Source organism: Streptomyces sp. NBC_00080, from assembly GCF_045041255.1.
GTDB lineage: Bacteria > Actinomycetota > Actinomycetes > Streptomycetales > Streptomycetaceae > Streptomyces > Streptomyces coriariae.
The window spans coordinates 2001204-2231889 of sequence record NZ_CP108235.1 but is presented as its reverse complement, the minus strand read 5'-3'; the positions used below and the strand labels follow the sequence as shown (position 1 = coordinate 2231889).

The window sequence follows — 230686 nt, the reverse complement described above, 5'->3', positions numbered from 1 at the left end:
CGCAACGCGCTCGCCCCCGACGAGCTGATCCGCGCCGTCCACATCAAGAAGGCCGACGGCCCGCAGCAGTACTCCAAAGTGGGTACCCGCAACGCCATGGTCATCGCCGTCTGCGCCTTCGGTCTCGCGCTGCACCCGCAGTCCCGGACCGTCCGTACCGGCATCGGCTCGGCCGCGCCCACCCCCGTCCGGGCGAAGACCGCGGAGGACTTCCTCAACGCGGCACTCGAAGAAGGCGGTTTCTGGGACAACGGAAAGATCATCGCCCCGTCGGTCGCCAAGCAGTTCGCGGACCTGTGCGCCGCCGCCTGCAACCCCATCGACGACGTCCGGGGGACGGCGAGTTACCGACGGCACGCGGTGGGCGTCATGGCCCGCCGCACGCTGACCTGGACGTGGGAGTCGTACCGCGGCCCCCGCCGCACCGCAAAGGGAGCCGCGTGATGCGCGTCAACTTCACTGTCAACGGACGTCCGCAGGAAGCCGACGACGTGTGGGAGGGCGAGAGCCTGCTCTACGTGCTGCGTGAACGGCTCGGACTGCCGGGTTCGAAGAACGCCTGCGAACAGGGCGAGTGCGGCTCGTGCACGGTGCGCCTGGACGGCCTCCCGGTCTGTTCCTGCCTGGTCGCCGCCGGGCAGGCCGAGGGCCGCGACATCGTCACCGTCGAGGGCCTCGCGGACTACGCCAAGCAGCGCGCCGAGCACAGCGGTTGTGGAACCGGTTCCTGCGGCACGGCGAGCACCTCCTCCTCCCTCGACGGGGCCGACGGCCGGCCCACCCAGGGCGCCGACTCCCACACCGGCGAGGGAACCGAACTCGCCCCGATCCAGCAGGCGTTCATCGACGCCGGCGCCGTCCAGTGCGGTTTCTGCACTCCGGGGCTGCTGGTCGCCGCCGACGAGATGCTGGAACGCAACCCGAACCCGAGCGACGCGGACATCCGCGAGGCGCTCTCCGGCAACCTCTGCCGGTGCACCGGATACGAGAAGATCATGGACGCGGTCCGCCTGGCGGCCGCCCGTCAGGGAGAGGCGGTCTGACGATGCCCACCAACGGCGCCCCCCTCGGCACTCCCACCAAGGTCACCCAGGCCTCCCGGACCAAGGGCGGCATCGGCGAGTCCACGCTCCGCCCCGACGGCACCCTCAAGGTCACCGGCGAGTTCGCGTACTCGTCCGACATGTGGCACGAGGACATGCTCTGGGGCCAGATCCTGCGCTCCACGGTCGCCCACGCGGAGATCGTCTCCATCGACACGTCCGAGGCCCTCGCCCTGCCCGGTGTCTACGCCGTGATGACGTACGACGACCTGCCGACGGACGTGAAGAACTACGGCCTGGAGATCCAGGACACCCCGGTGCTGGCCCACGGCAAGGTCCGCCACCACGGCGAGCCGGTCGCGATCGTCGCCGCGGACCACCCCGAGACCGCCCGCCGCGCCGCCGCGAAGATCAAGGTCGAGTACCGCGAACTGCCCGTCGTCACCGACGAGGCCTCCGCGACCGCGCCGGACGCGATCCTGATCCACGAGGGCCGAGACGACCACCACATCGGCCACGTCCCGCACCCGAACATCGTCCACCGCCAGCCGATCGTCCGGGGCGACGCCGCCGCGGCCGCCGCGCGCGCCGATGTCGTCGTCAAGGGCGAGTACACCTTCGGCATGCAGGACCAGGCCTTCCTCGGCCCCGAGTCCGGCCTCGCCGTGCCCGAGGAGGACGGTGGCGTCCACCTCTACATCGCCACCCAGTGGCTGCACTCCGACCTGCGCCAGATCGCGCCCGTCCTCGGCCTGCCCGAGAGCAAGGTGCGGATGACGCTGTCCGGTGTCGGCGGCGCGTTCGGCGGCCGCGAGGACCTGTCGATGCAGATCCACGCCTGTCTGCTGGCCCTGCGCACCGGAAAACCCGTCAAAATCGTTTACAACCGTTTCGAGTCCTTCTTCGGCCACGTCCACCGCCACCCGGCGAAGCTCTTCTACGAGCACGGCGCGACCCGCGACGGCAAGCTCACCCACGTCAAGTGCCGGATCGTCCTCGACGGCGGCGCGTACGCCTCGGCCAGTCCGGCCGTCGTGGGAAACGCCTCCTCGCTCGGCATCGGTCCGTACGTCGTCGACGACGTCGACATCGAGGCCGTCGCCCTCTACACCAACAACCCGCCCTGCGGCGCGATGCGCGGCTTCGGCGCGGTTCAGGCGTGCTTCGCCTACGAGGCGCAGATGGACAAGGTCGCGGCCGAACTCGGCATGGATCCGGTGGAGTTCCGCCGGCTCAACGCGATGGAGCAGGGAACCCTCCTGCCGACCGGGCAGCCCGTCGACTCCCCGGCGCCGGTCGCCGAGATCCTGCGCCGGGTCAAGGCGATGCCGCTGCCCCCGGAGCGCCAGTGGGAGAGCAGCGAGGGCGCGGACGTACGGCAGCTGCCCGGCGGTCTGTCCAACACCACGCACGGCGAAGGTGTCGTACGCGGAATCGGTTACGCGGTCGGCATCAAGAACGTCGGCTTCTCCGAGGGGTTCGACGACTACTCGACCGCCAAGGTCCGCATGGAGGTCATCGCCGGCGAGCCCGTCGCGACCGTCCACACGGCCATGGCGGAGGTCGGCCAGGGCGGTGTCACCGTCCACGCGCAGATCGCCCGCACCGAGCTGGGTGTCTCACAGGTGACCATCCGGCCCGCGGACACCCAGGTGGGCAGCGCCGGCTCGACCTCGGCCTCCCGGCAGACGTACGTCACCGGCGGCGCCGTCAAGAACTCCTGCGAGCTCGTCCGGGAGAAGGTCCTGGAGATCGGCCGTCGCAGGTTCGGCTCCTACCACCCCGCCTGGGCCACCGCCGAGCTGCTCCTGGAGGGCGGCAAGGTCGTCACCGACGGCGGTGAGGTCCTCGCCGACCTGGTCGACGTGCTGGAGGACAGATGCGTCGAGGTCGAGGCGGAGTGGCGGCACCGGCCCACCGAGCCGTTCGACCTGCGCACCGGGCAGGGCAACGGACACGTCCAGTACTCCTTCGCCGCGCACCGCGCCGTCGTCGAGGTCGACACCGAGCTCGGTCTGGTGAAGGTCATCGAGCTGGCCTGTGTCCAGGACGTCGGCAAGGCGCTCAACCCGCTGTCCGTGATCGGCCAGATCCAGGGCGGCACGACCCAGGGACTGGGCGTGGCGGTCATGGAGGAGATCATCGTCGACCCCAGGACGGCGAAGGTCAGGAACCCGTCGTTCACGGACTATCTGATCCCCACGATTCTCGACACGCCGACCATCCCGGTCGACGTGCTCGAACTCGCCGACGACCACGCCCCCTACGGGCTCCGTGGTGTCGGCGAGGCACCCACCCTGTCGTCCACCCCGGCGGTCCTCGCGGCCATCCGGAACGCGACCGGGCTGGAGCTCAACCGCACGCCGGTACGTCCGGAGCACCTCACCGGAACATGACCCCACGGGGTCCGATCAGGTGTCGTCCGGGGGTGCCGCACCCCCGGACCACCCTCCCCTTGTTCGTCTCGGGCCGTCCCCCGGGTCGTCCATTCCCAAATCCCGCGACCAGCCGAAGGCACACGCGGGTGTCCCTTTGAACCTTGGGAGATGGCCCATGACCCAGCAGTCACTGGAGCCGAGGACCACAGCCGAAGACGCGGGCGAAGGCACCCGCGTCCCGGCCGGACGGTCCTGGCTCGACCGGTACTTCCACATATCCAAGCGGGGGTCCACCCTCGGCCGCGAAGTGCGCGGCGGCGTCACCACCTTCATGGCGATGGCGTACATCCTCCTGCTCAACCCCCTGATCCTGTCCGGCAAGGACGCGGCCGGGGACACCCTCGCCCCGCAGGCGCTGATCACCGCAACCGCTTTCGCAGCGGCTTTCAGCACGCTGCTGATGGGCTTCTTCGGCAAGGTGCCGCTCGCGCTCGCCGCCGGGCTCTCGGTCTCGGGCGTCCTGTCCTCCCAGGTCGCCCCGGAGATGACCTGGCCGCAGGCGATGGGCATGTGCGTGCTGTACGGCGTCGTCATCATGCTGCTGGTCGTCACCGGCCTGCGCGAGATGATCATGAACGCGATCCCGCTCGCGCTCAAGCACGGCATCACCATGGGCATCGGTCTGTTCATCGCGCTCATCGGTTTCTACAAGTCCGGCTTCGTGCACCAGGGCCGGGCGACCCCGGTCACCCTCGGCCCGGCGGGCGAACTGGCCGGCTGGCCCGTCCTGTTGTTCGCCGGCACGCTGCTGCTGATCTTCATGCTCCAGGCCCGGAACATCCCCGGCGCCATCCTGATCGGCATCGTCGGCGGCACGGTCGTCGCCGCGGTCCTCAACGCCACCGGCGTCGTCGACCCCAAGCAGTGGGCGGCCGGCCCTCCCGAACTGCACGGCAGCGCGGTCTCGATGCCCGACTTCTCGCTCTTCGGTGACGTGGAGTTCGGCGGCTGGGGCGAGGTCGGCGCGATGACCGTCGGCATGATCGTCTTCACGCTCGTCCTCGCCGGGTTCTTCGACGCGATGGCCACCATCATCGGCGTCGGCACCGAGGCCGGGCTCGCCGACGACAAGGGCCGGATGCCGGGCCTGTCCAAGGCGCTGTTCATCGACGGCGCTGGCGGAGCGATCGGCGGGGTGGCGGGCGGCTCCGGCCAGACCGTGTTCATCGAGTCGGCGACCGGCGTGGGCGAGGGAGCCCGTACGGGTCTCGCCTCGGTCGTCACCGGCGCCTTCTTCGCGGCCTGTCTGTTCTTCACCCCGCTCACCGCGATCGTCCCGCAGGAGGTCGCCTCCGCAGCCCTGGTCGTCATCGGCGCGATGATGCTGATGAACGCCCGCCACGTCGACTGGGCCGACCGGGCGACCGCGGTCCCGGTGTTCCTGACCGTCGTCCTGATGCCGTTCACGTACACCATCACCACCGGTGTCGCCGCGGGCGTCATCTCCTACGTCGCCATCAAGGCCGCGCAGGGCAGGGCGCGGGAGATCGGCGCCTTCATGTGGGTCCTGACGGCGATCTTCCTCGTCTACTTCGCCCTCAACCCGATCGAGAGCTGGCTGGGCGTGCACTAGCACCCCGGCCCGACGGGCACCCGCCCCCGCACCACCGCACCTCGCACCACCGCCCTCCACGCAACCGCAGTCAAGGAGACCGAGAGATGCTGGACATCGCCGAGGAGCTGAACCGGTGGGTCGAGCAGGGCCGTGACTTCGCCGTGGCCACCGTGGTGGCCGTCGGCGGCAGCGCGCCCCGCCGGCCGGGCGCCGCCCTGGCGGTGGACGCCGACGGAACGGCGATCGGCTCGGTCTCCGGTGGCTGTGTGGAGGGCGCGGTGTACGAGCTGTGCCGGCAAGCGCTGGAGGACGGGGAATCCGTCCTCGAACGCTTCGGTTACGGCGACGACGACGCCTTCGCCGTCGGCCTCACCTGCGGCGGGATCATCGACATCCTCGTCACCCCGGTGCGGGTCGGTGACCGGGTCCGGCCGGTGATCGCGGCCGGCCTGGCGGCCGCCGCCTCCGGCGGGGCCACGGCGCTGGCGCGGATCGTGACCGGCCCGGCGGACCTCGTCGGCCGCGCGCTGGTCGTCGGCCGCCGGGAGACCGACGAAAGCGGTTCCCGCATGAGCGCTTCTCACGACAGCGGTTTCGAGGGCAGCGGTTCTTACGACAGCGGTTTCGAGGGCAGCGGTTCTTACGACAGCGGTTTCCGCAACAACACCTCGTACGACAGCGGTTTCTACGAAGGCGGCTTCGGCGCCCATCCGGAGCTGGACCGTACGGTCGCGGCCGAGGCCGGCGCCTTCCTCGACGCCGGTCGCACCGGCACCCTGGAGATCGGCGAGCAGGGCTCCCGCTGCGGGGCGCCGCTCACGGTCCTGGTCGAGTCGTCCGTCCCGCCGCCCCGGATGATCGTGTTCGGCGCGATCGACTTCGCGTCGGCCCTGGTGCGGGTCGGCAAGTTCCTGAACTACCGCGTGACGGTGTGCGACGCGCGTCCCGTCTTCGCGACCGAGGCCCGTTTCCCGGAGGCCGACGAGATCGTCGTCGAGTGGCCGCACCGGTACCTGGAGCGCACGGAGGTGGACGCGCGGACCGTGCTGTGCGTCCTCACCCACGACGCCAAGTTCGACGTTCCCCTGCTCCGGCTGGCGTTGCGGCTCCCGGTCGCCTACGTCGGCGCGATGGGCTCCCGCCGCACCCACCTCGACCGCAACGCCCGGCTGCGTGAAGTGGGCGTGACCGAGCTGGAGTTGGCCCGTCTGCGCTCCCCCATCGGCCTCGACCTGGGGGCCCGTACGCCCGAGGAGACGGCGCTGTCGATCGCCGCCGAGATCGTGGCCGACCGGCGCGGCGGCAGCGGGGTCTCACTCACCGGCGCGCACACGCCCATCCATCACGACGCGAGTTCGGTGCCGACGGGCCGGATCGGCTCGGTGGCCTGAGCCGCCGCACCGCGCACGGCCGGCTGGTCCGGCCAGGTGAACGCGTAGCGCGGGTCGCCGCCCCGGCTCAGCCGGACGTGGCGCAGCAGTTCGCGCGCGATGCCCGCGTTGCCCATCGCCCAGCCGGTCTGCGGTTCGAGGCGGTCCGGGGTGGGCCGGTGCGCGAGGTTGGACCAGCGCGCGCCGTCCGCGTCCCGGGTCGCGCGGGAGACGAGGTCCGCCACGAGCGTCCGGGCGAAGCCGGGGGAGTCGCCCTGCTCGGCGATCCGGTCCGAGGCCAGCGCCAGCACCCCGGCCGTCCCGCAGCAGCGGCCGTTGTTGTCCCAGAACCCGGGCCGCAGCCGGCGCGGCAGCCCGGACCGGGTCACGGTGTGCCAGCAGCGGTCGGCGAGCTCTGTCCACGCGGGCTCGGCGAGCACGTCCCGCAGCAGCCGGAAGACCTGGGCGTCGCCGGCCGGTCCGTGACACCAGCCGTAGCTGTACCGCTCGACCACGTCGGGCCGGTGGTGCGGGTCGGAGTGCGGCACGAGGAAGCCGTCCGGACCGTCCTCGTCCCGGGCGACGACGTCCGCGACGCCGGCCCGCCCGAGCTCCACCAGGTCCGTACGGCCGGCGGCGGTTCCGACGGCGGCCAGGGCGTACGCGATCCCGAGCGTGCCGTGCGAGACATGGTGCAGCCGGGCCGGTGCGCCGAGCTTGAACTCCCAGGTGACCCCGCCTGCTTGGGTGGGCTCGGCGGTTTCCAGGTACGGCTCCAGCGCTCGCACGGCGAGGTCGGCGTCGCCGGCCGCCAGTGCGCCGAGGCCGATGCCCGCGTTGCCGCCCATCAGCTCGAACAGCACGCCCCAGCGCACTCCGTCGAAGTGCGACCGCACCCGCTCCAGGGCCCGGTCGGCGGCGGCGCCTGCGGTGTCGTCGGCGAGTTCGCGGTGGACGGTCCGCAGCGCGAGGGCGATACCGGTCAGCCCGAAGTACAGGGAGTGGTCCGGGTGTTCGTCGACGGCGTCGGCGAGGCTGCGGGCGGCGCGCAGGGCGGTGTCGGCCCAGGAGTCGTCGCCGAAGTGCCGCCAGGCTTCCAGGAGTACGGGTACGACTCCGGCGGTGCCGTTGTAGAGCTGCGGATCGATCGTGTCGTCCGAGGGCCTGACGGGCCAGCCGAGCCCGCCGCTCCCGGTGTCACGGGCGGTGCCCCGCAGCCAGCGCAGGGCGTCCACCGCGAGTTCCTCGACGTCGTCGGTCGCCGTCACGCCCCCAGCCTGGCACGGAGCTCGCGACTCTCGCACCGTCACCGGCCGCGGAGCAGCCGGTTGACCGCGCGCCCGAACACCGAGCGGGCGGTGCTCCGCACGAGGGGGTCGAAGAGGGACGGGAGAAAGCGCACGCGCAACTCCTCCCGCCAGAGCACCCGGGCCCGCCCGCCGGGGCCCGGCCGTACCTCGATCTCGGCCCAGCCCAGGACGACCCGGCCGCGCTTCTCCAGCCGGCACCGGCCCGGCTCGTCCTCGGACGGCGGCTGCCACACGGTCACCTCCATCCGGTCGGCGAAGGCGAACGGGCCGAGACCCGAACGCGCCACGAAGACCGTGCCCTCATGGGTCGGCGCGGGGGTGAGCACGGCGACGTGGGTCAGCGGTACCACGTCGCCGTGCCGGGACCACTGCGTCAGGCGACGCCAGGCGTCGTCCGGGGAAAGCGGTACCGTGCGTTCGAGCTGGAAGAAGACCACGCGTTGATCGTAGGGAGTCGGAGCCGTCCGACGGAGGATTACCCTCCGGCTCACAGGTTCGGACTCACCTTCGCCTGTGCCGGCCGGGTCAGCGGTAGACGTGCCCGGGCACCGCCGTCCCCGGCGCCAGCAGTTGGGGAACCGTCACGAAAACGTATCCGCGCTCTTTCAGCGCGTCGATGATCCCCGGTACGGCCGGCACGGTCCCGTCGTAGATGTCGTGCAGCAGGATGATGCCGTCCCGGTCGGCCTGGGCGAGCACCCGGCGTTGGATCAGTGCGGAGTCGGTCGTCGTGTAGTCCTTGGCGGTCACCGTCCACAGCACCTCGGCGAGGCCCAGTTCGCGGCAGATCTCGTGCACGCTCTCGTCGGTGCGGCCCTGCGGCGGGCGCATGAGGGTGGGGCGCCGGCCGGTGAGGCGCTCTATCTCGTCGTTGGGGCGCTGGAGTTCCTCGCGTATCTCCTCCGGGGTGATCCTGGTGAGGATCCTGTGGTCCCAGGTGTGGCTGGCCACCTCGTGTCCCTCGGCGGCCATGCGGGTGACGAGTTCCGGGTACTTCTCGATGTGCCGCTCGCCCAGCAGGAAGAAGGTCGCCGGGACCTGTTTCTCCTTCAGGATGTCGAGCAGCCGGGCCGAGTTCTCGCTCGGGCCGGCGTCGAAGGTGAGGGCGATGCACTTCGCCTCACGGCAGTCGACGGTGCCGAAGCGGGCGGCCTGGGTGGTGGCCGCGGGGCGGCCGCGGGCGGCGCTCGGGTGTGTGATGTCGGCGCCGCCGCAGCCGGTCAGCGTGACCGCCAGGCAGCAGGCCGCCGCCGAGATGGCAACGGCCCGCAACCTGGCCCCCGTTTTCTTCATCTTCCTGGTCAGAGAAGGCATGTCGAGACTATACATAGAGCGTATACACCCTATGTATAGTCTCGGTCGTCATGCGCTCCTCAGGCCGGACAGGGCCTCACTGGGCGTAGAACGTCGCGTCTCCCTTGTCCGTGGCCGTGCTCGGCGTCTGCACGTAGAGCACGTAGTTGTAGTGACGGACGTAGCGTCCGGCGTAGTTGTACGACTCGTACGAGACCCCCGCGGAGTCGGCGAGACCGGCCCGCCGGTAGAAGCTCGCGTCGGACGCGAACGCCGACGTGCCGTCGCTCTTCTCCAGCCACACCTCGAAGTTCTTGTGCCGCAGGTAGTAGCCCGGGAAGTTGGCCGACTCCAGGGAGACCGTGCCGGTGCCCGCGAGACCGGTGACCACCCGGAACTGCGAGTCGGCGAGCGGGCTGACCCCTGCCTCGATGCGCGCGCGGTACTCCCAGTGCCGGATGAACCGGTCCGCGTAGTTGTACGAGGAGAAGCGCTGCGGGGTGACCCCGTCGGCCACCGGGATGCCGAAGTCGGGGGTACCGTCCGCCTTCCAGTACACCTTCTGCACGCGGGTACGGCGGTTGGGGTCGTTCAGCGGGTCGCCGGTGATGTCCTTGTAGCTGCGGTCGTGGTAGACGAGGATGTCGGACTTGCCGTCCTCGGAGACCGTGAACGAGTTGTGGCCCGGCCCGTACTGCGAGGTCGAGGCGTTCGAGGTGAAGACGGGCTGCGTCCCCTTGGTCCAGGACGCGGGGTCGGTCAGGTCGGCCGTCGCGGAGGCGGTCAGCATGCCCAGGCAGTAGTTGGCGTCGGTCGCGCTCGCCGAGTAGGTCATGAAGACCTTGCCGCCGTGCTGGATCAGCGCGGGCCCCTCGTTGACCTTGTAGCCGACCGTCTCCCAGGAGAGTGTCGGCTGCGAGATCTCCGCCGCGGTCCCCGAGATCGTCCAGGGGTTGGTCATTTTCGCGATGAACAGACTGGTGTTGTTGTCCTCGGACGGATTGCGCTGTGCCCAGGCGAGATAGCGGACGCCGTTCACCACGAACGTGGTGGAGTCCAGGGAGAAGCTCTCCCACGTGGTCTTGATCTGGCCCTTCTCGGCCCAGGTCGCGGTGAGCGGGTTGGCGCCGGTGCCTTCGAGAACGTACATCCGGATCGCCCAGACGTCGGTGGTGGACCCGGCCGCGAAGTACACGTACCACTTGCCGTCGATGAAGTGGATCTCCGGCGCCCAGATGTGGGCGCCCATGACCCCGCTGCTGTGCTTGGTCCAGATGGTGACCTCCTGGGCCGTCGACAGGCCCTGGATGGTCGTCGCCCGGCGCAGCACGATGCGGTCGTACGCGGGGACCGTGGCGGTGAAGTAGTAGTAGCCGTCGGTGTGCTTGAAGATGTGCGGATCGGCGCGCTGCTCCGCGATCGGGTTGGTGTACGTCACCGCGGGGGAGTCGGGCACGGCGGCCTGGGCGGGGGCGCCCACACCGGTGAGGACGGCCGCGAGGGCGACGAGGCCGGCCAGGATCAGCCGAACGGCGTTGCGTCTCAAGGGAGTTCTCCTGACGGAGGGAGTGGGGAGGGAGGGAGAGGGAGGGGATGGGGGAGGAGGTGCCGGGTTCAGGTGGTGGGCACGAGGCGCCACTGCTGGCAGGTGTTGTTCAGCCAGGTCCACTGCCGTACGTCGGCGCCGTTCGCGGTCCCGCAGTCGGCGACGTCGGCGACCTTGCCGCTGTTCTCGTTCACCAGCCGGACGTAGTCGCCGGTCGCGGTGAAGACGGGACGGAAACGCTGGCACCTGTTGTTCAGCCATGACCACTGGCGCAGGTCGGCGCCGTCGGCGGCGGAGCAGTCGGCGGTGTCCAGCACGCCCCCGGTGGCCACGTTCACCAGCCGGCTGGTGTCGTCACCCTGGTCCTCGATCCGCCACTTCTGGTTCGTGCCGCCGGTGCAGGTCCACTGGAGGACGTTCGTGCCGTTGGCCGTGGAACCGCCTTCGACATCGAGGCACTTGCCGCTGTTGCGGTTGACGAGGGTGTACGAGGTGGGGGTCGCCGCCGTCTCGCCGGACGGGCCGGGGAGCGTCGTGCCCAGGGCGACGGGGGCGCCGAAGTCCGGGGTGCCGTCGGCGTTCCAGGTGAACTTCTGGGCGCGGGTCGTCCGGCCGTTTCCGCAGCCGCCGCTCGCGGAGGAGTTGGCGTGGTAGACGATCCAGTTCTCGGTGCCGTCGGGTGAGGTGAAGAAACCGTTGTGGCCCGGGCTGTAGACGCCGGCTGTGTCGTTGCGCTGGAAGACGGGTGTCTGGTTCTTGGTCCAGGACGCCGGGTTCAGCGGGTCACTGCCCGTCAACTCCAGCCGGCCGAGCTTGTAGTCGGCGGTCTGGCAGTAGCTGGCGGAGTAACTGAGGAAGGTGCGGCCGTTGTGGTACAGCGGTTCCGGGCCCTCGTTGACGGGCGCGCCCACCCGTTCCCAGTCCAGGGTGGGGCTGGAAATCACCGTGAACGTGTTGCTGGACAGCGTGTACGGGTTGCTCATCGGCGCGATGACCAGGCTCTGTGCGCTGCCGTTCACGAAACCGCTTCCGACGAGATACAGGTTTCCGTTCGCCTGAAGCACGCTCGCGTCGATCAGCCAGCCGCCCGGCGTGAGGTTGGAGCCGGTGAGGGAGCCCTTGTAGGTGTAGGGGCCCAGCGGGTCGGTGCCGGCGCTCTCCAGGACGTGGGTGCGCTGGGAGTCGCAGCAGGCGGTGCCGCCCTGACCGGCCGAGTAGTAGAGGTACCAGTGGCCGTTGAACCGGTGGATCTCCGGTGCCCAGATGTTGGTGTTGCGGGTCGAGGTGGTGTCCGACCACACCTGCACGGTGGGCGCGTTGGCGAGGCCCGCCAGGGTCGGCGCCTTGCGCATGCCGAGGACGCCCGTGAACGTCGTGGTGATCAGGTAGTAGTTGCCGTCGTAGAACTCGAGCCAGGGGTCGGCGCCCTTGGCGGACTTCAGCGGGTTGGTGTACGGGCGGCCGTCGGCCGCGGCCACCGGCTGGGTCGCCGCCACCAGGGCGACGAGGAGGGCCAGGACGCAGACGAGCAGGGGTCTGCGGCGGTACTTCCGAGGCATACAGGACCGTCCCTTGTCCGTGAAACTGCCTGTCCGGTATTTCGAACATGGTTCGTAACTTCGGCCAGAAGATAGGGGGCCTTCATGTCCTCGTCAATGGTTTCGACAGCCTCACCGGCACCGGTGACCCGTCGCGGCAACAGCCGTCACCGCACGGCCGGTCGGCGGCGCGACGCGCCAGGGCGCCCGGCCCGGTCGCTGTGGACCGGGCCGGACGCCCTGGATGTGCCGGCCGTGTTCGGGCCGTTGTGTTGCTGTTCTGTTGTTTCCCGCTGTTCTGTTGTTTCCGGTCCTCTCCGATGCTCCGGAGAGGCCGGGATCAGATCAGGTCGAAGCGGTCGAGGTTCGAGACCTTGACCCACGCGGCGACGAAGTCGTTCACGAACTTCGCCTTCGCGTCGTCGCTCGCGTAGACCTCGGCGAGCGCGCGCAGCTCGGAGTTCGAGCCGAAGACGAGGTCGGCGCGGGTGCCGGTCCACTTGACCTCGCCCGTGGCGGCGTCGCGGCCCTCGAAGGTGGTCTGGTCCGAGGACGTCGACGACCACGTCGTACCCAGGTCGAGCAGGTTGACGAAGAAGTCGTTGGTCAGCTTGCCCGGCGTGTCGGTGAAGACGCCGTGCGAGGACTGGCCGTGGTTGGCGCCCAGCACGCGCAGGCCGCCGACCAGGACGGTCAGCTCGGGGGCGCTCAGGGTCAGCAGGTTCGCCTTGTCGAGCAGCAGGAACTCGGCAGGCAGGCGGTTGCCCTTGCCGAGGTAGTTGCGGAACCCGTCGGCGGCCGGCTCGAGCGCGGCGAACGACTCGACGTCCGTCTGCTCCTGCGAGGCGTCCACGCGGCCCGGGGTGAAGGGGACCTCCACGGCGTGACCGGCGTCCCTGGCGGCCTTCTCCACGGCGGCGGCACCACCGAGGACGATCAGGTCGGCCAGGGAGACCTTCTTCGCGCCGGAGTTGAACTCCTGCTGGACGCCCTCCAGGACGCGCAGCACCTGGGCCAGCTCGTCCGGGTTGTTGACCTCCCAGCCGCGCTGCGGCTCGAGGCGGATCCGGGCGCCGTTGGCACCGCCGCGCTTGTCGCTGCCCCGGTGGGTGGAGGCCGACGCCCACGCGGTGGACACCAGCTGCGAGACGCTCAGCCCCGAGTCGAGGACCTTGGCCTTGAGGGCCGCGATGTCCTCGGCGCCGATGACCTCGCCCTCGGCCTGCGGCAGCGGGTCCTGCCACAGCAGGGTCTCCGCCGGGACCTCCGGGCCGAGGTACAGGGACTTCGGGCCCAGGTCGCGGTGGGTCAGCTTGTACCAGGCGCGGGCGAAGGCGTCCGCGAACTCGGCCGGGTTCTCGTGGAAGCGGCGCGAGATCTCACCGTAGATCGGGTCGAAGCGCAGCGACAGGTCGGTCGTGAGCATCGTCGGGAGCTTCTTCTTCGACGGGTCGTGCGCGTCGGGGATGATCGCCTCGGCGTCCTTGGCCACCCACTGCTTGGCGCCGGCCGGGGACTCCGACAGCTCCCACTCGTAGCCGAAGAGGATGTCGAAGAAGTCGTTGCTCCACTGGGTGGGCTTGGAGGTCCAGGTGACCTCCAGACCGCTGGTGATGGCGTCGCCGCCCTTGCCGGTGCCGTAGGAGGACTTCCAGCCCAGGCCCTGCTGCGCGAGGGAGGCGGCCTCGGGGTCGTCGCCGACGCTGTCCGCCGGACCGGCGCCGTGGGTCTTGCCGAAGGTGTGACCACCGGCGATCAGGGCGACGGTCTCCTCGTCGTTCATCGCCATGCGGCGGAACGTCTCGCGGATGTCGCGGGCCGCGGCCAGCGGGTCCGGGTTGCCGTTGGGGCCCTCGGGGTTGACGTAGATGAGGCCCATCTGGACCGCGCCGAGCGGGTTCTCCAGCTCGCGGTCGCCGGTGTAGCGCTGGTCGTCGAGCCAGGTGGTCTCCGGGCCCCAGTACACGTCCTCGTCGGCCTCCCAGACGTCCGCGCGGCCGCCGGCGAAGCCGAAGGTCTCGAAGCCCATCGTCTCCAGCGCGACGTTGCCCGTGAGGATCAGGAGGTCGGCCCAGGAGATGGACTGGCCGTACTTCTTCTTTACCGGCCACAGCAGACGGCGGGCCTTGTCGAGGTTGGCGTTGTCCGGCCAGCTGTTCAGCGGCGCGAAGCGCTGCTGCCCGCGGCCACCGCCGCCGCGGCCGTCACTGATGCGGTAGGTGCCGGCGCTGTGCCAGGCCATCCGGACCATCAGCGGGCCGTAGTTGCCGAAGTCGGCGGGCCACCAGTCCTGCGAGGTGGTCAGCACCTCGGCGATGTCCTGTTTCACGGCCGCCAGGTCGAGGGCCTCGAACGCCGCGGCGTAGTCGAACTCCGCGCCGAGCGGGTTCGCCACGACCGGGTCCTTGGCGAGGATCTTCAGGTTGAGGCGCTCCGGCCACCACTGGCGATTGCCGCCGCCCTGGGTGGGGTGCGCGGCGCGACCGCCGTGCGCGACCGGGCAGCCACCTGCCTCCGCCGCCTTCGAGTCGGTCACGATCGCATCATGGTTCTCGGTCATGGGGGAATCCTTCTGGGCTGGTCGGATCACATGCTCAGGTACCGCAGGGGTCGGGTCCCGCGGGCGCTCAGGTGCTGGGGGCGGTGGAACAGTCGGGGCACAGGCCCCAGTAGATGACCTCGGCCTCGTCTATGGCGAAGCCGCGGTCGTCCGAGGCGGTCAGACAGGGGGCGTGGCCGACGGCGCAGTCGACGTCGACGACCGCGCCGCAGGACCGGCAGACGAGGTGGTGGTGGTTGTCCCCCACGCGTCCCTCGAACCGGGCGGGGCTGCCCGGGGGCTCGATGCGGCGCACGAGTCCCGCGCCGGTCAGCGCGTGCAGGGCCTCGTAGACGGCCTGGAGGGAGATGTGGCCCACGCGGCCGCGCACCCCCGTGGCGATCGCCTCGACACCCAGATGGTCGCCGTCCCGGACGGTCTCGAGCAGGGCCACACGGGCGGCCGTCACCCGCAGGCCGACACCGCGCAGCTCTTCGGCGGTGGTCGGTGTACGGGGTGCTGTCATGGCGTCGAACCTACTTCATAAACACGAACCATTCAAGAAAACGAACGGTGCAAGTCTGGGAAACGGCACACGTCAGAGGAACGAGGCGAGCCCGTCGAGGAGCCTGTCGACGTCCTCGCTGTCGTTGTAGGGCGCGAGTCCCACCCGCAGCGCGGGATCGTCGAGCTTGAGCGCGGTGAAGGCCTCGTACGCGTAGAACGACCCCGCCGGGGCCACGACACCCCGGGTGGCGAGATGCGCCTGTGCCTCGCGTGCGTCCCGGCCCTCGAAACTCATCAGAACGGTCGGGGTACGGTCCCGCGCCCTGGAGTGGACGGTGACGGCGTCGCCCAGCGCGCGCAGCCCCTCCTCCACCCGGGCGCGCACCACGTTCTCGTGGTCGTGCAGGGACCGCAGCGACCGCGCCAGCCGCTCCCTGCGCGACCCCGCCGTCCCCGGCGCGTCCCCGGCCACCCCTGGCCGCCCCGGCCCGCCCGGGTCGAGCGCGGCCAGGAAGTCCACGGCCGCGGTGGCACCCGCCAGGATCTCGTAGGGCAGCGTCCCGAACTCGAAGCGTTCCGGCACGGTGTCCGGCGACGGCAGCAGCTTGTCCGGTACGAGCGCCTCCAGGACGCCGGGCGAACCGGCGAGCACCCCGCAGTGCGGACCGAGGAACTTGTACGGCGAGCAGACGAACAGGTCGGCGCCCAGCGCGGGAACGTCCACCAGGTGATGCGCGGCGTAGTGCACCCCGTCCACGAACAGCAGGGCGCCCACCTCGTGCGCCCGGTCCGCGATCCGGCGCACCGGCGGCCTGGTGCCCAGCACGTTCGAGGCCGCCGTCACCGCGACCAGCCGGGTCCGGGGCGAAAGCGCCCGCTCGTAGGAGCCGAGGTCGAGTTCCGTGCTCGCGCCGTCGATCTCGATCCAGCGCACGGCGACCCCGGCACGCTCCGCGGCCTGGATCCAGGGGCGCACATTGGCGTCGTGGTCGAGCCGGCTGAGGACGATCTCGTCCCCGGGCCGCCACTCCTTGGCCAGCGTCCGGGAGAAGTCGTACGTGAGCTGCGTGGCGCTGCGCCCGTGGACGACGGCTGTCTCCGGCACGCCCAGCAGGTCGGCGTAGGCGGCCCGGAAGCCGGCGACGGCCTGTTCGGCGTTGCGCTCGGACGCGCTGACCAGTCCCCGGTTGGACAGCGGACCGGTCATCGTCCTGGTGACGGCCTCGGCGACGGGGGTGGGTGTCTGTGTCCCGCCCGGTCCGTCGAAGAAGGCGAGACCCTGCGTGAGGGAGGGGAAGTGCGCCCGGAGGGCGGCGACGTCGATGGCCATGGCCCCGACTCTGGCACCCGGACCCGCGGCCCACCAGGGAGCACGACCGAGGTGATCGTAGGGCCGGGCCCAACCCTGGCCGCGCACCTCGCCCACGACCTGGCGCGCTCTCCCGGAGCGCCGCGGTCAGCCGTGCTCGGCCGGAGGCGGTTTCACCAGCCCGCTGCGGTACGCGACGACGACGAGCTGGGCGCGGTCGCGGGCGTCGAGCTTGGTCATGGCGCGCTGGATGTGGCTGCGTACCGTCAGCGGGCTCAGGAAGAGCTCGGCGGCGATCTCCGCGTTGGACCTGCCGTACGCGGCCAGCGCCATCACCTCGCGCTCGCGGTCGGTCAGGGTCTTGAGGAGGTCGGGGAGCGCGGGGACGTCGTCGGTGTCCGGTCCCGCCAGGAACCGGGTGATGAGGGCCCGGGTGGCGAGCGGGGAGAGCAGGGAGTCGCCGGCCGCCACGGTGCGGATGCCCGACAGCAGGACCTCGGGGCTGACGCCCTTGCCGAGGAAGCCGCCGGCGCCGGCGCGCAGCGCCTTCGCGACGTTCCGGTCGTCCTCGAAGGTGGTGAGGACGAGGATCCGGGTCCCCGACAGCTCCGGCCGGGCGCAGATCGCGGCGGTGGCCGCCACTCCGTCGACGTTCGGCATCCGGATGTCCATGACCACCACATCGGGCCGGTGCGTCTCGGTGAGGTCGACGGCTTCCTGCCCGTCGGCGGCCTCCGCGACCACGATCATGTCCGCGACAGACTCGATGAGGATGCGGAAGGTGGCCCGCAACAGGGCCTGATCGTCGGCGAGCAGGACACGAATGGTCATGAGGCGGGACTTTCGTCGGGACGGTCGAGCGGAAGGGTGCAGACGACCTCGAAGCCGCCCCGCGGGCGGTGACCGGCGTGGAAGGTGCCGCCGGCCGCCGCGGTGCGCTCGCGCATGCCGAGCAGACCGAAGCCACGCCCCGGACCGGGCACGGGTGCGGGGCGGCCGGGGACGGTGTCGTTGGTGACGGTCAGGGTCAGGTGGTGCGGGGTGTGGGCGACCCGGACCCGCGCGGTGCGGGTCGCCGCGTGCTTGCTGACGTTGGTCAGCGCTTCCTGGACGATCCGGTACGCCGTCAGGTCCAGGACGGGGGTCAGCGGGCGCGACGGGCCCTCGACGGTGACACTCACCTCCAGGCCCGCCGCCGAGCAGGCGTCGACCAGGTCGGGCAGCTGCCCGAGTCCCGGTGCGGGCGTCAGGTCGTGTCCGGGCTCGGTGTCCTCGCGCAGGAGTCCCACGGTCGTCTTGAGCTCGCGCAGCGCCGCGGCCGTCGTCTCCGGAAGCCTGCCGATGATCTCGAGGGCCTTGCCGGGGTCGGCCCGTGCGAGGTGGGCCGCGGTGCCCGCCTGGGCGTCGGCCAGGGTCAGATGGTGGGCGACCACGTCGTGCAGCTCCCGCGCGATGCGCATCCGTTCCTGGATCACCCGGTGCCGTGCCTCCTCCTCCCGCTGACGGTCGGCGTGCTCGGCGCGGGCCGCCGCGTACTCCCGACGCACCCGGACGTAGGCGCCGAACGCCGCGGACATCAGGACCCAGGCCGCCGGGTTGACGATGGAGAGTATCGGCGAGTCGTGGAACGAGGGGACGAACAGACCGGTGACGGCGATGCCGGCGGCGGCCGTCAGCGCGCCGTTCCGGGCGGCGCGGCGAGGGGTCCGCACGCTCGCCGTGTACTGCGCCCACAGGAGCGGCCCCATCACCAGTGGTGTCAGCAGGTAGCCGAGGGCACCCTGGCCCATGGTGCACAGCAGGGTGACGGCGAGGATCGCAAGGGGGCGGTCCAGACGCCGGTACAGCGCGGCGCAGGCGACGACGGACAGGGCGACGCCGGGCCACAGGTCCGGCGCCTCGGGCAGCACCGCCCGGGTGACGGCGACACCCGAGACGGTGAAGACGGACAACACGACCAGCGTCGTCGCCTCGACGGACTTCGGGCGGGTCGCTGCCCGGCGCTGCCAACTGGTGCTCATCACGCTCCGAGACGTTCAAAGGCAGACATACTCACACACCGTCGGCCACGGCGCCGGGCTGTCCGGCGCCGTGGCCCAGGGCGGGTGGGGGAGGGGCTCACCGGGAACCGACCCGGGGCCGGACCTCAGGTGCGGGCCGGTTCCTGCCGCGTGGGCTCGCCCTCCACCCGTCCGGCGGTCGGAACCGGCGGCACGGTGAGCCCGACGCCCTCGACGTCGACCCGCGGCAGCAGCCGGTCGAGCCACCCGGGCAGCCACCACGCCCGGTCGCCGAGCAGGGACAGCACCGCGGGCACGAGCGCCATGCGGACGACGAAGGCGTCGAACAGCACGGCGACGGCCAGCCCGAAACCGATGGTCTTGATCATCGACTCGGCGGCACCGACGAAGCCGGAGAAGACCGCGATCATGATCACCGCCGCCGCGACGACCACCCGCGCACTGTGCCGGAAACCGGTGACGACCGCCTGGGGAGCCCGGTCCCCGTGGACGTACGCCTCCCGCATCCGGGCCACCAGGAAGACCTCGTAGTCCATCGCCAGGCCGAAGACGATGCCCACCAGGAAGATCGGCATCAGGCTCATGATCGGACCGGTCTGCTCCACCCCCAGCAGCTCCGCGCCCCAGCCCCACTGGAAGACCGCCACGACCGCGCCGAGGGCGGCCAGCACCGACAGCAGGAACCCGAAGGCGGCCTTGACCGGCACCAGCACGGACCGGAAGACCACCAGCAGCAGGAGCAGGGCCAGGACGACGATGACGGCCAGGTAGGGGACGAGCGCGTCCTGAAGGGCCTGCGCCACGTCGATGTTCATCGCGGTGCTGCCGGTGACCTCGAAGGTCGCCCCCGTCTCCCGCTCCAGACCGGCCCGTTCCGCGCGGATGGCCCTGACCAGCTTCTTGGTGTCCTCGGTGTTCGGGCCGGCGGTCGGGACCGCAGAGAACAGTGCGGTGTCACCGGCCTCGTTGAACCGCGGGGCGGACACGGACACGACTCCGCGGGTCGCGCCGATCTCCTGGGCGATCGACTGGGCGGCCGCCTTCGGCCCGGCCGCGCCCCTGACGTCCGCGACGATCGTCAACGGCCCGTTGAAGCCCGCGCCGAAGCCGTCCGCGAGCGCGTCGTAGGCGCGCCGTTGCGTCGACGAGACCGGCTTGGACTCGTCTCCCGGCATGCCCAGCTCCAGGTGCGCGGCGGGCAGCGCCAGCACGCCGAGGCCCGCGACACACGCCACCAGCACGGCCACCGGACGGCGCAGCACGAAGCGCGCCCACCGCGAACCGCCGTTGTCGGCAGGCCGGGCCGCGCGGCCGGCCTTGCGCGCGGCCCGGGAGAGGACGGCTTCCGGCCACATGCCGAGCAGGGCGGGGACCAGGGTGAGGGCGATCAGGACGGCGACGACCACGGCGCCCGCGGCACACAGGCCCATCTTGGTCAGCATCGGAACGCCGACCACGGACAGGCCGGCCAGCGCGATGACGACGGTGAGACCGGCGAAGACCACGGCGGACCCGGCCGTGCCGACGGCGAGTGCGGTCGCCTCGCGCGGGGCGTGGCCGCCCGCGCGTTCCTCCCGGTAGCGGGAGACCACGAAGAGGGCGTAGTCGATGCCGACCGCGAGGCCCAGCATCGTGGCGAGCGTCCCGGTGGTCAGGGACAGGCCGAAGGCGCTGCCGAGGGCCATGATGGACGCCATGCTGATCCCGACGCCGATGACGGCGGTGAGCAGCGGCAGACCGGCGGCCGCCAGGGAGCCGAAGGTGATCAGCAGCACGACGGCGGCGAGGACGATGCCGATGGCCTCCGAGGAGCCGCCCGCCGCGGGCTGGGTGGCGAGTGCGGTGCCTGCGGCCTCGACCGTGAGGCCGGAGGCGCGGGCCTTGTCGACGGCCGCTTCCAGGGCCGTCCTGTCGGCGTCGGTGAGGTCGTCGGCCTTCACCTTGTAGCTCACCGTGGCGTAGGCGGTCGAGCCGTCCTTGCTCACCGCGCCCGCCTCGAACGGGTTCACGGCACTCGCGACCTGCGGCTCTTCGGCCGCCTCGGTCACCAGTGCGTCGACGGCGGCGCGGTGGCCGGCCGCGGTCACCCGCTGACCGTCGGGCGCGACGAACACGATCCGCGCGTCGGCACCGTCGGCGTCCGAGCCCGGAAACCGCTCTCCGATCAGGTCGAACGCCTTCTGCGCCTCGATGCCGGGCATGAAGGAGGTGCCGTCGTCGGAGGCGGCGGGAGCCTTGGCGGCGCCGACTCCGACGGCACCGAGGATCACCGCCCACAGCAGCGTCACGAGCCAGCGCCGCTGGAAGGCGGTCCGGCCCATCCGGTAGAGCAAGGTAGCCACGGGAAACGGATCTCCAGGTCTGGGTTCGGGTGGACGACCAGCCTGGCTCGTGGGGGTGCTCGTGGGCATCGTGCCCGTGTGGGCACTCCCGCCTGGTGCGGGTGCAGGAGCCGGCGCACCGCCGTCCTCCTCCGGGAGGACCCCCGCGTACCGCTCGGGCAGGAGGCCGCCGCGGGCCGTTCGTGGACCGACGCGACGAATCACGCGACGAATGCCGGACAGAGGACTACGACTGACCTGACCTGACCTGACCTGACCTGACCTGACCTGACCTGACCTGACCTGACCTGACCTGTGCCGTCGAGAGGTCCTCGCATGCATTCCGTACTCGACCGCGCGCTCGACTGTGTCGTCGGCGCGCTCGGGAAGACCACCGATACGACCGGAGTCACCCTGCACCGTTCCCCGGACGCCGGGCGCGCGCGGCTGGCCGACCGGGCGTTCGACTTCAACAGCGCCGTGCCGTCCGGAGTGCGGTTGGAGATGCTCACGGACGCCACCGAGCTCGAGCTCGACGCACGGCTGACCGTGGTCCTTCCCCTCGGCATGCCGACCGGCGGCAGCGTCTTCGACCTGGTGGTCGACGGCGAACCGCGCGAGCCGGTGGTGGCGACGGAACAGAGCCCGGTCTTCTTCGATCCCGCCACCGGCTCGCTGGAGGCCGGACCGGCCGAACCCGCGACCGTGCGCTTCCGCATCGGCCCGCGGGCCGGCGAACGACGCGTGGAGATCTGGCTGCCCGTCACCCCGGCCGTCACGCTGATCGACGTCCGTGTCCCGGACGGGGCGTCGGTGCGTCCGGCTCCGGCGAGCGGCCCCCTGTGGGTGCACTACGGCAGCTCCATCAGCCAGTGCTCGGACGCGGACCGCCCGACCGCCACCTGGCCGGCCGCCGTGGCCCGCTCGGCCGGCCGGTCCCTGGTCAACCTCGGCCTCGGCGGGCAGTGCCAGCTCGACCCCTTCATGGCCCGCGCCGTCCGCGACCTGCCCGCGAGCGCGATCAGCCTCGAACTGGGCATCAACGTCCACAACGCCGACAGCATGCGGGAACGCGCCTTCGTCCCGGCCTTCCACGGCTTCCTCGACACGATCCGCGACGGGCACCCGTCCACACCGGTCCTGGTCATCAGCCCCATCGTCTGCCCGGCCGCCGAACAGCGGCCCGGCCCCACGCTGGTGGGCCCCGACGGAATGGTCCACACCGTCGACCGTCCCGAGGAACTCGCGTTCGGCGCCCTCACGCTCGCCCGCATCCGCGCGCTGCTGAGCGAGCATGTCGAGCAGCGTCGGCGGGACGGCGACGACCGGCTGCACATCGTCGACGGGACAACGCTGTTCGGCCCCGATGACGTGGCCGACCTGCCCGACGGACTGCACCCGAACGCGGCCGGCTACGCCCGGATGGCCGAGCGTTTCCTGCCCCTGTCCTTCGGCAGGGCGGGCGCGTTCGGGTGACCGGGAGGCGGCGCAGGGGTCGACTCCCGTGCGCGATGCCGACCTTCACGTGCGGGTGCGGCACCCGGGCGACCGCACGCGACAGCGGAGCACGCGACGTTCACACGGCGACGACTGTGTTGCCGCGCAAGGAGTGTGGCCGCGCCGCGCCGCGGACGACATCGAGCACGTCCCCGGCCCGTGCGCCGTCCGCGCCCCGCCACGCGATGTGCTGGTCGGGCCGGATCAGCAGCATCGGGGCGCCGTAGCGCTCGCGCGGGAGCAGACCGGTCAGGTCGACGGTGGTGAGGGGGACGCCCCTGGCCGCGGCCTCCTCGGCGAAGGCGGCGCGGTCGGGCTCCCTGTCACCGGCCAGGAGGAGCAGCGTCAGACCGTCGCCGAGCAGGTCGTACAGGGAACGGCCGTCGGGGAGCCAGCCGTGCGGCAGCCGGGCGCCCGGGAAGGACAGGCCGTGATAGCTGCGCGGCACCAGGGGCGGGATCGTGGAGCCGTCGTCGACGACGACGGGGGACGAGGCGTAGTGCAGGCCGAGGACGAGGCCCTCGCTGTGGAACTCGCCCGCCTTGGCCTGGAGGGCGGCCGCGGTCCGCGCACGGCGGCGACCGGCCTCGGGCGTGTCCCCGAGGAGTGCGGGGTCGGCGAAGGACGGGGCGAGCAGCCTGTCCTGGGCGGCACCGCCGGCGATGATCTGCTGAGCCACCGGCCGCCGTTCGCTCTGGTAGCTGTCCAGCAGCTCCGCGCCGCCCCAGCCCTGGAGGACCGCGGCGAGTTTCCAGCCGATGTCCACCGCGTCGCCGACACACGTGTTGAAGCCGTGCCCGCCCCACGGGGGGTTCAGATGGGCGGCGTCGCCCACCAGGAAGACCCGCCCGCGCCGGTAGCGGTCGACCAGGAGCATGCGGGCGGTCCAGGGGTCGGTGGCGAGCACCTCCACGGGCCCGGGGTGCCCGGCGCCGACGAGACCGCGCACCAGCGTTTCGGGTGCCACCGGGCGGTCGGGGTCGGTCCGCTGGACGATGGCCCACCACCGGTCGTCCAGGTCGAGACGGCCCATGAGACCGGAGGCCTCGGGGCTCACCACCCAGTACTGCACCGCCCGGTCCAGGCCGACCGCCTCGCCCAGGCCCGGTGCCCGGAAGACGATGCTGAGGTTGGGCCGTTCACCGGACGAGCCGGCGTAGACCGCTCCGACGGCCTGCCGGCTGACTCCGCCGCCGCCGTCACAGCCCAGCAGATAGTCGGCCGTGAGCACGCGGACGGAGCCGTCGTCGGCGGTGACCGTGGCGTGCACGGCGTGTGCGTCCTGCTCGACGCCGGTGACCCGGTGGCCGGTCAGGCAGGTGACCGAGGGCAGTGCGGCCACCGCCGTGCGCAGGAGCCGTTCGACGACCGGCTGCGGGACCTGCTGGCCCGGCTCCGCCCAGCGCTCGTCGCGTCCGGCGTACAGCCCGAACACATTGCGGAACCGGGTCAGTTCGGTGCCGAGGAGGCCGGTGCAGAAGATGACGTCCTGGGACCAGGCCACCGGCAGCGGGGCGGCCGCGCGCAAGCGGTCGGCCAGGCCCCAGCGGCGGAAGTGCTCCATGGTGCGGATGCTGGTGGTCTTGGCCCGCGGCCGGTCGTCGTCGACGGTGGTGCGCGGTTCGACGAGCACGGTCCGGATGCCGCGGCGGCCGAGTTCGACCGCCGCGGCGAGACCGGACGGGCCGCCGCCCGCGATCAGTACCCGCGCGGTCGTCCTCGTCACGCGCCGGACCTCGCGGACGCGTCGGTGACGGGCGTACGCAGCGTCCCGAGCCGGTCGACCCCCACCTCGACGACGTCACCGGAGCGCAGCAGACGGGGCGGCGTACGGACGTAGCCGACGCCCTCCGGGGTGCCGGTGGCGATCACGTCGCCGGGATGCAGGGTCAGGGTGGCGCTGATCCGCGACAGCAGCTCGGGCACCCCGAAGATCATGTCGCGGGTGTTCCCGTCCTGCATGATCTCTCCGTTGACGCGGGTGACCAGGCGCAGCCCGTCGGCCAGGCTGCCCGCCTCGTCGGCGGTGACGACCGTGCCGATCGGGCCGCTGCGATCGGCGTTCTTGCCCAGCGTCCACTGGGCGGTGAGCTTCTGCGCGGTACGGGCGGTGAGGTCGTTGAAGACGGCGTAACCGAGGACGGCGGCCTCGGCCTCTCGCTCCCCGGCGTCGCACAGCCGGGCACCGACGACCGCCGCGACCTCGCCCTCCCAGTCCAGGCCCGGTTCGTTCGCGGGCACCGGGACCGGCACGCCGTCCACCGACAGGGAGGCCGTCCAGCGGCCGAACAGGGTGGGATGCTCCGGTGCCCGGAAGCCGCCCTCGGCCGCGTGCGCACGGTAGTTGAGACCCACGCACAGCACCCGCGCCGACGCCGGTACCGGCGGGGCGAGGGTCACCTCCGCCGACGGGACCGTGCCGTGGCGGACCGCGCGGGCCCGCTCCAGCCAGTGGGAGAGGTCCGCGTAGAAGTCGTCCACGTCCGTGAGCGGGGTCACCCGATCGTCCACGACGACACCGATCACGATCCGCCTGCGGCCGGATTCCCGGCCCGGATCCACCATGCCGACGAGCTTCATGCGTGCGTGCCTCCTGTTTCCTGCGCGGTCACCGCGGCCAGACGGATGTCGAACTCGGCCGCCAGGAACGGTCCGTCCATGCCGAACCGACGCGCCGTGTCCTCGTCGCCCGGTGCGAAGGGCGCGATGAGCGCGTCCTTGACGGCGAACGCCGCGTCGGAGCCGAGGTAGGGGTCGTCGGCGGCGAACACATGGGTGGTGAGCGGCCGGTGCCCGGCGGCCTCCACCCGCAGGTGGACATGGGCGGGGCGCATCGGGTGACGGCCGAGCGCCCGCAGCAGCTCGCCCACCGGGCCGTCGGTCGGCACCGGGTAGCTGGCGGGCTTGACCGTACGGAACCAGTAGGCGCCGTCGGGACCGGTGGTGAACAGACCGCGCAGGTTGCCGTCGGGCTGCTCGGCGTCCTGGCTGTCGTACAGACCCGTGTCGTCGGCCTGCCAGACGTCCAGCACCGCCCCGGCCAGCGGCCTGCCGTCGCAGTCGGTGATCCGGCCGTGCACCACGGCCCGCTCCCCGCGCCGCAGTTCGGGGCCCTCGGCGATCCAGGCGCCCATCGGGCGGGGCGGCGCCGGCGAGTGGAAGGGCCCCTCGACCGAGCTGGGCGTCATGGTGGCCGGGCCCGTGTGGTTGACCTCGTCCACGGCCGAGGTGAGGCCCAGCATGTCGGAGAGCAGGATGAACTCGTTGCGGCGTTCGGTGCAGGCCCGGCCCGTGCGGACCAGGAAGTCCACCGCGCGCAGCCACTCGTCCTCGGCAGGCCGGGTCTCCCGCACGAAGGCGTGCAGATGGGTCACGAGGCCGCCGATCAGCTCCCGCAGCCGCTCGTCGTCGCCCCGGACGGTGGACAGGACCTGTCGCACCAGGGCGTCCTGCTCGGGGTCGTGGGCAGAACCGGGGGTCACGGCCCCTCCCGCGGGGGCGTGTCGAGCCGTTCCGGTGGTGTCGGTCATGGGGTCGCTCCCGTGGGCGTCAGGGCGGCGTCCGGTGCCGCACAGCCGTAGGTGTGGATGCCGGGCCCGGCGTGGTGCCGGGCGCCGTCGGGCAGGACGACGTGCGCGGTGGTGCCGGGCGGCACGGTGACGCAGAGCCGGAAGCGGCCGTCCCCCGTGTGCCAGGACGAGCGGATCGGCCCGTACGGCGAGTGGTGTTCGGCGCGGGCCCGGGTCAGGCCCCCGCCGGGGCGGGGTGCCACGGTGAAGCGGCGGTAGCCCGGAGCGTCCTCGTCGGGCCTGATCCCGGCCGTGCAGCGGTGCAGGAAGGAGACGACCGCGCCCTTCGAGTAGTGGTTGAGGGAGTCGTGCGCGGTGCCGTCCGGGCCGACGCCGTCCCAGTGCTCCCAGACGGTCGTCGCGCCCCGGTCGATCATGTGGAGCCAGGACGGGGCGGTGTCCTGGAGCAGCAGCTCGTAGGCGACGTCCAGGTGTCCGGTGTCGGCGAGCACGGGCAGCAGGTCCGGGGTGGCGAGGAAGCCGGTGCCGAGATGGGTGTCCGCGGCGCGGACGAGTTCCACCAGCCGTGCGGCGGTCCGGGCCCGCAGTCCGGCCGGGACCAGGTCGAAGGCGAGCGCCCGCACATGGTGGGCCTGGGTGTCCGGGCGCAGCGAGCCGTCGGCCGCGATGAACTCCGTCCGCCAGGCGGCGCGCACCCGCTCGCTCAGGTCCCGGTAGCGGTCGGCGTCCTCGTCGCGGCCCAGGACACGGGCGATGCGCGCCGCCAGCAGGGTGGAGTGGGCGTAGTAGGCGGTGGCGACGTCCGCCTTGTCCAGGGCCGCGTAGGCCGCCAGGTCACCGACCTTCTCACCGGGCACGAGCCACTCGCCCCAGTGGAACCCGGTGTCCCACAGATACCGCTCGTGCGGCGCCGGGCGGGGGGAGCGCCGGATCCGGTCCGGGTGCCGCTCCTGGCGGGCGGCCCGTTCGACCCGGCCGAGCCAGGCGGTCATGGCCGGCCACAGCTCCTCCAGGATCCCCGGGTCGCCGTAGGCCAGGTACAGCTGCCAGGGCACGATGACCACCGCGTCGCCCCAGCCGGCCGAGCCGTTGAGATGCGCCACCGGCCCCTTGGGCCCCTCGGTGCGGCAGGCCGGTGAGATGTTCGCGACGGTGCCGTCCGGCCACTGGTCGGCGGCGACGTCGCGCAGCCACTTCGCCGAGAAGCCCGACACGTCGTAGAGGAAGGCGGCGGTCGGCACGAACAGCTGCCAGTCACCCGTCCAGCCGGCGCGTTCGCGGGTGGGGCAGTCCGTGGGGATGTCGCAGACGTTGCCGCGCAGACCCCACCGGGCGGCCTCGTGCAGCCGGTCGACCCGCTCGTCGTCGCAGTCGAACCAGCCGGTCCGCCGCAGGTCGGAGTGGACGACCACACCGCGCAGGTCGTCGGCGGTCAGCTCGCCGGGATGACCCTCGACGCGGACGTAGCGGAAGCCGTGCGTGGTGTGCCGCGGTTCGAAGGCCTCGCCGGGCCGGCCGGCCGAGACGACCCGGTCGACCTGGCCGGCCGGCAGCGGCTCGGGCAGGAACGGCATGTCCACGCGGAGGTGATCCGTCGTCACGTCGCCGTCGGGCCCCAGGGACTCGCCGTGCGTGAGGGTGAGGAGGGTGCCCGCCGGACCGAGGTCGGTCAGCCGCACCCAGCCGTTGATGTTCTGGCCGAGGTCGAAGACCTGCCGGTCGGGACGCGGGCGGGTCACCGAGACCGGGGCGAGTTCCTCGACGCGCCGCACGGGCGGGGCGGGTGAGGCGACCAGTCCGGCATGTCCGTGGTCGGCGACCTCCACCGGCGTCCACGCCGAGTCGTCGTACCCCGGCAGGTCCCAGCCGACGGGGGTGCGGCGCAGGTCGGTGAACTGTCCCGCGATCAGGTCGGCGGCCACGACCGGCCCAGCAGCCCAGCGCCAGTGCCGGTCGGTGCACACGACGGACGTGGTGCCGTCGGCGTGATCGAGGTGCAACTGCGCCAGGAAGGAGACCCGCTCGCCCCACTGGTCGTGGGCCCGGGTGACTCCGACCTGGCCGCGGAACCAGCCGTCGGAGAGCACCGCCCCCAGCGCGTTCTCGCCCTCCCGCAGCAGCGCCGTCACGTCGTACGCCTGCACCTGGAGATGTACGTCGTACTGGGTGAACCCCGGTGTCAGCTCGGCGTCCCCGACCCGCTCCCCGTTGAGGAAGACCTCGTAGAGACCCTGGGCGGTGGCGTAGAGCCGGGCCCGGCGGACCGGTGAGCCCGCGGTGAACGCGGTGCGCAGCAGAGGGGCGGGCCGGTGCCCGGCGGGCGGGACGCCGGGCCCGCCGGACATGCCGGGGCTGTCGGACACGGGTTCACCGGCCCCGTCGGACACGGGTGAACCCGGCACACCGCTTTCGCCGGGTACGACGGGCTCGATCCACCGTGCCTGCCAGTCGGCGGGATCCAGCAGGCCGGTCTCGAACCAGGTCTCCCGCGACCACGCGCTCTCGCCGAGGTCGGTCCAGACCTTGACCCGCCAGGTGACCCGCTCCCCGGAGCCGGGCGGCGGCCCCCCGTACGGCACGTGCGTGCTGTCGGCGGAGTCGACACGGCCGGAGTCCCAGCCCGTGTTCGTGCCGATGCGGTACGCGAACTGCTCGCGCGAGCCGGGCGGCAGCCACCAGGACAGCCGGGGGCGGCGGTTGCCGAGGCCCAGCGGCTGTTCCAGCTCGTCGGCACGCGGGCAGGTGGGAGCGGTGTTCATACAGGTGACCAAACGTTCGAGGAGGAGTCAGGCCGGGGCGGGAAGCCCGACGGGGCCGCAGACCTGGACGGCGAACTCCAGGGCTTCGACGAAGAGGGGTTCCGGATCGGGCAGCCCGGCCCAGAGGTGGTCCGCTTCGCCGACCAGGTGCAGGCTCACCCGGCACCCGTGGGCGCGCAGGGCCGCGGCGAGCTGTTCGCTCTGCCCGCTGGGGACGAACCGGTCGGCGGTGCCGTGGGCGAGCAGGAAGGGCGGGGCGGCGGTGGACACATGGCTCACCGGGCTCGCCGCGGCGGCGCGTTCCGCTGCCTGCGGTACGGGTGCGCCGATGAGCAGCGCCTCCCGGGAGTCCACGGCGTCCGGGGCACTCACCGCGTCGGGCCGGGACTGGCGCTGCATGGTGCGCAGGTCCGCGGGCCCGTACCAGTCGACGACCCCGGCCACGGTCACGCCCGGACCGGGCTCGCCGACGTCGCCCTCCCACTCGGGCCTGCCGTCGGTCAGTGCGAGCAGGGCCGCGAGATGCCCGCCCGCGGACTCGCCCCACAGCACGACCCGTCCGGCGTCGAGCCCCAGCTCGCCCGCGTGCGCGCGCAGCCAGCGCAGCGCGGCCTTGCCGTCGTGCAGCTGGGCCGGGAACACGGCCTCGCCGCTGAGCCGGTAGTCGAGGGAGGCGACCGCGAAGCCCGCCCGGACGAGCCGGTCGAAGGGTCCGACCCGCCACCCGGCGAAGGCCGGGCCGAACTGGTCCCGGCGTCCGATCCGCCAGCCGCCGCCGTGCAGGAAGACGACCACCGGGGCCGGGTGCTCCGGGTCGCGCGCGGGGCGGTACAGGTCGAGCAGCAGCGGCCGGAATCCGGGCGGCGAGCCGTACTCGACCCCCCGGAGCACGCGGGTGCCCGCACGCGTGGTCTGCTCCGCCGGAAGGGGGGATGCGGGAAGAGGTGGTGCGGGAAAGAGGGAAGCCGGAAGGGGGGAAGCGTTCGCGGCCATGTCAGCCGTCCAGGGGACGGAGGTCGAACCGGAACTCCTGCCGGTGCTCGCGGGCGACCCGGGCCAGCTGCTCGTGGGAGGGGATGTACGGCGGGTTCGGAAGCTCCGGCGAGTCCGTGCGGGTGCCGGCCTCCCCGAAGAACCGCTCGAAGCCGCCGCTGGACGCGCCCATGATCTTCGTGTCGTCCGCCTCGACCCGGAAGGTGTGCAGACAGCCGGCGGGCACGTAGCCGAAGTCGCCGGGCTTCAGCAGCTTCTCGTGCGTCTCGCCGTCGCCGTCCTGGATCCACACCCGGGCGCGGCCGGACAGCAGATAGAAGGTCTCGTGCACGTCGGCGTGGCTGTGGGTGGGGATCGCGTCGCCCTTGGGAGCCGCATAGGTGAAGAGGCCGAACCGGCCGCCGGTCTCGTCCTTGCTGAGCAGAACGGTGATGAGGGCGTCGAACAGGTGGGATCGCTCCCCCTCTCCGGCCTCCAGGAAGAAGGGCACCGGCTTCCCCGGCAGGGCGAGGCGCTTCGCACCGCCGCTCTGGGCGAACTCCGCAGTCATGGGGTCTCCTCGGAAATCTGATCGGCTCTGGCCGAGGCGGGCAACCCGTCGACGTGGGGCCGCGAGGACCGGGCCGTGCGGACGGGTGCCGTAAGGATGGGCCCGCCGCCGACGTCCCACCAGGCGGAATTCCATTGAATGGCATGCGGTCGAAACCTGGACGCAACGCGATTCCGGTCGCCGGGTGGGTCACACTGCACGGGTGACGAACAACGCGGGCACGTCCGGTGCCGCCGCCCGGGGAAGACGGCCGCCACAGGGCGAGCCGGTGATCGACCGTGCGTTCGCGCTGCTCACGGCCTTCTCCGAGGACCGTCGCTCGCTGACCCTCGCCGAACTCAGCCGCGTCACGGACACCCCGCCCAGTACGACGCTACGCCTGGCCCGACGGCTCGTGCACTGGGGCGCTCTGGAGCGGGACGCCGAGGGCCGTTACGTCGTCGGCCTGCGGCTGTGGGAGGTCGCCTCGCTCGCGCCGCGCGCGCACGGGCTGCGCCGGGTGGCGCTGCCGTACATGGAGGACCTGTACGAGGCGACCCACCAGCACGTCCTGCTGGCCGTACGGGACGGCACGGACGCGCTGCTCGTCGAGCGGCTGTCGGCCCACACCGCCATCGACGTGCTGTACCGGGTGGGCGGCCGGCTGCCGCTGCACTCCACGGGCGTCGGTCTGGTGCTGCTGGCGCACGCCGAACCGGACTTCCAGGACGAGATCCTCGGGCAGGCCCTGACACACGAGCCCGAGGGTGTACCGCTGTCCTCCGCCGCGCTGCGGCGTTCCCTCGCCGAGATCCGCAGCACCGGGGTGGCCGTCGTGAACCGAGCGGAGCCCGTCCCGCTGCACGCCGTGGCGGCACCCGTGCGCGGCGCCGACGGCGAGGTCGTCGCGGCGCTGTCGGTCGTCGTGCCGGCCGGCCACGCGGAGCCCCGCGTGCTCGCCCCGGCCCTGCGTGCCACGGCCCGGGCCCTGTCCCGCAGCCTCGGCGCGGTCACGGCCCCGCCGGCTCCGGCGCCGGGCAGCCTCCGCCGACGGCGGTGAAGCCGTCGGCGGACCCGTGGGCGGTTCCGTGCGTGAATCCCCGCGAGGCGCCGCCGTCGCCCCCCGCCCGGGGACTCGGCGGGGGGCGACGGCGGCGGTGCGGCTCGGTCAGGCGGCGGCGGGGGCCGCGTCGCTCTCCGGATCCCGCAGCGCAGGGATGAACAGGGACACCGCCAGCGCCGCCAGCAGGATCAGCGCTCCGGTCCAGAAGACCCAGGTGTAGCCGCCGTCCAGGTAGAACGCGGTGCCCTTGAGGACCGTGCTGTGCGCGGCGAGGACGGCGAAGCACACGGCGGGGACGACCGTGCCGAAGAAGTTGAAGAGCATCTGCATCAGGCCGCTGCCCTGCCCCTGCTCCTCCACCGAGACCACGCCGAGGACCAGCACGGGAGCGATGGAGACGATGAGGCCGGTGCCGAGGTTGGCCAGACACGCCGTCAGGACGAGCTCGGTGGCATCGGCGTGGAAGAGGCCCATCAGCCCGTATCCCGCCGCGCCCAGCCCCAGCCCGATCCCCCACAGCAGGCGGGCGTCGGCCTTGCGCAGCAGGCGGCCGGCGGCGAATCCGGTGCCCAGCATGACCAGATTCCAGGTCAGGCCGATCCGCGCGTTGTGCGTGCTGGTCCAGCCGAGGCCGTCGGAGACCCCGGGGATCGCGGGGTAGAGGGCCAGCAGGATGCCCATCGAGGCCATGGCCAGCGCGGTGGCCTGGCCCACGGCCGCGGCGCTGACGGTCAGCGCGACCGGCCGCCGGCCGAGCACGCGCAGATCGAGGATCGGATGGGCGCTGCCGCGCTCGACGAGGACGAAGGCCACGAGCGCCAGCAGTCCGCCGGCCGTCCAGCCGAGGGTCGCACCGCTCGTCCAGCCCCGGCTCCCTCCCTGGCCGACCGCGTACACCACGGCCGTCAGGCCACCGCCGAGCAGCGTTCCGCCGAGCCAGTCGAAACCGTTCTGGAAGTCGTGCCGCGGGGTCTCGGGCACCAGCAGGGCCACCAGCACGAACGCCACCGCGGTCGCCCCGGCGATGAACCACAACGCCGCCCGGTAACCCCCGGCGTCGATCAGCCAACCGGCGAGCAACGGCCCCACCACGCCCACCAGACCCATGCTGCCGCCGAGGATCGCGCTGGCCTGCTTCACCATCCGGGCGGGGAAGAGATCCCGCACGGCGGGGAAGGACAGGGCGGCGAACGGGGCGTAACAAGCGGCGATGCCCCGGCCGACCAGCAGCAGCCAGAAGCTGCCCGCCATGGCCGCGATGATGTCGCCGACGACCCCGAGACCGATCATGGCGAGCATGATCCGGCGCCTTCCGTACCGGTCACCCGCCTTGATGACGAACGGGATGAGCAGGGTCGAGACCATGGTGACGATCAACGAGAACCAGGCGACCTGGGTGGTGTGGAAGCGTTGCGCGATGTCGGCCGTCGTGTTGGCCGTGACGATGCCGGCGACGGCCAGCAGCTGCGTCGGCCAGATCAGGGCCACCAGCAAGGCCACCAGGCGGCGGTTCCAGCGTTCGGAGGTCCGGGCGGACGATGCCGTGAGCGAGGGGCTTGCAGACGTCGACGTCACGCAGCCGCTCCTTTCGCGAGCCGGGCGGGAAGGTCGGAACGCTCGGGAGCGGCATGTCCGACACGGGGCGGTCGGCCCCCCACGAGGCGTGCGGCAAGAATGAGCGTCCGCCGCCATGTCCACCAGGCAGATTTCCATTGAACGGCACGCGACCGAAACGTGGCCGCAACGCGGGATCGACGACCGGGCGGGGTCCGTCCGGTCCGGCGCCGACCGCCGTCCGTCCTCCTTCCGCCCGCTTACCGTCCCCACCCGCGGCCGCGTTGCGGACGGAAGCTGTCCGCAAGTCCCGCTACGTTGCGTACATGACGAAGACGACGTACCCGGCGGGCCCCGTGCTCGGCGCTCGTGCCCTCAACCGCGCCACCCTCGAACGGCAGTTGCTGTTGCGGCCGGCGTCGATGTCCGCCGGGGCCGCGGTGGAGCATCTGCTCGGGCTCCAGGCGCAGAACGTGAAGCCGCCGTACTACGCGCTGGCCGCCCGTCTCGACGGCTTCGTCCCCGAGGAGCTGTCGACGCTGATGGCCGGCCGCGAGGCCGTCCGCATCGTCAGCATGCGTTCCACCATCCACACCCACACCGCCGACGACTGTCTGACGCTGCGGCCGTTCGTCCAGCCCGCCCGCGACCGTGAGCTGACGTACTTCCGCAAGGGCCTGACCGGAGTCGACCTCGACCGGCTCGCCGTCCTCGCCCGCGACCTCGTCGAGGCCGAGCCGCGCACCATGAAGCAGCTGCGCGAGGCGCTCTCCGGCGAGTGGCCGGACGCAGACCCCCAGTCCCTCGCCGTCGCCGCCCGCTGCCGGCTGCCCCTCGTCCAGGTCACCCCGCGGGGACTGTGGGGCAGGAGCGGGCAGGTCGCGCTCACCACCGCCGAGCACTGGCTGGGCCGGCCCGCGCAGAGCGCCCCGACGGCGGACTCCGTGGTCCTGCGCTATCTGGCCGCCTTCGGCCCGGCCTCCGTCAAGGACATGCAGACCTGGGCCGGCCTGACCCGGCTGCGCGACGCCTTCGAACGCCTGCGCCCGGACCTCCTCACCTTCCGCGACGAGCACGGCGTCGAGCTCTTCGACCTCCCCGACGCCCCCCGTCCCGACCCGCACACCCCGGCCCCGCCCCGCTTCCTCCCCGAGTTCGACAACCTCCTCCTCTCCCACGCCGACCGCACCCGGGTCGTCCCGGCCGAGTACCGGGGCCGCTCCTGGCAGGGCAACCAGGCGTACTGCACCCTCCTCGTCGACGGCTTCCTGGCGGGTGTGTGGAAGCTGGAGGAGGACGCCCTGGTCGTCGAGCCCTTCGGCACCCTCACCGAGGCCCAGCGGCAGGAGGTGGCCGCCGAGGGCGAGCGGATACTGGCCGCCGTGCACCCGGGGCAGCCCCACGACATCCGGTTCGGCACCGTCGTACGGTCGTGACCACCGTGCTCCGGCGGCGGTACAGGCCGGCAGACGAGAAGCCCCCACCGGCGACCGGTGAGGGCTTGGTTCTTGGATAGGGGGCGCTGCGGGCCGCTCGTGGAGGCTCGCAGCGCCCCCCGGTCTTTCCCTGAGGGGTACTCAGGAGAGCTCGGGGACTGCTACGCGGTCACCGGTCAGGAGCTGACCGGCTAGGAGTTGACCTGCGTCGTCACCAGGCTGGAGAAGGTGGTCAGCCGGGTGTACACACCCGGGTAGCCGGCCTCCGCGCAGCCCTCGCCCCAAGAAGTGATCCCTGCCAGGACGCCCCCGATGAGCAGGGGACCGCCGCTGTCGCCCTGGCAGGTGTCTACGCCGCCGGATGTGTATCCGGCGCAAACCATGTCGGTCGCGACGAAGTCGGAACCGTAGGAGCTCTTGCAGCTGGAGTCGGACACGATCGGGACGGTCGCGGTCCGCAGCTGGTTGGAGGAGCTGCCGTTCTCCGAGGTGGTGCCCCAGCCGATGATGCGGGCGGTGGTGCCGGCCGCGTACACGCCGGTCTGGGACGAGGAGACGTACGACGCCGTGGTGTACGGCATCGACGTCGACAGGGTCAGGACGGCCACGTCGTCACCGTTCGTGGCGTCCGTGTAGCTCGGGTTGATCCAGATCTTGCTGACCCGGCTGACCGTGCCGTTGGTGCCGTTGAGGTAGGTGCGCCCACCGACGACGCGCACACTGCTCGTGGTCTCGCCGACCATACAGTGGGCGGCCGTGACCACCTTGGTCGCCGAGACGAGGGTGCCGCCGCAGAACTGGTTCTGCGAGGCGTCCGTGATCTGCATCATGAACGGGTACGTCGTGGTCGTGGTGGTCGTGCCGCCGACGATCGGCTGCGGCGCTGCGACAGCGGTGGGGGCGCTGAGCAGTGCGGTCGTCGCCGCGGCGGCGGTCGCCGCGAGGACGGCGGCGGTCTTCTTGAACCGGTTGAGCCCGAACATGGATCTCCTCGGTGGGGGATTGCCGGTGGGGGGTCGCGCGGGTGTGGGGGGTTACACGGGGGTCGCGGGACCGACCCCCGTATGCCCGGGCGAGCGGCACGTCCCTTAAGCTAGAACCCGGCACCCGTTTCCCCCAATGAGGGAACCCCCTAAGGGAGTTGGGGCAGGGAAAACCCTCGGTCGGCTCAGGGAAGCCACAGTCGCCGCCGAGGGGGCGCTCAGAGAACCCGCGTCGCGGGGCCCGGCACCCGTCGAGGGTGGGGTGCCCCTGAGGGGCAGTTAACCCGCGGATTCCTCACTTCGCGTGACGCCCCGCCGCCAGTCGGACGATGTCCACCCGCGAACGGATCCCCAGCTTGCGGTAGACCCGGGTCAGGGTCGCCTCGACCGTCTTGACGCTGATGAACAGACGCGCGGCGATCTCCCGGTTGGTGGCGCCCTCCATGACGAGCGCGGCGACCTGACGCTCCATCGAGGCGAGCCCCTCCAGCGCGTCGGACGGGGGAGCCGTCCGCGGGGGCACGGCGACCGTCTCGGGCGCGGCCGCCGCGATCGCCGCGTCCACCTGGCGCAGCCAGGGCAGTGCCCGGCACCGCCGGAACAGCCGGGCCGCCTCGTCGTACGACGTCGGGCCCGGCCGCCCGGTGCGCAGCATGGCCAACGCGAACGCCGCCCGCGCCTCCTCCAGGCCGTACCCCAGCTTGGCCAGCCGGTCCTGAACGGACGTCAGCCGGGACAGCGCCGCCTCGTGGTCGCCGCGGGCCGCCCGCACCAGCGCCTCCGCCCGGTCCAGCACGGCCAGCACGCTCTCCCGGCCCAGCCGGAGCGCGTGCTCGCGCGTCACGTCGATGACGTCCTGTGCCTCGCCCGGCTCACCGACCCGCACCAGCGCCTCGGCGAGGTCGCCCTGCCAGCGGCCCCGGGCGGGGTCGGTGATGCCCAGTCCCTGTTCCAGCTCCCGCACCCGGCGCAGCGAGCCGACCGCGCCCGCCGCGTCCCCGGCCACCAACTGGGCGTGGCCCAGCGCGGCCAGCGCGCGCGAGACGTACATCTGGTCGCCGTCCTCCTCGGCCTTCCCCGCCGCCTCCCGGGCCAGTGCCAGCGCCCGGTCGACGTCACCGCCGGAGGCCTCGGCGAGGGAGGCCAGCATCGCGGAGGCGCCCAGGCCGATGCCGGAGTCCCGGGCCAGCCGGAGGCTCTCGCGCGCCAGGTCGAGGGCGCGCCCGCAGTGTCCGGAGCGCAGTTCGGTCTCGGCGAGGAAGCGCTGGAAGTGCACCTCGCTCTCGACCATGCCGCGCCGGCGGACCTCGCGCAGCAGCGCGGTGATGGTCGACCGGGCCTCGGGGAGCTGATCGCTCATCAGCAGCCAGCGGAACCGGGCCGCCCCGGCGCCGTTGTGATGGCACGCCACGTAGGGGTCCTGGGGTTCCCGCAGGGCCCGCTTGATGGTGGTGGGGGCGTTCGGGTGGCCCATCAGGGTCTCGGTCGAGGCCTGGAAGGAGAGCGCCATCAGTTCGGTGCGCCGGTCGTCCCCGCGGGCCGCCAGGTCGGCCGTGTGCGCGGCCTCCTCGCGGGCCTCGGCGAAGTCGCCCTCCACGATCAGCTTGCGCCAGGCCAGCCGGTAGTGGACCAGGGCGAGCAGCCGCGGGTCGTCGCCTGCGTCGGCGAGGGCCTGCGGGAAGACGGCGTCGACCTCGCCCAGGGACTGCCCGGCGGCCTCGATCACCACCTCCCAGGCCCGGATCCGCTCGGCGGGCACGGTGGCCCGGGTCAGCACCTCGCGCGCGATGTCCCGGGCGAGGTCCACCTCGCCGGCGGTGATCGCGTCCTCGGCGGCCTGGAGCCGCCGCTCGTCCGGGGCGGGGGCGCCGTCCGGCGGGGTGTGCCGGGCGGCCAGCAGCCCGAGGGAGGCGGCGACCGAGGGGGCGCCCCGGTCGCGGGCGAGCGCGGCGGCCTCGGCGAGCCGGGCGGCGACCTCCGGGTCGGTGCCGGTGGTGGCCAGGGCGAGGTTGCGGGCCCGCTCGATCGGATCGGAGGCGGCGGTGGACAGCGCGGCGTGCGCGGCCCGGCGCTCCTGGGCGGGCGCCTCCGCGTACAGCGCGGCCGAGATCAGTGGATGCGCGAAGCGTACGGCCGGCCCCTCGGGCTCCGTCGCCAGCAGCCCGAGGGCCGCCGCCTGCGCGGTCTCCGCCTCGGCGTTCTCGCGGCCGGCCGCGTGCAGCAGGGCCAGCGTGGGGCGGGCGCCGGCGCTGGCCACGAGCAGGGTGCGGCGGGCCTCGTCGGACAGCATGTCGAGGCGGCTGAGGACCAGGGCGCGCAGCGAGGTCGGCACCGGCAGGGGCTCGCCGGGCCGGGGCGGCGTCGGGCTCTCGCCGAGGGCGCGGCCCAGTTCCAGGGCGAAGAGCGGGTTGCCGCCGCTGGTGCGGTGGATCTCCCGCATCGTCGAGCGGGGCAGGTCGGTGTAGCCGCGGTGGTCGAGCAGCGCGGAGACCTGGGCGCGGGAGAGGGGGTTGAGCCGGACGGCGAGGGTGTCGGGCGGGGACGCGCGTAGATGACGGTCGTACTCCTGCTCCTCCGTCCGCACCGCGCACAGCAGCTGGACGGGGGTGTCGCCGAGGCGGCGGGCGGCGAAGCCGAGGAGTTCGGCGCTGGCCGAGTCCAGCCACTGGAGGTCGTCGGCGACGAGCAGGACGGGACCCGCGGCGGCGAGCGCGCGCAGGGCCGACAGCACGGCCAGGCGCAGGGCGAGGCCGTCGCGTTGCAGAGTCGATTCGCCTCGGCCGGTGAGCGCCGACTCCAGGGCCGTGCGCTGGGCGACGGGCAGCTTGTCCGAGATCTCGTCCAGCACGAGGCCGAAGAGGTCGGCCAGAGCCAGGAAGGGGAGATGGGATTCGGACTCGGTCGCCGAGCAGCGCAGGACGGTGCGGGCCGCCTCGCCGTAATCCGCGGCCAATGCCCGCAGCACGGTCGACTTTCCTATTCCGGCCGGGCCGTGCAGCAGCACACTGCCGCCCCGCGTCAGCTGGTCACGGGCGGCCGTGAACAGCTCGTCCCTGCCGATGACCAGGTCGGGGCGGCATCTGGCAGGCTCCTTGAAGTCCCGTCGCACGGTCACCGCTCCCCTCCGAGTGTCGTGTCCGGGCCAAATTCTAGGCAACGTCCCTTTGAAATTCGGAGACACGGCGTGGTGAGGCATATAACAACTCGACGCATAGGGAAATTCATGGAGACGGTGAATGAATGGTCTCTTGTCGTGAGGGGCCTCCCTGGCTTGATGTGATCCCTGCTCCCACGCATCTTGCACCGCCCGCGCTACGGGCATGTTGCGCGCCCCGCGATCAGGGCAGCAGGCCCGCCCTCCGGGCCGCGACCACCGCCTCTCCCCGGGTGCGCGCGCCCAGCCTGCGCATCGCCGACCTCAGATAGCCCTTGACCGTCTCCGGGCGCAGCCCCAGCCGCTCGGCCGCCGCCGCGTTCGTCGCCCCCGCAGCCACCCACGCCAGCACGTCCAGCTCGCGCGGGGCCAGGGCGACCGACTGCCCCGCACGCCGCTCCGCCGGCCTCGACGCCAGCAGCCCGCAGACCTGGAGGAGCTCGGCGCGCAGGGCCGGATCGGCGATCCGCGGCGCCAGGGCGCGCAGGGCCGTGTGCGCCTCGCGCACCTGCTCCCAGCCGGCCCCCGCCCCGGCGCCGGGACCGGTGTCCGCACCGGGCCCCGTGCCCGCGATGCCCGGCCGGGCCGCCGTCAGCAGGTCCCGCGCCTCGTCCCCGACCACCAGCGCCTGCTCCACGTCCCGCGCCGCCTGCACGGCCGCGGTCAGCGTGCGGTCGCCCAGCGGCTGGGCCGTGCGCAGGGCGCCGTACAGCACCCCGCGCACCCGGCGCCGTACGACCACCGGGATCGCCAGCACCGAGCGCAGGCCCTCCTCCGCGACGGCCGCGTCGTACTCGTGACTGATCTGCCGGGAGAGGGAGTAGTCGGTCACCGCGCACGGGCGGGCCAGCGCCACCGCCTTGCCGCCGAGACCGTTTCCGGAGGTCACCGCCAGTCCGCGCAGCGCGAGACCGGCCGCGCCGCTGAACTCGCTGATCCGCATCCGCTGCCGCCCCGGCTCCACCAGGCCGCCGAAGGCGACCGGCAGCCCCGTCGCCCGCCGCAGCCGCGCCAGCGCACCGCGGATCTCCACCGTTCCGGCCGCGTCTGCCGCCACGTTCTCGCCCTTTCCGCGCGGCGTGGTGCCGCACACCCCCGTCCGGGGGTAGTGAGACCTGCATCACGGATTACACGATGGCAGAGAGCCGCCCGGCAATGGTCCGGCACCACGGGAGTGAGCCGCAGGGGCCGAGAGCGCCCCGGAGGCGCAGGACCGAGCAAGCCAAGAAAGCACGGAGGACAGATGACGACGGCGACGGAGCGTTTCCGCAGGGCCCGCGACTTCCTGCTGGAACACCGCGAGGACTACACAACCGCTTACGAGCGTTTCGAGTGGCCCCGCCCGGAGCACTTCAACTGGGCCCTCGACTGGTTCGACGTCATCGCCGACGGCAACGGACGCACCGCCCTGCACATCGTGGAAGAAGACGGTTCCGAAACCCGTCTCAGCTTCGCCGAACTGTCGGAGCGCTCCGACCGGCTCGCGAACTGGCTGCGCGGGCGGGGCGTCGCCGCCGAGGACCGCATCCTCGTCATGCTCGGCAACCAGGCCGAACTCTGGGAGACCGCGCTGGCCGCGATGAAGCTGCGGGCCGTCGTCGTCCCGGCCACTCCGCTGCTCGGCCCCGCCGACCTCACCGACCGCGTGGAACGCGGCCGCATCCGGCACGTCCTCGTCCGCACCGAGGACACCGGCAAGTTCGACGAGGTCCCCGGCGACTACCGGCGCATCGCGGTCGGTGGCGCACCCGAGGGCTGGCAGCGGTTCGAGGACGCCTGCTCGGCCCCGGCCGGCTTCACGCCCGACGGCCCCACCCTCGCCGACGACCCGCTGATGCTCTACTTCACCTCCGGTACGACCGCCCGTCCCAAGCTGGTGGAACACACCCACACGTCGTATCCGATCGGGCATCTGTCGACGATGTACTGGATCGGGCTCCGGCCCGGCGACGTGCACCTCAACATCTCCTCGCCCGGCTGGGCCAAGCACGCCTGGTCCAACCTCTTCGCCCCCTGGAACGCCGAAGCAACCGTTTTCATCCACAACTACACCCGCTTCGACCCGGCCCGGCTGATGACCGAGATGGACCGGGCCGGGGTCACGACGTTCTGCGCCCCGCCCACCGTCTGGCGCATGCTCATCCAGGCCGACCTGACCCAGCTGGAGACCCCGCCCCGCGAGGCGGTGGCCGCGGGCGAACCGCTCAATCCCGAGGTCATCGAGCAGGTGCGGCGCACCTGGGGGGTGACCGTCCGGGACGGTTTCGGGCAGACCGAGACGGCCGTGCAGATCGCCAACAGTCCCGGACAGGACCTGAAGACCGGCTCGATGGGCCGGCCGAGCCCCGGCTACCGGGTGGACCTCCTCGACCCGGTGTCGGGCGCGCCGGGTGCGCAGGAGGGCGAGATCGCGCTGGACCTGGCGGCCCGGCCGGTCGGCCTGATGACCGGTTACCACGGCGACCCCGACCGCACGGCGGAGGTGATGGCCGGCGGTTACTACCGCACCGGCGACATCGGCAGCCGCGACGAGAACGGTTACCTCACCTACGTCGGCCGGTCCGACGACGTCTTCAAGGCCTCCGACTACAAGATCAGTCCCTTCGAGCTGGAGAGCGCGCTGCTGGAGCACGAGGCGGTCGCCGAGGCGGCCGTCGTCCCCGCCCCGGACGAGCTGCGCCTCGCCGTGCCCAAGGCCTACGTCGTGCTCGCCGAGGGCTGGGAGCCCGGCCCCGACACCGCGAAGGTGCTGTTCGAGCACTCCCGCGAGGTCCTCGCCCCGTACAAGCGCGTCCGCCGCCTGGAGTTCGCCCCGCTGCCCAAGACGGTGAGCGGCAAGATCCGCCGCATCGAACTGCGGGAGGCGACCGAGGCGGGCTCGCCGGACGAGTACCGCGAGGAGGACTTCCGGTGAGCGAGGAGTCGTACGCACGGGGCAAGGCCGTTTCGTACGCGCACGGGACGAGCGCGACCGCGCTGCTCGGGGACACCATCGGCGACAACCTGGACCGGACGGCGGAGCGCTGGCCGGACCGCGAGGCGCTGGTCGACGTGCCGTCCGGGCGACGCTGGACGTACCGTCGATTCGTCGAGGACGTCGACCGGCTGGCGTACGCGCTGCTCGCGAGCGGGGTCGCCAAGGGCGACCGGGTGGGCATCTGGGCGGTCAACTGCGCGGAGTGGGTGCTCGTCCAGTACGCCACCGCCCGGATCGGCGCGATCATGGTGAACATCAACCCGGCGTACCGCACGCACGAGGTCGAGTACGTCCTCCGCCAGGCCGGGATCTCCGTGCTGTTCGCCTCGATCGGCCACCGGACGAGCGACTACCGGGCGATGGTCGAGCAGGTACGCGGCAAATGCCCGCAACTGCGGGAGACCGTTTACATCGGGGATCCGAGTTGGGACGCCTTGCTGCGGCGCGGAACACCCGACCTCGACGGGGCCTTCCGCACCCGCGGAAACGAGTTGTCCTGCGACGACCCCGTCAACATCCAGTACACCTCGGGCACTACGGGCTTCCCCAAGGGAGCCACCCTCTCCCACCACAACATTCTCAACAACGGTCACTTCGTGGGCGAGTCGATCGCCTACAGCGAGCAGGACCGGATCTGCATCCCGGTGCCCTTCTACCACTGCTTCGGCATGGTGATGGGAAACCTGGCGGCCACCTCGCACGGCGCCTGCATCGTCGTCCCGGCCCCGTCCTTCGACCCGAAGGCCACGCTGGAGGCGGTCCAGCGGGAGCGCTGCACCTCCCTGTACGGCGTGCCGACCATGTTCATCGCGGAGTTGAACCTGCCCGACTTCGCGACCTACGACCTCTCCTCCCTGCGCACCGGCATCATGGCTGGCTCGCCCTGCCCGGTCGAGGTGATGAAACGGGTGGTCGCCGAGATGAACATGGCCCAGGTGTCGATCTGTTACGGCATGACCGAGACCTCGCCCGTCTCCACCCAGACCCGCCGGGAGGACGACTTGGAGCACCGCACCGGCACCGTGGGAAGAGTCCTGCCGCACATCGAGGTGAAGGTCGTGGACCCGGTGGACGGCGTGACCCGACCGCGCGGCGTCGCGGGCGAGCTGTGCACTCGCGGCTACAGCGTGATGCTCGGTTACTGGAACGAGCCCGAGAAGACCGCCGAGTCCATCGACGCGGGACGCTGGATGCACACCGGGGACCTGGCGGTGATGCGTGAAGACGGTTACGTCGAGATCGTCGGCCGGATCAAGGACATGATCATCCGGGGCGGGGAGAACATCTACCCGCGCGAGATCGAGGAGTTCCTCTACGGCCACCCGGGGATCCGGGACGTGCAGGTCGTCGGCGTCCCGCACGAGAAGTACGGCGAGGAGGTCCTCGCCTGTGTGATCCCGGCCGACGCGGCGGACCCGCTGTCGCTGGAGGAGTTGCGCGCCTACTGCGAGGGCCGGCTGGCGCACTACAAGATCCCGAGCAGGCTGCGGATCATGGAGGCCTTCCCGATGACCGTCTCGGGGAAGGTGCGGAAGATCGAGCTGCGCGAAGGGTACGGCCTCTAGCGCGGTTTCCGTGCTTCGGGCTGTCCGGGCTGTCCGGGCTGTCCGGGCTGCTCGGACAGCCCGGGTTCGGGTTTCTCGGGTTGTCCGGGTTCCTCACGGCGATGGCCGTCGCCTCAGGCGTTCCCGGCGTCGAGGGCGTCGGCCATCGCGTTGACCGGCTGCGGGGTGCCCGTCAGGTCCAGCACGAAGAGCGGTACGCGCAATTGGTCGGCGCGGGCGCGGGCCTCCTCGGCGTATCCGGCGAGGGAGAAGTAGACGCAGTCCGCGGATTCCGTCATGGCCGTCAGCCACAGACATTCCACGTCCCGCAGTGAGGCCGGGCGCACGCTGGGGTCCACCTGGGCCACGAGCCCGCGGGCGGCGAGGCCGATGCCGGAGGTGGGCCGCTGATCGGCCCGCCGGATGTCCCCGTGCCCGAGCCAGTTCAGATAGAGCGCGGCGGCCGTGACCGCGTCGCGGGCGGTACGGATGGCGACGGGTCGAAAGGCACGCCGTTGTGCTGCCGGTGCCGGTGCCGGTGCCGGTGCCGGTGCCGGTGCCGGTGTTGGTGCAGGTGGGGATGGCGGCGGCGGTGTCGGCGTCGACGTCGGGGCGGTTGTTCCGGTCCCTGGCCCCCGCCCGGTCCCTGGCTCGGGCCCTGGTGGCTCCGGCTCGGGGGCCAGGTCGGTCACCGGGATCCTTATCACCGCTCCGCAGGCGCAGCCCAGTTCAGGGTGCGGCCACTGGTGTCGGCGGTGACAGGCGCGGCAGCGCAGGGCGACCCACTCGTCGTCCCACGCCCGGTGCACGACGGTCGTCGGCGCCGTCCGCCGGTCGAGCACGGGCGTGACGGGAGCACCGCACGCGCACGGGTAGCAGGGCGCGGTGTAGAGGCGCTCGCGCCGACAGGCCGGGCAGCGCACCGGCACGCTCTCGGGCATGGCCCCATCGTCCTCCTCCGGCCCCCGCTTGTCCGTCTCTTGACGACCTTCGCGTGCCCACTTACATTACTTCCAGATAGTAGAAAATAGTTTCCGCATCACGGAAGTATGCGGAACGCTGTACACCGATGGAAGGGCTCACCGCGGGGCGCGACGGGAGAGCGAATCCGACAGCTAGAGCAGCTGAAGCAGTCGAAGCAGGAGTAGCCCATGGCTCGTATGACCGCTGCCCGCGCGGCAGTCGAGATCCTCAAGCGCGAGGGCGTCACCAGCGCGTTCGGTGTTCCCGGCGCGGCGATCAACCCCTTCTACGCGGCGCTCGAGGCTTCCGGCGGGATCAACCACACCCTCGCCCGCCATGTCGAGGGTGCCTCGCACATGGCCGAGGGCTACACCCGTACCCACCCGGGCAACATCGGGGTCTGTGTCGGTACCTCCGGCCCGGCCGGCACCGACATGATCACCGGGCTGTACTCCGCCATCGGCGACTCCGTCCCGATCCTGTGCATCACGGGTCAGGCCCCGACCGCCGTGATCCACAAGGAGGACTTCCAGGCGGTCGACATCGCGTCCATCGCCAAGCCGGTGACCAAGATGGCGGTCACCGTCCTGGAGGCGGCCCAGGTGCCGGGCGTCTTCCAGCAGGCCTTCCATCTCATGCGCTCCGGCAGGCCGGGCCCGGTCCTGATCGACCTGCCGGTCGACGTCCAGCAGACGGAGATCGAGTTCGACGTGGACACGTACGAGCCGCTGCCCGTCTACAAGCCGGCCGCGACCCGGGCGCAGATCGCGAAGGCGCTCTCGATGCTGAACGCCTCCGAGCGTCCGCTGATCGTCGCGGGCGGCGGTGTCATCACCGCCGACGCCGCCGAACTCCTCCTGGAATTCGCCGAGTTGACCGGCACCCCGGTCATCCCGACCCTGATGGGCTGGGGTGCGATCCCCGACGACCACGAGCTGAACGCCGGCATGGTCGGCCTCCAGACCTCGCACCGCTACGGCAACGCGACCTTCCTGGAATCCGACTTCGTCCTCGGTATCGGCAACCGCTGGGCCAACCGGCACACCGGCCGCATCGACGTCTACACGGCCGGCCGCACCTTCGTCCACGTCGACGTCGAGCCCACCCAGATCGGCAAGATCTTCGCTCCGGACTACGGGATCGCCTCGGACGCGAAGGCGGCTCTGGAGCTCTTCGTCGAGGCGGCGAGGGAGTCCAGGGCGGCGGGCACGCTTCCCGACCGTTCCGCGTGGGCGGCCGCCGCGCAGGAGAGGAAGGCGACGCTCCAGCGCCGTACGCACTTCGACGACATCCCGATCAAACCGCAGCGCGTCTACGAGGAGATGAACAAGGCCTTCGGCCCGGAGACCCGGTACGTCACCACCATCGGACTCTCACAGATCGCCGGCGCCCAGATGCTGCACGTCTACCGGCCGCGCCACTGGATCAACTGCGGCCAGGCGGGGCCCCTCGGCTGGACGATCCCGGCGGCACTGGGCGTGGCGAAGGCGGACCCGCAGGCGCAGGTCGTGGCCCTCTCCGGGGACTACGACTTCCAGTTCATGATCGAGGAGCTGGCGGTCGGCGCGCAGCACAAGATCCCTTACGTCCATGTCCTCGTCAACAACTCCTACCTGGGGCTGATCCGGCAGGCGCAGCGGGCGTTCGACATCGACTTCCAGGTCAATCTGGAGTTCGAGAACATCAACTCGCCCGAACTGGGCGTGTACGGCGTCGACCACGTCAAGGTCGCCGAGGGCCTCGGCTGCAAGGCGATCCGGGTGACGGACCCCGCCGAGTTGGGGGCCGCCTTCGAGCAGGCCAAGAAGCTGGCCGCCGAGTTCCAGGTGCCGGTCGTCGTGGAGGCGATCCTGGAACGCGTCACCAACATCTCGATGAGCGGCACCAACGACATCGGCAACGTGGTGGAGTTCGAGGAACTCGCCACCGAGCCGGGGCACGCGCCGACGTCGATCAGGACGCTGAAGGTCTGAACTGAAGGTCTGAAGCTGAAGGTCTGAGGCAGCGGCTCGACGTCGCGCAGGGGCGGTCCATCCGTGGGATGGGCCGCCCTTTCCGCGTTTTCCGTATGCGTTTTCCGAGAACCGTTGCCGTGCACAACTCCGGTAGGCGTTTCCTGAAACCCGTTTCCCGAGCCCCTTTCCCGAGCCCGTCCTCCGGGGTTCAGTCCGAGCCGCCCCCGCCGCAGCTGTACATCACCCCGCCCGTGCCACCGCCGCGCGGTGCGCGCCGGTGGAACCCTTTGTCCGCCACCTCGGCCCGGGCGATCAGACCCGCCCGCAGGGCGAAGCGCGCCGCCAGGACGCTCAGGGCGGGCTCGCCGTACAGGGCCACCGCCATCAGGACGTCGGCCTCCGACAGCCCTTTCCTGCCCGCCGGCAGAGGATGCCCTTCCCGCAGGGCGCGCAGAGCCCGTCGAGCGGCGCGGGTCCGGCGCGCCGGAAGGGACCGCAGCATCCCGGCCGCCACCAGCCCGGCCCGCAGTCCGGACAGCGCCTCCCGCACCTCGAGCCGGGCCTCCAACTCCGCGAAACTCGCGGGCCGTGGGAGCGCCGCGTAGACCGCCTCGGGCAGGGCGTCGAGAGCAGACAGGGCGTCCAGGGCGCCCTGGGCGGGCCGACCGCCTCCCGTGTCCCCGGCCGACGGGGCCCCTGTCGCCCCTGCCGCCCCTGCCGCCCCTGCCGTTCCCGGCGCCCTCGTCGCCCGGATCCTGCCCGGCCGGCCCGCGTCGACCAGTCCCCTCAGCTGAAGGGCGAGCGCGGCCAACGTCATCGCGGCCCGCGGACCGCCCCGCAACAGTGCGACCTCGTAAGGCTCCAGCCGGACCGATGTGCCACCGCTCATGTCCTCACCCCCGGAACGAGGCCCGCCGCCCCCGTGTCGGCGGGCCCCGCGTGACCACAATGTGCCCTTTCCCAGGGGTGGTTGAAGCCTCCTGAACAGACTTCAGAGGTTGATTTGAGGTTGGCCGGCGGGCCGGTCTACTCCTCGTGCTCCTCCGACAGCCCCGGCCAGTCGTCGGGGCCGCCGCCCTGCCACTCGATGAGGTCGCTCTCCTCCACCTCGATCCGGTCCAGGTCGGCCAGGCGGAGGATCTCGATCACGTCGTCGAGATGGGAGGCGACCCCGAGCACGGTGTCACCCGAGGTGACCCGCCGGGACCCGTCCAGCGCCGGAGGGTGGACCACGATGTGCGGATACGGCGTCGTATTGTCCATATTCATATACATATTCTTCACCCAGGTCGACGCCCTTCCACAGGGCAACGCGCAGAGCTCCCCCGTCGGTCCTGCTGACGGGGGAGCTCCGGTGCACGCATGGCCGTCCGACGGCGCGAGGCTGGGCGCGACAGGACGTTCGCGCCGCCGGACGGAGCTTTCGGAAGTGAGGAACGGGGAGCGAGGGGTGGGGGGTGTGGTGTGGTCGAGGTGGGGGGCAGGGACCGCGGCGGGTTGCGACGGAGCCGGGAGCTGGCTTCCCTCAGGTCGAGAAGCGGGCCCCGTTCCTTCACCACCGCACTGGCTCGCACGCCGCCGCGGTCCTCGCCCCTGCCCGCGCCCGTGTCCGGCGACCACCCCTCATCAGGGTCGCGCGGTACGGTCGCGGGTCGCGCATACAGAGTTCTGACCTAACGTCAGAATCCGTACGCGAGCTTGATGTTCGGTTGCCGTCCACCGGTGTCGAGCGAGCCGGGCGGCAACAGGTTGCTGTAAAGGTTTCCGGGCGGCGTCGCCACCTGGGCGCGACAGGACAGATGTCAGTGACGGCGCCGCCCGGAAGTCTCAGAGTCGCGCGCCCGAGAGGCGCTCGACGGCCCGCAGCAGGGCCGAGTGGTCCAGTCCGCCGTCACCCTGCGCGCGCAGGCTCGCGACCAGCTGGGCGACCACCGCGCCGACGGGCAGGGCCGCGCCGACGTTGCGTGCGGCGTCCGTGACGATGCCCATGTCCTTGTGGTGCAGGTCGATCCGGAAGCCGGGCTTGAAGTCGCGGTTGAGGAAGTTGTCCTTCTTCCGGGCCAGCACGGTCGACCCGGCGAGGCCGCCGCCCAGGACGTCCAGTGCCGCCTTCAGGTCCACGCCGGACCTCTCCAGGAAGACCACGGCCTCGGCGCACGCCTGGATGTTCACGGCGACGATCAGCTGGTTGGCGGCCTTCACGGTCTGGCCCGAGCCGTGCGGACCGCACAGCACGATGGTCCTGCCGAGCGCCTCGAAGAGGGGCTCCGCCTCGTCGAAGTCGGCCTGCTCGCCGCCGACCATGATGGACAGCACGGCCTCCACGGCACCGGCCTCGCCCCCGGACACGGGGGCGTCGAGCACCCGGATGCCCTTGTCCTTCGCCGCCCGGGCCAGGTCGATCGAGGTCTGCGGGGTGATCGAGGACATGTCGATCAGAAGCGCCCCGGACCGCGCGTTCTCCAGGATGCCGTCGGGGCCGTAGGCGATGGCCTCGACCTGCGGTGAGGCGGGCACCATGGTGATCACGACGTCGGCGTCGCGCACCGCCTCGGCGATGGATCCCGCGGCGCTGCCGCCCGCGGCGGCCAGCCGGTCCAGCTTGTCCTGCTCCAGGGTGAAGCCGGTGACGTCGTAACCCGCCTTGAGCAGGTTCTCGGACATGGGCGAGCCCATGATGCCGAGGCCGATCCAGGCGATCTTGGGAAGTGCGGGAAGTGCGTTGCTCATCGGGGGTGCCTCTCGGTACGGGGGATCAGCGGGGCAGCCAGTCGAAGGCCTCGGCGCTCGGACGGTCGCCCGGCTTGTACTCGAGGCCGACCCAGCCGTCGTATCCGGCCTTGCGCAGCCGGTCGAGGAGGTCCTCGAGGGGGAGTGCGCCGGTGCCCGGCGCACCGCGGCCCGGGTTGTCGGCGATCTGCACATGGCCGGTCCGCGACGCGTAGCGCTCGATCACCGACGGCAGGTCCTCGCCGTTCATCGACAGGTGGTACAGGTCCATCAGGAACCTGGCGTTGCCGAGCCCCGTCGCGTCGTTGACCTTGTCGACGATCCCGATCGCGGCCGGCGCGCTGACCAGCGGGTAGCGGGGCGACTCGGGCCGGTTCAGCGCCTCGACGAGCAGGATCGCGCCGATCCGGTGCGCGGCCCGGGCCGCGAGGACCAGGTTCTCCAGCGCCAGGGCGTCCTGCTCGGCCGGGTCCACGCCGTCGAGGCGGTTGCCGTACAGCGCGTTGAGCGCGCGGCAGCCCAGGGACTGCGCGAAGCCGGCGGCCACGTCGATGTTGGCGCGGAACCGCTCCGACTCCTCGCCGGGCAGCGACAGGGCGCCGCGGTCGGGACCCGGGAGCCGTCCGGCGTAGAAGTTGAGGCCCGTGAGCTGTACGCCCGCGTCCTCGATCGCCTTCTTCAGGGCGTCGAGCTCGGACCGCCCGGGGGTGGGGGAGTCGATCCAGGGCCACCACAGCTCGACCGCGGTGAAGCCGGCCGCGGCGGCGGCCGCGGGGCGCTCCAGGAGCGGGAGTTCCGTGAAGAGGATCGACAGGTTGACGTTGAAGCGCTGGTCTTCGAAGCCCATAGGGGTTCCGCGCTCCCTTCCGTGTCGAGTGTTTCCGTATTGCGGAAGTTGTTTTCTGCTTATTGGAAGATTGCCGGTCGGCTGGGCGGCTTGTCAAGGGGATGAGGGGGTGCCGGAGCCCGGCCGGTGTGGAATCCCGAGTCCGGGGTGATCGTCCGTCCGGTCCGTTAAGGTCGGGGTCCGGGCGCCGAAGTTCCGGTCCCGTTCAGAGAGGTGTGGGGCGCGATGCGACTGAAAGTGGAGTTCACCACCGAGCCCTTCGACCTCGACGAGGCGCCCGCGCACGCGCTGGTCGCCCGTGAGGTGATCGAGGCGGCCGACCTGGACACGGTGGACGTCGGGCCGTTCGGCAACACCGCGGAGGGGGCCGCCGAGGCCGTGCTCGCCGCCGTGGACGCCCTGCTGCGCAAGTCCCTCGGCGCGGGCGCCACCCGCATCTCGCTCCAGGTCAACGTCCTCGGGGACGCGGACCGGGGCACGGGCGGCGATGTCGTCGGGGAGGGCGTGTGAGCACCTCCGGAGACGAAGCCTTCATCGCGGCCGTGAAGCCGCTGATCGACGCGATGGGCGGGGAGATGATCCCGCCGGACGAGGCCGGCGCCGACGACGTCGTCCTGGCCTGGGAGGGTGCCGACGCCGTCGCCGTACGCCTGCCCCAGCTCGCCGACTCCCTCGATCACATCCTCGCCGCCATGGAGCGCAGGAAGGGCAGACCGCTCGCCGACCTGGACCGCAAGGCCAAGCAGGAGGTCGTACGGATACTCGAGGCGCGCGGCGCCTTCTCCGTACGGCACGGCGTGGAGACCGTGGCGAGCGCGCTCGGGGTGAGCCGCTTCACGGTCTACAACTATCTCAACCGGGAGAAAGAGGCCTGAGCGGCCTCCTGGGGAGAGTCTCCCGGGTCGATCGGGGGCGGATGGCGGGCCCGGTGCGGGCCGGTGGCGGGCCGGTGGGGGACGGACGGGTTTCGTTACCCGGAATTTTCAACAAAGTGTTGACGCGATGTCGCGGACAGGCGTTAGCTGGCCGCAGCCCGCTCAAGCACGAAGGCCGTCCCGCGGCCACGGAGGCTCCCGTGACTTCGACTTCCCCACCCCCGGGCCTGGCCCGGTTCAACGACCTCGAGGAGTCCGTGGCCCGCGCCGCGCTCCACGAGGCGTGCGCCTCCACGGCGTGGGCCACCCGACTGCTCGCGGCCCGCCCCTACGCCACCGTCGCCGACCTCTGCACCGCCAGCGACGCCGCCATGGCCGGCCTGACCGCCACGGACCTGGCGGAGGCGATGGCCGGGCACCCGCCGATCGGCCGTCCGAAGCCAGGCGACCCGGCCTCGGCCCGTGAACAGCGCGGCATGGCCGGCGCCTCCGAGGAGCTCAAGGCCGAGATGCTCGAACTGAACCTGGCCTACCAGGAGAGGTTCGGCCATGTCTTCCTGATCTGTGCCACCGGTCGCACCGGCGAGCAGATGCGCGACGCGGTCAAGGAGCGGATCGGCAACGCGCCGGAGCAGGAACGGGAGATCGTCCGCGTCGAACTGGGCAAGATCAACCGTATCCGCCTCGCCCGACTCGTCGAAGAGGACTGACACACCCCATGAGCACCAGCAGCACCGCATCGGTGTCCACCCACATCCTGGACACCTCCGTCGGCCGACCCGCCGCGGGAGTCGCCGTCCACCTCTCTGCCCGCTCGGGCCGGGGTGCCCGGCACGGGCAGGAGGCGGACTGGCGGGCGCTCGGCGGTTCCGCGACCGACGCGGACGGCCGCTGCAAGGACCTGCCGGCACTGCCGGAGGGGACCACCCATGTACGGCTCGACTTCGCCGTGGAGGCGTATTTCGAGCGATCCGAGAAGAAGCAAGCCGATGCGCAGCAGGACGCCCCCGCGAATCGGGACAGCGGTCCCACAGCAGTGTTCTTCCCGGAGGTGGCGATCACCTTCGCCGTCGTGCCCGGCGAGCACTACCACGTACCGCTGCTGCTCAACCCGTTCGGCTACTCCGTTTACCGAGGGAGCTAGCTAGATGCCCACCTACCTGGGACAGAACCAGTACGGCAAGGCCGAGAACCGAGTCGTCAAGATCACGCGGGACGGCACCACACACCACATCAAGGACCTCAACGTCTCCGTGTCGCTCAGCGGCGACATGGACGAGGTCCACTACTCCGGCTCGAACGCCAACGTGCTGCCGACCGACACCACCAAGAACACGGTGTACGCGTTCGCCAAGGAGCACGGCATCGAGTCCGCCGAGCAGTTCGGCATCCACCTCGCCCGCCACTTCGTGACCTCGCAGGAACCGATCAGGACCGCGCGGATCCGCATCGAGGAGTACAGCTGGGAGCGGATCGTGACGCCCGGCGAGGACGAACACTCCTTCGTCCGCCGGGGCCAGGAGACCCGCCTCGCCCAGATCACCTACGACGGCTCCGCCTGGGAGGTCGTCTCCGGGCTCAAGGACCTGACCGTCATGAACTCGACGAACTCCGAGTTCTGGGGCTACGTCAAGGACGAGTACACGACGCTGCCCGAGGCGTACGACCGCATCCTGGCGACCGAGGTGTCCAGCCGCTGGCGCTTCAACTGGTCCGACGACGCCCAGCAGGCGCCGGACTGGGAGGAGTCGTACGCCCGGGTCAAGGAGCACATGCTGCTGGCCTTCGCGCAGACGTACTCCCTCTCCCTGCAGCAGACCCTGTACGCCATGGGCGCTCGGATCATCGACCACCGCGGCGAGATCGACGAGGTCCGCTTCTCGCTCCCCAACAAGCACCACTTCCTGGTGGACCTGAAGCCGTTCGGGCTGAAGAACGACACCGCCGACGGAGCCGTCTACTACGCCGCCGACCGTCCCTACGGTCTGATCGAGGCCACCGTGCTGCGGGACGGCTGCGAGGCGAAGATCCCGGTGGACCTCACCAACCTCTGAACAACTCCTGAACCGCTCCCTTTTTCGGCACCCGTGGCCGGCGAGCCCGCGCCTCACCGGCCACGGCACTCAAACTCCCCAGGGTCCTGCCGTGCCCTCTCCACCAGAGTCCACTGAGTGAAAAGGACGACACCATGGCAGCAGACCGGCGCACCGTCATCGAGAACTGTTCGATCGCGACCGTCGACGCTCAGGACACCGAGTACGCAAACGGTTACGTCGTTCTCGTCGGCAACCGGATCGAGTCGCTCGGCGCGGGCCGGGCCCCGGACGGCCTGGAGAACGTCGAGCGCCGCATCGACGCCACCGGGCACCTGGTCACCCCGGGCCTGGTCAACACCCACCACCACTTCTACCAGTGGATCACCCGGGGCCTGGCCACCGACCACAACCTCTTCGACTGGCTCGTCGCCCTCTACCCCACCTGGGCGCGTATCGACGAGCAGATGGTCCGCGCGGCCGCCCAGGGCTCGCTGGCGATGATGGCCCGCGGCGGCGTCACCACCGCCATGGACCACCACTACGTCTTCCCGAAGGGCTCCGGCGACCTGTCCGGCGCGATCATCGGCGCCGCCCGCGACATGGGCGTCCGCTTCACCCTCGCCCGCGGTTCCATGGACCGCAGCGAGAAGGACGGCGGGCTGCCCCCGGACTTCGCCGTCGAGACCCTGGAGGGCGCCCTCGCCGCCACCGAGGAGACCGTCCGGCAGCACCACGACGCCTCCTTCGACGCGATGACCCAGGTCGCCGTCGCTCCCTGTTCGCCCTTCTCCGTGTCCACCGAACTGATGCGGCAGGGCGCCGAGTTGGCCCGCCGACTCGGTGTGCGTCTGCACACCCACGGCTCGGAGACGGTCGAGGAGGAGAAGTTCTGCCACGAGCTTTTCGGCATGGGCCCGACCGACTACTTCGAGTCCACCGGCTGGCTCGGCGAGGACGTGTGGATGGCCCACTGCGTCCACATGAACGACTCCGACATCGACGCCTTCGCCCGGACGGGGACGGGCGTCGCCCACTGCCCGTCGTCCAACGCACGGCTGGCGGCCGGCATCGCCCGGGTCCCCGACATGCTGAAGGCCGGCGTCCCGGTCGGCCTCGGCGTCGACGGCACGGCCTCCAACGAGTCCGGCGAACTCCACACCGAGCTGCGCAACGCCCTGCTCATCAATCGGCTCGGCGCTCATCGCGAGGCCGCCCTGAACGCCCGTCAGGCGCTGCGCCTCGGCACCCACGGGGGCGCCCGGGTCCTGGGCCGCGCCTCGCAGATCGGCTCGCTGGAGCCGGGCAAGCTGGCCGACCTGGTGCTGTGGAAGCTGGACACCCTCGCCCACGCCTCCATCGCCGACCCGGTGACCGCCCTGGTCTTCGGCGCGGCCGCCCCCGTCACCGCCTCCTTCGTGAACGGCCGTCAGATCGTGCAGGACGGACGCCTGTTGCACGCCGACGAGGACGCGATCGCCCGCTCGACGCGGGAAGAGGCTCAGCGGCTGGCGCGCATCGTCGCACAGGGCTGAACCCGCCTGCCCCGTAAGGGACTCGGTCCCTGCGGGCACCGAACTCCGGTCGAGGGGGACGGCCCTCGACCGGTAGCCGTGGCCGGGGCGCGCGTGGAACGCGCGTGCCCCGGAACGGTTCCCCACCGTCCCCGTTTCCGAGTACCTCCGGCTTCCAGGTACTTCCGCACCGCCGCACCACCTCCCTGACACCCGCGTCAGAGCCGACGTGTACCCGACCGGAGGAGAGCCGCCGTGTCCCCGCATGCAGTCGACCACCCCGTCGACGAGAAACTCCCCGCACTGAGAATGGCGACGAGCGGCCTTCAGCACGTGGCCGCCATGTACGCGGGAGTCGTCGCCCCGCCCCTGATAGTCGGCGCGGCCGTAGGCCTCACCGGCACCGAACTCACCTTCCTCACCGGCGCCTGCCTGTTCACGGCAGGCCTCGCCACCTTCCTCCAGACCCTCGGCGTCTGGAAGATCGGCGCCCGTCTTCCTTTCGTCAACGGCGTCACCTTCGCCGGGGTCGCGCCCATGACGGCGATCGTGGCCTCCACGGACGACAAGCGGGACGCCCTGCCCGTCATCTTCGGCGCGGTGATCGTCGCCGGTCTGCTGGGCTTTCTCGCGGCGCCCGTCTTCTGCAAGGCGGTCCGCTTCTTCCCGCCGGTCGTCACCGGGACGGTGATCACCCTGATCGGCGTCTCCCTGCTCCCCGTCGCCTTCGGCTGGGCGCAGGGTCCCGCCCCCGCGGCACCGGACTACGGTTCGACGACGAACCTGGGCCTGGCGGCGACGACCCTCCTGATCGTGCTGCTCCTGCGCCGCTTCACGCGCGGCTTCGTCAAACAGATCGCCGTACTGCTCGGGCTGCTCGCCGGCACGCTCGTCGCGATCCCCTTCGGCGTCACGGACTTCGGCCCGGTGGCCGACGCGGACGTCATCGGCTTCCCCACCCCCTTCCACTTCGGCGCCCCGCAGTTCCAGCTCGCGGCGATCCTGTCGATGTGCGTGGTGATGGTGGTCTCGATGACCGAATCCACCGCGGACATGCTGGCGTTGGGCGAGATCGTCGAACGCCCGGCGGACGAGCGGACCATCGCGGCCGGCCTGCGCGCCGACACCCTGGGCTCGGCACTCAGCCCCGTCTTCAACGGCTTCATGTGCAGCGCCTTCGCCCAGAACATCGGGCTGGTCGCGATGACGAGGATCCGCAGCCGCTATGTCGTCGCCACCGGCGGCGGCTTCCTCGTCCTGATGGGCCTGTGCCCGATGGCCGCCTCACTCATCGCCGTCGTACCCCGTCCGGTCCTCGGCGGCGCGGGCGTCGTCCTGTTCGGGTCGGTCGCCGCCAGCGGCATCCAGACCCTGGTCCGGGCCGGCCTGGAGAAGGACAACAACGTCCTGATCGTCGCCGTCTCCCTGGCCGTCGGCATCATCCCGATCACCGCGCCGGACTTCTACCACGCCTTCCCGGAGACGGCGAAGATCGTCCTGGACTCCGGCATCTCCACGGGCTGCCTGGCCGCCGTGCTGCTCAACCTGGTCTTCAACCACGTCGGCCAGGGGCGGAACGCGGCGGACGTGACCCACCCGATGGAGGCGGGGGAGGAGATCACCGGGGCGTCCCGGGCCCCGGCCACGCCATGAGGTTCGCGAGCAACTCGGCCTGTTCGACGGCGTCGTCCAGCGCGTGATGCGTGTGAGGACGCCTCGGCAGCAGATGGGCCGGCATCGTCCGCTTCGCCACCGCCCGCAACGGCAGCCCCGCCTTGGTGGCGTACAGCGTCTTCATGTCGAGGCAGCCGGAGTGCCCGAAGGGGCTCTCCCCGGCGAAGCGGATCAGGTACCAGTACAAGAACGTCCAGTCGTACGAAGCCGGGTAGCCGCACATCACCGGCTGGGCATCGCCGCTCACCTCGCGCACCCAGCGGGTGAACCGGGTCAGTGCCAGGGTGGGTTCGAGCCCTTCCCGGACCAGACGATCGCGGTCGAGCCCGCTCACGGCCAGCGCCTCGGGGACGAACTCGTCGCTGATCGGCCGTAGTTCACGGTAGAAGGTCTGCCGGGTGGGGTCGGCCGCGGTGAACCCGTCGGCATCCTGCCGCCCGGCGACCGCCGCGCCCAGGCTCAGCAACGAGTACGGTCCCGGGATCGGACCGTCCGCCTCGACGTCGACGGAGATGTAGAGGCTGGGTTTCACGCGTCGTACGGCCATGGGACCGGAGCATCGCAGGTCCGCGCGGCTCTCCGCATCCGAATTCACCGCTGCCGGAGCGTCTGGCAGGGTGTGGCCCGGGGCAGCCGCCCGGTGAAGAACGCACCCGGCGGGACACCCATCAGAGTGCGGAAGTCGGCCGTCATGTGCGACTGGTCGTAGTAGCCGGTGGCGGCGGCGAGTTCGGCCCACGGGGCGGTGGCCGCGTGGGTGAGGACGTGGCGCAGTCGGTCGATACGGGCGTAGTGCTTGGGGGAGACACCCACGCCCGCGGCGAACAGGTTGCGCAACTGGCGTTCGCTGACGGCGAGTTCGCGGGCCACTTCGCGTACGGGGGCGGGGGTGCGGTACGGGCGGGTCGACAGGGCGTCGACGGCGGCCCGCAGCAGTCGTTCGCGCGAGCCGTCCGCGGCGGGCGGGAGCAGGTCGGCCAGACGTGCCGTGATCTGGTCCCGCTCGCCCCCGGTCAGCTCGCGGGCGAGGCGTCGAGCCGTCCCGGTCGGCAGGTCGCCGAGCGGGACGACCCGGCCGACGAGGTCCACCGCCGCCACGCCGAACAGCGGGCCCACCACCCCTGGTTCCAGACGCAGTTGGACACAAGACACCGATCGCTTGTGCAGGTCCGTGTGGTACGAGGCACGGGTGCGCGGGCCCACCACCACGGTGTCGCGGCGGCCGTTGCCCTCCTCGCGGACGACCACCTTCGTGTCCGTGTCCGGCACGTGCGCGAAGGCGTCGTCGAAGGGGCCGTCGACGGTGACCGCCCCGATGCCGGTGAACCACGGGCGCAGCGCGGAGGGGACGGGCAGGGCCCGCTCGGACGGGGACGACGGATCTGCCGGAAGCGCGGGGCTGTTCGTCACGCCTCCACGGTAAGCGCGTCCCCGGTCCCCCCGGGCGGCCGAAGCGTGCCGGAATTTCCTAGAGCCGCGGCGCGGGCGGACGTCAGCGTGGTCGACATGATTCTTGTGACCGGTGCCACGGGCACCATCGGCAGCGAACTCGTACGACACCTGGTCGCGCGCGGCGAGAAGGTGCGTGCCCTGACCCGCGACCCGGCGAGGTCGCAGCTGCCTCCGGAGGTCGAGGTGGCACGTGGGGACTACCTCGACCGGTCCTCCCTGGAGGCGGCGATGTCCGCGGTGACGGCAGCCTTCCTGGTGGGCCTGCCAGGACCGTCCGTGAGCCACGACGGCGCCCTGGTGGCGGCGGCGCGGGCCGCGGGCGTGGGACGGCTGGTCAAGCTGTCCGCGATCGCCACCGGGGATCCCGAGGTGGGCCCGAGTGGGGAGTGGCATGTCGCCGGCGAGCGGGCCGTCCGGGAGAGCGGGGCCCCATGGGTGGTGCTCCGGCCCTCCTCCTTCGCCTCGAACACGCTCGGTTGGGCGCAGGCGATCGGCGCCGGTGAGCCGGTGCCCAACCTGAGCGGCGACGGGCTCCAGGGCGTCGTCGACCCGCGGGACGTGTCCGAGGCGGCGGCCGTGGCCCTCCTCGACGAGCGGTGGGCGGGGCGGACGTACACGCTGACCGGCCCGGAGACCATCAGCGTGCCCGGCCAGGCCGCCGTCCTCACGGAGGTCCTCGGCCGGCCGGTGACGACACACGACCTGGCCCCGGACGAGGTGCGCGAGCATCTCCTCGGCCGGGGGCAGGACGAGGCCGCCGCGGACGGAATCGCGCGGGGCTCCGCGTACGTCCGCCGAGGCGGGAACGCCGTCGTCACCGAGGACGTGCGGGAACTCCTGGGGCGTCCGGCCCGGACCTACCGCGAGTGGGCCCGGGACCACCGAGAGGCCTTCGGCACGGCATGACCCTCGGGGGGCGGCGGAGCGACCGGGCCCGCCGCTCACCCGCCCCCCACTGGACCCTCGCCCCGCCGGACGCTCGGGCCTTCGGCGGGGACGGTCTTCGCTCCGGTGGGTTTCCGCCCCGAGGCCTGCTCCGGCGGGCCTCGGCAGGGTCGCTCAGCTCCTGTCACCCTCCGGTCGCCTCGTCCGGAGGGTCGCTGCCGCAAGGGCCAGTGCCGTCACCGCGATCACCGCAGCGACCCGGAATGCCGGCTGGCAGCCCTCCGCCGTGGCCGGCAGGAGTGGTGCGCCCCCGTCGAGCAGGTCGTCCGTGTGGTCACCCGCACGGTGCACCCGACGGTGCCGCCCAAGGTCGAGTACGAACTGACCCAGATGGCAACGGAGTTGCACGAGACCCTGCAACGTCTGACGAACTGGGCCGAGCGCAACAGGGTCTGTATCGCCGAGGCGCGGGCGGCCTACGACACCGAGCGGGAAACGGAGCCGGTGTGAGCGGAGCCGGTGTGAGCTACAGCCCGAACAGGCCGGGATCCGCGGCCAGTTCCTTGAAGTAGGCCGTCGGGTCGGCCACCATCCGGCGCTCCTTGAGGTCCAGCAGTCCGCCGACCGAGGAGAGCTGGGCGGACACCGTGCCGTCCGCCTTGCTGATGGTCTGCCGGATCCGGAACGTCTTGCCGCCGCCCCACTCGAAGACGCAGGTCACGTCGACCTCGTCGCCCGCCAGCAGTTCGCGCTGGTAGCGGATGGTCGTCTCCAGGGCTACCGGGCCCACCCCCTTGGCGAGCAGGCCGGCCTGGGTGATGCCCGCGGCCTGGAGCAGTGACCAGCGGGCGTGCTCCGCGTAGTTGATGTACACGCTCTGGTTGAGGTGCCCCTGCACGTCGGTCTCGTATCCGCGTACGGTGATCCGGACGGAGAACGGCTCGCTCACGGTGTCCCCTTCTCGCTTTCTCGATGTCGGTGCCCTGCCCATTGATCTTGGCATGTCCCTCACACCCGGCGTGGGGAGGCCAGCAGATAGCGAGCTCGCGTGCGGGGATCGGTGTGCTCGCCGGCCTGCCAGCCCGCCTTCTCCAGGGTGGCCGCGCAGGCCCGCAGGGTCGTGTCGTCCGGTCCGTGCACGGCGACCGCCTCCGGCTGCGGGGTCGCCCGTACCCGGTAGCCGTCGGTGCCCCGTGGGTCGGCGGGACGGTGGCCGGCCGCCTCCAGGGCCAGCGCGGCGGCCCGCACGAGGTGGGTGCGCTCCCAGCCGCACGGCCGGTCCGTGCCTCCGTCCGGGTTGGTCATCCGGCGCAGTTCGAGCAGGCCCTGCCAGGCGCTGTGCACCTCGCGGGTCCGGGCGGGAGCGCCGGCCGGCCCGATGTCCTGCTCGCCGCCGACGCGCGCGGCGAAGACGCCGGTGTCCGCGGTCGGCGGCTCGGCAGCGGCCTGCGGAGAGCCTGCCGCTGTGCCTGCCGTGGCGGCTTCGGGCGGTCGGGTGCCGGGCGCCGGTACGGCCTCTCGGGTCCGGTGCCCCGCCGGTGTCAGGAAGTGGTCGTGCGGCGGGCGCGGGTGCCGGAAGGCGAGCCCGTGCCGTACCAGTGCCGCCAGCTGTGTCCGGGTGCCGCGCAGCCGCCCGGTGACCGGGTCGGCGGCGTCGATCACACGCCGCTGGGCGGCGGACGGCGGTCGTGTCACGGCGTGCTCCCTTCGCGTGCCGCCCCGGTGGGGGTTTCATCGAAGGCTACGGCCCGGGTCTGACATTCCAGGCGGTGATCACCGGCCGCCCGTGCTCCGTGCCCAGCCGGCACAGTGTCCCCGTCGCCAGCTGGAACAGCGCTCCGGCCGAAGCGGGCAGTCCGAGTCTGCGGGCGGTCAGCACCCGCAGGAAGTGTCCGTGCGCCACCAGCACGACGCCTTGCCCGGCGTCGGTGTGCGCCGCGTCGACCTGGGCCAGCACTTGGTCGGCCCGCTCGCCGACCTGCTCGGGCGTCTCCCCGGGACGGTCGGGCGGGCCGGGCGCGACCCCGTCCGTGAACAGGAACCAGTCCGGTCGGGTCCGCTGGATCTCGGCCGTCGTGATGCCCTCGTAGCCGCCGTAGTCCCACTCCCGCAGGCCGGCGTCCACCTGGAACTCGCGCAGTCCGATCAGCTCCGCCGTCTCCCGCGCGCGCTGCGCAGGGCTGACGAACGCGGCCCCGATCCGCTGCGCACGGATCAGCGGCACCAGCCGTCGTGCCTCGTCCCGGCCGCGGTCGGTGAGGGGCACGTCCGTCGTTCCGGTGTGCCGGCCCGAGCGGGACCATTCGGTCTCCCCGTGCCGCACGAGAAACAGGTCGCCCACGCGCGCGTGCCCCTTCCTGCCGTGCCTCCCAGCACCGTGACACAGGTTTTCGAGGCCCGCAGGCCGGGCTGGGCCGGCCGGCCGATTCCGCACAGGACCGCCTCCCTCGGCCGGATGCCGGGATCACTCCTCTCCGATCAGGAGCGAGGCGTTTCGCGTACGCCGACGGCCCCTGCGCCGCGAGGCGTCGATCAGGCTGTCGTCCCCCACTTCGGGAACGCTCGAACCACCGGCCCCCGACGCGGAGTCGGGCCGGGGTCTTCTCCTCGTCGAGGTCCTGCCGGCCACTGGGGAGCGACGGGGGGCGACCCTGCACCAAGACGGTGAGGTGCGAGGTCGCGCTCGACCGAGTGCCGTTGCCGTCCCCTCTCTGTCACCCTGCCGGTCATGACGAACACTCAGTTCTGGGAAGCCGTCCTCTACTGGGGTTACGGACGTCTTTCGAGGCCTTCTGGATCGCGATGCAGTGGCAGGGGCACCGTCGTGTGCCGGGCACCGGGGTGTGCCTGATTCCCGTTGTGCGCCTCGTGCGGCGGAGCGTGTGCGAAAAGCGGGTCGACGCGTTGCTCACGGCGCTGGAGAACAACGGCGTACCCGTGGACGACCGGCCGGACAAGGAGCAGCTCGTCGACCGATGGCACCGGATCGCCGCCGGCCGGTGTGTCTCCGTGCTGGTCCCGTTCGTGCCCTGGTCGATTCTGGTGGTCTCCTTCGAATCGATGGGCGCCCCCGACGCCTACCTACTGCCGGTACCCGCTCAGGAACCGCCCGATCCGGCCGATCGCCGCCTCCAGGTCGTCCGCGTGCGGCAGGGTGAGGATGCGGAAGTGGTCGGGGGTCGGCCAGTTGAAGCCGGTGCCCTGCACGACCTGGATCTTCTCCCTCAGGAGGAGGTCCAGGACGAACTTCTCGTCGTCGTGGATCGGGTGCACCTTGGGGTCGATGCGCGGGAACGCGTACAGCGCGCCCTTGGGCTTCACGCACGACACGCCCGGGATCTCGTTGAGCTTCTCCCAGGCCGTCTCGCGCTGGTCGTAGAGCCTGCCGCCCGGCACCGTCAGCTCGTGGATGGACTGGCGGCCGCCGAGCGCCGCCTGGATGGCGTACTGGGCGGGGGCGTTGGCGCACAGGCGCATGGAGGCCAGCATGGTGAGGCCCTCCAGGTAGTCCTTGGCGTGCTGCCTGGGGCCGGTCACCACGAGCCAGCCCGAGCGGAAACCCGCCACCCGGTACGTCTTGGACAGGCCGCAGAACGTCAGGACCACCAGGTCGGGCGCGAGCGCGGCGGCCGAGTGGTGGACGGCGTCGTCGTAGAGGATCTGGTCGTAGATCTCGTCGGCGAAGACCATCAGACCGTGCCGGCGGGCCAGGTCGAGGATGCCCTCGATGATCTCCTTCGGGTAGACCGCGCCGGTGGGGTTGTTGGGGTTGATGATGACGACGGCCTTGGTGCGGTCGGTGATCTTGGACGCCATGTCGTCCAGGTCCGGGTACCACTCGGCCTGCTCGTCGCAGAGGTAGTGGACCGCCTTGCCGCCCGCGAGGGTGGTGACCGCCGTCCAGAGGGGGAAGTCCGGGGCCGGGATCAGGACCTCGTCACCGTCCTCGACCAGGGCCTGTACGGCCATGGAGACCAGCTCCGAAACGCCGTTGCCGAGGAAGACGTCGTCGACGCCGACCTCCAGACCCCGCTCCTGGTAGCGCTGGGCCACGGCGCGGCGGGCGGAGAGGACGCCCCGCGAGTCCGTGTAGCCGTGCGCCCGGGGGAGCATCCGGATCATGTCCTGGAGGATCTCCTCCGGCGCCTCGAAGCCGAAGGCCGCGGGGTTGCCGGTGTTCAGGCGCAGCACGCTGTGGCCCGCCGCCTCCAGCGCGTCGGCCTGCTCGATCACCGGGCCGCGGATCTCGTAACAGACCTCGCTCAGCTTGTTCGACTGCCGGAACTCCATGCGCGCTCGCCCCTCCGGTTCGTGTGTTGCTTGGTTTTACCAAGTTCCAGCTTGGAAAGTCCAACGACATGTCTAGACTGCGTGCCATGTCACCTCGCCGAAGCTACGACCAGTACTGTTCCGCCGCCCGTGCGCTCGACACCGTCGGCGACCGCTGGACCTTGCTGATCGTCCGGGAGCTGCTCGCCGGCCCGCGCCGTTACACGGACCTGCACGCCGATCTGCCGGGGGTGAGCACGGACGTGCTCGCCTCACGGCTGAAGGACATGGAGCGGGACGGGCTGACCACCCGGCGCCGGCTGCCCCCGCCGGGCGCGGCCTATGTGTACGAACTCACCGGACGCGGCCGGGGGTTGCTGCCCGTCCTGCAGGCCCTGGGCGAGTGGGGTGAAGGCGAACTCGGTGAGCGGCGGCCCACCGACGCCCTCCGTGCGCACTGGTTCGCGCTGCCTCTGCTGCGCAGGCTCGACGGCGAGGTGTCCGGGAGCGCGGGGCTCGTCGAAGTCCGGCTCGACGAAGGGGTCTTCCACCTGGACGTCGGCGCGCAGGACGGTCCGGTGTACGGCGACGGGCCCGTGCCCGGGGAGCCCGACGCGCGACTCGTCCTCGACACGGACACCTGCACGTCCGTCGCCCAGGGCGAGTTGGGCGTGCTCGACGCCGTGCGGGCCGGACGGATCGAGGTCGGCGGCGACGGCACCCTGGCCAAAGCGCTGCGGGAGGCCTGAGGCCGGGCGCCGGGGAGGGCGTCACGGACGGCGGCGCAGCGCATGACGGAAGGCCCGCCGCTGTACCGCGGCAGGCCTTCCGATGAGGCGTCACATGAGCGTCAGGCGACCGGCGGTACGTGCCGCGGGCGTCCCGACCCCCGGGTCAGCGTGTATCCGCCGATCCCGGCGAGGGCGGCCAGCACCGCGCCGATCGCGGTCCACACCCAGCGGTCGGACCACCAGCCGGACGCCCAGCCGTCGTCCGGCTCGATGCTCGACAGCACGGCCGTGGCCGACGAGTCATCGGCATCCTCCTCCTTGGCCCGGGACGTGACGGCGATGCCCGGGACCAGCGGCTTCGCCAGCGAGCCGTCGACGGCCGCGGCGCCCCCGATGTCCTTGGAGTCCACCCGCAGTTCCGTGCCGACCGGCAGACCGAGGTCGGCCGCCTTGAGGTCGAGGGCCGTCAGCCGGACGTAGTACGTGCCCGGCAGCGGGTCGTCGGCCCACGGCTCCGACCAGGCGCGGACCGTGCGCAGCACGCAGGTCAGCTCCACCGAGGCCGTGCCCTGGCCGGCGGTGCGCGTCTGGGCGCCGTACTGGCACGCCTGACGGCGCCGCAGACCGTCGTACACGTCGACCTGCCAGGTCTGCGTGGTGTGGGCCTGAGGCAGCTTCACCGTCGCCTTGACGGTGGGGCGTTGCCCGGAGTCCGCCGGGAACGACCAGTAGAGGTAGTCGCCCGCCGACCCGCTCGCCGTCGCCGTCTGGCCCTGGTCGATCTCCGTCGCCGTACGGAACGAGGTGCCCGCCTCGGTCGGCGCGGAGCTGTCGTCGGACGGGCTCGCCGACGGGGTGGAGTCGGCCGCGGCCGGTGCGGCCGCCGGTCCGAGCGCCAGCCCGAGCACCGGTCCCAGTGCCAGCAGGGTGTTGCTCAACACACGTGTGATACGCATCAGTTGGTCCTCCAGACCGCGACCCGCCAGCGGGACACCCAGCCCCACAGCACACCCGCGAGGAAGCCGAACAGCACCAGGACACCCAGCAGCCACCAGCCGCGGCCGAGACCGAAGGAGGCCACGTCGCTCGCCTGCGAGGGGCCGTCGACCACGTCCACGGTCAGCTCCAGCGGCATGCCCGGCGTGGTCTTCACCCCCGAGGCCGCCGAGTAGGAGTTGGTGACCTGCACGCACACCGTCTCGGCGGGCGCCTCGTCCTCGTCGCTCTCCGCCTTCGGGTAGCGCAGACCGGTCGAGATGACGTCGGTACGGCCGTTGCCGGCCGCCTCGCCGCGCACGATCTCCCGGCCGTGCACCGTGACCGCCCGCAGCAGCACCCCGTAGTCGGGGTTCATGGCCCGGTCCGCCGACACGCTCACCGAGGCGCGCAGCTCCTGGCCCGGCTCGACGTCGACCTTGTACCAGCGCTCCTGGCCGAACTCCTCGCGGTCGGTGTACAGCCCGGACTTCAGGGCCGGGGCCGCGGAACAGGAGGCCGCGCCCTCGGTGGCGACCGGCGTCACCACGGGGTCGGCGGCCCGGTCGACCAACTGGTTGACCCGGTCGGTGAGTTCGTCGGTGTGCTCCACCGAGGTGTAGGTGCCGCCGGTCGCCTCGGCGATGCAGCTGAGCTGCTGACGCATCTTGACGTTGGGCACCAGGCCGAGCGTGTCGATCGTCAGGCCGATGCCCTTCGCCGCGATCTCACGGGCCACCTCGCACGGGTCGAGCGGAGCGCAGGTGTCCTCGCCGTCACTGATCAGCACGATGCGCTTGGAGCCGGTGCCGCCGTCGAGATCGTCGGCGGCCTTCAGCAGGGCCGGGCCTATCGGCGTCCAGCCGGTCGGCGACAGGGTCGCCACCGCGGTCTTGGCCTCGGTCCGGTCCAGCGGGCCGACCGGGTAGAGCTGCGCGGTGTCCTTGCAGCCCGTTTTCTGGTCGTCGCCGGGGTAGTTGGCGCCCAGGGTGCGGATGCCCAGGAGAACGTTCTCCGGGGTCGCGTCCAGCACCTCGTTGAACGCCTGCTTGGCCGCGGCCATCCGCGTCCCGCCGTCCATGTCCTTCGTCCGCATCGAACCGCTGACGTCGAGGACCAGGTCGACCTTGGGCGCGGTGGCGGTGGTCTCGTCGGCGACCGCCCCGGCCGGGAACGCGATCCCCGCCGTGAGCGCGGCGAGCAGGGCGCAGACGCCCGCCGCCAGCCGTTGTGTTCTGATCATCGGCGGATCCTATTGATCAGAGGCGTCCGGCCACAAAACGGCGGGGGAACCGGTTTCGACATCCGGGCCGAACCTCGTCCCCGGCCGGCGCTCGTCGCCGCTCAACGTGCGTCCCCGGTCAGCGGGTTGGGCAACAGCGCCCACTGGTCCCCGGGCGCCCCCGCCGACAGCCGCATCAGCGTCAGCGCCTTTGCCGGAAGCGGTTCCTCGCACAACGCCACGAGGTCCGGCGAACGCGGGAGATCCCGGACGGCCGCCTCCAGGGCCGCCCGCAGGACCGGGCGGCTGCCCGCCGTCGCGGCCAGCGCGCCCGCGACCAGGGAGCCGAACAGCTTGCGCCGCAGCGCGGTCACGTCGTCCGTGCGGATCCGCTCGGGCAGTTCGTCCGGCAGCGGGATGCCGTGCCGGGCCAGTCGGGCCGGACTGACCCGGATGTCGGCCAGATCGCGGTAGACCAGCCGCAGCGGGGCGCCCGACGCCGACAGCACGACCAGCAGGTTCTGGCCGTGTGCCTCCAACGCCACGCCCAGCTCCAGCAGCCGCAGCCCGACGGTGAGCGCGAGACGGGCGAACTCCGCCAACCAGGCCCGGGAGGCGGGAAGATCGGTACCGGTGAGGGCGGCGACCGGGACGACGTGTTCGCCGGGCGCCCCGAACACGCTCGGCGACTCCCGGAACACGGCCGCCAGATCGGGGGAGTTCGCGGTGGCCGCGCCGAGGGTGCGGGTCATGTGCAGCAAGCCGTCCGTGTGCGGAGTCAGGGTCTCCGCGAACGCCGAAAGGGCTGCGGAGGCGGCGATGGAGCCGACGGAGATGTCCCGTACGGAGGAGGTGAGGCGGGTGCTCAGCGCGGTCTTGACGTGCGGGCCGTCACAGAGGGCGAGGGTGCGCAGCGACATCAGCGGATGCGCGTCGGCCTCCTGTTCGCAGGACCGCTTGAGCACGTGCGCCGCCTGCCACGGATGCACCGGGATCACCAGCCGCGTTCCGTCGCGCAGTTCCCGTGGCCACTCGCCCGACACCAGGCACTCGTCGGCCGGCACCGGCAGCAGCCCCAGCCGCACCGAGGGCCGGTGCTCGGGTCCGTACGCCAACTGCTCGGCCACCGAGAAGCCCGGCCGCGCACGGCAGTTGGGATGGTACGGATGCCCGTCCACCACCCGCTGCTCCCACTCCCAGTCGTGCACCGGCCACTCGCCCGGGTCCGGCAGGGAGGCGAGGCCGGGTTCCTGCCCGGCCCGGGACAGCGCCAGCGACGCGACACTGTGGCCGAGTTCGGCGGCGAGGCCCGCGCCGTGCGGCACGGCCAGCTCCGTCATCAGCCGCGCGGGATCGTCGTACGCCACGCCGTCCAGCCGTACGTCCGTCACATAGGCGGTGGTCGCGTACGGATCCGCGCGCGGGCCGTGCAGACGGCGGCCGTCGCGCAGCCGCAGCAGGCTCTCCCGGCCGGATCCCCCGCGGTGCGCGATCCACGGCAGGGGTTCGTGGACGAACGCCCGCCACAGCCGGGTCAGCACGGCCGCCCGCGCGCCGGGCAGCGCGGCCGTGTACCGCGGGCCGAGAGAGGGGCGTACGGCGGCCAGTTCCGTGGCCAGCTCGGCCTCGGCGGTGGGGGGACGGTGCACGGGTGGGCTCCTGAGGGTGCGGGTACGACGTCACGGAGAGGCTGTGACGACGCGATAATGATCGTCTCCGCCCGGAAGAACCGTAGGGAACCAGGGAACCAGTGGATCGCGTGGACCTCATCCCCCCGCCCGCCGAGGCCGCGGCGTCCGCCGACGGCGTCGCCGAGCGCGCCGACGCCCACGCGGCGGCGCCGCTGCTCAACTGCCTGCTGCGGGAGGTCGCCGAACCGCTGCCCGGCCCACCGGGCGGCGACGGCCGGTCGGTGTACCGGCTGCCCGGCGACGGGTCGCCCGACGGCGCCCGGCTGCTGCGCGTGCGCGGCACCCGGCGGCCCGCCGAGCCCGAGGTGTACACGGCGGGCGCCTGGCACCGCCTCGGTCATACCGCGCTCGTCGATCTGGTCGCCGAGGTGTTGCGCGGGCACACCGGGCTGGCCAACCGGGAACTGCCCGCCGAGATGAGCGACAGCAGGGACGTGGTCGCCGCGATGCTCACCGCACGCGCGCGGGCCACCCCGCCGCCCGGCCCCTATCTGCGCTCCGAGCAGTCCCTGCTCACCGGCCATCCCCACCATCCCGCCCCCAAGGCGCGCGGTGGCGGCCCGCCGGCCGGCTGGCTGCCGTACGCCCCGGAGGCCCACGCGCGCTTTCCGCTGGTCCTGCTGGGGCTGCGCGAGGACGCGGTCGTCGAGGAGGGCGACACCCGCGCGCTGGACGCCCTCGGCACGGCCCCGCCCGGCTACCGGCTGCTGCCCGCCCACCCATGGCAGCTCGAGCTGGCCGGCCGGGAGCTCGCGCCGGCCTTCGCCGACGGCCGCCTGGTCCGGCTCGGCGCGACCGGCTTCGAGGCCTGGCCGACGGCCGCCGTGCGGACGGTCTACACACCGGAGCGGGACCTCTGTCTGAAGTTCAGCCTCGACGTCCGCATCACCAACGACATCCGCCGGCTGTGGCGGCACGACCTGCTGAAACTGCGACGGACCGACGAGGCGGTGGTCCGGGCCTTCGCGGCGGGCGGCGGGCGCGCGGCGCGCGGCCCGGCCCCGGCGGTCTGGCTGAGCGACCGCGGATACCGCACCGCCGACTTCGCCTTCGAGGCGCTCGCGGTCCTGGTCCGCGACGGGCTGGAAGACGCTCTGCCGCCCGGCACGACCCCGCTGCTCGCCGCGGGACTCGTGGAGGGCTTCGACGGCAGCCCGCCGGCCGCCGCGTCGGACCCGGCCACCTGGTGGGAGGCCTATCTCGCCGTCGTCGTCCCCCCGGCGCTGACGGCCTTCGCCGACCACGGTGTCGTCCTCGAGGCGCATCTTCAGAACACGCTCATCGCCGTGGACGCCGACGGCACCCCCGTGCAGGCCCTGTTCCGGGACGCCGAGGGCGTGAAACTGCTGCCGGAGGTGGAGCGGGCGGCCGGCTGGGAGCGCCTGGTCTACTGCCTGGTGGTGAACCATCTGTGGGAGGTCGCGGCGGCGCTCGCCGAACGTCACCCCGGCTTCGACCCCTGGCCCGCCGTACGCCGTGAACTGGGCCGCCACGACCTTCCCGAGGCCGCCGCCCTGCTGACCGCGCCCACCCTGCCCGGCAAGACGAACCTGCTGCTGCGCTGGACGGGTGCGGACGGCGCCGACGCCCGCTATCTGCCGCTGCCCAACCCGCTCCTTCGGTGACGCCGGACAGGGGACGGAAGAGCGATCATTGGATAAGGTAAGGCTCACTTTACTTGGCGGGTGGTTCCGGGGTGGCGCGAGACGCCCGTCGCAGAGGGAGGCTCCTATGGCGGACCACGCAAGCGCCGCGCTGACGCTCGACCGGGCGCGGCTCGGCGCCGGCGGTCCGCTCACCCGGCTGCGGATCGCGGACGGCCGGGTCACCCATGTCGTCGCGGAGGCCGAGACCGGGGGACGGGCGGGGGAGGCCGACGACGGGCGGGTCGTCGACCTGGACGGACGGGTGCTGCTGCCCGGTTTGTGGGACGCCCACGTCCACATGGCGGAGTGGGCGAGCGCCCGGCACCGCCTGGACCTGGCCGGGACCGCCTCCGCGCGGGCGGTGGCCGACCTGGTCCGGGAACGCGGTGGCGCGGCGCCCGACGGCACGGTGCTCTTCGGATACGGATTCCGGGACGGCCTGTGGCCCGACGCCCCGCACAAGCGGCTCCTCGACGCCGTCCTGCCCGACCGGCCGGTCGCCCTGGTCAGCGCCGATCTGCACGCCGCGTGGCTGAACTCGGCCGGTCTCGCCCTCGTCGGGCGCGGCGACCACCCCACCGGCCTGGTCAGGGAGACCGAGTGCCACGAGGTCCTCTCCGCGCTCCCCCAGGCGCCGGCCGCGGTGGTCGACGGCTGGATCGCGGAGGCCTGCGAGGCGGCCGCCGCGCGCGGGGTCACCGGTGTCATCGACTTCCAGTTCGGCGACACGGTCGCGGACTGGGAGCGGCGCTCGGCCGCGGGCCGGCCGGCCGTGCGGGTGTCGGCCGCGATCTACCCGAGCCGCCTGGACACGGCCGTCGAGCGGGGACTGCGCACGGGGGACGAGGTCGGCGCGCCCGGCGGCCCGGTACGGGTGGGCCCGCTGAAGCTCTTCACCGACGGCTCGCTCAACACCCGTACCGCGCTGTGCCGTGATCCCTATCCGGGGCTGGAGGGCACGGACGGTTCCCACGGCATCGAGGAGACGTCACCGCGCGAGCTGGTGCGGCTCATGCGGCGGGCCGCCGCGCACGGGATCGAACCCGCGGTGCACGCCATCGGCGACCACGCCAACACGCTGGCCCTGGACGCCTTCGAGGCGGTGCGCTGCCGAGGCCGGATCGAACACGCGCAGCTGCTGAGCCCCGAGGACATCCCGAGGTTCGCCCGCCTGGGCGTCACGGCGGGGGTGCAGCCCCGGCACGCGACGGACGACCGTGACGTGGCGGACCGGCACTGGGCCGGACGCACCGGACGCGCCTTCGCCTACGCCGATCTGCTCGCCGCCGGGGCCCGGCTGGAGTTCGGCTCCGACGCCCCCGTCTCGGCCCTCGACCCGTGGCTCGCCATCGCGTCGGCCGTCGGCCGGACCGACGACGAACGCCCCGCCTGGCACCCGGAGCAGCGCCTGTCCGTCCAGGACGCGCTGGTCGCGGCGGCCCGCGGACGCCGGCTCATCCGGGTCGGCGACCCGGCCGACCTGGTGGTCGTCGACGTGGACCCGTCGGTGGTCGGCCCGGACGTCCTGCGCGCGATGCCGGTGCACGCCACGATGACGGACGGCCGCTGGACCCACGGACCGTACTGAGGCGCGGAGCGGGCGGCGCGGCCCCCGCGCCGCCCGCTCCGTCCGCGGGCGAGGGCTGACGCGAACCGGTCCTCACGCGAGGGATCGCGCGATGCGGAAACCTACGTCGTCGACCTGGAAGGTCGGGTGGCTGCGGCGCCGCGCGGAGGCCCGGCAACTCCAGTGCTCGTCGAACCAGCCACCGCCGCGGAGCACCCGGTAGGTGCCGTAGACCTCGGCGTCGTAGACGTCCCAGCACCAGTCCCAGACGTTGCCGAGCATGTCGTGAAATCCCCATGGGTTGGGGTGTTTGCCGCCCACGGAGTGGATGCGCTCGTGCGAGTTGCCGCGGTACCAGGCGATCTCGTCGAGTTCCCCGTAGCGCGGTCCGGTCGTACCGGCACGGCACGCGTGCTCCCATTCGGCTTCGGTCGGCAGCCGGTACCCGTCGGCGGACGCGTCCCACTCGATCCCTTCGCCGTCGATCCCTTCGTCGTCGGCCCCTTCGTCGTCGGCGCCGAAGTGGTACGCGGGCGTGCACCCGTCGCGCCGGGACAGGGAGTTGCAGAACCTCGCCGCCTCCCACCAGGAGACGCACTCGACGGGCAGCCGGTCCCCTTGGGCGGTACTCGGCCGCCGGCCTGTGATCTGCGCGTACAACGCCTGGGTGACCGGGCCTGCCGCGAGCTCGTAGGGCGCGAGCTCGACCGACCAACTGCGCTGCGTCCGCCGGTCCGACAGCGTCACCTGTCCCGGCGGGACGGCGATCATCTCGTTCCCCGTGAGCACGTCCATGGTCAGGAGATCCTAACGAGACCGGGCAGCCCGGACGGACCCCGGGCCCGGAAGGGACCGTACCCTCCGGCCCCGGGGAGTTCGGGGGGGTCAGGCCGTCGGCCGGCCGGCCAGTACGGAGCGGTGGACCTCCTCCGCCCGGACGGCGACGGTCGACAGCAGGGTGCTGGTCAGCCCGTGGGTGTGCTCGGTTCCGCCCTGGAGATAGAGGCCGGCCGTCACCTCCGGCACGGTCTCCACCCGGTGGTCCCGGCCCACACGGACCTCGTCCCCGTCGTCCCGGAGGCAGAGCTTGGCCGCCTCGCCGAGCAGCGACGCCAGATGGCGCGGCCGGTAACCCGTGGCCAGCACCAGCACGTCGGCGGCGAGCACCTGCCGCTCACCGGTGGGCAGGAACTCCACGGCGACCTCGAGTCCGCCGTCCGTACCGGGGTCGACGGCGCGGATCCGCGAGACGTTGAGGAAGCGCAGCCGCTCCCGGCCCGCCACCTTCTCCCGGTACGAGGTGGCGTACAGGGCCTCGATCAACTCCATGTCGACAACGGAGTAGTTGGTGGAGCGGTGATAGTCGATCAGCGACTGCTTGACCTCGGAGGGCGCCGAGAAGTAGACGTCGACCGCCTCCGGGTCGAAGATGCGGTTCGCGAACGGGCTGTCGTCGGCCGGGGTGTAGCCGTACTTGGCGAAGACCGAGCACACCTCGGCCTCGGGGAAGGTGCGGTGCAGGTAGTCCACCGCCTCGGCCGCGCTCTGGCCGGCGCCGAGCACGACGGCCCGCCGCACCGGCTCACCCGCCGCACCCAGTCGCGTGGCGCGGGGGATCAACTCACTGTTGTGCCATACGCGTTCGGCGAGTTCCAGACCCGGCGGCACATGCGGCTCCAGCCCCATGGCCACGCTGACGTTGCGGGTCCTGCGGGTCACGGTCTCGCCGGAACCCGCGGTGTCGCGGCAGGTGACGTCGAAGAAGGCCACCTCGCCGTCCTCGTCGCGCACCGGGTCGACACAGACCACCTCGCTGCCGTACGAGACCAGGTGGGAGACCCGGGCGGCGGCCCACTCGAAGTACTCGTGGAACTCCATCCGCAGCGGGAAGAGGGTTTTCTGGTTCAGGAAGTCGATCAGTCTGCCCCGCTCGCGCAGGAAGCAGAGGAAGCTGTAGTCGCTGGTCGGATTGCGCAGGGTGACAAGGTCCTTGAGGAAGGACACCTGCATGGTGGCGTCGTCGATGAGCATGCCGCGGTGCCAGCCGAAGCGCGGCTGGCGCTCCAGGAACAGGGCGTTGAGGCGGCGGTCTGCCGGAAGGCCCGTGTTGTGCTCCTCGACCGCTATGGACAGAGCGAGATTTGATGGACCGAATCCGATTCCGATGACGTCGTGGATGACGTCGGTACCCATGAGCGGTGACTTCACCTTGGCATCGCCTCCTCAGGCAGGCCCATGCTAGATAAGGTAAGGCTTACCTTGCAATGAGTCGTTGAAGGGAAGGACGTCATGCGGGTCGTCATGCTCGGCTACCAGACCTGGGGTCACCGCACGCTTCAGGCGCTGCTGGACTCCGACCACGAGGTCGTCCTCGTCGTCACCCATCCGAAGAGCGAGCACGCCTACGAGAAGATATGGGACGACAACGTCGCCGAACTCGCCGAGAAGAACGACGTACCCGTCCTGCTGCGCAACCGTCCCGACGACGCCGAACTCCTGGCCGCGGTGGCGGACGCCCGGCCGGACATCATCGTCGCCAACAACTGGCGGACCTGGCTGCCCCCCGAGCTGTTCGACCTGCCGCCGCACGGCACCCTCAACATCCACGACTCGCTGCTGCCGTCGTACGCGGGCTTCTCGCCGATCATCTGGGCGCTGATCAACGGCGAGGCGCGCGTCGGCGTGACCGCGCACCGGATGAACACCGAACTCGACGCCGGGGACGTCCTGGTGCAGCGTTCGGTGCCGGTGGGGCCCACCGACACGGCGACCGACCTGTTCCACCGGACGGTCGACCTCATCGCGCCCATCGTGCGGGAATCGCTCGACCTGATCGCCTCCGGCCGGGACGCCGGCCGGTGGGTGCCGCAGGACCGTGCCCGGGCCGGCTTCTTCCACAAGCGGTCGGCGGAGGACAGCCGGATCGACTGGAGTTGGCCCGCGGAACGGCTGGAACGGCTCGTACGGGCCCAGTCGGACCCGTACCCGAACGCGTACGCCTTCCACCGGGGTCAGCGGCTGAGGATCGTCTCGGCGGCCGTGTCGCAGGGGTGCTACGGCGGCACGCCGGGCCGGATCTTCATCCGGGAGGGGGACGGCGTCGTCGTGGTGGCGGGCGCCGAGTCCTGGTCGGGCCGCTGCCGGGGTCTCCTCGTGCGGCGGGTGCGCACCGACGACGGCACCGAGTACGCGGCCACCGACTGGTTCCGCACCATGGGCGGGTATCTGACGTCCCGTCCCTGACGTCCGGCCCTGAGGACCTGGACCGGAACCCGAGCGGGGGCGGGAGGGCGAAGGGCGAACGGCTGTACCGGACGGGTCCCCGGCCATGCCGGGGCGGGGACCCGTCGCCGGGTCAGTCGACGATCGCCGCCGGCCTCGCGTCCTCGGCCGGGACCTCGCCGTCGTGGTGGTGCCGGCCCAGCGGGATGACCAGCGGAGTCCCGCTGACCGGGTCGGGGGTGATCCGGCAGCGCAGGTCGAAGACGTCCTCGACGGTGGCCTCGGTGACCACCTCGGCGGGCGGGCCCTCGGCGACGATGCGGCCCGCCTTCATCGCGATGACGTGATCGGCGTACCGGCACGCCTGGTTGAGGTCGTGCAGCACCATCACCACCGTGCGTCCCTCACGCCGGTTGAGGTCCGTGATCAGGTCCAGCACGTCGATCTGGTGGGCGAGGTCCAGATAGGTCGTCGGTTCGTCCAGGAGCAGGACGGGGGTGCCCTGGGCGACCGCCATCGCGATCCACGCGCGCTGCCGCTGACCACCGGAGAGCTCGTCGACCGGACGGTCGGCGAGGTCGGTCAGCCCGGTCGCCGCCAGCGCCCCGTGCACGGCCTCCTCGTCCGCCGCGGACCACTGCCGCCACCAGGTCTGGTGCGGTGAACGGCCCCTGCCCACCAGGTCGAAGACGGTCAGCCCCTCCGGCGCCACCGGCGTCTGCGGCAGGATGCCCAGGGTGCGCGCGAGTTCGCGGGTCGGTACGGACCGCAGGGCCACGCCGTCCAGTTCCACGACGCCCCGGCGCGGTGCCAGCAGCCGGGCCAGCGCGCGCAACAGGGTGGACTTGCCGCAGGCGTTGGCCCCGACGATGGCGGTGATCCGGCCGGTCGGCACGCTGAGATCCAGATCCTCCACCACCGACCGTCCGTCGTAGGCGAGATGCAGGCTCCTGGCCCGCAACTCCGGCCCGGCGGACGGCGGATGAGCGGCACCCGGGTCCGTGCCGTGCGCGCCGGCGCCGGACGGAAGGGGGACGCCGGCGCCGGACGGTCGAAGGACGCCGCCGGTCTTCGGCTCGGTCGGCCGCGGGGTGCGAGGGTCGGTGGTCGACATGGGATCAGCCTCCAGAGCCCGCGCGGTTGGCGCGGATGAGCAGCCACAGCAGGACCGGCGCGCCCAGGGCGCCGGTGACGATCCCGACCGGCAGTTCCGTCCCGGGGATCGCCTCGCGGGCGAGGAGATCCGAGCCGAGGACGACCAACGCGCCGGTGAGACCGGAGACGATCGGGGGCGGCGACGCGGTGCCCGCCAGCCGCTGGGCGATCTGCGGACAGGCCAGGGCCACGAAGGCCACCGGACCGGCCGCCGCCGTGCCGAAGGCGACCAGTCCCACCCCGGCCAGCAGCAGGGCCAGCCGGACCGGCTGGACCGGCGTGCCGAGCCCCGCGGCCACGTCGTCGCCGAGCTGGAGGGTACGCATCCAGCGGCCCATGGCCAGGGTGACCGGCAGCAGCACGGCCATGGCGAGGGCCAGCGAGTCCACCTGGTCCCAGGTCCGGCCGTTGAGGTTGCCGACCAGCCAGCCGATGGCCTCCTGCGCCTGGAACCGGCTGCCGCGCGCCACGAGGAAGTCGGTGGCGCTGGTGCAGATCCAGGACACGCCGATACCGACGAGGATGATGCGGTACCCGGTGGTCCCGCCCTTCCACGCCAGCGCGTAGACGACCAGCGCGGTCGCCAGGGCGCCCAGCAGCCCCAGCGTCGACAGCCCGAGGCCGCCCGTCCAGCCGAGAACGACGGCCGCCACCACGGCCGTTCCGGCGCCCTCGGTCAGCCCGATCATGTCGGGGCTGGCCAGCGGGTTGCGGGTCATCGTCTGGAACACGGCCCCCGAGACGCCGAACGCGATGCCGACCAGCAGCCCGGTCAGCGCGCGCGGCAGCCGCAGGTCCTGTACGACGACGACCGTGCCGGGGTCGCCCGCGCCGCCGAGCGCCCTGACGACGTCGGTGAAGGGCACCGGGTAGTCGCCGAGGGTGAGACCCCGGCAGAACAGCAGGAACGCGCCGGCGGCGACGAGCACTCCGGTCAGTACCAGGCGCGGGCGCAGTACGCCGGAGACCGGGGGAAAGGCCAGCCGGAACGGCCGGCCGTGCAGCGCGGGGTGCGGGGGGACGGCGGGGGAAGCGTGGACGGCCGGTGTGGCCGGGGACCGCGCTGGGGTGGGCGACTGTGCTGGTGTCGGGGACTGTGCTGTGTCCGGGGGCTGTGCGGGCACGCTCACACCTCCGCGAGCTTACGGCGGCGGACCAGGGCGATGAAGAACGGGCCGCCGAGGAAGGCGACGAGGACGCCGGCCTGGATCTCGGTGGGCCGGGCCAGCGTCCGGCCGAGGATGTCGGCGGACAGCAGCAGTACGGGTGCGAGGGCGGCGGACAGCGGCAGCAGCCAGCGGTGGTCGGGGCCGATCCCGGCGTACTGGGCGAGGACCCGCGCGATGTGCGGCACGACCAGACCGAGGAAGACCACGGGACCGATGACGGCGACCGACGCGCCGGTCAGCAGCATCACCGCGGTGACCCCCTGGAGGCGGACCGGGCCGAGCCGCCGGCCCAGCGAGGCGGCCACGTCGTCGCCGAGGGCCATGCTGTTGAGGGCGGGCGCGCAGGACAGGGCGAGGACGGCGCCGACGGCGAGGAAGGGCAGGATGCGCAGCAGTTCGCCGGAGTCCTGGTCGGCCAGTGAGCCGGCCGACCAGAAGCGGTAGCGGTCCAGGGCGTCCTGGTCGGTCAGCACCACGGCGCTGGTGAGCGACGACAGCAGTGAGGTGACGGCGACCCCGGCGAGCGCCAGTTTCACGGGCGTGGCCCCGGAACGGCCCAGCCGCCCCAGGGAGAAGACCAGGACGCTCGCGGCGAGTGCTCCGCCGAACGCGAACCACACATAGCCGTAGAGCGATCCGACCCCGAACACCGCGACCGCCAGCACGATCGCGAAGGACGCCCCGGCGCTGACGCCGAGGATGCCGGGGTCCGCGAGCGGGTTGCGGGTGAGGGCCTGCATCAGCGCGCCGGACAGGCCGAGCGCGGCGCCCGTCGTCAGGCCCAGCAAAGTGCGGGGGACCCGCACCGACCAGACGACGTTGTCGACGAGGCGGTTGGGCGGATGGCCGAGGACCGCGCGGACCACCTGGTCGAGCGGGACGTTCAGCGCGCCCAGTGCCACGGACAGCAGGGACAGGGCGATGAGGAGGGCGACGACGCATGTCACCAGCACCGTGGTGCGAAGCCTTCTGCCTGAAGCCACTTGCCGGTCTCCATGTCGCGGTCCGGGGGCCTCGCCGGGGTGCCGTCGGGTCATCTTCCCTCGCGCAGACCCCTGTTGGCGGACCACCGGACAATCCTGTCAGCAGGTTAGGTGAGCATAACCTCAGTCATTGCGACTTGGGCCCGTGGTTCCGAAAGGGGTCTATCAAGTAAGGCAATGCTTACCTTACTATTCGAGCGGTCGCGGCTCCGCTGAGCCGTTCCACACCGCACCTGGGAGGCACGGGCAGCTGTGTCGGGCAACACGCGTTCTTCTGCACAGGCGACGGCGACGGACTACTGGCGGCGGCGGTTCGCCGCACCGGTGCCGCAGCCCGCACTGCCACGGGACTTCCCGCACCCGCCCCGCCAGGAGGGGGCGGCGCCGCGCGCCCGGCGCGCCGCCCCCTCGGCGGCGACCGCCGACCGGGTGACCGGACTCGCCGCCCTCGTGGCCCTGCTGCACCGCTACGGCGGTGCCGCCGCGACCGGGACGGCGGTGGCGCACGAAGGGCTGCCGCTGCGCGTCGCGGTCGACGGCGACACCCCGTTCGCCGAACTGTGCGAACGGGTCGGGGCGGCGCGCGCCGAGGCCGCGGACCACCGCCTGCCGACCGCCGAACTGCTGGACCTCCTCGCCCCCGAACCCTTCCGCGGCGGCGGGCTGTTGTGCGCCACGGGCTACGGCGACGCGTCCTGGGACGAGGGGGGCCCGCTGGACCTGGCGCTGACCGTGGCCGACGGCGAGGTGTCGGCGGACTACCGGACCGACCTCTTCGAACCCGCCACCGTCGACCGGATCCTCGGCCACTACCGCACGCTCCTCGCCGACGCCCTCGCCCGCCCGGCCACCCCGATCGCCGACCTGGAACTCCTCGACGACGGGGAACGGCACCGGATCCTGCACGACTGGAACGACACCGCGCACGACGTGCCCGCGCTCACCTGGCCGCGGATGTTCGCCGACCAGGTCGCCGCCCGCCCCGACGAGGTGGCCCTCGTCCACGAGGACGTCCGCCTCACCTACGCCGAACTCGACGCGCGCGCGTCCCGGCTGGCGCACACCCTGGTGGCCCGGGGCGCCGGTCCCGAGACCGTGGTCGCCCTCGCCGTACCGCGCTCGGCCGACATGATCGTCGCGGAGGTCGCCGTCCTGAAGGCGGGCGCGGCCTATCTGCCCATCGACACCGACTACCCGGCCGACCGCATCGCCTACATGCTCGCCGACGCCCGGCCGGTCTGCCTCGTCACCACCGCCGAGATCGTGCCCGACCTCCCCCCGGACATCGATCCGCTGGTCCTCGACGCCCCGGACACGATCGCCGAGCTGGCCGGCCGCCCCGCACAAGGGCCGTCGGCCGCCGACGGGTCGACGGCCGCGCACGCGGCCTACGTGATCTACACCTCCGGCTCCACCGGCCGCCCCAAGGGCACGGTGCTCTCGCACGCCGGGGTGGCGGGGCTGGTCGCCACGCAGCGGGAACGCTTCGGGATCGGCCCGCACAGCCGGGTCCTCCAGTTCGCCTCACCCAGCTTCGACGTGGCGTTCTGGGACCTGTGCCTCGGACTGCTGTCCGGCGGCCGACTGGTCGTCGTGCCCGCCGACCGCCGGGTTCCCGGCGCGCCGCTCGCCGACTACGCGAACGAGCACGGCGTCACCTTCATGATCCTGCCGCCCGCCCTGCTCGCCGCGATGCCGGACGACGTGCAACTCCCGCCGCGGGCAACGCTGCTGGCCGGTACGGAGCGGGTGTCCCCCGAGCTGGTCGGCCGGTACGCGCGCGGCCGGATGATGTTCAACGCCTACGGCCCGACCGAGGCCACCACCAACTCCACGCTGGGCCTGTGCGATCCGGACACCCCGCCCGGCACCATCGTGCCGATCGGCGTGCCCGACCCCGGCACCCGCGCCTACGTCCTCGACGACCGGCTGCGGCCGGTCCCCGCCGGTGTCACGGGAGAGCTCTATCTCGGCGGCGCCGGCCTCGCCCGCGGCTACCTGGGCCGCCCCGCCCTGACCGCCGAACGCTTCGTCGCCGCCCCCGACACCCTCGCCGCCGCCCCCGGCGACCGGCTCTACCGCACCGGCGACCTGGTGCGCTGGAAGGCGGACGGACGACTGGAGTTCCACGGCCGCGTGGACAGCCAGGTCAAGATCCGCGGCTTCCGCATCGAGCCCGGCGAGATCGAGTCCGTCCTGCGCTCCCACCCGGCCGTCGACCAGGCCGCGGTCGTCGTCCGCGAGGACCGCCCCGGCGAACGGCGCCTCGCCGCCTACGTCGTGCCCTCGCTGGACGCCGGTCCGGAGGCGGACGCGCAGGCCGGAGTCGCCGACTGGAAGGACCTGCACGAACTGCTGTACTCCGCGGCGGGTTCGGAGGGCTTCGAGGAGAACTTCGCCGGCTGGAACAGCATGTACGACGGGCTGCCCATCCCCCTCGCCGACATGCGCGAGTGGCGGGAGGCGACCCTCGACCGGATCCGCGCCCTACGGCCCCGGCGCATCCTGGAGATCGGCGTCGGCTCCGGCCTGCTGCTGTCCCGGCTCGCCCCGGACTGCGAGGCGTACTGGGGCACCGACCTGTCCGAGGAAGCCGTACGGGCCCTGGACGCCCAGGTGTCCGCCGTCCCCGGCCTCGCCGACCGGGTCACCCTGCTGGCCCGGCCCGCGCACGACCTCACCGGGCTGCCCGAGGGCCACTTCGACACGATCGTCGTCAACTCCGTCGTCCAGTACTTCCCCGGCGGCGACTACCTCACCGGCGTGCTGCGCGCCGCCGCCGCGCTGCTCGCGCCCGGCGGCGCCCTCTTCGTCGGCGACGTACGCAACCTGCGGCTGCTGCGCACCCTGAGCGCGGCCGTCGAGGGCGGGCGGGTGCGCGACGAGACCGACGGCGACAAGGAGGCCCTGCGCGCCGCCGTGGACCGGGCGCTCGCCTGGGAGGGCGAACTCCTCGTCGACCCGGACTACTTCGCCACCCTGGACGGCCTCACCGCCGACATCCGGGTCAAGCGCGGCACGCACCACAACGAACTCACCCGGTACCGCTACGACGTGGTCCTGCGGCCGCGGGCCGACGGGGGCGCGGAGGTGCCCGAGTCGCCCTGGCCCGCGCTCGGTTCGGTCCACGCCCTCGACACCCTGCTCGCCGGGCGCCCGGACCGGCTGCGGGTCACCGGCATCCCCAACGCCCGGCTCGCCGACGACCTGGCCGCGCTCGACGCCCTCCGGGACAGCAGCAGGCCGGCCGGCGCGGCGCACGGAGTGGACCCCGAGTCCCTCCACGAGAGCGCCGCCCGGCACGGCTACGAGGCGACGCTCACCTGGAACGGGGACGCCGAGGACGGCAGCCTGGACGCCGTGTTCGCGCCCGCCGGGGACGACCTCGTGGCGCCGTACCGCCCCGGCGGCGGTCACCCGCTCACCAACCGTCCGGCACCCTTCCGCAACGTCACCGCGCTGATGACGGCCCTGCGCCGGCACGCCGCCGCGTATCTGCCCGACTACATGGTCCCGGCCGCCTTCGTCCCGCTGGACCGACTGCCCGTCACCCCCAGCGGCAAGCTCGACGCCGCCGCCCTGCCCGTGCCGGACCTGACCCCGACCGGCGCCGGACGGGCCCCCGGCACGGAACGCGAGCGGCTGCTGTGCGATCTGTACGCGCGGGCGCTGAGGGTGCCCTCGGTGGGCGTCGACGACGACTTCTTCGCGCTCGGCGGCGACAGCATCGTCGCCGTCCAGCTGCTCGTCCTGGCCCGCCGGGCCGGTCTGGAGCTGACCCCGCGCGACGTCTTCCGCCACCGCACGGTCGCGGAACTGGCCGGCGCCGCCCGCACCGCCGCGGCCGGCCCCGTGGACGACACCTCCTGGCAGCTGGGCGACGACGAACTCGCGGCCCTGCAGGGGGAGTCCGCCGTCACCGTCGAGGAGACCCTGCCCCTCGGCCCGCTCCAGGAGGGCTTCTTCTTCCACGCCCTGATGGACGGCGCCGGACACGACACGTACGTCGTGCAACAGGTCGTCGAACTGTCCGGACCGGTCGACGGCGCCCTGCTGCGCCGGGCGGCACAGCGACTCCTCGACCGGCACGCCCCGCTGCGCGCCTGCTTCCGGCAGAGGCCCGACGGCCGCCCCGTCCAGATCGTCGCCACCGGTCTCGAACTGCCCTGGCGCGAGGTGGACCTGGCCGCGCAGGACGATCTCGCGGTCCGGCGAGCACTCGCCGAGGCCGTCGCCGCCGACGAACGCGCCCACCGCTTCGACCTCGCCCGCCCTCCCCTGCTCCGCTGCGCCCTGATCCGCTTCGGGGACGAGCGCAGCCGACTGGTCCTGACGTTCCATCACATCGTCGCGGACGGCTGGTCCCTGCCGATCCTGCACCGCGAACTGCTCGCCCTGTACGGCGACGACCCGGCGCCGCTGCCCGCGGTCGCCCCGTACCGCGGCTACCTCCGCAGGATCGCCGGCGCCGACCGCGAGGCCGCCCGGGCCGCCTGGCGTGCCGCGCTCGCCGGCGTCGAGGAGCCCACCCGGCTGGTCGAGGTCCCGGCGCCCGCCGGACCCGTCGAGCCCGGGCAGATCCGCGTGGAGCTGTCCGAGCGGGTCACCGCCCGGCTCGCCGCCCGCGCCCGGGAGCGCGGGGTGACCCTCGGCACGCTCGTGCAGGGCGCGTGGGGACTGCTCGTCGGCCGCATGGCGGGCCGTCAGGACGTGCTGTTCGGCACCACCGTGGCCGGCCGTGACGCCGCCGTCGACGGCATCGAGTCGATGATCGGTCTGTTCATCAACACGCTGCCCACCCGGCTGCGCTGGACGCAGGGCGACACCCTCGGCGCTCTGCTGGAGCGGCTCCAGGAGGAGCAGAGCGCACTGCTCGACCACCAGCACCTCGGCCTCGCGGACATCCAGCGGGCCGCCGGGCACACCGGGGGCGGCGAACTCTTCGACACGCTCGTGGTGTTCGAGAACTACCCCGGCGGCGACGGCGCCCCGGGCATCACCGACCCCACCGGCACGATCGCCGTCGCCGGACACGCCTTCCACGACGCCGTGCACTACCCCCTGGCCCTCGTCGTCAAGCCCGGCCGCCGTCTCGACCTGCGGCTGAAGCACCACGCGCGGCGCCTGGACGCCGACGCCGCGCAGTCCCTCGCCGACCGGCTCACCCTGGTCCTCGGCGCCCTGGCCGACGACCCCGGGGCCCGGGTCGCCGACCTCGGACTGCTCACCCCGCGCGAGCTGGCCGGCGCCCACCCGGCGGGGGAGTCCCGGCCGGTCCCGGCCACCACGCTGGCCGCCGCGTTCGCCGCGCAGGCCGCGCGCACCCCGGACGCCACCGCCGTCGTCCTCGACGGCGCGACCCCCCTCACCTACGCCGAACTGAACCTGAGAGCCGAGGAGTTGGCCGTCCGCCTGCGGGCCCGGGGCGCGGGCCGCGAGCGGTTCGTCGCGGTCGCCGTACCGCGCTCGGCCGAGCTGATGGTGGCGCTGCTCGCCGTCCTGAAGTCGGGGGCCGGCTATCTGCCCCTGGACCTGGACTACCCGGCCGAGCGGCTCGCGTACATGCTGACCGACTCGGGGGCGACCACGGTCGTCACCACGGCACGGGACGCGGGACGGCTGCCGTCGGTCGAGGGCCTCGACGTGATCGACGTCGACGGCGTGACCGGAGTGACCGGAGTGACCGGAGTGACCGGAGTGACCGGCGTGACCGACCGGGCCGGGGCGGCGGACGACCTCCCGCCGGCCGCCCCCGGGGACCCGGCCCGTCCCGACGACCCCGCCTACCTCATCTACACCTCCGGTTCCACCGGCCGTCCCAAGGGCGTCGTCGTCACCCACCGCGCCATCGTCAACCGGCTGGCCTGGATGCAGGGCGAGTACGGCCTCGACCCCGGCGACCGGGTGCTCCAGAAGACGCCGTCCAGCTTCGACGTGAGCGTCTGGGAGTTCTTCTGGGCGCTGTGCGAGGGCGCCGCCGTCGTCCTCGCCGCGCCGGACGGACACCGTGACCCCGCCTGTCTGGCCCGCCTGATCCGGGCCGAGGGCGTGACGACGATGCACTTCGTGCCGTCCATGCTGGAGGCGTTCCTCGCCTCCGACGAGGTCACCGCCGACCCCGGGTGGGCGGGCGGCCTGCGCCGGGTGTTCAGCAGCGGCGAGGCCCTGTCCGGAGCCGCGGCCCGCCGCTGGCACGACCTGACCGGAGTGCCGCTGCACAACCTGTACGGCCCCACCGAGGCCGCCGTCGACGTGACGTACCACGCCTACGACGGCGCGTCCGACACCACCGTGCCCATCGGTCGGCCCGTGTGGAACACCGGCCTGCGCGTCCTCGACCCCTGCCTGCGCCCGGTCCCCGACGGGGTGCCCGGCGAGCTGTATCTGACCGGCGTCCAGCTGGCCCGCGGCTACCACCGGCGCCCCGCGCTCACCGCCGACCGGTTCGTCGCCGACCCGTACGCCGGCGAACCGGGCGCCCGCATGTACCGCACCGGTGACCTGGTGCGCCGCCGGCCCGACGGCACCCTCGACTACCTCGGCCGCACCGACCGGCAGGTCAAGCTGCGCGGCAACCGGGTCGAACTCGGCGAGATCGAGGCCGCGCTGACCCGCCACCCGGCCGTCGCCCGGGGCGCGGTCGTCGTCCGTGACCAGCGCCTCGTCGCCTACGCGGTCCCGGCGGCCGGAACCGCCGTCGACCCCGCCGAACTGCGCGCCGCCCTCGCGGACGCGCTGCCCGCGCCCCTGGTCCCGGAGGCGTACGTCGTCCTCGCCGACCTCCCGCTCACCCCCAGCGGCAAGCTCGACCAGGCCGCGCTGCCCGCCCCCGAGGCCGAGCGCGCCGCCCGCCGCGCACCCTCAGGACCGCTGGAACGGCAGCTCACCGAGATCTTCGCGGCCGTCCTCGGCATCGAGGACGCGAGCCCCGACGACGACTTCTTCCGGCTCGGCGGCGACAGCATCAGCTCCATCGGCGTCTCCGGCCGGGCCCGGGCGGCCGGCCTGGACCTGAGCCCCCGCGACGTGTTCACCCACCGCACCCCCGCCGCCCTGGCGGCGGCGGCCGGAGCGGCGACGGCGGCCCCGAGCGCCGGCCGCGCCCCCGCCGCCCCCTTCACCCTCACCGACGCCGAACACGCCCGTGTCCGCGCCCTGGCCGCCCCGGCCGCCGTCGCCGACGTCTGGCCGCTGGCCCCCCTCCAGGAGGGCCTGTTCTTCCACTCGGCGTACGACGAGGGCGCCCTCGACGTCTACACCGTGCACGAGACGTTCGACTTCGCGACCCGGCTCGACACCGGACGGCTGCGCGCCGCCGTCCGCACCCTCCTCGCCCGCAACCCGGGCCTGCGCGCCGGCTTCACCAGCGAGGGCCTCGACCGGCCGGTGCAGTTCATCGTCGAGGACCCGGAGGTCCCGCTCGACGAGGTCGACCTCTCCCACCTCTCCGCCGCCGAACAGGACGTACGGCTGCGGGAGTTGACGGACGCGGAGCGCGACCGGCGGTTCGACCTCTCGGCGCCCCCGCTGTTCCGGCTGCTCCTGCTGCGCCTGGGCGCGCAGCGCGGCGACCGGCTCGTCATCGGCCGTCACCTGATCCTCTGGGACGGCTGGTCGGCCTGGCTGTTCCTCGACGAGCTGTTCGCGCTCTACGAGACCGGCGGCGACGCGAACGCCCTTCCCGAGCCCGGCAGCTACCGCGACTACCTGAGCTGGCTGGAGCAGCAGGACGACACGGCCGCCACGGCCGCCTGGCGTGCCGCCCTGGCCGGTCTCGACGAGCCCACGCTGCTGGCCCCGGCCGCGGCCGACGGCCTCGAACCGGTCATCCCCGACCAGCTCGACACAAGCCTGTCCGCCGAGCTCGGCGACCGGCTGCGGGAGACGGGCCGCGCCCACGGTCTGACCCTGAACACGCTCCTCAACGCGGCCTGGGGGCTCACCCTCGCCTCCGCCACCGGACGCCCCGACGTGGTGTTCGGCACCACGGTGGCCGGCCGGCCCAGTGAGGTCCCGATGGTCGGCGACATCATCGGGCTCTTCCTCAACACGGTTCCCACCCGGATCGTCCTCGACCCCGCCGAGCCGGTCCTCGCACTGCTCCGCCGCATCCAGGGCGAACGCCTCGACCTCATGCCGTACGAGCACCTCAGCCTCGGCGTGCTCCAGGCCGAGACCGGACACCGCAGGCTCTTCGACACCCTGTTCGTACTGCGCAACAACGACACCGGGGAACGGCTGGCGGACCTGCGCACCCGGCACGGCGCCACGGCCGTCGCCAACGTCGACGCCACCCACTACCCGGTCAACCTCGTCATCACCCCGGGCCGCCGGATCGCCGTCACCCTCACCCACCGCCCCGACCTCGTCCCGGCCGACCGGGCGCGCACGCTCCTCGACCGGTTCGCGCTGCTCCTCGACCGCCTCGGCGCCGACCTCACGGTGCCCGTCGGGTCCCTCGACCCGCTGCTGCCCGCCGAACACGAGGCGCTGCGAAGGGAGTCGGCGGCGAGCCGGGTGCCCGACCCCGAGGACACCATCGCCGACCTGCTGGCCGCGCAGGCCGGACGCACCCCGGACGAGCGGGCCCTCGTCTTCGGTGAGCGCACCCTGACGTACGCCGAGCTCGACGCGGCCGTGAACCGCATGGCCCGGCTGCTGATCGAGCGGGGCGCCGGCCCCGAGCGGGTCGTCGCCCTCGGCCTGCCGCGCTCCCTGGACATGGTGGTCGCGCTCTTCGCGGTCCTGCGCACCGGCGCCGCCTACCTGCCGCTGGAACTGGACCATCCGGCCGACCGGCTGTCCCTGATGCTGGCCGACGCCCGCCCGCTCCTGCTGCTCACCACCCGGGCCGTCTCCGCCACGCTGGACGGCGACATGGCCCGTGTCCTGCTCGACGACCCGGACACCGGGAACGAGCTGGCCGGGCTGTCCGACACCCCGGTCCGTCTCCGCTTCAGCCTCGAACACCCCGCCTACGTCATCTACACCTCCGGCTCCACCGGCCGCCCCAAGGGCGTCGTCACCCCCTACCGGGGCCTGACGAACATGCAGCTCAACCACCAGAAGGAGATCTTCGCCCCGGCCATCGCCTCGGCCGGCGGGCGGAGGCTGCGCATCGCGCACACCGTGTCCTTCGCCTTCGACATGTCGTGGGAGGAACTGCTCTGGTTGGTCGAGGGCCACGAAGTGCACGTGTGCGACGAGGAGTTGCGCCGTGACGCCGAGGCGCTGGTCGCCTACTGCGAGCGGCACCGCGTCGACGTCGTCAACGTCACCCCGACCTACGCCCGGCTGCTGATCGAGCAGGGCCTGCTGACGGGCCATGTGCCGCCGCTGGTGCTGCTGGGCGGCGAGGCCGTCCCGGAGACGGTGTGGACGGCCCTGCGCGACACCGAGGGGACGTACGGCTACAACCTGTACGGGCCGACCGAGTACACCATCAACACCCTCGGCGGCGGCACCCTCGACAGCGCGACGCCCACCGTCGGCCGCCCCATCCGGGGCACGCGCGCCCACATCCTCGACGCCTGGCTGCGTCCGGTGCCCGACGGCGTGCCCGGTGAGCTGTACATCGCCGGCATCGGCCTGGCCCGCGGCTACCTCGGCCGGCCCGCGCTGACCGCGGAACGCTTCGTCGCCGACCCGTTCGGGGAGCCCGGCGAGCGCATGTACCGCACCGGCGACCTGGTGCGCCGGGGCCCCGACGGCAACCTCGACTTCCTCGGCCGCACCGACGACCAGGTCAAGATCCGCGGCTACCGCATCGAACCCGGCGAGATCGAGACCGTCCTCAGCCGTCACCCGCTGGTCGCCCAGGCCGCCGTGGTGGTCCGCGACGAACGCCTCGTCGGCTATGTCGTGCCCTCCGGCGCCGACTCCGAGGAGCGCTCCGCGGCCGAGGCCGCGCAGGTCGGGGAGTGGCAGGAGATCTACTCCGACGAGTACGAGGAGATCGGCACCGCCGTCTTCACCGAGCGGTACGACGGCTGGGACAGCTCCTACGACGGGCAGCCCATCCCCTTCGACGAGATGCACGAGTGGCGCGAGGCCACCCTCGCCCGCATCGGCGCGCTGCGCCCCCGCCGCGTCCTGGAGATCGGCGTGGGCTCGGGCCTGCTGCTGTCCCGGCTCGCCCCGGAAGTGGAGGCCTACTGGGCGACCGACTTCGCCGCCCCTGTCATCCGCAAGATCGGTGAGGAGGTACGGCGCGACCCGGCCCTCGCCGCCAAGGTCGAACTGCGCTGCCGGCCCGCCGAGGACCTGAGCGGTCTGCCCACCGGCTACTTCGACACGATCGTCGTCAACTCCGTCATCCAGTACTTCCCGAGCGTCGACCACCTCACCGCCGTACTGCGCGGCGCGATGGACCTGCTCGCGCCCGGCGGCGCCCTGTTCGTCGGAGACGTCCGCAACCTGCGGCTGGCCCGCACCTTCCACACCGAGGTCCAGCGCGCCCGCGGCACCGCCGAGGCCGACCTGGAGGCGGCGGTGGAGCGCGGCCTGCGACTGGAGAAGGAACTCCTCGTCGACCCCGAGTTCTTCACCACCCTCGGCTACGGGATCGACCTGCGCACCAAGCGCGGCCACCACCACAACGAGCTGAGCAGGCACCGCTACGACGTCGTCCTGTACGCCGGCGAGCCGGACGTACGGCTGGACGGCGTGCCGGTGGTCGACTGGGCCACGGCCGACACCATCGGCGAACTCGTGCGCGGGGACTGGTCCGGCGCCGAGGGCATCGGCGCACTGCTGGGCGGCAACCGGTCCGGGACCGGGGGCACCGGCCGGCACCCGCGCGGCGAACGGCCCGCGGGCCTGCGTCTGACCGGCGTGCCCGACGGCCGTACCCGTGAAGCGGGCGTCGACCCGGAGCACCTGTGCGAACTCGGCGCGGCCGCCGGATACCGGGTGCTGACCACCTGGTCGGCGCGGACCGGAACGTTCGACGCGGTGTTCCTGGCGACCGCCACCGCCGAACCGCGCCTCACCGGCGGCCTGTTCCGCGCCGGCGGCGGCACCCACCCCTACGCCAACGACCCCACCGCCGCCCGTGAGGCGAGCGCCCTGGTGCGACGGCTGCGCGAGGACCTGGGGCGCGAACTGCCCGACTACATGGTCCCGGCCGCCTTCGTCACCGTCGACGGCCTGCCCATGAACGCCAACGGCAAGCTCGACGTGCGCGCCCTGCCCGACGCCGAGCCCGCCGTCGCCCTCGGTGGCGGACGCGGCCCGCGCACCCCGCGGGAGGAGGTGCTGTGCCGGCTGTTCGCCGAGGTGCTGGGGCTGCCCGAGGTCGGCGCCGAGGACAACTTCTTCGACCTGGGCGGACACTCGCTGCTCGCCACCCGGCTGGTCAGCCGCGCCCGTACCGACCTGGGCGCCGAACTCGCCATCCGCGACCTCTTCGAGGCGCCCACCCCGGCGCTGCTGGCGGGCCGCGCCGACCAGGCGAGCCCGGCCCGGCCGGCCGTCGCCCCCGTCACCGACCGGCCCGCCCGCATTCCGCTGTCGGCCGCTCAGCGCCGGCTCCTGCTGGTCGAGCAGATCACCGGAAGCGGCGTCGCCTACAACTTCCCGCTGGTCTTCCGGCTGCGCGGCGCCCTCGACACCGAGGCCCTGGGCACCGCCCTGCGGGACGTCGCCGGGCGCCACGAGGCGCTGCGGACGGTGTTCCCCGTGCACGAGGGCGAGCCGTACCAGCGGATCGTCCCGGCCGCCGAGGCGTTCCCCGACTGCACGGTGACCGACTGCGCCGAGGACGCGCTGCCCGCGCTGATCGAGGCGGCCCAGCGTCGCCCCTTCGACCTGACCGCCGGACTCCCGCTGCGCTGCGAGGTGTTCCGGCTGGGCCCGGACGACCACGTGGTGGCCGTCGTCCTGCACCACGTCACCACCGACGAGTGGTCCGACCGCCCCTTCCTCGCCGACCTCGACGCCGCCTACGCGGCCCGCCGCGAGGGACGGCCGCCCGCCTGGGCGCCCCTGCCGGTGCAGTACGCCGACTACACCCTCTGGCAGGACGACCTGCTCGCCCGGACCGGCGAGAGCCAGCTCGCCCACTGGGCGGACGCCCTGCGCGGCCTGCCCGACGAGCTCGCCCTGCCCGCCGACCGGCCGCGTCCGGCCGAGCCGACCGGGCGCGGCGGCAAGGTCCACCTGGAGCTGCCCACCGCCACCGGCCACGCCCTGCGTGACCTCTCCGCAGCCACCGGGACGAGCATGTTCATGCTGTTCCAGGCCGCCACCGCGGCGCTGCTGCACCGGCTCGGCGCGGGGGACGACATCCCGCTCGGCGCGCCCATCGCGGGCCGCACCGACGAGGCGCTCGGCGACCTGGTCGGCTTCTTCGTGAACACCCTGGTCCTGCGCACCGACCTGTCCGGCGAGGACCTCACGTTCCGGCGGCTGCTGGACCGGGTGCGGGAGTCGTCCCTGAAGGCCTTCGAGTACCAGGACCTGCCCTTCGACCGGGTCGTGGAGACCCTCAACCCGCCCCGGGCGGCCGGCCGCAACCCCCTCTTCCAGGTCATGCTGGGCTACCACCACCGCCCCGACGGCGACCCGGACGTGCTCGGCCTGCGGACCGAATGGTTCGACATGGACACCGGCATGGCCAAGTTCGACCTCCACTTCACCTTCGTCGACGAGACCGGCCGCGACCGTGTCGTGCTGCTCCTGGAGTACGCGGCCGACCTCTTCGACCACGGGACGGCCGAGCGGCTCGCCCGCCGTACGGCGCGGCTGCTGGAACACGCCGCGGCCGAACCGGACCGCCCGGTGCGCGACCTCCCGCTCCTGGCGGAGGCCGAACGGGCGCAGGTGCTGGAGGAGTGGAACGCCACCGCGCACCCCGTCCCCTCCGCCACCCTGCCCGGCCTCTTCTCCGCCCAGGCGGCGCGCACCCCGCAGGCCACGGCGCTCGTCTTCGAGGGCGAGCGGCTGACGTACGCGGAGCTGGACGCCCGGGTGGAGCGTTCCGCACGGGTGCTGGCCGGGCTGGGCGCGGGCCCCGAGCGGACCGTGGCCGTCGCGCTGCCGCGCTCGCCCGAACTGGTCGTCGCCCTGCTCGCCGTCCACCGCGCCGGAGCCGCCTATCTCCCTCTCGATCCGGACTACCCGGAGGAACGCCTCGCGCTGATGGTCGAGGACGCCCGTCCGGTGTGCGTGATCCGCGACGGCCTGCCGACCGGCCCCGAGGAGGACCTGCCCGCGGCCCACGATCCGGCGCACCCCGCGTACGTGATCTACACCTCCGGCTCCACCGGCCGCCCCAAGGGAGTCGTCGTCCCGCACGAGGGCATCGTCAACCGACTGCTGTGGATGCAGCACACCTACGGCCTGACGTCCGCCGACCGGGTCCTGCAGAAGACGCCCTCCGGCTTCGACGTGTCGGTGTGGGAGTTCTTCTGGCCCCTGATCACCGGCGCCGCCCTGGTGCTCGCCCGGCCCGAGGGCCACCGCGACCCGGCCTACCTGGCCCGGCTGATCCGCGAACAGGACGTCACCACCGTCCACTTCGTGCCCTCCATGCTCCAGCTGTTCCTGGAGGAGCCCACCGCCGCGCAGTGCGTCGGCCTGCGCCGGGTGATGTGCAGCGGCGAGGCCCTGCCCGTCGGCCTGGCCCACCGCTTCCACGAGGTCCTGACCGCCGGGCTGCACAACCTCTACGGGCCGACCGAGGCGTCGGTCGACGTGACGGCCGTCGAGATCGGGCCGGACGCACCGAGCGTGCCGATCGGCCGCCCGGTGTGGAACACCCGGGTGTACGTCCTCGACGCGGGGCTGCGCCCGGTGCCCCCCGGCGTCCCCGGCGAGCTGTACCTCGCGGGCGTCCAGCTCGCCCGCGGCTACCTCGACCGGGCCGCGCTGACCGCCGAGCGGTTCGTCGCCGACCCGTACGGGGCGCCGGGAACCCGCATGTACCGCACGGGCGACCTGGCCCGGTGGACGGCCGACGGTACGGTCGAGTACCTGGGCCGCACCGACGACCAGGTGAAGGTGCGCGGCTTCCGCGTCGAACCCGGCGAGATCGAGGGAGCCCTGACCCGGCACCCGGCCGTCGCCCACGCCGTCGTCGTGGTCCGTGACCAGCGGCTGGTGGCCTACGTGGTGCCGGACCGGGACGCCGGACCGGTGGACGCGACGGCGTTGCGCGCCCGCACGGCCGCCGCGCTCCCCGCGCACATGGTGCCCGCGGCCTTCGTCCCGCTCGGCGCGCTGCCCCTCACCCCCAACGGCAAGCTCGACCGACGGGCCCTGCCCGCACCCGACTTCACGTCCGCGGACGCGCAGGGCGCCCCGCCGCGCGGCCCGCGCGAGGAGATCCTCGGCGGACTCTTCGCCGATGTCCTCGGCCTCGACCGGGTCGGCGCCGACGACGACTTCTTCACCCTCGGCGGACACTCCCTGCTCGCCATGCGACTGGTCAGCCGCGTCCGTACGGTCCTCGGAGCGGACCTCACCGTCCGTACCGTCTTCGAGGCACCCACCCCCGCGCTGCTCGCCGCGCGGCTCGACGACCGGGCCGGCGGCCTGCCGGCCCTGGTCCCCGCGGACCGGCCCGAGGAACTCCCGCTGTCCTTCGCCCAGCAGCGGCTGTGGCTGCTGCACCGCATCGAGGGGCCGCGCGCCACGTACCACATCCCGGCGGCCTGGCGGCTGACCGGCGCCCTCGACCCGGACGCGCTGGCCGCCGCGCTGAACGACGTCGCGGTACGCCACGAGAGCCTGCGCACGGTCTTTCCCGAGGCCGACGGCCGGGCCCGCCAGGTCGTGCTCGACCCGTCCCGGGTCACGGTCCCCGTCCAGCACAGCCGGGTCACGGAGAGCGAACTGCCCGGCCGGCTCGCCGAGGCCGCCGCGCGGGGTTTCGAGCTCGAACGCGACCTCCCGCTGCGCGCCCACGTGTTCGCCCTGAACCCGGACGAACACGTCCTGCTGCTGGTGCTGCACCACATCGCCGGCGACCAGTGGTCCGACGGCCCCCTCTGGCGCGACCTGGCCCTCGCCTACGAGGCCCGCCGTGCGGGACACCGGCCCGGGTGGGCGCCCCTGCCCGTGCAGTACGCCGACTACGCCCTCTGGCACCGCGAGGCACTCGGCGACGCCGACGCGCCGGACAGCCGCCAGTCCCGCCAGCTCACCCACTGGCAGGGCGCGCTCGCGGGCCTGCCGGAGGAACTCGCGCTGCCCACCGACCGGCCCCGGCCGCCGGAGAGCAGCCACCGCGGTGGCGCCGTCGGACTGACCGTCGACGCCGGACGGACCCGTGACCTGCGCATGCTGGCCCGCCGTCATGGCGTCAGCATGTTCATGGTCGCCCAGGCGGCCGTCGCCGCGCTGCTGCACCGGCTCGGCGCCGGAGCGGACATCCCGCTGGGCGCACCGGTCTCGGGGCGCTCCGACGAACACCTCGAAGACCTGGTCGGCTTCTTCGTGAACACCCTCGTCCTGCGCACCGACCTGTCCGGCGACCCCACCTTCGCCGAGTTGCTCGCCCGCGTCCGGGAGACCGACCTCGCCGCCTACGAGCACCAGGACCTGCCCTTCGAACGCCTGGTGGAGGCCGTCAACCCGGCCCGCTCACTGGCCCGGCACCCGCTGTTCCAGGTGATGGTCGTGCACCTGGAGAACGCCGGCGCCACCCCCGCCCTGCCCGGTCTGACCGCGCACCGCGAACCGCTCGGCCAGCAGGGCGCCAAGTTCGACCTCAGCTTCGACTTCGTCGAGCAGGGCGAGGAAGGGCTGCGGTGCTGGATCGAGTACAGCGCCGATCTCTTCGACGAGCCGACCGCCGAACTCCTCGCCGAGCGGCTGGATTCACTGCTGGAGCAGGTCGCCGCCGACCCCGGCCGCCGCGTCGGCAGCCTCGACGTGCTGCGCGACGACGAACGCGCCCTCGTCCTCACCGAGTGGAACGACACCGCGCGGCCCGTCCCCGACCTCACCCTGCCCGAGCTGTTCCGCGCGCAGGCGGCCCGCACCCCCGAGGCCACCGCGGTCGTCTTCGAGGACACCGCCCTCACCTACGCCGAACTCGACCTGCGGGTCGAGCGTCTCGCCCACACCCTCGCCGCGCACGGGGCGCGGGCCGAGGCCACCGTGGCCGTCGCGCTGCCGCGCTCCCTCGCCCTCGTGGTGGCGCTGCTCGCGGTCCACCGCGCGGGCGCCGCCTACCTGCCCCTCGACACCGGCTACCCGGCCGAGCGGCTCGGGTACATGCTCACCGACGCCCGCCCGGTCTGCCTGGTCACCGCCGACGGGGTCAGCCTCCCGGACACCGGCGTGCCCACCCTCACGGTGGACGCCGACGGCGTCCCCGGCCGCCCGGCGCACGCACCGCTGCCCACCGCCCACGACCCCCGCCACCCCGCGTACGTCATCTACACCTCCGGCTCCACCGGCCGCCCCAAGGGCGTCACCGTGCCCCACGAGGGCATCGCCAACCGGCTCCTGTGGATGCAGGACGCCTACCGTCTCGACCGCGGCGACCGGGTCCTGCAGAAGACCCCGGCCGGGTTCGACGTGTCGGTGTGGGAGTTCTTCTGGCCGCTCGTCACCGGCGCCACCCTGATCGTGGCCCGCCCGGAGGGCCACCAGGACCCGGTCTACCTCGCCGACCTGATACGGCGCCGGCACATCACCACGGCCCACTTCGTGCCGTCGATGCTGCGTGCCTTCCTCGACGAACCGACCGCGGCCGGGTGCACCGGACTGCGCCAGGTGATGTGCAGCGGCGAGGCACTGCCCGCTCCGCTGGCCGCCCGCTTCCACCGGACCCTGCCGGGCAGCCGCCTGCACAACCTGTACGGCCCCACGGAGGCGTCCGTCGACGTCACCGCCCACGAGGTGCCCGCCGGCCCGGCGGCCGTACCGATCGGCCGCCCCGTGTGGAACACCCGCACCTACGTCCTGGACGCCGCACTGCGCCCGGTCCCGCCCGGCGTGGCCGGCGAACTGTACCTGGCGGGCGTCCAGTTGGCCCGCGGCTACCTGGGCCGCCCCGGCCTGACCGCCGAGCGGTTCGTCGCCGACCCCCACGCCGACGGGCCCGGCGCCCGTATGTACCGCACCGGGGACCTGGCCCGCTGGACCCGGGACGGCACGCTGGAGTACCTCGGCCGCGCCGACGACCAGGTCAAGCTGCGCGGCTTCCGGATCGAGCTCGGCGAGATCGAGACCGTCCTCGCGGCGCACCCGTCCGTCGACCACGCCACCGTCGTCCTGCGCGACGCCCACCTGATCGCGTACGTCGTCCCGGCCGGGGACGGCGCGCCGGCGGACGCGGCGGCGCTGCGGGCCCACGCCGCCGCCGTGCTGCCCGACCACATGGTCCCGGCCGCCGTCGTCACCCTCGACGCCCTCCCGCTCACCCCCAACGGCAAGCTGGACCGCCGGGCGCTGCCCGCCCCCGACTTCGCCGCCGAGGTGAGCGACACCCGGCCGCGCACGGCGCTGGAGGAGACCCTCGGCGCGCTCGTCGCGGACGTGCTCGGCCTCGAACGGGTCGGTGTCGAGGACGACTTCTTCGCCCTCGGCGGCGACAGCATCGTCGCCATGCAGCTGGTCGCCCGGGCCCGCGCCGCCGGGCTCGCGTTCAGCCCCCGTGACGTGTTCCGGTACAAGTCCGTCGCGGGCCTGGCCACCGTGGCCGCCACCACCGGCCCCGCCCCCGCCGACGGGGACCCCGGCGACACCGCCCCCCTGCTCGACCTCACCGACGACGAGCGCGCCGAACTCGCCGCCCTGCCCGCCGGAACCGAGGTCCTGCCCGTCTCCCCGCTCCAGGCCGGCCTGCTCTTCCACGCCGCCCTCGACTCCGGCGAGGAGGGCCCCGACGTGTACACCGTCCAGGTCTCCTACGACCTGGAAGGACCACTGGACGCCGACCGGCTGCGCGCCGCCGGACAGGCGGTGCTCGACGCGCACGAGAACCTGCGCAGCGGCTTCAGGCACCTGTCCTCCGGGCGGCCCGTCGCCGTCGTACCGCGCACCGCCGTACTGCCCTGGCGGCAGCTCGACCTCACCGGCCCGGAGGCCGGCCCGGACGCCGGCCCGGACTCGTGGACCCGGTTGCTCGGCCAGGAGCGGCGCCGCTTCGACCCCGAACGCCCGCCGCTGCTGCGGCTGCTGCTGGCCCGGCTCGGCCCGGACCGATACCGGCTCGTGCTCTCGCACCAGCACCTCCTGCTGGACGGCTGGTCGCTGCCGCTGCTCACCGCCGAGCTGTGGGCGCGCTACGAGGGCCGCACCCCCGCCGCGCCGGCCCCGTACCGCGAGCATCTGCGGCTGCTGGCCGCCCAGGACCCGGCCGCCTCGGCCGCGGCATGGGCCGAGGCCCTCGGCTCTCTCGCCGAACCCACCCGGCTCGCGCCCGTCGACGCCGACCGTGCCGCCGCCGTGCCGCACACCCACACCGTCGCCCTGGACGCCGTCCGCACGGCGGAGCTGGAGGCGTTCGCCCGGCGCCGGGGTGTCACCCTCAACACCCTCGTCCAGGCCGCCTGGGGTGTCCTCCTCGGCCGGCTCACCGGGCGGGAGGACGTGGTGTTCGGCGCGACCGTCGCCGGCCGCTCGCCCGAACTGGCCGGGGCCGGGTCGATGATCGGCCTGTTCATCAACACCGTGCCCGTCCGCGTGCGGGTCCGTCCGCAGGAGAGCACGGCCGACCTGCTGGCCCGGCTCCAGGACGAGCAGTCCCGGCTCATCGCCCATCAGCACCTCGGCCTCGCCGACATCCAGCGGGCCGCCGGCCTCGGCGAACTCTTCGACACCCTGGTGGTGTTCGAGTCGTATCCGGTGACGGAGGCGGACGGGGGAGGCGCCGGACCGCGCGTCACGGTCCGCGACCACGAGGACTCCACCCACTATCCGTTCGCGTGGGCCGTCGAGCCCGCGGAACGGCTGCGGCTGACCGCCGAGTTCCGCCCCGAGCTGTTCACGCCGGCCACCGTACGGCGGATCGCCTCCGCCCTGACCGCCCTGCTCACCGGCATGGCGGCCGACCCCGACCGCCCGGTCGGACGCCTCGACCTGCTGGACCCCGACGACCGGCACACCGTCCTGCGGACCTGGAACGACACCGCGCTGCCCGTACCGGCGGACGAGCGGCCGGGCACCGTGCCCGCGCTGTTCGCCGCCCAGGCCGCCGCCGCACCGGACGAGGTCGCCGTCACCGATGGCTCGGTGACCTGGACGTTCGCCGAACTCGACGCCCGCACCGACCGGTTGGCGCGTATCCTCGCCGGGCACGGTGCCGGCCCCGAGCGGATCGTGGCCCTCGCCCTGCCCCGCACCGCCGACCACATCGCCGCGATCCTCGCCGTGATGAAGGCGGGCGCCGCCTATCTGCCGCTCGACCCCGACCTGCCCGGGTCGCGGCTCACCGGCATGCTCGACGACGCCCGCCCGGTCCTGGTCCTGGCCACCGGGGAGACCGCCCGCGCGCTGCCCGCCACCGAGATCCCGGTGCTGCTCCTCGACGCCCCGGCCGACGGCCTGCCGGAGGCGGATCCCACCCCTCCCGCCCCAGACCACCCCGCCTACGTCATCTACACCTCCGGCTCGACGGGCCGTCCCAAGGGTGTCGTCGTCACCCAGCGCGGTATCGCCAACCTCTTCCACAGCCACCGCCACGACCTGCACGAGGTGGCCCGGCGCCGCACCGGACGCCGGCACCTGCGCGTCGGACACGCCTGGTCCTTCTCCTTCGACGCCTCCTGGCAGCCGCAGCTGTGGCTGCTGGACGGACACGCCCTGCACATCGCGGACGACGAGACCCGCCGCGACCCCGAACTCCTCACCGCCTTCGTCCGGGACCGGGGCATCGACTTCGTCGAGGTCACCCCGTCGCTGCTGGCCCGGATGGCGGACAGCGGGCTGATCGGCCCCGAGGCCGACTGCCCGCTCTCCGTAATCGGCTTCGGCGGCGAGGCCGTTCCCCCGGCGCTGTGGGCACGGCTGGCCGCGCTGCCGGACACCGAGGCGGTCAACCTGTACGGCCCCACCGAGGCCACCGTCGACGCCCTCGTCGGCCGGGTCCGCGACAGCGCGAGCCCGGTCGTCGGACGCCCCGTCCACCACTCGCGCGCCTATGTGCTGGACACCGCGCTGCGCCCGGTCCCGCCCGGCGTCACCGGCGAGCTGTACCTGTCGGGACCGGGCCTGGCCCGCGGCTACCTCGGCCGGCCGGACCTGACCGCCGAGCGCTTCGTGGCCGACCCGTTCGGTCCCCCCGGGGAACGCATGTACCGCACCGGTGACCTGGCCCGCTGGACCGAGGACGGCCTGCTGGAGTTCGCCGGCCGCACCGACGACCAGGTCAAGATCCGCGGCTACCGGATCGAACTCGCCGAGATCGAGGCCGCGTTGGACACCCACCCGGCCGTGGCGCAGACGGTCGTCGTGGCCCGCGAACACCGGCCGGGCGTACGGCAGCTCATCGCGTACGCCGTCGTCCCGGACGGCAGCGAGGACCCGGCCGCCCTGCGCGCCCACGCCGCCGCCGCGCTGCCCGACTACATGGTCCCGGCCGCCGTGGTCGTTCTGGACCGGCTGCCGCTGCTCTCCAACGGCAAGCTCGACCGGGCGGCCCTGCCCGCCCCTGACTTCACCGCGACGGGCGGCGGCCGGGCCCCTGCGAGCGACGCCGAGCGCACCCTGCGCGACCTGTTCGCGGACGCGCTCGGGCTGCCCGCCGAGGCGGTCGGCACGGACGACGACTTCTTCACCTTCGGCGGCGACAGCATCGTCGCCATGCAACTCGTCGCCCGGGCCAGGGCCGGCGGCCTGCGGGTCACCCCGCGTCAGGTCTTCCAGCACCGCACCGTCGCCGCGCTCGCCGTCGTGGCCGTGCCGCTCGGCACCGACGAACGGCACGCCGCCCACGACGACGGCACCGGCACCGTCCCGCTCACCCCGATCATGCGCGCCCTGCTCGAACGCGGCGGCCCCATCGCCGCCTACCACCAGGCGGCCCTGGTCCGCACCCCGGCCGACCTGACCGGGCCCGGACTGCTGGCCGTGCTCACGGCGCTCGCCGCCCGGCACGACATGCTCCGCGCCCGGCTCGTCCGCGACCCGGAGTGGACCCTGCGGGTTCCCCCGGCGCAGGAGACCGACGTCAGCACCTGGCTCACCCGGGCCGACGTGCGCGGCGCGGACGAGACCGCACTGCGCGCCGCCATCTCCGCCCACGCCGTGACGGCACGGGCCGGACTGGACCCGGAGGGCGGGGCGATGGTGCGGGCGGTCTGGTTCGACGCCGGGCCCGGGAACCCCGGACGGCTGCTGATCCTCGTCCACCACCTGGTGATCGACGGCGTCTCCTGGCGTGTCCTGCTGCCCGACCTCGCCACCGCCTGGGCCGCCGTCCGCACCGGCCGCCCCGCCGGACTGGCGCCCGTGGAACTGTCGTTCGCCCGCTGGTCACGGCTGCTCGGGACCCGCGCGGGCGATCCGGCGGCCGAGGACGAGCTGCCCTGGTGGACCTCCGCCCTCGCCGAGGGCGCCGACCTTCCCCTGGCCCGCCCGCTGGACCCCGCCCGGGACACGGTCGCCACCACCCGCCACCTCTCGCTGACCCTGCCCGCCGACCTGACCGGCCCCCTGCTGAGCCGGGTCCCGGCCGCCTTCGGCGCCACCGTCAACGACGTCCTGCTCACCGCGTTCGCCCTCGCGGTCGCCGACTGGCGGGCCCGGACCCCGGGTGCGCGGGGACCGGGCGGACCCGTCCTGGTCGACCTGGAGGGTCACGGCCGCGAGGAGGAACTCGCGGGCGGCGCCGACCTGTCCCGTACGGTCGGCTGGTTCACCAGCGTCGTGCCCGTACGACTCGACCCGGGCGAGGCCGACCCGGCGGACGCCTTCACGGGCGGCCCCGCGCTGGACGAGGCACTGGCCCGGATCCGCGCCCACCTCGCGGCACCGCCCGCCTCCGGGATCGGACACGGCCTGCTGCGCCGGCTCAACCCCCGCACCGGCCCCGGGCTCGCCCGGCTCGGCGAGCCGCAGATCGAGTTCAACTACATGGGCCGCTTCGAGTACCCGGAGGCCGTCGACTGGTCCTACGCCCCCGAGGACGACGCCGCCGACCTCGACGCGGACCCCGGCATGCCGATGTCCCACGCCCTCACCCTCAACGCCCTCACCGAGGACCGTCCCGAGGGGCCGGAACTGAGCGCCCACTGGGCGTACGCGGCCGGACTCCTCACCGAGGAGGCGGTACGGGACCTGGCCGAGACCTGGTTCCGCGCGCTGGAGGCGGTCGTACGCCGGGCCACCGCCTTGAACCAACCCTGAACAAAACGCACTTGACCCGACAACAGACCAGATCAGAGAGACCCGGAGAGACAGGGAACCCGACATGAGCAACCCGTTCGAGAACCCCGACGGCGTGTACTGCGTCCTCGTCAACGACGAGGGCCAGTACAGCCTGTGGCCCGACTTCGTGGACGTCCCGGCCGGCTGGACCGTCGCGCACGGCCCCGCCGCCCGCCAGGAGTGCCTGGACCACATCGAGGCCAACTGGACCGACCTGCGGCCCAAGAGCCTCGTCGAGGCCGAGGGGGCCTGAGCCCGCGGGACATGACGAAGGGGGCGGGCCCGCGGGCCCGCCCCCTTCGTCATGCCGTGGGACCGGTCAGGACGCCGGCTGCTCCACCTCGGTGTCGGTCTTGCCGTCCACCGCCGCGGCGAGCTGCGGCACCAGGCGGTCGATGACGTAGGGGAGACTCAGCACGGTCGACAGCGAGACCGCGTTGCCGTAGTCGCCGGTCTCCTGGATGAAGACCTCACGGCCCTGCTTCACCACGTTCAGGTCGGAGTAGATCTTGTCGCTGTGCAGCTCGGTGACCGCCGTGGTGAGGTCCGGCACGATCCACACGGCGACGTCCTGGTCGAGCAGGTCGAAGCGCTCCTTGCTGATGTTGGCGCCGAACGTGTCCCCGATCACCTTGTCGAGGTCCTTCGGCAGCGAGAAGCCGAGGCCGGACAGGATCCGCGAGCGGGTGTCCTGGCTGCCGTAGACGAACGTGCCCTCGTACGGGGTCGCCATGACGGCCGTGGCCCCGGCGAAGGCGGGATTGGCCTTCCTGGCCGCCGCGAACTTCTCCTCGACGCCCGACACGAGCGTCTTGGCCTCGCTCTCCTTGCCGAGCGCCTTGCCGATCTCCTCGGTCTGCTGCTGCCACGGCACGCCGTAGTCGTTGTACGCCTTCGGCTGGGCGACCACCGGCGCGAACTTCGACAGGCTCTCGTACTGGGCCTTGGTCAGGCCCGAGTACACGGCGAGGACGAGATCGGGCTTCAGCGCGGCGATCTTCTCCACCTGGGGGCCGGTGCCGGTGTCGGTGAGGACGGTCGGCGCCGCCGCGCCGCCCAGCTTGTCCTCGGCCCACGGGCCGACGGCGCCCTTGTAGCCGCCGAGCCACTCGGTCGTGCCGACCGGCACCTTGCCCAGCGCGAGGACGGCGTCCTGGTCGGTGAGACCGACGGTGACGATCCGCCGCGGCTCGGTCTTGATCGTCGTACTGCCGTACTTGTGGTCGAGGGTCACGGGGAAGGCGCCGGCGGCGGACGAGGAGTCCGACCCCTTCGCGCCGGAGGACGAGGAACCGGAGTCGGAGCCGCCGCAGCCGACCGCCGCGACGGCGAGCAGAACTACGGAGGCGAGCAGGCCGGAAAGCCGTGCGGCTCTGGTGGCGCGGGGCATCGGATGATCCTTCTGTTCGTCGCGGTGCGTTCGACGGGGGGGTGGCCGGTTCCGGGGCGGAGGGATGGCGGGCAGGTTTCTCGTCAGGGGCCGTCCGGGGCGGGGGAGCGACTGCCGGACCAGGCGTGCCACAGGGTGGCGTACGCGCCGTCGGCGGTGAGCAGTTCGTCGTGCGTGCCGCTCTCCACGACCCGGCCGTCACCGAGGACGACCACCCGGTCGGCGGTGGCGGCCTGACTGAGCCGGTGCGCCACGACCAGCGCCGTACGGCCCCGCAGGGCCTGCTCGGCGGCCTCGTCGAGCTGGCGGGCGCCCGAGCTGCCCGCCTCGGCTGTCGCCTCGTCGAGGACCACGACCGGCGGATCGGCCAACAGGAGTCGGGCCAGCGCGAGTTGCTGGGCCCGGTCGGCGGTGAGCCGGTGTCCGCCGTCGCCGACGACGGTCTCCAGGCCCTCCGGCAGCGCCTCGGCCCAGCCGAGGGCGCCCACCGTGGCCAGCGCCTCCCGCAGCTCCTCGTCGTCCGCCTGGGGGCGGGCCAGCCGCAGATCGTCGGCCAGCGGTCCGGCGAAGACGTGCACCTCCTGCGTGACGAGTCCCACCAGGCGGCCGGACTCGTCCGGTTCGACACCGCCGACGTCGATCCGTCCGCTCTCCGGCCGGTGCAGCCCCGCCACCAGCTTCGCGAGCGTCGTCTTGCCCGCCCCGGTCGTACCGACCAGCGCGACCCGTTCCTTGGGCCGGATCTCCAGATCGACGCCGTGCAGCACCGGGCGGCCGGGCACATACGCGTGGGAGACCGCGGTCAGCGTCACGGACGGGGCACCTGCGGCGGTCGAACGGTCGTCCGCGCGCTCGGCGAACGTGGGCGACGGCTCGTCCACCACCCCGACCAGCCGGGCCAGTCCGGCCGTCGCCGACTGGGCGTCGTCGAGCAGCACGAGCGCGGTGTTCACCGGTCCGAAGAGGCTGTGGAAGTACAGCGCGGCGGCCGTCGCGGTGCCGACCGAGGCGGAGCCGGAGCGCACCAGCAGGAACCCGGTGACCAGGACGGCGCTGAGGCCCGCGTACTCGGCGATGTGCAGACGGCTGTAGAAGCGCAGCACCAGCTGCACCCCGCGCATCGTCAGTTCCACCGACGCCCGCGAACGGTCGGTGACCCGCCGGGTGTGGCCGGTCTGGAGCCGGTACGCCCGTACGGTCCGTGCCCCGCCGATGGTGTCCAGCAGCTGCTGCTGCTGGGCCCCGGTGGCGATGCGCTCCTTGGCGTACAGGGGCACGGCGTTGCGCACGTACCACCGCGCGGTGTGCGCCTGTACGGGCAGGGCGACGAGCGCGGCCAGCAGGAACCGCCAGTCCAGCAGGGCGAGGGCGCCCAGGGTCAGCACGATCGACAGCGCGGAGCGGGCCAGTTCCGGCAGGGCGCCGCGCACCGCGTCGGCGACCCGGGACACGTCCCGGGTGACCCGGGCGTTGAGGTCGCCGGAGCCCGCTTCCTCCAGCCGCCCCAGCGGCAGGGAGAGCGCACGCTCCACGAACAGCTCGCGCAGCCGGGCGAGCACGGTCTCGCCGAGCCGGGACACCAGCGACATGCCCAGCGCGGTCGTGATGCCCTGCACCACGGCGACCCCGGCCAGCACGAGGACGGGCAGGGTGAGCGCGTCGGGGGAGCGGCGCTCGGTGACCACGTCGACGATGTGACCGAGCAGGGGCTGGGTGAGCAGCCCGACGGAGGTGGCGAGCACCATCAGCCCGAACCCGGCCCAGGCCAGCCCCCGATGCGGCCGCAGCAACTCACGCACCGCGGCCCGGGTGCGGGCGGGACTCGCCGTCGGCAGCAGGGCCCGATCGGTTTCCGCCGCTCCGGCCTCCGCCTGCCCGGCCGCTGTCCGTTCTGCCGCCGTCCGCGCGGCTTCCGTCTGCGCGGCTCTCGACTGTTCCGTCGTCACGCCAGCACCGCCGTCCGGTAGGTCGCGTCGGCCTCTACGAGTTCGGCGTGTGTGCCTTCGGCGCCGACCCGGCCGCCGTCGAGGAGGACCACCCGGTCGGCGACGGCGAGCAGCGCCGGGCTGTTGGTCACCACGACCGTGGTGCGGCCGCGCCGGATCTCGCGCAGCCCCTCGGCGATGCGTGCCTCGGTCACCGCGTCCACGGCCGTCGTCGGATCGTGCACGACCAGGACGGGCGGCGCGGCGCGCAGGGCACGCGCCAGCAGGACGCGCTGGCGCTGACCGCCCGACAGGGACCGGCCGCCCTCGCCGACACCGGTCGCGGCGCCGTGCGGCAGGGAACGGGCCACCTCGTCGGCGTGGGCGGCGGCCATGGCGCGCTCCGTCCGGAGATCCGCCGCCCCGCCCGCCTCCCCGTCGGCCTCACCGTTCTCCGCCCCGTCCGCCTCAGCGATCTCCGCCGGGTCGCTCCGCGCCTCTGCCCCCGCTTCCGGAGTCACGTTCGCGGCCAGCGAGCCGTCGAACAGCACGGCGTCATGGGCGGCCACCAGCACCGCCGCCCGCAGCCCCGCCGGATCGAGTCGGGTCAACGGCACACCGTCCAGTTCGACCGAACCCGACTCCGGGTCGGTCTCCCGGGCCAGGCAGCGCAACAGGGCCTCGGCGGAGGCCGGATCCGTCACGGCGATCCCGGTCAGCCGCCCGGCCGTCAGGTCTAGGTCGACGCCGTCCGGCCCACCGAGCCGCACCCCGCGCAGCCGCAGTTCCCCGCGCACCGGGTCCGGCACCGGGTCCTGACCGCCCACCACGGCGGGCTGCGCGGCGAGGACCTCCGCGACCCGGGCGGCCGAGGCCCGGCCCTGCGCCAGTTCGGCGTTGACCCAGGCGAACGTCTCCAACGGTCCCAGCAGGAACAGCGCGAGACCCACCGCGGACACCAACTGCCCGAGGGTGAGCGAGCCGTCGAGTGCCAGCCGCCCGCCGACCAGCGCTATCAGCGCGATGAACCCACCGGTCAGGGCGAGGACGAGCCCGGTCTGCCAGGACTCGGCACGGGCGGCGCGCAGGGTGGCCGCGAGCGAGGCACGGCTGGTACGGCGGTACCGCTCGACGGCCGCCTGCTGGGCGCCCAGCCCCTTCAGCACCCGAAGCCCGGCCACCAGGTCGGCGGCCACTCCCGAGGCGTGGGCGGCCCGGTCCTGCTCGGCCTCGCTGCGGCGCTCCAGCGGCTTGCTCAGCAGATGCCCCAGCCACAACAGCACCGGCGTGCCCAGCAGCACGATCAGCCCGAGCGGCACGGACGTCAGCAGCAACCACACGGCGCTGGCGGTGATGCCGGCGACCGCCCATATCCCGCTCATCAGCGCCATGTTCACCGCACCGACGCGCTTGGCGTCCTCGGTGGCGACGTTGGCCAGCTCGCCGGGCAGCCGTCCCTCCTCGGCGCCGCCGCGGGCGTCGAGGACCCGGCGCACGATCGCCAGGCGAAGGGTGTGCGCGGCCTCTTCGGCACCGCGCTCACCGGCCCGCGCGCCCAGCCGGAAACTCCACGACAGCGCCACGTACATCACGGCCAGGACGACCAGCCAGAGGGCGAGCCGGCCGGCGTCCTGCCCGGCCACGGCCTGGTCGATGACGACACCGATGAGCACCGGGACCAGGGCTTCCCCCAGTTGGTGCACACACCCGAGCACCGCGCCGAGACCGACGCGCCGCGCCTGCCCCCTGACCGAGCGCGTCAGGACGTCCCGCCCCGACTGTTTCCCTGATCTCACCAGCCACCCTCCGGAAACCGGTCAACTTAGGCAAGGCTACTCTAAGTGAATGTGGCCGAGTCAATGCCCTGGTGGCCCGACGCGCCGCATGGCGCGCTCCCGGGGCACGACGCCGGCCCGGCCGGGCCGGGACCGGTGTGCTTCAGTGGGCGCCGTGACCATCGCCTGCCGCGCCGCTCGGGCCCTGCTCCTCGGAAGGGACCGGACCGCGTGCACGTACTGATCCTGGGCGGGACCACCGAGGCCCGTCGCCTCGCCGAACTCCTGGCTGCCGACGCCGTGCCGGGGATCCGCGTGACGACCTCCCTGGCCGGACGGGTGGCCGCCCCCCGGCTGCCGCCCGGCGAGGTGCGCGTGGGCGGCTTCGGCGGGGCCGAGGGGCTCGCCGCGTGGCTGGACGAGGAGGGGGTCGACGCGCTCGTCGACGCCACCCACCCCTTCGCCGGGACCATCAGCCTCAACGCTGCGAAGGCCGCGGCCGACGCCGGTGTTCCGCTGCTCGCGCTGCGCCGCCCGGGCTGGGCCCCGGTGGCGGGCGACGTCTGGCACGAGACAGGTTCCCTGGCGGAGGCCGCCGAGTCGCTGCCCTCGCTCGGCCGGCGGGTGTTCCTCACCACCGGGCGCACGGGGCTGGCCGCCTTCGCCGCCCTGGACGACCTGTGGTTCCTCGTACGGTCCGTCGACGCGCCCGAGGCGCCGGTCCCGTCCCGCATGGAGCTGCTGCTCGACCGCGGGCCCTTCACGTTCGACGGGGAACGCGAACTGCTGCGCCGTCACCGGATCGACGTCGTCGTGACCAAGGACAGCGGGGGAGCGGCCACCGCCCCGAAACTGGCCGCCGCCCGTGCGGCGGGGCTGCCCGTGGTCGTGGTGCGCCGACCGCCGCTCCCCGCGGGAGTCCGGGTCGCGGCAGGCCCGGAGCAGGCCCTGGAATGGCTCGGGAACGCCGAACGCCGCGGGCCGAACGGCGATCGGGGCAGCGGGCGCTGATGCCGCGTCAGGGAGTCGGTACGGCGCCCAGGGAGCGAATGTGCGGGCGGTCGTCGGGGCCGTCGGCGGTGACGGTGGCCCGGACTGGATGTCGAGGTGGTTGGTGGGCTCGTCCAGGGTCCTGGCGTGACCCGGACAGACCGCCGGCGTCACGACCGGCGCGAAGCCCGGTCGTACGGTGCTCCCCCGGAGGTCTCCCGGCGGCGGGGGTGGCCAGCAGGTCTTCGGACTCGGGGTCACCCGGACGAGGCGCCTTCCCGGACCGTGTACGCCGTCCAGTGGCCGTTGCCCCGCCCGTCGCCCTCACCGCTGCGCGTCAGCTCCGGATTCGCACCGGATTCCCTGACCCGTACACACTCGCGTGCGCACATGGGTTCGACTGGCCTTGGCGAGCTCCCACAGCCGCGCAGGCCGCCCGCGGGCCTTTCCGCACGGCGGCTCGGGCCCACTCGTCGGCTGTCGGGCCTGGTTACTATGCTCATTCAGGCCAGAGGGAGAGAGTCATGTTGACCGAGGTCACAGCGACCCGCTACCTCGCTCCGCTGCGGGCGGGCGGCTCCGTGCCCGCCGTCGTCGAGGCCGACGACCTGGGCACCTACGTCGTGAAGTTCACGGGCTCCGCGCAGGGCCGCAAGGCGCTCGTCGCCGAGGTGATCGTGGGCGAGCTGGCCCGCGCCCTCGGGCTGCGCTTTCCCGAACTGGTCCTGGTCCGGTTCGACCCGGCGATCGCGGAGCGGGAACCGCACCAGGAGGTACGGGAGCTGCACGCCGCGAGCGCGGGGCTCAATCTCGGGATGGACTTCCTGCCGGGTGCGGAGGACTTCACGCCGGAGGTCGCCGAGGCCTTCCCGGTGGAGCCGCTGGAGGCCGGGAGGATCGTCTGGCTGGACGCCCTGACCGTCAACGTCGACCGGACGGTCCACAGCTCCAACCTGATGGTCTGGCCGACGTTCGGCATCGCCCCGCCGCGGTTGTGGCTCATCGACCACGGCGCCGCCCTCGTCTTCCACCACCGCTGGGACGGCGCCGACCCCGAGAAGCGCTACGACTTCCGCCACCACGCCCTCGGCCGCTGCGCCCCGGACACCCGGGCGGCCGACGCCGAGCTGGCGCCCAGGGTGACCGAGGAGCTGCTGCGCCGGATCGTGGCGGAGGTACCGGACGCCTGGCTGACCGGCGAGGCGGGGTTCACGACCCCGGACGCGGTCCGGGAGGCGTATGTGCGCTACCTCCACGCGCGTGTGCGGGCTTCGGCGGCCTGGCTGCCCACCGACTTCCCCGCCCCGGAGGAGCTCGCCGCCGACGAGGCACGGCGCGCGGCGAGGACACGGCAAGGACGGCCCGACTGGCTCAAGCGGGTCCCCGACCTGCACGGCAAGCCGGCCGCGGAACAGGATTGGTCGGTGCACCTCGGATGAGCGAACTGAGCGACGCGAGCGGGCGGGTCGAGATCGAGTACTGCACCCAGTGCCGCTGGCTGCCGCGCGCGGCCTGGCTGGCGCAGGAGCTGCTCACGACCTTCGAGGCCGAGCTGACGGAGCTGGCCCTGAAGCCCGGCAGGGGCGGGGTGTTCGTGGTCCGGGTGGACGACGAGGTGATCTGGGACCGCCGCGAACAGGGCTTCCCGGAGCCGACCGCGGTGAAGAAGCTCGTACGTGACCGAGTGGCCCCGGGACGGTCCCTGGGCCACTCGGACAGGTGAGCCTCCCGGCCGGTGCCGGTGCTCAGCCCCTGAGCTGTTCGTACGCCGGCAGGGTGAGGAAGTCCGCGTAGTCGTCGTCGAGGGCGACGGTCAGCAGCAGGTCGTGCGCCTGCTGCCAGTGGCCGGCCGCGAAGGCCTCCTCGCCGATCTCCGCGCGGATCGCGGCCAGTTCCCCGGCGGCGACCTCGCGGGCCAGCTCGGGCGTGGCCTTCACCGTGGTTCCGTCGTGCTCGAACTCCACCCCCGCGTTGATCCACTGCCAGATCTGCGAGCGGGAGATCTCGGCGGTGGCCGCGTCCTCCATCAGGTTGAAGATGGCGACCGCGCCCAGGCCGCGCAGCCAGGCCTCGATGTAACGGATGCCGACCTGCACGGCGTTGACCAGGCCCGGGTAGGTCGGCCGTGCCTCCAGCGAGTCGACGGCGATCAGGTCGGCCGCCTTGACCTCGACGTCCTCGCGCAGCCGGTCCTTCTGGTTCGGCCGGTCGCCGAGCACGGCGTCGAAGGAGGCCATGGCGATCGGCACCAGGTCCGGGTGGGCCACCCACGACCCGTCGAAACCGTCGTTCGCCTCACGGTCCTTGTCCGCCTTGACCTTCTCGAAGGCGACCTTGTTGACCTCCTCGTCTCGGCGCGACGGGATGAAGGCCGCCATGCCGCCGATCGCGTGCGCGCCGCGCTTGTGGCAGGTGCGGACGAGGAGTTCGGTGTACGCCCGCATGAACGGGGCGGTCATCGTGACCGCGTTGCGGTCCGGGAGGACGAACTTGGCGCCGCCGTCACGGAAGTTCTTGACGATGGAGAACAGGTAGTCCCAGCGGCCGGCGTTCAACCCGGAGGCGTGGTCGCGGAGTTCGTACAGGATCTCGTCCATCTCGTACGCGGCCGTGATCGTCTCGATGAGCACGGTGGCGCGGACGGTGCCCTGCGGGATGCCGACGTGGTCCTGCGCGAAGACGAACACCTCGTTCCAGAGGCGGGCCTCCAGGTGCGACTCCGTCTTCGGCAGGTAGAAGTACGGGCCCTTGCCGAGGTCGAGCAGGCGCTGGGCGTTGTGGAAGAAGTAGAGGCCGAAGTCGACCAGGGCGCCGGGGACCTGACGGCCGTCGGCGTCGACGAGGTGACGCTCGTTCAGGTGCCAGCCGCGCGGACGCATCACGACCGTGGCGAGCTCGCCCGCGTCCTTCAGGGCGTACGACTTGCCCGACCTCGGGTCGGTGAAGTCGATGCTCCGGGTGTAGGCGTCGGCCAGGTTGAGCTGACCGAGGACGACGTTCTCCCAGGTCGGCGCCGAGGCGTCCTCGAAGTCCGCGAGCCAGACCCGGGCGCCCGAGTTGAGGGCGTTGATGGTCATCTTGCGGTCGGTCGGGCCGGTGATCTCGACCCGGCGGTCGTCCAGGGCCGCGGGGGAGGGGGCGACCCGCCAGGAGTCGTCCGCGCGGATCGCCGCGGTCTCCGGGAGGAAGTCCAGCGTGGAGGTGCGGGCGATCTCGGCGCGGCGCTGCGCACGCCGGGCGAGGAGCTCGTCGCGGCGCGGGGTGAACCGCCGGTGCAGCTCGGCCACGAAGGCGAGTGCCGCCTCGGTGAGGACCTCCTCCTGCCGCGGCAGGGGCTCGGCGTCGACGATGGCCAGCGGGGACGGCGCTGGTGCGGACATGAGCGGTCACTTCCTTCAGCGGTGGCACCGGGTGCCAGTCGAACCGAGTACGGCGGACGGGGCCCCGGACGGGCCGGGTCCTTCTGAACAGTGGATACTAGTTTCCTCATTGTGGAACTTCAATGATTTGTTGATGTCGAGATTCTCTGCGTCGAGGCAAGGTGGCGCTCAGTGCCAGGATCCTCACTCAAGGTGCGCGAGATCCTGCGGGGTGTCGATGTCGAACGGGCGGGCCACGTCCCCGCACTCGACGAGCGTGATCGCCTCCTCGTGCTCCTTCAGGTAGGCGCGTGCCCCCCGGTCGCCGGTGGCGGTCGCCGCGATGTCCGCCCAGTGGCCGGCTCCGAACAGGACGGGATGGCCGCGCACGCCGTCGTAGGCCGCGCAGACGAGCGAGGACTCGTCCTCGTACGCGGCCAGCACCCGGGCCACGGCCTGTGGCCCGATGCCGGGCTGATCGACGAGGGAGACCAGCGCGGCCCGCGCCCCCGTCCCGGCGAGCGAGCCGAGCCCGGCCCGCAGTGATGTGCCCATGCCCTGCTCCCACGCCGGGTTCGGCACGATCACGCACCCCGCCAGCCGTGCCCGCTCCCGTACGGTGTCGGCGGCGGCTCCGAGCACCACATGCACCCGTGCGCAGCCCGCCGCGCGCAGCACCTCCACCGCGTGTTCGACGAGTGGCCGTCCCCGGTGTTCGAGCAGGGCCTTGGGGCGTCCGCCGAGCCGGCGGCCGCCGCCCGCCGCGAGGAGCAGGCCGGTCACCTGGTCCGCGGCCCGGTCTTCGTTGTGCGTCATGCGTCCTGCATACCTGACGCGGCGTCGGCCGTGCGGTTCCGTGCGGCTGAATTTCGGTCCGCGCAGTGGCGCACGCCGCGTCGGGTGGCGTTTACTGACCCGCGCGTCCTCCGGTGCCCGGTGCCGGTACCGCGGGGCCGCGGGGCGGGTGAGCGCGCACGCGCGCTCAGCGGAGCGCGCGTGGGGGGAGAGCTGTGTTGCGGAGCTTGAGGCAGAGGGCAGTGACCGGCAGCTACGAGGATCCGAGGGTGGCGGAACTGCGGACCGCGGTGTCCCGGCTGCGCCGCGAACTCGCCACGTACCCGGTCGAGTTCCCGGACCGGGCGATCGCCGAGGACGAACTCGCCGCGCTCGCCGCGATGGTGACCCACGGCGTCCCCGAAGTCCCCCGGTTACGCCGCTCCTTGCTGCTGATCGCGGGCGCGATCGGCTCGGTGAGCGCACTGGCCCGGAGTCTGACGGAGGTGCGCCACGCCGTGGAGCTGTTCGGGGAGACACCGCGCCGCTGAACCCCGGCGGACGCGGCGGACGCGGTGCGGCTACAGCCCGCCCTGGACCGCGGGGCCGGGGCTCGTCAGCGCCTGTGACAGTTCCACCGCGACCTGGCGCAGTACCGGCACGATCTTCTCGGTGGCCGACTCCGTGACGCGCCCGGCCGGGCCGGAGATGGAGATGGCCGCGGGGGTGGGGGAGTCCGGCACCGGCACCGCCAGGCAGCGCACGCCGATCTCCTGCTCGTTGTCGTCGACCGCGTAACCGGCCTGCCGCACGTCCGCGAGGGCCGCGAGGAAACCGTCCGGGGTGATGATCGTCTTGTCCGTGGCGGCGGGCATGCCGGTGCGGGCGAGCAGGGCGCGCACCTCGTCGTCCGGGAAGCCCGCGAGCAGCGCCTTGCCCACCCCCGTGGAGTGCGGCAGGACACGGCGGCCGACCTCGGTGAACATCCGCATCGAGTGCTTGGACGGCACCTGCGCCACATACACGATCTCGTCGCCGTCGAGCAGCGCCATGTTGGCCGTCTCGCCCGTCTCCTCGACCAGGCGGGCCAGGTAGGGGCGGGCCCAGGTCCCCAGCAGCCGGGCGGCGGACTCGCCGAGCCGGATCAGCCGAGGGCCCAGCGCATAGCGGCGGTTGGGCTGCTGGCGGACGTAACCGCAGGCCACCAGGGTGCGCATCAGGCGGTGGATGGTGGGCAGGGGCAGCCCGCTGCTCGCGGACAGCTCGCTCAGGCCGACCTCGCCGCCCGCGTCCGCCATCCGCTCGAGGAGATCGAAGGCGCGCTCGAGGGACTGGACCCCGCCGCTGGCGGACCTGGCGGAGTCGGTGGTGCTGGCGCTGGACGTCGGCACGGCGCGTTCCTTTCGAAACTGGCGGAAGGGCTGAAGCCTACCCGGCGGTCGGTTGACTCCTCGCTTGCGCGTAGTTAGATTCTGCTGGTCGGAATAGTAATTCCATTATGTGGAAACGTCCAGAGTGCCGGGGGTCGGTGCACTCTGGGGGAGTGGGCCCTTGACGGCGCGAGGGCGGGAGGGGAAGACTCCTTCAACAGAACGTTGAATTCCGTTACGTGGAAGTTTCTCCGGCGTAACCGGAGGAGAACGGAAGAGAGGGGCCCGGGTGTCCGAGGCTGAACTGGTGCTGCGCTCGACGCGCGTCATCACTCCCGAGGGGTCACGGCCCGCCGCGGTCGCGGTCGCCGCCGGCCGGATCACGGCGGTACTGCCGTACGACGCCCCCGTCCCGGAGGGAGCCCGGCTGGAGGACCTCGGCGACGACGTCCTGCTGCCCGGTCTGGTCGACACTCATGTGCACGTCAACGACCCCGGTCGCACCCACTGGGAAGGCTTCTGGACCGCCACCCGAGCGGCGGCGGCCGGCGGCATCACCACCCTCGTCGACATGCCCCTCAACTCCCTCCCGCCGACCACCACGGTCGACCACCTCCGGGTCAAGCGGGAGGTCGCCGCCGACAAGGCGCACATCGACGTCGGCTTCTGGGGCGGTGCCCTGCCCGACAACGTCAAGGACCTGCGCCCGCTGCACGAGTCCGGCGTCTTCGGCTTCAAGGCGTTCCTCTCCCCGTCGGGCGTGGACGAGTTCCCGCACCTCGACCAGGACCGGCTCGCCCGCTCCCTCACCGAGATCGCCGGATTCGACGGCCTGCTGATCGTGCACGCCGAGGACCCGCACCACCTCGACGCCGCCCCGCAGCGGGGCGGGCCCCGGTACGCCGACTTCCTGGCCAGCCGTCCCCGCGACGCCGAGGACACCGCCGTCGCGAACCTCGTCGCGCAGGCCAAGCGCCTGCACGCGCGCGTGCACGTGCTGCACCTCTCCTCCAGCGACGCGCTGCCGCTGATCGCCGCCGCCAAGGCGGAGGGCGTCCGCGTCACGGCCGAGACCTGTCCGCACTACCTGACCCTGACCGCCGAGGAAGTCCCCGACGGCGCCAGCGAGTTCAAGTGCTGCCCGCCCATCCGCGAGTCCGCCAACCGGGATCTGCTCTGGCAGGCCCTGGCGGACGGCACGATCGACTGTGTGGTCACCGACCACTCCCCGTCCACGGCCGACCTCAAGACCGACGACTTCGCGACGGCCTGGGGCGGTATCTCGGGCCTCCAGCTGAGCCTGTCGGCCGTATGGACGGAGGCCCGCCGAAGGGGCCACGGCCTCGAGGACGTCGTCCGCTGGATGTCCGCACGCACGGCCGCCCTGGTGGGCCTCTCCCACAAGGGCGCGATCGAGGCGGGCCGCGACGCCGACTTCGCCGTCCTCGCCCCCGACGAGACCTTCACCGTCGACCCGGCGGCGCTCCAGCACCGCAACCGTGTCACGGCGTACGCCGGGAAGACGCTGTACGGCGTCGTGAAATCCACCTGGCTGCGCGGCGAACGCATCGTCTCGGACGGCGAGTTCACCGAGCCGAAGGGCCGGCTCCTCACCCGTACCCCCTGAGCCGAAGGAGTGCCCGACCTGCCCGTTCCCCTGTCACCCGCACCCGCACCGGCCGACTCCCGAAAGGCAGACCTGATCACCGTGACGGCGATAGAGAGCTTCACCGGCGACGCGAACCCCTACGGCGGCGGCGACCCGTACGCGGACTACCGCACCGCCGACTTCCCCTTCACCCGGTTCGTCGACCTCGCCGACCGGCAGCTCGGAGCCGCGGTCGTCGCCGCCAACGACGAGTTCTTCGCCCAGCGCGAGAACCTGCTGGTGCCCGGACCCGCCGAGTTCGACCCGGAGCACTTCGGGCACAAGGGCAAGGTCATGGACGGCTGGGAGACTCGCCGCCGCCGCGGTGCCTCCGCCGACCACCCGTGGCCGACCGCCGAGGACCACGACTGGGCGCTCGTCCGCCTCGGCGCGCCCGGGGTGATCCGGGGCATCGTCGTCGACACGGCGCACTTCCGCGGCAACTACCCGCAGGCGGTGTCGGTCGAGGGCGCCTCGGTGCCGGGCTCGCCGTCCGCCGAGGAGCTCCTCGGCGACCATGTGAAGTGGACGACGCTGGTCCCGCGCACGCCGGTCGGCGGCCACGCGGCGAACGGATTCTCCGTGTCCGTCGAGCAGCGCTTCACCCACCTGCGGGTCAACCAGCACCCCGACGGCGGCATCGCCCGCCTGCGGGTGCACGGGGAGGTCGTGCCGGATCCCGAGTGGCTGTCGGTGCTCGGCACCTTCGACGTCGTCGCGCTGGAGAACGGCGGCCGCGCCGAGGACGCCTCCAACCTCTTCTACTCGCCGGCGAGCAACACCATCCAGCCGGGCCGCTCCCGCAAGATGGACGACGGCTGGGAGACCCGCCGCCGCCGCGACCGGGGCAACGACTGGATCCGCTACCGCCTGGCGGCCCAGGCGCGGATCCGCGCGCTGGAGATCGACACGGCCTACCTGAAGGGCAACAGCGCGGGCTGGGCCTCGGTGTCGGTCAAGGACGGCGAGAGCGGGGAGTGGACGGAGATCCTCCCGCGCACCCGTCTCCAGCCCGACACCAACCACCGCTTCGTCCTGCCGTCCTCGGCGGTCGGCACGCACGCGCGCGTGGACATCTATCCCGACGGCGGCATCTCCCGCCTGCGCCTGTTCGGCTCCCTCACGGAAGCGGGCACGGCGGCGCTGACGGCCCGCCACCAGGAGCTCGGCGGCTGAACCGACAGCCACCCCCGTGGACACCCAAGGCGGGAGAAGGGTGTTCACGGAGGTGGCGGCACGATGCCGGCCCGCCCTCCCGAGAGAGCCTCGCCCGACCCCGACCCCGATGCGGATCCCGACCACGGTTCGGATCCCGACCACGGTGAGGATCCCGATGCGGATCCCGACCCGGATCCCTAGGCCGCGTGCCCGCCGTCCACGGCGAACTCGGCGCCCGTGACGTACGCGGCCCCCGCCAGGTGCGCGACCGTCGCGGCCACCTCCTGCGCCGTGCCGAAGCGGCCCAGCGCGGTCATCGTCGCCTGACCGGCCGCGTACGGGCCGTCCGCCGGATTCATGTCCGTGTCGATCGGGCCGGGGTGGACGAGGTTCGCGGTGATCCCGCGCGGGCCCAGCTCCCGGGCGAGGGCCTTGGTCAGGCCGATCAGGGCCGACTTGCTCATCGCGTAGAGGGTCCCGCCGGGGCCGGGCACCCGCTGGGTCATACAGGTGCCGATCGTGATGATCCGGCCGCCGTCCGCCATCCGCCCGGCGGCCGCCTGCGAGGCCAGGAACACCCCGCGCACGTTCACCGCGAGCACCCGGTCGACGTCGGAGAGGCCGAGCCCCTCCAGCGGTCCGAGGACGCCGACGCCCGCGTTGTTCACCAGCACGTCGAGGCCGCCCAGCGCCCGGGCCGTGCGGTCCACCGCCCCGGCCGCCTCCCCGGGGTCCGCGGAGTCCGCGCGCAGCGCCACCGCCCGCCGTCCCAGCGCCTCCACGGCCGCCACGACGTCCTCGGCCGCCTCCTTGCCGTTCACATAGGTCACCGCCACGTCCGCGCCCTCCCGGGCGAGCCGCAGTGCGGTGGCCGCTCCGATGCCGCGGCTGCCGCCGGTCACGAGGGCCACCTTGCCGTTCAGGGTCTTGTCGGTCGTTGTCATGGGTCCATCCCAGCGGCCTGCGCCCCCGCGCGCTGGCGGCGAACGGACGTCGAGATCGCCCGGGGCGACAGGACGGTGCCGGACGCGCGGGCGCGCGGATCGTGCGCTCGGCACAAGAGCGGAACTCTTTCCTCCGCCTGCCGCGTTCTCCCCGTGTGACCCTTCAGCAAGAAATCGTCGGCAACGCCATGCAGATGGCGGTCGTCAACCTGTCCCCCGGCCAGACCGTGTACTGCGAAGCCGGAAAGTTCCTGTTCAAGACGGTCGACGTGACCATGGAGACCCGCCTCGGCGGCCCCTCCGGCAGCGGTGGGCAACCCCAGGGCGGCGCGTCCGGCGGTGGCATGGGCGGCATGCTGCGCCAGGCAGTGGGCACGGCCATGCAGGTCGGCCAGCGCGCCCTCGCGGGCGAGTCGCTGGCGTTCCAGTACTTCACCGCCCAGGGCGGCGAGGGCACGGTCGGCTTCGCGGGCGTGCTCCCCGGTGAGATGCGCGCCCTGGAGCTGGACGGCACGCGCGCGTGGTTCGCCGAGAAGGACGCGTTCGTGGCCGCCGAGTCCACCGTCGGGTTCGGCATCGCCTTCCAGGGCGGCCGCACGGGGATGAAGGGCGGCGAGGGCTTCGTCCTGGAGAAGTTCACCGGACGCGGCACGGTGATCATCGCGGGGGCCGGCAACTTCATCGACCTCGACCCCGCCGACTTCGGGGGCCGTATCGAGGTCGACACCGGCTGCGTGGTCGCCTTCGAGGAGGGCATCCGGTACGGCGTCCAGCGGGTCGGCGGTCTCAACCGCCAGGGGGTCATGAACGCGGTGTTCGGCGGCGAGGGCCTGTCCCTGGCCACCCTGGAGGGCAGCGGCCGCGTCATCCTCCAGTCCCTGACCATCGAGAGTCTCGCCAACGCCCTGAGGAAGGCCCAGGGCGGCGACAAGCAGGGGCCGACCGGCGGACTGTTCTCGACCAACGCGGGCTGAGCCGACGAGTCGCGGGTGCCGGTGGGGTGGTGGCGGTGCGGTCCGAGGAACGGTTCCGGCACACCGGCCTGCTCACCGCGCCGGGCGGCTCCGTCCGGACGTGCCTCGCCCCGCGGCCTGGAGACGTGGGGGGTCCGCGGGGCGAGGGTCTGTGGATCGGGCGGACGGACGGTGTCGGTCAGCAGCCGTAGTTGATCAGGTTGAAAGTGACGTAGTGGTCCGCGGTGTAGTAGTCCTCGGCGGACTTCTTCCCGGTCACGATGCGGCGCGCGCCGCGCGTCGAGGAGCCCGGGGTCTTCACCGTGTACTCGTGGTAGTAGCCGGACGTCTGGCTGGGCAGGACGCCTTCCCGGTTCTGGAAGACCGCTCCGTCCTGCGAGTACGGGAACGGCCCGCCCGCGTCGATCAGGTCGAGCGTGTCGAACGCCTGGGAGGGCAGCTTCGTGTAGCAGACGCTGCCGACGGCGGCGTGGGCCGTGGTGGCGGAGACGGCGCCGCCGACGAGGAGGGCGGACAGGACAGCCGCCGACGTGACGGTACGAGTGATCCGTGGGGGGAATCTCATGACCTCATGATGACGCGCGTAGACAGTGTCATGTCAATGACAAGACGCGGGAATTCGCCTTCGGGTCCGAGAAGTTTTCACGGCGTTAACCGGAGTCCGGCCCCCTGCGCTCAGCCCGGTTTCCGGCTCCCCGCGGCGGCGAACAGGGCGAACGCCGGCACGATCAGCGCGACGCTCGCGTACACCTCGGAGCCGTCGAGGAAGCCGAGGCGCTGCACGAGGCCCACATGCCGGCGGGTGAACTCGTGCAGCAGGCCCAGGACGCCCTGCACCAGGGCGAGAAATCCGAGGAGTCCCAGCAGTTCCTTCATGCTCGTGACTCTCGCCCCGCGGAGCCCGCGCGGGCCATCGGCCGACGGGCGGGACCTGTGCGACGGAAGGCTGCGGACCGGCGGTCCGGCCGCGCCGAAAGTAGGCGGCACCGCGACGTGAGTCGGTCCTTCCCCGCCTTCGGTAGGGGATACCCGTCCACGGGGAGGTGTCGCGGTCCCGCGCTGCGTAGATTTGTCGACCATGAGGGCGGACGACAGCACGGCACCGGCGGCACCCGGGTTCACGGGACGCCGCTGGCTGCTGCCGTCGGCCGTGGTCGCGGAACTCGCCCCGGACGCCGGGCAACCGGGCCGGCCGCACCGGCGCACCGCGCGCGACTGGATCGTCGACTTCCTCTGCTTTCTCGTGGCCGTGGCCGTGGGACTGACGGTCGCGGACTCCTTCCCCGGCGAACGGGACCTCCCCGAGGTCGTCGCCGCGGCCGACCAGCTTCTGGGCGCCCTCGCTTGCGCGGCGGTCTGGCTGCGCCGCCGGTGGCCCCTCGGCCTGGCGGTCGTGATGGTCCCCCTCGGCTTCCTGGCGACCACCTCGGCCGGCGCCTGCACGGTCGCCCTCTTCACCCTCGCCGTGCACCGGCCGTTCCGGTACGTGGCCTGGGTGGGCGGCGCCCAGGTGGCCCTGATCCCGCTGTTGGCCTGGGCCCGCCCGGACCCCACCCTGGCGTACGGGCCCTCGGTGGCGTGGAGCGTGCTGTTCACCGTCACGGCCATCGGCTGGGGCATGTTCGTCCGGTCCCGGCGGCAGCTGATGCTGAGCCTGCGCGACCGCGCCCGGCGCGCCGAGACGGAGGCCCGGCTGCGCGCCGAGCAGGCGCAGCGGCTGGCCCGTGAGGCCATCGCCCGGGAGATGCACGACGTGCTCGCGCACCGGCTGACCCTGCTCAGCGTGCACGCGGGCGGGCTGGAGTTCCGCCCGGACGCGCCCCGCGAGGAGATCGCGCGGGCGGCCGGCGTCATCCGCGAGAGCGCCCACGAGGCCCTCCAGGACCTGCGGGAGATCATCGGCGTTCTGCGGGCCGCCGAACCGGATGACGCCGGCCGTCCCCAGCCGACGCTGGCCGCCCTGGACACCCTGGCCGCCGAGTCCCGGGAGGCCGGCATGAAGGTCACCCTCGACCAACGCGTCACCGACGCCGGAGCAGTTCCCGCCTCCGTCGGCCGCACCGCGTACCGCATCGCCCAGGAGTGTCTGACCAACGCCCGCAAGCACGCCCCGGGCGCGGAGGTCGCGGTCACCGTGACCGGGGGCCCCGGCGAGGGCCTCGACGTGAGCGTGCGCAACCCGGCCCCCGTGGGCGAGGTACCGCCCGTTCCCGGCTCCGGCCAGGGCCTGATCGGTCTGACCGAACGGGCCACCCTGGCCGGGGGGCGACTGGTGCACGGGACGTGGGGGGAGGGGGGTTTCGAGGTGCGGGCGTGGCTGCCGTGGCGGGCGACGCCCTGACGGGGGCCGGGCGTGACCGCCCCGTCCGATCCGTTCGTCGCGAACCGTGAACCCGCCCGCCCGCAACCGTGATTACGTGAGGTCCATGACTGCGATCAGACTCCTCCTCGTCGACGACGATCCCCTCGTGCGGGCCGGTCTGGCTTTCATGATGGGAGGCGCCGACGACATCGAGATCGTCGGTGAGGCCGCCGACGGGAGCGAGGTCGAGGGGCTCGTGGAGCGCACCCGCCCCGACGTGGTCCTGATGGACATCCGGATGCCGTCCGTGGACGGACTCACCGCCACGGAACGGCTGCGCGGACGCGAGGACGCCCCGCAGGTCGTGGTGCTCACCACCTTCCACGCCGACGAACAGGTGCTGCGTGCGCTGCGCGCGGGCGCCGCCGGGTTCGTCCTCAAGGACACCCCGCCCGCCGAGATCCTCGACGCCGTGCGCCGGGTGGCGGCCGGTGACCCCGTCCTGTCGCCCACGGTCACCCGGCAGTTGATGGACCACGCGGCCGGTACCACGGCCGACACCCGGCGTACGCACGCGCGCGTACGTCTCGCGGCCCTCGGCGAGCGCGAACGCGAGGTGGCCGTCGCGGTCGGCCGGGGACTGTCCAACGCGGACGTCGCCGCGGAGCTGTTCATGAGCGTCGCCACCGTCAAGGCCCACGTCTCCCGGGTCCTGGCCAAGCTCGGCCTCGACAACAGGGTGCAGATCGCCCTGCTGGCCTATGACGCGGGGCTCCTTGAAGAGGGAGCGGACGGGCCCGGGTGACGGACCGCGAGGAAGTCGGCGCGGTGGGCACCGGACGCGCGTCCCGCTCGTTGCCGTCATGACGGATCGTTGCCGTCATGACGGAGGGGGAGGGTCATGACCGAGGTGATCGACCTGGGGGAGTTCGGCGACGGCTTCCGGAGGAACCCGCATCCGGTGTACGCGCGACTGCGCGAGCGCGGCCCGGTGCACCGGGTGCGGCTGCCCGTGCCCGACGCGCACCATGTGACCTGGCTCGTCGTGGGGCACGAGGAGGCGCGCGCGGCGCTCGCCGACCCCCGGCTGGTCAAGGACTCCGAACGGATCGGCGTCACGTTCCTCGACGAGCAGCTGATCGGCAAGCACCTGCTGACCGCGGACCCGCCGCGGCACACGCGCCTGCGCGCGCTGGTCTCCCGCGCCTTCACCGTGCGCCGCGTGGAGCAACTGCGGCCGAGGATCCGGCAGATCACCGACGGCCTGCTCGACGCGATGCTGCCGCACGGCCGCGCCGACCTCGTCGAGTCGCTCGCCTACCCCCTGCCCCTGACGGTCATCTGCGAGCTCCTCGGGGTCCCCGAGGCGGACCGCGCGGCCTTCCGCGAGCTGTCGGGCGAGGCCGTCGCGCCCACCAGCGCGGAGACCGAGTACGACGCGTTCGTACGGCTGGGCACGTATCTCACCGAGCTGATCGAGGACAAGCGGTGCGCCGGGCCGAGCGGCGACCTGCTGGACGACCTGATCCGCACCACCGCGCAGGACGGCGACCGGCTCTCGCCCGGCGAACTGCGCGGCATGGCGTTCGTCCTGCTCATCGCCGGACACGAGACCACCGTCAACCTGATCACCAACGCCGTCCACGCCCTGCTCACCCACCCCGGCCAGCTGGCCGCCCTGCGCGCCGACATGACCCTCCTCGACGGCGCCGTGGAGGAGGCCCTGCGCTACGAGGGGCCGGTGGAGAACGCCACGTACCGGTTCGCCGCCGAACCGCTGGAGATCGCCGGCATCTCCGTCGCGCAGGGCGAGGCGGTGATGGTCGGCCTGACCGCGGCCGACCGCGACCCGGGGCGCTATCCGGCCCCCGACGGCTTCGACATCCGCCGGGACAGCCGGGGCCACCTGGCCTTCGGACACGGCATCCACTACTGCCTGGGCGCCCCGCTGGCCCGCCTGGAGGCCCGCACGGCGATCCGGTCCCTGCTCGACCGCACCCCCGCCCTGGCTCTCGACGGCCCGCCCGGCGACTGGCTGCCCGGCCCCCTGATGCGCGGGATGCGCAGCCTGCCGGTGCGCTGGTAGCACGGCGGCCGCGGCACCCCACCGGCCGGCCGGGCCCGGCGTCCCCGAGGCCGGCCCCGCTCAGCCCGTCCCGGAGGTCGCCGGGATCTCCGAGAGCCACACCGCGCGGCGGTCTCGCCGGGACACCTCGCAGGCCTCGGCTATCCGGAGGGCCTCCAGTGCCTCACGGCCGTCGCAGGGGTTGGCCCGCTCGCCCCGCACCACGTCCACGAAGGCGTTCAGCTCCGCCGCGTAGGCGGGCTCGAACCGCTCCAGGAACCCGGTCCACGGTTTGTCCGCGGCCGGTGGGCCGGTGGGTTCGGTGGACGCGATCGGGGTGCGGTCGTCCAGACCCACGACGATCTGGTCGAGCTCTCCGGCCAGTTCCATGCGGACGTCGTAGCCCGCCCCGTTCAACCGCGTAGCCGTCGCCGTCGCGAGGGTGCCGTCGTCGAGGGTGAGGACCGCGGCCGCCGTGTCCACGTCCCCCGCCTCGCGGAACATCGCGGGCCCGGCGTCGGAGCCGGCGGCGTACACCTCCGTCACCTCGCGGCCGGTCACCCACCGCAGGCAGTCGAAGTCGTGCAGGAGCGCGTCCCGGTAGATCCCGCCGGACACCGGCAGCCAGGCGGCCGGCGGCGCCGACTGGTCGGACGTCAGCGCCCGTACGGTGTGCAGCCGCCCGAGCCGCCCCGAGAGCACCGCCTCCCGGGCCCCGGTGTACCCCGCGTCGAAGCGGCGCTGGAAGCCCATGTGAAGGATCGTTCCGGCGCTCTCGACCTCGGCGATCGCCGCCAACGTGCCCGCCAGGTCCAGGGCGATCGGCTTCTCGCAGAAGACCGGTAGCCCGGAGCGTGCTGCCCGACCGATCAGTTCGGCGTGGGCCGATGTGGCCGTCGTGATCACCACGGCGTCCACGCCCCAGCGGAAGATCTCGTCCACCCCTGGGGCGGCCGTCTCGCCCAGCCGATGCGCGAGCTCCTGGGCCCGCGCGTGGTCCGCGTCCGTCAGGATCAGGGATCCGACCTCGCGGTGACGGCTGAGTGTGTTCGCATGAATGGTGCCTATGCGGCCCGTCCCGATGACCCCGATGCGCATGAGACAAAGGTGCGTTGCAGGCCGGGCGCTGTCAATGCGTATGTCCGGACAACCGAACTACACAACTTCCCGTCAACCGGTCGCGGAGCTACGCTCGGGCCGTGCCGAAACCAGAAGTGGACCCGACCGTGCAGCTAGAACTACGTGTGGACCGAAGTTCTCCGGTGCCTTTGTACTTCCAGCTCGCCCAGCAGCTGGAGGCCGCGATCGAGCACGGATCGCTGACCCCCGGCAGCCTGCTGGGCAACGAGATCGAGCTCGCCGCCCGGCTCGGCCTGTCCCGGCCGACCGTCCGCCAGGCGATCCAGTCGCTCGTCGACAAGGGCCTGCTGGTCCGTCGCAGAGGCGTCGGGACGCAGGTCGTGCACAGCCAGGTCAAGCGTCCGCTGGAGCTGAGCAGCCTCTACGACGACCTGGAGGCCGCCGGGCAGCGTCCGGCGACGACGGTGCTGGTCAACACCATGGTCCCGGCATCCGCCGAGGTCGCGGCCGCGCTCGCGGTGGCCGAGGGCAGCGATGTGCACCGGGTGGAGAGGCTGCGCCTGGCGCACGGGGAGCCGATGGCGTACCTGTGCAACCATCTGCCCTCCGGCCTGCTCGACCTGGACACCGGGCAGCTCCAGGCCACCGGTCTGTACCGGCTGATGCGGGCCGCCGGGATCACCCTGCACAGCGCCCGCCAGTCCATCGGCGCCCGCGCCGCCACCACCTCCGAGGCCGAGCGGCTCGCCGAGGAGGAAGGTGCCCCCCTGCTGACGATGCAGCGCACGACCTTCGACGACACCGGCCGGGCGGTGGAGTTCGGCGACCACATCTACCGTCCGACCCGCTACTCCTTCGAGTTCCAGCTGCTCGTCCGCCCCTGAGATCCGTCGGTGTGATCGGCCCGCCTTGGTCGCATTGTCCAGACAATGTGACCGGATGTCCGGACAAGGTGAGTGATGGGCGGTGCCCGGCCCCCAGGTGCGTGGTCCCTGTGTTCGATAATGGGGCGTTTGTGTCCGGTGAGGGGTCACCGGATGCGGGCGTTCTGCAGAACACGGCAAGAAGGGCACCGCCTCGTGGCACGGTTTCGGACCTGGGCAGGGATCGCTTTGGCGGGGGCACTCACCGTGTCCCTGGCAGGGTGCAGCGCGACCGGCGGCAAACGCGCGGAGGACGCCCGCAAGGCGGCGGCTGCCCACGGTGGGGCCGCGGTGGACACGCCCCGCTGGACTTTCGCCATGATCACCCACTCGGGTGACGGGGACACCTTCTGGGACATCGTCCAGAGCGGCGCTGAGCAGGCGGCCGACAAGGACAACATCAACTTCGTGTACTCCCACGACGACGAGGCCCAGCAGCAGGCCCAGCTCGTCGACGCGGCGGTGGCCAAGAAGGTCGATGCGATCATCGTCACGCTCGCCAAGCCGGACGCGATGAAGGCGGCCGTGGCCCGCGCCGAGAAGGCCGGCATCCCGGTGATCACGGTGAACTCGGGGTCGGCCGAGTCCAAGGCGTTCGGCGCGCTCGCCCACATCGGCCAGGACGAGACGATCGCCGGCGAGGCCGTCGGCGAGGAGCTGAACCGCCGGGGCCGCAGGAACGCGATCTGCGTCCTGCACGAGCAGGGCAACGTCGGCCACGAGCAGCGCTGCGCCGGCGTGGCGAAGACCTTCGCCGGCAAGGTCGAGAACCTCTACGTCAACGGCACCAACATGCCCGACGTGCAGTCCGCGATCGAGGCCAGGCTCCAGGCCGACACCTCGGTCGACGCGGTCGTCACCCTCGGTGCCCCGTACGCCGACACCGCCGTGCAGGCCGGGCGGGGCGCCGGCAGCACGGCGGAGATCGACACCTTCGACCTCAACGCCAAGGTGGCCGCGGGTCTGCGTAACGGCACGCTCGGCTTCGCCGTAGACCAGCAGCCGTACCTCCAGGGCTACCAGGCCGTCGACCTGCTGTGGCTGTACAAGTACAACAGCGACGTCCTCGGCGGCGGCAAGCCGGTCCTCACCGGCCCGCAGATCATCACCAAGGACCAGGCGGCGGCGCTGGCGGAGTACACCGAGCGGGGCACCCGATGAGCGCGGTGACGGACACGGCGACCGAGGACGCGGTTCCGGAGAGTCCGGCGGGTCCGAACACGCGCAAGACGGCTGACGAAAGGTTTCTCCAGTCGTCTTCCCTGCGCCGGCTGCCGGGCCGCCCGGAACTGGGCTCCGTCGTGGGCGCGATCGCGGTCTTCGTCTTCTTCGCGCTGGCCGCCGACAGCTTCCTGCGTGTCGGCAGCCTCAGCACGGTCCTGTACGCGTCCTCGACGATCGGCATCATGGCCGTCCCGGTCGCGCTGCTGATGATCGGCGGCGAGTTCGACCTGTCGGCCGGGGTCATGGTCACGTCCTCGGCGCTCATCTCGTCGATCTTCAGCTACCAGGCGACGGCGAACGTCTGGGTGGGCGTCGGCGTGTCCCTGCTGGTCACCCTCGCCGTCGGCGCCTTCAACGGCCTCCTGCTCACCCGTACGAAGCTGCCCAGCTTCATCATCACGCTGGGCACCTTCCTGATGCTGACCGGCGTCAACCTCGGCTTCACCAAGCTGATCGACGGCACGGTGTCGACGAAGACCATCGCGGACATGGAGGGCTTCCGGTCCGCCCGGGACGTCTTCGCCTCCACCCTCACGATCGGCGGCGTCGGCTTCAAGGTCACCGTCCTGTGGTGGATCGCCCTGGTCGCGGTCGCCTCCTGGATCCTCCTGCGCACCCGCGCCGGCAACTGGATCTTCGCGGTGGGCGGCAACAAGGAAGCCGCCCGCGCGGTCGGCGTCCCGGTGACCCGGACCACCGTCGGCCTCTACATGGGCGTCGCCCTGGGAGCCTGGATCTCGGGTCAGCACCTGCTCTTCTCGTACGACGTCGTCCAGTCCGGCGAGGGCGTCGGCAACGAGCTGATCTACATCATCGCCGCCGTCATCGGCGGCTGTCTGATCACCGGCGGATACGGCAGCGCCGTCGGCTCGGCGGTCGGCGCGTTCCTCTTCGGCATGACGAGCAAGGGCATCGTCTTCGCCGAGTGGAACCCGGACTGGTTCACGTTCTTCCTCGGAGCGATGCTGCTCCTCGCGACCCTGCTCAACGCCTGGGTCCGCAAGCGCGCGGAGGCCTCGAAGTGACGTCGGCGCACGAAGCGAAGGAGACCGCGGTGCGCACGGCACTCGTCGAGCTGTCCGGCGTCGGCAAGCGGTACGGCAACGTCCGTGCCCTCGAAGGGGTCTCCCTGGAGGTCCACGCCGGCGAGATCACCTGCGTCCTGGGCGACAACGGCGCGGGCAAGTCGACCCTGATCAAGATCGTCGCGGGACTCCACCGGCACGACGCGGGGGTGCTGCGTCTCGACGGCGAGGAGACCGTCCTGTCCTCCCCGCGCGAGGCGCTCGACCGCGGGATCGCGACGGTCTACCAGGACCTGGCCGTGGTCCCGCTGATGCCGGTGTGGCGCAACTTCTTCCTGGGCTCCGAGCCGCGCAAGGGCGCCGGCCCCTTCAGGCGCCTGGACGTCGACCTCATGCGCAGGACCACCCGCGAGGAACTGCTGCGGATGGGCATCGACCTGCGCGACGTCGACCAGCCGATCGGCACCCTCTCGGGCGGCGAACGCCAGTGCGTGGCGATCGCGAGGGCCGTGTACTTCGGCGCGAAGGTCCTCGTCCTGGACGAGCCGACGGCGGCGCTGGGCGTCAAGCAGTCCGGCGTGGTCCTCAAGTATGTGGCGGCGGCCCGGGACGCGGGTCTGGGCGTCGTGCTGATCACCCACAACCCGCATCACGCGTACCTGGTGGGGGACAGGTTCGTCCTGCTGCGGCGGGGCGCCATGGTGGGTGCTCACCCACGTGACGGGATCACCCTGGAGGAGCTGACGCGCCAGATGGCGGGTGGCAACGACCTGGACGACCTCCGCCACGAACTGCGCCGGGCCTAGCCCTGTCGTGCGGATCGGATCGCAGGGCGGCGGCGGGACCGTTCGGCGCCGGTGAGCGGGGACCGTCGCGTGCCTCTGCAGGGCGACGCGGGCTCCTGCCGGACCCCGCGTCCACGGCATGGTCCGCACGAGAGGCTGCCGGGGAACCCGGGGCGGCGCCGACGCCCGGCCGTACCCGCTGCGACCGGCCACGGCGCCCCCGGGCACGGCAGAGGGCGCCCGCCCCCGCCGCCGCCCGGCTCGGCACCCGGCGGGAGGGTGAGGCAGAATCGGCGGCGATGAGCACCTACGGCAACTTCACCGCCCCCATCGGCTCCCGCCGCGCGCCCGCACTCCGCACCGTGGGCACGAGGGAGCGCCGATCGCACCTCACCGCGCCCCGTGTGCCGACGGTCGGCATCGACATCGGCGGCACCAAGGTGATGGCGGGGGTGGTCGACGCCGACGGCAACATCCTGGAGAAGATCCGCGCGGAGACTCCGGACAAGTCCAAGAGCCCGAAGGTCGTCGAGGACACGATCGTCGAGCTGGTCCTGGACCTGTCCGACCGCCACGACGTGCACGCGGTCGGCGTCGGCGCGGCGGGGTGGGTCGACGCGGACCGCAACCGCGTCCTGTTCGCGCCCCACCTGTCGTGGCGCAACGAGCCGCTGCGCGACCGTCTCTCCGGCCGTCTCGCGGTTCCCGTCCTGGTGGACAACGACGCCAACACCGCCGCCTGGGCGGAGTGGCGCTTCGGCGCGGGCCGTGGCGAGGACCACCTCGTCATGATCACGCTCGGTACCGGCATCGGCGGCGCGATCCTGGAGGACGGCCAGGTCAAGCGCGGCAAGTACGGCGTCGCCGGCGAGTTCGGCCATATGCAGGTCGTGCCCGGCGGCCACCGCTGCCCGTGCGGCAACCGCGGCTGCTGGGAGCAGTACAGCTCGGGCAACGCGCTGGTCAGGGAGGCCCGCGAACTGGCCGCCGCCGACTCCCCGGTGGCGTACGGGATCATCGAGCACGTCAAGGGCAACATCGGAGACATCACCGGCCCGATGATCACCGAGCTGGCCCGCGAGGGCGACGCCATGTGCATCGAGCTGCTCCAGGACATCGGCCAGTGGCTCGGCGTCGGCATCGCCAACCTGGCCGCCGCCCTCGACCCGTCCTGCTTCGTGATCGGCGGTGGCGTCTCGGCCGCCGACGACCTGCTGATCAGCCCCGCGCGGGACGCGTTCAAGCGTCAGCTCACCGGCCGCGGCTACCGGCCCGAGGCCCGTATCGTCCGCGCCCAGCTGGGCCCCGAGGCCGGTATGGTCGGCGCGGCCGACCTGGCCCGTCTGGTCGCCCGCCGCTTCCGGCGCGCCAAGCGCCGCCGCGTGGAGCGCTACGAGCGCTTCGAACGGTTCACCGAGGCGGCCCGCCGTACCCAGGACACGGCGTGAGCGCCGTACCACCCCGCACGACCCAGGACACCGCATGACCGCCGCACCGCCCCGCACGACCCGGGACCCCGCATGACAGCATCGCTGCCCCGACAGGCCGCGCCCCCCGACGAGCCGCACCGCCCGCCGGAGGACCGCCGGCACGTGATCCGCCGCAGGGCGCTCACCCTGCTGATCATCGTGCTGCTCATCGGTGTCCCGGCCGGCTACCTGGTGATCTCCGCCAACCAGAGCCGCGACAGCGGCAAGGACAAAGAGGCGAAGTACTCGGCGACCGGCCTGACCGAGGGCTGGCCGTCGAAGGTCCAGCGCCGTCTGTACCAGGTGCCGATCCCGCACCCGTCGAACCAGGTCGCGTACTACGAGACGAACAACTGGAAGACCAGCCGTCTGTACGCGCAGTTCCAGACCACCCAGGTGGGACTCGACGAGTTCCTCGCCGGCATCGGCGTCAGCAGGGCCGACCTGAAGAAGGGCGAGATCACCATCAGCGCCCGCGACCAGGAGGTCACGGGCTGGAAGTTCACGGGCCCCGGCTCGCGCCCCGGGGACGACTTCGGCATCGTCCACGAACAGAAGAAGCCCATGCCGACGCTGGACGTGGTGGTGAACACCGGCAACGCGGTCTACCCCTTCGTCTACGTGGTCTCCCGCACGGTCCCCTGACCGGTCCCGCCCCGGCCGGACGGCCGTGACCCGGCCGGCCGCCGGGACCGATTGTCAGACCCCGCCCGTAGAGTCGAAGACGACTGATCCGACATGCGGGCGGGAGGTGGACACACGGCATGAGCGTCATGGCCGACGGCACGGCCGCGGCGGAGCCCGGCTCCGTCTGCGTGCGGCTCGCCGCCGTCTTCCTGCCCGCGCCCCTCCCGCGCGAGGGACGCGTCGCCTTCTGGGACCCGGCGGACGGCCCGCTGCCCACCACGGCGGACGCGGAGCACACGGAGCTCACCGTCGTCCGGCGCCGCGGCTCCGCCATCCGCCGCGCGCAGGCCCCCGCCCTGTCCCTGCCGCTCGACAAGGCGCTCCCGCTGCTCGTGCGGGCCCGCCGCGACCCGGCCGCCCACCCGGCGACCGCCTGCTGGGGCGCGGCCGCTCTGCACGCGCTGCGGCTCACCGCCCGCGGCCGTCTGCTGCCCGGCCTGACGCCCACGGGACACGACGCCTGGCGGGCGGGCCCGCTGGACCCGGAGGACGTCGCCCATCTGCGCGCGGTCGCCGCCGCGCTCCCGCACGAGGGCCACGCGGTGCCGCTCCCCGGCCCCGGGCCGCTGCTGCTGCCCCGGCCCGAGGCCCTGATGCGGTCCTTCCTGGACGCCGTGGCGGACACCCTTCCCCGTACCCCGGCCGCACCGCACGCGTGCGGGAAGCCCTTCGCCGACCGCCGGCCCCAGCGGCTGCCCGGCGCGCACGACTGGGCCGCCGAGGTCGCCGCCGGCATGGACGCGGGCGTGCGGATCTCGCTCCGCCTCGACCTGTCCGCCTACGACATGTTCGACCGGCTCGACGACGGTGAGCGGGCGCGCCGGGCGGGCGCCGCGATCGTCCAGGTGCACAGCCTCGCCGACCCCACCCTGATGACCGACGCCGCGTCCCTGTGGGCGGGCGAGGCCGACGCCGCCTTCGGGGCACGCGCACGCGTGGACGCCGCCCTCGCCGTACGGCGCGCGGCGCGCGTCTGGCCACCGCTCGCCCGGCTCGCCGAACAGGACGCGCCGGACGTCCTGGCCCTGTCCGAGGACGAGCTGAGCGATCTGCTCGGGGTGGCGGCCACCCGGCTCGCGACGGCCGGGGTCGCCGTGCACTGGCCGAGGGACCTGGCGCAGGACCTCAGCGCGGCCGCGGTGGTCAGGACCGCGCCCGGCTCGGCGACCGACGGCACCGGTTTCTTCGAGAGCGAGGAACTGCTCCAGTTCCGCTGGCAGCTGGCGCTCGGCGGCGATCCGCTCAGCGAGGCCGAGATGGACACCCTGGCGGAGGCCCACCGTCCGGTGGTCCGGCTCCGTGACCAGTGGGTCCTGGTCGACCCGGCGCTCGTGCGCAAGGCCCGCAAGCGGGAACTGGGCCTGCTCGACCCGGTCGACGCCCTGTCCGTCGCCCTCAGCGGAACCGCGGAGGTCGACGGCGAGAGCGTCGAGGCGGTCCCCGTCGGCGCCCTGGCCGCCCTGCGCGACCGCCTCACCACCGGCGTCCACCCCGCCGATCCGCCGGCCGGTCTGCACGCCACCCTGCGCGACTACCAGCTGCGCGGACTGGCCTGGCTGGACCTCATGACCTCCCTCGGCCTCGGCGGCTGCCTCGCCGACGACATGGGCCTCGGCAAGACGATCACCGTCATCGCCCTGCACCTGAAGCGGGCCCGCACCGAACCGACCCTGGTGGTCTGCCCGGCCTCCCTGCTGGGCAACTGGCAGCGCGAGATCAACCGCTTCGCGCCCGGCGTCCCGGTCCGCCGCTTCCACGGCCCCGACCGCAGCCTCGCGGACCTCGGCGGCGGCTTCGTCCTCACCACGTACGGCACGATGCGCTCGGCGGCGCCCACCCTCGCCGGGCAGCCCTGGGGCATGGTCGTCGCCGACGAGGCCCAGCACGTGAAGAACCCCTATTCGGCGACGGCGAAGGCCCTGCGCACGATCCCGACCCCCGCGCGCGTGGCCCTGACCGGCACCCCCGTCGAGAACAACCTCTCCGAGCTGTGGGCCCTGCTCGACTGGACGACACCCGGACTCCTCGGCCCCCTGAAGTCCTTCCGGGCCCGGCACGCGCGCGCGGTCGAGAACGGCGAGGACGACCAGGCGGTGGAGCGCCTCGCCCGTCTGGTCCGCCCGTTCCTCCTGCGCCGCAAGAAGTCCGACCCCGGCATCGTGCCCGAGCTGCCGCCCAAGACCGAGACCGACCACCCGGTCCCGCTCACCCGCGAACAGGCCGCGCTGTACGAGGCGGTGGTGCGGGAGTCGCTGCTGGCCATCGAGACGGCGGACGGCATCGCCCGGCGTGGCCTGGTGCTGAAGCTGCTGGGCGCGCTCAAGCAGATCTGCGACCACCCCGCCCTGTACCTCAAGGAGGAGACGGCCTCCGTCGGCGACGCCCTGGCCGCCCGCTCCGGCAAACTCGCCCTGCTGGACGAGCTGCTGGACACCCTGCTCGCCGAGGACGGCTCGGCCATCGTCTTCACGCAGTACGTCGGCATGGCCCGGCTGATCACCGCCCACCTCACCGCCCGCGCGGTCCCGGTCGACCTGCTGCACGGCGGCACCCCGGTCCCCGAGCGGGAGCGCATGGTGGACCGCTTCCAGGCCGGTGCGACCCCGGTTCTCGTCCTCTCCCTGAAGGCCGCCGGCACCGGCCTCAACCTCACCCGCGCGGGCCATGTCGTCCACTTCGACCGCTGGTGGAACCCCGCGGTGGAGGAACAGGCCACCGACCGCGCCTACCGCATCGGCCAGACCCAGCCGGTCCAGGTGCACCGCCTCATCACCGAGGGCACGGTCGAGGACCGCATCGCCGAGATGCTCCAGGCCAAGCGCGCCCTGGCCGACGCGATCCTCGGCTCCGGCGAGTCGGCCCTCACCGAACTCACGGACCGCGAACTGACCGACCTGGTCAGACTGCGGAGGGAGGCGTGATGGGAGAGACGGAGAAGGCCGGCCCCGCCGCCGGCCCGGCCGAGGAGCAACGGGAGAAGGACGTCGGCCCGGCCGACGAGGCTCGCCGAGCGCTGCGCGCGGCTCGGGAGCGCTCGCAGGAACAGGAGCCGACACAAGCACCGTCACACGCCTCCACGGCCCGGCCCGGCGATCCCGCCCCCAGGCCCGGTGACGCGGCCCGCGCGGCCCTGCGGCGCGCGGCGGAATCCGCGTCCGTGGCGGAACCGGCGTCCGCGATGGAATCCGCGCCCGTGGTGGAGCCCGCGCCCGCACTGGAACCTCCGCCCGTGGTGGAATCCGCGTCCGGTGGTGACGCGGCCCGCGCGGCGCTGCGGCGTGCTGTGGAGCCCGCGCCTGCGGTGGAACCTCCGCCCGTGGTGGAATCCGCGTCCGCCGGCGACGCGGCCCGCGCGGCGCTGCGGCGCGCGGCGGAGCTCGCACCCGACACCGAGCCCGCAGCCGCCACCGAGCCCGTGGCCGAGACCGCGGCGGACTCGCCCCCCGGGGAAGCCGCCCCGGCCGCCGACGCCGACCCCGTCGCGCCCCCCACCCCGCCGGCGGAGTCCTCGCCGACAGAGGCCTCATCGGACGATGCCTCACCGGTGGCCGCCGAACCGCGTGCCCCGCAGGCCGGTGCCGGCTCGCGCCCCGGGGACATCGCGCGGGAGGCCTTGCGCGCCGCCCGCGCGGAGGCTGCCCGCCGGAACCCGGCCGAGGCCCGGACCCGGACAGGCCGCAGGACCCCGCGCGGCGACGCGGGCCTCCGCTCCCGCCCGGACGCTCGCCCCACCGAAGCCCGGCGGCACCCCGGCGCACCTGACCAGGTGGCCGACGAACGAGCGCGTGCCGTACGGGAGTTGCTCGCGGGCGCCTTCCGGATGCCGTCGGAGGATTCGGCCGAACCCGAGCCCGAGCCCAAGCCCGACCCCGGGACCGACCCCGGGACCGACCTCGGGACCGAGCCCGACCCCGACCCCGGGACCGAGCCCAAGCCCGAGCCCGGGGTCGCTGTCAGCGACGCCGCGGTGGTCGGCGGAAGTTCACCCGAAGCTGCGGCCTCCGTGATTTCCCTCGGCGGCGCGCCTTTCCTGTCTCCCGAACCGCCCCGCGGCCCCCGCTCCATGGCAGCCCCCGCACGGGACGGCGAGCACCGCCGTACCTTCCCGGCCTTCCCGCCGCGCACCGGCGGGAACTTCGCGGGGACCTGGTGGGGCAACGCCTGGGTCGCCGCACTGGAGGAGGGCGCCCTCGACGCCAAGCGCCTGGCCCGCGGGCGCGGTTACGCCGAGCAGGGGAACGTGGACGCGATCACCGTCACCCCCGGGCTCGTGCTGGCGTACGTGCAGGGCAGCCGCCCCCGCCCCTACCGCGTACAGGTGCGGCTGCGCACCCTCGGCGCCGAGGACTGGGAGCGCTTCCTGGAAGCCGCCGTCGAGCGCCCCGGGCACATCGCCGCGCTGCTCGACAAGGAGATGCCCGAGTCCCTCGCCGAGTGCGGGGTGCCGCTGCTTCCGGGCCCCGGCGACCTCGAGCCGCAGTGCAGTTGCCCCGACCGCGGTCACCCCTGCAAGCACGCCGCCGCCCTCTGCTACCAGACCGCGCGGCTGCTCGACGCCGACCCGTTCGTGCTGCTCCTGCTGCGCGGCCGGGGCGAACGCGAGGTGCTCGACGCGCTGTCCCGCCGCAACGCCACCCGCGCGGCCCGCGCCGCCCAGGAGCAGGAACCGGAACGTCTGCCGGGGGTACGGGCCGCCGAAGCCCTCGCCGAGCGCCGGCTCCCGCCGCTGCCCGCCCCGCTGCCCGTGCCCCCGCACCCCGAGCAGCCCCCGGCCTACCCGTCCGCGCCGAACGGCCCCGACTCCTTCGCGCTGGACCACCTCGCGACCGACGCGGCCGCCCGCGCCCACGCCCTGCTGGTAACCGGCCAGGACGAGATCGGCGAACTCACCCTCTGGCGGGATGCCGTACGGCTCGCCGCGTCCCGACCGGGTTCCGGGCTCACCGTCACCACCCGCTCCCTCTACGCCGCGCTCGCCGCCGCCGTCGGCCGCACCCCCGTCGAACTGGCGCGTGCGGTGGCCGCCTGGCGGCAGGGCGGGCCGGAAGGGCTCACCGTCCTGGAGGAGACCTGGGACCCGCCGGCCGGCCGTTTCGACCGGGCCAGGCCGCTTCTCCTCGCCGCCGACCTCCCGGCCTTCCGCCCACGCCGCAACCACCTCACCCACCCCCGCGGCCATGTCCAACTCCGCTTCGGCCGCGACGGGTTGTGGTACGCCTACGAATCCGAACCGGGCCAGGAGGACTGGTGGCCGCGCGGCACCCCCGACCCGGACCCGGTGGGCGCGCTGACCGGCCTGGGCGGCTCGGACGAGCTCTGAGGCGCCCAGGCCGATCGGCGCGCAGGGCGCCCGGCGGAGCCGGTCACGGGCCGCCGGTGTCCGCGCCCCCGCGGCCGCCCAACTCGCCCGAACCGCTCCCCACTTCTCCGCACGCCTCCTACGATGGCGCCCGTGACTCTCGACGACCACCGCCCCGCTCCGCGGTACCGCGCGTTGCTCTCGCGCGGCTGTTGTTGATCCTCACCTCACCCCTCTGCACCCTCCTGCCGTGGACGCGCCGCGCCTTCTGACGCCCTGATCGCGTCCCGGTCCAGGCACCCCGCCCCCGGAAAGGCCGGCCCGTGCCCACGTCTCCCACACCCGAATCCGCCTACGACCGCCGCAGACTGCACCAGTGGCTGTTCGGCAGCGCCCACCCCGACGGCGGCAGCGCCCCGCTGACCCGGCAGACCGTCAAGAGCGCCTGGGAGCTGCCCTGGGACGCGAGCCTCGGGGCGGGTGCCGTGCACCGTCTGACCGGACGCTCCTGGTCCGGCGCCGGCGCGGTCGTACGCGTCGACGTCAGCACCGACGGAGGGGCCCGCCGGCGACGCGCCAGGCTGCACGACGCCCCGCGCCGCGCGGGCCGGGTCCGCTGGTCCACCGACCGGCGCCCGTCGGCGCCCCGCGCGTACACCCTGCTGGCCCGGGCCACCGAGAGCACCGGCCGCACCCAGCCCGACACGACCGTCCCGAACACCCAGGGCTATCTGTTCGACGCCGTGGTCCGGCACCCCGTCCGGGCGGTGTGAGGGGAACGCGCGTACGTCGGAAAAGCGTCGGCCCGGGGCTCGGCACGGGTTTCGCGGAGTCCGTCTGTACGATGCACGCGCATCGGGTCTCACGGACCGCCCGGCGCGGGCAGGTGAAGCCCGGTGCAGAGGATCTTCGCGGGGCTGCCACAACCTGGGACGGCTTGCACGGGGTTCCGACCCAAGCGCGTGAGAAATTGTGAGATGTGGGAGCGTGAACCGGGTGAGCGAGAGTACGACCAACACCCTGCAATACCGCTTCGACGGGCCGGAGGACGCCCCTGTCCTGATCCTGGGCCCCTCACTGGGCACGACTTGGCACATGTGGGACCGTCAGGTTCCCGAGCTGGCCCAGCAGTGGCGGATCTTCCGCTACGACCTGCCCGGCCACGGCGGCGCCCCGGCCTACCCGGTCGGTTCGGTCTCCGACCTGGCCGGGCGGCTGCTCGCCACCCTCGACGCTCTCGGCGTGCAGCGATTCGGCTACGCGGGCTGCGCGTTCGGCGGCGCGGTCGGCGTGGAGCTGGCGCTGCGGCACCCGGAGCGGGTCGCCTCCCTCGCGCTGATCGCGGCCTCGCCGCGGTTCGGCACGGCCGACGAGTTCCGGCAGCGGGGCGTGATAGTCCGCACCAACGGTCTCGACCCCATCGCCCGCAGTTCGCCCGACCGCTGGTTCACCAGTGGCTTCGCGGCCGCGCAGCCCGCGATCACCGAGTGGGCCGTGCAGATGGTGCGCACCACCGACCCCGGCTGCTACATAGCGGCCTGCGAGGCGCTCGCCGCCTTCGACGTGCGGGCCGAGATCGGTCTCGTGGGTGTGCCGACCCTGGTCCTCGTCGGCTCGGACGACCAGGTCACCGGCCCCGCCGAGGCGCGCACCCTGGTGGCCGGCATCCCGGACGCCCGGCTGGCCGTCGTACCGGGCGCCTCGCACCTGGTCCCGGTGGAGCAGCCCGCGGCCGTGACCGACCTGCTGGTCCGCCACTTCTCCACCGCCTGGCAGCCCGCCTACGACTCCGGCACCGGGCAGACGGCCGTGCCGGGCATCCCCGTCAGGGCGGTCCTGACCGTGCCCCAGCAGCCTCCGCAGCCGGTGGCCATCGCGGAGATCGCGCCCGCCCCGGTCCTCGAACCGGTGCAGGCCATGGGCCGCCCCGATCCGTACGACGCCGGTCTGAAGGTGCGCCGGGAGGTCCTCGGGGACGCCCATGTCGACCGCGCGCTGTCGCAGGCCGACGACTTCTCCGGGGAGTTCCAGGAGTTCATCACCCGCTATGCCTGGGGCGAGATCTGGGACCGGCCCGGCCTCGACCGGCGCTCCCGCTCCTGCGTCACGCTCACCGCGCTGGTCGCGGGCGGCCACCTGGAGGAGCTCGCCTTCCACATCCGTGCCGCGCTGCGCAACGGCCTCACCCCGGACGAGATCAAGGAGGTGCTGCTGCAGGCGGCCGTCTACTGCGGCGTACCCGCGGCGAACAGCGCGTTCAAGGTGGCACAGCAGGTCATCCGGGAGGAGACCACCCCCACCGAGTGAGCCCCGCACCGGACACGGGGGCAGGATGGATCTCATGACGGCTCTGAAACTCACCAAGAAGTCGCACGCGTGTGTGCGCCTGGAGAAGGACGGGCGCACGCTCGTCCTCGACCCGGGCGGATTCAGCGAGGCGGACGCCGCGGTCGGGGCGGACGCGATCCTGGTCACCCACGAGCACCCCGACCACTTCGACGAGAAGCGGCTGCGGGCGGCCCTGGAGGCCGACCCGGCCGTCGTGATCTGGACCCTGAGGTCCGTCGCGGAGAAGCTCTCCGCAGCGTTCCCCGGCCGGGTGCACACGGTCGGCCACGGCGACACGTTCACCGCCGCGGGTTTCGACGTCCAGGTCCACGGCGAGCTGCACGCCGTCATCCATCCCGACCTCCCGCGCGTCACCAACGTCGGCTTCCTGGTCGACGAGGGCCGCGTCTTCCACCCCGGAGACGCGCTCACCGTCCCCGGACACCCGGTGGAAACCCTGCTGGCCCCGGTCCAGGCCCCCTGGAACAAGATCTCCGAGGTCATCGAGTACGTCCGCGAGGTCCGGCCGCAGCGCGTCTACGACATCCACGACGCCCTCCTCACCGACCTCGCCCGCCCGATCTACGACACGCACCTGGGCAACCTGGGCGGCGCCGACCACCGCCGGCTGGCGCCCGGGGCCTCCGCGCAGGTCTGAGCGAGGGCGTTGTCGGACCCTCCGGGTAGGTTGTGAGGCATGCGTATCGCGACCTGGAACGTGAACTCGATCACCGCCCGCCTGCCGAGGCTGCTGGCCTGGCTGGAGAGCAGCGGCACCGACGTGCTGTGCCTGCAGGAGGCCAAGGTCGCCGAGGCGCAGTTCCCGCTCGACCAGCTGCGCGAACTGGGCTACGAGGCGGCGGTGCACGCCACGGGCCGGTGGAACGGCGTGGCGGTGATCTCCCGCGTCGGCCTGGCGGACGTGGTCAAGGGCCTGCCCGGCGACCCGGGCTACGACGGGGCGCCGGAGCCCCGCGCCATCGCGGCGACCTGCGGCCCGGTCCGCGTCTGGTCGGTGTACGTGCCGAACGGCCGCGAGGTGGACCACCCGCACTACGCCTACAAGCTCCAGTGGTTCGAGGCCCTCAAGGCCGCCGTCGCGGGCGACGCGGCGGGCAGCCGCCCCTTCGCGGTGATGGGCGACTACAACGTGGCGCCGACCGACGACGACGTGTACGACGTGGCCGCCTTCGAGGGCCTCACCCATGTCACCCCGGCCGAGCGCGCCGCCCTGGCGTCGCTGCGCGAGGCCGGCCTGTCGGACGTCGTCCCGCGCCCCCTGAAGTACGACCACCCCTTCACGTACTGGGACTACCGCCAGCTGGCGTTCCCCAAGAACCGCGGCATGCGCATCGATCTGGTGTACGGCAACGAGCCGTTCGCCAAGGCCGTCAAGGACTCCTACGTCGACCGCGAGGAACGCAAGGGCAAGGGCGCCTCGGACCACGCTCCGGTCGTCGTCGACCTCGAGGTGTAGCGGGAGCCGGTACCCGTCCGTCTACGCGCGATGCCCTTCCGGACCGCGGCCCCGGCCCTCGGCATGTGCCAGCGCGCCTGTGGTGCGCACGCCGGTGTGAATGTCACGCTGGGCTTATGAACATCCCTTTCCTGGGCAACAGGAGCAAGAAGTACCGTGCGACGGTGCTCGCCGAGGACCCCGAGGGGATCGCGGAACTCCTCTCCGAATGCGAGCTGTTGCGTTCCCAGGCGGCCCGGCAGGGGATCCGACTCGACGACACGGCCGCCTCGTTGGAGGCACTGGACCAGCTTCCGCCGCGCTGGCGCGAGGACGAGGAGACCCTGCCCTGGTTCGGTCACGACGCCGGGCTCTACCTGGGCACGGTCGTCGTGCGTACGGTGCCCGGTTCCGTCTGGGTGATCTGGCCCGGCGGGGAACCCGTCGTCCGGCTGGCGTCCGGCCGGGAGGTCGACGTGGTCACCGCAGGGCGCGAGTGGGCCGCGACCGGGACCCCCGAACTGTCCCAGCTGTACGCCGAGGTGGCCGAGAACTGAAGTACGAGCGCGTAAATACGGCTAATGACAGAAAAGTGCGTGTCGTGCCTCAACTCCAGTCTTCGGTGGATAGTTTGCGGCAACCACGACACAGCTGAAAGTGAGTAGGGCTGCGCATGGCCGTCGATCCGTTGATCGAGCTGCGTGACGTCAACAAGTACTTCGGGGAACTGCATGTCCTCCAGGACATCAACCTCACCGTCGGCAGGGGGGAGGTGGTCGTGGTGATCGGCCCTTCGGGGTCGGGGAAGTCGACACTGTGCCGCGCGATCAACCGGCTGGAGCCCATCCACTCCGGTTCGATCACGCTCGACGGGCAGCCGCTGCCCGAGGAGGGCAAGGCGCTGGCGGGACTGCGTTCCGAGGTCGGCATGGTCTTCCAGTCCTTCAACCTGTTCGCCCACAAGACGGTCCTGCAGAACATCTCGCTGGGCCAGGTGAAGGTACGCAAGCGCAAGAAGGACGAGGCCGACCGGCGCTCGCGTGAACTGCTCGACCGGGTGGGCCTCGCCGACCAGGCCGACAAGTTCCCCGCCCAGCTCTCCGGAGGCCAGCAGCAGCGCGTGGCCATCGCCCGCGCCCTCGCCATGGACCCCAAGGCGCTCCTGTTCGACGAGCCCACCTCCGCCCTCGACCCCGAGATGATCAACGAGGTCCTGGAGGTCATGCAGCAGCTCGCCCAGGAGGGCATGACCATGGTCGTGGTCACCCACGAGATGGGCTTCGCCCGCTCGGCCGCCAACCGTGTGATCTTCATGGCCGACGGCCGAATCGTCGAGGACCGCACCCCCGAGGAGTTCTTCACCGCCCCGCGCAGCGACCGCGCCAAGGACTTCCTGTCCAAGATCCTCAAGCACTGAGCGACGGCGCCAGCCGCAGAGCCCACCCGCCCCGGCGGCGGCCGGAGATCACTGCCCGCGCAGCGGAACCGACACGTACGACGGGTCGTTCGCCGGCGAGGAGAAGGTCAGCCGCGCGCCGGACGGGTTGTGCTCGATGTAGAGCGGGTCGACCGTGTCGACCACCAGGGCGAGCCGGTGCCCCGCCGGGACGTCGTAGGCCGTGGAGAACAGGTCCAGGTCGAGACCGAACGGCTTGCCCGGCGTGTGCCCGTGGAAGGTGTACGGCGCGTTGGCGACCAGTCTGCCGAGGCCGATCGGCCCCACGTCGTAGAGGTAGGCGACGAGGGTGCCGCTCTCCTGGGTCGGGGTGACGGTGGTGTGCACCTGCGCGGTGCCGCGCACCTGCTGGGCGGTGGCGTACTTCCCGGACTGCCACACGGCGGCCCAGCGCCGGGGGAGCAGGGGGATCGCGGCCACCGGGGGCAGCTTCGCCACCTGGTCGAGGATGCTGGACAGGAAGACGATCCCACCGTCGGCGCCCGAGTCCACGTTGGTGTGGATCGTGGTGGAGCCGGCGAGGGCGATCTTGTTCCGGGTCGCGTTCACCGACTTCCAGTCCGGATATCCCTCGTAACCGCTTGTGGAACGGGACTTGAGCCGGACGGGCTGCTCGCGGTCGATGCCGTTGTCCTCGCCCTTGAGGTAGTGGTCGAACCAGCGCCCGGTGTCGGTCCACACGTCGTTGGGCAGCCCGAACAGACCGGTGAGCTCGGCGGTCGCGTGGTCGCCGGGCCGGAACTCCAGCCGCTTGGGGCCGGTCAGCCGCTCGTAGAAGGCGGCGGACTGGTTGGGCGGGAAGATCGTGTCGCCCCAGGCGCCGGCCATCATGATCGCCGTGCCGTTCTTGTTGAGCTGGTCCAGGTAGGTAGCGGGGGAACGTTTCTGCCCCCAGGCGACGATGTCCTTCTCCTTCGACAGGTCGGAGGAGTAGAAGGCCGAGAAGACCTCCTGGGACTCGGCGCTGCGGCGACCGGCGACCGTGCCCACGGTGTCGAGCACGGCGGCGCCCTGGACGTGCTGGGTGCGGCCGGAGTAGATCGAGTCGATCAGGTCGCCCCAGCCGCTGAGCGAGGCGACGGCCTTGACGCGCGGGTCGTGGGCGGCGGCCAGCAGGCTGATCCCGGCGCCGTACGAGACGCCCGCCATGCCGACGTGTCCCGGGTCGCTCGGGGTGTTCGCTAGGGCCCAGTCGACGACCTTGGCGGCGTCGGCGACATCGTGCGGCCCGGCCACGTCGATCTCGCCGCCGGACTGCCAGAAGCCGCGCACGTTGTAACTGAGCACGACATAACCGGAGTCGGCGAGCCGCTGTGCCTGGGCGAGGTACTCGACCTGCGGGAAGCCCCAGCTCGTCGGCAGCACGATCAGCGGGTGGCGGCGGCTGCCGTCGCCACCGGCGGGGGTGACCACGTTGGCCTTGAGGACCGTACCGCCGTCCCCGGCGATGTCGACGTACCGGACCCCGCCGACGCCGGCCTGCGCGGCGGGCGCCAGGCCCAGTACGCCGCCGGCGACCAGGGTCGCGGAGACGGCGCCCATGGCGGTCGTGCGAAGGGCCGTGCGGTGCGGTCGTCCCACGGGTCACTCCTCTTGCCTGCTCCGTCGCAAAGTGACCCGACGGTAACCGCTGTGTCCCGCCGGAGGTAACCGTCAGTAAGTTACGTCGCAGTAACAATTGTCGTGTCCGGCAGGGGTGCCTGCGCCGCCCGGGTCACGTCCGCCACCAGTTCGACCACATCGGGGCCGTACACCTGGGAGTTGATGACCTTCAGGAGCAGTACGAAGGAGTCGTACCCGTGTTTGCGGGCCAGCCGTTCGTGGTTGCGGACCAGGTAGCGGGTGGCGGCCTGGTTGTTGATCGCGCGCTGGCCGCAGAACAGGAACACCGGCCGCGCCTCGCGCCGTCGGCCGGCGGTGAGCCGGGCCAGCAGGACGTACTCGGTGACGCCCGGTTCCATGCGGTGGTGCTCGCTGCCTATCTGGAACGCCAGCCGGTCCGGGCCCGGTTCGCGGTCGGTGTTGATGCGCACCCCGGGCAGCATGGCCTGGATGTGGGCCGCCATCCGCCGGTTCGATCCCGGGCCGCCGACACAGAACTCCGTCCGCTCTCCGAAACCCTGCCGGGCCGCGTCCTGGGTGACCACCTCGGCGCCCGCGCCGCAGTCCTTGATGAGCGCGGCGAGTTCCAGGAGGGCGAACACGTCGTGGCGGTGCACCGCGAGGTCGGGGCTGCCCGCGTCGCGGTTGACGACCAGCAGGCACTCCGAGTTCTCGGGCAGCCCGAAGAAGGCCTGCTTGCGCCGGAGTCTGCGCTTCCACAGGTAGGTGCGGGTCAACCAGCCGAGCGCGGCACTGAGGCCGGCCGCGACCACGCCCAGGACGATGTTGCGCACGTCGTCGTTCATGGGCGCGCATGCTAGCGGGCGAGCACGGCCGGGGCGTACCCGTGTTCGAGGTGTGGCGTTCGTATGACAGTGCCCGGAAGGAGGCTGTCAGGGCCCCGTGAATGTGGTTACGCTGCGCGGACGGTCCTGGACTGGAGGTACGGATGCGTCGCCCTGTCGCGCGGAAACTGTCGGTCCTGGCGGTCTCGGCCGCCGTGGTCACGGTGGGTGCCGCGGCGCCACCCGCCGCTGAGAGAGCCACTGTTGCGAAGGTCCCGGTCGCCGTCGGCTACGGCGGTGCGGTCGCCAGCGTCGACGCGGACGCCTCCGCGGCCGGCATCGAGGTGCTGCGCAAGGGGGGCAACGCCGTCGACGCGGCCGTCGCCACCGCCGCCGCTCTCGGCGTCACCGAGCCCTACTCCTCCGGTATCGGCGGAGGCGGCTACTTCGTCTACTACGACGCCGATTCCCGTGCCGTGCACACCATCGACGGCCGTGAGACCGCGCCGCTGACCGCGGACTCCGGTCTCTTCCTGGAGAACGGCAAGCCGCTCGCCTTCGCGGACGCCGTCAGCAGCGGCCTGGGCGTCGGCACGCCGGGAACCCCCGCCACCTGGGCGACGGCGCTGAGGGAGTGGGGCAGCGAGAAACTCGGCACGGTCCTGAAGCCCGCCCAGCGCATCGCCCGCGAGGGCTTCACCGTCGACGACACCTTCCGCAGCCAGACCGCCGCCAACGAGACCCGCTTCCGCTACTTCCCCGACACGGCGAAGCTGTTCCTGCCCGGCGGTCAACTCCCGGTCGTGGGCTCGACGTTCAAGAACCCCGACCTCGCCCGCACCTACGAGGAGCTGGCTCGCAAGGGCGTCGGCGCGATCTACCGCGGCGACCTCGGCGAGGACATCGTCTCCACGGTGAACAAGCCGCCCGTGGACCCCGGTTCGGGCTGGAACGCCCGGCCGGGCGACCTGTCCGCCAAGGACCTCGCGGCCTACCGGGCCAAGCTCCAGGCGCCCACGAAGACCTCGTACCGCGGTCTGGGCGTCTACTCCATCGCCCCCTCGTCCTCGGGCGGCACGACGGTCGGCGAGGCCCTCAACATCCTGGAGAACACCGACCTCTCGAAGGCGAGCGAGGTCCAGTACCTGCACCACTACCTCGAAGCCAGCCGGATCTCGTTCGCCGACCGCGGCCGCTGGGTCGGCGACCCCGCCTTCGAGGACGTCCCCACCAGGCAGCTGCTGTCGCAGAGGTACGCCGACTCACGCGCCTGCCTCATCAAGGACGACGCGGTCCTCACCAGCCCGGTGGCGCCCGGCGACCCGCGTCACCCGGCCGCCTGCGGCACGGGCGGCACGGCGGCGCCGACGACGTACGAGGGCGAGAACACCACGCACCTCACCGTCGCCGACAAGTGGGGCAACGTGGTCTCCTACACGCTCACCATCGAGCAGACCGGCGGCAGCGGCATCACGGTGCCCGGCCGCGGCTTCCTCCTCAACAACGAGCTGACGGACTTCTCCTTCGCCCCCGCCGCCCCGGCCGTCCACGACCCGAACCTGCCAGGACCGGGCAAGCGGCCGCGCTCGTCGATCTCGCCGACGATCGTGCTCGACCGCCACAACAAGCCGGTGGTGGCGCTGGGTTCGCCCGGTGGCGCGACCATCATCACCACCGTGCTGCAGACCCTGACCGAGTTCGTCGACCGCGGGCTGCCGCTCGTCGACGCGATCGCCGCCCCGCGCGCCAGCCAACGCAACGCCGCCCAGACGGAGTTGGAGCCCGCGCTCTACGACGACACCAGCCCCGACGGGCTGCGGGCCCGGCTGGAGGCCATCGGGCACTCCTTCAAGCTCAACCCGGAGATCGGCGCGGCCACCGCCGTGCAGCGGCTGCCGAACGGCAAGTGGCTGGCCGCCGCCGAGAAGGTACGACGCGGCGGCGGCTCGGCGCAGGTGGTGCGTCCGGCGCCCTAAGGACCCACCCGGAGCGGACGGATCGGGCGTCCGACCTCGTCGAGCGTCGGGCGTCAGAGCTCGGGGGCGGGTGGCTCGCCGGTCCGCGTACGGAACGCGAGCCGCCCGTCCTCGACCTCCACCGTCACCCGGTCGCCCTCCTCGACCCGCCCGTCGAGGAGCAGCCGGGACAGCTGGTTGTCGACCTCGCGCTGGATCGTGCGGCGCAGCGGGCGGGCGCCGTACTCGGGCTGGTAGCCGCGCTCGGCGAGCCAGTCGACGGCCGCGTCGGTGAACTCGGCCGTGATGCCCCGGGCCTGCACCAGCTGCCGCGTCCGCTGCAGCAACAGGTCGGTGATCCGCCGCAGTTGCTCACCCGTGAGCTGCCGGAACACGACGATCTCGTCGATCCGGTTGAGGAACTCCGGCCGGAAGTGCTCGCGCAGCGGTCGCAGGATCTGTTCGCGCCGCGCCTCCTCGTCGGCGTCCGCGCCACCCGATCCGAAGCCGATGCCGGCGCCGCGCCGGGTGATCGCCTCCGAACCCAGGTTGCTGGTCATCACGATGACCGTGTTGGTGAAGTCGACCGTGCGCCCCTGGGAGTCGGTGAGCCGGCCGTCGTCGAGGACCTGGAGCAGGACGTTGAAGACGTCCGGGTGCGCCTTCTCCACCTCGTCGAGCAGGAGCAGGGAGTAGGGGTGGCGGCGGACGGTCTCCGTCAGCTGCCCGGCCTCCTCGTGGCCGACGTACCCGGGCGGAGCGCCGACGAGACGGCTCACGGTGTGCCGCTCCTGGTACTCGCTCATGTCGAGCCGCACCATCCGCTCCTCGCTGCCGAACAGCGACTCGGCGAGCGCGCGGGCCAGTTCGGTCTTGCCGACGCCGGTCGGGCCGAGGAACAGGAAGCTGCCGATCGGCCGGTCCGGGCTGGAGAGCCCGGCGCGTGAGCGCAGCACCGCGTCCGCGACGACCCGTACGGCCTCCTCCTGGCCCACGACCCGCTCGTGCAGGTGCTCCTCCAGGGCGAGCAGGCGGTCCTTCTCCTCCTGGGTGAGGCTCGCGACCGGGATGCCGGTCTGCCGGGACACCACCTCGGCGATCGCCTCCGCGGTGACCTCCAGGTGCCTGCCCTCGTCGGAGGTGACCTCACCTGTCGCGTCCGCGATGCGCTGCTTCAGCTCGACGATGCGGTCGCGCAGCCGGGTGGCCTGCTCGTACTGTTCGTCCGCGACCGCCTGGTCCTTGTCGCGGGTCAGTTCCTCGGCCTCGCGCTCCATCGCCCGTACGTCCGTGCCCTTGGTGCGGGCACCGAGCCGTACCCGGGCGCCGGCCTGGTCGATCAGGTCGATCGCCTTGTCGGGCAGGCGGCGGTCGGTGAGGTAGCGGTCGGACAGCTCCACGGCCGCGACGAGCGCCTCGTCGGTGTAACGGACCTGGTGGTGGGCCTCGTAGCGGTCGCGCAGCCCGCGCAGGATCTCCAGCGCGTCCGCGACGGACGGCTCCGGGACGAGGATCGGCTGGAAACGGCGGGCGAGCGCCGCGTCCTTCTCGATCCGCCGGTACTCCTCCAGCGTCGTCGCGCCCACGATGTGCAGCTCGCCGCGGGCCAGGGCCGGCTTGAGGATGTTGCCGGCGTCCATCGACCCGCCGCCCTCGCCACCACCGCCCGCGCCGACGACGGTGTGCAGCTCGTCGATGAAGACGATCAGCTCGTCGGAGTGGGCGCGGATCTCGTCGACGATGGTGGTCAGCCGCTCCTCGAAGTCGCCGCGGTAGCGGGTGCCCGCGACCACGGCCGTCAGGTCCAGGGCGACCACGCGCCGCGCGACGAGGACGTCCGGCACGTCCCCGTCCGTGATCCGCTGGGCCAGTCCCTCCACGATGGCGGTCTTGCCGACGCCGGCGTCGCCGACCAGTACCGGGTTGTTCTTGCCGCGCCGGGAGAGCACCTCGATGGTCTGCTCGATCTCGTCGTCGCGGCCGATCACCGGGTCGATCCGGCCCTGACGGGCCAGCTCGGTGAGATCGGTGCCGTATTTGTCCAGGGTGGGGGTGCCGGTGGGCCGCTGCCGGTCGCCGGGGCGGGGCGTCTGCGCGGTGTCCGGGGGCTCGCTCGGCAGGCCCGCGGCGGCGAAGCGGGCCGCGTTGAGGATGTGCCCGGCCGCGGAGTCCGGGTTCGAGGCGAGGGCGCTCAGCACGTGCTCCGGGCCGATGTAACCGTCCCCACGCGAGCGGGCCAGGTCGTGCGCGTCCAGCAGGGCGCGTTTGGCGGCCGGGGTCAGCGACAGCGACGTGGGCGGTGGCACCTCCCCCGGCGGGTGCTGGACCGGGCCCGAGCGCTCGTCGATCTCCGACGCGAGGGACTCGGGGTCGGCGCCGGCCCGGCTGAGCAGAGTGCGGGTCGGCTCCGCGCCGAGAGCCGCGCGCAGGAGATGCTCGGTGTCCAGGTCGCGGCTGCCGTGCTCGGCCGCGTACTGGGCCGCGCCGCGTACGAGCTCCCGCGCGGGCCGGCTGAGGAGCTGGCCGATGTTGATCTGCCGGGGGCCTGGGCGGGGTCCGCCGAAGAAGCGGGCCAGGAACTCGCCGAAGGGGTCGCCGTACCCCTCCGGGCTGGAGAAGCCGCTGGTCATGGCGTTCCGTTCGATCGACTTGCGCTGCCGGTGCGGACGGGTGCGCTGTCCGTCCCGGGCTACACCACGATGGCACGATCCGCAGGACGCGGCATGTCCTGGGACCGCCCGCCGCACGGCGGCCGCCCCGTCGTCGTGGGCGGTCGCGCCCACGGGGCGCAGCGGCAGATCGGGACGGCACCGCGCCTGCCGGCGGCGGGCGCGGGTGGTGCGCGTGCGGTCGCCCATGGGGCGGAGCCGCGGATTGTCACGGCCCCGCCCCGGCCGGCGGAACCGGCCGCGGTCCTTGTGGGTGGATGCGTCCACGGGGCGCAGCGGCAGATCGGTTGGCCCTGTGCCTGCCGGGGCAGGGGCCGTGGGCCGACCGGGGGCAGTGGTGCCCACGGGGGCGGGCCGCCGGCCGATACGGTCCGCGCCCGTCGGTGGAACGGTCCTACCGGCGCTCGGTGAGGACCCTCGGTCCGCTTTCCGTGATCGCCACCGTGTGTTCCGCGTGGGCCGCCCGGGAACCGTCGTTCGTGCACAGGGTCCAGCCGTCCGGCGCCTCGTGGTAGCCGTCCTTGCCGCTCGCGATCAGCATCGGTTCGATCGCGATGGCCATGCCGTGGCGCAGGGGGTAACCCCGGCCCGGGCGGCCCTCGTTGGGGACCGCGGGGTCCTCGTGCATGTGGCGCCCGATGCCGTGGCCTCCGAAGCCCTCCGGGATGCCGTAGCCCGCCGTCCGGCACACCGTGCCGATCGCGTGCGCGATGTCGCCGATGCGGTTGCCGACGACCGCCGCCTCGATGCCGGCCGCGAGGGCCCGCTCGGCGGTCTCGATCAGCCGGACGTCCGCCGGGCGCGGCGTGCCCACGGTGAAGCTGATCGCGGAGTCGCCGGCCCAGCCGTTCAGCGCGGCGCCGAAGTCCGCCGAGAGGAGGTCGCCGTCGCGCAGCCGGTAGCCGGTGGGGATCCCGTGCACGATCGCGTCGTTCACGGACGCGCAGAGCACCGCGGGGAAGGGCGTCGCGGCGAAGGACGGGCGGTAGCCGAGGAAGGGGGACGTCGCCCCCGCCTCCCGCAGCACGTCGTGTGCCAGTTCGTCCAGTTCCAGCAGGGATACGCCCACGTCGGCGGCTTCGCGCACGGCCGTCAGTGCTCGTGCGACGACCTGTCCCGCCTCGTACATGGCCTCGATCGATGTGTCTGTCTTGAGCTCCACCATGCCAATTACTATACCGGTATTAGAATGGGTGCATGGTACGCACCCCCCTCACCCCCGAAGAGCGCGAACGCGGCGAACGACTCGGCCTGTTGCTGCGCGAGGCCCGCGGTGGCCGGAGCATGGCCGACATCGCGGCGAGCGCCGGCCTCTCCGCCGAGACCCTTCGCAAGATCGAGACCGGTCGCGCCCCGACGCCGGCGTTCTTCACCGTCGCCGCGCTCGCCCGCGTGCTCGGTCTCTCGATGGACGAGCTGGCGGGGCTGTGCGTGCCCGCCCCCGCGTGACACCCTGGGGTCGCTGTCCGCGCCCGTTCGGGACGCGCGCAGGTCGTCGCGTCGTTTTCGAAAACTGGCTGTAGCCGCGCTGTAACACGGTTGGTGTTTTCTACGAACCGGAGTGTTCCGGTCGGGGCGGGAGTCGAGCGATGGCTGTGGATCAACTCCCGGAACGGGTACGGGAGTTCGCGAGCTACCTGAACGGACTGCTGTCGCGCCTCGATCAGGGCGCCGGCTGGTGCGCCGTGTTCTGGCAACGCGATCCCGACGGCATGCAGGCCTGCCTCGACGGGCGCGAGGTGCCGCCCTGGGACGTGGTGGAGGCGGTGCTCCAGGACCTCGCCGCCGAGTACGGGACCGCGGTCGCCGCGCAGCAGGCGGAACGGGTCCGGCCCCTGCACGCCGCCGCCCTCGCCGCCCACGACGCCCGGCCCGGCGGCCGCGACGCCCTCGGGGACCGGCTCGACGTGATGCTCCGTGAACAGCGTTACGCCGCCGAACGGCTGACCGAGCTGGGCCGCAGGCTCCCGTCCGCGGCCACCCACGAGCAGGCGGAGGCCATCCGTCTCGACCTCGCCTGGGCCCACGACGACCATGAACGGGCCACCGCACGGTGCGCCGAACTCCGCTACCGGATGGCGGAGTCGGACCTGCTGCCGTCGGCGGGCGCGGCCTCCGGGCCCGCCCCGCACACCGTCGCCGCGGACCCCGCCCACGAGGCGGCAGCCGGGTACGACGCGCCTGCCGGATACGACGTCCCCGCCGGGTACGGTGCCGCCGGGTCCGTGGCCGGAGCGCCGGTCGACACGTACGAGGCCGAGGCCGCGGCGCCGGTGGCCGAAGCCCCCGCCTCCCGGCCGGCTCCCGACGAGGGCCAGCCCGCCCCTGCCCCGGCCGTCGTCCCCAAACAGCGCAAGCGCCGCCGCGGCAGCGCCCGTTTCGCCGGTATGGCCGAGGAAGAGGACGCCGCCTCCCTCGCCGTGCCGCCCGCCGCCGAACCGGTGGCGCCCGCGCCCGCCCCGACCGGGCGCCGCACCCCGCGCGGCGCCCGCTTCGCCGGGGCCGCCACCGAGAAGACCGAGCGGTCCGAGCCGCGGCGCGAGCCGCTGGACACGGCGGCCCGGCGGGAGACCGTCGAGACGGTCGAACGGCTGGTACGTCTGCGCGGCGAAGGCCGCAGCGGGGAGGCGCACGCCCTGCTCGTGGAACTCGCCTACTGGCCGGCCGCCCGCATCCCGCTGCTCGCGGCCGAACTCCGGCGCGCCGGGCTCACCGCCGACTGGACCACCCTGCTGTGGGAGGCCGCCTCCCTCCCCGCCGACCGGCTCGTCGCCGCGGCCGACGCGCTGGTCGCGGTGGGGCGCACGGCGGACGGCGAGCAGATTCTGCGCCAGGGCGTCGCCCGGCCGGCCACCGAGATCGGGCAGGCCGTCCTGGGACTGGTCGAGGAGGGCCGGCGGCGCGAGGTCGGCGCGCTGCTCGACGCCTATGTGCGGGTCCGCACCCCCGAGGAGGCCGCGCGCAGCGTCGCCCCGGCCCCGGAGACCCTCGTCCCCCTGGTGCTGGCGGCCGCCCGGACGGTCTCGGAGGAACGCCACTGGGACCTGGTGCACGCCCTCAGGGTCGCCGGCTTCACCGCCTGACCCGGGCCACGCCCTTACGCCGTACGCCCGGCGACTCACCCACCGGAGTGTGAAACGCGATCGACTCGGCGGGTTAACGACGATGGTCTTGGCAAGCCCGTCCCGGAGGCTTACGTTCGTCCCTCTACGACCTTCGTCTACGGGCGTAGAGGCTCTGACGTCCCGTCGAAGGAGCAGCTCATGGCCAACGTCGTACGTGCCGCACTGGTCCAGGCCACCTGGACCGGCGACACCGAGTCCATGGTGGCGAAACACGAGGAGCACGCCCGCGAGGCGGCCCGCCGGGGCGCGAAGATCATCGGGTTCCAGGAGGTCTTCAACGCTCCCTACTTCTGTCAGGTCCAGGAGCCGGAGCACTACCGTTGGGCGGAACAGGTCCCCGACGGGCCGACCGTGCGTCGTATGCAGGAGCTCGCCCGCGAGACCGGCATGGTCGTCGTCGTGCCGGTCTTCGAGGTCGAGCAGTCCGGTTTCTACTACAACACCGCCGCCGTGATCGACGCCGACGGCTCGTACCTCGGCAAGTACCGGAAACACCACATCCCGCAGGTAAAGGGTTTCTGGGAGAAGTACTACTTCAAGCCCGGCAACCTCGGCTGGCCCGTCTTCGACACGGCCGTCGGCAAGGTGGGCGTCTACATCTGCTACGACCGGCACTTCCCGGAGGGCTGGCGGCAACTCGGTCTCAACGGCGCCCAGTTGGTCTACAACCCGTCCGCGACCCACCGCGGTCTCTCCGCCCACCTCTGGCAGCTGGAGCAGCCCGCGGCCGCCGTCGCCAACGAGTACTTCGTCGCCGCGATCAACCGGGTCGGCGTCGAGGAGTACGGGGACAACGATTTCTACGGGACGTCGTACTTCGTCGACCCGCGCGGGAAGTTCGTCGGCGAGGTCGCGAGCGACAAGGACGAGGAACTCGTGGTCCGCGACCTCGACCTCGACCTGGTCGAGGAGGTCCGGCAGCAGTGGGCCTTCTACCGCGACCGCCGTCCCGACGCCTACGACGGGCTGGTGCAGCCGTGAGCGAGCTCCACGCCCGTCACCGGAAGGTCCTGCCGGACTGGCTCGCCCTCTACTACGAGGACCCGCTGGAGATCACCCACGGCGAGGGCCGTCACGTCTGGGACGCCGAGGGCAACAAGTACCTGGACTTCTTCGGCGGCATCCTCACCACCATGACCGCGCACGCGCTGCCCGAGGTCACCAAGGCGGTGAGCGAGCAGGCCGGGCGGATCATCCACTCGTCCACGCTCTACCTCAACCGGCCCATGGTCGAACTCGCCGAGCGCATCGCCCACGTCAGCGGCATCCCCGACGCCCGCGTCTTCTTCACCACCTCGGGCACCGAGGCCAACGACACGGCACTGCTGCTCGCCACCACCCACCGGCGCAGCAACACGATTCTCGCGATGCGCAACAGTTACCACGGCCGTTCCTTCAGCGCGGTCGGCATCACCGGCAACCGCGGCTGGTCGCCGACCTCGCTGTCCCCGCTCCAGACGCTCTACGTGCACGGTGGGGTACGCGGACGCGGCCCGTTCGCCGGTCTCGGCGACGCCGAGTTCATCGAGGCCTGCGTCGAGGACCTGAAGGACCTGCTCGGTCACACCCGCCCGCCCGCGGCCCTGATCGCCGAGCCCATCCAGGGGGTCGGCGGGTTCACCTCGCCGCCGGACGGACTGTATGCGGCATTCCGTGAAGTGCTGAACGCATACGGGATCCTGTGGATCGCCGACGAGGTACAGACCGGCTGGGGCCGCACCGGCGAGCACTTCTGGGGCTGGCAGGCGCACGGCCGCAGCGGACCGCCGGACATCGTCACCTTCGCCAAGGGCATCGGCAACGGCATGTCCATCGGCGGTGTCATCGCCCGCTCCGAGATCATGAACTGCCTGGACGCCAACAGCATCTCCACCTTCGGCGGCACCCAGGTCACCATGGCGGCGGGCCTCGCCAATCTCTCCTACCTGCTGGAACACGACCTCCAGGGCAACGCCCGGCGCGTCGGCGGCCTGCTCATCGAGCGGCTGCGGGCCGTCGCCGCCCAGGACCCCGGGGTACGGGAGGTGCGCGGGCGCGGGCTGATGATCGGCGTCGAGCTCACGAAACCCGGCACCGACCTGGCGGACCCGGACCGGGCGGCCGCCGTGCTGGAGGCGGCCCGCGCCGACGGGCTGCTGATCGGCAAGGGCGGCGGCCACGACACCAGCGCCTTGCGGATCGCCCCGCCGCTGTCCCTCACGGTCGCGGAGGCCGAGGAGGGCGCCGCGATCCTCGAAGGCGCCCTGAGGAGCACGCGGTAGCGCAGGCCTGAGCAAGGGAACGCAACGCCATGACCATCACCCTGGAGCCCTGGGGGCCCGTAGAGCCCCTGGAACCCGCCCTGTCGGTCCGTCAGGTACTGGCCCTGGAAAGGGTGCTGGCCGGGGAGCCCGAGGTGGTGGCCGGCGCGGGCCAGCTCGACCGGCCGGTGCGCTGGGTGCACGTCGCCGAGGCCGCGGACGTCGGCGTGATGCTCAGCGGCGGGGAGATGGTCCTCACCACCGGAGTGCTGCTCGCCGGCGACGAGAACGCGCAGACCGAGTACATCCGGTCGCTGCACCGCGCCGAGGCCGCCGCCGTGGTGCTGGGACTGGGACGGGCGTTCCCCGCCCCGCCGGACGTGATGCGGCGCGCCGCCGAGCGGTGCGGGCTCCCGATGATCGTGCTGCACCGGCCCTTCCCCTTCGCCGAGTTGACGGAGGTGGTCCAGTCCCGGCTGGTCCAGCGGAAGTTCGCCGCCGTCAGCCTGTCGGAGGCCGTACGGACCGCCCTGACCGGTCTGATCACCGCGGGCGCCCCGCTTCAGCTGCTGCTCGACGAGGTCGCTCAGCACGCCGCCTGTCCCGTGGTCCTCACCAACCTCGCCCACCGGGTGCTGGCGACGGCGGGGGAGCGGTCGGCGGTCGACGACGTGCTGCGGGACTGGGAGCGCATCGCCCGCCAGGCCGGCGGCAGCGAGGGCGACGGCTGGATCCGCGCCGAGCTGGGCGGACGCGGCGAGCGGTGGGGACAGATCATGCTCTGCGGCCACCGAGGCGACACCGCCGGCGGACGGCTCCTCGCCGACCGGGCCGCCGAGGCCCTCGTCCTGCACCGCATGCTCGGCGGCACCTCCGCCCACACCTGGGAGGAACAGTCCGCGCAGAGCCTGCTCACCGACCTGGTCTCCGGTGTCGTGCCGGCCAGGCAACTGCTGCCCCGGGCCCGGGCGGCCGGGCTCCCCGTCAACCGGCGCACCTTCGTCCCCCTGGTCGTCCGTGACGGCGACCCCGCCCAACTGGAGCGCATGTTGCGCCTGTTGGGCATGACCGGGTTGGTCGCCGAACTAGCCGACGGGGCCACCGCCGTGCTGCTCAGCCTCGCCCGCGACCAGGACGCCCAGGCGCTCACCGCGCACTTCGCCGCCCGGCTGCGGACCGAGTCGGGGGAGAGCCGTACGGTCGTCGCGGCGGCCGCCCCGCGCATCGTCTGGGACGACGTGTCCGCCGGGCTGCGCGAGGCCCAGCATGTCGCGGACGCCGTGGCCGACTCCTCGGCCGCCCTCGACCTCCCGGCCGTCGTCCGCCTCAAGGACGTCCATCTGCGCGGCCTGGTCCGGCTGCTGCGGGACGACCCGCGTGTGCAGTCCTTCGCCGAGCGGGAGCTGGACGGGCTGCTGTGCGCGGCCGGGGACGACCTGCTCGCCGTCCTGCGGACGTATCTGGCCACCGGCCGCAACAAGTCCCGCACCGCCCAGCTCCACCACGTCTCGCGGCCCGCGCTGTACCGCCGGCTGGAGGCGATAGAGGGACGGCTGGGCGTGGACCTCGACGACTTCGAACAAGCCGCCTCGGTGCACATCGCGCTTCTCGCGCACGACGCGCAACAGGGCTGACCGCAGACGGTCGGCAACAGCCAGGAAACATGGAACGACCAGGGAAAACGGTGGTGAAACATGGGTCCGGAAAGACGTGACACGGTGGCACGCCGGACGCCCGCAGGCGTGACACCGTGCAACTCAAAGCAGGCTCGCCGGCTTCCTAGGCTCCTCGTACACCGAGCGACCGGAGGTCCCGATGAGCAGAGTGATCCGTGCCGCCGTCTTCCAGACGGCCTGGACCGGCGACAAGGAATCGATGATCCAGGTCCACGAGCAGGCGGTCCGCGACGCGGCCGCGCAGGGTGCTCAGGTCCTGTGTTTCCAGGAGCTGTTCTACGGACCGTACTTCTGCCAGGTCCAGGACCCGCAGTTCTACGAGTACGCCGAGCAGATCCCCGACGGCCCGATCGTCAAGCGTTTCCAGGCGCTCGCCAAGGAGCACGGCATCGTCCTGGTGCTGCCGATGTACGAGGAGGAGCAGCCGGGCGTCCTCTACAACACCGCCGCCGTGATCGACGCGGACGGCTCGTACCTCGGCAAGTACCGCAAGCACCACATCCCGCAGGTAAAGGGTTTCTGGGAGAAGTTCTACTTCCGCCCCGGGAACGTGGGCTGGCCCGTCTTCGAGACGGCCGTCGGCAAGGTGGGCGTCTACATCTGCTACGACCGCCACTTCCCGGAGGGCTGGCGCGCGCTGGGGCTGGAGGGCGCCGAGATCGTCTTCAACCCGTCGGCGACCTCGCGTGGTCTGTCCGCGTACCTGTGGCAGCTGGAGCAGCCGGCGGCGGCCGTCGCCAACGAGTACTTCGTCGGCGCGATCAACCGGGTCGGTGTCGAGGAACTCGGCGACAACGACTTCTACGGGACCTCGTACTTCGTGGACCCGGAGGCCCAGTTCGTCGGCGAGGTGGCGAGCGACAAGGAGAGCGAACTCGTCGTCCGCGACCTCGACATGGCCAAGCTGCGCGAGGTCCGCGACCGCTGGCAGTTCTACCGGGACCGTCGCCCGGAGGCCTACGGCCCGCTGACCGCACCGTAAGACCCGAGGGCCCCGCGTCCCCGTCCGGGGCGCGGGGCAGCGTCCGTGTGCGGCTCCGCCGCGGGGCGCGACCGGCCTCGAACCACCCGCACGTCACGACCACAACCCAGCGGAGCGTCCACGCATGAGCACCCGTACCGTCATCCGCGGCGGCCTCGTCGTCACCGCGTCCGACGAGATCCACGCCGACGTCCTGATCGAGGACGGCCGTATCGCCGCCCTCGCCGCCTCCGGTACCACGGCCGCCGAGGCCTGGACCGCCGAGAGGGTCATCGACGCCACCGGGAAGTACGTGATCCCGGGCGGAGTCGACGTCCACACCCACATGGAGCTGCCGTTCGGCGGCACCTTCGCCTCCGACACCTTCGAGACCGGCACCCGGGCGGCCGCCTGGGGCGGCACGACGACCATCGTCGACTTCGCCGTGCAGAGCGTCGGACGCAGCCTGCGCGACGGGCTGGACGCCTGGCACGCGAAGGCCGAGGGCAACTGCGCCATCGACTACGGCTTCCACATGATCGTCTCCGACGTGAACCAGGACACGCTGAAGGAGATGGACCTGCTGGTGGAGGAGGGCGTCACCTCCTTCAAGCAGTTCATGGCCTACCCCGGCGTCTTCTACAGCGACGACGGTCAGATCCTGCGCGCCATGCAGCGCTCCGCCGAGAACGGCGGACTGATCATGATGCACGCGGAAAACGGTATCGCCATCGACGTCCTGGTCGAGCAGGCGCTGGCCCGCGGCGAGACGGATCCGAGGTACCACGGCGAGGTCCGCAAGGCCCTCCTCGAGGCCGAGGCCACCCACCGCGCCATCAAGCTCGCGCAGGTCGCGGGTGCTCCGCTGTACGTGGTGCATGTATCGGCGATGGAAGCGGTTGCGGAACTGGCCCGGGCGCGCGACGAGGGGCTCAACGTCTTCGGCGAGACCTGCCCGCAGTACCTGTTCCTGTCGACGGACAACCTCGCGGAACCCGATTTCGAGGGCTCGAAGTACGTGTGCTCGACCCCGCTGCGGCCCAAGGAGCACCAGGCCAAGCTGTGGCAGGGCCTGCGGACCAACGACCTCCAGGTCGTCTCCACCGACCACTGCCCCTTCTGCTTCGTGGGCCAGAAGGAGCTCGGCCGGGGCGACTTCTCGAAGATCCCCAACGGTCTGCCGGGGGTCGAGAACCGGATGGACCTGCTGCACCAGGCCGTCGTCGACGGGCACATCAGCCGCCGCCGCTGGATCGAGATCGCCTGCGCCACCCCGGCCCGCATGTTCGGCATGTACCCCAAGAAGGGCACCATCGCCCCGGGCGCCGACGCCGACGTCGTGATCTACGACCCGCACGCCGAGCAGATCATCTCCGCGGACACGCACCACATGAACGTCGACTACTCGGCGTACGAGGGCAAGCGGCTCACCGGCCGCGTCGAGACGGTCCTGTCGCGGGGCGAACTCGTCATCACCGAGCGGGAGTACACCGGACACGCCGGTCACGGCGCCTACACCCCGCGCTCTACCTGTCAGTACCTCAACTAGGAGCAGCGCACATGGACTTCGGACTCGTCCTGCAGACCGACCCGCCGGCCTCGAAGGTCGTCGAGCTGATGAAGCGCGCAGAGGGCAACGGCTTCACGTACGGCTGGACCTTCGACTCCGCCGTGCTCTGGCAGGAACCGTTTGTGATCTACAGCCAGATCCTGGCGAACACCAGCCGGCTGACGGTGGGCCCGATGGTGACCAACCCGGGCACCCGCACCTGGGAGGTCACCGCCTCCACCTTCGCCACCCTCAACGACATGTTCGGCAACCGCACCGTGTGCGGCATCGGCCGCGGCGACTCCGCGATGCGCGTCGCGGGCCGCGCCCCGAACACCCTCGCCCGGATCAGTGCGGCCATGAAGGTCATCAGGGCGCTCGGCTCGGGCCAGGAGGCGGACCTCGGCGGCACGGTCGTCAAGTTCCCGTGGATCAAGGAGGACGCCCAACTCCCCGTATGGATGGCCGCGTACGGTCCCAAGGCGCTGAAGATGACCGGCGAGGAGGCCGACGGCTTCATCCTCCAGCTCGCCGACCTCTACCTCACCGAGTACATGGTGAAGGCCGTCAAGGACGCCGCCGTCGCCGCCGGCCGTGACCCCGCCGAGGTGAAGATCTGCGTCGCCGCCCCGGCATACGTCACCGAGGACGACTCGCCCGAGGCGCTCGCCCACGCGCGTGAGCAGTGCCGCTGGTTCGGTGGGATGGTCGGCAACCACGTCGCCGACCTCGTGTCCAAGTACGGCGAGCACTCCGCCGCCGTACCGGACGAACTGACCGACTACATCAAGTCCCGTGAGGGGTACGACTACTCGCACCACGGGCGGGCCGACAATCCCGACACCGCGTTCGTGCCCGACGAGATCGTCGATCGGTTCTGCATCGTCGGACCGGTCGAGAAGCACATCGAGAAGCTCGAGGCGCTGCGTGCGCTGGGCGTGGACCAGTTCGCCGTCTACGACATGCACGACGCCCAGGAGGCCACCATCGACGCCTACGGGGCGAGGGTGATCCCGGCCGTCAACGGCTGACCGCGCACCGACCGCCGTACGGTGCACCGACCGTCGCGAGACGCACGGAGCGCCGTACGGCGTCGCAGAACCGCAAACCGCAGAAACCGCTCGACTCCCCATCCCCCCACTCCAGTTCTCCCCTCCCCCGACGTCCCGGAGGAGGGGGCCGGAGCCCGCACGGCCTTTCCGGATCCGCCCCTCGTTTGATTGGCCTGCCCATGACCGACACCGCTCCCACGGCCATACCGCCGACTTCTCAAGTCACCCTTGCCGACGGCCGGGTGGAGATCGCCCCTGGTTCGCCGCAGCCCAGCGGCCCCTACGCCAACGAGGACCTGCTTCCGGTCCCCGTGGAGAAGCGCACCTGGACCACGTACAACTTCTCCGCGCTGTGGGTCGGCATGGCCCACAACACGGCGTCGTGGACGCTCGCCTCCGGTCTGATCGCCGTCGGCATGGACTGGAAGCAGGCGGTGCTCACCATCGCCCTGGCCAACGTCATCGTGCTGGTCCCGATGCTGCTCACCGGGCACGCGGGGCCGAAGTACGGGATCCCGTTCCCGGTCTTCGCCCGCGCCTCCTTCGGCATCCGCGGCGCCAACCTGCCCGCCGTCGTGCGGGCGTTGGTGGCCTGCGGCTGGTTCGGTATCCAGACCTGGATCGGCGGTGAGGCGATCTACTTCCTCGCCGGGAAACTGATCGGGAACGGCTGGAGCGACGCCGGTGAGATCGGCGGCTACGCCTGGACGATGTGGCTGTCGTTCGCGATCTTCTGGGCGATCCAGGTCGCGATCATCTACCGGGGCATGGAGACGATCCGTCGCTTCGAGAACTGGGCGGCGCCCTTCGTCCTGGTCGGCGCGCTGGTGATGCTGATCTGGATGAGCAACAAGGCAGGCGGTTTCGGCCCGTTGCTCGACCAGCCGTCCAAGCTGGGCTGGGGCGCCGACTTCTGGAAGCTGTTCTGGCCGTCCCTGATGGGCATGATCGGTTTCTGGTCGACGCTGTCGCTGAACATCCCGGACTTCACACGGTACGGAAAGTCGCAGAAAGCGCAGACCTGGGGACAGGCGCTCGGACTGCCCACCACCATGACGCTGTTCGCGCTGCTGTCGGTGATGGTCACCTCCGGTTCGCAGGCGGTGTACGGCGAGACGATCTGGGATCCGGTACAGCTCGCCGCCAAGACCGACAACGTCTTCGGTCTGCTGTTCGCGCTGGTGACGGTGCTGGTGGCGACCCTGTCCGTGAACGTCGCGGCCAACCTGGTCTCGCCGGCCTTCGACTTCTCCAACATCGCGCCCCGGAAGATCAGTTTCCGTACCGGCGCCCTCGCCACCTGTGTCCTCGGGGTGCTGATCTTCCCGTGGAAGCTGTACTCCGACCCGCAGGGCTACATCTTCACCTGGCTCGGACTGGTCGGCGGTCTGCTGGGCACGGTCGCCGGCATCCTCATCGCCGACTACTGGATCCTGCGCCGCGGCAAGCTCGACCTGGCCGATCTGTACCGCACGGGCGGCCGTTACTGGTACGACGGCGGCTGGAACTGGCGGGCCGTGGTGGCCTTCGTGACCGGCGGAGTGCTCGCCGTCGGCGGCGCCAGCTTCAAGCCGCTGGTCGACGGACGGCCGATCCCGGCGCTGGAATCCCTCGCCGACTACGGCTGGGCGGTCGGGCTCGGCACCTCGATGGTGCTGTACCTGGCCCTGATGCTGCTGGTGCCCGCACGGCGGGAAGAGCACGCGGACGCCGTCTGACGTGTGACGCGGGAACGGCCGGAGGGGCGAGTGTGCTCTTCCGGCCGTGGCGTGTCCCGGTCCGTGCGGCAGCCGGCGGGAGCGCTCAGCTCTTCCGGCCGTTCGACAGGGCGGCCACCACTTCCTTCGCGGCCTTGATCGCACCCTTGTTGATCTCGTCGGTGCTGGGCGCCTTCTTCGTCTCGAAGTCGCTGCCGTTGTAGTTGACGATCACCAGCGCGTTGGACACCCGGGCGATGACGACGCCCTCACGGGTCTGCTGCTTGTCCTCGGTCGTGAGGTTCACCACCGAATAGGCCTCGTTGCCGAGCCCCGGGACCGCGCCGCCGCCGCTTTTCTCGCCGGTCCGCTCCTTGTACGACGTCTGTGCCGCGTCGTCCGACTCCGTGATCTCGAAGGAGACGTCGAGCCACCGGTAGTCGTAACCCTTGAGCGCGTTCCAGGAGCAGGTCCGGCGCAGATCGGTGTCCGTGGAGGGGATCTCCTTGCCCGCCGTCTTGGCACCCGGCACGAGTGCGGTGACCGTCTTCGCGGCGATGCTGGTGCACGGGGCGGGCGCGGCTGCGTACGTCTTGGACACGGCCGTGGAGGAGGGGCCGGACGCCTTCTCGGACTGGGTCTTCCGCGTGTCCTTGGCCGCGGTGTCCTGCTTTTCGGTGAGCGGGCCGGACGACATCGCCCAGCCTGCGCAGGCGAGCACGACCACGGGGGTCAGGCGCGCGGTGAGGGCGAGCGGCAGTGGGAGTGAGCGCACGGCGCACTTTCGTGGGGGACGGTGCGGACGGAGTCCGCAGTGCGGACAGTGGACGCCAGTGTCACACGACTCCCTGTGGGGCGGAAGTGTGAACTCGCTCCGTGGCTGCGCGGTGACGAAGGGGCCCGGCCCAACCGGGACATCACGGCCCTTCATGAGACATCTTCACGAGACTCCTTCACGAGATGCCTTCGAGCGACACCCTCATGCGACACCTTCTTGTGGCCGTCTCGTACGGCGGTCTTGCACGACCCCCTCGTACGGCTTCGGCACGCGGGTTCCTCAAGCGGCCCCCTCGTGGGGCCTCTTCGTGGTGCCTCTTCACGGGGCATGGGACGGGTGCGGGTGCCCGGCGAGTGGGTACGTACGATCCCGGGAACGGCCGCAGCGCAGTGAGGAGCCCCCGTGTTCACCACCCGCCCCACCCTCCAGGGCACCTTCGGCATGGTGTCGTCCACGCACTGGCTGGCCTCGCAGTCGGCGATGGCCGTCCTCGAGGGCGGCGGCAACGCCTGTGACGCCGCCGTGGCCGGGGCCTTCGTGCTGCACGTCGTCGAACCGCATCTCAACGGGCCCGCGGGCGAGGTGCCCATCCTGCTCGCCCCGGCCGGCGGCGAGGTGCGCGTGCTGTGCGGGCAGGGAGTGGCGCCCGCGGGCGCGACCGTCGCCCACTACCGGGCACTCGGCCTGGACCTCGTCCCCGGCACCGGACCGCTGGCCGCTGCCGTGCCCGGCGCGTTCGACGCCTGGATGCTCCTCCTGCGCGACCACGGCACCAAGTCCCTCGACGAGGTGCTGAAGTACGCCATCGGGTACGCCGAACACGGGCACGCGCCCGTGGAGAACGTCGGCGCGACCGTAGAGACGGTACGGGAGCTCTTCGAGACGGAGTGGACCTCGTCGGCGGAGGTGTACCTGCCGGGCGGGAGGCCGCCGCGTCCGGGCGCGTTGCTGCGCAACCCCGCCCTCGCCGACACCTGGAGGCGACTGCTCGCCGAGACCGCCGGGGCGGGCGACCGGGAGGCGCGGATCGAGGCCGCGCGAGAGGTGTGGCGGACCGGGTTCGTCGCCGAGGCCCTCGTCCGGCAGGCGGCCCGGCCCACCCTGGACACCAGCGGGGAGCGCCACACCGGCACGCTCACGGCGCCCGATCTCGCCGCCTGGTCCGCCTCCTACGAGGCGCCGGCGACGTACGACTGGAACGGCTGGACGGTGTGCAAGGCCGGGCCCTGGAGCCAGGGCCCGGCCCTCCTCCAGCAACTCGCCCTGCTCCCGCCGGAGCTGCCCGGGTACGGCTCCGCCGACTACGTCCATCTCCTGATCGAGGGCTGCAAGCTCGCCATGGCCGACCGCGAGGCCTGGTACGGCGACGCGGCCGAGGTCCCGCTGGGCGAGCTGCTCGCCGCCGGCTACAACGCGGAGCGGCGGCGGCTGATCGGCGACAAGGCGTCGTACGAGCTGCGGCCCGGCAGCCCCGGCGGCCGGACCCCGCGGCTGAGCACGCACGCGTACGTGGTCGCCACCGACGACCCCGCCTTCAACCCCATGGGCGCAGGCGAGCCGACGGTCGCCAAGCGCACGACGTCCCCCGTGCCGGGCGAACCCGAGGTGGGCGCAGAGGGGGCCACCCGGGGCGACACCTGCCACCTCGACGTCGTCGACCGCTGGGGCAACATGGTCGCCGCCACGCCCAGCGGCGGCTGGCTGCAGTCCAACCCGGTCGTGCCCGAGCTGGGCTTCCCGCTCGGTACCCGGCTCCAGATGACCTGGCTGGAGGAGGGTCTGCCGAACTCGCTGACGCCCGGCCGCCGCCCCCGCACCACCCTCACCCCCTCGATCGCGCTGCGCGACGGGGTGCCGGTGCTGGCGTTCGGCACACCCGGTGGCGACCAGCAGGACCAGTGGCAGCTGCACTTCCTGCTGGCGGTCGCGTTGCGCGCGCGGGTGCGCGGCGGTCTCGACCTCCAGGGCGCGATCGACGCCCCGAACTGGCACAACGACGCCTTCCCCGGTTCCTTCTACCCGCGAGGCATGCGGCCGGGCAGCGTCACCGTGGAGTCCCGGATGCCGGCCGGGGTGGTGGAGGAGCTGCGGCGACGCGGCCACGACGTGACCCTGGGCGACCCGTGGTCCGAGGGCCGGCTGTGCGCGGTCGCCCGCGACCCGGAGACCGGGATCCTGCTCGCGGCCGCGAACCCGCGCGGGATGCAGGGATACGCGGTGGGTCGCTGACGCCGGGCGCGGCTCGGGTCGTCGGTACGCGCGTGGGGCGGGTCGCTCACGCGCGCGTGCGGGGCGTCGCTCACGCGGGGGAGCGGAGGGAGGCGTTCCTGTTCTTCATCCCGATTCCACCCGGGATGCACCGGGCAGGCGGGGATTGTCAGTGGGGCGTGCTCTCATGGAGGCATGATCGAAGACACGGAAACCATCGACGAGTTTCTCGCCCGCCACTCCGCCGACGTGGAGGAAGCGGTCCGCAAGGCCGCCGCGGCCGAGATCATGCCCCGCTTCCGGCAGCTCGGCGCGCACGAGGTCGACCAGAAGAGCGGACCGCACGATCTGGTGACGGACGCCGACCGCAATGCGGAGCTCTACCTCACACGGGCCCTCGGCGACCTGCTGCCCGGCTCGGTCGTCGTCGGCGAGGAGGCCGTGCACGCCAACCCGGCCACGTACGAGGCGATACAGGGCGACGCGCCGGTCTGGATCGTCGACCCCGTCGACGGAACACGGCAGTTCGTGCACGGCGACGACGGCTTCTGCACCCTCGTCGCGCTCGTCCGGCACGGCGTTCTGCTCGCCTCCTGGACCTACGCCCCGGCCCGCGACCAGCTGGCCACGGCCGTCCGCGGCGGCGGCGCCTTCCTGGACGGCGAGCGACTGTTCGCCGGCCCGCCCGAGCCGGGCCGCGACCTGGTGGTGGCCACCTCCCACCCCGACTACACGACCGACGAACAGAAGAGTGCCCTGCTGGGGGTCTGGACGGACGGGGTCGCACCGCGCGCGTGCGGATCGGCCGGGCTCGAGTATCTCGCCATAGCCCGGGGTGAGTTGGACGCCACGGCATTCTCCTGGGAGGCGGCCTGGGACCACGCGGCCGGCCTGCTGCTGGTGGAGGAGGCGGGTGGCGCCCATCTCACCCTGGACGGCGGCCCGTTCCGGGTCACGGGCGGCAACTCCCTGCCCTTCACGGCCGCCCGGGACGCGGCGACGGCCCGTCGCGTGGCGGGACTGCTGGCGGGAGCCGGGCCCCGGTCGAGGTGAGGCGGGCCGCGAGGCTCACGTCGGGGAACGCGACGGGACCGCAGCCGCTCCGGCCGGGCGCGAGCGGGTCACTGCCGCGTCGAGAGACCCTGGGCCGGGTCCGGCGGCCGACGCACGGGACCCTCCGGCGGACCCCCCGGGGACGGTTCGATCAAGGCATGCGGGGAGGTTTCGAGGCCCCGCGCCGCAGGTGTTGTCGTACCCCCGGCATATCCTGATTGCGGGGGCCACCGGTCTACGGAGGTCACCGGCTGACGAAGGGGTCGAAGTGCCGTCGATGCTCGATGCGGTCGTGGTGGGAGCGGGGCCCAACGGGCTGACCGCGGCGGTGGAGCTGGCCAGGCGTGGCTTCTCCGTGGCGCTCTTCGAGGCGCGGGACACCGTGGGCGGAGGAGCCCGCACCGAGGAGCTCACCCTGCCGGGCTTCCACCACGACCCGTGTTCCGCCGCGCACCCCCTCGGCATCAACTCACCCGCGTTCCGCGCACTGCCCCTGGAGCGCTACGGCCTGGAGTGGCTGCACGCCGAGCTGCCCATGGCCCACCCCTTCCCCGACGGCGGTGCCGCGGTGCTGTCGAGGTCGGTCGCGGAGACGGCCGCCTCCTTCGGGCCGCGCGACGCGGGCACGTACCGCCGGCTGGTCGAGCCCTTCCTGCCCAAGTGGGACACCCTGGCCCGTGACTTCATGTCACTGCCGCTGACCGCGCTGCCGCGCGACCCGGTCACGCTGGCCCGTTTCGGCCTGGTCGGCCTGCCGCCGTCCAGCTGGCTCACCCGCCGCTTCCACGACGAGCGGGCCAAGACCCTCTTCGCCGGACTCGTCGGGCATGTCATGGCCCCGCTGAGCGGCTTCGCCACCGGCGCCATCGGTCTGGTCTTCGCCCTCGCCGCGCACGCCCGCGGCTGGCCGGTGGCCCGCGGCGGCTCCCAGTCGATCTCGGACGCCCTCGCCGCCTACCTCAAGGACCTCGGCGGCAGCATCCACACCGACTACGAGGTCAAGCGCCTCGACGACCTGCCGCCGGCCCGTGCCTACGTCTTCGACACCTCGCCCACGGCGCTCGGCCGCATCGCCGGCTTCGGCAACTACTACGAGGGCTACCGCTACGGACCCGGCGTCTTCAAGATCGACTACGCGCTCGACGGTCCGGTCCCGTGGACCGCGAAGGAGGCCCGCGCCGCCGGCACCGTGCAGATCGGCGCGGACAGCGCGGAGATCGGCGCCGCCCTCAGAGCGGTCTCCCGGGAGGGCCGGGCACCCGACCGGCCGTTCATGATCACGGTGCAGCCCAGCGTCGTCGACCCCGGCCGGGCCCCGGCCGGCCGGCATGTCTTCTGGGCGTACGGCCATGTGCCCAGCGGCTGGACCGGCGACCTCACCGACGCCATGGAACGCCAACTGGAGCGCTTCGCACCCGGGTTCCGCGATCGCGTCCTCGCCCGGGTGACCGCGGGCCCCGCCGAGCTCGCCGCCCGCAACGCCAACTACGTGGGCGGGGACATCGCCTCCGGAGCCGTCTCCGGGCTCCAGATCCTGCTGCGGCCCAAGCTGACGCCGTTCCCGTACGCCACTCCGCACCCGGCCGTCTTCATCTGCTCCTCGGCCACCCCGCCCGGCCCGGGCGTGCACGGCATGTCGGGTCACAACGCGGCGAAGGCCGTATGGCGGAGGCTGCGACAGCAAAGATGACCGGCCGTCCGTCGAGTGTCGGTATAAACGCAGGCATGACCACGATCACGCTCGTCCAGGGCGACATCACCCGGCAGTCCGTGGACGCCGTCGTCAACGCGGCCAACTCCTCGCTGCTCGGCGGCGGTGGCGTCGACGGAGCCATTCACCGCCGGGGCGGCCCCGCGATCCTCGCCGACTGCCGACGGCTGCGCGCCTCGCAGTACGGCAAGGGCCTGCCCACCGGCCGGGCGGTGGCCACGACCGCGGGGGAACTGGACGCCCGCTGGGTGATCCACACGGTGGGCCCCGTGTACCAGGTCTCCGGCGGCGACCCCGATCTGCTGGCCTCCTGCTACCGCGCATCCCTGGAGGTCGCGGACGAGCTGGGCGCGCGTACCGTCGCGTTCCCGGCCGTCTCCACCGGGGCGTACGGCTGGCCGATGGCGGATGCCGCCCGCATCGCGGTCGACGCGGTGCGCGCGGCGGAGACGGCGGTCGAGGAGGTGCGGTTCGTGCTGTTCGACGAGCAGGCGTACCAGGTGTTCGCCGAGCTCATCGGCTGATCCGCTGGCCCGCTGACCGGGTGGCCCGCTGACCGGATGGCCGGAAGCCGAAGCCGGAAGCCGGAAGCTCGGGGACCGGGGACCGGGGTTCGGCGCCGGCGGCCGGCAACGGTTCCGCGGGGGCGCCGGACGGCGCCCCCGCGGAACCGGTGGCCGGTGAAGAGGGCCGGTGGCCCGGGCCGGGTCAGCCCTCGATGCGGTGGGTGGTCCAGAACGACGTCAGGTCCGTCGTCGTGGCGGCCTGGGCGGCTGCCTTGAACTCGGCCGTGGTCGAGACGCCGTACCAGTGCGAAGTGGCGTAGTCCTTCAGCAGTTTGGTCATCGCGGTGTCGCCGATGAGCCGCCGCAGGTCGTGCAGGGCGCACTTGCCGTAGCCGTAGACGACGGTGGAGTACCGGGATGAGTGGGTGTCCCAGTAGGCCATCGAGTTGGTGATCTTCTCGGCCGACGAGGCCCACGAGACACTGCTCCAGCAGCTGGTGCCCGTCTTGCCCAGCGCCAGGTCGGTGGCGTAGTCGGTGAACGACTCGTCGAGCCATGGGGTGTTGTACTCGTCGTCGCCGACGATCCCGTACCACCACTGGTGGCCGATCTCATGGGTCAGTGCCGTGGTGCTGACCAGGTCGAGGACGAAGCCGGGGTACTCCATGCCGCCGAACCAGAAGTTGTTGTCGATGACGGCGTCCAACTCGCCGTACGGATAGGCGCCGAAGCGGGCGGCGTGCGCGTCCACGGCGGTCCTGGCGGTGGTGAGCATCGACTGGGCGTTGGCCGAGCTGATGCCCGTGACGGAGTAGACGTTGATCGGGGTCCCGGCGGTCGAGGTGCCGGAGATCTTGGTGAACGGACCGGCCGCCCAGGCGAAGTCACGGACCTTGGTGGCGGTGGCCGTGGTGACGGTGCGGCCGCTGGTGCCGGCGGCGTCGACCGAGGCGCCGGTGGCCGGCACCAGGAGGGTGGTCGGATGGTCGAGGGTCACCTTGAAGTCCGCGGCCAGCGAATAGAACGACTCGCCGTTGTTCGTGTACGGGTCCAGGTGCCAGCCCGCGCCGTCCTTCACCGCCAGCAGGGGCAGCGCGTTGCCGATGAAGCTGAACGCCCCGTCGTAGCCGAACCGGTCGGCGCCGCTGGGCACGGTGATGCCCAGGTCGAAGCCGACTGTGGCGCTCTGCCCCTGGGTGAGGGGACTGGCGAGGGTGATCTGGAGGGCCGTGCAGCCCACCGACAGGGCGCCCGCGGTGCCGCCGGTGACGTTGCTGACCGCGATCGGCATCGATGTGCAGGTGCCGTGGTAGTTGTCCCAGAGCCGCAGATACACCTCGCTGAGCGCGGTCGCGGAGGCGTTGGTGAAGGTCGCGCTCTCGTGACCGGTCCAGACCGTGCCGGCCGTGTTGCTGGTCAGGCTGACGGTGTACGACGGTGCCGCCGGGGTGCGGGTGGCACCGGCGGGCGGAGCGGTGTCGCCGGAGGTGTTGAGCGCGAGGTCGTCGAGGACGAAGCTCGACTGGAGGCTGGAGTCCTCGGTGCCGGTGAAGGCGAGGCTCACGGTCTGGCCCACGAACGCCGACACGTCGAACGACTTCTGGACGTAGCCGGTGTTCCTGTCCAGGTTCGAGTACGTGGCCAGTGTCGTCGTGCCGATCTTGGCCGTCAGCTTGTCGTACGCGGTGGACGAGGTCGTCTCGGCCGTGTCGATGTGCAGCCAGAACGTGAGGGTGGCGGCGGCGCACCCGGACGGGATCGTGACGCTCTGCGAAAGCGTGTCGGTGTGGGTGCTGCCCACACCGTCCAGCCAGGCGAAGGCGGTGCCGCCGTGGGCACTCTGCCCGGTGCGGCTGGTGATCACACTGGTGGAGGACTGGGTCCAGGGCGAGGTGCCGCTCTCGAAGCCACCGTTGGTGATCACCTGGGCCGGGGTGCAGGCGTCGGCCGCGGCAGCCGCCTTCGCGGGGGCGACAGCCGCGCTCCCGGGCTCGGCGACGCCGGCGGAGGGGGTGCCGGGCGCGGCCGCGACCGAGGCGGCCCGCTCCGGCGTGGCTGTCGCGGGCGTGGCGGGGAGCGAGACGGCGGCCAGCGCGGCGAGGGTGAGCGCGCTCGCGGCGACGGCCTTGCGGGGGGTGGGTCTCACACGTGGCTCCTTTGCGGCGGCCGGGATTCCGGCCTGCTCGGTGGCTGTCCCTGACGGCGTGGGTGTACCGGAGGGCGGTGCGCGACGGCTGCCGGAAGCCTGACAGATTTGACGCGGCCATGCCATCAGGCACGGGTAAAGGTCTCCACCCCGGAACCGGACCCGGCGCCCCCGCTCGCAGCCTCCGGGGATTCCCGTGTGCCGCCTTGCGGGGTGCGCTTCGCGTGCCCCGGGGGATGGTGCATCGGCCCCGCGCCATAGCCGTTGAACCCATCCGTCGGGGCGCGCTCGGCCCCGTCCGGCGCGATCCGTGCCCGCGTCCGGCATGCGATCCACGGCCGCCACCGGCGCTTCCCCGTGACCGGCACGTCGCCGTGACCGGCACGTCGCCGTGACCGGCACGTCGCCGTGATCGGGTCAACGGCCGTAGGAGTCGGCCCGGATGTGAAGGAGGGGGAAGTTTTGAACGTGTTCAATTGTGGGCGTACGCTACCGCCATGAGCGACCGAGCCGCCCTGGTGAAGGGCATCCGTGCATGGTTGGGCTTCTTCGTCGTCTGTCTGGTGCTCAGCGGGGCCACCGCCTTCCCGCTGGTGCACGAACTGCGTTGGGTCGAGGGGCTGTTGGGCCACCTGTCCGTCCCCGAACATCTGCCCGGCCTCATGGAATGGATCGAGCGAGTCCGGCGCGGGCTCGACACCGCCGACGCCGACTACCCCTTCCTCCTCTACGGGACGGACTGGCTGGCGTTCGCCCATCTCGTCATCGCCGTCGCCTTCTACGGCCCCTACCGCGACCCCGTCCGCAATGTCTGGGTCGTCGAATTCTCGATGATCGCCTGCGCCGGGATCATCCCGCTCGCGCTGACCTGCGGACCGCTCCGGGGGATTCCCTTCTGGTGGAGCGTGATCGACATGTCGTTCGGGGTGTTCGGGGTGATTCCGCTGTACGTGGTGCGGCAGAAGATCAAGCGGTTGGAGTCGATGGGCGTCGGCGATCCGGCACCGGCTGTTGCCTGAGCGCGGCCGTCGGCGACGGTGCCCGCCCGAGAGAGGGTGGCCGGCTGGGAGGAGGTGGCCGGCGTGCAGCGTCGGTCCCTGCCGTCGAAGAGTGGCTCGGGACCGGACCTCACCATCCGGCGCACGAAAATCTATGCCGACGAGAGTAGACATTGGTCGGTGACGTGGTTATGGTTTCTCTCGTAGCCCAGAGAGACAGCAGGACCGGCAGACACGAACTGCCGGGCAGCAGTACCGCAGTTGCAGTACGCAGGACGGTGCGGTGGTGGAGTTCCGAAGCCAGGGTTGTTGCAGGACGGCGACGGGGCTGACGGCCGGACCGGGGGGCCCGCAGTGATCAGGGGCCGCCATGAGCAGCACCGCAGTGTCAGTACCCGGCAGCGAAGTCGGTGAGCGGTACCTCGGTGAAGGCGTCGGCTGCGGGCGCGCGCACCGGGAGTTTCGGCAGTATCGGCAGTACGCAGTGCCCCGTTTGGCAAGCAGTTGATCAACCAGGGAAGAACGGAGGAGCCGAACGCCATCAGGATCGCCCGGGCGTAAGTCTTGAGCCCGGGTACCGCAGGACATCGACAGTGAGGTGGTCTCCGGTCAAGCAACCGCGATCCCGGCACGCCCGACTGCATTCCGGTCGGGTCTGCGGAAACAGAAGGCCGGCGCAGTAGAAGGGCCGGCGGATGGTGTAGCAGTTCCTTCGGGCCCTGGCGCCGTACGGTGCCAGGGCCCCTCTACGCGTTCCACAGAGAGGTGCAAGTGACAGCAGACGACTCCTACGACCGTCTCGACGACGATGACTACCCCGCCTACACCATGGGCCGGGCCGCCGAGATGCTCGGCACCACGCAGGGCTTCCTCCGCGCCATCGGCGAAGCCCGCCTCATCACCCCGCTCCGCTCCGAGGGCGGACACCGCCGCTACTCCCGCTACCAGTTGCGGATCGCCGCCCGCGCCCGGGAACTCGTCGACCACGGGACTCCCATCGAGGCCGCCTGCCGCATCATCATCCTCGAAGACCAACTCGAAGAAGCCCAGCGCATCAACGCCGAGTACCGCCGCGCCGCCTCCGGGCACACGGCCGGCATCTGACCCGCAGCAGCCAGCAGCACGTACCCCCACAGTCCCCAGCGACGCGCCAGGCCGCACTGATCAGCCGATTTGAGAATACGAGCGCATGATCGCCGAAGATGCTCAACCGCCGTTCCACGGACGGGAATCCCAGCCCGGCCCCGAAGCCCCGCCCGACGTCCCGCTCGCCCCGGCGGTTGACGCGCCTGCCGGTACAGCCGGCCGGCTGACTGCCTCCGTCGGTCTGGAGGGCACGGTGGAGCGCGCGGCGGCCGCGCTGAAGCCCAGGATGCGCGGGTGGCTGCACGCCGGCGTGTTCCCCCTGGCGCTGGTCGGCGGGATCGTCCTGATCGCCGTCTCGGGCTCGGCGGCGGCGGTGGCGGCCTGCTCGGTGTACGCGCTGTCGGCCTGCCTGCTGTTCGGTACCAGCGCGGTCTACCACCGCGGCACGTGGGGCCCGCGCGGGGAGGCGGTCCTGCGGCGGCTGGACCACGCGAACATCTTCCTGATCATCGCCGGCACCTACACCCCGCTGGCGGTACTGCTGCTGCCCGCGAGTCAGCAGCGGGTGCTGCTGGCCGCGGTGTGGGCAGGCGCTCTGGTCGGCATCGCCTTCCGCGTCCTGTGGATCGGCGCTCCCCGCTGGCTGTACACCCCGTGCTACATCGCCCTCGGCTGGGTGGCCGTCTTCTACCTGCCGGACTTCGCCCGCGCCGGCGGCATCGCGGTAGTCGTACTCGTCATCGCCGGCGGCCTGCTCTACACGGCGGGCGCCGTCGTCTACGGACTCAAACGCCCCGACCCCTCACCGGCCTGGTTCGGCTTCCACGAGGTCTTCCACGCCCTGACCATCGCCGCCTTCACCGCGCATTACACGGCCATCCTCCTGGCAGCCACATGACCGCGTCGACGGCGGGCCACGGCCGCTGTTTCCCGGGATCTACGGGACCTTGCCGTTCGTAGCCCCGCACGGTTGGTCACGCGTGGCTGAGGATGACGAGCAGCGCGGTGCCCTCCGCGAGGATCTGGGCGGTGAGTGCCGCCCGCCGCACCCGCACGGCCGGGGCGGCCACGGCGACGAGGAAGACCACAGCGCCGACGCCCGCACTCCATGCGAACAACCAGCCGGGCAGACCGGGGGTGCACCGCTCGCCGTACGTCAGACACCGTCCCGCCCTTTCCGAGGCCAGCGTCAGCACGCCGGTCACCACGGCTGCCGGTACGAAGAGGAGGGCGGCCACGGCGGCCCACCGCCGTGTGCGGTCCTTCGGTGACGCCGACTGGACGGGGGGAGCGGGGACGGCGGCGGAGGTGGATGCGTTCATGCCTCCATCCCATCCGGGCGGCCGAAGCCGCACAGCCGTCCGGCTACTCAGATCCCGGGTGCCGCGTACTCAGGCGGCAGGTGGACCGTCGCCGCCCGCGTGCCGGCCGGACGAGCGCCTCGGCTCGACACACAGCGAGCGGTGCACTCTTCCCACTCCGGTCCAGGACCTCGCTCAGCCTGCGTCGACGCCTTCCGCCGTCTCGGGTCCGCCGCTCGAGGACATCCGTAGGGGTGGGGCGAGTGGCGCCCGCCTGAGGTGTGTCGGGAAGGCTCATGGCGCCAGATGATCGAAGACCGCCGTCCTCTGGCGAACGCGCGTAGAGGTCGGGCACCATCTCCCTGCACCGCCCGTACCGCCTGCACAGCCAATCCACAGGAAGCACGGTCGTCCGCAGGAAGGTTCCCTCATGAAGTTCCGCTCCGCACTGACCGCCCTCGCGCTCGTGGTCGCCCCCGGCGTCGCCGTCGTCGGCACCGCGACCGACGCCTTCGCCGTCACCAAGGTCAGTCACGCCACGGCCACCTCGATGTTCCGCGAGGTGGGTATCACCTGGTCCTCGTCCGGCAATTGCTCCGACCGCAACAACTCCACCTGTACGTCCTTCGAGCAGCTGAACCTGTCCACCGCACAGGGCGCGCAGACGCTGAAGCGGGCCACCGGCTGCGCCCTCAACATCACCGGCGGCACGGAGACCGGGCATGCGAGCGGCACCTACTCGCACTGGAACGGCTACAAGCTCGACTACGGCAAGAACACCTGCGTCACCAACTACATCAAGAACACCTTCACTTACATCGGCCTGCGTGGCGACGGCGCCCCGCAGTACCGCTCGGGCTCCGGCAACGTCTACGCGGACGAGGGCAACCACTGGGACGTCCTGTACTACAACTGCGGCGGTTGCTGAACGCGTTGCCGGAAGTCCGGTGCGCCAACCCGGACGCGCGGTCCCTGCGCCCTCGCGGACGCCCCAGAACCGTGCTTGCCTGAACCGCACGGCCTGAACCGCACCGGCCTGAACCGCACCGGACTTCCCCGATAGAGCGTCGAGCTGCGAGCAGCGATCCGCCCGTGTAAGTGTTCATACTTGTGAACATGGGAGGGCTCGAGTAGGCGGCGGTGATGCGAAGGCTCATGGCTCTGCGTGGTGTGTGGCAACGCCCTGGGCGTCCCGATCGAGTAGCCGCGAGAGTTCGACGGATCGATCGGCGTTCACATACTTGTCACCCCGTTATGGCCGCCCTATCCTCGCGTGGAGAAAGCGCTTTCCCGGCGCCTGTTGACCGTGCCGGGGAAGCGGCCCGCGGTATTGGCCGTGGAGCAGCCCGCGCGCCGCAACCGATCCGGCGCAAGGCTGGCCAGGGCTGACCGCACCGAGGTGCCGACGCGCCAGGACTCCGGGATGCGCTCCGGGGCGCGGACGCATCGCGCTCGTCGCCGTGGCCGCGGCGTCGGGCACCCGCACCAGGGGCCGGCCGGGGCTTCCGTGGTCCCGTTCCCCCGGTTGTCCCGCTCTCGACGGCGTTCCCACCCCGCGTCGCCTCGGCCTGCGTGCGTCCCGACCTGGTCCCGGTCGCGTCGCCCGCATGGCCTTCGCGCCGCCGGCATCACAGCGGCACCGCCCGCACCACATCAGCATCACCGCCTCTTCCGGCCGCGGCGAGAACGGCGTCCACCAGGTCGGCAGGGGCCCGCTTCGATACCCGCATGGCATGAACATGGCATGGGTGCGCGATCTCGACGGCCCCGGATCCGGGCACCGACGTGCGCGGCACCCCCGTACGCGATGACGAAAGACGAGGCAAGGATGAGAAAGCCAGTCGCTCTGCGACTCTCCGCGGCACTCGGCACGCTGGCCCTGGCGGCTGCGACAGGCGTGGTCCTGTCCATGCCCACCGCGTCGGCGGCCAGCGCCGGCGCGACCGGATACGCCACCCAGAACGGTGGCACCACCGGCGGCGCCGGCGGGACGACGGTCAAGGCCACCACGGGCACCCAGATCCACGAGGCCCTGTGCGGCCGGGCCAGTACCAGCACCCCGATCACCATCCAGGTCGAGGGGACCGTCACCGTCGGCAACACCGCGAAGGTGTCGGGCGCCGGCTGCAACACCGCCGCCGGCGTGATCGAACTGAAGGGCATCAGCAACGTCACGCTCGTCGGCGTCGGCAGCGGAGCCGTGTTCGACCAGATCGGCATCCACATCCGCCAGTCCAGCAACATCATCGTCCAGAACGTGACCGTCCAGAACGTGAAGAAGTCGGGCTCGCCCACCTCCAACGGCGGTGACGCCATAGGCATGGAGAGCGACGTGCACAACGTCTGGGTCGACCACGCCACGCTGATCGCCTCGGGCGGTGAGTCGGAGGGCTACGACGGCCTGTTCGACATGAAGGACAGCACCCAGTACGTGACCCTGTCCTACAGCATCCTGCGCAACTCCGGCCGCGGCGGTCTCGTCGGCTCCAGCGACAGCGACCTCGCCAACGGGCCGGTCACCTTCCACCACAACCGGTACGAGAACATCGACTCCCGCACCCCCCTGCTGCGCGGCGCCACCGCCCACATCTACAACAACTACTACGTCAGCCTGAACGAATCGGGCATCAACCCCCGGGCCGGCGGCAAGGCCAAGGTCGACAACAACTACTTCAAGGACTCCAAGGACGTCCTCGGCACCTTCTACACCGACCTGCCGGGGTACTGGCAGGTCAGCGGAAACATCTTCGACAACGTGACCTGGTCGGAGCCGGGCGAGGACAACAACCCCGCAGGGCCGAACCCGACGTCGAACACGACCGTCGGCATCCCCTACGCCTACAGTCTCGACGCCGCCACCTGCGTGCCGTCGATCGTGACCGCGACCGCGGGCGCCAACAACGGCCTGAAGGTGTCGGACGGCAACTGCGCCGCGACGACACCCACCGCGAGCGCCACTTCGAATCCCACGTCGACCGCCACTGCCACGCCGACCGCCACCGCGACGTCGACGCCCGGTGGGACCAACCTGAGCATCGGCGCGGACGCCGACGGTTCCAGCAAGGCGTCCGGCACCAGCTACGGCAACGTCCGCGACGGCGACACGAGCACCTACTGGTCACCGGCCGGCTCGACCGGCTCCATCTCGATCAAGTGGGGCTCGGCCACCACCGTCTCCAAGATCAATATCCGGGAGGCCTCCGGTGCCACCGGCAACATCGGCTCCTGGCGGGTGCTCAACGCCGACACCGGGGCGGTGCTGACCTCGGGCAGCGGAGCGGGCGCCATCTCCTTCACGTCCACCTCGCTAAAGAAGGTCACCTTCGAGATCACGGGCTCGACCGCCACCCCGAGGGTGGCCGAGTTCGAGACCTACGCCTGAGGAACTGTCCGGCCGATCATGTGACCTCCGCCTGATCAGCTCGTCGTCTCGGTCATGGGGAGGGGGAAGGCGAAGGGTGAGGGAGAAGGCGGAGGGTGAGGGGGGAAGGGGAGGGCGAGGGGGGAACGCGGTGATCTGTCGGACGCGGAGCAGGAACGGCTGCGACCGTTCCTGCCCGTGAGCAGCGGCTGGTGCGGCTGGTGCGGCTGGTGCGGGCGGTGCGCGCGGTTGCGCGACCACCGCCAGGTGATCGACGGAAATCCTGGCGGCGTCCGGAGGGATCGTGGCGGGGTCCGGAGGGGGATCCTGGCCGGGTCTGGAGGGATCCTGGAGGAGATCCCTACGCCCTGAGGCCGTCCGGGGGCCGGTATTCGGCCCCCAGTCCCATACGGGTCACGCTTTCCTGCATCAGCAGTTCGAACATCGGCTCCTGGTCGGTGACCAGCGGGGTCAGGTGCTCGAACACCTCCAGCGCCACCTGTCCGTAGAGAGTGCGCCAGCACGACAGCATGACGATCAGTGCGCCGAGCGGCATTTGCACGCCCGTGGCGGCGCGGTAGTCGGCGATCTGCCGACGCATCCGGGGGGTGAGGTCCTCGTCGGCCAGGATGGGGTAGGGGCGGGCCGCCCACAGCCGCATGTGCTCGGCGCCCCAGAGGGCGGCGAGGTGCCGGACCCACTCGGCGGTCACATCGGTGTGGGTCACACCGGCGGCCACGGTGGGCGTGCCGAAGAGCAGACGGAACTCCTGGCGATGTGCCAGGGCCCAGTGGCGGAACACCCGGGCCGGGGCGATCAACCGGGCCGCGAAATCCGTTTCACGCTCCCCTTCGATGGCCTCTCGCAACTGGTCCGTGAGCTCGGCGACGATGTCCCGCGCAGTGCGCCGCACGATGTCCCCGAGATCGGCGAAGTGCCGGTAGAGCGCCGCCGGGGTCACCCCCACCCGACGGGCGATCTCGGCGAGCGTCAACGCCTCCACACCCTGCCGGGTGATGACCTCCCGCGCCGCCGCGCGCACATCCCTCGACATCTGGCGGCGCAGCCGTTCGCGGCGCGTGGGAGCAGGCATCGTACGGTCGTCCTCCCCCGGACGCTCACGCAGCACGACGAACACGTTGACGGTCCGCACGTCACCACTGCCGGTGATGTACTGCGTGCCACCTCGCTGCGCCGCGTTGCTCTGCCCCGGCACCGCGGCCGCCGCCGACGCCGACGGGGTCGCGTGCCCCGCCTCGCCGCTCACCGTGGACCCCGGCTTTCCCGGCCGACGTTGACGTGGACGTTGAGGTCTCCGCTCAGGGTGATGTGCTGCGTCCCGCCGTCGCGGGTGATGTTGTGCTGCAAGCCGCCTTGCCGGGACCGGGACCGGGACCGGGACCGGGACCCGGACCCGGACCGGGATCCGAGCCGGTGACCGGGCTCCCGCTCCGCCGTACCGGCTCCTGCGACGTCCGCGGCCGCACGACCGAGTCGGCCCGACCCGACGCGCGCCCTCTCGACCGGTTCCCTCTCGACTCGCGCCGTCTCGACTCGCTCCGACTTGTCCCGGGTCGCCTGAGCCTGCTCCGCCTTGACCTGCTCCGCCTTGGCCTGCGTCGGCTTGCCCCGCGCCGCCGCGCCCCGTCCCCGGGCCGATTCCCCTTGACCGTGGCGGCCCGCGAACCGCAGTCGTGCAGACCGCCAGGCGTCTGTCGCCACGGCCCCCGCCATCGCCGTTCCGCCGGCTGTCGCCAGCCCCCACAACGCTTCCGTGAGCACTGTTTCTCCTGTCGCGCCCGCGGCACCGCGTGTACCGCTGCCCGAGAAACGTTCAGGGGCATGACCAAGTAACGGGCCGCAACTTTGTATGTGGCCGTTGCTCGGTGCGCGAGGAACGCGCGTACCGGCTCGGCGTACGCCGGCTCGCCGGGGGCGCACGCAGGTACCGGGCTTCCGGCGCAGATGGCTGGTGGTGGCTCATGGTGGTGCCTGGTGGTCACGACGACTGCTGCGCGAGCGCGGGCGGGACCTGATGGCGCACGGGGAGGGTCGGGCTGGGGTTGTGCTCGTGTCCGGCGTTTTTGGTGCGGGGTCGGTCACCCCGGTCGCCGGTCCCGGCGGCCGAGTCGTATGCCCAGCAGTCGCAGGCGTGGCCTGGCGCAGCGGACCCCGACGGCTCGCGCAAGGGGAACGTAACCGCTTGTGAAATCCTGCGGGCGGCAGCGGCTCGCTCACATCAACCCGCCCCCCGGTGTGCGCCGGGCTTAACTCCTGGTGGCCGGTCCGGGAGACACCTGCGTAATGCACGGTTCGTACCGTCACAGAGGCTTGCAAGAGGCTCTCACCAGGCTGATCGTCAGAAGGAAGGGGGCGCCCGTGGCCGCGTTGGACCCGCGGACCGACAACGCGACCACGACGAAGGTGCGCACGGTCTGCTCGTACTGCGGTGTGGGCTGCGGCATGCTCCTCGACATCGGCCGCGGACCGGACGGGCGCCGTACGGTCCTGAAGGCGTCCGGCGACAAGCAGCACCCGGCGAACTTCGGCCGGCTGTGCACCAAGGGCGCGACCACCGCCGACATGCTCGCGGCGCCGGGCCGGCTGGCCGGCGCGCTCGTCCGCCCGGACCGCGGCGCGGAACCCGAGCCCGCCCCCGTGGACGAGGCGATCGCCGAGACGGCACGACGGCTGCGGGCGATCGTCGACGAGCACGGCCCCGACGCGGTCGCCCTCTACGTGTCCGGTCAGATGAGCCTCGAAGCGCAGTACCTGGCGAACAAGCTGGCCAAGGGCTACTTGCGTACCAACCAGATCGAGTCGAACTCCCGACTCTGCATGGCAAGCGCCGGAACCGGTTACAAGCTTTCTCTCGGCGCAGACGGCCCGCCCGGCTCCTACGAGGACCTCGACAAGGCGGATGTCTTCCTCGTCATCGGTTCCAACATGGCCGACTGCCACCCGATCCTGTTCCTGCGGATGATGGACCGGGTGAAGGCGGGCGCCAAGCTGATCGTCGTCGACCCGCGCCGCACCGCCACGGCCGCGAAGGCCGACCTGTTCCTCCAGGTCGCGCCGGGCACCGACCTCGCCCTCCTCAACGGTCTGCTCCACCTCCTGCACGAGAACGGCCACACCGACCCCGACTTCGTCGCCGCGTACACCGAGGGCTGGGAGGCCATGCCGGAGTTCCTCGCCGACTACGCTCCCGCGACGGTCGCCGAGATCACCGGCATACCGGAGGACGACCTCCGCACGGCGGCCCGGCTGATCGGCGAGGCGGGGGAGTGGACCAGCTGCTGGACGATGGGCCTCAACCAGTCCACGCACGGCACCTGGAACACCAACGCGCTCATCAACCTCCACCTCGCCACCGGCAGGATCTGCCGCCCGGGCAGCGGCCCCTTCTCCCTCACCGGACAGCCCAACGCCATGGGCGGCCGGGAAATGGGTTACATGGGCCCGGGGCTGCCCGGCCAGCGCTCCGTCCTAGTCGAGGGCGACCGTGCCTTCGTCGAGGAGCTGTGGGGGCTCGAGCCGGGCACGATCAGGGCCGACGGCGTCGGCAAGGGCACCGTCGAGATGTTCCGGAAGATGGCCGAGGGAGACATCAAGGCCTGCTGGATCATCTGCACCAACCCGGTCGCCTCCGTCGCGAACCGCAGGACGGTCATCGAGGGGCTGGAGGCCGCCGAGTTCGTCGTGGCGCAGGACGTCTTCGCGGAAACCGAGACAAACGCTTACGCCGATGTTGTCCTGCCGGGCGCGATGTGGACCGAGACCGAGGGCGTCCTGATCAACAGCGAGCGCAACCTCACCCTTGCCCGGCCCGCCGCCGACCCACCCGGCGAGGCCATGGCGGACTGGCGGCTCATCGCGGCCGTCGCCCGCGCCATGGGTTACGAAAGCGGCTTCACCTACGACACCGCCGAGCAGATCTTCGAGGAGATCAAGCGCGCCCACAACCCGCAGACCGGCTACGACCTGCGCGGAGTGACCTACGACCGGTTGCGTGCCACCCCCGTGCAGTGGCCGGCGGCCACCGCCGACGGCCCCGACCGCAACCCGATCCGCTATGTGAACGACGACGGCTCGCTCACCTTTCCCACGGCTTCCGGCCGCGCGGTCTTCCACCCGCGTCCGCATGTCCCGCCCGCCGAGATGCCGGACGACGACTACCCGTTCTTCCTGAACACCGGCCGCCTCCAGCACCAGTGGCACACCCTGACGAAGACCGGGAGGGTGGCCAAGCTCAACAAGCTGGATCCCGGCCCGTTCGTGGAGGTGCACCCCGAGGACGCCGCCGCGCTCGGCATGTCCGACGGCGACTCCGTCGAGGTCGCCTCGCGGCGCGGCCGGGCCGTGCTGCCCGCCGTCGTCACCGACCGCGTCCTGCCCGGCTCCTGTTTCGCGCCGTTCCACTGGAACGACCTGTTCGGCGAGTACCTCAGCGTCAACGCGGTCACCAGCGACGCCGTCGACCCGCTGTCCTTCCAGCCCGAGCTGAAGGTGTGCGCGGTCTCCCTGACGAAGGTGTCGACACCGGTTACCGTGCAGCCGCCGGCCGCGGAGGCGCCGACGCCGGAGAACCCGCTCGGGACCGCGCCGGGCACCCGGACCCCGGTGCCGGATGGACCCGGAGCCGTGCTCGCACCGACCGCTGTCCTGCCCGCCGCGGCCGAGGTCTTCGGTCTGCGCCCCGCCCCGCCGCCGGTCCTGACCGAGCGCGAACGGCAGTACCTGGTCGGTTTCCTCGCCGGGATCCCGGCCGGCGCCCCCGGGGTGCCGGTGCTGCCGACGGACGCGCCGTTCAGCCCCGAGCACGCGCTGTGGGTCAACGGCACCCTCGCCGGCATGTACTCCCGCACCGCCACCGTCACCGCCGCATCGCCGCAGACCCCGGCGCGCCGGGTCGTCATCCTGTGGGCCTCGCAGACCGGCAACGCCGAGGACTTCGCCACCGCCACCGCCGCGCGGCTCTCCGCGGGCGGTCACCCGGCGTCCCTCGTCGCCATGGACGAGGCCGACCCCGCCGCGCTGCCCTCCGACGCCGATCTGCTGCTGATCACCAGCACCTTCGGCGACGGTGACGCCCCCGACAACGGCGCCGGCTTCTGGGACGGCCTGGACGCGCTGGACACCGGCCGTCTGGAAGGCCACCGCTACGCCGTCCTCGCCTTCGGGGACTCCTCGTACGACGACTTCTGCGGGCACGGCCGCCGGCTGGACCGGCGGCTGGACGAACTCGGCGCGGTCCGGCTGGCCCCCCGCACCGACTGCGAGCCGGACTACGAGACGGAGGCGGAGGCCTGGCTCGACCAGGTGGCCACCGCCCTGAAGGAGGTCACGGACCCGGTGCCCGCGGCCCCGGTCGGCGGCCGGGCCCCGGCCACCGGGGCCGCTCCTGCCACCCGGATTCCTGTCACCGCTCAGGCGCCGGTGACCTTTGCGGAAACCGTTTCCGTCGCCGTGCCGGAGGCGCCCGCCGGGCCCCGCCCCAAACGGCCCGCTCCCGTCATCGCGCGCCTGACCGGCAACCGGTTGCTGAGCCTGCCGGGCTCCGGCAAGGAGGTACGCCGCTTCACCTTCGACACCCGCGACAGCGAGACCCCGCTCGTGTACGAGGCGGGCGACGCCCTGGGCGTACGTCCCCTCAACTCCCCGGACGTGGTGGCGGAGTGGCTGAGCGTCACCGGCCTCGACGCGCACGCGCGCGTGCAGGTGAACGGCGTCGGTGAGGTCGCTCTCGGGGAGGCCTTCCTGCGCCACCTCGACATCACCCGGATCACCCCCGCCCTGCTGCGTTTCACCGCCGACCGCACCCGCGACCCGCGTGAACTGCGCAAGCTGCTGCGCCCCGACAACAAGGGCGAGCTGGCGAAGTGGTCCTGGGGCCGCCAGGCCGTCGACGTGGCCGCCGAGTTCGGTGTCCGCGCCGACGCGCAGGAGTGGGCAGAGCTGCTGGGGCGGTTGCAGCCGCGGTTGTACTCCATCTCGTCCAGCCCGCTGACCGACCCCCACCTCGTCTCGCTCACCGTTTCCGTCGTGCGGTACGAGAACCTGGCAGGCCGCCCCCGGCAGGGCGTCTGCTCGCCCTTCCTGGCCGACGCCGAGCCCGGCACCGAGGTGACCGTCCATGTGCAGCGCTCCCCGCACTTCCGGCCGCCGGCCGACCCGGCCACCCCGATGGTGATGGTCGGCCCCGGCACCGGCGTGGCGCCTTTCGTCGGCTTCCTCCAGGAGCGCCGGGCACGGGGGCACCGGGCCCCCAACTGGCTGTTCTTCGGCGAGCAGCACCGGGCGACGGACTTCTACTACGAGGAGGAGCTGGCCGCCCTCCTGGACGACGGCACCCTGGCCCGTCTGGACACCGCCTTCTCCCGCGACCAGCGCGCCAAGGTCTACGTCCAGGACCGGATCCGCGAGCACGGATCGCACCTGTGGTCCTGGCTCCAGGACGGCGCCCACTTCTACGTCTGCGGCGACGCCTCCCGGATGGCCAAGGACGTCGACCTGGCCCTGCGTGACGTCGCGGTCCTGCACGGCGGCCTGAGCGAGCCGGAGGCGGCGGCCTATGTGAAGCAGTTGGCCTCCGACAAGCGGTACGTGCGGGACGTGTACTGACGGGAGTCACCAAAAATGCCCGTGGGAGGCGCGGGCACCAAGTGGCGTTGCGCCGAAGAGAGTTGATATCCGGCCATCGCGGCGCGTCTATGTTCGTTTTTTCAACAGGAGTGGACAAGATCTGACGCACCCTCCGTCCGTGCGAAGCCGCACGGGTCGCCCCGAGGAAGGTCGTGGTCATGTCGCACCCGCATGTGTCGTCCATGGACCGGCCGGACCGCCCCCAGTGGGTGGAACCGGACCACCCCCGGCGGACGGTCGTCAGCCGTCGTCGTCTGCTCGAAGGGTCGGCCGCCGTCCTCGGCGCGCTCGCCCTGTCCGCGCCGTCCACCGCCCACCGGGCCGTCGCGGCGGACGGCACCCCGGAGTGGAACGGCGCCATCGACGTCTTCCGGCTCGGCACCGAACCCCCGCACACCACCCTCATGCCGTACGCGGATCTCGCCCAGGCCCTCGCCGCCGACCGCACCCGCTCGCCGTACCGGCTGAGCCTCGACGGCACCTGGAAGTTCGCCCACGCCGACCGTCCCGACGACCGGGACCCCGAATTCCATCGCACCGATGTCGACGACAGCGGCTGGGACACCATCCCGGTTCCGGCCGCCTGGCAGTTGCACGGTTACGACCGTCCGATCTACATCAACATCACCTACCCGTGGTGGGGCGCCAACGGGCTGGGGGAGGAGGCGCAGCCGCCGGCCGCCCCCACCCGCTACAACCCCGTGGGCCAGTACCGGCGTACCTTCACGGTCCCGCGCGGCTGGGCGGGACGGCGGACGTTCCTTCACTTCGAAGGGGTCAAGTCCGCCCACTACGTGTGGATCAACGGCGAGTTGGTCGGTTACCACGAGGATTCCTACGACCCCGCCGAGTACGACATCACTCCGCACCTCAAGCCGGGCACCAACCAGATCGCGGTGGAGGTCTACCGCTACTCGGACGGCGACTGGCTGGAGGACCAGGACATGATCCGGCTGAGCGGCATCTTCCGCTCGGTCTACCTGTACTCCACACCGGCCGTGCACCTGCGTGACTTCAGGCTGGACACCCCGCTGAGCGACGACCACGAGGCGGCCGAGCTGTCGGTCACCGCGAGCGTGCGGGACTACGGCGGACAGGGTGCCGGCCGCTACTCCGTCGAGACCCAGCTGTACGACGCGGGCGGGCATCCGGTGTGGTCCCGGCCCCTGCAACAGGCCGTCGCGCTCGGCGCAGGGGAGGAGACGGCCGTACAGGCCGCGAAGGCCGTGCCCGCGCCGCGCCTGTGGTCGGCCGAACATCCGTACCTCTACACGGCCGTGCTCCGGCTGCGCGACCCGTCCGGAAAGGTGATCGAAACCCTTTCCCACCGCGTGGGCCTGCGCGAGTTCGCGCTGAAGGACGGCCTGATGCGCATCAACGGCAAGCCGGTCTCCTTCCGGGGCACCAACCGGCACGAGATGCACCCGACCCGCGGCTCGGCCCTCACCCGCGCCGACCTGGTCGAGGACATCGGGATCATCAAGCGGCTGAACATCAACACCGTCCGCACCTCGCACTACCCGAACAACCCGCTCTGGCTGGAGCTGGCCGACGAGTACGGCCTGTACCTCGTGGACGAGACCAACCTCGAGACCCACGGCATCCGGGGCGAGTATCCCGGCAACCACGCCGAGTGGACGACGGCGTGCGTGGCCCGCGCCCAGAACATGGTCCACCGCGACAAGAACCACGCGTCGGTCGTCATCTGGTCCCTCGGCAACGAGGCCGGCGGCGGCACCACGTTCAACGCCATGCACGACTGGATCCGCTCCTACGACGCCACCCGCGTCATCCAGTACGAGGGCGACGACCGCCCGGGGATCAGCGACATCCGCTCCGAGATGTACGACACTCCCGCCCGCGTAGAGGCGCGGGCCAAGGACACGAGCGACACCCGGCCGTACGTGATGATCGAGTACTCCCACGCGATGGGGAACTCCAGCGGGAACTTCAAGAAGTACTGGGACCTGATCCGCCGTCACGAGGTGCTCCAGGGCGGCTGGATCTGGGACTTCGTCGACCAGGCCCTCGACTGGCCCACCCCCGTCCGCAAGCTGTTCACCGAGGCCGGGCCCGCCGCGCTCAGGGGCGAGCTCATCGCCTCCAGCGGCACCTTCACCCGCGACGAGGGCATCTTGGGCGGAACCGTTTTCGCCCGCGACGCATCGTTGGACCTCACGGGCTCCCTCACGCTGGAAGCCTGGATCACCCCGCACGTAACCGGTTACCACCAGCCGATCCTCGCCAAGGGCGACACCCAGTACGCCCTGAAGCAGACGAACAGGACCCTCGAGTTCTTCATCTACGGCAGCGGCCAGTGGATCACCGCGAGCTGGGCACTGCCGAGCGACTGGACCGGCTCCGAGCACCAGGTCGCCGGTGTCTTCGACGCGGCGGCCGGCACGCTGACCCTGTATGTCGACGGTGTGGTCCGGGCCACCCGCACCACCACCGTGCGCCCCGAAGACAACACCGCACCGCTGTCCCTGGCCACCGACGTCGACAACCCGACCCGGGAGTTCAGCGGCACCGTCCGGCGGGCCCGCGTGTACGCCCGCGCGCTGAGCGCGGCCGAACTGTCGTCCGCCGGCCGTGGTCCCGGCGACGACGGCGTACGGTTCTGGTTCGACGCCGCCACCGTCGGCCTCACCGAGAAACGCCCCCGCGAGAAGTCGTTCCGTGCCTACGGGGGCGACTGGGGCGACAACCCCAACGACGGTGCGTTCTCCGGCGACGGCATCGTCACCGCCGACCGCGGGGCCACCGGCAAGTCCGCCGAGGTCAAGCGGATCTACCAGGCCGTGGGTGCCGCCCCGGCCTCCGGCGGCCTGCTCACGCCCGGAGCGGCGGTCACCCTCACCAACGAGTACCTGTTCACCAACCTCCGAGAATTCGACGGACGTTGGGAACTCGTGCGGGACGGGGAAGTGGTCCGGCGCGGAAAGCTGAGCCGTGCCCAGCTCGATGTGGCAGCGCTGTCGAGCAAGGACATCACGGTGCCCTTCGAACTGCCCGGCCGACCGGCGCCGGGCGCCGAGTACTTCCTCCACTTGTCGTTCACCACCAGGGAGACGACGAAGTGGGCGAAGTCCGGCTTCGAGGTGGCGAGGCAGCAACTCGCCGTCGACGCCGGGAGCCCCGCCGTCACGCCCGTGCCTCTGGCCGGCGTCCCGGCGCTCAGCCACCGGGACAGCGCCGGATCGGTCACCGTCAAGGGCAGGAACTTCTCGGTCACCGTCGACAAGACGACCGGCGTCATCACCTCCTACGAGGCCGACGGCACCCGGCTGATCTCCTCGGGACCGGCCCCCAACTTCTGGCGTGCCCCCACCGACAACGACCGCGGAAACGGGCAGCACACCCGCAACCAGACCTGGCGCGATGCCGGCGCGCGTCGCAAGGTCACCGGCGTGAGCGTGCGGGCGCTGCGCGACCGGGCCGTGGAGATCAAGGTGGCCGGCACGCTGCCCACCACGACGGAATCGACGTACACCACCACCTACACCGTTTTCGGAAACGGTGAGATCAAGGTCGACAACACCTTGCACCCGGGCGCCGCCTCCCTGCCGTACATCCCGGAGGTCGGCACGCTGCTGTTCCTGCCCGCCCGCCTGGAGAAGCTGCACTACTACGGCCGCGGTCCCGAGGAGAACCACTGGGACCGCAACGACGCCACCGACGTGGGCCGGTACTCCGGCACCGTCACCGGGCAGTGGACCTCCTATCTGCGACCCCAGGAGAACGGCAACAAGACCGACGTGCGCTGGGTGGCCCTCACCGGCGGCGACGGCACCGGCCTGCTGGTCTCCGGAGAGCCGCTGCTGGAGTTCAACGCCTCGCACTTCACGCCCGAGGACCTGTCCGTCGGAGCCCGTCACGACTACCAGCTCACCCCTCGCAAGGAGGTCGTACTGCGCCTGAACCACCGGCAGATGGGCGTCGGCGGTGACAACAGCTGGGGCGCGCACACCCACGACGAGTACAAGCTGTTCGCCGACCGCGACTACGCGTACACCTACCGGCTCCGGCCGTTGACCGACGTGGACAAGGCGACGTCCGCGTCCCGGCGGCCCACGGCAACCTCCGAGTAACCGCTTCCACCGCTCTCCCGCTCCACCGCTCCACGGGTTCCACCCCTGCCGGCGGTACGGACCCGGGCACGGCAACGCATGCCGGACCCCCGTGCCCGTACCGCCGGCCCGTGTCCAGCGCCTCAGCGAGAACGCGGCAGGTCTTCGCCGGACGACACCGGGTCGGCGACACCTTCCCGCAGCCACCGGTCGTCCTCGAACTCCGGCGGCACCTCGTCCTCCCAGGGATCGATCCCCCGTGCCTCGAGCGCGTCGAACCACCGGTCCCGCTGCGACGGGGGCAGACGCGCGCCGCACCACGGACAGAAGGCGATCTCCCGGGAGGCCGTTCCCCCGTCGTGGACGATCAGCCCGTACTCCCGGAACTTCGGTTCGAACCGCACCAGCGCGTCCGGGCAGGCGAAGACGTCGGGGTGTACCCGGCAGCGCCCGTCGGCCTGGCGGGTCATCTCGGCGCAGCAGTGATCGATCACTCACACATTCTCCCCCTCGGCGCGCGAGAATCGGAACGGCAGCACGCACCACCCGTATCGCACTCCACGGAAAAGGAAACGAATCCATGACCGAGCAGGACGAACGCTTCGACGTCGTGGTCCTAGGCGCCGGTCCGGGCGGCTACGTCGCCGCGGTCCGCGCCGCCCAGCTGGGCAAGCGCGTCGCCGTCGTCGAGGAGAAATACTGGGGCGGCGTCTGCCTGAACGTGGGCTGTATCCCCACCAAGGCCCTCCTGCGCAACGCCGAGCTCGCCCACATCTTCACCCGTGAGGCGAAGACCTTCGGCATCAAGGTCGACGGACAGGTCTCCTTCGACTACGGAGAGGCGTACCGCCGCAGCCGCAAGGTCGCCGACGGCCGGGTCAAGGGCGTCCACTACCTGATGAAGAAGAACAAGATCACCGAGTTCGACGGCCGCGGTGCTTTCGTCGACGACCACACCCTGCGGGTAACCGGTTACGACGGGGAGACCCGCACTCTCGGTTTCGATCACTGCATCATCGCCACGGGGGCCACCCCCAAGCTGCTCCCCGGCACCAAGCGCAGTGCGCGAGTGGTGACGTACGAGGAGCAGATCCTCGCCGACGACCTTCCGCAGTCGATCGTCATCGCGGGCGCCGGCGCCATCGGCATCGAGTTCGCCTACGTCCTGCACAACTACGGTGTCAAGGTCACGATCGTCGAGTTCCTGGACCGGGTCGCGCCCCTGGAGGACGCCGAGGTCTCCGCCGAACTTGCCAAGCAGTACCGCAAGTTGGGTATCGACGTGCTCACCTCCACCCGGGTGGAGTCCATCGACGAGTCCGGCCCGCGGGTCCGCGTCACGGTCACCGGCAAGGACGGCGCCCAGCAGGTCCTGGAGTCCGACAAGGTGCTCCAGGCGATCGGCTTCGCCCCGAACGTCACCGGTTACGGCCTGGAGAACACGGGCGTGCGGGTCACCGAGCGCGGCGCGATCGACATCGACGGCCGCTGTCGCACCTCCGTCCCGCACATCTACGCCATCGGTGACGTCACCGCGAAACTGATGCTGGCGCACGCCGCCGAGGCCATGGGCGTCATCGCCGCAGAGACCCTCGCCGACGCGGAGACCATGGAGCTGGACTACGCCATGATCCCGCGCGCCACCTACTGCCAGCCCCAGGTCGCCAGCTTCGGCTACACCGAGGCGCAGGCGCGGGAAAAGGGTTACGACGTCAAGGTGGCGAAGTTCCCGTTCACCGCGAACGGCAAGTCGCACGGTCTCGGCGACACCACCGGTTTTGTGAAACTGATCAGCGACGCCAAGTACGGCGAGCTCATCGGCGGTCATCTGATCGGCCCCGACGTCACCGAACTGCTCCCCGAGCTGACGCTCGCCCAGCAGTGGGACCTCACCGTCCACGAGGTCGCCCGCAACGTCCACGCCCACCCGACGCTGGGCGAGGCCGTCAAGGAGGCCGTGCACGGCCTGGCCGGGCACATGATCAACATGTAGCGGCCCTCCGCGGGGGCGGGGTCGTTCACCCGAACGGCCCCGCCTCGCTCGCCGCCGCCGCACGGCCGGGATGTGCTGGCATCCACCGGTCCGACCCCGGGCCGGACCCGACCGACGGCGAGGGAGTCTCCGCCATGCCGGAAAGCGGTGTTCCCGCCGACGCGGAGCTGGACGCACTCAGGGCCCGCATCGCGGCCCTGGAGGAGGAGCGCACCCGTCGGCCCACCCACCACCGGGTCCGCTCGATCGTCGCGGTCGTCCTCATCGTCCTCGGCTGCGTCCTCGCCCCGTTGGGCTTGGTGGCGGCCTGGACCTCGAGCATCGTGGGCGACACCGACCGCTACGTCGACACCGTCCGCCCGCTGGCCTCCGACAAGGACATCCAGAACGCGGCCGCCACCCGCGTCACGAACGCGCTGATGGATCGCATCGACCTCACCGCACTCCTCCAGGACGCCGTCCCGGCCCAGCGTCCCCTACTGGAGAAGGCCCTCGGCAGGCTCGGGCCCTCGCTCGAGAGCGCCGTCCGCAGCTTCGTGCACGACAAGGCCCAGGCGGTCGTGGCCTCCGACGCCTTCGAGAGGATCTGGGTCGACGCCAACCGCCGGATCCACAGCTCCGTCGAGAAGGCTCTGACGGGCCGGGGCGGCGGCGCGGTGAAGATCGAGAACGACACGGTGACGGTCGACCTCGCCCCGGTCGTCGACCAGGTCAAACAACGACTGGTCGACTCCGGGATGACCATCGCGGGGAAGATCCCCGAGATCCACACCAACTTCACGGTCGTCGAGTCCGAGGACATCGGCAAGGTCAAGACCTACTTCCGGCTGCTCGAGCTGGCCGGCTTCTGGCTACCCGTCATCGCGGTCCTGCTGGTGGCGGGGGGTGTCCTGCTCTCGGCGCACCGCCGCCGCGTCCTGATCGTCGCCGCGCTCTGTTTCGCCTTCGCCGTGCTCCTGCTGGGCGTCGCGCTGACCGTTTTCCGGGTCGTCTACCTGGACGCTCTCCCGGCCGGTGTCTCCCAGGCGGCTGCCGGGTCCGTGTACGACACGCTCACCCGTTTTCTGCGCACCTCCGTGCGGTCGGTGGTCGCCCTCGGCGTGGTGATCGCCCTCGCCGCCTGGCTGACCGGGCCCGGCCGCCACGCCGCTCTGGTGCGGCGGCTGTGGCACTCGGGCATCGGTGCCGTGCGCGCGACCGCCGACCACGCCGGACTGCGCACAGGACCCGTCGGCCCGTTCGTCGACCGCTACCGCGCCTGGATCACCTGGATCCTGGCCGCGGGAGCCGTCCTGGCCTTTGTCCTGTGGCCGTATCCGACCGGCTGGGTCGTGATCGGCCTCGCCCTCGCCCTGCTCTTCGCGCTGGCGATCGTCGACTTCCTCGCGACCCGGCCCCGCCGAAAGGACAGCCTCGCATGAGCTCGCACTCCCCGACCGGAGAGCCGCACGGTGAGATCGGCACCTCCTGGTCCACGCCCCCCGGCGGCCCGTCCCGGCCCGCCGCGCACGACGGCCTGGCCGGCGGGGTCGTCTTCGCCGGTGTCCTGCTGCTGTGCAGTGGGGTGCTCGCGGTTCTCCAGGGCATCGCGGCCATCGCGGAGGACGACATCTACGCCCGCGTGGGCTCGTACGCCTACGAACTCGACCTCACCGGCTGGGGCTGGATCCACCTCGTCCTCGGCGTCGTCGCGGCGGCGACCGGCGCGGCCCTCCTCAAGGGCGTGACCTGGGCGCGCTTCGCGGGTATCTTCCTCGCCGCGCTCAGCCTGGTCACCCAGTTCCTGTTCCTGCCCTACGAGCCGCTCTGGTCGATCGTGGTCATGGGGATCGACGTGTTCGTGATCTGGTCGCTGGCGTCGTGGCCGGAGCGGACGGGCTGAGGCCGGTACCACCGCCCACCGGCACCGCGGGGGAGCCGGTGGGCGGCGCGGGCCGGGCGAGGTCGATGTCGGATTCTCGCCAGCGCGGGATCGACGACCGGCCGATGCTGGACGCATGCAGAACGGGATGTACACCGATCGCGAGCGCTGCGTGCGCGCCGTGCAGTCCAAGGACGCGCGGTTCGACGGCTGGTTCTTCACGGCGGTCCTGACCACCGGCATCTACTGCCGGCCCAGCTGCCCCGTCGTGCCGCCCAAGCCGCAGAACATGGTCTTCCACCCGAGCGCCGCCGCCTGCCAGCAGGCCGGCTTCCGCGCCTGCAAGCGCTGCCGGCCCGACACCACCCCGGGCTCCCCGGAGTGGAACCAGCGCGCCGACCTGGTCGCCCGCGCCATGCGGCTGATCGCCGACGGCGTCGTCGACCGTGAGGGCGTGCCCGGACTCGCGGCCCGCCTCGGCTACAGCACCCGCCAGGTCGAACGCCAACTCCTCGCCGAACTCGGCGCGGGACCGCTGGCGTTGGCCCGTGCACAGCGCGCGCAGACCGCTCGCCTGCTCATCGAGACGACCGAACTGCCGATGGCGGAGGCCGCGTTCGCGTCCGGCTTCGCCTCCATCCGCACCTTCAACGACACCGTGCGCGAGGTCTTCGCGCTCTCCCCGAGCGAACTGCGCGCCCGGGTACCGCGGAAGAGCCCCTCGGCCCGCCCGGCCACGCCCGGCACGCTCGTCCTGCGCCTGCCCTTCCGGGCCCCGCTCAACCCGGACAACGTCTTCGGGCACCTCGCCGCGACCGGCGTCCCGGGGGTCGAGGAGTGGCGCGACGGCGCGTTCCGGCGCACGCTCCGGCTGCCGTACGGGCACGGCATCGTGGCGCTCACCCCGAACGCCGACCACATCGGCTGCCGCCTCACCCTCAGTGACCTGCGCGACCTCACGGTCGCGATCAGCCGCTGCCGGCGCATGCTCGACCTGGACGCCGACCCGGTCGCCGTCGACGACCAGCTGCGCACGGATCCGCTGCTCGCGCCCCTGGTGGACAAGGCCCCCGGCCGCCGGGTGCCCCGTACGGTCGACGAGGCGGAGTTCGCCGTACGCGCCGTGCTGGGCCAGCAGGTCTCCACGGCGGCCGCCCGCACCCACGCGGCCCGTCTGGTCACCGCGCACGGTGAACCGGTCGACGACCCGGAGGGCGGCCTCACCCACCTCTTCCCGACCGCCGAGGCGCTCGCCGCCGTCGACCCCGACACGCTGGCGATGCCCCGCACCCGCCGCACCACCTTCACCACCCTTGTCGGGCAACTCGCCGACGGAACAATGAACCTGGGCGTGGAGAGCGACTGGCCGAAGACGCGCGCCGCCCTGCTCGCGCTGCCCGGCTTCGGGCCCTGGACGGTCGACGTCATCGCGATGCGCGCCCTCGGCGACCCCGACGCCTTCCTCCCCACCGACCTCGGAATCCGGCGCGCCGCGAAGGAACTGGGCCTGCCCTCCACCCCGGCGGCGCTCACCGCTCGCGCCGCGGGCTGGCGCCCCTGGCGGGCGTACGCCGTCCAGTACCTCTGGGCGACCGACAGCCACCCGATCAACTTCCTCCCCGTGTAAGGAACGTCAGTGAAACAGCATACGATCGTCGACAGCCCGTACGGTCCTCTCACGCTCGTCGCCGACGACGGCGTCCTGTGCGGCCTCTACATGACCGAACAGCGCCACCGCCCACCCGAGGAGAATTTCGGCCCTCGCGACGACACCCTGTTCGGGGACGCGGAGGAGCAGCTGAAAGCCTATTTCTCAGGCGAGTTGAGGGAGTTCAGCCTCGAACTCCGCCTGCACGGAACCCCGTTCCAGCGCTCCGTATGGGACGGACTGCGGAAGATCCCGTACGGCGAGACCCGCACCTACGGCGAACTCGCCGAGGCCCTCGGCAATCCGACCGCCTCCCGCGCGGTGGGCCTCGCCAACGGCAGGAACCCCATCGGCATCATCGTGCCCTGCCACCGGGTGATCGGGGCCGGCGGCGGCCTCACCGGCTACGGCGGCGGCCTGGACCGCAAGCGGCGCCTGCTGGACTTCGAGGGCGGCACCGCCCCCGGCGACACGACCCGCTCACCTGGGGTGACAGGAGCCACCTGAGCTGACAGGGCGTACCGTCAGAGGTCCGTCCGCGTCAGCTCCCGCAACAGCCTCGGCAGCGCCGTCCCGATCGGCTCCCGGACGACGTCGTCGGCGATCTCGTCGTACGGCGTCGGCTCGGCGTTGACGATGACGAGCCGGGCCCCGTGGTCGGCGGCGACGCCGGCCAGCCCGGCGGCGGGCTGGACCCGCAGACTCGTGCCGACGGCGACGAAGACCTGGCAGGCCTTGGTGACGGCGACGGCCTCGCCCAGCACCACCGGGTCGAGCCGCTCGCCGAACATCACCGTGGCCGGTTTCAGGATCCCGCCGCACGCCCGGCACGCCGGGTCCTCATCGCCGGCCTCGACCCGCGCCAGCGCGTCCTCCATCGGCCCCCTGGCGTGGCACCGCGTGCACAGCACACTCCGCGCGCTGCCGTGCAGTTCGAGCACCTTGCGCACGGGCATCCCGGCGAGCTGGTGCAGCCCGTCCACGTTCTGTGTGATCACCCGCACCGGCACCCCGGACCGCTCCAGCTCGGCGACGGCCAGGTGCGCGGCGTTCGGCTCGGCCTCCAGCGCCTGGTTCTTGCGCCGCATCTGCCAGGAGCGCCGCCGGATCTGCGGATCGCCCATGTAGTACTCGTACGTGACGAGCTTCTCCGCCTCGGGATCCTGCCGCCACAGCCCCTGGGGACCGCGGTAGTCGGGGATGCCGGAGTCCGTGGAGACACCGGCCCCGCTGAGGATGGCGACGAGAGGCTTGCTCATGTGTGCGAGCGTAGGGCCGGGAGGAGGGAGGCCGCGAGCGTATATCGCGGCGCCCCGGCCGGTGTTACCGTCCCCGCATGGCCAAGGTCGCTGTCTCGCTCGACGCCGAACTCGTCGTCGAAGTCATGGTGCTCTCCGGTGTGGGCAACCCCCAGGACGCCGTCGAACTGGTCGTGCGCGACTACATCGAGCGCGGCCATCGCACGGAGGCCAGGACCGCCGTCCGGGACGAGGCCCTGCGCGAGGTGGACGGCAGGCCGCGCGACGTCGAGGGCTGAGCGGGCCGGGGCCGGCGGGCCGAGGGTCAGCGGGCGGGACGGCCGTTCTCCAGTTCCGCCGTGGTCGAGCCGTCCGCGAGTGCGTCCAGGGCGGCCAGGACCCGGTGGCCCAGGGCGCCCGGCAGGTAGTCGGTGAGCTCCTCGCGCGGGACGAGCCGCCAGGACAGCAACTCCGACTCCTGGAGCCGGATCGCCTTGCGGTCGTCCGCGTCGAGGACCCCGCCGTCGTACACGTACGCCATCAGCGGCGGCCGGTCCGGGCCGAGCACCCAGTCCACCGCGAGCAGCCGGCCGGGCTCGCGGTCGAGACCGATCTCCTCGAGCGTCTCGCGGCGCGCGGCCTGCCGGGGGCTCTCGCCGGTGTCGGACTCGATCGTGCCGCCCGGCAGCGCCCAACCCGCCCGGTAGTTGGGCTCGACGAGCAGGACCCGCCCCCCGGCGTCCCGGAAGATCGCGGCGGCGCCGGCCAGGACACGGGGCAGGGAGGCGATGTACGCCGCGAAGTCGGGCGTGCCGGGGAGGCTCATCCGGCAAGCGTAAGGGCGGCGAGCGTACGGGCGGCCGGTGAAGGGATGCCGCCAAGGGGTGCCGGGCCGGTCGCGGACCGGCTCAGATCTCCGCCGGGCGGTCCCGCTCCCCGACCAGCCGCAGCGTCCGTCGCGCCAGCTCGCTGATGCGGGCGCCGTCGAAGCCGAACACCGCGCTGCGCACGGTGTCCTCCAGCGGCTCCGTCCACTGCGGCGGGATCGCCGAGGCGCCGGTCAGGACACCGGCCACCGAACCCGCCGTCGCGCCGTTGGAGTCGGTGTCCAGGCCGCCGCGCACGGTGAGCGTGACGGTCCGGGTGAAGTCGCCGTCGCCGTACAGCAGCCCGGCGGTGAGGACGGCGGCGTTCGGGACGGTGTGGATCCAGCCCAGGCCCGCCGTCTCCTCGCTCACCGTGGCGAGCGTGTCCTCCCAGGTCATGCGGGTGTCGTGAAGGGAGGCGACCCGGCGCACGGTCCGGGCGAGCCGGCTGCTCGCCGGGACGACGGCCAGCGCCTCGTCGAGCGCGTGGCGCACCGTCGGCGCGGTGAACGCCGCCGAGATCAGCGCGGCCGCGAACATCGCGCCGTACACGCCGTTGCCGGTGTGCGAGAGCACCGCGTCCCGGCGGGCGAGGGAGGCGGCGCGGCGGGGGAGTCCCGGGCAGGTCCAGCCGTAGACGTCGGCGCGGATCAGGGCGCCGATCCACTCCTGGTACGGGTTGTCGTAGGTCGCCGTCAGCGGCGGCTTCAGCCCGGCCGTCAGGTTGCGGTAGGCGGCCCGCTCGGCGGTGAACGTCTGCAGGTACGGCAGCCGCAGCAGCCACAGGTCGCCGACCTGTTCGGTACTGAAGCCGAAGCCGTGGGTCTCCAGGAGGTCGAGACCGAGGATCGCGTAGTCGACGTCGTCGTCGCGGCAGCTGCCGTGGATGCGGCCGCGCACACACTCCCGCCACTCCGGGCGCAGCCGCAGGCCGTCCTCCTCGGTGGCCGGCTCGGGCAGGTAGTCGGTGAGCGGCAGGGCCGCGGCCCGCCGCAGATAGCGGTCGATGCGCTCGCGCGTCCACAGGTCGCCCTGCTCGACCGGCTTGCCGAGCATGTTGCCCGCGATCCGGCCCAGCCAGCCCCCGAGGACGCGGTCGGCGAGCTCCGGCTCGCCGTCCACAGGGGTCATGGGTCCGGTCTACCCGATTCCGGTGACACCCGCGAGGGCTGCGACGGCCCACAGCCGCCGCTCAGGGTTGTTCCAGGGTCCGGGCACCGCATGACGGCGGGGGCGCCTTCCGGTTAAGGTCGCAGCGGCGCGACTGGCCCCTACGTGCGCGGGGCCCGGAGAGCAAGGGGATGCAAGGTGACGGACGCTCCAGCGCGGGGCACCCGACGGGTGCTCGTGGCCGCGGACAAGTTCAAGGGCTCGCTGACGGCCGTGGAGGTCGCCGAGCGGGTGACGGCCGGGCTGCGCCGGGTCGTGGCGGACCTCGAGGTGGAGGCCCTGCCCGTCGCCGACGGCGGTGACGGAACCGTTGCCGCGGCGGTCGCGGCGGGCTTCGAACGCCGGGAGGTGCGGGTCGCCGGGCCTCTCGGGCAGGAGGTGACCGCCGCGTTCGCGGTACGCGGCGACACCGCGGTCGTGGAGATGGCGGAGGCGAGCGGCCTGCAGCGGCTCCCGGCCGGCGTCTTCGCGCCCCTCACGGCGTCGACCTACGGCTCGGGCGAGCTGTTGCGGGCCGCGCTGGACGCGGGCGTGCGGACGATCGTCTTCGGGGTCGGCGGCAGCGCCACCACGGACGGCGGCGCGGGCATGCTGTCCGCGCTCGGCGCGCGGTTCCTCGACGAGGACGGCGAGCCGGTGTCCCCCGGCGGCGGCGGTCTCGCGGAGCTGGCCCGCGCAGACCTGTCGAAGCTGGATCCCCGGCTGGCCTCCGTGGAACTGGTCCTGGCGAGCGACGTCGACAACCCGCTGACCGGCCCCAAGGGCGCACCGGCGGTGTACGGCCCGCAGAAGGGCGCCTCGCCGGACGACGTCGAGACGCTGGACGCGGCGCTCACCCATTACGCGGAGGTACTGGAGACGGCGCTCGGGTCGAAGGCGGCGGAGTACGCCGCCGCACCGGGCGCCGGCGCCGCGGGCGGCATCGGCTACGGGGCGCTGCTCGTCGGCGCCCGCTTCCGCGCAGGCATCGAGGTCATGCTCGACGTGCTGGGCTTCGCGCCGGCGCTCGAGCGGGCCGAGCTGGTGATCACCGGCGAGGGCTCGCTGGACGAACAGACCCTGCACGGCAAGGCCCCCGCGGGCGTCGCCGCGGCAGCCCGGGCGGCCGGCAAGGAGGTCGTCGCCGTCTGCGGCCGCCTCGCCCTGCCCCCGGCGGAGCTGGGCCGGGCCGGCATTCGCCGCGCCTATCCGCTGACGGACGCCGAACCGGACGTCGCCCGGTGTATATCGGACGCCGGGCCGATCCTGGAGCGGGTGGCGGAACAGATCGGCCGCGACTTCCTGAGCTGAGCGGGGGCTACGGCAGGGGGATCAGTTCGCCGTCGGTCTCCCTGAAGCAGCTGCCGTTGGCGAGGCCCTCCACCTTGCTGTTCTTGAACCACTGCTTCGAGAAGCCTGCCGGCGAGGGGGTCGTCCTGTACGCAGGCGTCCCACGCACGCTCCTCGATGCCGGGCTCCCACAGGGCGGGGGTGCTCGCCAGCGACGACTTGAACCCCGTCCTGCCGGTGACATGCATGGGGAAGCCGAACAGATCGAATCGGCTTGTCCAGGCCGGGCACCGCCCTGATGTACTTGACCACCGCTTCGAGCTCCGCAGCCTCGCTCTCCGCATTGTCCAGCTCGTGCGGGTACGGGGGCAGGGCCGCGCAGGGTTCCGGAAGCGGACGGGGGACGAGGACCGCCTGTTGCTGCGCCGGGTTGGCGTTGCAGGGCTCGTCCATCACCTTCGGGCGTGGCGAGCGGCCGGACCCCTGGAGATCCATGATGAAGACGTCGTAACCGTCCTGCGCGAGTTCCTGGGCCCAAGTCGACGAGGCAAGGGCAATACCTCGGACGCCCTTGAACGTGAAACGGGTGTGGCCCGGACCATGGAGGTCCGGGCCACACCCGTCAGCGGTCGGGCGAGGGTCAGGGCAGCTGTGCCGCCCGCGCCTCGCGCCGGTTGCCGCGGAAGTTGTTCACTCGGCGGGCCGTGGCGAACAGGGGGATGACCGCGCCCATGACGAGCTGCAGCGCGCAGCCGGTCTGGAGCAGGAGCTGACCGCTCGGGGCGTCGAACGCCCAGGCCGCCAGCAGGCCCATCGACAGCACGATCCAGGTGAGCATCGCGCCGGCGAGGCGGCCCCGCGGCTTCGGGTACTCGACCCGGCTCACCATCAGCCAGGCGGTGCCGATGATCGCCATGAGCGTGGCGACGAACGGCAGCTCGAGGAGCACGATCGAGACGACCGTCAGCGCGCCGAACGGCGACGGCATGCCCTGGAAGGTGCCGTCCTTGACGGTGACGCACGAGAATCTCGCGAGCCTCAGCACCACCGCGAGCAGCACCACGATCGCCCCGACCGCCGCCACCCGCTGGTGGGCGTCGTCGGCGACCATGCCGTAGACCAGGACGAAGTACGCCGGGGCCAGACCGAAGCTGATCAGGTCCGAGAGGTTGTCCAGTTCCGCGCCCATCGGGGAGGAGCGCAGCTTGCGTGCGACCAGGCCGTCGAACAGGTCGAAGACCGCCGCGCACAGCATCAGGATGACCGCCGTGGCCGCGCTGTGGCGGGCCATGCCGGATTCCTGGCTGCCGGTGAGGTGCGGGATCAGGATGCCGGTGGTGGTGAAGTACACCGCCATGAAGCCGCACGTTGCGTTGCCGAGGGTGAGGGTGTCCGCTATCGACAGGCGGAGAGAGAGGGGCATCTCCTCCTCTTCGTCCACCTCGTCGGCCTCGGGCACCCAGCCCGCCTGGGTCTCCGGGTCAATCACGGTCAATGCGAGTCACCCCTGCCACGGTCTTCTGCCCCACCTCGACCGCGACGTCCACGCCCTCGGGGAGGTAGATGTCGACACGCGAACCGAAGCGGATCAGGCCGATCCGCTCGCCCTGCTCGACCTTCGTGCCCTCGGGGATGTAGGGGACGATGCGGCGGGCGACGGCTCCGGCGATCTGGATCATCTCGATGTCACCGAGCTCGGTGTCGAAGTGCCAGACCACGCGCTCGTTGTTCTCGCTCTCCTTGTTGAACGCCGGCACGAACCCGCCGGGGATGTGCTCGACCGACGTCACGGTGCCCGCCAGCGGCGCGCGGTTGACGTGGACGTTGAGCGGGCTCATGAAGATCGCGACCCGGGTGCGTCCGTCCTTCCACGGCATGATGCTCTGCACCACACCGTCGGCGGGGGAGATGACCCGGCCCGAGGCGATCTCGCGCTCGGGGTCGCGGAAGAACCACAGCATGCCCGCCGCGAGAGCGGTGGCGGGCACGGCGACGGCCTTGGCGGCGCCCGAGCGGCGGGCGCGCAGCAGGCTGACGGCTGCGGTGGCGACGGTCGGCAGAAGCCACGGCGATGCTCCGCGCGCGAGGCGTGCGCCTACCAGGCTGTCGCGGTGTGCAGAGGTTTGGCTGTGGGGCATGGATGACCTTCGTAGCGGATGATGCCGCGCTTCGACGGGGGGGACGGCGGCTTTCCGCGATCGTAGCGGTTCGGGGCCACAACTGGGTAAGCAAGGAAGCCGAGTCGACGGCAGAGGGAAGTTGACGGGGTGTGATCTTCTTCTCGAAGAAAACACCCCCAACCCGGACAATCAGCCCTGGAACCGGTACTCCTCGAGCAACCTGCGCCCGATGATCATTTTCTGGATTTCTGCGGTGCCTTCACCGATCAGCAGCATCGGGGCCTCGCGGTAGAGGCGCTCGATCTCGTACTCCTTGGAGAAGCCGTAGCCTCCGTGGATCCGGAAGGCATCCTCCACGACCTCCTTGCAGTACTCGGAGGCGAGGTACTTCGCCATCCCTGCCTCAAGGTCGTTTCGTTCCCCGGAGTCCTTTTTGCGTGCGGCGTTCACCATCATGGCATGGGCGGCCTCGACCTTGGTAGCCATCTCGGCGAGCTTGAACTGGATCGCCTGGTGCTGGGCGATCGGCTTGCCGAAGGTGTGGCGCTGCTGGGCGTACGAGACGCCCAGCTCGAAGGCACGCTGGGCGACGCCGCAACCACGGGCCGCGACATTGACGCGACCCACCTCGACCCCGTCCATCATTTGGTAAAAACCTCGGCCGGTGACCCCGCCGAGCACGCGATCGGCGGGAAGGCGCAGGCCATCCATGATCATCTCGGTGGTGTCCACCCCCTTGTACCCCATCTTGTCGATCTTGCCCGGGATGGTCAGGCCGGGGCGGACCTCACCGAAGCCGGGCTCCTTCTCGATCAGGAAGGTCGTCATCGACTTGTGCGGCTTGGCGGCCGCCTCCTCGGGGGAGTGTCCTTCGTCACTTCGGACCAGAACGGCCACCAGCGACGACGTGCCGCCGTTCGTCAGCCACATCTTCTGGCCGTTGAGGACGTACTCGTCGCCGTCCTTCACCGCCTTCGACGTGATCGCGGACACGTCCGAGCCGAGAGCCGGCTCCGACATGGAGAAGGCGCCGCGGATGTCGCCGGCCGCCATCCTCGGCAGGTAGTGGTCCTTCTGCTCCTGGGTGCCGTGCTGCTTGAGCATGTACGCCACGATGAAGTGCGTGTTGATGATGCCGGAGACCGACATCCACCCGCGGGCGATCTCCTCGACGCACAGGGCGTACGTCAGGAGCGACTCGCCCAGACCGCCGTACTCCTCGGGGATCATCAGGCCGAACAGGCCCAACTCCTTGAGGCCGTCGACGATCTGCTGCGGGTACTCGTCGCGGTGCTCCAGCCCGGTCGCGACCGGGATGATCTCCTTGTCCACGAAGTCGCGGACGGTGGAGAGGATCTCCTGCTGGATGTCGGTCAGACCGGCGGTCTGGGCGAGGCGCGCCATGGCTACTTCTCCGTCTTTTCCGAAGGGTCGTTCAGCTCCGGGCGGCCCGGCTGCTCGCCGCCGCGCTCCTTGATGTACGTCTCGGTCGGCACCATCACCTTGCGGCGGAACACGCAGACCAGGGTGCCGTCCTGCTTGTAGCCCTTGGTCTCGACGTAGACGATCCCGCGGTCGTTCTTCGACTTCGACGGCCACTTGTCGAGCACGGTCGTCTGCCCGTAGACCGTGTCACCGTGGAAGGTCGGCGCCACGTGCCTGAGCGACTCGATCTCCAGGTTGGCGATCGCCTTGCCCGAGACGTCCGGCACGGACATGCCGAGCAGCAGTGAGTAGATGTAGTTGCCCACGACGACGTTCTTGCCGAAGTCGGTCGTCTTCTCCGCGTAGTTGGTGTCCATGTGGAGCGGGTGGTGGTTCATGGTGAGGAGACAGAACAGGTGGTCGTCGTACTCCGTGACCGTCTTGCCCGGCCAGTGCTTGTACGTCGCCCCGACCTCGAACTCCTCGTAGGTGCGTCCGAACTGCATGGCGCTCAGCCCTCCGGGATCTCGAACTTGCTGGTGCGCTGCATGCCGGCGGCACGGCCCTTGCCGGAGATGACGAGCGCCATCTTGCGGCTGGCCTCGTCGATCATCTCGTCGCCGAGCATCGCCGAGCCCTTCTTGCCGCCCGCCTCGGACGTGTAGTAGTCGTACGCGTCCAGGATCAGCTCGGCGTGGTCGAAGTCCTCCTGCGACGGCGAGAAGATCTCGTTGGACGCCTCGACCTGGCCCGGGTGCAGCACCCACTTGCCGTCGAAGCCGAGGGCCGCCGCGCGTCCGGCGACCTCGCGGTAGCCGTCGACGTTGCGGATCTGGAGGTAGGGGCCGTCGATCGCCTGGAGGTCGTTGGCGCGGGCGGCCATCAGGATCTTCATGAGGATGTAGTGGTAGGCGTCCGCCGGGTAGCCGGGCGGCTGCTCGCCCACGACCAGCGACTTCATGTTGATCGACGCCATGAAGTCGGCCGGGCCGAAGATGATCGTCTCGACGCGCTGGGAAGCCGTGGCGATCTCGTTGACGTTGTTGAGGCCCTGCGCGTTCTCGATCTGCGCCTCGATGCCGATGCGGCCGACCTCGAAGCCCATGGTCTTCTCGATCTGCGTCAGGAGCAGGTCCAGCGCGACGACCTGCTGGGCGCTCTGCACCTTCGGCAGCATGATGCAGTCGAGGTTGGGTCCGGCACCCTCGACCACCGTCACGACGTCGCGGTACGTCCACTCGGTCGTCCAGTCGTTGACCCGGACCACCCTCGTCTTGCCCGTCCAGTCGCCCTCGTTGAGGAACTTGACGATGGTGTGCCGCGCCTCGGGCTTGGCGAGCGGCGCGCACGCGTCCTCGAGGTCGAGGAAGACCTGGTCCGCCGGGAGACCCTGCGCCTTCTCGAGGAAGCGGGGGTTGCTGCCCGGGACCGCGAGACACGAGCGGCGGGGACGCAGACGGTTGACGGTCATGCGGGGACCTCCAGGGGGTCGAGCTTGTTCGCTTTCCGGATCTCGTCGACGATGCGGCCGATGATTCCGGTGATGTCGAAGTCCTTCGGGGTGAAGACCGCGGCCACGCCGGCAGCCCTGAGCTGTTCGGCGTCTCCATTCGGGATGATGCCACCGGCGATCACCGGGATGTCTGTGGCACCGGCCACACGCAGCCGTTCGAGGACGTCAGGCACCAGCTGGGCGTGCGAGCCGGAGAGGATGGACAGGCCGACGGCGTGCACGTCCTCCTCCAGCGCGGCGTCCACGATCTGCTCGGGCGTCAGCCGGATGCCCTGGTAGACCACCTCGAAGCCGGCGTCCCGCGCGCGGACGGCTATCTGCTCGGCGCCGTTGGAGTGCCCGTCCAGGCCCGGCTTGCCGACCAGGAAGCGCAGCTTGCCGACGCCCATGTCCTTCGCGGTCACATCGACCCGGCGGCGGACGTCGGCCATGGCCGAGCCCTCCTCGGCCGGGACGGCCACCGGCGCCGACGACACCCCGGTCGGGGCGCGGAACTCGCCGAAGACCTCGCGCAGCGCCCCGGCCCACTCGCCGGTGGTGACGCCGGCCCGGGCGCACTCCAGGGTGGCCTCCATGAGGTTGGCGGTGCCCTTCGCGGCCTCCTTCAACTTCTCCAGCGCCTTGCACGGGCGCGGGTGGTTGAAGGGCGGCTGGTAGCGCGTGTCGCGCCAGTTCTCCAGGGAGGCGATGACCCGGGCCTCGACCGCCGGATCGACCGTCTGGATGGCCGTGTCGAGATCCGCGGTGAGCGGGTTGGGCTCGGTCGTCTCGAAGACGTTGACGCCGATGATCTTCTCCTGCCCGGACTCGATCCGGGCCCGGCGCTCGGCGTGCGAGGAGACGAGCTGCGACTTGAGGTAGCCGGACTCGACGGCGGCCATCGCGCCGCCCATCTCCTGGATGCGCTCGATCTCCGTGAGGGACGCCTCGACCAGCTCGCCCACCTTGGCCTCGATGACCTTCGAGCCCTCGAAGATGTCCTCGTACTCCAGCAGGTCGCTCTCCAGGGCGAGCACCTGCTGGATGCGCAGCGACCACTGCTGGTCCCAGGGGCGGGGCAGGCCGAGGGCCTCGTTCCAGGCGGGCAGCTGCACGGCACGCGCGCGTGCGTCCTTGGACAGCGTCACGGCGAGCATCTCGAGGACGATCCGCTGGACGTTGTTCTCCGGCTGCGCCTCCGTCAGCCCCAGGGAGTTGACCTGGACGCCGTAGCGGAAGCGGCGCTGCTTGGCGTTCTCGATGCCGTAGCGCTCGAGGGTGATCCGGTCCCAGATGCGGCCGAAGGCGCGCATCTTGCACATCTCCTCCACGAAGCGGACGCCCGCGTTGACGAAGAAGGAGATACGGGCGACGACCTCGCCGAACTTCTCGGCCGGCACCTGTCCGGAGTCGCGGACGGCGTCCAGCACGGCGATCGCCGTGGACATCGCGTAGGCGATCTCCTGGACCGGCGTGGCCCCGGCCTCCTGCAGGTGGTAGCTGCAGATGTTGATCGGGTTCCACTTCGGGATGTGGGAGACCGTGTACGCGATCATGTCCGTGGTGAGACGCAGGCTCGGCCCCGGCGGGAACACGTGCGTGCCCCGGGACAGGTACTCCTTGACGATGTCGTTCTGGGTCGTGCCCTGGAGCAGGGTGATGTCCGCGCCCTGCTCCTCGGCGACGACCTGATAGAGCGCCAGCAGCCACATGGCGGTGGCGTTGATCGTCATCGAGGTGTTCATCTGCTCCAGGGGGATGTCCTGGAACAGCCTGCGCATGTCACCGAGATGGGCCACCGGCACGCCGACCCGGCCGACCTCGCCGCGGGCGAGGACGTGGTCGGAGTCGTAGCCGGTCTGGGTGGGCAGGTCGAACGCGACCGACAGACCCGTCTGGCCCTTGGCGAGGTTGCGCCGGTACAGCTCGTTGGACGCCTCGGCCGTGGAGTGACCGGCGTACGTGCGCATGAGCCACGGCCGGTCCTTCTGACGCTCAGTCATCTATGACCCCGGGTGTCTCAGATGTTGCGGAAGCGGTTGATGGCGTCGATGTGCTGGGCGCGCTTCTCCTCGTCGCGCACACCCAGACCCTCCTCGGGGGCCAGCGCGAGAACGCCGACCTTGCCCTGGTGGAGGTTGCGGTGCACGTCGTAGGCGGCCTGGCCGGTCTCCTCCAGCGAGTAGACCTTCGACAGCGTCGGGTGGATCTTGCCCTTCGCGATCAGCCGGTTGGCCTCCCAGGCCTCCCGGTAGTTGGCGAAGTGCGAGCCGATGATCCGCTTCAGGGACATCCACAGGTAGCGGTTGTCGTACTCGTGCATGTAGCCGGAGGTCGAGGCGCAGGTGGTGATGGTGCCGCCCTTGCGGGTGACGTAGACCGAGGCGCCGAAGGTCTCGCGACCGGGGTGCTCGAAGACGATGTCGATGTCCTCGCCGCCGGTGAACTCGCGGATGCGCTTGCCGAAGCGCTTCCACTCCTTCGGGTCCTGGGTCCGCTCGTCCTTCCAGAACTTGTAGCCCTCGGCGTTGCGGTCGATGACCGCCTCGGCGCCCATGGCCCGGCAGATGTCGGCCTTCTCGGGGGAGGAGACGACACAGATCGGGTTGGCGCCGCCGGCCAGCGCGAACTGCGTGGCGTAGCTGCCGAGTCCGCCGCTGGCGCCCCAGATCAGGACGTTGTCGCCCTGCTTCATGCCGGCGCCGTTGCGGGAGACGAGCTGCCGGTAGGCGGTGGAGTTGACGAGGCCGGGGGCCGCCGCCTCCTCCCACGACAGGTGGTCCGGCTTCGGCATCAGCTGGTTGGACTTGACCAGGGCGATCTCCGCGAGGCCGCCGAAGTTGGTCTCGAAGCCCCAGATGCGCTGCTCGGGGTCGAGCATCGTGTCGTTGTGGCCGTCCGACGACTCCAGCTCCACGGACAGACAGTGCGCGACGACCTCGTCGCCCGGCTTCCAGGCGTTGACGCCCGGGCCGGTGCGCAGGACGACGCCCGCGAGGTCGGAGCCGATGACGTGGTACGGCAGGTCGTGCCGCTTGGTGAGCTCGCTGAGCCTGCCGTAGCGCTCCAGGAAGGAGAACGTCGACACCGGCTCGAAGATCGAGGTCCACACGGAGTTGTAGTTGACCGAGGAGGCCATGACGGCCACCAGGGCCTCGCCCGGACCGAGCTCGGGCAGGGCCACCTCGTCCAGGTGGAGGGACTTGCGGGGGTCCTTGTCGCGGCTCTCGAGGCCGGCGAACATCTCCGCCTCGTCCTTGTGCACGGTGATCGCGCGGTAGGACTCGGGGAGCGGCAGAGCGGCGAAGTCGTCCGGTGTCGAGTCCGGCGACTGGATCGCGTCCAGGATCTTCTGCATGGTCACGGTGTTGCCTCCGGCGGTGAGCGCCCTGAGGGCGGGGCGCTGAGGGTTACGTCGGTTGCTGCTGAGGGTTGGGGGTGTACGTGCCGTCGGTTCGGCGGATGTGCTGTTCGGCAGCGCTTTGTGGCGCGGGAGGTTGCCTGTGACGCAGGCGTCCGGGCGCGCAAACCATGAGCTTGCGGGGACAGCCGACGTACGAAAGGTCTCTGCACGCCGGCCGCCCGGACACCTTCAACGTATGACACCGCGTGTCACCCCGCAAGGCACTGAGTGCCAGAACTTGGTCTCAGCTGAAATCTTTACGTAACAAATGAGCGATGATCGATCGAACGGGCTCTGAAATGTGCGCGAAAAGGGCCTCTGACATGCCAAAACGGCCACCCGGTGGGGTGGCCGTCGTCACAGCGTGAAAGGGGTTCCGAGGGGTGCTCAGCGCTCCTTGAGAGCCTGCTCGATGGTGCGCATGACCTCGTCCAGCGAGGCGTCGGTACGGGCGACCGTCACCAGGACCTCGCCCTGGGCGGAGACCGCCGCCGGGGCCGGCTGAGGGGCGCCGGCGCTGCTGCGGCCGGCTCCGATACCCGTCCCGAACGTCTTCCGCACGATCGCGAAGGCATGGTCGAGCTGGGTCTCGACGTCGCCCTGGCCGCCGGCTCTGAGCCAGCGCCGCAGCACGTGGTTGTGGGCGGTGACCACGGCGGAGGCGGCGACCTCGGCGAGCAGCGGATCGTCGTTGGCGTCGTCGTCGTGGGCGTGCTCGTCGAAGTGCCCGAGGAGGTAGCGGGTGAAGAGGCGCTCGTAGCGGGCCACCGACGCGATCTCCGCCTCGCGCAGCGTGGGCACCTCACGCGTCAGCTTGTAGCGGGCGACCGAGATCTCCGGCCGGGCCGCGTACATCTTCATGACCTCCTTGATCCCACGGCACACCGTGTCGAGCGGATGCTCGTGCGCCGGGGCCGCGTTGAGCACGGCCTCCGCCCGGATCAGGGTGTCGTCGTGGTCGGGGAAGATCGCCTCTTCCTTGGAGCGGAAGTGGCGGAAGAAGGTCCGGCGGGCGACTCCGGCCGCGGCCGCGATCTCGTCGACGGTGGTCGCCTCGTACCCCTTGGTCGCGAACAGCTCCATCGCCGCCGCCGCCAGTTCTCGGCGCATCTTGAGTCGCTGGGCCGCCGCGCGGCTGCCCGCGGCGCTCTCCGGCGCGTCGGGCGTGGCTGGTGTACGTGAGGACCTGGCGGGCTGGGGCATGACCCGAACGTACTGCATGTGCGCAGCTCGGTGCGCCTGTCCGGGGTATCCCCCGCCCTCGGCGGGCGGGGGCCCGAGGGCGGGGTCGAGCAGCCCGCCCCAGTCCTCGTCCGTGCGGAGCCGGTCGCCGATACCGTCAGCGGCGGGCATATTCGCGGAAGCCGCGGCCGGTCTTGCGGCCGAGGCAGCCCGCGGCCACCAGGTGCTCCAGGAGCGGGGCCGGGGCCAGTCCCGGGTCCCGGAACTCGCGGTGCAGCACCTTCTCGATCGCCAGGGAGACGTCGAGTCCGACGACGTCCAGCAGCTCGAAGGGGCCCATCGGGTAGCCGCCGCCCAGCTTCATCGCCGCGTCGATGTCGTCGAGGGACGCGTAGTGCTCCTGGACCATCTTGATCGCGTTGTTGAGGTACGGGAAGAGCAGCGCGTTCACGATGAAGCCCGCGCGGTCCCCGCAGTCCACCGCGTGCTTCTTGATCCGCCCGCAGACCTCGCGGACCGTCGCGTGGACGTCGTCGGCCGTCAGCACCGTACGCACGACCTCGACCAGCTTCATCGCGGGCGCCGGGTTGAAGAAGTGCATCCCGATCACGTCCTGCGGGCGCGAGGTGGCGCGGGCGCAGGCGACCACCGGCAGCGAGGAGGTCGTCGTGGCGAGGACCGCGCCGGGCTTGCAGACCTTGTCCAGGGTCGCGAACAGCTGCTGCTTGACCTCCAGGTCCTCGGCGACCGCCTCGAGCGCGAGGTCGACGTCGGCGAAGGCGTCGTAGGAGCCGGCCGGGGTGATCCGGTCCAGGATCTGCGCGGCGGCCTCGGCGGTCAGCCGGCCCTTGTCGACCGAGCGGGACAGCGACTTGCCGATCCGCGCCTTGGCGGTCTGCGCCTTCTCCTCGCTGCGGGCGGCGAGGACGACGTCGTAACCGGCCTTGGCGAAGACCTCGGCGATACCGGAGGCCATGGTGCCGGAGCCGGCGACACCGACCGAGCGGACCGGCCGGCCGGGGGCCCCGCCGTCGCCGGACAGGGGTGTCAGCGCGTCCGGGACGACCGTCGCGCTGTTCGGGGCGTCGTAGGTGTAAAAGCCGCGGCCCGACTTACGGCCGGTCAGGCCCGCCTCGCTGAGCTGCTTGAGGATCGGCGCGGGGGCGTGCAGCCGGTCGTGGGACTCGGCGTACATGGCCTCCAGGACCGTACGGGCCGTGTCCACGCCGATCAGGTCGAGCAGGGCGAGCGGGCCCATCGGCAGTCCGCAGCCCAGCCGCATCGCGGCGTCGATGTCCTCACGGGAGGCGTACCGGGCCTCGTACATCGCGGCGGCCTGGTTGAGGTAGCCGAACAGCAGGCCGTCGGCGACGAAGCCGGGGCGGTCGCCGACCGCGACCGGCTCCTTGCCGAGGTCGAGGGCGAGGTTGGTGACGGCGGTGACGGCGGTGGGCGCGGTCAGCACCGAGGAGACGACCTCGACCAGCTTCATGGCCGGCGCCGGGTTGAAGAAGTGCAGGCCCAACACCCGCTCCGGACGCGCCGAGTCGGCGGCGAGCCGGGTCACGGAGAGCGCGTTGGTGCCGGTGGCGAGGATGGTCTCGGGCCGCACCAGCCCGTCCAGCTCGCGGAAGATCTGCTGCTTGATCTCGTACGACTCCGGCGCCACCTCGATGACGAGGTCGGCGTCGGCCGCCGTGCGCAGGTCGGTGGAGACGCGGACCCGGGCCAGGATCGCGGTGCGCTCCTGCTCGGTGAGCCGGCCGCGCTGCACGGCGCGGGCGGTGGAGGCCTCCACCGCGGCGAGGGACCGCGCGGCCTGGGCCTCGCTGATGTCGATGCCGATCACCTCGCGCCCGGCCTTCGCCAGGACCTCGGTGATGCCGGTGCCCATGGTGCCGAGGCCGATGACGGCGATCGTCCGGAGCGGGGACAGAGGGGTGTCGGACAGGGGAGCGACCATCGCGGGACTCCAGAAATGAGGTGACGACTGGGAACGCCCCCGGGTGCGCCGAGCGGCCTCTGCGAGGCCCGGGCGCACCGGGTGCGGTGAAGGATTTGCGGGTGTTGCCGGGCTGACGAGCGCACACGCCCGGTGCCGTCGCCGAGGGCGCGCACACGCCCGGAGCGAACGGGAGATCCGACCGGCCCTGTCCCGAGGCCGGGTCGTACAGCGGTACAGGTGGTACCGAACCGACTTCTCGCGGCGACTGCGTCACCAGGCCACCACGAGGAGGTGAAGCGAGTGATTGACTCGCTCGTATGAGCTTAACCGGTGGGTAACGAGCGCGCCAGCCCCAGGGACTGTGACCTGTTTCGCTCGAACGTCCCCACCCGGCCGGGCGGGCCGAGTGCCCGGTTCGCGCCTCCGCGCGCAGCGCAGCCCCTACGCTCGGCACATGGACGAAGAGTTGCGATCACTCACGGAGCGCTTACGGCGCGAGTCCGGCGCGACGGCGGCCTACGAGCAGCTGGAGCGTACCGCGGACCACGACGAACTGGCGGGCGTGCTCACCGAGTCGGGGCAGCCCCTCTGGGCCCGCGAGCTGGCCGCGTTCCGGCTGGGCTGCGCCGGGGACCGGCGCGCCTTCGAGGCGCTCGTCCTGCTGCTCAACCACCGGGATCCGCCGCGCTGCGCCTCCGCCGCCCACGCGCTGGCCCGGCTCGACGATCCCCGCACCGCCCGCGCCGCGGCCGCCCTGGCCACCAACGAACTGCGTGTCGCCTACGCCCTGCACCCCGTCCGGCTGCTCGTGGAACTGCGCGCACCCGAGTCCGTACCCGCGCTGATCACGACCCTGCGGCGACGCCTGAGCCCGCACGACCCCCACCGCCGCGTCGCCCTCGCCTGCGTGGATGGACTGGGCGTCCTGGCCGACGGCCGCGCCCGACCGGTACTCAACGACGCCCTGGCCCACCCGGCACTGGCGGAGGCGGCCGTACACGCGCTGGCGCGGATTCCCAAGCAGCGCTGAGCCGCCGCCGGACCGCGGACGCCGCGTCGGACGCCGCGTCCGGCGCCCGACCCGGCGTCCGCGGTCCGCACGCACGCGGAATCCGGGCGCGCTCAGGCATGACGGCCTGTCGTCCATTAGTTCGAGATTCGAATATCTTCGCGATGGGAAGATCGCCTTCCGCCGGACTGCAGAGGGGTGGCGCGCCCGTCGGGCTGCTGCCGAAGTGACCGCGGACGAGCCGGATCAGTCCGGCTGTGGAGGGTATAGGCCGTGACCAGCACACAACTGCCTGACGAGATATCAGTCCTGAGATCGCCGCAAGATCCGACCAAGACATTCGGGCAGTTCCTGGAAGACAAGTGGTCGGCGGTCTGCGGGGGTCTGGGAACAGACCGGTGGGAGACGGAGAGTGTGCTCCAGGACCTGCGGGAGGCACTCCACCCGTGGGGCGAGCGGCCCATGGGAACGCGATGCGATCCGCCTTCGTTCGTCTCGGCCGACGGTTTCCCCGCCGAACTCTCCATCAGTTGGAAGGCCGGCCGGCCCGAGGTCCGCATCCTGTTCGAGTCGCTCGGCTCCGACGGCACCCCGCTCGGGTGCCAGGAGGCCGGCCGCGAGCTGACGCGAAGACTCGCCGGGCGACCCGGGACGGACATCGCGCGATACCTGGATGTCGAGGACCTGTTCCTCACGTCCGCCCCCGATCGCTACCGGGCCACCATCTGGCACTCCATGGCCTGGCAGCCGGGGGAGCGGCCCCACTACAAGGTCTACCTCAACCCGCAGGCGCACGGCCTGGACCGCGCGTACGACGTCATGACGCAAGCCATGCACCGGCTGGGCCTGGCGGACGCCTGGGAACCGGTGGCGCGGCGCGGCGAGGAACTGGCCCGTCGGGGGCACGAGTTGGAGCTCATGGCCCTCGATCTGGACGGCGGGGGCACCTCCCGGGTGAAGGTCTACTTCCGGCACCTCCCCATGCCGATGGACGAGCTGGACACCGTGGCGGCCTTGGCGCACCGCCACGACCCGGCCCGGGTGGCCCGGGCGCGCACCGTGATCTACGGGCGGGACGGCGGCGTCGTGAGCAACGAGCCGATGACCTGCCTGGCCTTCCGGGAGGGCGTGCCCGGCCCCGAGGAGGCCAACGTCTACCTGCGGCTGCCGAACAACACCCGCACCGACGCGGAGGCGGCCGTACGCATCGCCCGGCTCATGGAGCTGGAGGGGATCGACCCGCGTCCGCACGCCGAGGTTCTGCGGCGGTTGACGGCGGAGCTGCCGGAGGGCGCCGGGCAGTTGCAGGAGTTGTGCAGCTACCGGACGATCTCGCAGGACCTGCCCGCGGACATCGGTCTGTACCTGCGGTTCCACACGTACGCCGACCCCGCGATCTGACCCGGAACCACGGATGACGGCCCCTCCACAGCCGCTCCGGCACCCGCGTGCGGGCTCCGCCGGCGGGGCCGGTCGGCGGGGTCAGTCGCCCACCACCGCGAACGCCTCGATCTCCATCAGGAAGTCCGGGTGGACCAGGGCGGCGACCTGGACGGCCGAGGCGGCGGGGAGGCGGTCGTCGGGTATGTGGGCGGCGCGGGCCGCGCGGATCGCCGGCATGTGGGCCATGTCCGTGACGAAATAGGTGAGTTTGACGACGTGGTCGAAGCCCGCGCCGGCCGCGGCGAGGCAGCGGCGCAGGTTCTCGAAGACCTGGCGGGCCTGGGCCTGCGGGTCGCCCTCGCCGACCAGTCTGCGGTGTTCGTCGAGCGGGAGCTGACCGGCGACGGCCACGAAACGGCCGGTGCCCATGACGACGTGCGAGTACTGGGCCGCGGCGGCGACTCCGTCGGGGGCGGGAATCCTGGTCGGTTCGCTCATGCGTCCATGGTGGACCACGGGTCCGACAACACCCCCGACGGGTCGGTGATCACCGCTCAGCCACGGAACCCCAGCAGCCCGTGCAGCGTCGAGCCGTGGGCGGCGGGTGAGGCGGCCTTCGAGGCCGACGGCTTCGGGTCGGGCTGCGCCTTGCACACCGCGTCGACCCCGCCGGTCCCGCGCGGCACCGTGCCGTCGGCCAGGTACGCCGCCAGGTGCTTGTCCAGGCAGGTGTTCCCGCTCAGCGTGATGCCGTGGTTCTGGCCGCCCTCCTCGACGACGAGGCTCGAACCGCGCAGCAGCGCGTGGACCGTCGCGCCGCCCTCGTACGGGGTGGCCGCGTCGTTCGTCGCCTGGAACAGCAGGGCCGGCGGCAGCTCGCCGTTGGTGAGGTTCACCGGCCCCACGGACCCGGTCGGCCAGAACGCGCACGGCGCGTTGTACCAGGCGTTGTTCCAGGTCATGAAGGGCGCCTTCGCGTACACCGACCAGTTGTCCGTGCGCCACTCGTCCCAGTCGCGCGGCCAGAAGGCGTCCCGGCACTGCACCGAGGTGTAGACGCTGTAGCCGTTGTCCCCGGCGGCGTCGACGGCGGCGAAGTTCTCGTACGCCTCGACCAGCGGGGCGGCGTCCTTGCGGTTCACGTACGCCGCGAACGCCTCGGCGAGATGCGGCCAGTAGCCGTTGTAGTAGCCGCCGGGCAGGAAGGTGTCCTCCAGCTCCGAGGCGCCCACCCTGCCGTCGGCAGGCTTGCCCGCGAGGGCCGCCCGCATCCCGTACCACTTGGTCTCGACCTGCTCCGGGTCGGAGCCGAGCCTGTACGTCTTGTCGTTCCTGGCGATCCAGGCCATCAGGGCGCGGTGCCGGTCGTTGAAGGCCAGATCCTGGGTGAGGTTGTCCTCGTACCAGACGCCCGTGGGGTCGACGATCGAGTCCAGGACCAGGCGCCGTACCCGCTGCGGGTAGAGCTTGGCGTACACCGCGCCGAGGTAGGTGCCGTACGAGTAGCCGAAGTAGTTCAGCCGCCGCGCACCGACCGCGGCACGGATCGCGTCCATGTCCCGCACGGCACTGACCGTGTCGATGTACGGCAGCACGCGCGCGTACTTCTTCGCGCAGGCCGTCGCGAAGGATCGCGCGCGGGCGACGTTGGCCTCCTCGATCGCCTCGGTGCTCGGCACGGAGTCCGGGCGCACGGTCGCGAAGTGGCCGGGCGCGCAGTCCAGCGCGGGCGTGCTCTTGCCCACCCCGCGCGGGTCGAAGCCGATGACGTCGTACTGGGCCGCGACCGCCTTCGGCAGCGCCGACGCGACGAAACCGGCGAGGCTCAGCCCCCGGCCGCCGGGGCCACCGGGGTTGACCAGGAGCGGGCCCTGGTACGTCTTCGCTGTGTGCGGGACGCGGGAGAGCGCCAGCGTGATCCGCTCCCCGCTCGGCTGCGCGTGGTCGAGCGGCACCTTCAGGGACGCGCACTGGAGCGTCGGCTGCCCGGTGGTGCCGCAGTTCTTCCAGGAGAGCGCCGCCGCGCGGGCGGGCTCCGTGGAGGGTGAAGGGGTCGCGGCGGCGGGCACGGCGGTGACCGTCCCGGCCACGACGACGGCGGCAGCGCACAGCACGGCTGCGCGTTGGTTCATGGAGTGCTCCAGAGGCGACGAAGGGGCCGGAGGTGGTCGGACCGCAGGTCACGGCCCTTGCCGCATCGTCCCGAAAAGAGCGTCCGTCAGAACCTGTTCCGCCGTTGATTGACCCGATCGGGTCGCCGGATGCGCTCGAACGCGCACAGATCAACGCGCCGGCGCGCTCGGATCAGCGCGCTCGGAAGAAGTGCGCTCAGATCAGCGAGAGCTGGGTCGGCCCGGAGCCGGTCGGCTCCTCCTGCGGCTCGGGCCGCGGGATCCGGCGGGGCATCCCCGCGCGCGTGGGGCCGATCCCGTACTCCTCGGCCAGCTCGTGGACCTGACGGGTGATCCGCCGCTGGTACCACTTCGGGGCGTAGGCGCCGTCCGCGTACAGCCGCTCGTACCGGCGCACCAGGTACGGGTGGTGCTGCCCGAGCCAGGCCATGAACCACTCGCGGGCGCCGGGGCGCAGATGCAGCGCGAGCGGGGTGACCGAGGTGGCCCCGGCGGCCGCGATCGCCCGCACGGTGGCGCGCAGCTGGGCCGGCTCGTCACCGAGGAACGGGATCACCGGCGCCATCAGCACTCCGCAGCCGATCCCGTGGTCGGTGAGGGTCCTGACGACGTCCAGGCGCCGCTGGGGAGCGGGCGTGCCCGGTTCCACGGTGCGCCACAGGTCGGTGTCGGTGAAGCCGACGGAGACCGAGACGCCGACGTCGGTCACCTCGGCGGACTGCCGCAGCAGGTCGAGGTCGCGCAGGATCAGGGTGCCCTTGGTCAGGATCGAGAAGGGGTTCGCCCGGTCGCGCAGGGCGGACAGGATGCCCGGCATCAGCCGGTAGCGGCCCTCCGCGCGCTGGTAGCAGTCGACGTTCGTGCCCATCGCGACGTGCTCCCCGTGCCAGCGGGGCGAGGCCAGCTGGCGCCGCAGCAGCTCCGGCGCGTTCACCTTGACGACGATCTGGGTGTCGAAGCCGGTCCCGGTGTCGAGGTCGAGATAGCTGTGCGTCTTGCGGGCGAAGCAGTACACACACGCGTGCGTGCAGCCCCGGTAGGGGTTCACCGTCCACTCGAACGGCATCCGGGAGGCCCCCGGCACCCGGTTGAGGATCGAGCGGGCCCGGATCTCGTGGAACGTGATGCCGGCGAACTCGGGCGTGTCGAACGTCCTGGTCGTGACCGCGTCCGCACCGAACAGCGCGGCATCGGCCGGCCGGTCGTGGCGGGTCTCCACGGTGAGGTTGTCCCAGCGCATGACGCCTCCTCGGTAGCACTGGCCCCACAATAGAACATGTGTTCCCATGATCGTGCGAGGAACCTTTCGGGAACCGATTTCGATCGCCCCGCGATCGCTTCCGGGACCCCGATTTGGGCGGCCGTGGACCGGGGTGGTTGGCTTGCCCCGAACCTGAGGAACCCCGAACAACCCTGAGCAACACAGACGTGGAGGAACCCCATGGCGCAGGTCGAGGCCACCACCGAGCGGGTCGTCGCCGCGGATCCGGAGAAGGTGTTCGACACCATCGCCGACTACAGCGGCGCGCGCGGGAAGCTGCTGCCCGAGCACTTCAGCGAGTACGAGGTGCGCGAGGGCGGCGACGGCGAGGGCACCCTCGTCCACTGGAAGCTCCAGGCCACCAGCAAGCGCGTTCGTGACTGCCTCCTGGAGGTCGCCGAGCCGACCGACGGCGAGCTCGTCGAGAAGGACCGCAACTCCTCGATGGTCACCGTCTGGCGCGTCACCCCGGCGGGCGAGGGCAAGTCCCGCGTCGTCGTGACCAGCACCTGGAACGGCGCCGGCGGCATCGGCGGCTTCTTCGAGAGGACGTTCGCGCCCAAGGGCCTCAACCGGATCTACGACCTGATTCTCGCCAACCTCGCCACCGAGGTCGAGAAGTAGATCAACACCCTTGCGCTCCGCGCGCGTTGCCTCCCTTCACCGGTTCGGGTGGATCTCACTTGTGACCGGGATGGCGCCGTAACTCGTCGCGCTTGCTCGTAGTTGTCGCTTTACGCGGGAATTGCGTGGCAGGCGCGACGAGGGGAGCGGCACATGGGCGGGACCACGCTGGCACAGGACGAGCCGGTCACGGCACCTGCCGCGAAGGACCGGCCACCGGTGCCGGCCGGCCCGCCGGAACCCGGCCGGCGCCGGGTGCGGCTGATCTTCTTCTCCTTGATGCTCGCCCTGCTCCTCGCGGCCCTGGAGCAGATGATCGTCGCCACCGCCCTGCCGAAGATCGTCGGCGAACTGCACGGCCTGGACCGGATGTCCTGGGCGATCACCGCCTACCTGCTCACCGCCACCGTCGGACTGCCGGTCTACGGCAAACTCGGCGACCTCCTCGGCCGCAAGGGCGTCTTCCAGTTCGCGATCGTGGTCTTCGTCATCGGCTCCGCGCTCGCCGGGCGGGCACAGACCATGGACCAGCTCATCGCCTTCCGCGCGGTCCAGGGCGTCGGCGCCGGCGGACTCATGATCGGCGTGCAGGCGATCATCGCGGACATCGTGCCGCCCCGGCAGCGCGGCCGGTTCATGGGCCTCATCGGCGCCGCCTTCGGCCTCGCCTCGGTCGCCGGACCGCTGCTCGGCGGCTACTTCACGGACCACCTCTCCTGGCGCTGGTGCTTCTACTTCAACGTCCCCTTCGGCCTCCTCACCCTCGCCGTGGTCACCGTCGTGCTGAAGCTGCCGAAGCCGACGGCGAAGCCCCGATTCGACGTCCTCGGCGCCCTGTTGCTCGCCGCCGCCTCCACCTGCCTGGTCCTGCTCACCAGTTGGGGCGGCACCCGGCACGCCTGGGACTCGGGCGTCATCCTCGGCCTCGGCGCGGGCGCGGCCGCCGCGGCCGTCCTGTTCCTCGCCGTGGAGCGCGCCGCCGCAGAACCCCTCATCCCGCTGCGGCTGTTCAGGGACGCCGTCTTCAACGTCACCGCACTGGTCGGCCTGGTGATCGGCGTCGCGTTGTTCGGCGCCGCGAGCTATCTGCCGACCTTCCTGCAGATGGTCGACGGGGCCACCGCCACCGAGTCGGGGCTGCTGATGCTGCCCATGATGGGCGGCATCGTGGGCGCATCGGTCCTCTCCGGGCAGCTCATCACGCACACCGGCCACTACAAGATCTATCCCGCCCTCGGCAGCGCCCTCGCCGCCCTCGGCATGTGGCTGCTGTCCCGGCTGGAGGTCGACACACCCCGGCTCCAGTACAGCCTCTGGATGGCCGTCCTCGGCACCGGCATCGGGCTGGTGATGCCCGTGCTCGTCCTCGCCGTGCAGAACTCCGTGCGCCCCGCCGACCTCGGCACCGCCACCAGCGCCAACACCTACTTCCGGCAGATCGGCGGCAGTGTCGGCGCGGCGATCTTCGGCACGCTCTTCGCCGACCGGCTCACCGACGCCCTGCGCGCCCGTCTGCCCGTCCGCACCGGCGGGGGCCTCCCCGACCCCGAGTCCCTCACCCCGCAGCTCGTCCACGCCCTGCCGCCGGAGCTGCGCGACGCCTACATCCGCGCCTACGCCGACGCCATGCCGAGGATCTTCCTCTACCTCGTGCCGGTGCTGCTCCTCGGCCTGCTCGTCGCCTTCTTCCTCGAGGAGAAACCACTGGTGGCCCACCACGCCGGCGCGACGGAACACGCGCCCGGGAACACGGCGGTCCCGCAGGCCCCCGCACTCGACGCGCCGCACACCGCCGGCGTCCCCGTCCGCGGCGCGGTGCGGCACCCCGACGGGACCGCGGTGCCCGGCGCGGCGCTCACGCTCATCGACGTGACCGGGCTGCAGATCGGCCGGGACGCCGGCGGCGAGGACGGCCGGTTCGTGCTGGCCGCGCCCGGCTCCGGGCCGTACGTCCTGATCGCGGCCGCCGGCGGCCACCAGCCGCGAGCCGTCTCCGTCACCGTCGGCGAGCGCCCCGTCGAACTGGACGTCGTCCTCGGCGGCGCCGGACGCCTCGCCGGGAGCGTGGTCACCGCCGACGGCTCCCCGGTGCGGGAGGCCACCGTCACCCTCACCGACGTGCACGGCGAGGTCGTCGCGAGCACCCGCAGCGGCTGCGGGGGCGGCTATGTCCTCACCGAACTCGTCGCCGGGGAGTACACCCTTGTCGCCGGCGCGCCCGCCTTCCGTCCGGCCGCTGTTCCGGTCAGCGTCCAGGCCGCCAGGGAGACCCGCCAGGACGTCGAACTCGCCGGCGGCTCCCTGCTGCGCGGCACCGTCCGGGCCACCGGCGGGCGGCCCGTCGAGGACGCGCGCGTGACCCTCCTGGACGCGGCGGGCAATGTCGTGGACACCCTCACCACGGGGCCCGACGGCGCCTTCCGCTTCGTCGACCAGTCCTGCGGCGAGTACACCGTCGTCGCCGCCGGCTACCCGCCGGTCGCCACCGTCCTGCGAGTGGCGGGCGGCGGACGCACGGAACGCGACCTCCGGCTCGGCCACGAGGACTGATCCCGTCGCCGGGGTATGCCGGGACGGGCGGCGTACCCCGGCGCGCCCGGCTGAAACCAATTCCAGGATTGCCGCACATGCCGACGGACGTGCGCCGTACGGTGGTGACGGCGGGACAGATCTTGCACAGCTCTGGGGAGAGAGGGCCTGGGCCATGGACCGTGGCACCGAGAGGGGCGTACCTCCCAGCCGCGGAGCCGGGAGCGACGCGGCCGACCCGGCCGGCGAAGCGAGCTGGTGGTCCCCCCGCCCCGAGGGCGGGGGAGAGTCCGCCGACGCCGGGCGCGTTCCCCTGGCCGTGGTCGTGGTGGACCGCGAGGGACTCGTCTCCCACTGGAGCACCGGCGCACGCCGGCTCTTCGGCGTCGTCAAGGAGGAGGCGATCGGCCGGCCCGCGATCGACCTGCTCCCCGTCTCCGGGGCGCTCCCCGAGCCGGACGACGATCTACCGGGCGGCGGGTACGACGGCTACGCGGACTACGCGGCCTACGACGGACTCGGGCCCGGCCTCGACTCCTCCCTCGACCGGGGCCTCGGCTACCCGGCCGCCGGACGGGCCCGGCTGACCGTGCCCGGGAGGGACCGCGACGGTGGTCGGGCCGACGTGCTGTGGTGGGCGTACCCGCTGGTCGGGCCGGGCACGGAACGGCTGCTGGTACTGGCTGCGGACGCGGCCGCCCTGCACCAGGACGACCCGGCGGACCCTCTGGCCGTCGAACGCATCGCGCCCGCCTTCGCCCTGCACACCGACTTCCCCGGCGCCGCGGAACTGGCCCGGCGGCTGCCCGAGATCCTGCCCAGCATGAGCGTCGGCGAAAGCGCCCGCATCGTCGCGCAGATCCTCGAACTCGGCTATCCGGTCCTGGAGTTCAGTCAGAACGACCGGGTGCCCGTGACTCCCGACTGGGGCGTGGCCCGGCGCGTCGAGCGCAGAGCGCGCCGCGAGCGGGCCGCCCGCGTCGCCGCCGAAGGGATGCCCGTACCGCAGGAGCTCGCCGACGAGGGCGAGGACCTCGAATACGTCGCCGTCCGTGAGCGGCTGGAGTTCCTCAACGAGGTCAGCGGGAAGATCGGCACCTCCCTCGACCTCTCCCGCACCATCCTCGAGGTCAGCAGAGCCGTCGTCCCGCGCTTCACCGACGTCGCCGGCACCTATCTGCGCGAACAGGTCGTCGCCGGGGAGGGGTTCCCCGACGGCGTGCCGGACACGACCACCATGTGGCACCGGGTCGCCGTCGAGCACACCGACGAACCCGGCCGCTGGGACGACGTCGTACCCGTCGGCGAGGCCATGCCGTTCCCCGCGCACACCCCGTTCTTCCAGTGCATGACGACCGGACAGCCCGTCCTGGTGCCGCGCATCAGCGAGCAGATGGGCCACGCCATCGCCTCGCAGTTCGAGAAGCGCGACATCCGGCCCCTGATCACCGGCCGTTCCATGCTGGTCGTCCCGCTCAAGGCACGGAACGTCGTCCTCGGCTTCATGATCCTCCTGCGCCACCCGGAGCGTGCCCTCTTCAACGACATGGACCGGGTCACGGGCGCCGAACTCGCCGCCCGTGCGGGCCTCGTGCTCGACAACGCGCGCATGTACACCTACCAGGAGAGCGTCGCCGAGACCCTCCAGGACAGCATGCTGCCGCACATCCCGCCGCGGATGGCGGGCTGTGACATCGCCACCCGCTACCTGCCGGGTACGCTGCTCGGCCGGGTCGGCGGCGACTGGTTCGACTCGGTGAAGCTGCCCGGCGCGCGCACCGCCCTCGTCGTCGGCGACGTCATGGGGCACGGGCTCAACTCGGCCGCGATGATGGGACAGTTGCGGACCGCCGTGCAGACCATGGCCGCCCTCGACCTGCCACCCGCCCAACTCCTGCGCAACCTGGACGACTTGGCGCAACGGCTCGGCGACACCTACCTCGCGACCTGTCTGTACGCCGTCTACGACCCGATCGAGGGCGAGCTGCACCTCGCCAACGCGGGCCACATCCCACCCGTGCTGGTGCGTGCCGCCGACGGCCGCAGCGAACTCCTCGACCTGCCCACCGGCGCGCCCATCGGGGTCGGCGGGGTGCCCTTCGAGTCGGTCCGCGTGCGCGTGCAGCCGGGTGACCGGCTGGTGATGTGCACCGACGGGCTGGTGGAGGTGCGCGGCGAGGACATCGGCGTAGGGCTCGCGACCCTCTGCGAGTCCGCCGCCCACCCGGCCGCCTCGATGGACGACGCCTGCGACACCATCATCCGCGCCCTCAACACCCGCGGCGGCCGCAAGGACGACGTGGCCCTGCTCCTGGCCCGCCTCAACGGCATCGGACCGGACGACGTCGCCGAGTGGCGGTTCCCCCTCGACCCGGCGCAGGTCGGCCGGGCCCGCGCGGTGGTCCGCGAACAGCTGCACGACTGGGGCCTGGCGAAGTCCGCCGACGCCGCCGCGCTCATGGTGAGCGAGCTGGTCACCAACGCCGTACGGCACGCCCGCCGGAGCCCCGTGGCGCTGCGCCTCGTCCGCGGCGACACACTGCTGTGCGAGGTCGAGGACGACGACCACGAACTGCCGACCCTGCTGAGCGCCGGGCCCGGTGACGAGGCCGGGCGGGGCCTGCGCGTGGTCAGCGTGCTGGCCCGCGAGTGGGGCACCAGCCGTACGGGAGCGGGGAAGTCCGTGTGGTTCGAGCTGACGCTGCCGCGCCGCCCCGCGGGGCGCTGAGCACGACCGGCCGGGACGCGCCGGACGGTGGACGGAGCTCGAAAGCGGCGTGAAGGAATGGGCAGCACGCTTGTCGCGCCGACCGGGGAGCGATAGACCGTACTCGCCCGTCACCTGCGGCGGATCGGCCTTTGCATTCTGGGGAGTTGTGCATGAGCGTGACGAGTCGGTACCGGGAGGCATGGGAGGGCTTCTGGCGCGAGGCCCCGGAGGAACCGGGCAGTGTCCTCTGGGACGCCGACCCCAAGGTGACCGCCGCCCTCCATCTGGCCCTCTTCGAGCCTCATCTCGCCGATCCCGGACTGGCGTTGGTGGACCTCGGCTGCGGAAACGGCACCCAGACCCGGTACTTCGCCGACCGCTTTCCGCACGTCGTCGGCGCCGACCTGTCCGCCGCGGCCCTCGACCACGCCCGGCGTGCCGACCCCGCCGGACAGGCCACGTACCGGCTGCTGGACGCGGCCGAGAAGGGCGCGGCCGAGACACTGCACGCCGAACTCGGCGACACCAACGTCTATATGAGGGGCGTCCTGCACCAATGCGAGCCCGACGACCGGCAGCCGCTGGTGGACGGGATCGCCGCGCTGCTGGGGGAGCGCGGCCGGGTCTTCCTCGTCGAACTGTCGGAGGCCGCCCGCCCGGTCCTCGGCGGACTGGCGCAGAGCCCGGACGGCCCGCCGCCGAAGCTCGCGCCGATCTTCCGGCACGGCATCGCCCCGGGCGAAGTGGCCGACGACGCGGTGCCCGGGTATCTGCGCACCGCCGGCCTCACGGTGCTGGCCTCCGGTGAACTTCCCCTCGTGACCACCGAGTTCGCGCCCGACGGCACTCGGATCGAGCTGCCGTCGAAGTGGCAGGTGGCCGCCCGCACCGAGTGACCGCCATCACATCAAAAGCGGTCCTCGCGGCTGTCACACGTGCGCCGCGCACCGTGTCAGGGGTCCAGGAACGCACGGAAACCCCCTGAGGAGCTGCTGAGATGTTCACTGACCACTCCACCGCCTACGTCGTCGTCACCGTTGTCGGAGCCGTCATGGCGGGCTTCTCGGCCGCCTCGATCTTCCTCGGCGCCGAGTGGACGGTGAAGCCGCTGGCCGACTACGGAGTGCCGCGTTCGTGGTGGCCGTGGCTCGGCGCGGCCAAGGCCGCGGGCGCGGCCGGTCTGCTGGCCGGGCTGTTCGTGCCCGTGGTCGGTGTGCTCGCCGCGACCGGACTGATCCTTTACTTCCTCGGCGCCGCCGGCACCGTGCTGCGGGCCCGCTGGTTCGCGCACCTGCCGTTCCCGCTGGTCTACGCGGCACCGGCGGTGGCCTCGCTGGTGCTGGCGTTCTGAGAACGGGCGAGGGACAGGTGGGGGGCCGACCGGGAACTCCGGTCGGCCCCCCACCCGTTCGTCAGTCCTCGGCGCTCCGGGGCGCGGTGTCGACGGGGCCGGCGCCCACCGCTTCGGCGCCCACGGCGTCGAGCACCGCCACCTCGATGTCGTCCAGCCGCTCCCGATCCGCCACCACGTCGATCCTGGTGATGGCTCCCTCCGCGAGCGTGAACAGCATGACCAGCCGCAGCCTGCCGTGCGGCGCCATCGCGAGGCCGACCCGGCCGTCCAGCAGGGCCAGGCCGGTGAACCGGGCCCGGCCGGTCGCCGCCATCGCGCCCTCGGCCACGGGGCGGGCGCCGCTGACGGTGACGGGCTCCGGCGTCGGGACGACGAAGCGGTCGGCGGTGAGGACCACGTCCGGGTGCAGCAGGGCGAGCAGCGCCTCGAAGTCGCCACCCCTCGTCGCGGCCAGGAACGCGTCGGCGACCCGGCGTTGCCGGGCCCGGTCGGCGACGGCCGCGGGAGCGCCGCCCCGGACGCGGCGGCGGGCCCGGCTGGCCAGTTGCCGTGTCGTGGCCGGAGTCCGCTCGATCATCGGGGCGATGGTGTCGAACGGCACGGCGAACAGGTCGTGCAGCACGAACGCCAGCCGCTCGGCCGGGGCGAGCGTGTCCAGCACGACCAGCAGCGCCACCCCGACCGAGTCGGCGAGCAGCGCCTCCTCCTCGGGGTCACCGCCCTGCGCCGTCCCGGCGGCGGGCTCGCTCACCCGGGCGTCCAACGGCACCTCGGGGTGTGTCCTTCGGGAGCGGAGCATGTTCAGGCACACCCGGCCCACGACCGTGGTGAGCCACCCGCTGAGGTTGTCCACATCGCCGACGTCCGCCCGGGCCGCCCTGAGCCAGGTCTCCTGAACGGCGTCCTCCGCCTCGCCGAGCGAGCCGAGCATGCGGTAGGCGACGGCACGCAGATGAGGCCGGTCGGCCTCGAAGCGCTCCGGTGGCAGGGCGGTGTGCGTGGTCATGGCAGGGTCCCCGTTCGTGTCACTGCGGTGCGGGTGTGCGTGCCCAGATCACCACACGCGCGGGGCCGGCCGCATCGGAGTCTCCTGGAACGAAGGGGCGCCCGCACCGGCACGGGCACGGCTCGGGCACGGGGCCGAGCGCGGGGAGGGCGGCGGCCGGAGGCGGTGGTCGCCGTGGGGAAGCTCCCGTGCGAGGGGCGTCGCTGCCCGGCAATCCGAGGGGCGGCCCGATAGGCTCGGGATTCCTTGAGAGGACGGGGGCCGGACGTGAAGATCCTCATCAGCGCCGACATGGAGGGCGCCACGGGCGTCACCTGGCCGGCCGACGTACTGCCCGGGGCGCCGGAGTGGGAGCGATGCCGGTCGATGTTCACCTCGGACGTCAACGCAGCCGTGCTCGGCTTCTTCGACGGCGGAGCGGACGAGGTCCTGATCAACGAGGCCCATTCGACCATGCGCAACCTGCTCCTCGAACAGCTCGACGACCGTGCGGAGATGCTCACCGGCCGGCACAAGTCCCTCTCCATGGTGGAGGGCGTCCAGCACGGGGACGTCGACGGCATCGCCTTCGTCGGCTACCACGCGGGCGCCGGGATGGAGGGCGTCCTCGCCCACACCTACCTGGCCAACTCCCTCACCGGTGTCTGGCTGAACGACGTACGGGCCAGCGAGGGGCTGCTCAACGCGCACGTGGTCGCGGAGTACGGGGTCCCGGTCGTCCTCGTCACCGGTGACGACGTGGCCTGCGAGGACGCGCTCGGGTACGCGCCCGAGGCGTTGAAGGTCGCGGTCAAGGACCATGTCTCCCGGTACGCGGCCGTGTGCCGTACCCCGGCCCGCACGGCCGCCGACATCCGGGCGGCGGCGAAGGAGGCGAGTGGGCTGGCCATCCGTCAGGAACCGTTGAGCGGTGGGCCGTTCACGGTCGCCGTGGAGTTCGACGCCGAGCATCTCGCGATGGCGGCCACCGTCGTGCCCGGCGTCGCCCGCGCGGGCGAGCGGAAGATCGCGTACACCAGCGGCACCATGTACGAGGGCATCCGCACCTTCAAGGCGGTCACCACGATCGTCTCGGCCGCGATCGAGGAGCAGTATGGCTGAGGAGCGACGCCCGGGGCACGGGCGGGAGCGGTGGCAGGGGCCGGGGCGAAGGCAGAGGCGGGAGTGGCATGGCTGACGCGCAGGCGGGGGACGAGGTCGTCCGGTTCACCTCGGATCTCATCCGCATCGACACCACCAATCGCGGCGGCGGCGACTGCCGGGAACGGCCCGCCGCCGAGTACGCCGCCGCTCTGCTCGCCGAGGCGGGCATCGAGCCGGCACTCCTCGAACGCACCCCGGGGCGGACCAACGTCGTGGGGCGGATCGAGGGCACCGACCCGGCCGCGGACGCGCTGCTCGTCCACGGTCACCTGGACGTGGTGCCCGCGCAGGCCGCCGACTGGAGCGTCCACCCCTTCTCCGGGGAGGTGCGCGACGGGGTCGTGTGGGGGCGCGGCGCCGTCGACATGAAGAACATGGACGCGATGATCCTGGCAGTGCTGCGGTCCTGGGCCCGGCAGGGCGTCCGGCCCCGGCGCGACCTCGTCGTCGCCTTCACCGCCGACGAGGAGGCCAGTGCCGAGGACGGCTCCGGGTTCCTCGCCGACCGGCATCCGGGACTCTTCGAGGGCTGCACCGAGGCCATCGGCGAATCCGGCGCGTTCACCTTCCACGACGGCTCCGGGCGCGAGATCTACCCCATCGCGGCGGGTGAGCGCGGCACCGGCTGGCTGAAGCTCACCGCCCGCGGGCGCGCCGGACACGGTTCGAAGGTCAACCGGGAGAACGCGGTGACCCGACTGGCCGCCGCCGTCACCCGCATCGGCGAGCACGAGTGGCCCCTGCGGCTCACCCCGACCGTCCGTGCCGCTCTCACCGAACTCGCCGCGCTGTACGGCGTCGACGCCGACCTCCATGACGTGGACGGTCTGCTGGCGAAGCTCGGACCGGCGGCCGCCCTGGTGGAGGCCACCGTCCGCAACAGCGCCAACCCGACCATGCTGGGCGCCGGTTACAAGGTCAACGTGATCCCCGGGGAGGCCGTCGCCTACGTCGACGGCCGCTATCTCCCGGGCGGCGAGGACGAGTTCCGCGCGACGCTCGACCGCCTCACCGGGCCGGACGTCGACTGGGAGTTCCACCATCGCGAAGTCGCCCTCCAGGCACCTGTGGACGCCCCCCTCTACGCCCGTATGCGGGCCGCCGTCGAGGAGTTCGCGCCCGAGGGGCACGTGGTGCCGTACTGCATGTCCGGGGGTACGGACGCCAAGCAGTTCTCGCGGCTCGGCATCACCGGCTACGGCTTCGCACCGCTGAAGCTCCCGGAGGGCTTCGACTACCAGGCCCTCTTCCACGGTGTCGACGAACGGGTCCCGGTGGAGGCGCTGCACTTCGGCGTCCGGGTACTCGACCGGTTCCTGCGAACGGCCTAGGCGAACGGGGAGAATGTGCAGGTCCTGCCGTACGGTTCCTGGCCCTCGCCCATCGACGCGACCCTCGCGGCCACGCACGACGGGCGCCCCGAGTACGTGGGCTTCGTCGGCGACGAGGTGTGGTGGACCGCGCCCCGGCCGGCCGAGCACGGTCGACGCACCCTCGTCCGGCGTCGGCCCGACGGCACGGAGGAGTCCGTCCTGCCCGCCCCCTGGAACGTCCGCAGCCGCGTCGTGGAGTACGGGGGACAGCCGTGGGCCGGTGCCGTGCACGACGGGCGGCTCCTCGTGGTGTTCGTGCACTTCGCCGACCAGCGGCTGTACGTGTACGAGCCCGGGGGCGACGGGCCCCGGTCCGAGTCCGGGACCGCGTCGGGTGGTGGGCCACGCCCGCTCACTCCCGTCTCGTCCGTAGGCGGCGGACTGCGCTGGGTGGAGCCGCAGTTGCTGTTGGAGCGGGGCGAAGTGTGGTGCGTGCTGGAGGAGTTCACGGGTGAGGGGCCGACCGACGTGCGCCGGCTGCTGGCCGCGGTGCCGCTGGACGGGTCGGCCGTCGACGATCGCGCCGCCGTGCGCGAACTCACCGACGACCGCCGCCGGTTCGTCACCGGGGCCCGTCTGTCGTCCGACGGCCGCCGGGCCGCCTGGCTGGCCTGGGACCATCCCCTGATGCCGTGGGAGGGCACGGAGGTGGTCGTCGCCGACGTCACGGGTGACGGCACCCTGAGCGGCGCCCGGGTGGTGGCCGGCGGACCGGGGGAGTCGATCGCCCAGGTCGACTGGATGCCGTCGACGGGATACGGGCGACAGCTGGTCGATGACGGTCCGGTGGACGACGGTCGACCGTCCACGGCTGACGGGCGACCGTCCACAGGAGACTGTCTGCTGTATACAAGCGACCGCAGTGGCTGGTGGAACCTGTACCGCGACCACCAGCTCGTCTGCCCCCGCGAGGAGGAGTTCGGCGGAGCCCTGTGGAAGCTCGGGCAGCGCTGGTTCGCGCCGCTGGAGAGCGGGCTCGTCGCGGTCGTGCACGGCCGCGGGTCCACTGTGCTCGGGATCCTCGACCCGGAGACCGGGGAGCTCGTCGACGCGGCCGGACCGTGGACGGAGTTCGCGCCCACCCTCGCGGTGCAGGGGGAACGCGTCGTCGGCGTCGCGGCCAGCCCGCGCAGCGCGTACGAGGTGGTGGAGCTGGACGCCAGGACCGGCCGGGCCCGGGTGGTCGGAGCCGCGCACGACGACGCGGTGGACCCTGCCTACTACCCCGAGCCCCGGATCCGTACGTTCACCGGCCCCGACGGTCGTGACATCCACGCGCACGTCTATCCGCCCCACCACCCCGGACAGGTCGCGCCCGGCCATGAACTGCCGCCGTACGTCGTGTGGGCGCACGGCGGGCCCACCGATCGCGCCCCGCTCGTACTGGATCTGGAGATCGCCTACTTCACCTCCCGGGGCATCGGGGTGGCCGAGGTCGACTACGGCGGCTCCACCGGGTACGGGCGGGAGTACCGGGAGCGGCTGCGCGAGCAGTGGGGCGTGGTCGACGTGGAGGACTGCGCGGCCGTCGCCCTGGCGCTCGCCGACGAGGGCACCGCCGACCGCCGGCGGCTGGCCGTCCGGGGAGGCAGCGCGGGCGGCTGGACCGCCGCGGTCTCGCTGGCCGGCACCGACGTCTACGCCTGCGGCACGATCCGCTACCCCGTACTGGACCTGGTGGGCTGGGCGACGGGCGGGACCCACGACTTCGAGTCGCGCTACCCGGACAGTCTCGTCGGGCCCCTCGCGCAGGTGCCCGCCCGGTACGCGCAGCGTTCGCCGATCGAGCACGCCGACCGGATCACCGTGCCGTTCCTGCTCCTCCAGGGGCTGGACGACGTGATCTGCCCGCCCGCCCAGTGCGAGCGGTTCCTGGCCCGGCTGGCCGGGCGACCGGTGCCGCACGCGTACCTGGCGTTCGAGGGGGAGGGGCACGGCTTCCGCCGGGCGGCCACCATGGTGCGCGCCCTGGAGGCCGAGCTGTCGCTGTACGCTCAGGCGTTCGGGCTGTGCCCGCCCGGAATCCCCAGGTTGGAGCTTGTGCGGTGAAGGAACTCGTGCGGCCGTCCCGGCTCGCCCCCGGCGCCCGGGTCGCGGTCGTCGCGCCCAGCGGACCGGTGGCCGAGGAGCGGCTGGAGGCCGGCCTCGACCTGTTGCGCGGCTGGGACCTCGACCCGGTGGTCGCCCCCCATGTGCTGGACCGGCACGACCGGCTGCCGCATCTCGCGGGCACCGACGCCGACCGGGCGGCCGACCTCCAGCGGGCGTGGTGCGATCCGGGCGTCGACGCCGTGCTGTGCGCACGCGGCGGCTACGGCGCCCAGCGGATCGTCGACCTGCTCGACTGGGACGCGATGCGGGCGGCCGGACCGAAGGTGTTCGTCGGCTTCAGCGACAGCACCACCCTGCACGAGGCGTTCGCCCTCCGCCTGGGTCTGGTCACGCTGTACGGGCCCGCGGCCGCGGGCATCGACTTCATCAAGAGCGCCCGGGGGCAGGAGCACCTCAGGGCCACCCTGTTCGCCCCGGAGACCGTCCGCACGCTCGCCTCCACCGGTACGGCGATCGCACCGGGCCGGGCGTGGGGCGTCACCCTGGGCGGTTGCCTGGCGCTGCTGGCCACCGGTTACGGCACCCCGCACACCCGGGCCGGTGCCCGCGGTGGGCTGCTGCTGGTCGAGGACGTCGGGGAGCGGCCGTACAGCGTCGACCGGGCCCTCACCCAACTCCTGCGCACCGGATGGCTCGACGGCGTCGCGGGTGTCGCGCTCGGCTCCTGGGACAGGTGCGGCCCCTACGAGGAGCTGCGCCCGGTCCTCGTGGACCGGCTCGGCGGCCTCGGCGTCCCCGTCGTCGAGGAGCTCGGGTTCGGTCACCGCGAGGGGGCGCTCACCGTGCCCTTCGGCGTGCCCGCCGTGCTCGACGCCGACGAGGGCACGCTGACCCTGGACACCCCCGCCCTGCGCTGAGTTCCCGGCCCGCCTCACCCGGGGGCGCGCCTCACCGTGCGTGAGCGTGGCGCAGGGCTCAGGCTGGTCGTATGAGCCCGAAGACCTCGAAGGCGTCCCACAGCGGTGGCAGGAACGAAGCGCTGACGCCGGGCCGGATCGTCGTCCTGGCGCTCGCCGTCCTCACTCTGGTCTTCATCTTCCAGAACACCGGCACCGTGAAGATCCGGCTGCTGATCCCCGAGGTGACGGTGCCGCTGTGGACGGCGCTTCTGGCGATGTGGGTCATCGGCGTCCTGTGCGGCGCCTCCTTCTCGTATTTCAGGAAACGGCGCAGGTGACCCCGTCATAGGCTGTCCCGATGCCGCACACCGCATCCCGATACCTCGCCGAGGGCCCCCGCGTGGGCATACGCCACTTCACCTACGAGGACGGGCCGGAGTTCACCGCCCGCGCTCGGGAGAGCAAGGATCTGCACCACCCGTGGCTGTTCCCGCCGGCCACCGCCGCCGCGTACACGGCCTACGCGGGCCGGCTGATCGAGGACCCGTCGAAGGCCGGCTTCCTCGTGTGCACCCTGGAGGACGGGGCGGTCGCCGGGTTCGTCAACATCAACAACATCGTCGAGGGCGGCTTCCAGTGCGGTGCGCTGGGCTACGGCGCCTTCGCGCACGCGGCCGGGCGCGGGCTGATGCGCGAGGCGCTCGACCTGGTGGTGGGCCACGCGTTCGGACCGATGCGGCTGCACCGGCTGGAGATCAACGCGCAGCCCGGCAATGTCGCCTCGATCGCCCTGGCCCGCGGCTGCGGCTTCCGCCGGGAGGGCTTCTCCCCGAAGATGATCTACATCGACGGGGAGTGGCGGGACCACGAGCGGTGGGCGATCACCGCCGAGATGCGGACTTGTAGTTGATCTTCATCGTGTCGAGGTCGGTGACCGTCGACCGCAGCCCGGTGAAGCCGTGGCCGAGCTCCTGCAGCGTCGCCTCGGCGCGCTCCTCGGCGAGCGCGCCCGCCATCTCCTCGCCGTCCGCCGAGTCCGACGCCACCACGTAGCGCATCGAGAAGTGCTTCAGCGGCGACGGCTCGTACGACAGCGTGCCCTCCTCGGTGAACCGCATGCTCGTCAGGCCGTGGTCGGCGGCCTCGGCGAGGAGGCGGGTCCGGCCCTCGTCGGTGAGGCCGTCCCAGGTGCCCCGGACGATCACCCGGTAGGTGTGCTGCTCGCTCACTGCCGCTCCTTCGTGCCTGTCGTCGAACGCCCGACTCTACGTCCGCGACGACCCGCCGCCCACGGAATTTCGTCGGGCCCGGCGCCTCACGACCCGCGCCGGTCGACGTACTCGTACACGGCTCCGTCCGGGTGCCGGGCGATCAGGTTGCGGCCCACCGGGGTCGGCACCGGGCCGGCGATGACGTCCGCGCCCAGCTCGGTGAGGGTCCGGTGGGCCTCCTCCACGTCCGCGACGGCGATCGTCGCGGCCACCTTGCGCAGCAGCTCCAGCTCGGCCGGAGGCCCGCTCATCAGCAGGAAGCAGCCGACCGCGGCCACTTGCACACCGCCCCGCTCGAAGCGGAGCGCGCCGGTGCCCGCCAGCCGTTCGTAGAAGGAGACCGAGGTCTCCAGATCGTCGACACAGACACGCAGTGTGGCTCCCAGAATGTCCATGCGGACGAGCCTAGTTGGGGCGGCCGCGGTGAGGTGATCCCTTCACCCGATCCCCGCCCGGCCCCTCCCCGGCGCCCGGTCCGTGGAGTTAAGCGTCCATGACAGCGGGTACCCGAGGTCCATGGAGCGCATGGATCACCTGGAGCATCTGGACAAGCATCTGGTCGACGAGCTGGCGCAGGTGGCGCGCGAGACGATCCGCGAGGAGCTGCGCGAGCAGACCCGCAAGCAGCGCCGTACGGCCATGCTCTACGCGGCGTCCGGCGCCGTCGCCCTCTACGCGGGCGCGGCCGTCGCACTCGCGGTGGGGCTCGCCCTCGGCATCGGTGTGCCGGACTGGGCCGCGGCGCTGATCACCGCCGCGATCCTCGCCGTCGTGGCGTACCTGCTGCGCGGCGCCGCCAAGCCGCACGCGTCGTCCCCGCCCACGGCCGGGCTCGCGGCCGCACCGGACAAGGGTTCCGGCCGGGTCATCGGCGGTACGCCGCCGGCCGGACCGCCCGGTGGTACCGGGCTGCCGTACCCGCCGATGCCGCCGACCGCGCCCGGCGCCCAGGTGCCGGAACCGGGCGGGGCGCCGCGCGCCGACGACATCGATCCCGAGAGCCCGCACCGGGCCTGACGGGCGGTACACGTCCGCCGAGGTGACGATCCGCGTCACGTGTTCGGCATCCGGGCGGCCCCGCGGCACACGCTGCCGCGGGGCCGCCCGGCGCGTGCGGGCGTTCCCGGTCCCTCCGGGGCCGTCGCGCCGCGGACACCGGGCGCCCGCAGGGGACACCGGCGCACGTTTGGCGGCTCCTGCCAGGGGGACGCGGAAACCTTCGTACGACAACCGTCCGAACCCCTTCGGAGGCCCACCGTGAGGCGTCCCCGCATCGTGATCGTCGGAGCCGGCTTCGCCGGGTACCGGACGGCCCGGACCCTGGCGCGGGCGGCCAGGGGCCGGGCCGACATCACTCTGCTCAACCCGACCGACTACTTCCTGTACCTGCCCCTGCTGCCCCAGGTGGCGGCGGGCATCCTCGAGCCGCGCCGGGTCACCGTCTCCCTGTCGGGGACCCTGCGCGAGGTGCGGCCGGTGCTGGGCGAGGCAGAGCACGTGGACCTCGACGCGCGCACCGTCCACTACACCAACCCCGAAGGGGACAAGGGCACGCTCGGTTACGACCGGCTCGTGCTGGCCGCCGGCAGCGTCAACAAGCTGCTGCCCATCCCCGGGGTCGCCGAGCACGCGCACGGGTTCCGCGGCCTGCCCGAGGCCCTCTACCTGCGCGATCACCTCACCCGGCAGGTGGAGTTGGCGGCTTCCGGCATGAACGCCGACGAGTGCACGGCGCGTTGTACGTTCGTCGTGGTCGGCGCGGGCTACACCGGTACCGAAGTCGCCGCGCAGGGAAAGCTGTTCACCGACGCCCTGGTCCGCGCCCACCCCCTGCGGCGAGGCATACGGCCGCGCTGGCTGCTGCTCGACCTCGCGTCGCGCGTCCTGCCGGAGCTGGACGAACGGCTCTCCCGCACCGCCGACCGGGTGCTGCGCGAGCGGGGCGTCGAGGTGCGTACGGGGACCTCCGTCAAGGAGGCCACCCGCGACGGAGTCCTGCTGACCGACGGCGAGTTCGTCGACACCCGCACCCTGGCGTGGTGCGTGGGCGTACGGCCCGATCCTCTCGCGGAGTCGCTCGGGCTGCCCATGGAACGCGGACGGTTGCTCGTCGAGCCGACACTCCAGGTGCCGGGCAGGCCCGAGGTGTTCGCGTGCGGTGACGCCGCCGCGGTACCGGATCTGGAGAGGCCCGGGGAGTACACGCCGATGACCGCGCAGCACGCCTGGCGGCAGGGCAAGGTGGCCGGGCAGAACGTCGCCGCCTCTCTCATGGAGGGCGGCGGTGCGGCCGGTCTGCGGCCCTACCGGCACAGGGACCTGGGATTCGTGGTGGACCTGGGCGGGGTGCAGGCCGCCGCCAATCCGCTCGGCGTCCATCTGTCCGGCCCCGCGGCCGGAGCCGTGGCCCGTGGCTACCATCTCGCCGCCATGCCCGGCAACCGGGTGCGCGTCGCCGCCGACTGGCTGCTGGACGCCGTGCTCCCGCGGCAGGACGTCCAGTTGGGTCTGGTCCGGTCCTGGTCGGTACCGCTCGACACCGCGTCGCCGGAACTGGCGCGGGTACCCGGGGACCAGCGGCACGAGCCCGCGGCCTCCGGCCCCGGCGCGGCCACCGAGGACGACGTGAACGCCGGGAACGGCGCGGACGGCGAGAACCCGTACGACAAGAACGCGGACGACAGGAACGAGGAGAACGACGTGAAGGACGTGAACGACGTGGACGGCGTGGACGAGGCGACCGACGGGTCCGGCGAGCATCACCCCTCCCCGGAGGACGGCTCCCAGTCGATCACCTCGCCGACACCCGAGGTGGGACGGCATTCGAGCGGTGAGAGCGGGTCCCGTGTGGGGCAGTCGTCGCCGGAGGAGGGCTCCCAGTCGATCGACTCGCCGACGCCCGAGGTGGGGCGGCACAGTTCCGGACCGGCGGCCGCGCGAAGCGACGAGAGCGCCGGGAACGAGCCCGGCCCCGGCCCCGCCGAGCGCGGCGGCGCCGGCGACGCGAAAGGAGACCGGTAGCCAGATGGACACCGCCGAACTCACCGAACTCGGACAGCAGTTGCGGGTCGACAGTGTGCGCGCCTCCGCCGCCGCGGGGTCCGGACACCCGACGTCCTCGATGTCGGCCGCGGACCTGATGGCCGTACTGCTCGCGAACCACTTCCGCTACGACTTCGACCGCCCGGCGCACCCGGGCAACGACCGCTTCGTCCTCTCGAAGGGCCATGCCTCCCCCCTGCTGTACTCGGCCTACAAGGCCGCCGGGGCCATCGACGACGAGGAGCTGCTGACCTTCCGCGCACTCGGCAGCCGGCTCGAGGGACACCCCACCCCGCGGCGGCTGCCGTGGGTCGAGACGGCCACCGGTTCGCTAGGCCAGGGTCTTCCGGTGGGCGTCGGCATCGCGCTGGCCGGGAAGCGGCTGGACGGCATCGGCTACCGCGTGTGGGTGGTGTGCGGGGACAGCGAGCTCGCCGAGGGCTCGGTGTGGGAGGCCGCCGAGCACGCGGGCCACGAACACCTCGACAACCTCACGGTGATCGTCGACGTCAACCGGCTCGGCCAGCGCGGCCCCACCCGGCACGGCCACGACCTCGGCGCCTACGCGCGCCGCTTCCAGGCCTTCGGCTGGCACACGATCGAGATCGACGGACACGACGTGGACGCCGTCGACCGCGCGTACGGCGAGGCGGCCTCCACCCTGGGACAGCCCACCGCGATCCTCGCCCGCACCCTCAAGGGCAAGGGCGTCCGGTCCGTCGAGGACCGTGAGGGCCTGCACGGCAAGCCGCTGCCCGACGCCGACGAGGCGATCGAGGAGCTGGGCGGCATCCGTGACCTGCGGGTCCACGTGTCCGGGCCGGCCGACGCCCGCATGCTGCACTCCGTACCGACCGGGCCCCTCGTGCTGCCCCGCTGGGAGGGCGAGGACCGGGAGAAGGGCGTGGCGACCCGGGACGCCTACGGCAAGGCCCTGGCCGCTCTCGGCGCCGCCCGTGAGGACGTCGTCGCCCTCGACGGCGAGGTGAGCGACTCCACCCGTGCCGAGACCTTCGCCAAGGAGTACCCGGACCGGTTCTTCGAGTGCTACATCGCCGAACAGCAGCTCGTCGCCGCCGCGGTCGGCCTCGCGACGCGCGGCTGGGTGCCGTACGCCTCGACGTTCGCGGCCTTCCTGACCCGGGCCCACGACTTCGTCCGGATGGCCGCGGTCAGTGGCGCCGGCATCAACCTCGTCGGCTCGCACGCCGGGGTCGCCATCGGACAGGACGGGCCCTCGCAGATGGGTCTGGAGGACCTGGCGATGTTCCGGGCCGTGCACGGCTCGACCGTGCTGTACCCGTGCGACCCCCACCAGACCGCCCGGCTCGTCGCCGCCATGGCCGGCCTGGACGGCGTCCGCTACCTGCGCACCTCGCGCGGCGCCGACCCGGTGCTCTACGGGCCGGACGAGGAGTTTCCCGTCGGCGGCAGCAAGGTGCTGCGCTCCTCCGGCCGGGACCGGCTGACGATCGTCGCGGCCGGCGTCACCGTGCACGAGGCGCTGAAGGCCGCGGAGGCGCTCGACGGCGAGGGCATCGCGGCCCGGGTGATCGACCTGTACTCGGTCAAGCCCGTCGACCGGGCCACGCTGCGCCGGGCCGCCGAGGAGACCGGCCTGCTGCTGAGCGTGGAGGACCACCACGAGCAGGGCGGCCTCGGGGACGCGGTCCTCGACGCCTTCCTCGACGGGCGGCCGGTGCCCCGGCTGGTGCGGCTCGCCGTCCGGACGATGCCCGGCTCGGCGAGCCCGGCCGAGCAGCTGCACGCCGCGGGCATCGACGCCGAGTCGATCGCCGCGTCCGCCCGGCTGCTGGTGGAGCAGGCGATCGCGCCGTGAGCGGTGACGCCGTGCGGAAGGTGCGGGTGGGCCGTCGCAGCGTCGAGGTCCACCGGCCGGACAAGGTGCTCTTCCCGGGCGGCGCGGAGGCGAAGCAGTACACGAAGGGCGATCTGGTCGCCTACTACCGGTCGGTCGCCGCGTTCATGGTGCCGCGGCTGCGCGGCCGTCCGCTGATGCTGGAACGGCACCCGGACGGGATCGACGGGCCCCGCTTCATGCAGAAGAACACCCCCGAGCACTACCCGGAGTGGATCCCGCGGGCCGAGGTGGCCAAGGAGGACGGCACCGTCCTCCACACCGTCTGCGACGAGTCCGCCACCCTCGCCTACCTCGCCGACCAGGCGTGCCTCACCCTGCACCGCTGGCTGTCCCGGGTCGGCCGGGTCGACCGTCCGGACCTGATGGTCTTCGATCTCGACCCGGCCGACGGCTCCGGCTTCGCCGCCGTCCGGGAGGCCGCCGAGTGGCTCGGCGAGCTCCTGGACCAGCTGCGGCTGCCGTCGGCCCTGATGACGACGGGCTCGCGCGGACTGCACGTCGTCGTCCCGGTGGACGGGCACGACGGCTTCGACGAGGTGCGCGGTTTCGCCCGGGACGCCGCCGAACTGCTCGTCGCCGAGCACCCCGACCGGCTGACCACGGCCGCCCGCAAGAAGGACCGCGGCGACCGGCTCTACCTGGACGTGCAGCGCAACGGCTACGCGCAGACCGCCGTCGCCCCCTTCACGGTGCGCGCGCTGCCCGGGGCGCCCGTCGCCACGCCCATCACCTGGGAACAGCTGCACGACCCGGAGCTCGGGCCGCGCCGCTGGACCATCGCCGACGCCGCCGAGCAGGCCCACGCCCGTCCCTGGTCGGCGCTGACGGGCCGCGGGCGCGCCCTGGCCCCGGCCCGCCGCCGGCTCGACGCACTCAGGGCCACGTGAAGGTTTGGCCAAGAGCCTTTGGGCCACCCGGAAAGGAGAGGTGGCCATGGTGAACACAAAAAGCACATCACAGTCACATACTTCACGCACTTCACATAGATCGCATGAATCACCTGAATCGCACAATTCGCAACGTTCGCGGACTCCGGGGACTCCGGGGACTTCGACGAGCAGGGAAGGAAAGGACGCCGTGGCGGACGACCGGCCGAGCCCCATGGAGGTGCTGCGCCACGCCTGCGCCCAGCTC

General features: G+C 72.3%; 172 protein-coding genes, 2 pseudogenes and 1 riboswitch (2 of these 175 only partly in view). Of the genes and pseudogenes, 96 read left to right on the top strand and 78 right to left on the bottom strand.

What is annotated here, in order from left to right:
- The 5 genes from OHU34_RS09780 to OHU34_RS09760 all read left to right on the top strand — a co-directional run.
- A protein-coding gene (locus OHU34_RS09780; protein ID WP_020125405.1) for a xanthine dehydrogenase family protein subunit M crosses the window boundary here: on the top strand, window positions 1-444 show its end. The gene continues 447 nt to the left of window position 1, outside the view; 444 of the gene's 891 nt are visible here — the last part of the coding sequence; the start codon falls outside the window, past its left edge; its stop codon occupies window positions 442-444.
- On the top strand, window positions 444-1043 hold the full coding sequence (locus OHU34_RS09775; protein ID WP_142266769.1) for a (2Fe-2S)-binding protein: 600 nt from the start codon (window positions 444-446) through the stop codon (window positions 1041-1043). Before OHU34_RS09780 ends, OHU34_RS09775 begins: the two co-directional genes overlap by 1 nt.
- A gap of 2 nt (window positions 1044-1045) precedes the next feature.
- Complete coding sequence (locus OHU34_RS09770) at window positions 1046-3439, top strand: xanthine dehydrogenase family protein molybdopterin-binding subunit (protein WP_142266770.1); 2394 nt, start codon at window positions 1046-1048, stop codon at window positions 3437-3439.
- Between the two features lie 157 nt (window positions 3440-3596).
- Window positions 3597-5054, top strand: coding sequence for an NCS2 family permease (locus tag OHU34_RS09765; RefSeq protein WP_405765869.1), 1458 nt, complete (start codon window positions 3597-3599; stop codon window positions 5052-5054).
- Window positions 5055-5140: 86 nt separating this feature from the next.
- Window positions 5141-6427 (top strand): XdhC family protein, encoded by a 1287-nt coding sequence (locus OHU34_RS09760; protein ID WP_230194306.1) that lies wholly within the window; start codon window positions 5141-5143, stop codon window positions 6425-6427.
- Here the strand turns inward: OHU34_RS09760 and OHU34_RS09755 are convergent.
- The 11 genes from OHU34_RS09755 to OHU34_RS09705 all read right to left on the bottom strand — a co-directional run bounded on the left by OHU34_RS09755 (window position 6379) and on the right by OHU34_RS09705 (window position 20811).
- Entirely contained in the window at window positions 6379-7674 is a 1296-nt protein-coding gene (locus tag OHU34_RS09755; RefSeq protein ID WP_230194305.1) for a lanthionine synthetase LanC family protein, read from the bottom strand. The genes OHU34_RS09760 and OHU34_RS09755 overlap by 49 nt on opposite strands.
- 38 nt (window positions 7675-7712) lie before the next feature.
- The gene (locus OHU34_RS09750) at window positions 7713-8153 is read right to left on the bottom strand and encodes an SRPBCC family protein (protein WP_405765867.1); all 441 of its coding nucleotides are present in this window, start codon (window positions 8151-8153) and stop codon (window positions 7713-7715) included.
- 88 nt (window positions 8154-8241) lie between these two features.
- Window positions 8242-9030: a polysaccharide deacetylase family protein gene (locus OHU34_RS09745; RefSeq protein ID WP_405765865.1), complete on the bottom strand. Its 789-nt coding sequence runs from the start codon at window positions 9028-9030 to the stop codon at window positions 8242-8244.
- A gap of 76 nt (window positions 9031-9106) precedes the next feature.
- A complete protein-coding gene (locus OHU34_RS09740; RefSeq protein WP_230194303.1) occupies window positions 9107-10555 on the bottom strand; it encodes a family 43 glycosylhydrolase in 1449 nt (482 codons plus the stop codon).
- A 68-nt stretch (window positions 10556-10623) separates the two neighbouring features.
- Window positions 10624-12114 carry a family 43 glycosylhydrolase gene (locus tag OHU34_RS09735; RefSeq protein WP_405765863.1) on the bottom strand — a complete coding sequence of 497 codons (1491 nt, stop codon included), beginning with the start codon at window positions 12112-12114 and terminating at the stop codon, window positions 10624-10626.
- Between the two features lie 319 nt (window positions 12115-12433).
- Window positions 12434-14653, bottom strand: coding sequence for a catalase/peroxidase HPI (gene katG / locus OHU34_RS09730; protein ID WP_142266776.1), 2220 nt, complete (start codon window positions 14651-14653; stop codon window positions 12434-12436).
- Between the two features lie 67 nt (window positions 14654-14720).
- Window positions 14721-15158: a Fur family transcriptional regulator gene (locus OHU34_RS09725; protein ID WP_020125416.1), complete on the bottom strand. Its 438-nt coding sequence runs from the start codon at window positions 15156-15158 to the stop codon at window positions 14721-14723.
- A 72-nt stretch (window positions 15159-15230) separates the two neighbouring features.
- Complete coding sequence (locus OHU34_RS09720) at window positions 15231-16469, bottom strand: cysteine desulfurase-like protein (RefSeq protein ID WP_142266777.1); 1239 nt, start codon at window positions 16467-16469, stop codon at window positions 15231-15233.
- A gap of 126 nt (window positions 16470-16595) precedes the next feature.
- Complete coding sequence (locus tag OHU34_RS09715; protein ID WP_142266778.1) at window positions 16596-17279, bottom strand: response regulator transcription factor; 684 nt, start codon at window positions 17277-17279, stop codon at window positions 16596-16598.
- On the bottom strand, window positions 17276-18469 hold the full coding sequence (locus OHU34_RS09710; protein ID WP_230194315.1) for a sensor histidine kinase: 1194 nt from the start codon (window positions 18467-18469) through the stop codon (window positions 17276-17278). The genes OHU34_RS09715 and OHU34_RS09710 overlap by 4 nt, the downstream gene beginning before the upstream one ends.
- A 125-nt stretch (window positions 18470-18594) precedes the next feature.
- Window positions 18595-20811, bottom strand: a complete 2217-nt coding sequence (locus tag OHU34_RS09705) for an MMPL family transporter (RefSeq protein WP_230194301.1) — start codon at window positions 20809-20811, stop codon at window positions 18595-18597.
- Between the two features lie 315 nt (window positions 20812-21126).
- Between OHU34_RS09705 and OHU34_RS09700 the strand changes: the two genes are divergently transcribed.
- Window positions 21127-22266, top strand: coding sequence for an SGNH/GDSL hydrolase family protein (locus OHU34_RS09700; RefSeq protein WP_405765859.1), 1140 nt, complete (start codon window positions 21127-21129; stop codon window positions 22264-22266).
- A gap of 100 nt (window positions 22267-22366) precedes the next feature.
- Here the strand turns inward: OHU34_RS09700 and OHU34_RS09695 are convergent, their stop codons facing one another.
- The 6 genes from OHU34_RS09695 to OHU34_RS09670 form a co-directional block, all read right to left on the bottom strand.
- Window positions 22367-24013, bottom strand: a complete 1647-nt coding sequence (locus tag OHU34_RS09695; RefSeq protein WP_230194300.1) for an FAD-dependent monooxygenase — start codon at window positions 24011-24013, stop codon at window positions 22367-22369.
- Window positions 24010-24867: a fumarylacetoacetate hydrolase family protein gene (locus OHU34_RS09690; protein ID WP_230194299.1), complete on the bottom strand. Its 858-nt coding sequence runs from the start codon at window positions 24865-24867 to the stop codon at window positions 24010-24012. Before OHU34_RS09690 ends, OHU34_RS09695 begins: the two co-directional genes overlap by 4 nt.
- A complete protein-coding gene (locus tag OHU34_RS09685; protein ID WP_405765855.1) occupies window positions 24864-25769 on the bottom strand; it encodes a dioxygenase in 906 nt (301 codons plus the stop codon). The genes OHU34_RS09690 and OHU34_RS09685 overlap by 4 nt, the downstream gene beginning before the upstream one ends.
- 44 nt (window positions 25770-25813) lie before the next feature.
- Window positions 25814-28576 (bottom strand): glycoside hydrolase family 78 protein, encoded by a 2763-nt coding sequence (locus tag OHU34_RS09680; protein ID WP_405765853.1) that lies wholly within the window; start codon window positions 28574-28576, stop codon window positions 25814-25816.
- Window positions 28577-28603: 27 nt separating this feature from the next.
- Entirely contained in the window at window positions 28604-29467 is an 864-nt protein-coding gene (locus OHU34_RS09675) for an alpha/beta hydrolase fold domain-containing protein (protein WP_405765851.1), read from the bottom strand.
- Between the two features lie 103 nt (window positions 29468-29570).
- Window positions 29571-30119: a quercetin 2,3-dioxygenase gene (locus tag OHU34_RS09670; protein ID WP_142266787.1), complete on the bottom strand. Its 549-nt coding sequence runs from the start codon at window positions 30117-30119 to the stop codon at window positions 29571-29573.
- A gap of 202 nt (window positions 30120-30321) precedes the next feature.
- On the opposite strand from OHU34_RS09670, the gene OHU34_RS09665 reads away from it, so the two are divergent.
- The gene (locus OHU34_RS09665; RefSeq protein ID WP_327486500.1) at window positions 30322-31158 is read left to right on the top strand and encodes an IclR family transcriptional regulator; all 837 of its coding nucleotides are present in this window, start codon (window positions 30322-30324) and stop codon (window positions 31156-31158) included.
- A gap of 108 nt (window positions 31159-31266) precedes the next feature.
- Here the strand turns inward: OHU34_RS09665 and OHU34_RS09660 are convergent, their stop codons facing one another.
- On the bottom strand, window positions 31267-32736 hold the full coding sequence (locus tag OHU34_RS09660; RefSeq protein ID WP_405765848.1) for an MFS transporter: 1470 nt from the start codon (window positions 32734-32736) through the stop codon (window positions 31267-31269).
- Between the two features lie 305 nt (window positions 32737-33041).
- On the opposite strand from OHU34_RS09660, the gene OHU34_RS09655 reads away from it, so the two are divergent.
- The gene (locus OHU34_RS09655; RefSeq protein ID WP_142266788.1) at window positions 33042-34151 is read left to right on the top strand and encodes a winged helix DNA-binding domain-containing protein; all 1110 of its coding nucleotides are present in this window, start codon (window positions 33042-33044) and stop codon (window positions 34149-34151) included.
- Between the two features lie 191 nt (window positions 34152-34342).
- On the opposite strand, the gene OHU34_RS09650 is transcribed toward OHU34_RS09655, so the two are convergent.
- The 3 genes from OHU34_RS09650 to OHU34_RS09640 all read right to left on the bottom strand — a co-directional run bounded on the left by OHU34_RS09650 (window position 34343) and on the right by OHU34_RS09640 (window position 39345).
- The gene (locus OHU34_RS09650; protein WP_405765845.1) at window positions 34343-35134 is read right to left on the bottom strand and encodes a S1 family peptidase; all 792 of its coding nucleotides are present in this window, start codon (window positions 35132-35134) and stop codon (window positions 34343-34345) included.
- Between the two features lie 295 nt (window positions 35135-35429).
- The gene (locus tag OHU34_RS09645) at window positions 35430-38249 is read right to left on the bottom strand and encodes an AAA family ATPase (RefSeq protein ID WP_405765842.1); all 2820 of its coding nucleotides are present in this window, start codon (window positions 38247-38249) and stop codon (window positions 35430-35432) included.
- A gap of 223 nt (window positions 38250-38472) precedes the next feature.
- Window positions 38473-39345, bottom strand: coding sequence for a response regulator transcription factor (locus tag OHU34_RS09640; protein ID WP_405765841.1), 873 nt, complete (start codon window positions 39343-39345; stop codon window positions 38473-38475).
- Window positions 39346-39531: 186 nt separating this feature from the next.
- Here OHU34_RS09640 and OHU34_RS09635 point away from each other — a divergent pair, with 186 nt between their 5' ends.
- Together OHU34_RS09635 and OHU34_RS09630 are read left to right on the top strand one after the other, a co-directional pair.
- Entirely contained in the window at window positions 39532-41202 is a 1671-nt protein-coding gene (locus OHU34_RS09635) for an AMP-binding protein (RefSeq protein ID WP_142266792.1), read from the top strand.
- Window positions 41199-42830: an AMP-binding protein gene (locus OHU34_RS09630; RefSeq protein WP_405765839.1), complete on the top strand. Its 1632-nt coding sequence runs from the start codon at window positions 41199-41201 to the stop codon at window positions 42828-42830. The genes OHU34_RS09635 and OHU34_RS09630 overlap by 4 nt, the downstream gene beginning before the upstream one ends.
- Window positions 42831-42943: 113 nt before the next feature.
- Here OHU34_RS09630 and OHU34_RS09625 read toward each other — a convergent pair whose 3' ends face one another.
- Complete coding sequence (locus OHU34_RS09625) at window positions 42944-43750, bottom strand: hypothetical protein (protein WP_405765837.1); 807 nt, start codon at window positions 43748-43750, stop codon at window positions 42944-42946.
- A 210-nt stretch (window positions 43751-43960) separates the two neighbouring features.
- Here OHU34_RS09625 and gcl point away from each other — a divergent pair, with 210 nt between their 5' ends.
- Window positions 43961-45745 (top strand): glyoxylate carboligase, encoded by a 1785-nt coding sequence (gene gcl / locus OHU34_RS09620; RefSeq protein ID WP_405765835.1) that lies wholly within the window; start codon window positions 43961-43963, stop codon window positions 45743-45745.
- Between the two features lie 190 nt (window positions 45746-45935).
- Here the strand turns inward: gcl and OHU34_RS09615 are convergent, their stop codons facing one another.
- The 4 genes from OHU34_RS09615 to OHU34_RS09600 all read right to left on the bottom strand — a co-directional run bounded on the left by OHU34_RS09615 (window position 45936) and on the right by OHU34_RS09600 (window position 49304).
- On the bottom strand, window positions 45936-46616 hold the full coding sequence (locus OHU34_RS09615; RefSeq protein WP_405765832.1) for a TIGR04222 domain-containing membrane protein: 681 nt from the start codon (window positions 46614-46616) through the stop codon (window positions 45936-45938).
- 137 nt (window positions 46617-46753) lie between these two features.
- Window positions 46754-46990, bottom strand: coding sequence for a hypothetical protein (locus OHU34_RS09610; RefSeq protein ID WP_142266798.1), 237 nt, complete (start codon window positions 46988-46990; stop codon window positions 46754-46756).
- 564 nt (window positions 46991-47554) lie between these two features.
- Window positions 47555-48457, bottom strand: coding sequence for a 2-hydroxy-3-oxopropionate reductase (locus tag OHU34_RS09605; protein ID WP_230194286.1), 903 nt, complete (start codon window positions 48455-48457; stop codon window positions 47555-47557).
- Between the two features lie 25 nt (window positions 48458-48482).
- Window positions 48483-49304: a TIM barrel protein gene (locus OHU34_RS09600; protein ID WP_230194285.1), complete on the bottom strand. Its 822-nt coding sequence runs from the start codon at window positions 49302-49304 to the stop codon at window positions 48483-48485.
- A 225-nt stretch (window positions 49305-49529) separates the two neighbouring features.
- Between OHU34_RS09600 and OHU34_RS09595 the strand changes: the two genes are divergently transcribed.
- The 7 genes from OHU34_RS09595 (at window position 49530) to OHU34_RS09565 (ending at window position 55379) form a co-directional block, all read left to right on the top strand.
- Entirely contained in the window at window positions 49530-49814 is a 285-nt protein-coding gene (locus OHU34_RS09595) for a hypothetical protein (protein ID WP_142266801.1), read from the top strand.
- Window positions 49811-50179, top strand: a complete 369-nt coding sequence (locus tag OHU34_RS09590) for a helix-turn-helix domain-containing protein (RefSeq protein ID WP_020125443.1) — start codon at window positions 49811-49813, stop codon at window positions 50177-50179. Before OHU34_RS09595 ends, OHU34_RS09590 begins: the two co-directional genes overlap by 4 nt.
- Before the next feature lie 200 nt (window positions 50180-50379).
- Window positions 50380-50889 (top strand): 2-oxo-4-hydroxy-4-carboxy-5-ureidoimidazoline decarboxylase, encoded by a 510-nt coding sequence (gene uraD / locus OHU34_RS09585; protein ID WP_142266802.1) that lies wholly within the window; start codon window positions 50380-50382, stop codon window positions 50887-50889.
- An 8-nt stretch (window positions 50890-50897) separates the two neighbouring features.
- Entirely contained in the window at window positions 50898-51323 is a 426-nt protein-coding gene (gene uraH, locus OHU34_RS09580; RefSeq protein WP_142266803.1) for a hydroxyisourate hydrolase, read from the top strand.
- 4 nt (window positions 51324-51327) lie between these two features.
- Complete coding sequence (gene pucL / locus OHU34_RS09575) at window positions 51328-52233, top strand: factor-independent urate hydroxylase (RefSeq protein WP_142266804.1); 906 nt, start codon at window positions 51328-51330, stop codon at window positions 52231-52233.
- A 134-nt stretch (window positions 52234-52367) separates the two neighbouring features.
- Window positions 52368-53747, top strand: a complete 1380-nt coding sequence (locus tag OHU34_RS09570) for an 8-oxoguanine deaminase (RefSeq protein ID WP_142266805.1) — start codon at window positions 52368-52370, stop codon at window positions 53745-53747.
- A 288-nt stretch (window positions 53748-54035) separates the two neighbouring features.
- Window positions 54036-55379: a nucleobase:cation symporter-2 family protein gene (locus OHU34_RS09565; protein ID WP_230194294.1), complete on the top strand. Its 1344-nt coding sequence runs from the start codon at window positions 54036-54038 to the stop codon at window positions 55377-55379.
- Here the strand turns inward: OHU34_RS09565 and OHU34_RS09560 are convergent.
- Both OHU34_RS09560 and OHU34_RS09555 read right to left on the bottom strand, forming a co-directional pair.
- Window positions 55345-55947 carry a 3'-5' exoribonuclease domain-containing protein gene (locus tag OHU34_RS09560; RefSeq protein ID WP_230194284.1) on the bottom strand — a complete coding sequence of 201 codons (603 nt, stop codon included), beginning with the start codon at window positions 55945-55947 and terminating at the stop codon, window positions 55345-55347. The genes OHU34_RS09565 and OHU34_RS09560 overlap by 35 nt on opposite strands.
- A gap of 44 nt (window positions 55948-55991) precedes the next feature.
- A complete protein-coding gene (locus tag OHU34_RS09555) occupies window positions 55992-56810 on the bottom strand; it encodes an AraC family transcriptional regulator (RefSeq protein ID WP_142266807.1) in 819 nt (272 codons plus the stop codon).
- Window positions 56811-56906: 96 nt separating this feature from the next.
- On the opposite strand from OHU34_RS09555, the gene OHU34_RS09550 reads away from it, so the two are divergent.
- Together OHU34_RS09550 and OHU34_RS09545 are read left to right on the top strand one after the other, a co-directional pair.
- Window positions 56907-57758, top strand: a complete 852-nt coding sequence (locus OHU34_RS09550; RefSeq protein WP_372481688.1) for an NAD(P)H-binding protein — start codon at window positions 56907-56909, stop codon at window positions 57756-57758.
- Between the two features lie 309 nt (window positions 57759-58067).
- Window positions 58068-58247: pseudogene (locus tag OHU34_RS09545) on the top strand (winged helix-turn-helix transcriptional regulator); the annotation flags it as partial.
- 16 nt (window positions 58248-58263) lie between these two features.
- Here OHU34_RS09545 and OHU34_RS09540 read toward each other — a convergent pair.
- From OHU34_RS09540 to OHU34_RS09525, 4 genes are all read right to left on the bottom strand, one after another.
- Complete coding sequence (locus OHU34_RS09540) at window positions 58264-58686, bottom strand: thioesterase family protein (RefSeq protein ID WP_020125454.1); 423 nt, start codon at window positions 58684-58686, stop codon at window positions 58264-58266.
- Between the two features lie 59 nt (window positions 58687-58745).
- The gene (locus OHU34_RS09535) at window positions 58746-59432 is read right to left on the bottom strand and encodes a hypothetical protein (protein WP_405765825.1); all 687 of its coding nucleotides are present in this window, start codon (window positions 59430-59432) and stop codon (window positions 58746-58748) included.
- Between the two features lie 46 nt (window positions 59433-59478).
- Window positions 59479-60078 (bottom strand): histidine phosphatase family protein, encoded by a 600-nt coding sequence (locus tag OHU34_RS09530; RefSeq protein WP_142266809.1) that lies wholly within the window; start codon window positions 60076-60078, stop codon window positions 59479-59481.
- Between the two features lie 740 nt (window positions 60079-60818).
- Window positions 60819-62027, bottom strand: coding sequence for a pyridoxal phosphate-dependent aminotransferase (locus OHU34_RS09525; protein WP_054243135.1), 1209 nt, complete (start codon window positions 62025-62027; stop codon window positions 60819-60821).
- A gap of 86 nt (window positions 62028-62113) precedes the next feature.
- Here OHU34_RS09525 and OHU34_RS09520 point away from each other — a divergent pair, with 86 nt between their 5' ends.
- Window positions 62114-62755, top strand: coding sequence for a helix-turn-helix domain-containing protein (locus OHU34_RS09520; protein WP_142266810.1), 642 nt, complete (start codon window positions 62114-62116; stop codon window positions 62753-62755).
- Window positions 62756-62856: 101 nt separating this feature from the next.
- On the opposite strand, the gene OHU34_RS09515 is transcribed toward OHU34_RS09520, so the two are convergent.
- The 3 genes from OHU34_RS09515 to OHU34_RS09505 form a co-directional block, all read right to left on the bottom strand.
- Entirely contained in the window at window positions 62857-63693 is an 837-nt protein-coding gene (locus OHU34_RS09515) for a hypothetical protein (protein WP_142266811.1), read from the bottom strand.
- A complete protein-coding gene (locus OHU34_RS09510; RefSeq protein ID WP_142266812.1) occupies window positions 63693-64955 on the bottom strand; it encodes a VWA domain-containing protein in 1263 nt (420 codons plus the stop codon). The genes OHU34_RS09515 and OHU34_RS09510 overlap by 1 nt, the downstream gene beginning before the upstream one ends.
- 101 nt (window positions 64956-65056) lie before the next feature.
- Window positions 65057-66583: an IucA/IucC family protein gene (locus tag OHU34_RS09505; RefSeq protein WP_405765821.1), complete on the bottom strand. Its 1527-nt coding sequence runs from the start codon at window positions 66581-66583 to the stop codon at window positions 65057-65059.
- A 101-nt stretch (window positions 66584-66684) separates the two neighbouring features.
- Here OHU34_RS09505 and OHU34_RS09500 point away from each other — a divergent pair, with 101 nt between their 5' ends.
- The gene (locus tag OHU34_RS09500) at window positions 66685-68250 is read left to right on the top strand and encodes an IucA/IucC family siderophore biosynthesis protein (RefSeq protein ID WP_142266814.1); all 1566 of its coding nucleotides are present in this window, start codon (window positions 66685-66687) and stop codon (window positions 68248-68250) included.
- A gap of 106 nt (window positions 68251-68356) precedes the next feature.
- Window positions 68357-69859 carry an amidohydrolase gene (locus OHU34_RS09495; RefSeq protein ID WP_142266815.1) on the top strand — a complete coding sequence of 501 codons (1503 nt, stop codon included), beginning with the start codon at window positions 68357-68359 and terminating at the stop codon, window positions 69857-69859.
- A 72-nt stretch (window positions 69860-69931) separates the two neighbouring features.
- Here OHU34_RS09495 and OHU34_RS09490 read toward each other — a convergent pair whose 3' ends face one another.
- Window positions 69932-70633 (bottom strand): SUMF1/EgtB/PvdO family nonheme iron enzyme, encoded by a 702-nt coding sequence (locus OHU34_RS09490; RefSeq protein WP_142266816.1) that lies wholly within the window; start codon window positions 70631-70633, stop codon window positions 69932-69934.
- Window positions 70634-70723: 90 nt separating this feature from the next.
- Window positions 70724-72031 (bottom strand): lysine N(6)-hydroxylase/L-ornithine N(5)-oxygenase family protein, encoded by a 1308-nt coding sequence (locus OHU34_RS09485; protein WP_405765818.1) that lies wholly within the window; start codon window positions 72029-72031, stop codon window positions 70724-70726.
- A gap of 96 nt (window positions 72032-72127) precedes the next feature.
- On the opposite strand from OHU34_RS09485, the gene OHU34_RS09480 reads away from it, so the two are divergent.
- Entirely contained in the window at window positions 72128-73081 is a 954-nt protein-coding gene (locus tag OHU34_RS09480; protein ID WP_142266818.1) for a methionyl-tRNA formyltransferase, read from the top strand.
- 112 nt (window positions 73082-73193) lie between these two features.
- Here the strand turns inward: OHU34_RS09480 and OHU34_RS09475 are convergent, their stop codons facing one another.
- The 3 genes from OHU34_RS09475 to OHU34_RS09465 form a co-directional block, all read right to left on the bottom strand.
- Window positions 73194-74174, bottom strand: a complete 981-nt coding sequence (locus OHU34_RS09475) for an ABC transporter ATP-binding protein (RefSeq protein ID WP_230194277.1) — start codon at window positions 74172-74174, stop codon at window positions 73194-73196.
- A gap of 4 nt (window positions 74175-74178) precedes the next feature.
- The gene (locus OHU34_RS09470) at window positions 74179-75219 is read right to left on the bottom strand and encodes a FecCD family ABC transporter permease (RefSeq protein ID WP_405772218.1); all 1041 of its coding nucleotides are present in this window, start codon (window positions 75217-75219) and stop codon (window positions 74179-74181) included.
- Window positions 75220-75341: 122 nt separating this feature from the next.
- Window positions 75342-76367, bottom strand: a complete 1026-nt coding sequence (locus tag OHU34_RS09465) for an iron ABC transporter permease (protein ID WP_200839849.1) — start codon at window positions 76365-76367, stop codon at window positions 75342-75344.
- A gap of 252 nt (window positions 76368-76619) precedes the next feature.
- Between OHU34_RS09465 and OHU34_RS09460 the strand changes: the two genes are divergently transcribed.
- Window positions 76620-98669 (top strand): non-ribosomal peptide synthase/polyketide synthase, encoded by a 22050-nt coding sequence (locus tag OHU34_RS09460; RefSeq protein WP_405765814.1) that lies wholly within the window; start codon window positions 76620-76622, stop codon window positions 98667-98669.
- A 64-nt stretch (window positions 98670-98733) separates the two neighbouring features.
- Window positions 98734-98943 (top strand): MbtH family protein, encoded by a 210-nt coding sequence (locus OHU34_RS09455; RefSeq protein WP_230194274.1) that lies wholly within the window; start codon window positions 98734-98736, stop codon window positions 98941-98943.
- Window positions 98944-99009: 66 nt separating this feature from the next.
- Here the strand turns inward: OHU34_RS09455 and OHU34_RS09450 are convergent, their stop codons facing one another.
- The 3 genes from OHU34_RS09450 to OHU34_RS09440 form a co-directional block, all read right to left on the bottom strand.
- Window positions 99010-100080 carry an iron-siderophore ABC transporter substrate-binding protein gene (locus OHU34_RS09450; RefSeq protein WP_142266821.1) on the bottom strand — a complete coding sequence of 357 codons (1071 nt, stop codon included), beginning with the start codon at window positions 100078-100080 and terminating at the stop codon, window positions 99010-99012.
- Window positions 100081-100163: 83 nt separating this feature from the next.
- Window positions 100164-101918, bottom strand: coding sequence for an ABC transporter ATP-binding protein (locus OHU34_RS09445; protein ID WP_405772215.1), 1755 nt, complete (start codon window positions 101916-101918; stop codon window positions 100164-100166).
- A gap of 104 nt (window positions 101919-102022) precedes the next feature.
- A complete protein-coding gene (locus tag OHU34_RS09440; RefSeq protein ID WP_405765811.1) occupies window positions 102023-103801 on the bottom strand; it encodes an ABC transporter ATP-binding protein in 1779 nt (592 codons plus the stop codon).
- Window positions 103802-104011: 210 nt separating this feature from the next.
- Here OHU34_RS09440 and OHU34_RS09435 point away from each other — a divergent pair, with 210 nt between their 5' ends.
- The 3 genes from OHU34_RS09435 to OHU34_RS09425 all read left to right on the top strand — a co-directional run bounded on the left by OHU34_RS09435 (window position 104012) and on the right by OHU34_RS09425 (window position 106493).
- The gene (locus OHU34_RS09435; protein WP_405765809.1) at window positions 104012-104791 is read left to right on the top strand and encodes a cobalt-precorrin-6A reductase; all 780 of its coding nucleotides are present in this window, start codon (window positions 104012-104014) and stop codon (window positions 104789-104791) included.
- Between the two features lie 218 nt (window positions 104792-105009).
- Window positions 105010-105135, bottom strand: a riboswitch (cobalamin riboswitch).
- Window positions 105136-105294: 159 nt separating this feature from the next.
- Entirely contained in the window at window positions 105295-106209 is a 915-nt protein-coding gene (locus OHU34_RS09430) for a HipA family kinase (protein WP_142266824.1), read from the top strand.
- On the top strand, window positions 106206-106493 hold the full coding sequence (locus OHU34_RS09425; protein WP_405765806.1) for a SelT/SelW/SelH family protein: 288 nt from the start codon (window positions 106206-106208) through the stop codon (window positions 106491-106493). Before OHU34_RS09430 ends, OHU34_RS09425 begins: the two co-directional genes overlap by 4 nt.
- Before the next feature lie 22 nt (window positions 106494-106515).
- Here OHU34_RS09425 and aceB read toward each other — a convergent pair whose 3' ends face one another.
- Together aceB and OHU34_RS09415 are read right to left on the bottom strand one after the other, a co-directional pair.
- Window positions 106516-108150 carry a malate synthase A gene (gene aceB, locus OHU34_RS09420; RefSeq protein ID WP_405765804.1) on the bottom strand — a complete coding sequence of 545 codons (1635 nt, stop codon included), beginning with the start codon at window positions 108148-108150 and terminating at the stop codon, window positions 106516-106518.
- Window positions 108151-108333: 183 nt separating this feature from the next.
- On the bottom strand, window positions 108334-108945 hold the full coding sequence (locus tag OHU34_RS09415) for an NTP transferase domain-containing protein (protein ID WP_142266827.1): 612 nt from the start codon (window positions 108943-108945) through the stop codon (window positions 108334-108336).
- A gap of 194 nt (window positions 108946-109139) precedes the next feature.
- On the opposite strand from OHU34_RS09415, the gene OHU34_RS09410 reads away from it, so the two are divergent.
- Window positions 109140-109454 carry a DUF5955 family protein gene (locus OHU34_RS09410; RefSeq protein ID WP_037733528.1) on the top strand — a complete coding sequence of 105 codons (315 nt, stop codon included), beginning with the start codon at window positions 109140-109142 and terminating at the stop codon, window positions 109452-109454.
- Between the two features lie 30 nt (window positions 109455-109484).
- Here OHU34_RS09410 and OHU34_RS09405 read toward each other — a convergent pair whose 3' ends face one another.
- The gene (locus OHU34_RS09405) at window positions 109485-110294 is read right to left on the bottom strand and encodes an IclR family transcriptional regulator (protein WP_142266828.1); all 810 of its coding nucleotides are present in this window, start codon (window positions 110292-110294) and stop codon (window positions 109485-109487) included.
- A gap of 268 nt (window positions 110295-110562) precedes the next feature.
- On the opposite strand from OHU34_RS09405, the gene allB reads away from it, so the two are divergent.
- Both allB and alc read left to right on the top strand, forming a co-directional pair.
- Window positions 110563-111900 (top strand): allantoinase AllB, encoded by a 1338-nt coding sequence (allB, locus tag OHU34_RS09400; protein ID WP_405765801.1) that lies wholly within the window; start codon window positions 110563-110565, stop codon window positions 111898-111900.
- 75 nt (window positions 111901-111975) lie between these two features.
- The gene (gene alc, locus OHU34_RS09395) at window positions 111976-113097 is read left to right on the top strand and encodes an allantoicase (protein WP_142268134.1); all 1122 of its coding nucleotides are present in this window, start codon (window positions 111976-111978) and stop codon (window positions 113095-113097) included.
- A 179-nt stretch (window positions 113098-113276) separates the two neighbouring features.
- On the opposite strand, the gene OHU34_RS09390 is transcribed toward alc, so the two are convergent.
- On the bottom strand, window positions 113277-114023 hold the full coding sequence (locus OHU34_RS09390; RefSeq protein ID WP_142266830.1) for an SDR family oxidoreductase: 747 nt from the start codon (window positions 114021-114023) through the stop codon (window positions 113277-113279).
- Window positions 114024-114178: 155 nt separating this feature from the next.
- On the opposite strand from OHU34_RS09390, the gene OHU34_RS09385 reads away from it, so the two are divergent.
- Window positions 114179-114997, top strand: a complete 819-nt coding sequence (locus OHU34_RS09385; protein WP_142266831.1) for an AIM24 family protein — start codon at window positions 114179-114181, stop codon at window positions 114995-114997.
- A 178-nt stretch (window positions 114998-115175) separates the two neighbouring features.
- On the opposite strand, the gene OHU34_RS09380 is transcribed toward OHU34_RS09385, so the two are convergent.
- Window positions 115176-115562, bottom strand: a complete 387-nt coding sequence (locus tag OHU34_RS09380) for a ribonuclease domain-containing protein (RefSeq protein ID WP_142266832.1) — start codon at window positions 115560-115562, stop codon at window positions 115176-115178.
- Window positions 115563-115672: 110 nt separating this feature from the next.
- Window positions 115673-115873, bottom strand: coding sequence for a hypothetical protein (locus OHU34_RS09375; protein WP_142266833.1), 201 nt, complete (start codon window positions 115871-115873; stop codon window positions 115673-115675).
- Between the two features lie 202 nt (window positions 115874-116075).
- On the opposite strand from OHU34_RS09375, the gene OHU34_RS09370 reads away from it, so the two are divergent.
- The 3 genes from OHU34_RS09370 to OHU34_RS09360 all read left to right on the top strand — a co-directional run bounded on the left by OHU34_RS09370 (window position 116076) and on the right by OHU34_RS09360 (window position 119385).
- Window positions 116076-117338, top strand: a complete 1263-nt coding sequence (locus OHU34_RS09370) for a histidine kinase (protein WP_200839850.1) — start codon at window positions 116076-116078, stop codon at window positions 117336-117338.
- An 85-nt stretch (window positions 117339-117423) separates the two neighbouring features.
- Window positions 117424-118104: a response regulator transcription factor gene (locus OHU34_RS09365; RefSeq protein WP_142266835.1), complete on the top strand. Its 681-nt coding sequence runs from the start codon at window positions 117424-117426 to the stop codon at window positions 118102-118104.
- A gap of 96 nt (window positions 118105-118200) precedes the next feature.
- On the top strand, window positions 118201-119385 hold the full coding sequence (locus tag OHU34_RS09360) for a cytochrome P450 (protein ID WP_142266836.1): 1185 nt from the start codon (window positions 118201-118203) through the stop codon (window positions 119383-119385).
- A gap of 60 nt (window positions 119386-119445) precedes the next feature.
- Here the strand turns inward: OHU34_RS09360 and OHU34_RS09355 are convergent, their stop codons facing one another.
- A complete protein-coding gene (locus tag OHU34_RS09355; RefSeq protein ID WP_020125493.1) occupies window positions 119446-120462 on the bottom strand; it encodes a Gfo/Idh/MocA family oxidoreductase in 1017 nt (338 codons plus the stop codon).
- A gap of 128 nt (window positions 120463-120590) precedes the next feature.
- On the opposite strand from OHU34_RS09355, the gene OHU34_RS09350 reads away from it, so the two are divergent.
- The 14 genes and pseudogenes from OHU34_RS09350 (at window position 120591) to OHU34_RS09285 (ending at window position 137057) form a co-directional block, all read left to right on the top strand.
- Window positions 120591-121328: a GntR family transcriptional regulator gene (locus OHU34_RS09350; protein WP_200839961.1), complete on the top strand. Its 738-nt coding sequence runs from the start codon at window positions 120591-120593 to the stop codon at window positions 121326-121328.
- A 195-nt stretch (window positions 121329-121523) separates the two neighbouring features.
- On the top strand, window positions 121524-122528 hold the full coding sequence (locus OHU34_RS09345; RefSeq protein ID WP_142266837.1) for a sugar ABC transporter substrate-binding protein: 1005 nt from the start codon (window positions 121524-121526) through the stop codon (window positions 122526-122528).
- Window positions 122525-123616 carry an ABC transporter permease gene (locus tag OHU34_RS09340; RefSeq protein ID WP_405765793.1) on the top strand — a complete coding sequence of 364 codons (1092 nt, stop codon included), beginning with the start codon at window positions 122525-122527 and terminating at the stop codon, window positions 123614-123616. Before OHU34_RS09345 ends, OHU34_RS09340 begins: the two co-directional genes overlap by 4 nt.
- Window positions 123613-124422, top strand: coding sequence for an ATP-binding cassette domain-containing protein (locus tag OHU34_RS09335; protein ID WP_372481685.1), 810 nt, complete (start codon window positions 123613-123615; stop codon window positions 124420-124422). The genes OHU34_RS09340 and OHU34_RS09335 overlap by 4 nt, the downstream gene beginning before the upstream one ends.
- A gap of 278 nt (window positions 124423-124700) precedes the next feature.
- Complete coding sequence (locus OHU34_RS09330) at window positions 124701-125849, top strand: ROK family glucokinase (RefSeq protein ID WP_020125495.1); 1149 nt, start codon at window positions 124701-124703, stop codon at window positions 125847-125849.
- Window positions 125850-125921: 72 nt separating this feature from the next.
- Complete coding sequence (locus OHU34_RS09325) at window positions 125922-126515, top strand: sugar kinase (RefSeq protein WP_142266840.1); 594 nt, start codon at window positions 125922-125924, stop codon at window positions 126513-126515.
- A gap of 128 nt (window positions 126516-126643) precedes the next feature.
- Window positions 126644-129478: a DEAD/DEAH box helicase gene (locus tag OHU34_RS09320; protein ID WP_405772211.1), complete on the top strand. Its 2835-nt coding sequence runs from the start codon at window positions 126644-126646 to the stop codon at window positions 129476-129478.
- Window positions 129479-129876: 398 nt separating this feature from the next.
- A complete protein-coding gene (locus tag OHU34_RS09315; RefSeq protein ID WP_405772208.1) occupies window positions 129877-131877 on the top strand; it encodes an SWIM zinc finger family protein in 2001 nt (666 codons plus the stop codon).
- Window positions 131878-132236: 359 nt separating this feature from the next.
- Window positions 132237-132629 (top strand): annotated as a pseudogene (locus OHU34_RS09310) (sulfite oxidase); the annotation flags it as partial.
- Window positions 132630-132852: 223 nt separating this feature from the next.
- Entirely contained in the window at window positions 132853-134163 is a 1311-nt protein-coding gene (pcaC, locus tag OHU34_RS09305) for a 4-carboxymuconolactone decarboxylase (protein ID WP_142266842.1), read from the top strand.
- 43 nt (window positions 134164-134206) lie between these two features.
- Window positions 134207-134842 carry an MBL fold metallo-hydrolase gene (locus OHU34_RS09300; protein WP_405772205.1) on the top strand — a complete coding sequence of 212 codons (636 nt, stop codon included), beginning with the start codon at window positions 134207-134209 and terminating at the stop codon, window positions 134840-134842.
- 39 nt (window positions 134843-134881) lie between these two features.
- Complete coding sequence (locus tag OHU34_RS09295; protein WP_142266843.1) at window positions 134882-135661, top strand: exodeoxyribonuclease III; 780 nt, start codon at window positions 134882-134884, stop codon at window positions 135659-135661.
- Window positions 135662-135777: 116 nt separating this feature from the next.
- Window positions 135778-136197, top strand: coding sequence for a DUF6278 family protein (locus OHU34_RS09290; protein ID WP_142266844.1), 420 nt, complete (start codon window positions 135778-135780; stop codon window positions 136195-136197).
- A 116-nt stretch (window positions 136198-136313) separates the two neighbouring features.
- Window positions 136314-137057, top strand: a complete 744-nt coding sequence (locus tag OHU34_RS09285) for an amino acid ABC transporter ATP-binding protein (protein ID WP_142266845.1) — start codon at window positions 136314-136316, stop codon at window positions 137055-137057.
- 48 nt (window positions 137058-137105) lie between these two features.
- Here OHU34_RS09285 and OHU34_RS09280 read toward each other — a convergent pair whose 3' ends face one another.
- Window positions 137106-138638, bottom strand: coding sequence for a CocE/NonD family hydrolase (locus OHU34_RS09280; RefSeq protein ID WP_405772203.1), 1533 nt, complete (start codon window positions 138636-138638; stop codon window positions 137106-137108).
- A 119-nt stretch (window positions 138639-138757) separates the two neighbouring features.
- Window positions 138758-139504 carry a hypothetical protein gene (locus OHU34_RS09275; protein WP_142266847.1) on the bottom strand — a complete coding sequence of 249 codons (747 nt, stop codon included), beginning with the start codon at window positions 139502-139504 and terminating at the stop codon, window positions 138758-138760.
- 143 nt (window positions 139505-139647) lie between these two features.
- On the opposite strand from OHU34_RS09275, the gene ggt reads away from it, so the two are divergent.
- A complete protein-coding gene (gene ggt / locus OHU34_RS09270; protein ID WP_142266848.1) occupies window positions 139648-141459 on the top strand; it encodes a gamma-glutamyltransferase in 1812 nt (603 codons plus the stop codon).
- 53 nt (window positions 141460-141512) lie between these two features.
- Here the strand turns inward: ggt and OHU34_RS09265 are convergent, their stop codons facing one another.
- Together OHU34_RS09265 and map are read right to left on the bottom strand one after the other, a co-directional pair.
- The gene (locus tag OHU34_RS09265; RefSeq protein WP_230194262.1) at window positions 141513-144068 is read right to left on the bottom strand and encodes an ATP-dependent Clp protease ATP-binding subunit; all 2556 of its coding nucleotides are present in this window, start codon (window positions 144066-144068) and stop codon (window positions 141513-141515) included.
- 433 nt (window positions 144069-144501) lie between these two features.
- Window positions 144502-145272 (bottom strand): type I methionyl aminopeptidase, encoded by a 771-nt coding sequence (map, locus tag OHU34_RS09260; RefSeq protein ID WP_405765789.1) that lies wholly within the window; start codon window positions 145270-145272, stop codon window positions 144502-144504.
- A gap of 32 nt (window positions 145273-145304) precedes the next feature.
- On the opposite strand from map, the gene OHU34_RS09255 reads away from it, so the two are divergent.
- From OHU34_RS09255 to OHU34_RS09215, 9 genes are all read left to right on the top strand, one after another.
- Entirely contained in the window at window positions 145305-145556 is a 252-nt protein-coding gene (locus tag OHU34_RS09255; protein ID WP_020125510.1) for a helix-turn-helix domain-containing protein, read from the top strand.
- Window positions 145557-145696: 140 nt separating this feature from the next.
- The gene (locus OHU34_RS09250) at window positions 145697-147190 is read left to right on the top strand and encodes a hypothetical protein (protein WP_142266850.1); all 1494 of its coding nucleotides are present in this window, start codon (window positions 145697-145699) and stop codon (window positions 147188-147190) included.
- A gap of 180 nt (window positions 147191-147370) precedes the next feature.
- Complete coding sequence (locus tag OHU34_RS09245) at window positions 147371-148213, top strand: nitrilase-related carbon-nitrogen hydrolase (protein ID WP_142266851.1); 843 nt, start codon at window positions 147371-147373, stop codon at window positions 148211-148213.
- A complete protein-coding gene (locus OHU34_RS09240) occupies window positions 148210-149493 on the top strand; it encodes an aspartate aminotransferase family protein (RefSeq protein ID WP_405765786.1) in 1284 nt (427 codons plus the stop codon). The genes OHU34_RS09245 and OHU34_RS09240 overlap by 4 nt, the downstream gene beginning before the upstream one ends.
- Window positions 149494-149522: 29 nt before the next feature.
- Complete coding sequence (locus OHU34_RS09235) at window positions 149523-151106, top strand: PucR family transcriptional regulator (protein ID WP_405765783.1); 1584 nt, start codon at window positions 149523-149525, stop codon at window positions 151104-151106.
- Between the two features lie 181 nt (window positions 151107-151287).
- Window positions 151288-152130: a nitrilase-related carbon-nitrogen hydrolase gene (locus OHU34_RS09230; RefSeq protein WP_054243088.1), complete on the top strand. Its 843-nt coding sequence runs from the start codon at window positions 151288-151290 to the stop codon at window positions 152128-152130.
- A 124-nt stretch (window positions 152131-152254) separates the two neighbouring features.
- Entirely contained in the window at window positions 152255-153658 is a 1404-nt protein-coding gene (gene hydA, locus OHU34_RS09225) for a dihydropyrimidinase (protein ID WP_054243087.1), read from the top strand.
- Between the two features lie 11 nt (window positions 153659-153669).
- Complete coding sequence (locus OHU34_RS09220) at window positions 153670-154689, top strand: TIGR03842 family LLM class F420-dependent oxidoreductase (protein WP_142266854.1); 1020 nt, start codon at window positions 153670-153672, stop codon at window positions 154687-154689.
- A gap of 200 nt (window positions 154690-154889) precedes the next feature.
- Window positions 154890-156428 (top strand): NCS1 family nucleobase:cation symporter-1, encoded by a 1539-nt coding sequence (locus tag OHU34_RS09215; RefSeq protein WP_142266855.1) that lies wholly within the window; start codon window positions 154890-154892, stop codon window positions 156426-156428.
- Between the two features lie 85 nt (window positions 156429-156513).
- Here OHU34_RS09215 and OHU34_RS09210 read toward each other — a convergent pair whose 3' ends face one another.
- Entirely contained in the window at window positions 156514-157182 is a 669-nt protein-coding gene (locus tag OHU34_RS09210) for a hypothetical protein (RefSeq protein WP_230194258.1), read from the bottom strand.
- Window positions 157183-157587: 405 nt separating this feature from the next.
- Here OHU34_RS09210 and OHU34_RS09205 point away from each other — a divergent pair, with 405 nt between their 5' ends.
- The 4 genes from OHU34_RS09205 (at window position 157588) to OHU34_RS09190 (ending at window position 162681) form a co-directional block, all read left to right on the top strand.
- Complete coding sequence (locus OHU34_RS09205; RefSeq protein ID WP_230194257.1) at window positions 157588-159414, top strand: gamma-glutamyltransferase family protein; 1827 nt, start codon at window positions 157588-157590, stop codon at window positions 159412-159414.
- Window positions 159415-159588: 174 nt separating this feature from the next.
- On the top strand, window positions 159589-160446 hold the full coding sequence (locus OHU34_RS09200; protein WP_142266858.1) for an inositol monophosphatase family protein: 858 nt from the start codon (window positions 159589-159591) through the stop codon (window positions 160444-160446).
- 277 nt (window positions 160447-160723) lie between these two features.
- Window positions 160724-162136, top strand: coding sequence for an NAD(P)/FAD-dependent oxidoreductase (locus OHU34_RS09195; RefSeq protein WP_230194256.1), 1413 nt, complete (start codon window positions 160724-160726; stop codon window positions 162134-162136).
- Window positions 162137-162171: 35 nt separating this feature from the next.
- Complete coding sequence (locus OHU34_RS09190) at window positions 162172-162681, top strand: O-acetyl-ADP-ribose deacetylase (protein ID WP_405765779.1); 510 nt, start codon at window positions 162172-162174, stop codon at window positions 162679-162681.
- Between the two features lie 184 nt (window positions 162682-162865).
- Here the strand turns inward: OHU34_RS09190 and OHU34_RS09185 are convergent, their stop codons facing one another.
- Window positions 162866-164809 (bottom strand): M1 family aminopeptidase, encoded by a 1944-nt coding sequence (locus OHU34_RS09185; RefSeq protein WP_405765777.1) that lies wholly within the window; start codon window positions 164807-164809, stop codon window positions 162866-162868.
- Window positions 164810-165306: 497 nt separating this feature from the next.
- Between OHU34_RS09185 and OHU34_RS09180 the strand changes: the two genes are divergently transcribed.
- From OHU34_RS09180 to OHU34_RS09170, 3 genes are all read left to right on the top strand, one after another.
- Complete coding sequence (locus OHU34_RS09180) at window positions 165307-165828, top strand: hypothetical protein (RefSeq protein ID WP_230194250.1); 522 nt, start codon at window positions 165307-165309, stop codon at window positions 165826-165828.
- A 750-nt stretch (window positions 165829-166578) separates the two neighbouring features.
- On the top strand, window positions 166579-166911 hold the full coding sequence (locus OHU34_RS09175) for a MerR family transcriptional regulator (protein ID WP_020125526.1): 333 nt from the start codon (window positions 166579-166581) through the stop codon (window positions 166909-166911).
- Window positions 166912-166996: 85 nt separating this feature from the next.
- Window positions 166997-167791 carry a hemolysin III family protein gene (locus OHU34_RS09170; RefSeq protein WP_405765774.1) on the top strand — a complete coding sequence of 265 codons (795 nt, stop codon included), beginning with the start codon at window positions 166997-166999 and terminating at the stop codon, window positions 167789-167791.
- Window positions 167792-167867: 76 nt separating this feature from the next.
- Here the strand turns inward: OHU34_RS09170 and OHU34_RS09165 are convergent, their stop codons facing one another.
- On the bottom strand, window positions 167868-168215 hold the full coding sequence (locus OHU34_RS09165) for a hypothetical protein (protein WP_142266863.1): 348 nt from the start codon (window positions 168213-168215) through the stop codon (window positions 167868-167870).
- 409 nt (window positions 168216-168624) lie between these two features.
- On the opposite strand from OHU34_RS09165, the gene OHU34_RS09160 reads away from it, so the two are divergent.
- The gene (locus tag OHU34_RS09160; protein ID WP_142266864.1) at window positions 168625-169122 is read left to right on the top strand and encodes a hypothetical protein; all 498 of its coding nucleotides are present in this window, start codon (window positions 168625-168627) and stop codon (window positions 169120-169122) included.
- Between the two features lie 900 nt (window positions 169123-170022).
- Window positions 170023-171576, top strand: a complete 1554-nt coding sequence (locus OHU34_RS09155; RefSeq protein WP_405765771.1) for a polysaccharide lyase family 1 protein — start codon at window positions 170023-170025, stop codon at window positions 171574-171576.
- A gap of 340 nt (window positions 171577-171916) precedes the next feature.
- Here the strand turns inward: OHU34_RS09155 and OHU34_RS09150 are convergent, their stop codons facing one another.
- Window positions 171917-172822 (bottom strand): TetR/AcrR family transcriptional regulator, encoded by a 906-nt coding sequence (locus tag OHU34_RS09150; RefSeq protein WP_142266866.1) that lies wholly within the window; start codon window positions 172820-172822, stop codon window positions 171917-171919.
- A gap of 1196 nt (window positions 172823-174018) precedes the next feature.
- Here OHU34_RS09150 and OHU34_RS09145 point away from each other — a divergent pair.
- Window positions 174019-178179 carry a molybdopterin-dependent oxidoreductase gene (locus OHU34_RS09145; protein ID WP_405772199.1) on the top strand — a complete coding sequence of 1387 codons (4161 nt, stop codon included), beginning with the start codon at window positions 174019-174021 and terminating at the stop codon, window positions 178177-178179.
- A 203-nt stretch (window positions 178180-178382) separates the two neighbouring features.
- Window positions 178383-182291 (top strand): glycoside hydrolase family 2 TIM barrel-domain containing protein, encoded by a 3909-nt coding sequence (locus OHU34_RS09140; RefSeq protein WP_405772196.1) that lies wholly within the window; start codon window positions 178383-178385, stop codon window positions 182289-182291.
- Between the two features lie 122 nt (window positions 182292-182413).
- Here OHU34_RS09140 and OHU34_RS09135 read toward each other — a convergent pair whose 3' ends face one another.
- Complete coding sequence (locus OHU34_RS09135) at window positions 182414-182764, bottom strand: DUF6980 family protein (RefSeq protein ID WP_142266869.1); 351 nt, start codon at window positions 182762-182764, stop codon at window positions 182414-182416.
- An 86-nt stretch (window positions 182765-182850) separates the two neighbouring features.
- Here OHU34_RS09135 and lpdA point away from each other — a divergent pair, with 86 nt between their 5' ends.
- The 5 genes from lpdA to OHU34_RS09110 all read left to right on the top strand — a co-directional run bounded on the left by lpdA (window position 182851) and on the right by OHU34_RS09110 (window position 188279).
- Window positions 182851-184263, top strand: coding sequence for a dihydrolipoyl dehydrogenase (lpdA, locus tag OHU34_RS09130; RefSeq protein ID WP_142266870.1), 1413 nt, complete (start codon window positions 182851-182853; stop codon window positions 184261-184263).
- A 134-nt stretch (window positions 184264-184397) separates the two neighbouring features.
- Window positions 184398-185684, top strand: a complete 1287-nt coding sequence (locus OHU34_RS09125) for a hypothetical protein (RefSeq protein ID WP_142266871.1) — start codon at window positions 184398-184400, stop codon at window positions 185682-185684.
- A complete protein-coding gene (locus OHU34_RS09120; RefSeq protein ID WP_142266872.1) occupies window positions 185681-186145 on the top strand; it encodes a hypothetical protein in 465 nt (154 codons plus the stop codon). Before OHU34_RS09125 ends, OHU34_RS09120 begins: the two co-directional genes overlap by 4 nt.
- A gap of 115 nt (window positions 186146-186260) precedes the next feature.
- Window positions 186261-187751 (top strand): AlkA N-terminal domain-containing protein, encoded by a 1491-nt coding sequence (locus tag OHU34_RS09115; protein ID WP_272493536.1) that lies wholly within the window; start codon window positions 186261-186263, stop codon window positions 187749-187751.
- A gap of 9 nt (window positions 187752-187760) precedes the next feature.
- Complete coding sequence (locus OHU34_RS09110) at window positions 187761-188279, top strand: methylated-DNA--[protein]-cysteine S-methyltransferase (RefSeq protein WP_405765765.1); 519 nt, start codon at window positions 187761-187763, stop codon at window positions 188277-188279.
- Window positions 188280-188296: 17 nt separating this feature from the next.
- On the opposite strand, the gene OHU34_RS09105 is transcribed toward OHU34_RS09110, so the two are convergent.
- Window positions 188297-189031, bottom strand: coding sequence for an SIR2 family NAD-dependent protein deacylase (locus OHU34_RS09105; protein ID WP_405765762.1), 735 nt, complete (start codon window positions 189029-189031; stop codon window positions 188297-188299).
- Between the two features lie 77 nt (window positions 189032-189108).
- Between OHU34_RS09105 and OHU34_RS09100 the strand changes: the two genes are divergently transcribed.
- Complete coding sequence (locus tag OHU34_RS09100; protein ID WP_142266875.1) at window positions 189109-189309, top strand: DUF2191 domain-containing protein; 201 nt, start codon at window positions 189109-189111, stop codon at window positions 189307-189309.
- Between the two features lie 26 nt (window positions 189310-189335).
- Here the strand turns inward: OHU34_RS09100 and OHU34_RS09095 are convergent, their stop codons facing one another.
- Both OHU34_RS09095 and OHU34_RS09090 read right to left on the bottom strand, forming a co-directional pair.
- Entirely contained in the window at window positions 189336-189836 is a 501-nt protein-coding gene (locus OHU34_RS09095; protein ID WP_142266876.1) for an NUDIX hydrolase, read from the bottom strand.
- A gap of 82 nt (window positions 189837-189918) precedes the next feature.
- Window positions 189919-191007, bottom strand: coding sequence for an ADP-ribosylglycohydrolase family protein (locus OHU34_RS09090; protein WP_142266877.1), 1089 nt, complete (start codon window positions 191005-191007; stop codon window positions 189919-189921).
- 210 nt (window positions 191008-191217) lie between these two features.
- On the opposite strand from OHU34_RS09090, the gene OHU34_RS09085 reads away from it, so the two are divergent.
- On the top strand, window positions 191218-192336 hold the full coding sequence (locus OHU34_RS09085) for a glycerate kinase (RefSeq protein ID WP_230194251.1): 1119 nt from the start codon (window positions 191218-191220) through the stop codon (window positions 192334-192336).
- A gap of 7 nt (window positions 192337-192343) precedes the next feature.
- On the opposite strand, the gene OHU34_RS09080 is transcribed toward OHU34_RS09085, so the two are convergent.
- From OHU34_RS09080 to OHU34_RS09035, 10 genes are all read right to left on the bottom strand, one after another.
- Window positions 192344-192484, bottom strand: a complete 141-nt coding sequence (locus tag OHU34_RS09080; RefSeq protein ID WP_405765760.1) for a hypothetical protein — start codon at window positions 192482-192484, stop codon at window positions 192344-192346.
- A 471-nt stretch (window positions 192485-192955) separates the two neighbouring features.
- The gene (pssA, locus tag OHU34_RS09075) at window positions 192956-193774 is read right to left on the bottom strand and encodes a CDP-diacylglycerol--serine O-phosphatidyltransferase (protein WP_142268143.1); all 819 of its coding nucleotides are present in this window, start codon (window positions 193772-193774) and stop codon (window positions 192956-192958) included.
- Between the two features lie 22 nt (window positions 193775-193796).
- Window positions 193797-194453 (bottom strand): phosphatidylserine decarboxylase, encoded by a 657-nt coding sequence (locus OHU34_RS09070; protein ID WP_020125547.1) that lies wholly within the window; start codon window positions 194451-194453, stop codon window positions 193797-193799.
- A gap of 171 nt (window positions 194454-194624) precedes the next feature.
- Entirely contained in the window at window positions 194625-195839 is a 1215-nt protein-coding gene (locus OHU34_RS09065; RefSeq protein ID WP_020125548.1) for an acyl-CoA dehydrogenase family protein, read from the bottom strand.
- A gap of 2 nt (window positions 195840-195841) precedes the next feature.
- The gene (locus OHU34_RS09060; RefSeq protein WP_020125549.1) at window positions 195842-196366 is read right to left on the bottom strand and encodes a MaoC family dehydratase; all 525 of its coding nucleotides are present in this window, start codon (window positions 196364-196366) and stop codon (window positions 195842-195844) included.
- A 5-nt stretch (window positions 196367-196371) separates the two neighbouring features.
- Window positions 196372-197331, bottom strand: coding sequence for a CoA ester lyase (locus OHU34_RS09055; RefSeq protein ID WP_020125550.1), 960 nt, complete (start codon window positions 197329-197331; stop codon window positions 196372-196374).
- Window positions 197328-199355, bottom strand: coding sequence for a protein meaA (locus tag OHU34_RS09050; RefSeq protein ID WP_142266878.1), 2028 nt, complete (start codon window positions 199353-199355; stop codon window positions 197328-197330). The genes OHU34_RS09055 and OHU34_RS09050 overlap by 4 nt, the downstream gene beginning before the upstream one ends.
- A gap of 17 nt (window positions 199356-199372) precedes the next feature.
- Entirely contained in the window at window positions 199373-200710 is a 1338-nt protein-coding gene (ccrA, locus tag OHU34_RS09045) for a crotonyl-CoA carboxylase/reductase (RefSeq protein ID WP_142268144.1), read from the bottom strand.
- 432 nt (window positions 200711-201142) lie between these two features.
- A complete protein-coding gene (locus tag OHU34_RS09040) occupies window positions 201143-201958 on the bottom strand; it encodes a TetR family transcriptional regulator (RefSeq protein ID WP_200839964.1) in 816 nt (271 codons plus the stop codon).
- Between the two features lie 136 nt (window positions 201959-202094).
- A complete protein-coding gene (locus OHU34_RS09035; protein ID WP_142266880.1) occupies window positions 202095-203900 on the bottom strand; it encodes a 3-hydroxyacyl-CoA dehydrogenase family protein in 1806 nt (601 codons plus the stop codon).
- Window positions 203901-204336: 436 nt separating this feature from the next.
- Between OHU34_RS09035 and OHU34_RS09030 the strand changes: the two genes are divergently transcribed.
- Both OHU34_RS09030 and OHU34_RS09025 read left to right on the top strand, forming a co-directional pair.
- Window positions 204337-204912: an adenylosuccinate lyase gene (locus OHU34_RS09030; RefSeq protein ID WP_142266881.1), complete on the top strand. Its 576-nt coding sequence runs from the start codon at window positions 204337-204339 to the stop codon at window positions 204910-204912.
- A 252-nt stretch (window positions 204913-205164) separates the two neighbouring features.
- The gene (locus OHU34_RS09025) at window positions 205165-206292 is read left to right on the top strand and encodes a tryptophan dimethylallyltransferase family protein (RefSeq protein ID WP_230194243.1); all 1128 of its coding nucleotides are present in this window, start codon (window positions 205165-205167) and stop codon (window positions 206290-206292) included.
- An 81-nt stretch (window positions 206293-206373) separates the two neighbouring features.
- Here the strand turns inward: OHU34_RS09025 and OHU34_RS09020 are convergent, their stop codons facing one another.
- From OHU34_RS09020 to OHU34_RS09010, 3 genes are all read right to left on the bottom strand, one after another.
- A complete protein-coding gene (locus OHU34_RS09020) occupies window positions 206374-206772 on the bottom strand; it encodes a RidA family protein (protein ID WP_142266882.1) in 399 nt (132 codons plus the stop codon).
- Between the two features lie 56 nt (window positions 206773-206828).
- A complete protein-coding gene (locus OHU34_RS09015) occupies window positions 206829-208406 on the bottom strand; it encodes an alpha/beta hydrolase (protein WP_142266883.1) in 1578 nt (525 codons plus the stop codon).
- Window positions 208407-208602: 196 nt separating this feature from the next.
- A complete protein-coding gene (locus tag OHU34_RS09010) occupies window positions 208603-209646 on the bottom strand; it encodes an Rv2578c family radical SAM protein (protein WP_405765754.1) in 1044 nt (347 codons plus the stop codon).
- Between the two features lie 201 nt (window positions 209647-209847).
- Between OHU34_RS09010 and OHU34_RS09005 the strand changes: the two genes are divergently transcribed.
- The 5 genes from OHU34_RS09005 (at window position 209848) to OHU34_RS08985 (ending at window position 216881) form a co-directional block, all read left to right on the top strand.
- On the top strand, window positions 209848-210291 hold the full coding sequence (locus OHU34_RS09005) for an SRPBCC family protein (RefSeq protein WP_142266885.1): 444 nt from the start codon (window positions 209848-209850) through the stop codon (window positions 210289-210291).
- A 153-nt stretch (window positions 210292-210444) separates the two neighbouring features.
- Window positions 210445-212841: an MFS transporter gene (locus tag OHU34_RS09000; RefSeq protein WP_405765751.1), complete on the top strand. Its 2397-nt coding sequence runs from the start codon at window positions 210445-210447 to the stop codon at window positions 212839-212841.
- Between the two features lie 154 nt (window positions 212842-212995).
- Window positions 212996-215548: a SpoIIE family protein phosphatase gene (locus OHU34_RS08995; protein ID WP_405765749.1), complete on the top strand. Its 2553-nt coding sequence runs from the start codon at window positions 212996-212998 to the stop codon at window positions 215546-215548.
- Window positions 215549-215700: 152 nt separating this feature from the next.
- Window positions 215701-216426 (top strand): class I SAM-dependent methyltransferase, encoded by a 726-nt coding sequence (locus tag OHU34_RS08990; RefSeq protein WP_142266888.1) that lies wholly within the window; start codon window positions 215701-215703, stop codon window positions 216424-216426.
- Window positions 216427-216527: 101 nt separating this feature from the next.
- The gene (locus tag OHU34_RS08985; RefSeq protein ID WP_142266889.1) at window positions 216528-216881 is read left to right on the top strand and encodes a DoxX family protein; all 354 of its coding nucleotides are present in this window, start codon (window positions 216528-216530) and stop codon (window positions 216879-216881) included.
- Window positions 216882-216942: 61 nt separating this feature from the next.
- On the opposite strand, the gene OHU34_RS08980 is transcribed toward OHU34_RS08985, so the two are convergent.
- Complete coding sequence (locus tag OHU34_RS08980; RefSeq protein WP_142266890.1) at window positions 216943-217890, bottom strand: sigma-70 family RNA polymerase sigma factor; 948 nt, start codon at window positions 217888-217890, stop codon at window positions 216943-216945.
- Between the two features lie 267 nt (window positions 217891-218157).
- Between OHU34_RS08980 and OHU34_RS08975 the strand changes: the two genes are divergently transcribed.
- From OHU34_RS08975 to OHU34_RS08950, 6 genes are all read left to right on the top strand, one after another.
- Window positions 218158-218991 carry a M55 family metallopeptidase gene (locus OHU34_RS08975; RefSeq protein ID WP_142266891.1) on the top strand — a complete coding sequence of 278 codons (834 nt, stop codon included), beginning with the start codon at window positions 218158-218160 and terminating at the stop codon, window positions 218989-218991.
- Between the two features lie 68 nt (window positions 218992-219059).
- Window positions 219060-220364, top strand: a complete 1305-nt coding sequence (locus OHU34_RS08970) for a M20/M25/M40 family metallo-hydrolase (RefSeq protein WP_230194236.1) — start codon at window positions 219060-219062, stop codon at window positions 220362-220364.
- Window positions 220365-220379: 15 nt separating this feature from the next.
- Complete coding sequence (locus OHU34_RS08965; RefSeq protein ID WP_405765745.1) at window positions 220380-222455, top strand: S9 family peptidase; 2076 nt, start codon at window positions 220380-220382, stop codon at window positions 222453-222455.
- Window positions 222452-223375, top strand: a complete 924-nt coding sequence (locus tag OHU34_RS08960) for an LD-carboxypeptidase (RefSeq protein WP_405765743.1) — start codon at window positions 222452-222454, stop codon at window positions 223373-223375. The genes OHU34_RS08965 and OHU34_RS08960 overlap by 4 nt, the downstream gene beginning before the upstream one ends.
- A gap of 71 nt (window positions 223376-223446) precedes the next feature.
- Entirely contained in the window at window positions 223447-223695 is a 249-nt protein-coding gene (locus OHU34_RS08955; protein ID WP_142266895.1) for a lipopolysaccharide assembly protein LapA domain-containing protein, read from the top strand.
- 20 nt (window positions 223696-223715) lie between these two features.
- On the top strand, window positions 223716-224267 hold the full coding sequence (locus OHU34_RS08950) for a GNAT family N-acetyltransferase (protein WP_267021502.1): 552 nt from the start codon (window positions 223716-223718) through the stop codon (window positions 224265-224267).
- On the opposite strand, the gene OHU34_RS08945 is transcribed toward OHU34_RS08950, so the two are convergent.
- Window positions 224239-224586, bottom strand: coding sequence for a DUF6204 family protein (locus OHU34_RS08945; protein ID WP_142266897.1), 348 nt, complete (start codon window positions 224584-224586; stop codon window positions 224239-224241). The two genes, OHU34_RS08950 and OHU34_RS08945, sit on opposite strands and share 29 nt — an antisense overlap.
- 86 nt (window positions 224587-224672) lie before the next feature.
- Window positions 224673-225023 (bottom strand): VOC family protein, encoded by a 351-nt coding sequence (locus OHU34_RS08940; protein WP_020125573.1) that lies wholly within the window; start codon window positions 225021-225023, stop codon window positions 224673-224675.
- Between the two features lie 121 nt (window positions 225024-225144).
- Here OHU34_RS08940 and OHU34_RS08935 point away from each other — a divergent pair, with 121 nt between their 5' ends.
- The 5 genes from OHU34_RS08935 to OHU34_RS08915 all read left to right on the top strand — a co-directional run.
- Window positions 225145-225645 (top strand): phage holin family protein, encoded by a 501-nt coding sequence (locus OHU34_RS08935; RefSeq protein WP_200839851.1) that lies wholly within the window; start codon window positions 225145-225147, stop codon window positions 225643-225645.
- A gap of 240 nt (window positions 225646-225885) precedes the next feature.
- Entirely contained in the window at window positions 225886-227649 is a 1764-nt protein-coding gene (locus OHU34_RS08930; protein WP_405765739.1) for an FAD-dependent oxidoreductase, read from the top strand.
- A 4-nt stretch (window positions 227650-227653) separates the two neighbouring features.
- Window positions 227654-229510 (top strand): transketolase, encoded by a 1857-nt coding sequence (locus OHU34_RS08925; protein ID WP_142266899.1) that lies wholly within the window; start codon window positions 227654-227656, stop codon window positions 229508-229510.
- Window positions 229507-230439 (top strand): non-homologous end-joining DNA ligase, encoded by a 933-nt coding sequence (gene ligD / locus OHU34_RS08920; protein ID WP_200839852.1) that lies wholly within the window; start codon window positions 229507-229509, stop codon window positions 230437-230439. Before OHU34_RS08925 ends, ligD begins: the two co-directional genes overlap by 4 nt.
- Window positions 230440-230485: 46 nt before the next feature.
- A protein-coding gene (locus tag OHU34_RS08915; RefSeq protein WP_405765737.1) for a gas vesicle protein crosses the window boundary here: on the top strand, window positions 230486-230686 show its beginning. The gene runs 228 nt beyond the window's last position; the window shows 201 of its 429 coding nt (coding positions 1-201); it begins with the start codon at window positions 230486-230488; its stop codon lies beyond the right edge, outside the window.

What these genes read in the sequence shown, in the direction of transcription:
- OHU34_RS09775 (WP_142266769.1), top strand. Translation starts at nt 444, where the DNA reads ATGCGCGTCAACTTCACTGTCAACGGACGTCCGCAGGAAGCCGACGAC.
- OHU34_RS09770 (WP_142266770.1), top strand. Translation starts at nt 1,046, where the DNA reads ATGCCCACCAACGGCGCCCCCCTCGGCACTCCCACCAAGGTCACCCAG.
- OHU34_RS09765 (WP_405765869.1), top strand. Translation starts at nt 3,597, where the DNA reads ATGACCCAGCAGTCACTGGAGCCGAGGACCACAGCCGAAGACGCGGGC.
- OHU34_RS09760 (WP_230194306.1), top strand. Translation starts at nt 5,141, where the DNA reads ATGCTGGACATCGCCGAGGAGCTGAACCGGTGGGTCGAGCAGGGCCGT.
- OHU34_RS09745 (WP_405765865.1), bottom strand. Translation starts at nt 9,030, where the DNA reads ATGCCTTCTCTGACCAGGAAGATGAAGAAAACGGGGGCCAGGTTGCGG.
- OHU34_RS09735 (WP_405765863.1), bottom strand. Translation starts at nt 12,114, where the DNA reads ATGCCTCGGAAGTACCGCCGCAGACCCCTGCTCGTCTGCGTCCTGGCC.
- katG (WP_142266776.1), bottom strand. Translation starts at nt 14,653, where the DNA reads ATGACCGAGAACCATGATGCGATCGTGACCGACTCGAAGGCGGCGGAG.
- OHU34_RS09725 (WP_020125416.1), bottom strand. Translation starts at nt 15,158, where the DNA reads ATGACAGCACCCCGTACACCGACCACCGCCGAAGAGCTGCGCGGTGTC.
- OHU34_RS09720 (WP_142266777.1), bottom strand. Translation starts at nt 16,469, where the DNA reads ATGGCCATCGACGTCGCCGCCCTCCGGGCGCACTTCCCCTCCCTCACG.
- OHU34_RS09715 (WP_142266778.1), bottom strand. Translation starts at nt 17,279, where the DNA reads ATGACCATTCGTGTCCTGCTCGCCGACGATCAGGCCCTGTTGCGGGCC.
- OHU34_RS09710 (WP_230194315.1), bottom strand. Translation starts at nt 18,469, where the DNA reads ATGAGCACCAGTTGGCAGCGCCGGGCAGCGACCCGCCCGAAGTCCGTC.
- OHU34_RS09700 (WP_405765859.1), top strand. Translation starts at nt 21,127, where the DNA reads ATGCATTCCGTACTCGACCGCGCGCTCGACTGTGTCGTCGGCGCGCTC.
- OHU34_RS09690 (WP_230194299.1), bottom strand. Translation starts at nt 24,867, where the DNA reads ATGAAGCTCGTCGGCATGGTGGATCCGGGCCGGGAATCCGGCCGCAGG.
- OHU34_RS09680 (WP_405765853.1), bottom strand. Translation starts at nt 28,576, where the DNA reads ATGAACACCGCTCCCACCTGCCCGCGTGCCGACGAGCTGGAACAGCCG.
- OHU34_RS09670 (WP_142266787.1), bottom strand. Translation starts at nt 30,119, where the DNA reads ATGACTGCGGAGTTCGCCCAGAGCGGCGGTGCGAAGCGCCTCGCCCTG.
- OHU34_RS09655 (WP_142266788.1), top strand. Translation starts at nt 33,042, where the DNA reads ATGACGAAGACGACGTACCCGGCGGGCCCCGTGCTCGGCGCTCGTGCC.
- OHU34_RS09650 (WP_405765845.1), bottom strand. Translation starts at nt 35,134, where the DNA reads ATGTTCGGGCTCAACCGGTTCAAGAAGACCGCCGCCGTCCTCGCGGCG.
- OHU34_RS09635 (WP_142266792.1), top strand. Translation starts at nt 39,532, where the DNA reads ATGACGACGGCGACGGAGCGTTTCCGCAGGGCCCGCGACTTCCTGCTG.
- OHU34_RS09625 (WP_405765837.1), bottom strand. Translation starts at nt 43,750, where the DNA reads ATGCCCGAGAGCGTGCCGGTGCGCTGCCCGGCCTGTCGGCGCGAGCGC.
- gcl (WP_405765835.1), top strand. Translation starts at nt 43,961, where the DNA reads ATGGCTCGTATGACCGCTGCCCGCGCGGCAGTCGAGATCCTCAAGCGC.
- OHU34_RS09615 (WP_405765832.1), bottom strand. Translation starts at nt 46,616, where the DNA reads ATGAGCGGTGGCACATCGGTCCGGCTGGAGCCTTACGAGGTCGCACTG.
- OHU34_RS09610 (WP_142266798.1), bottom strand. Translation starts at nt 46,990, where the DNA reads ATGGACAATACGACGCCGTATCCGCACATCGTGGTCCACCCTCCGGCG.
- OHU34_RS09605 (WP_230194286.1), bottom strand. Translation starts at nt 48,457, where the DNA reads ATGAGCAACGCACTTCCCGCACTTCCCAAGATCGCCTGGATCGGCCTC.
- OHU34_RS09600 (WP_230194285.1), bottom strand. Translation starts at nt 49,304, where the DNA reads ATGGGCTTCGAAGACCAGCGCTTCAACGTCAACCTGTCGATCCTCTTC.
- OHU34_RS09595 (WP_142266801.1), top strand. Translation starts at nt 49,530, where the DNA reads ATGCGACTGAAAGTGGAGTTCACCACCGAGCCCTTCGACCTCGACGAG.
- uraH (WP_142266803.1), top strand. Translation starts at nt 50,898, where the DNA reads ATGAGCACCAGCAGCACCGCATCGGTGTCCACCCACATCCTGGACACC.
- pucL (WP_142266804.1), top strand. Translation starts at nt 51,328, where the DNA reads ATGCCCACCTACCTGGGACAGAACCAGTACGGCAAGGCCGAGAACCGA.
- OHU34_RS09570 (WP_142266805.1), top strand. Translation starts at nt 52,368, where the DNA reads ATGGCAGCAGACCGGCGCACCGTCATCGAGAACTGTTCGATCGCGACC.
- OHU34_RS09565 (WP_230194294.1), top strand. Translation starts at nt 54,036, where the DNA reads ATGGCGACGAGCGGCCTTCAGCACGTGGCCGCCATGTACGCGGGAGTC.
- OHU34_RS09560 (WP_230194284.1), bottom strand. Translation starts at nt 55,947, where the DNA reads ATGGCCGTACGACGCGTGAAACCCAGCCTCTACATCTCCGTCGACGTC.
- OHU34_RS09550 (WP_372481688.1), top strand. Translation starts at nt 56,907, where the DNA reads ATGATTCTTGTGACCGGTGCCACGGGCACCATCGGCAGCGAACTCGTA.
- OHU34_RS09525 (WP_054243135.1), bottom strand. Translation starts at nt 62,027, where the DNA reads ATGGAGTTCCGGCAGTCGAACAAGCTGAGCGAGGTCTGTTACGAGATC.
- OHU34_RS09520 (WP_142266810.1), top strand. Translation starts at nt 62,114, where the DNA reads ATGTCACCTCGCCGAAGCTACGACCAGTACTGTTCCGCCGCCCGTGCG.
- OHU34_RS09515 (WP_142266811.1), bottom strand. Translation starts at nt 63,693, where the DNA reads ATGCGTATCACACGTGTGTTGAGCAACACCCTGCTGGCACTGGGACCG.
- OHU34_RS09510 (WP_142266812.1), bottom strand. Translation starts at nt 64,955, where the DNA reads ATGATCAGAACACAACGGCTGGCGGCGGGCGTCTGCGCCCTGCTCGCC.
- OHU34_RS09495 (WP_142266815.1), top strand. Translation starts at nt 68,357, where the DNA reads ATGGCGGACCACGCAAGCGCCGCGCTGACGCTCGACCGGGCGCGGCTC.
- OHU34_RS09490 (WP_142266816.1), bottom strand. Translation starts at nt 70,633, where the DNA reads ATGGACGTGCTCACGGGGAACGAGATGATCGCCGTCCCGCCGGGACAG.
- OHU34_RS09485 (WP_405765818.1), bottom strand. Translation starts at nt 72,031, where the DNA reads ATGGGTACCGACGTCATCCACGACGTCATCGGAATCGGATTCGGTCCA.
- OHU34_RS09480 (WP_142266818.1), top strand. Translation starts at nt 72,128, where the DNA reads ATGCGGGTCGTCATGCTCGGCTACCAGACCTGGGGTCACCGCACGCTT.
- OHU34_RS09475 (WP_230194277.1), bottom strand. Translation starts at nt 74,174, where the DNA reads ATGTCGACCACCGACCCTCGCACCCCGCGGCCGACCGAGCCGAAGACC.
- OHU34_RS09455 (WP_230194274.1), top strand. Translation starts at nt 98,734, where the DNA reads ATGAGCAACCCGTTCGAGAACCCCGACGGCGTGTACTGCGTCCTCGTC.
- OHU34_RS09450 (WP_142266821.1), bottom strand. Translation starts at nt 100,080, where the DNA reads ATGCCCCGCGCCACCAGAGCCGCACGGCTTTCCGGCCTGCTCGCCTCC.
- OHU34_RS09430 (WP_142266824.1), top strand. Translation starts at nt 105,295, where the DNA reads ATGTTGACCGAGGTCACAGCGACCCGCTACCTCGCTCCGCTGCGGGCG.
- OHU34_RS09425 (WP_405765806.1), top strand. Translation starts at nt 106,206, where the DNA reads ATGAGCGAACTGAGCGACGCGAGCGGGCGGGTCGAGATCGAGTACTGC.
- aceB (WP_405765804.1), bottom strand. Translation starts at nt 108,150, where the DNA reads ATGTCCGCACCAGCGCCGTCCCCGCTGGCCATCGTCGACGCCGAGCCC.
- OHU34_RS09415 (WP_142266827.1), bottom strand. Translation starts at nt 108,945, where the DNA reads ATGACGCACAACGAAGACCGGGCCGCGGACCAGGTGACCGGCCTGCTC.
- OHU34_RS09390 (WP_142266830.1), bottom strand. Translation starts at nt 114,023, where the DNA reads ATGACAACGACCGACAAGACCCTGAACGGCAAGGTGGCCCTCGTGACC.
- OHU34_RS09380 (WP_142266832.1), bottom strand. Translation starts at nt 115,562, where the DNA reads ATGAGATTCCCCCCACGGATCACTCGTACCGTCACGTCGGCGGCTGTC.
- OHU34_RS09375 (WP_142266833.1), bottom strand. Translation starts at nt 115,873, where the DNA reads ATGAAGGAACTGCTGGGACTCCTCGGATTTCTCGCCCTGGTGCAGGGC.
- OHU34_RS09370 (WP_200839850.1), top strand. Translation starts at nt 116,076, where the DNA reads ATGAGGGCGGACGACAGCACGGCACCGGCGGCACCCGGGTTCACGGGA.
- OHU34_RS09365 (WP_142266835.1), top strand. Translation starts at nt 117,424, where the DNA reads ATGACTGCGATCAGACTCCTCCTCGTCGACGACGATCCCCTCGTGCGG.
- OHU34_RS09360 (WP_142266836.1), top strand. Translation starts at nt 118,201, where the DNA reads ATGACCGAGGTGATCGACCTGGGGGAGTTCGGCGACGGCTTCCGGAGG.
- OHU34_RS09355 (WP_020125493.1), bottom strand. Translation starts at nt 120,462, where the DNA reads ATGCGCATCGGGGTCATCGGGACGGGCCGCATAGGCACCATTCATGCG.
- OHU34_RS09340 (WP_405765793.1), top strand. Translation starts at nt 122,525, where the DNA reads ATGAGCGCGGTGACGGACACGGCGACCGAGGACGCGGTTCCGGAGAGT.
- OHU34_RS09330 (WP_020125495.1), top strand. Translation starts at nt 124,701, where the DNA reads ATGAGCACCTACGGCAACTTCACCGCCCCCATCGGCTCCCGCCGCGCG.
- OHU34_RS09325 (WP_142266840.1), top strand. Translation starts at nt 125,922, where the DNA reads ATGACAGCATCGCTGCCCCGACAGGCCGCGCCCCCCGACGAGCCGCAC.
- OHU34_RS09320 (WP_405772211.1), top strand. Translation starts at nt 126,644, where the DNA reads ATGGCCGACGGCACGGCCGCGGCGGAGCCCGGCTCCGTCTGCGTGCGG.
- OHU34_RS09295 (WP_142266843.1), top strand. Translation starts at nt 134,882, where the DNA reads ATGCGTATCGCGACCTGGAACGTGAACTCGATCACCGCCCGCCTGCCG.
- OHU34_RS09290 (WP_142266844.1), top strand. Translation starts at nt 135,778, where the DNA reads ATGAACATCCCTTTCCTGGGCAACAGGAGCAAGAAGTACCGTGCGACG.
- OHU34_RS09285 (WP_142266845.1), top strand. Translation starts at nt 136,314, where the DNA reads ATGGCCGTCGATCCGTTGATCGAGCTGCGTGACGTCAACAAGTACTTC.
- OHU34_RS09280 (WP_405772203.1), bottom strand. Translation starts at nt 138,638, where the DNA reads ATGGGCGCCGTCTCCGCGACCCTGGTCGCCGGCGGCGTACTGGGCCTG.
- OHU34_RS09275 (WP_142266847.1), bottom strand. Translation starts at nt 139,504, where the DNA reads ATGAACGACGACGTGCGCAACATCGTCCTGGGCGTGGTCGCGGCCGGC.
- ggt (WP_142266848.1), top strand. Translation starts at nt 139,648, where the DNA reads ATGCGTCGCCCTGTCGCGCGGAAACTGTCGGTCCTGGCGGTCTCGGCC.
- OHU34_RS09265 (WP_230194262.1), bottom strand. Translation starts at nt 144,068, where the DNA reads ATGACCAGCGGCTTCTCCAGCCCGGAGGGGTACGGCGACCCCTTCGGC.
- map (WP_405765789.1), bottom strand. Translation starts at nt 145,272, where the DNA reads ATGGTGGAGCTCAAGACAGACACATCGATCGAGGCCATGTACGAGGCG.
- OHU34_RS09255 (WP_020125510.1), top strand. Translation starts at nt 145,305, where the DNA reads ATGGTACGCACCCCCCTCACCCCCGAAGAGCGCGAACGCGGCGAACGA.
- OHU34_RS09250 (WP_142266850.1), top strand. Translation starts at nt 145,697, where the DNA reads ATGGCTGTGGATCAACTCCCGGAACGGGTACGGGAGTTCGCGAGCTAC.
- OHU34_RS09245 (WP_142266851.1), top strand. Translation starts at nt 147,371, where the DNA reads ATGGCCAACGTCGTACGTGCCGCACTGGTCCAGGCCACCTGGACCGGC.
- OHU34_RS09235 (WP_405765783.1), top strand. Translation starts at nt 149,523, where the DNA reads ATGACCATCACCCTGGAGCCCTGGGGGCCCGTAGAGCCCCTGGAACCC.
- OHU34_RS09230 (WP_054243088.1), top strand. Translation starts at nt 151,288, where the DNA reads ATGAGCAGAGTGATCCGTGCCGCCGTCTTCCAGACGGCCTGGACCGGC.
- hydA (WP_054243087.1), top strand. Translation starts at nt 152,255, where the DNA reads ATGAGCACCCGTACCGTCATCCGCGGCGGCCTCGTCGTCACCGCGTCC.
- OHU34_RS09220 (WP_142266854.1), top strand. Translation starts at nt 153,670, where the DNA reads ATGGACTTCGGACTCGTCCTGCAGACCGACCCGCCGGCCTCGAAGGTC.
- OHU34_RS09215 (WP_142266855.1), top strand. Translation starts at nt 154,890, where the DNA reads ATGACCGACACCGCTCCCACGGCCATACCGCCGACTTCTCAAGTCACC.
- OHU34_RS09200 (WP_142266858.1), top strand. Translation starts at nt 159,589, where the DNA reads ATGATCGAAGACACGGAAACCATCGACGAGTTTCTCGCCCGCCACTCC.
- OHU34_RS09195 (WP_230194256.1), top strand. Translation starts at nt 160,724, where the DNA reads ATGCTCGATGCGGTCGTGGTGGGAGCGGGGCCCAACGGGCTGACCGCG.
- OHU34_RS09190 (WP_405765779.1), top strand. Translation starts at nt 162,172, where the DNA reads ATGACCACGATCACGCTCGTCCAGGGCGACATCACCCGGCAGTCCGTG.
- OHU34_RS09180 (WP_230194250.1), top strand. Translation starts at nt 165,307, where the DNA reads ATGAGCGACCGAGCCGCCCTGGTGAAGGGCATCCGTGCATGGTTGGGC.
- OHU34_RS09170 (WP_405765774.1), top strand. Translation starts at nt 166,997, where the DNA reads ATGATCGCCGAAGATGCTCAACCGCCGTTCCACGGACGGGAATCCCAG.
- OHU34_RS09165 (WP_142266863.1), bottom strand. Translation starts at nt 168,215, where the DNA reads ATGAACGCATCCACCTCCGCCGCCGTCCCCGCTCCCCCCGTCCAGTCG.
- OHU34_RS09160 (WP_142266864.1), top strand. Translation starts at nt 168,625, where the DNA reads ATGAAGTTCCGCTCCGCACTGACCGCCCTCGCGCTCGTGGTCGCCCCC.
- OHU34_RS09155 (WP_405765771.1), top strand. Translation starts at nt 170,023, where the DNA reads ATGAGAAAGCCAGTCGCTCTGCGACTCTCCGCGGCACTCGGCACGCTG.
- OHU34_RS09145 (WP_405772199.1), top strand. Translation starts at nt 174,019, where the DNA reads ATGCTCCTCGACATCGGCCGCGGACCGGACGGGCGCCGTACGGTCCTG.
- OHU34_RS09140 (WP_405772196.1), top strand. Translation starts at nt 178,383, where the DNA reads ATGGACCGGCCGGACCGCCCCCAGTGGGTGGAACCGGACCACCCCCGG.
- lpdA (WP_142266870.1), top strand. Translation starts at nt 182,851, where the DNA reads ATGACCGAGCAGGACGAACGCTTCGACGTCGTGGTCCTAGGCGCCGGT.
- OHU34_RS09125 (WP_142266871.1), top strand. Translation starts at nt 184,398, where the DNA reads ATGCCGGAAAGCGGTGTTCCCGCCGACGCGGAGCTGGACGCACTCAGG.
- OHU34_RS09120 (WP_142266872.1), top strand. Translation starts at nt 185,681, where the DNA reads ATGAGCTCGCACTCCCCGACCGGAGAGCCGCACGGTGAGATCGGCACC.
- OHU34_RS09115 (WP_272493536.1), top strand. Translation starts at nt 186,261, where the DNA reads ATGCAGAACGGGATGTACACCGATCGCGAGCGCTGCGTGCGCGCCGTG.
- OHU34_RS09105 (WP_405765762.1), bottom strand. Translation starts at nt 189,031, where the DNA reads ATGAGCAAGCCTCTCGTCGCCATCCTCAGCGGGGCCGGTGTCTCCACG.
- OHU34_RS09100 (WP_142266875.1), top strand. Translation starts at nt 189,109, where the DNA reads ATGGCCAAGGTCGCTGTCTCGCTCGACGCCGAACTCGTCGTCGAAGTC.
- OHU34_RS09095 (WP_142266876.1), bottom strand. Translation starts at nt 189,836, where the DNA reads ATGAGCCTCCCCGGCACGCCCGACTTCGCGGCGTACATCGCCTCCCTG.
- OHU34_RS09090 (WP_142266877.1), bottom strand. Translation starts at nt 191,007, where the DNA reads ATGACCCCTGTGGACGGCGAGCCGGAGCTCGCCGACCGCGTCCTCGGG.
- OHU34_RS09070 (WP_020125547.1), bottom strand. Translation starts at nt 194,453, where the DNA reads ATGCCCCACAGCCAAACCTCTGCACACCGCGACAGCCTGGTAGGCGCA.
- OHU34_RS09065 (WP_020125548.1), bottom strand. Translation starts at nt 195,839, where the DNA reads ATGGCGCGCCTCGCCCAGACCGCCGGTCTGACCGACATCCAGCAGGAG.
- OHU34_RS09060 (WP_020125549.1), bottom strand. Translation starts at nt 196,366, where the DNA reads ATGCAGTTCGGACGCACCTACGAGGAGTTCGAGGTCGGGGCGACGTAC.
- OHU34_RS09055 (WP_020125550.1), bottom strand. Translation starts at nt 197,331, where the DNA reads ATGACCGTCAACCGTCTGCGTCCCCGCCGCTCGTGTCTCGCGGTCCCG.
- OHU34_RS09050 (WP_142266878.1), bottom strand. Translation starts at nt 199,355, where the DNA reads ATGACTGAGCGTCAGAAGGACCGGCCGTGGCTCATGCGCACGTACGCC.
- ccrA (WP_142268144.1), bottom strand. Translation starts at nt 200,710, where the DNA reads ATGCAGAAGATCCTGGACGCGATCCAGTCGCCGGACTCGACACCGGAC.
- OHU34_RS09040 (WP_200839964.1), bottom strand. Translation starts at nt 201,958, where the DNA reads ATGCCCCAGCCCGCCAGGTCCTCACGTACACCAGCCACGCCCGACGCG.
- OHU34_RS09035 (WP_142266880.1), bottom strand. Translation starts at nt 203,900, where the DNA reads ATGGTCGCTCCCCTGTCCGACACCCCTCTGTCCCCGCTCCGGACGATC.
- OHU34_RS09030 (WP_142266881.1), top strand. Translation starts at nt 204,337, where the DNA reads ATGGACGAAGAGTTGCGATCACTCACGGAGCGCTTACGGCGCGAGTCC.
- OHU34_RS09020 (WP_142266882.1), bottom strand. Translation starts at nt 206,772, where the DNA reads ATGAGCGAACCGACCAGGATTCCCGCCCCCGACGGAGTCGCCGCCGCG.
- OHU34_RS09015 (WP_142266883.1), bottom strand. Translation starts at nt 208,406, where the DNA reads ATGAACCAACGCGCAGCCGTGCTGTGCGCTGCCGCCGTCGTCGTGGCC.
- OHU34_RS09010 (WP_405765754.1), bottom strand. Translation starts at nt 209,646, where the DNA reads ATGCGCTGGGACAACCTCACCGTGGAGACCCGCCACGACCGGCCGGCC.
- OHU34_RS09005 (WP_142266885.1), top strand. Translation starts at nt 209,848, where the DNA reads ATGGCGCAGGTCGAGGCCACCACCGAGCGGGTCGTCGCCGCGGATCCG.
- OHU34_RS09000 (WP_405765751.1), top strand. Translation starts at nt 210,445, where the DNA reads ATGGGCGGGACCACGCTGGCACAGGACGAGCCGGTCACGGCACCTGCC.
- OHU34_RS08995 (WP_405765749.1), top strand. Translation starts at nt 212,996, where the DNA reads ATGGACCGTGGCACCGAGAGGGGCGTACCTCCCAGCCGCGGAGCCGGG.
- OHU34_RS08990 (WP_142266888.1), top strand. Translation starts at nt 215,701, where the DNA reads ATGAGCGTGACGAGTCGGTACCGGGAGGCATGGGAGGGCTTCTGGCGC.
- OHU34_RS08985 (WP_142266889.1), top strand. Translation starts at nt 216,528, where the DNA reads ATGTTCACTGACCACTCCACCGCCTACGTCGTCGTCACCGTTGTCGGA.
- OHU34_RS08980 (WP_142266890.1), bottom strand. Translation starts at nt 217,890, where the DNA reads ATGACCACGCACACCGCCCTGCCACCGGAGCGCTTCGAGGCCGACCGG.
- OHU34_RS08970 (WP_230194236.1), top strand. Translation starts at nt 219,060, where the DNA reads ATGGCTGACGCGCAGGCGGGGGACGAGGTCGTCCGGTTCACCTCGGAT.
- OHU34_RS08955 (WP_142266895.1), top strand. Translation starts at nt 223,447, where the DNA reads ATGAGCCCGAAGACCTCGAAGGCGTCCCACAGCGGTGGCAGGAACGAA.
- OHU34_RS08950 (WP_267021502.1), top strand. Translation starts at nt 223,716, where the DNA reads ATGCCGCACACCGCATCCCGATACCTCGCCGAGGGCCCCCGCGTGGGC.
- OHU34_RS08940 (WP_020125573.1), bottom strand. Translation starts at nt 225,023, where the DNA reads ATGGACATTCTGGGAGCCACACTGCGTGTCTGTGTCGACGATCTGGAG.
- OHU34_RS08935 (WP_200839851.1), top strand. Translation starts at nt 225,145, where the DNA reads ATGGAGCGCATGGATCACCTGGAGCATCTGGACAAGCATCTGGTCGAC.
- OHU34_RS08925 (WP_142266899.1), top strand. Translation starts at nt 227,654, where the DNA reads ATGGACACCGCCGAACTCACCGAACTCGGACAGCAGTTGCGGGTCGAC.